Annotated in this window: 221 protein-coding genes, 3 tRNA genes and 1 pseudogene (1 of these 225 cut by a window edge); 109 read left to right on the top strand and 116 right to left on the bottom strand. The window is 61.1% G+C overall.

The features are described 5' to 3' along the window. Positions 1–81, bottom strand: the beginning of a protein-coding gene (gene rpsP / locus PSFL_RS26865) for a 30S ribosomal protein S16 (RefSeq protein WP_003175899.1). It extends 171 nt beyond the left edge of the window; only the first 81 of its 252 coding nucleotides appear in the window; its start codon is at positions 79–81; its stop codon lies off the left edge, out of view. A gap of 250 nt (positions 82–331) precedes the next feature. Further along, positions 332–1708, bottom strand: a complete 1377-nt coding sequence (gene ffh, locus PSFL_RS26860; RefSeq protein WP_029296179.1) for a signal recognition particle protein — start codon at positions 1706–1708, stop codon at positions 332–334. Positions 1709–1941: 233 nt separating this feature from the next. Here ffh and PSFL_RS26855 point away from each other — a divergent pair, with 233 nt between their 5' ends. The 3 genes from PSFL_RS26855 (at position 1942) to PSFL_RS26845 (ending at position 5662) form a co-directional block, all read left to right on the top strand. After that, positions 1942–2754 (top strand): inner membrane protein YpjD, encoded by an 813-nt coding sequence (locus tag PSFL_RS26855; RefSeq protein ID WP_057437993.1) that lies wholly within the window; start codon positions 1942–1944, stop codon positions 2752–2754. 12 nt (positions 2755–2766) lie between these two features. Next, on the top strand, positions 2767–4005 hold the full coding sequence (locus tag PSFL_RS26850; protein WP_200657186.1) for a transporter associated domain-containing protein: 1239 nt from the start codon (positions 2767–2769) through the stop codon (positions 4003–4005). A 346-nt stretch (positions 4006–4351) separates the two neighbouring features. Next, positions 4352–5662, top strand: coding sequence for an MFS transporter (locus PSFL_RS26845; RefSeq protein WP_029296174.1), 1311 nt, complete (start codon positions 4352–4354; stop codon positions 5660–5662). A gap of 78 nt (positions 5663–5740) precedes the next feature. On the opposite strand, the gene purT is transcribed toward PSFL_RS26845, so the two are convergent. The 5 genes from purT to PSFL_RS26820 form a co-directional block, all read right to left on the bottom strand. Next, positions 5741–6922, bottom strand: coding sequence for a formate-dependent phosphoribosylglycinamide formyltransferase (purT, locus tag PSFL_RS26840; protein WP_057437989.1), 1182 nt, complete (start codon positions 6920–6922; stop codon positions 5741–5743). 69 nt (positions 6923–6991) lie between these two features. Then, the gene (locus PSFL_RS26835; protein WP_029296170.1) at positions 6992–7459 is read right to left on the bottom strand and encodes a VUT family protein; all 468 of its coding nucleotides are present in this window, start codon (positions 7457–7459) and stop codon (positions 6992–6994) included. Between the two features lie 143 nt (positions 7460–7602). Then, the gene (locus PSFL_RS26830) at positions 7603–7818 is read right to left on the bottom strand and encodes a DUF1289 domain-containing protein (RefSeq protein WP_057437987.1); all 216 of its coding nucleotides are present in this window, start codon (positions 7816–7818) and stop codon (positions 7603–7605) included. Then, positions 7815–8339, bottom strand: a complete 525-nt coding sequence (locus tag PSFL_RS26825) for a gamma carbonic anhydrase family protein (protein ID WP_057437985.1) — start codon at positions 8337–8339, stop codon at positions 7815–7817. The genes PSFL_RS26830 and PSFL_RS26825 overlap by 4 nt, the downstream gene beginning before the upstream one ends. A gap of 35 nt (positions 8340–8374) precedes the next feature. After that, entirely contained in the window at positions 8375–8977 is a 603-nt protein-coding gene (locus tag PSFL_RS26820) for a CoA pyrophosphatase (protein ID WP_057959545.1), read from the bottom strand. A 146-nt stretch (positions 8978–9123) separates the two neighbouring features. Between PSFL_RS26820 and PSFL_RS26815 the strand changes: the two genes are divergently transcribed. The 8 genes from PSFL_RS26815 (at position 9124) to PSFL_RS26780 (ending at position 23426) form a co-directional block, all read left to right on the top strand. Further along, positions 9124–9672, top strand: coding sequence for an NUDIX hydrolase (locus PSFL_RS26815; RefSeq protein ID WP_397470663.1), 549 nt, complete (start codon positions 9124–9126; stop codon positions 9670–9672). Between the two features lie 35 nt (positions 9673–9707). Beyond that, on the top strand, positions 9708–10211 hold the full coding sequence (locus tag PSFL_RS26810) for a murein L,D-transpeptidase family protein (protein ID WP_057437979.1): 504 nt from the start codon (positions 9708–9710) through the stop codon (positions 10209–10211). Positions 10212–10472: 261 nt separating this feature from the next. Then, complete coding sequence (locus PSFL_RS26805) at positions 10473–11231, top strand: GntR family transcriptional regulator (RefSeq protein WP_057959542.1); 759 nt, start codon at positions 10473–10475, stop codon at positions 11229–11231. A gap of 9 nt (positions 11232–11240) precedes the next feature. Next, positions 11241–12347 carry an N-acetylglucosamine-6-phosphate deacetylase gene (gene nagA / locus PSFL_RS26800; RefSeq protein ID WP_115127494.1) on the top strand — a complete coding sequence of 369 codons (1107 nt, stop codon included), beginning with the start codon at positions 11241–11243 and terminating at the stop codon, positions 12345–12347. Beyond that, positions 12328–13350, top strand: coding sequence for an SIS domain-containing protein (locus tag PSFL_RS26795; protein WP_115127493.1), 1023 nt, complete (start codon positions 12328–12330; stop codon positions 13348–13350). The genes nagA and PSFL_RS26795 overlap by 20 nt, the downstream gene beginning before the upstream one ends. A 36-nt stretch (positions 13351–13386) precedes the next feature. Further along, positions 13387–15900, top strand: coding sequence for a phosphoenolpyruvate--protein phosphotransferase (gene ptsP / locus PSFL_RS26790; RefSeq protein ID WP_397470662.1), 2514 nt, complete (start codon positions 13387–13389; stop codon positions 15898–15900). Between the two features lie 26 nt (positions 15901–15926). Further along, positions 15927–17633: an N-acetylglucosamine-specific PTS transporter subunit IIBC gene (gene nagE, locus PSFL_RS26785; protein WP_397470661.1), complete on the top strand. Its 1707-nt coding sequence runs from the start codon at positions 15927–15929 to the stop codon at positions 17631–17633. Positions 17634–17714: 81 nt separating this feature from the next. Beyond that, a complete protein-coding gene (locus PSFL_RS26780; RefSeq protein WP_397470660.1) occupies positions 17715–23426 on the top strand; it encodes a toxin in 5712 nt (1903 codons plus the stop codon). Positions 23427–23518: 92 nt separating this feature from the next. Here PSFL_RS26780 and PSFL_RS26775 read toward each other — a convergent pair whose 3' ends face one another. Continuing rightward, a complete protein-coding gene (locus PSFL_RS26775; protein ID WP_057437975.1) occupies positions 23519–23830 on the bottom strand; it encodes a hypothetical protein in 312 nt (103 codons plus the stop codon). Between the two features lie 4 nt (positions 23831–23834). Beyond that, a complete protein-coding gene (gene purL / locus PSFL_RS26770) occupies positions 23835–27731 on the bottom strand; it encodes a phosphoribosylformylglycinamidine synthase (protein ID WP_115127489.1) in 3897 nt (1298 codons plus the stop codon). A 287-nt stretch (positions 27732–28018) separates the two neighbouring features. On the opposite strand from purL, the gene mltF reads away from it, so the two are divergent. Beyond that, the gene (gene mltF, locus PSFL_RS26765; protein ID WP_115127488.1) at positions 28019–29479 is read left to right on the top strand and encodes a membrane-bound lytic murein transglycosylase MltF; all 1461 of its coding nucleotides are present in this window, start codon (positions 28019–28021) and stop codon (positions 29477–29479) included. 138 nt (positions 29480–29617) lie between these two features. Here mltF and PSFL_RS26760 read toward each other — a convergent pair whose 3' ends face one another. The 5 genes from PSFL_RS26760 to treP form a co-directional block, all read right to left on the bottom strand. After that, entirely contained in the window at positions 29618–29902 is a 285-nt protein-coding gene (locus tag PSFL_RS26760) for a PTS transporter subunit EIIB (protein ID WP_128593878.1), read from the bottom strand. Between the two features lie 2 nt (positions 29903–29904). Continuing rightward, entirely contained in the window at positions 29905–32436 is a 2532-nt protein-coding gene (ptsP, locus tag PSFL_RS26755) for a phosphoenolpyruvate--protein phosphotransferase (protein WP_397470659.1), read from the bottom strand. Positions 32437–32605: 169 nt separating this feature from the next. Then, entirely contained in the window at positions 32606–33826 is a 1221-nt protein-coding gene (locus PSFL_RS26750; RefSeq protein WP_057444517.1) for a carbohydrate porin, read from the bottom strand. Between the two features lie 72 nt (positions 33827–33898). Next, positions 33899–35545: an alpha,alpha-phosphotrehalase gene (gene treC, locus PSFL_RS26745; RefSeq protein WP_397470658.1), complete on the bottom strand. Its 1647-nt coding sequence runs from the start codon at positions 35543–35545 to the stop codon at positions 33899–33901. A gap of 119 nt (positions 35546–35664) precedes the next feature. Beyond that, on the bottom strand, positions 35665–37107 hold the full coding sequence (gene treP / locus PSFL_RS26740; RefSeq protein WP_057437971.1) for a PTS system trehalose-specific EIIBC component: 1443 nt from the start codon (positions 37105–37107) through the stop codon (positions 35665–35667). Between the two features lie 200 nt (positions 37108–37307). Here treP and treR point away from each other — a divergent pair, with 200 nt between their 5' ends. From treR to PSFL_RS26725, 3 genes are all read left to right on the top strand, one after another. Next, complete coding sequence (gene treR, locus PSFL_RS26735) at positions 37308–38012, top strand: trehalose operon repressor (RefSeq protein ID WP_057960558.1); 705 nt, start codon at positions 37308–37310, stop codon at positions 38010–38012. 22 nt (positions 38013–38034) lie between these two features. Beyond that, on the top strand, positions 38035–38805 hold the full coding sequence (locus PSFL_RS26730) for an APH(3')-II family aminoglycoside O-phosphotransferase (RefSeq protein WP_397470657.1): 771 nt from the start codon (positions 38035–38037) through the stop codon (positions 38803–38805). An 88-nt stretch (positions 38806–38893) separates the two neighbouring features. After that, complete coding sequence (locus PSFL_RS26725) at positions 38894–39205, top strand: hypothetical protein (protein ID WP_057437965.1); 312 nt, start codon at positions 38894–38896, stop codon at positions 39203–39205. 79 nt (positions 39206–39284) lie between these two features. On the opposite strand, the gene guaA is transcribed toward PSFL_RS26725, so the two are convergent. The 4 genes from guaA to PSFL_RS26705 form a co-directional block, all read right to left on the bottom strand. Further along, a complete protein-coding gene (gene guaA, locus PSFL_RS26720; protein WP_017134673.1) occupies positions 39285–40862 on the bottom strand; it encodes a glutamine-hydrolyzing GMP synthase in 1578 nt (525 codons plus the stop codon). A gap of 81 nt (positions 40863–40943) precedes the next feature. Next, positions 40944–42413, bottom strand: coding sequence for an IMP dehydrogenase (gene guaB / locus PSFL_RS26715; RefSeq protein ID WP_003209646.1), 1470 nt, complete (start codon positions 42411–42413; stop codon positions 40944–40946). Positions 42414–42572: 159 nt separating this feature from the next. Beyond that, a complete protein-coding gene (locus PSFL_RS26710; RefSeq protein WP_057437964.1) occupies positions 42573–43121 on the bottom strand; it encodes a hypothetical protein in 549 nt (182 codons plus the stop codon). 135 nt (positions 43122–43256) lie between these two features. Next, a complete protein-coding gene (locus tag PSFL_RS26705) occupies positions 43257–44024 on the bottom strand; it encodes a sulfite exporter TauE/SafE family protein (protein WP_057437962.1) in 768 nt (255 codons plus the stop codon). A 99-nt stretch (positions 44025–44123) separates the two neighbouring features. On the opposite strand from PSFL_RS26705, the gene PSFL_RS26700 reads away from it, so the two are divergent. The 4 genes from PSFL_RS26700 (at position 44124) to leuA (ending at position 49322) form a co-directional block, all read left to right on the top strand. Next, on the top strand, positions 44124–45014 hold the full coding sequence (locus tag PSFL_RS26700; protein ID WP_169960780.1) for a LysR family transcriptional regulator: 891 nt from the start codon (positions 44124–44126) through the stop codon (positions 45012–45014). A 30-nt stretch (positions 45015–45044) separates the two neighbouring features. After that, positions 45045–46424, top strand: a complete 1380-nt coding sequence (gene xseA, locus PSFL_RS26695; RefSeq protein ID WP_057960563.1) for an exodeoxyribonuclease VII large subunit — start codon at positions 45045–45047, stop codon at positions 46422–46424. Between the two features lie 3 nt (positions 46425–46427). After that, positions 46428–47249: a M23 family metallopeptidase gene (locus PSFL_RS26690; RefSeq protein ID WP_128593883.1), complete on the top strand. Its 822-nt coding sequence runs from the start codon at positions 46428–46430 to the stop codon at positions 47247–47249. A gap of 393 nt (positions 47250–47642) precedes the next feature. Next, the gene (leuA, locus tag PSFL_RS26685; RefSeq protein ID WP_057960565.1) at positions 47643–49322 is read left to right on the top strand and encodes a 2-isopropylmalate synthase; all 1680 of its coding nucleotides are present in this window, start codon (positions 47643–47645) and stop codon (positions 49320–49322) included. 741 nt (positions 49323–50063) lie between these two features. On the opposite strand, the gene PSFL_RS26680 is transcribed toward leuA, so the two are convergent. The 21 genes from PSFL_RS26680 to trmJ all read right to left on the bottom strand — a co-directional run bounded on the left by PSFL_RS26680 (position 50064) and on the right by trmJ (position 68982). Continuing rightward, the gene (locus tag PSFL_RS26680; protein ID WP_169960778.1) at positions 50064–50855 is read right to left on the bottom strand and encodes an amidohydrolase; all 792 of its coding nucleotides are present in this window, start codon (positions 50853–50855) and stop codon (positions 50064–50066) included. Continuing rightward, positions 50843–51991 carry a pyridoxal phosphate-dependent aminotransferase gene (locus PSFL_RS26675; protein WP_057960566.1) on the bottom strand — a complete coding sequence of 383 codons (1149 nt, stop codon included), beginning with the start codon at positions 51989–51991 and terminating at the stop codon, positions 50843–50845. The genes PSFL_RS26680 and PSFL_RS26675 overlap by 13 nt, the downstream gene beginning before the upstream one ends. A gap of 218 nt (positions 51992–52209) precedes the next feature. Continuing rightward, on the bottom strand, positions 52210–53679 hold the full coding sequence (gene der / locus PSFL_RS26670; RefSeq protein WP_057437955.1) for a ribosome biogenesis GTPase Der: 1470 nt from the start codon (positions 53677–53679) through the stop codon (positions 52210–52212). Between the two features lie 134 nt (positions 53680–53813). Next, a complete protein-coding gene (bamB, locus tag PSFL_RS26665; protein ID WP_057437953.1) occupies positions 53814–54965 on the bottom strand; it encodes an outer membrane protein assembly factor BamB in 1152 nt (383 codons plus the stop codon). Continuing rightward, positions 54958–55599 (bottom strand): tetratricopeptide repeat protein, encoded by a 642-nt coding sequence (locus PSFL_RS26660; RefSeq protein ID WP_057437951.1) that lies wholly within the window; start codon positions 55597–55599, stop codon positions 54958–54960. Before PSFL_RS26660 ends, bamB begins: the two co-directional genes overlap by 8 nt. Before the next feature lie 41 nt (positions 55600–55640). After that, the gene (hisS, locus tag PSFL_RS26655) at positions 55641–56930 is read right to left on the bottom strand and encodes a histidine--tRNA ligase (RefSeq protein WP_057437949.1); all 1290 of its coding nucleotides are present in this window, start codon (positions 56928–56930) and stop codon (positions 55641–55643) included. A gap of 23 nt (positions 56931–56953) precedes the next feature. Beyond that, positions 56954–58063 (bottom strand): flavodoxin-dependent (E)-4-hydroxy-3-methylbut-2-enyl-diphosphate synthase, encoded by a 1110-nt coding sequence (gene ispG, locus PSFL_RS26650; RefSeq protein ID WP_057437947.1) that lies wholly within the window; start codon positions 58061–58063, stop codon positions 56954–56956. Between the two features lie 2 nt (positions 58064–58065). Beyond that, on the bottom strand, positions 58066–59061 hold the full coding sequence (locus tag PSFL_RS26645; protein WP_057437945.1) for a RodZ family helix-turn-helix domain-containing protein: 996 nt from the start codon (positions 59059–59061) through the stop codon (positions 58066–58068). Further along, on the bottom strand, positions 59061–59819 hold the full coding sequence (gene pilW, locus PSFL_RS26640) for a type IV pilus biogenesis/stability protein PilW (protein WP_057437943.1): 759 nt from the start codon (positions 59817–59819) through the stop codon (positions 59061–59063). The genes PSFL_RS26645 and pilW overlap by 1 nt, the downstream gene beginning before the upstream one ends. A 12-nt stretch (positions 59820–59831) precedes the next feature. Continuing rightward, positions 59832–60980 carry a 23S rRNA (adenine(2503)-C(2))-methyltransferase RlmN gene (gene rlmN / locus PSFL_RS26635; RefSeq protein ID WP_057437941.1) on the bottom strand — a complete coding sequence of 383 codons (1149 nt, stop codon included), beginning with the start codon at positions 60978–60980 and terminating at the stop codon, positions 59832–59834. 28 nt (positions 60981–61008) lie between these two features. Beyond that, positions 61009–61434, bottom strand: a complete 426-nt coding sequence (gene ndk, locus PSFL_RS26630; protein WP_017846179.1) for a nucleoside-diphosphate kinase — start codon at positions 61432–61434, stop codon at positions 61009–61011. Between the two features lie 91 nt (positions 61435–61525). Continuing rightward, complete coding sequence (iscX, locus tag PSFL_RS26625; protein ID WP_057437937.1) at positions 61526–61726, bottom strand: Fe-S cluster assembly protein IscX; 201 nt, start codon at positions 61724–61726, stop codon at positions 61526–61528. A 14-nt stretch (positions 61727–61740) separates the two neighbouring features. Beyond that, positions 61741–62082, bottom strand: a complete 342-nt coding sequence (gene fdx / locus PSFL_RS26620) for an ISC system 2Fe-2S type ferredoxin (protein ID WP_016977666.1) — start codon at positions 62080–62082, stop codon at positions 61741–61743. A 3-nt stretch (positions 62083–62085) separates the two neighbouring features. Beyond that, positions 62086–63948 carry a Fe-S protein assembly chaperone HscA gene (gene hscA / locus PSFL_RS26615; protein WP_057960568.1) on the bottom strand — a complete coding sequence of 621 codons (1863 nt, stop codon included), beginning with the start codon at positions 63946–63948 and terminating at the stop codon, positions 62086–62088. Between the two features lie 51 nt (positions 63949–63999). Further along, positions 64000–64521 (bottom strand): co-chaperone HscB, encoded by a 522-nt coding sequence (gene hscB, locus PSFL_RS26610; protein WP_057437935.1) that lies wholly within the window; start codon positions 64519–64521, stop codon positions 64000–64002. Positions 64522–64529: 8 nt separating this feature from the next. Further along, positions 64530–64853 (bottom strand): iron-sulfur cluster assembly protein IscA, encoded by a 324-nt coding sequence (gene iscA, locus PSFL_RS26605; RefSeq protein ID WP_010565230.1) that lies wholly within the window; start codon positions 64851–64853, stop codon positions 64530–64532. A gap of 28 nt (positions 64854–64881) precedes the next feature. Beyond that, on the bottom strand, positions 64882–65268 hold the full coding sequence (gene iscU / locus PSFL_RS26600) for a Fe-S cluster assembly scaffold IscU (RefSeq protein ID WP_028617851.1): 387 nt from the start codon (positions 65266–65268) through the stop codon (positions 64882–64884). 99 nt (positions 65269–65367) lie between these two features. After that, on the bottom strand, positions 65368–66582 hold the full coding sequence (locus PSFL_RS26595) for an IscS subfamily cysteine desulfurase (protein ID WP_057437931.1): 1215 nt from the start codon (positions 66580–66582) through the stop codon (positions 65368–65370). A 50-nt stretch (positions 66583–66632) separates the two neighbouring features. Further along, entirely contained in the window at positions 66633–67124 is a 492-nt protein-coding gene (iscR, locus tag PSFL_RS26590; RefSeq protein ID WP_038446306.1) for a Fe-S cluster assembly transcriptional regulator IscR, read from the bottom strand. A gap of 299 nt (positions 67125–67423) precedes the next feature. Beyond that, on the bottom strand, positions 67424–68209 hold the full coding sequence (gene cysE, locus PSFL_RS26585) for a serine O-acetyltransferase (protein ID WP_057960569.1): 786 nt from the start codon (positions 68207–68209) through the stop codon (positions 67424–67426). 2 nt (positions 68210–68211) lie between these two features. Further along, a complete protein-coding gene (gene trmJ / locus PSFL_RS26580) occupies positions 68212–68982 on the bottom strand; it encodes a tRNA (cytosine(32)/uridine(32)-2'-O)-methyltransferase TrmJ (protein ID WP_057437929.1) in 771 nt (256 codons plus the stop codon). Positions 68983–69127: 145 nt separating this feature from the next. On the opposite strand from trmJ, the gene suhB reads away from it, so the two are divergent. Beyond that, positions 69128–69943: an inositol-phosphate phosphatase gene (suhB, locus tag PSFL_RS26575; RefSeq protein WP_003175971.1), complete on the top strand. Its 816-nt coding sequence runs from the start codon at positions 69128–69130 to the stop codon at positions 69941–69943. 204 nt (positions 69944–70147) lie between these two features. On the opposite strand, the gene PSFL_RS26570 is transcribed toward suhB, so the two are convergent. The 6 genes from PSFL_RS26570 to queA all read right to left on the bottom strand — a co-directional run bounded on the left by PSFL_RS26570 (position 70148) and on the right by queA (position 76221). Beyond that, the gene (locus tag PSFL_RS26570; protein WP_029298576.1) at positions 70148–70690 is read right to left on the bottom strand and encodes a glycine zipper 2TM domain-containing protein; all 543 of its coding nucleotides are present in this window, start codon (positions 70688–70690) and stop codon (positions 70148–70150) included. Positions 70691–70813: 123 nt separating this feature from the next. After that, the gene (gene secF / locus PSFL_RS26565) at positions 70814–71728 is read right to left on the bottom strand and encodes a protein translocase subunit SecF (RefSeq protein WP_057437925.1); all 915 of its coding nucleotides are present in this window, start codon (positions 71726–71728) and stop codon (positions 70814–70816) included. 9 nt (positions 71729–71737) lie between these two features. Continuing rightward, a complete protein-coding gene (secD, locus tag PSFL_RS26560) occupies positions 71738–73606 on the bottom strand; it encodes a protein translocase subunit SecD (RefSeq protein WP_057437923.1) in 1869 nt (622 codons plus the stop codon). A 62-nt stretch (positions 73607–73668) separates the two neighbouring features. Then, on the bottom strand, positions 73669–74007 hold the full coding sequence (gene yajC, locus PSFL_RS26555) for a preprotein translocase subunit YajC (protein WP_003175975.1): 339 nt from the start codon (positions 74005–74007) through the stop codon (positions 73669–73671). Positions 74008–74050: 43 nt separating this feature from the next. Beyond that, entirely contained in the window at positions 74051–75166 is a 1116-nt protein-coding gene (gene tgt / locus PSFL_RS26550) for a tRNA guanosine(34) transglycosylase Tgt (RefSeq protein WP_032858353.1), read from the bottom strand. 5 nt (positions 75167–75171) lie between these two features. Beyond that, positions 75172–76221, bottom strand: coding sequence for a tRNA preQ1(34) S-adenosylmethionine ribosyltransferase-isomerase QueA (queA, locus tag PSFL_RS26545; RefSeq protein WP_057437921.1), 1050 nt, complete (start codon positions 76219–76221; stop codon positions 75172–75174). A 108-nt stretch (positions 76222–76329) separates the two neighbouring features. Here queA and PSFL_RS26540 point away from each other — a divergent pair. From PSFL_RS26540 to PSFL_RS26520, 5 genes are all read left to right on the top strand, one after another. After that, a tRNA-Leu gene (locus PSFL_RS26540) sits at positions 76330–76414 on the top strand. 93 nt (positions 76415–76507) lie between these two features. Next, positions 76508–76837 carry a hypothetical protein gene (locus tag PSFL_RS26535; RefSeq protein WP_057437918.1) on the top strand — a complete coding sequence of 110 codons (330 nt, stop codon included), beginning with the start codon at positions 76508–76510 and terminating at the stop codon, positions 76835–76837. Between the two features lie 34 nt (positions 76838–76871). Next, positions 76872–77243: a PH domain-containing protein gene (locus tag PSFL_RS26530; RefSeq protein WP_057437917.1), complete on the top strand. Its 372-nt coding sequence runs from the start codon at positions 76872–76874 to the stop codon at positions 77241–77243. 330 nt (positions 77244–77573) lie between these two features. Continuing rightward, positions 77574–78053 (top strand): hypothetical protein, encoded by a 480-nt coding sequence (locus PSFL_RS26525; RefSeq protein WP_057437915.1) that lies wholly within the window; start codon positions 77574–77576, stop codon positions 78051–78053. A gap of 12 nt (positions 78054–78065) precedes the next feature. Then, positions 78066–78308, top strand: coding sequence for a hypothetical protein (locus PSFL_RS26520; RefSeq protein ID WP_057437913.1), 243 nt, complete (start codon positions 78066–78068; stop codon positions 78306–78308). Positions 78309–78741: 433 nt separating this feature from the next. Here the strand turns inward: PSFL_RS26520 and PSFL_RS26515 are convergent, their stop codons facing one another. Further along, positions 78742–79254 carry a type VI secretion system amidase effector protein Tae4 gene (locus PSFL_RS26515; protein ID WP_170060332.1) on the bottom strand — a complete coding sequence of 171 codons (513 nt, stop codon included), beginning with the start codon at positions 79252–79254 and terminating at the stop codon, positions 78742–78744. A 314-nt stretch (positions 79255–79568) separates the two neighbouring features. On the opposite strand from PSFL_RS26515, the gene psrA reads away from it, so the two are divergent. The 4 genes from psrA to phnX all read left to right on the top strand — a co-directional run bounded on the left by psrA (position 79569) and on the right by phnX (position 83868). Further along, entirely contained in the window at positions 79569–80660 is a 1092-nt protein-coding gene (gene psrA / locus PSFL_RS26510; RefSeq protein WP_170060331.1) for an iron-containing alcohol dehydrogenase PsrA, read from the top strand. Between the two features lie 92 nt (positions 80661–80752). Continuing rightward, positions 80753–82048 (top strand): MFS transporter, encoded by a 1296-nt coding sequence (locus tag PSFL_RS26505; RefSeq protein WP_115127474.1) that lies wholly within the window; start codon positions 80753–80755, stop codon positions 82046–82048. Positions 82049–82085: 37 nt separating this feature from the next. Beyond that, positions 82086–82958 (top strand): LysR substrate-binding domain-containing protein, encoded by an 873-nt coding sequence (locus PSFL_RS26500; RefSeq protein WP_057437906.1) that lies wholly within the window; start codon positions 82086–82088, stop codon positions 82956–82958. An 82-nt stretch (positions 82959–83040) separates the two neighbouring features. Beyond that, entirely contained in the window at positions 83041–83868 is an 828-nt protein-coding gene (phnX, locus tag PSFL_RS26495; RefSeq protein ID WP_057960578.1) for a phosphonoacetaldehyde hydrolase, read from the top strand. A 63-nt stretch (positions 83869–83931) separates the two neighbouring features. On the opposite strand, the gene PSFL_RS26490 is transcribed toward phnX, so the two are convergent. Next, entirely contained in the window at positions 83932–84315 is a 384-nt protein-coding gene (locus tag PSFL_RS26490; protein WP_169960773.1) for a cytochrome c family protein, read from the bottom strand. Positions 84316–84370: 55 nt separating this feature from the next. After that, the gene (locus tag PSFL_RS26485; RefSeq protein WP_081044300.1) at positions 84371–84931 is read right to left on the bottom strand and encodes a hypothetical protein; all 561 of its coding nucleotides are present in this window, start codon (positions 84929–84931) and stop codon (positions 84371–84373) included. A gap of 178 nt (positions 84932–85109) precedes the next feature. On the opposite strand from PSFL_RS26485, the gene PSFL_RS26480 reads away from it, so the two are divergent. Continuing rightward, positions 85110–85829: an SDR family oxidoreductase gene (locus tag PSFL_RS26480; protein ID WP_170060330.1), complete on the top strand. Its 720-nt coding sequence runs from the start codon at positions 85110–85112 to the stop codon at positions 85827–85829. A gap of 17 nt (positions 85830–85846) precedes the next feature. Here PSFL_RS26480 and PSFL_RS26475 read toward each other — a convergent pair whose 3' ends face one another. After that, a complete protein-coding gene (locus PSFL_RS26475) occupies positions 85847–86779 on the bottom strand; it encodes a hypothetical protein (protein ID WP_170060329.1) in 933 nt (310 codons plus the stop codon). A 193-nt stretch (positions 86780–86972) separates the two neighbouring features. On the opposite strand from PSFL_RS26475, the gene PSFL_RS26470 reads away from it, so the two are divergent. From PSFL_RS26470 to PSFL_RS26460, 3 genes are all read left to right on the top strand, one after another. Next, a complete protein-coding gene (locus PSFL_RS26470; protein ID WP_057444523.1) occupies positions 86973–87350 on the top strand; it encodes a response regulator in 378 nt (125 codons plus the stop codon). A 201-nt stretch (positions 87351–87551) separates the two neighbouring features. Further along, a complete protein-coding gene (locus PSFL_RS26465) occupies positions 87552–88166 on the top strand; it encodes a biliverdin-producing heme oxygenase (protein ID WP_057437896.1) in 615 nt (204 codons plus the stop codon). Then, positions 88163–90403: an ATP-binding protein gene (locus PSFL_RS26460; RefSeq protein WP_397470656.1), complete on the top strand. Its 2241-nt coding sequence runs from the start codon at positions 88163–88165 to the stop codon at positions 90401–90403. Before PSFL_RS26465 ends, PSFL_RS26460 begins: the two co-directional genes overlap by 4 nt. A gap of 172 nt (positions 90404–90575) precedes the next feature. Here PSFL_RS26460 and PSFL_RS26455 read toward each other — a convergent pair whose 3' ends face one another. Then, positions 90576–91034 carry an REP-associated tyrosine transposase gene (locus tag PSFL_RS26455; RefSeq protein WP_397470655.1) on the bottom strand — a complete coding sequence of 153 codons (459 nt, stop codon included), beginning with the start codon at positions 91032–91034 and terminating at the stop codon, positions 90576–90578. Positions 91035–91208: 174 nt separating this feature from the next. Here PSFL_RS26455 and PSFL_RS26450 point away from each other — a divergent pair, with 174 nt between their 5' ends. Both PSFL_RS26450 and PSFL_RS26445 read left to right on the top strand, forming a co-directional pair. Continuing rightward, positions 91209–93128, top strand: a complete 1920-nt coding sequence (locus PSFL_RS26450) for an alkaline phosphatase D family protein (protein ID WP_397470654.1) — start codon at positions 91209–91211, stop codon at positions 93126–93128. Positions 93129–93266: 138 nt separating this feature from the next. Continuing rightward, positions 93267–94280 carry a diguanylate cyclase domain-containing protein gene (locus PSFL_RS26445; protein ID WP_397470653.1) on the top strand — a complete coding sequence of 338 codons (1014 nt, stop codon included), beginning with the start codon at positions 93267–93269 and terminating at the stop codon, positions 94278–94280. Positions 94281–94283: 3 nt separating this feature from the next. On the opposite strand, the gene PSFL_RS26440 is transcribed toward PSFL_RS26445, so the two are convergent. Beyond that, positions 94284–95312: an amino acid ABC transporter substrate-binding protein gene (locus PSFL_RS26440; RefSeq protein ID WP_057437889.1), complete on the bottom strand. Its 1029-nt coding sequence runs from the start codon at positions 95310–95312 to the stop codon at positions 94284–94286. A gap of 148 nt (positions 95313–95460) precedes the next feature. On the opposite strand from PSFL_RS26440, the gene PSFL_RS26435 reads away from it, so the two are divergent. The 3 genes from PSFL_RS26435 to PSFL_RS26425 all read left to right on the top strand — a co-directional run bounded on the left by PSFL_RS26435 (position 95461) and on the right by PSFL_RS26425 (position 98873). After that, positions 95461–96378: a LysR substrate-binding domain-containing protein gene (locus PSFL_RS26435; RefSeq protein ID WP_057960585.1), complete on the top strand. Its 918-nt coding sequence runs from the start codon at positions 95461–95463 to the stop codon at positions 96376–96378. A 975-nt stretch (positions 96379–97353) separates the two neighbouring features. Beyond that, positions 97354–98622 carry an aspartate aminotransferase family protein gene (locus PSFL_RS26430; RefSeq protein ID WP_397470652.1) on the top strand — a complete coding sequence of 423 codons (1269 nt, stop codon included), beginning with the start codon at positions 97354–97356 and terminating at the stop codon, positions 98620–98622. Continuing rightward, entirely contained in the window at positions 98610–98873 is a 264-nt protein-coding gene (locus tag PSFL_RS26425) for a hypothetical protein (RefSeq protein WP_397470651.1), read from the top strand. The genes PSFL_RS26430 and PSFL_RS26425 overlap by 13 nt, the downstream gene beginning before the upstream one ends. A 32-nt stretch (positions 98874–98905) precedes the next feature. Here PSFL_RS26425 and PSFL_RS26420 read toward each other — a convergent pair whose 3' ends face one another. The 3 genes from PSFL_RS26420 to PSFL_RS26410 all read right to left on the bottom strand — a co-directional run bounded on the left by PSFL_RS26420 (position 98906) and on the right by PSFL_RS26410 (position 103714). Further along, positions 98906–100939, bottom strand: coding sequence for a c-type cytochrome (locus PSFL_RS26420; RefSeq protein WP_120731713.1), 2034 nt, complete (start codon positions 100937–100939; stop codon positions 98906–98908). 164 nt (positions 100940–101103) lie between these two features. Beyond that, complete coding sequence (locus PSFL_RS26415; protein ID WP_397470650.1) at positions 101104–102711, bottom strand: 5-guanidino-2-oxopentanoate decarboxylase; 1608 nt, start codon at positions 102709–102711, stop codon at positions 101104–101106. 118 nt (positions 102712–102829) lie between these two features. After that, positions 102830–103714, bottom strand: coding sequence for a LysR substrate-binding domain-containing protein (locus tag PSFL_RS26410; RefSeq protein WP_057960590.1), 885 nt, complete (start codon positions 103712–103714; stop codon positions 102830–102832). 234 nt (positions 103715–103948) lie between these two features. Here PSFL_RS26410 and PSFL_RS26405 point away from each other — a divergent pair, with 234 nt between their 5' ends. From PSFL_RS26405 to PSFL_RS26370, 8 genes are all read left to right on the top strand, one after another. Continuing rightward, positions 103949–104731, top strand: a complete 783-nt coding sequence (locus PSFL_RS26405; protein WP_038446245.1) for an ABC transporter ATP-binding protein — start codon at positions 103949–103951, stop codon at positions 104729–104731. 47 nt (positions 104732–104778) lie between these two features. Beyond that, positions 104779–105552 carry a transporter substrate-binding domain-containing protein gene (locus tag PSFL_RS26400; RefSeq protein WP_120731709.1) on the top strand — a complete coding sequence of 258 codons (774 nt, stop codon included), beginning with the start codon at positions 104779–104781 and terminating at the stop codon, positions 105550–105552. 18 nt (positions 105553–105570) lie between these two features. After that, entirely contained in the window at positions 105571–106284 is a 714-nt protein-coding gene (locus tag PSFL_RS26395; RefSeq protein WP_057437878.1) for an ABC transporter permease, read from the top strand. A 12-nt stretch (positions 106285–106296) separates the two neighbouring features. After that, positions 106297–106986, top strand: a complete 690-nt coding sequence (locus PSFL_RS26390; RefSeq protein WP_057437876.1) for an ABC transporter permease — start codon at positions 106297–106299, stop codon at positions 106984–106986. 21 nt (positions 106987–107007) lie between these two features. Beyond that, positions 107008–108189 carry a pyridoxal phosphate-dependent aminotransferase gene (locus PSFL_RS26385; RefSeq protein WP_397470649.1) on the top strand — a complete coding sequence of 394 codons (1182 nt, stop codon included), beginning with the start codon at positions 107008–107010 and terminating at the stop codon, positions 108187–108189. Positions 108190–108321: 132 nt separating this feature from the next. Beyond that, positions 108322–110058, top strand: coding sequence for an amidohydrolase (locus tag PSFL_RS26380; RefSeq protein WP_273880115.1), 1737 nt, complete (start codon positions 108322–108324; stop codon positions 110056–110058). After that, on the top strand, positions 110055–110972 hold the full coding sequence (locus PSFL_RS26375; RefSeq protein WP_057960594.1) for a GTP-binding protein: 918 nt from the start codon (positions 110055–110057) through the stop codon (positions 110970–110972). Before PSFL_RS26380 ends, PSFL_RS26375 begins: the two co-directional genes overlap by 4 nt. Positions 110973–111080: 108 nt before the next feature. Beyond that, positions 111081–111785, top strand: a complete 705-nt coding sequence (locus tag PSFL_RS26370; RefSeq protein WP_128593920.1) for a hypothetical protein — start codon at positions 111081–111083, stop codon at positions 111783–111785. Between the two features lie 637 nt (positions 111786–112422). Here PSFL_RS26370 and cyoE read toward each other — a convergent pair. Genes cyoE through cyoA form a run of 5 tightly spaced genes read right to left on the bottom strand, consistent with a single transcriptional unit; the run spans position 112423 to position 117247 of the window. Then, entirely contained in the window at positions 112423–113310 is an 888-nt protein-coding gene (cyoE, locus tag PSFL_RS26365) for a heme o synthase (protein WP_029300217.1), read from the bottom strand. 11 nt (positions 113311–113321) lie between these two features. Beyond that, positions 113322–113657: a cytochrome o ubiquinol oxidase subunit IV gene (gene cyoD / locus PSFL_RS26360; RefSeq protein ID WP_029300215.1), complete on the bottom strand. Its 336-nt coding sequence runs from the start codon at positions 113655–113657 to the stop codon at positions 113322–113324. Beyond that, positions 113657–114283: a cytochrome o ubiquinol oxidase subunit III gene (cyoC, locus tag PSFL_RS26355; RefSeq protein ID WP_038446230.1), complete on the bottom strand. Its 627-nt coding sequence runs from the start codon at positions 114281–114283 to the stop codon at positions 113657–113659. Before cyoC ends, cyoD begins: the two co-directional genes overlap by 1 nt. A gap of 3 nt (positions 114284–114286) precedes the next feature. After that, positions 114287–116305 carry a cytochrome o ubiquinol oxidase subunit I gene (gene cyoB, locus PSFL_RS26350; RefSeq protein WP_057444528.1) on the bottom strand — a complete coding sequence of 673 codons (2019 nt, stop codon included), beginning with the start codon at positions 116303–116305 and terminating at the stop codon, positions 114287–114289. A gap of 3 nt (positions 116306–116308) precedes the next feature. After that, entirely contained in the window at positions 116309–117247 is a 939-nt protein-coding gene (gene cyoA / locus PSFL_RS26345; protein WP_029300208.1) for a ubiquinol oxidase subunit II, read from the bottom strand. Between the two features lie 27 nt (positions 117248–117274). Here cyoA and PSFL_RS26340 point away from each other — a divergent pair. Beyond that, a pseudogene (locus PSFL_RS26340) lies at positions 117275–117489 on the top strand (hypothetical protein). A 77-nt stretch (positions 117490–117566) separates the two neighbouring features. Here the strand turns inward: PSFL_RS26340 and PSFL_RS26335 are convergent. From PSFL_RS26335 to hmpA, 3 genes are all read right to left on the bottom strand, one after another. Continuing rightward, positions 117567–117887: a hypothetical protein gene (locus PSFL_RS26335; protein WP_157717215.1), complete on the bottom strand. Its 321-nt coding sequence runs from the start codon at positions 117885–117887 to the stop codon at positions 117567–117569. Between the two features lie 155 nt (positions 117888–118042). Further along, positions 118043–118549 (bottom strand): disulfide bond formation protein B, encoded by a 507-nt coding sequence (locus PSFL_RS26330; RefSeq protein WP_057958354.1) that lies wholly within the window; start codon positions 118547–118549, stop codon positions 118043–118045. 240 nt (positions 118550–118789) lie between these two features. Further along, the gene (gene hmpA / locus PSFL_RS26325) at positions 118790–119971 is read right to left on the bottom strand and encodes an NO-inducible flavohemoprotein (protein ID WP_115127459.1); all 1182 of its coding nucleotides are present in this window, start codon (positions 119969–119971) and stop codon (positions 118790–118792) included. A 156-nt stretch (positions 119972–120127) separates the two neighbouring features. On the opposite strand from hmpA, the gene norR reads away from it, so the two are divergent. Beyond that, positions 120128–121669 carry a nitric oxide reductase transcriptional regulator NorR gene (gene norR, locus PSFL_RS26320; protein ID WP_198792272.1) on the top strand — a complete coding sequence of 514 codons (1542 nt, stop codon included), beginning with the start codon at positions 120128–120130 and terminating at the stop codon, positions 121667–121669. A 57-nt stretch (positions 121670–121726) separates the two neighbouring features. Here the strand turns inward: norR and PSFL_RS26315 are convergent, their stop codons facing one another. Further along, positions 121727–122638, bottom strand: a complete 912-nt coding sequence (locus tag PSFL_RS26315) for a DMT family transporter (RefSeq protein WP_057437865.1) — start codon at positions 122636–122638, stop codon at positions 121727–121729. 136 nt (positions 122639–122774) lie between these two features. Between PSFL_RS26315 and PSFL_RS26310 the strand changes: the two genes are divergently transcribed. Next, the gene (locus PSFL_RS26310) at positions 122775–123650 is read left to right on the top strand and encodes a helix-turn-helix domain-containing protein (protein ID WP_273871691.1); all 876 of its coding nucleotides are present in this window, start codon (positions 122775–122777) and stop codon (positions 123648–123650) included. Positions 123651–123681: 31 nt separating this feature from the next. On the opposite strand, the gene dacB is transcribed toward PSFL_RS26310, so the two are convergent. From dacB to PSFL_RS26270, 8 genes are all read right to left on the bottom strand, one after another. Then, positions 123682–125136, bottom strand: a complete 1455-nt coding sequence (gene dacB, locus PSFL_RS26305; RefSeq protein WP_169960560.1) for a D-alanyl-D-alanine carboxypeptidase/D-alanyl-D-alanine-endopeptidase — start codon at positions 125134–125136, stop codon at positions 123682–123684. A gap of 69 nt (positions 125137–125205) precedes the next feature. Then, a complete protein-coding gene (locus tag PSFL_RS26300) occupies positions 125206–127629 on the bottom strand; it encodes a TonB-dependent siderophore receptor (protein WP_397470648.1) in 2424 nt (807 codons plus the stop codon). 110 nt (positions 127630–127739) lie between these two features. Then, the gene (ykgO, locus tag PSFL_RS26295; RefSeq protein WP_020297337.1) at positions 127740–127889 is read right to left on the bottom strand and encodes a type B 50S ribosomal protein L36; all 150 of its coding nucleotides are present in this window, start codon (positions 127887–127889) and stop codon (positions 127740–127742) included. 102 nt (positions 127890–127991) lie between these two features. Then, positions 127992–128969, bottom strand: a complete 978-nt coding sequence (locus PSFL_RS26290) for a FecR family protein (RefSeq protein ID WP_198830815.1) — start codon at positions 128967–128969, stop codon at positions 127992–127994. Continuing rightward, positions 128966–129544, bottom strand: coding sequence for an RNA polymerase sigma factor (locus PSFL_RS26285; protein ID WP_115127456.1), 579 nt, complete (start codon positions 129542–129544; stop codon positions 128966–128968). The genes PSFL_RS26290 and PSFL_RS26285 overlap by 4 nt, the downstream gene beginning before the upstream one ends. Before the next feature lie 7 nt (positions 129545–129551). After that, on the bottom strand, positions 129552–129878 hold the full coding sequence (locus tag PSFL_RS26280; RefSeq protein ID WP_169960563.1) for a DUF3325 domain-containing protein: 327 nt from the start codon (positions 129876–129878) through the stop codon (positions 129552–129554). After that, on the bottom strand, positions 129878–131452 hold the full coding sequence (locus tag PSFL_RS26275; protein ID WP_057437855.1) for a PepSY domain-containing protein: 1575 nt from the start codon (positions 131450–131452) through the stop codon (positions 129878–129880). Before PSFL_RS26275 ends, PSFL_RS26280 begins: the two co-directional genes overlap by 1 nt. Further along, positions 131449–131751 carry a DUF3649 domain-containing protein gene (locus tag PSFL_RS26270; RefSeq protein WP_057958346.1) on the bottom strand — a complete coding sequence of 101 codons (303 nt, stop codon included), beginning with the start codon at positions 131749–131751 and terminating at the stop codon, positions 131449–131451. The genes PSFL_RS26275 and PSFL_RS26270 overlap by 4 nt, the downstream gene beginning before the upstream one ends. 211 nt (positions 131752–131962) lie before the next feature. Between PSFL_RS26270 and PSFL_RS26265 the strand changes: the two genes are divergently transcribed. The 3 genes from PSFL_RS26265 to fecA all read left to right on the top strand — a co-directional run bounded on the left by PSFL_RS26265 (position 131963) and on the right by fecA (position 135828). After that, positions 131963–132451, top strand: coding sequence for a sigma-70 family RNA polymerase sigma factor (locus PSFL_RS26265; protein WP_057958345.1), 489 nt, complete (start codon positions 131963–131965; stop codon positions 132449–132451). Next, entirely contained in the window at positions 132448–133392 is a 945-nt protein-coding gene (locus PSFL_RS26260) for a FecR domain-containing protein (RefSeq protein ID WP_273871682.1), read from the top strand. The genes PSFL_RS26265 and PSFL_RS26260 overlap by 4 nt, the downstream gene beginning before the upstream one ends. 90 nt (positions 133393–133482) lie before the next feature. Then, positions 133483–135828: a TonB-dependent Fe(3+) dicitrate receptor FecA gene (gene fecA, locus PSFL_RS26255; protein WP_397470647.1), complete on the top strand. Its 2346-nt coding sequence runs from the start codon at positions 133483–133485 to the stop codon at positions 135826–135828. A 122-nt stretch (positions 135829–135950) separates the two neighbouring features. Here fecA and PSFL_RS26250 read toward each other — a convergent pair whose 3' ends face one another. Beyond that, positions 135951–136358, bottom strand: coding sequence for an HPF/RaiA family ribosome-associated protein (locus PSFL_RS26250; RefSeq protein ID WP_057437847.1), 408 nt, complete (start codon positions 136356–136358; stop codon positions 135951–135953). 212 nt (positions 136359–136570) lie between these two features. Beyond that, on the bottom strand, positions 136571–137518 hold the full coding sequence (locus tag PSFL_RS26245; RefSeq protein WP_057437845.1) for a LysR substrate-binding domain-containing protein: 948 nt from the start codon (positions 137516–137518) through the stop codon (positions 136571–136573). Positions 137519–137656: 138 nt separating this feature from the next. On the opposite strand from PSFL_RS26245, the gene PSFL_RS26240 reads away from it, so the two are divergent. The 3 genes from PSFL_RS26240 to PSFL_RS26230 all read left to right on the top strand — a co-directional run bounded on the left by PSFL_RS26240 (position 137657) and on the right by PSFL_RS26230 (position 140970). Then, on the top strand, positions 137657–139033 hold the full coding sequence (locus PSFL_RS26240; RefSeq protein WP_397470646.1) for an L-serine ammonia-lyase: 1377 nt from the start codon (positions 137657–137659) through the stop codon (positions 139031–139033). A 60-nt stretch (positions 139034–139093) separates the two neighbouring features. Next, a complete protein-coding gene (locus PSFL_RS26235; protein ID WP_057437841.1) occupies positions 139094–140383 on the top strand; it encodes a serine/threonine transporter in 1290 nt (429 codons plus the stop codon). A gap of 269 nt (positions 140384–140652) precedes the next feature. Beyond that, the gene (locus tag PSFL_RS26230; RefSeq protein WP_057444533.1) at positions 140653–140970 is read left to right on the top strand and encodes a DUF3509 domain-containing protein; all 318 of its coding nucleotides are present in this window, start codon (positions 140653–140655) and stop codon (positions 140968–140970) included. Between the two features lies 1 nt (position 140971). Here the strand turns inward: PSFL_RS26230 and PSFL_RS26225 are convergent, their stop codons facing one another. After that, entirely contained in the window at positions 140972–141421 is a 450-nt protein-coding gene (locus PSFL_RS26225) for a phosphate-starvation-inducible protein PsiE (RefSeq protein WP_032857668.1), read from the bottom strand. A gap of 333 nt (positions 141422–141754) precedes the next feature. On the opposite strand from PSFL_RS26225, the gene PSFL_RS26220 reads away from it, so the two are divergent. Next, positions 141755–142015, top strand: coding sequence for a YebG family protein (locus tag PSFL_RS26220; protein WP_003188807.1), 261 nt, complete (start codon positions 141755–141757; stop codon positions 142013–142015). A gap of 32 nt (positions 142016–142047) precedes the next feature. Here the strand turns inward: PSFL_RS26220 and PSFL_RS26215 are convergent, their stop codons facing one another. Beyond that, positions 142048–143088 (bottom strand): Glu/Leu/Phe/Val dehydrogenase dimerization domain-containing protein, encoded by a 1041-nt coding sequence (locus PSFL_RS26215; protein ID WP_057958339.1) that lies wholly within the window; start codon positions 143086–143088, stop codon positions 142048–142050. A gap of 185 nt (positions 143089–143273) precedes the next feature. Between PSFL_RS26215 and PSFL_RS26210 the strand changes: the two genes are divergently transcribed. Beyond that, the gene (locus PSFL_RS26210; protein WP_057437838.1) at positions 143274–144077 is read left to right on the top strand and encodes a SirB1 family protein; all 804 of its coding nucleotides are present in this window, start codon (positions 143274–143276) and stop codon (positions 144075–144077) included. Positions 144078–144154: 77 nt separating this feature from the next. On the opposite strand, the gene PSFL_RS26205 is transcribed toward PSFL_RS26210, so the two are convergent. The 4 genes from PSFL_RS26205 to hmgA form a co-directional block, all read right to left on the bottom strand. Continuing rightward, positions 144155–145510 (bottom strand): aromatic acid/H+ symport family MFS transporter, encoded by a 1356-nt coding sequence (locus tag PSFL_RS26205; protein WP_057437836.1) that lies wholly within the window; start codon positions 145508–145510, stop codon positions 144155–144157. 67 nt (positions 145511–145577) lie between these two features. Beyond that, on the bottom strand, positions 145578–146222 hold the full coding sequence (maiA, locus tag PSFL_RS26200) for a maleylacetoacetate isomerase (protein WP_115127449.1): 645 nt from the start codon (positions 146220–146222) through the stop codon (positions 145578–145580). Between the two features lie 12 nt (positions 146223–146234). Next, positions 146235–147533, bottom strand: a complete 1299-nt coding sequence (fahA, locus tag PSFL_RS26195) for a fumarylacetoacetase (RefSeq protein ID WP_397470645.1) — start codon at positions 147531–147533, stop codon at positions 146235–146237. Positions 147534–147536: 3 nt separating this feature from the next. Next, positions 147537–148820 (bottom strand): homogentisate 1,2-dioxygenase, encoded by a 1284-nt coding sequence (gene hmgA, locus PSFL_RS26190; protein ID WP_170060209.1) that lies wholly within the window; start codon positions 148818–148820, stop codon positions 147537–147539. A 119-nt stretch (positions 148821–148939) separates the two neighbouring features. On the opposite strand from hmgA, the gene PSFL_RS26185 reads away from it, so the two are divergent. Beyond that, positions 148940–149728, top strand: coding sequence for an IclR family transcriptional regulator (locus PSFL_RS26185; RefSeq protein ID WP_057958335.1), 789 nt, complete (start codon positions 148940–148942; stop codon positions 149726–149728). A gap of 149 nt (positions 149729–149877) precedes the next feature. On the opposite strand, the gene PSFL_RS26180 is transcribed toward PSFL_RS26185, so the two are convergent. From PSFL_RS26180 to PSFL_RS26145, 8 genes are all read right to left on the bottom strand, one after another. After that, the gene (locus PSFL_RS26180; protein WP_397470644.1) at positions 149878–152418 is read right to left on the bottom strand and encodes a LuxR C-terminal-related transcriptional regulator; all 2541 of its coding nucleotides are present in this window, start codon (positions 152416–152418) and stop codon (positions 149878–149880) included. A gap of 153 nt (positions 152419–152571) precedes the next feature. After that, positions 152572–153939 (bottom strand): DUF1329 domain-containing protein, encoded by a 1368-nt coding sequence (locus PSFL_RS26175; RefSeq protein ID WP_115127445.1) that lies wholly within the window; start codon positions 153937–153939, stop codon positions 152572–152574. 30 nt (positions 153940–153969) lie between these two features. Continuing rightward, complete coding sequence (locus PSFL_RS26170) at positions 153970–155760, bottom strand: DUF1302 domain-containing protein (RefSeq protein ID WP_115127444.1); 1791 nt, start codon at positions 155758–155760, stop codon at positions 153970–153972. A 483-nt stretch (positions 155761–156243) separates the two neighbouring features. Further along, the gene (locus PSFL_RS26165) at positions 156244–157155 is read right to left on the bottom strand and encodes an SDR family oxidoreductase (protein WP_120731680.1); all 912 of its coding nucleotides are present in this window, start codon (positions 157153–157155) and stop codon (positions 156244–156246) included. Between the two features lie 198 nt (positions 157156–157353). Next, entirely contained in the window at positions 157354–158298 is a 945-nt protein-coding gene (locus PSFL_RS26160; RefSeq protein ID WP_057437820.1) for an alpha/beta fold hydrolase, read from the bottom strand. Beyond that, positions 158298–159080: a class II aldolase/adducin family protein gene (locus PSFL_RS26155; RefSeq protein ID WP_057958329.1), complete on the bottom strand. Its 783-nt coding sequence runs from the start codon at positions 159078–159080 to the stop codon at positions 158298–158300. Before PSFL_RS26155 ends, PSFL_RS26160 begins: the two co-directional genes overlap by 1 nt. A gap of 153 nt (positions 159081–159233) precedes the next feature. Next, positions 159234–159920 carry an LrgB family protein gene (locus PSFL_RS26150; protein ID WP_057958328.1) on the bottom strand — a complete coding sequence of 229 codons (687 nt, stop codon included), beginning with the start codon at positions 159918–159920 and terminating at the stop codon, positions 159234–159236. After that, positions 159910–160302: a CidA/LrgA family protein gene (locus PSFL_RS26145; protein ID WP_397470643.1), complete on the bottom strand. Its 393-nt coding sequence runs from the start codon at positions 160300–160302 to the stop codon at positions 159910–159912. Before PSFL_RS26145 ends, PSFL_RS26150 begins: the two co-directional genes overlap by 11 nt. 92 nt (positions 160303–160394) lie before the next feature. Here PSFL_RS26145 and PSFL_RS26140 point away from each other — a divergent pair, with 92 nt between their 5' ends. Beyond that, positions 160395–161291, top strand: a complete 897-nt coding sequence (locus tag PSFL_RS26140) for a LysR family transcriptional regulator (protein WP_057437816.1) — start codon at positions 160395–160397, stop codon at positions 161289–161291. On the opposite strand, the gene PSFL_RS26135 is transcribed toward PSFL_RS26140, so the two are convergent. Continuing rightward, positions 161272–161727 carry a flavodoxin gene (locus PSFL_RS26135; protein WP_057444540.1) on the bottom strand — a complete coding sequence of 152 codons (456 nt, stop codon included), beginning with the start codon at positions 161725–161727 and terminating at the stop codon, positions 161272–161274. The genes PSFL_RS26140 and PSFL_RS26135 overlap by 20 nt on opposite strands. Positions 161728–161830: 103 nt before the next feature. On the opposite strand from PSFL_RS26135, the gene PSFL_RS26130 reads away from it, so the two are divergent. After that, complete coding sequence (locus PSFL_RS26130; RefSeq protein ID WP_057437813.1) at positions 161831–162298, top strand: PAS domain-containing protein; 468 nt, start codon at positions 161831–161833, stop codon at positions 162296–162298. A 58-nt stretch (positions 162299–162356) separates the two neighbouring features. Next, positions 162357–162962: a hypothetical protein gene (locus PSFL_RS26125; protein WP_115127440.1), complete on the top strand. Its 606-nt coding sequence runs from the start codon at positions 162357–162359 to the stop codon at positions 162960–162962. Positions 162963–162964: 2 nt separating this feature from the next. On the opposite strand, the gene PSFL_RS26120 is transcribed toward PSFL_RS26125, so the two are convergent. Then, positions 162965–163924 carry a MerR family transcriptional regulator gene (locus PSFL_RS26120; protein ID WP_057437810.1) on the bottom strand — a complete coding sequence of 320 codons (960 nt, stop codon included), beginning with the start codon at positions 163922–163924 and terminating at the stop codon, positions 162965–162967. A 213-nt stretch (positions 163925–164137) separates the two neighbouring features. On the opposite strand from PSFL_RS26120, the gene PSFL_RS26115 reads away from it, so the two are divergent. From PSFL_RS26115 to PSFL_RS26095, 5 genes are all read left to right on the top strand, one after another. Continuing rightward, the gene (locus PSFL_RS26115) at positions 164138–164698 is read left to right on the top strand and encodes an antibiotic biosynthesis monooxygenase (protein WP_397470642.1); all 561 of its coding nucleotides are present in this window, start codon (positions 164138–164140) and stop codon (positions 164696–164698) included. Positions 164699–164759: 61 nt separating this feature from the next. Continuing rightward, positions 164760–165467 carry a dihydromonapterin reductase gene (folM, locus tag PSFL_RS26110; protein WP_057437799.1) on the top strand — a complete coding sequence of 236 codons (708 nt, stop codon included), beginning with the start codon at positions 164760–164762 and terminating at the stop codon, positions 165465–165467. 55 nt (positions 165468–165522) lie between these two features. After that, the gene (folX, locus tag PSFL_RS26105) at positions 165523–165894 is read left to right on the top strand and encodes a dihydroneopterin triphosphate 2'-epimerase (protein ID WP_057437798.1); all 372 of its coding nucleotides are present in this window, start codon (positions 165523–165525) and stop codon (positions 165892–165894) included. 23 nt (positions 165895–165917) lie between these two features. Further along, positions 165918–166214: a DUF1244 domain-containing protein gene (locus PSFL_RS26100; RefSeq protein ID WP_057437796.1), complete on the top strand. Its 297-nt coding sequence runs from the start codon at positions 165918–165920 to the stop codon at positions 166212–166214. Beyond that, positions 166207–166545, top strand: coding sequence for a HopJ type III effector protein (locus tag PSFL_RS26095; RefSeq protein WP_057437794.1), 339 nt, complete (start codon positions 166207–166209; stop codon positions 166543–166545). Before PSFL_RS26100 ends, PSFL_RS26095 begins: the two co-directional genes overlap by 8 nt. Positions 166546–166632: 87 nt before the next feature. Here PSFL_RS26095 and trxB read toward each other — a convergent pair whose 3' ends face one another. Continuing rightward, the gene (gene trxB, locus PSFL_RS26090) at positions 166633–167595 is read right to left on the bottom strand and encodes a thioredoxin-disulfide reductase (protein WP_057958322.1); all 963 of its coding nucleotides are present in this window, start codon (positions 167593–167595) and stop codon (positions 166633–166635) included. Between the two features lie 294 nt (positions 167596–167889). Between trxB and cysZ the strand changes: the two genes are divergently transcribed. From cysZ to PSFL_RS26070, 4 genes are all read left to right on the top strand, one after another. Continuing rightward, entirely contained in the window at positions 167890–168645 is a 756-nt protein-coding gene (cysZ, locus tag PSFL_RS26085; protein ID WP_057437792.1) for a sulfate transporter CysZ, read from the top strand. Positions 168646–168743: 98 nt separating this feature from the next. After that, complete coding sequence (locus PSFL_RS26080) at positions 168744–169721, top strand: cytochrome-c peroxidase (protein ID WP_162947782.1); 978 nt, start codon at positions 168744–168746, stop codon at positions 169719–169721. A gap of 78 nt (positions 169722–169799) precedes the next feature. After that, complete coding sequence (locus PSFL_RS26075) at positions 169800–170978, top strand: glycosyltransferase family 1 protein (RefSeq protein WP_169960576.1); 1179 nt, start codon at positions 169800–169802, stop codon at positions 170976–170978. Between the two features lie 116 nt (positions 170979–171094). Further along, on the top strand, positions 171095–171511 hold the full coding sequence (locus tag PSFL_RS26070) for a hypothetical protein (protein WP_057437786.1): 417 nt from the start codon (positions 171095–171097) through the stop codon (positions 171509–171511). A 62-nt stretch (positions 171512–171573) separates the two neighbouring features. On the opposite strand, the gene PSFL_RS26065 is transcribed toward PSFL_RS26070, so the two are convergent. The 3 genes from PSFL_RS26065 to PSFL_RS26055 all read right to left on the bottom strand — a co-directional run bounded on the left by PSFL_RS26065 (position 171574) and on the right by PSFL_RS26055 (position 173936). After that, positions 171574–172677, bottom strand: coding sequence for an NADH:flavin oxidoreductase (locus tag PSFL_RS26065; RefSeq protein WP_057437784.1), 1104 nt, complete (start codon positions 172675–172677; stop codon positions 171574–171576). Between the two features lie 154 nt (positions 172678–172831). Then, complete coding sequence (locus tag PSFL_RS26060) at positions 172832–173314, bottom strand: glutathione peroxidase (RefSeq protein ID WP_057958318.1); 483 nt, start codon at positions 173312–173314, stop codon at positions 172832–172834. Positions 173315–173450: 136 nt separating this feature from the next. Next, positions 173451–173936 (bottom strand): peptidylprolyl isomerase, encoded by a 486-nt coding sequence (locus PSFL_RS26055; protein WP_017476012.1) that lies wholly within the window; start codon positions 173934–173936, stop codon positions 173451–173453. On the opposite strand from PSFL_RS26055, the gene PSFL_RS26050 reads away from it, so the two are divergent. The 3 genes from PSFL_RS26050 to PSFL_RS26040 are packed head-to-tail and all read left to right on the top strand — an operon-like array spanning position 173905 to position 177303. Beyond that, on the top strand, positions 173905–174243 hold the full coding sequence (locus PSFL_RS26050) for a DUF3565 domain-containing protein (protein WP_081044174.1): 339 nt from the start codon (positions 173905–173907) through the stop codon (positions 174241–174243). The genes PSFL_RS26055 and PSFL_RS26050 overlap by 32 nt on opposite strands. A gap of 60 nt (positions 174244–174303) precedes the next feature. Next, the gene (pta, locus tag PSFL_RS26045) at positions 174304–176403 is read left to right on the top strand and encodes a phosphate acetyltransferase (protein ID WP_057958317.1); all 2100 of its coding nucleotides are present in this window, start codon (positions 174304–174306) and stop codon (positions 176401–176403) included. Then, the gene (locus tag PSFL_RS26040; protein WP_057958316.1) at positions 176404–177303 is read left to right on the top strand and encodes an acyltransferase; all 900 of its coding nucleotides are present in this window, start codon (positions 176404–176406) and stop codon (positions 177301–177303) included. Positions 177304–177472: 169 nt separating this feature from the next. On the opposite strand, the gene cysN is transcribed toward PSFL_RS26040, so the two are convergent. From cysN to PSFL_RS26025, 3 genes are all read right to left on the bottom strand, one after another. Then, positions 177473–179371: a sulfate adenylyltransferase subunit CysN gene (gene cysN, locus PSFL_RS26035; RefSeq protein ID WP_057958315.1), complete on the bottom strand. Its 1899-nt coding sequence runs from the start codon at positions 179369–179371 to the stop codon at positions 177473–177475. A gap of 9 nt (positions 179372–179380) precedes the next feature. After that, complete coding sequence (cysD, locus tag PSFL_RS26030) at positions 179381–180298, bottom strand: sulfate adenylyltransferase subunit CysD (RefSeq protein ID WP_057437780.1); 918 nt, start codon at positions 180296–180298, stop codon at positions 179381–179383. 159 nt (positions 180299–180457) lie between these two features. Next, positions 180458–181216, bottom strand: a complete 759-nt coding sequence (locus PSFL_RS26025) for a Nif3-like dinuclear metal center hexameric protein (RefSeq protein WP_057958314.1) — start codon at positions 181214–181216, stop codon at positions 180458–180460. A 102-nt stretch (positions 181217–181318) separates the two neighbouring features. Here PSFL_RS26025 and algW point away from each other — a divergent pair, with 102 nt between their 5' ends. The 3 genes from algW (at position 181319) to PSFL_RS26010 (ending at position 185389) form a co-directional block, all read left to right on the top strand. Continuing rightward, positions 181319–182473: a Do family serine endopeptidase AlgW gene (algW, locus tag PSFL_RS26020; RefSeq protein WP_057437778.1), complete on the top strand. Its 1155-nt coding sequence runs from the start codon at positions 181319–181321 to the stop codon at positions 182471–182473. Positions 182474–182548: 75 nt separating this feature from the next. Further along, the gene (locus PSFL_RS26015) at positions 182549–184657 is read left to right on the top strand and encodes a TonB-dependent siderophore receptor (RefSeq protein WP_397470641.1); all 2109 of its coding nucleotides are present in this window, start codon (positions 182549–182551) and stop codon (positions 184655–184657) included. Positions 184658–184669: 12 nt separating this feature from the next. Next, entirely contained in the window at positions 184670–185389 is a 720-nt protein-coding gene (locus tag PSFL_RS26010; RefSeq protein WP_057958312.1) for a DUF4198 domain-containing protein, read from the top strand. A gap of 63 nt (positions 185390–185452) precedes the next feature. On the opposite strand, the gene hemH is transcribed toward PSFL_RS26010, so the two are convergent. Both hemH and PSFL_RS26000 read right to left on the bottom strand, forming a co-directional pair. Beyond that, positions 185453–186475, bottom strand: coding sequence for a ferrochelatase (gene hemH / locus PSFL_RS26005; protein WP_169960581.1), 1023 nt, complete (start codon positions 186473–186475; stop codon positions 185453–185455). Between the two features lie 14 nt (positions 186476–186489). Further along, positions 186490–187389 (bottom strand): TIGR01777 family oxidoreductase, encoded by a 900-nt coding sequence (locus PSFL_RS26000; protein WP_057437775.1) that lies wholly within the window; start codon positions 187387–187389, stop codon positions 186490–186492. Between the two features lie 197 nt (positions 187390–187586). On the opposite strand from PSFL_RS26000, the gene PSFL_RS25995 reads away from it, so the two are divergent. From PSFL_RS25995 to PSFL_RS25940, 12 genes are all read left to right on the top strand, one after another. Next, entirely contained in the window at positions 187587–188573 is a 987-nt protein-coding gene (locus tag PSFL_RS25995; protein WP_057437773.1) for an NAD(P)/FAD-dependent oxidoreductase, read from the top strand. Beyond that, positions 188570–188785, top strand: coding sequence for a TIGR02450 family Trp-rich protein (locus PSFL_RS25990; RefSeq protein ID WP_057437771.1), 216 nt, complete (start codon positions 188570–188572; stop codon positions 188783–188785). Before PSFL_RS25995 ends, PSFL_RS25990 begins: the two co-directional genes overlap by 4 nt. Before the next feature lie 122 nt (positions 188786–188907). Then, positions 188908–189867, top strand: coding sequence for a YbgA family protein (locus tag PSFL_RS25985; protein ID WP_397470666.1), 960 nt, complete (start codon positions 188908–188910; stop codon positions 189865–189867). 3 nt (positions 189868–189870) lie between these two features. After that, entirely contained in the window at positions 189871–190806 is a 936-nt protein-coding gene (locus tag PSFL_RS25980) for a MerR family transcriptional regulator (protein ID WP_115127436.1), read from the top strand. Next, on the top strand, positions 190806–192251 hold the full coding sequence (gene phrB, locus PSFL_RS25975) for a deoxyribodipyrimidine photo-lyase (RefSeq protein ID WP_057958309.1): 1446 nt from the start codon (positions 190806–190808) through the stop codon (positions 192249–192251). The genes PSFL_RS25980 and phrB overlap by 1 nt, the downstream gene beginning before the upstream one ends. Next, positions 192244–192666, top strand: a complete 423-nt coding sequence (locus tag PSFL_RS25970) for a nuclear transport factor 2 family protein (protein WP_057437765.1) — start codon at positions 192244–192246, stop codon at positions 192664–192666. The genes phrB and PSFL_RS25970 overlap by 8 nt, the downstream gene beginning before the upstream one ends. Continuing rightward, positions 192663–193445: an SDR family oxidoreductase gene (locus PSFL_RS25965; RefSeq protein ID WP_170044858.1), complete on the top strand. Its 783-nt coding sequence runs from the start codon at positions 192663–192665 to the stop codon at positions 193443–193445. The genes PSFL_RS25970 and PSFL_RS25965 overlap by 4 nt, the downstream gene beginning before the upstream one ends. Further along, complete coding sequence (locus PSFL_RS25960; protein WP_397470640.1) at positions 193442–194689, top strand: NAD(P)/FAD-dependent oxidoreductase; 1248 nt, start codon at positions 193442–193444, stop codon at positions 194687–194689. The genes PSFL_RS25965 and PSFL_RS25960 overlap by 4 nt, the downstream gene beginning before the upstream one ends. Then, positions 194686–195489 (top strand): DUF1365 domain-containing protein, encoded by an 804-nt coding sequence (locus tag PSFL_RS25955; RefSeq protein WP_057437760.1) that lies wholly within the window; start codon positions 194686–194688, stop codon positions 195487–195489. Before PSFL_RS25960 ends, PSFL_RS25955 begins: the two co-directional genes overlap by 4 nt. Further along, a complete protein-coding gene (locus tag PSFL_RS25950) occupies positions 195476–196747 on the top strand; it encodes a cyclopropane-fatty-acyl-phospholipid synthase family protein (protein ID WP_057437758.1) in 1272 nt (423 codons plus the stop codon). Before PSFL_RS25955 ends, PSFL_RS25950 begins: the two co-directional genes overlap by 14 nt. Next, positions 196740–197219: a DUF2878 domain-containing protein gene (locus PSFL_RS25945; protein WP_057444544.1), complete on the top strand. Its 480-nt coding sequence runs from the start codon at positions 196740–196742 to the stop codon at positions 197217–197219. Before PSFL_RS25950 ends, PSFL_RS25945 begins: the two co-directional genes overlap by 8 nt. Positions 197220–197273: 54 nt before the next feature. Next, on the top strand, positions 197274–197579 hold the full coding sequence (locus PSFL_RS25940; protein ID WP_057437756.1) for a YkgJ family cysteine cluster protein: 306 nt from the start codon (positions 197274–197276) through the stop codon (positions 197577–197579). Positions 197580–197747: 168 nt separating this feature from the next. On the opposite strand, the gene PSFL_RS25935 is transcribed toward PSFL_RS25940, so the two are convergent. The 6 genes from PSFL_RS25935 to hemA all read right to left on the bottom strand — a co-directional run bounded on the left by PSFL_RS25935 (position 197748) and on the right by hemA (position 203115). Then, entirely contained in the window at positions 197748–198266 is a 519-nt protein-coding gene (locus PSFL_RS25935; protein WP_057437754.1) for an acyloxyacyl hydrolase, read from the bottom strand. 113 nt (positions 198267–198379) lie between these two features. Beyond that, positions 198380–199174, bottom strand: a complete 795-nt coding sequence (gene murI / locus PSFL_RS25930; RefSeq protein ID WP_057958302.1) for a glutamate racemase — start codon at positions 199172–199174, stop codon at positions 198380–198382. After that, on the bottom strand, positions 199167–199922 hold the full coding sequence (locus tag PSFL_RS25925) for a molybdopterin-synthase adenylyltransferase MoeB (RefSeq protein ID WP_120731660.1): 756 nt from the start codon (positions 199920–199922) through the stop codon (positions 199167–199169). Before PSFL_RS25925 ends, murI begins: the two co-directional genes overlap by 8 nt. Beyond that, positions 199916–200746 (bottom strand): peptide chain release factor N(5)-glutamine methyltransferase, encoded by an 831-nt coding sequence (gene prmC, locus PSFL_RS25920; protein WP_120731658.1) that lies wholly within the window; start codon positions 200744–200746, stop codon positions 199916–199918. Before prmC ends, PSFL_RS25925 begins: the two co-directional genes overlap by 7 nt. Further along, entirely contained in the window at positions 200747–201829 is a 1083-nt protein-coding gene (prfA, locus tag PSFL_RS25915; protein ID WP_057437746.1) for a peptide chain release factor 1, read from the bottom strand. It abuts the gene before it with no gap. Then, a complete protein-coding gene (gene hemA, locus PSFL_RS25910; RefSeq protein ID WP_057437744.1) occupies positions 201826–203115 on the bottom strand; it encodes a glutamyl-tRNA reductase in 1290 nt (429 codons plus the stop codon). The genes prfA and hemA overlap by 4 nt, the downstream gene beginning before the upstream one ends. 182 nt (positions 203116–203297) lie before the next feature. Here hemA and PSFL_RS25905 point away from each other — a divergent pair, with 182 nt between their 5' ends. The 19 genes from PSFL_RS25905 (at position 203298) to PSFL_RS25815 (ending at position 217708) form a co-directional block, all read left to right on the top strand. Next, the gene (locus PSFL_RS25905) at positions 203298–205022 is read left to right on the top strand and encodes a tetratricopeptide repeat protein (protein ID WP_115127433.1); all 1725 of its coding nucleotides are present in this window, start codon (positions 203298–203300) and stop codon (positions 205020–205022) included. A gap of 4 nt (positions 205023–205026) precedes the next feature. After that, positions 205027–205644, top strand: coding sequence for a lipoprotein insertase outer membrane protein LolB (lolB, locus tag PSFL_RS25900; RefSeq protein ID WP_057437742.1), 618 nt, complete (start codon positions 205027–205029; stop codon positions 205642–205644). Between the two features lies 1 nt (position 205645). Next, the gene (gene ispE / locus PSFL_RS25895; RefSeq protein WP_115127432.1) at positions 205646–206494 is read left to right on the top strand and encodes a 4-(cytidine 5'-diphospho)-2-C-methyl-D-erythritol kinase; all 849 of its coding nucleotides are present in this window, start codon (positions 205646–205648) and stop codon (positions 206492–206494) included. Positions 206495–206530: 36 nt separating this feature from the next. Beyond that, positions 206531–206605 (top strand) — tRNA-Gln (locus PSFL_RS25890). Positions 206606–206650: 45 nt separating this feature from the next. Further along, complete coding sequence (locus tag PSFL_RS25885) at positions 206651–207592, top strand: ribose-phosphate pyrophosphokinase (RefSeq protein WP_003171603.1); 942 nt, start codon at positions 206651–206653, stop codon at positions 207590–207592. Between the two features lie 138 nt (positions 207593–207730). Beyond that, positions 207731–208330, top strand: a complete 600-nt coding sequence (locus PSFL_RS25880) for a 50S ribosomal protein L25/general stress protein Ctc (RefSeq protein ID WP_115127431.1) — start codon at positions 207731–207733, stop codon at positions 208328–208330. A 168-nt stretch (positions 208331–208498) separates the two neighbouring features. Then, positions 208499–209083 (top strand): aminoacyl-tRNA hydrolase, encoded by a 585-nt coding sequence (gene pth / locus PSFL_RS25875; RefSeq protein WP_032857782.1) that lies wholly within the window; start codon positions 208499–208501, stop codon positions 209081–209083. Positions 209084–209105: 22 nt separating this feature from the next. Continuing rightward, the gene (gene ychF / locus PSFL_RS25870) at positions 209106–210206 is read left to right on the top strand and encodes a redox-regulated ATPase YchF (RefSeq protein ID WP_057437736.1); all 1101 of its coding nucleotides are present in this window, start codon (positions 209106–209108) and stop codon (positions 210204–210206) included. Positions 210207–210603: 397 nt separating this feature from the next. Continuing rightward, positions 210604–211527 (top strand): sigma 54-interacting transcriptional regulator, encoded by a 924-nt coding sequence (locus PSFL_RS25865; protein WP_057958295.1) that lies wholly within the window; start codon positions 210604–210606, stop codon positions 211525–211527. Positions 211528–211704: 177 nt separating this feature from the next. Further along, positions 211705–211884, top strand: a complete 180-nt coding sequence (locus tag PSFL_RS25860) for a hypothetical protein (protein WP_057437734.1) — start codon at positions 211705–211707, stop codon at positions 211882–211884. Between the two features lie 63 nt (positions 211885–211947). Next, positions 211948–212322: a hypothetical protein gene (locus PSFL_RS25855; protein ID WP_057958294.1), complete on the top strand. Its 375-nt coding sequence runs from the start codon at positions 211948–211950 to the stop codon at positions 212320–212322. 6 nt (positions 212323–212328) lie between these two features. Then, positions 212329–213117 carry a type III secretion system inner membrane ring lipoprotein SctJ gene (gene sctJ / locus PSFL_RS25850; RefSeq protein ID WP_057958293.1) on the top strand — a complete coding sequence of 263 codons (789 nt, stop codon included), beginning with the start codon at positions 212329–212331 and terminating at the stop codon, positions 213115–213117. Beyond that, positions 213110–213691 carry a type III secretion protein gene (locus tag PSFL_RS25845; RefSeq protein WP_120731652.1) on the top strand — a complete coding sequence of 194 codons (582 nt, stop codon included), beginning with the start codon at positions 213110–213112 and terminating at the stop codon, positions 213689–213691. The genes sctJ and PSFL_RS25845 overlap by 8 nt, the downstream gene beginning before the upstream one ends. Further along, on the top strand, positions 213675–214265 hold the full coding sequence (gene sctL, locus PSFL_RS25840) for a type III secretion system stator protein SctL (protein WP_397470639.1): 591 nt from the start codon (positions 213675–213677) through the stop codon (positions 214263–214265). The genes PSFL_RS25845 and sctL overlap by 17 nt, the downstream gene beginning before the upstream one ends. Positions 214266–214370: 105 nt before the next feature. Further along, positions 214371–214589: a hypothetical protein gene (locus PSFL_RS25835; protein ID WP_057437728.1), complete on the top strand. Its 219-nt coding sequence runs from the start codon at positions 214371–214373 to the stop codon at positions 214587–214589. Between the two features lies 1 nt (position 214590). Next, positions 214591–214983: a type III secretion protein gene (locus PSFL_RS25830; protein ID WP_115127427.1), complete on the top strand. Its 393-nt coding sequence runs from the start codon at positions 214591–214593 to the stop codon at positions 214981–214983. Positions 214984–214998: 15 nt separating this feature from the next. Continuing rightward, on the top strand, positions 214999–217140 hold the full coding sequence (gene sctC, locus PSFL_RS25825) for a type III secretion system outer membrane ring subunit SctC (RefSeq protein WP_169960587.1): 2142 nt from the start codon (positions 214999–215001) through the stop codon (positions 217138–217140). Beyond that, complete coding sequence (gene hrpT, locus PSFL_RS25820; RefSeq protein ID WP_120731648.1) at positions 217137–217340, top strand: HrpT family type III secretion system protein; 204 nt, start codon at positions 217137–217139, stop codon at positions 217338–217340. Before sctC ends, hrpT begins: the two co-directional genes overlap by 4 nt. 5 nt (positions 217341–217345) lie before the next feature. Next, positions 217346–217708, top strand: a complete 363-nt coding sequence (locus PSFL_RS25815; protein ID WP_397470638.1) for a transcriptional regulator — start codon at positions 217346–217348, stop codon at positions 217706–217708. On the opposite strand, the gene sctU is transcribed toward PSFL_RS25815, so the two are convergent. Genes sctU through sctW form a run of 11 tightly spaced genes read right to left on the bottom strand, consistent with a single transcriptional unit; the run spans position 217705 to position 227907 of the window. Beyond that, positions 217705–218802, bottom strand: a complete 1098-nt coding sequence (gene sctU, locus PSFL_RS25810) for a type III secretion system export apparatus subunit SctU (RefSeq protein WP_057958287.1) — start codon at positions 218800–218802, stop codon at positions 217705–217707. The genes PSFL_RS25815 and sctU overlap by 4 nt on opposite strands. Further along, positions 218799–219587, bottom strand: coding sequence for a type III secretion system export apparatus subunit SctT (gene sctT / locus PSFL_RS25805; protein WP_057958286.1), 789 nt, complete (start codon positions 219585–219587; stop codon positions 218799–218801). The genes sctU and sctT overlap by 4 nt, the downstream gene beginning before the upstream one ends. A gap of 10 nt (positions 219588–219597) precedes the next feature. After that, entirely contained in the window at positions 219598–219861 is a 264-nt protein-coding gene (sctS, locus tag PSFL_RS25800; protein ID WP_115127423.1) for a type III secretion system export apparatus subunit SctS, read from the bottom strand. A gap of 7 nt (positions 219862–219868) precedes the next feature. Continuing rightward, positions 219869–220522: a type III secretion system export apparatus subunit SctR gene (gene sctR / locus PSFL_RS25795; protein ID WP_057958284.1), complete on the bottom strand. Its 654-nt coding sequence runs from the start codon at positions 220520–220522 to the stop codon at positions 219869–219871. Beyond that, positions 220519–221541 (bottom strand): FliM/FliN family flagellar motor switch protein, encoded by a 1023-nt coding sequence (locus PSFL_RS25790; protein WP_397470637.1) that lies wholly within the window; start codon positions 221539–221541, stop codon positions 220519–220521. Before PSFL_RS25790 ends, sctR begins: the two co-directional genes overlap by 4 nt. Then, positions 221538–221996, bottom strand: coding sequence for a type III secretion system HrpP C-terminal domain-containing protein (locus PSFL_RS25785; RefSeq protein ID WP_057958282.1), 459 nt, complete (start codon positions 221994–221996; stop codon positions 221538–221540). The genes PSFL_RS25790 and PSFL_RS25785 overlap by 4 nt, the downstream gene beginning before the upstream one ends. Continuing rightward, the gene (locus tag PSFL_RS25780) at positions 221993–222418 is read right to left on the bottom strand and encodes a YscO family type III secretion system apparatus protein (protein ID WP_128593268.1); all 426 of its coding nucleotides are present in this window, start codon (positions 222416–222418) and stop codon (positions 221993–221995) included. The genes PSFL_RS25785 and PSFL_RS25780 overlap by 4 nt, the downstream gene beginning before the upstream one ends. Beyond that, a complete protein-coding gene (locus PSFL_RS25775; protein WP_397470636.1) occupies positions 222405–223763 on the bottom strand; it encodes a FliI/YscN family ATPase in 1359 nt (452 codons plus the stop codon). The genes PSFL_RS25780 and PSFL_RS25775 overlap by 14 nt, the downstream gene beginning before the upstream one ends. Next, positions 223760–224665, bottom strand: coding sequence for an FHA domain-containing protein (locus PSFL_RS25770; RefSeq protein ID WP_115129356.1), 906 nt, complete (start codon positions 224663–224665; stop codon positions 223760–223762). Before PSFL_RS25770 ends, PSFL_RS25775 begins: the two co-directional genes overlap by 4 nt. Before the next feature lie 57 nt (positions 224666–224722). Further along, a complete protein-coding gene (gene sctV, locus PSFL_RS25765) occupies positions 224723–226819 on the bottom strand; it encodes a type III secretion system export apparatus subunit SctV (RefSeq protein WP_397470635.1) in 2097 nt (698 codons plus the stop codon). Continuing rightward, positions 226816–227907, bottom strand: a complete 1092-nt coding sequence (sctW, locus tag PSFL_RS25760; RefSeq protein WP_397470634.1) for a type III secretion system gatekeeper subunit SctW — start codon at positions 227905–227907, stop codon at positions 226816–226818. Before sctW ends, sctV begins: the two co-directional genes overlap by 4 nt. Before the next feature lie 262 nt (positions 227908–228169). Here sctW and PSFL_RS25755 point away from each other — a divergent pair, with 262 nt between their 5' ends. Further along, entirely contained in the window at positions 228170–228721 is a 552-nt protein-coding gene (locus PSFL_RS25755) for an RNA polymerase sigma factor (RefSeq protein ID WP_057437724.1), read from the top strand. Positions 228722–228759: 38 nt separating this feature from the next. Here the strand turns inward: PSFL_RS25755 and PSFL_RS25750 are convergent, their stop codons facing one another. Then, positions 228760–229977 carry an MFS transporter gene (locus PSFL_RS25750; RefSeq protein WP_057958276.1) on the bottom strand — a complete coding sequence of 406 codons (1218 nt, stop codon included), beginning with the start codon at positions 229975–229977 and terminating at the stop codon, positions 228760–228762. A gap of 387 nt (positions 229978–230364) precedes the next feature. On the opposite strand from PSFL_RS25750, the gene PSFL_RS25745 reads away from it, so the two are divergent. After that, positions 230365–230441, top strand: a tRNA-Met gene (locus PSFL_RS25745). Positions 230442–230686: the final 245 nt, after the last annotated feature.

Below are 230686 nucleotides of genomic sequence, written 5' to 3'. Positions count from 1 at the left end.
CGGGTTGCGGCTGTCGGTTACGGTCAAGTGGTAAAACGGGCGCTTTTTGGAGCCGCCAAGGGCAAGACGGATTGTTAGCATGTGAACATCGTTCCTGTAGTCGGTGCTGCAAATCTAAATGCACAGCGGGCATGGGTGCCCGAAAGGCCGCATATTCTAAGGAATATCCGGACTTTTGCAAATGTCTTTTTCCGGCGCCTGACCGCGGGCCATTCAGATCTGCTATAGAGCCGTCGGTTAAAACGGCGAGTCAGCTCCCGCCAACGGCGGGTTTGCTGGAGATCCCACATCCTTGTGGGTCTGCGCAAGAGCAAGCCCTTGCGCGAATTCTTTACATCTTCGGCATGCCACGGCCGGGCATCATACCGCCCATGCCGCGCATCATTTTGGCCATGCCGCCTTTGGCGGAGAACTTCTTCATCATCTTTTGCATCTGCTTGTGCTGCTTGATCAAGCGACCGATGTCCTGCACCTGGGTGCCGGAACCCATGGCGATCCGACGTTTGCGCGAACCGCTGATCAGCTCAGGGTCGCGGCGCTCGGCCGGGGTCATGGAGTTGATGATGGCTTCCATCTGCTTGAACTGCTTCTCTGCCGCACCCTGGGCATTGCCCATTTGCGCCAGGTTCACACCGCCGATGTTCGGCAGCTTGTCCATCAGGCCGCCGAGGCCGCCCATGTTCTTCATCTGTTGCAGCTGATCGCGGAAGTCTTCGAGGTCGAAGCCCTTGCCCTTTTTCAGCTTCTTGGCCAGCTTGTCGGCCTTGTCCTTGTCGAGGGTCTGCTCGGCCTGCTCGATCAGGCTGAGCACGTCGCCCATGCCGAGGATCCGCGAGGCGATCCGCTCAGGGTGGAACGGCTCGAGCGCTTCGGTCTTCTCGCCCATACCGATGAACTTGATCGGCTTGCCGGTGATTGCGCGCACCGACAGTGCGGCACCGCCACGGGCATCACCGTCGACCTTGGTCAGGATCACGCCGGTCAGCGGCAGGGCATCACCAAAGGCCTTGGCGGTGTTCGCCGCGTCCTGGCCGGTCATGGCATCGACCACGAACAGGGTTTCTACCGGGTTGATCGCGGCATGCAGCGCCTTGATCTCGCCCATCATCTCTTCGTCGATGTGCAGGCGACCGGCGGTATCGACGATCACCACGTCGATGAACTTGAGCTTGGCTTCTTTAATGGCAGCGTTGGCGATGTCGACCGGCTTCTGGCTCAGGTCGGACGGGAAAAAGGTCACGCCGATTTCACCGGCGAGCATTTCCAGCTGCTTGATCGCGGCCGGACGGTACACGTCCGCCGACACCACCATCACGGATTTTTTCTTGCGCTCTTTAAGGAAGCGCGCCAGCTTGGCAGCGGTGGTGGTCTTGCCCGCCCCCTGCAAACCGGCCATCAACACCACGGCCGGCGGCACGGCGCTGAGGTTCAGGTCTTCGTTGGCCGCACCCATCAGGCTTTCGAGCTCGGCCTGGACGACCTTCACAAAGGCCTGGCCCGGCGTCAGGCTGCGGGACACTTCAGTGCCGACCGCACGCTCCTTGACCGAGTTGACGAAATCCTTGACCACAGGCAAGGCAACGTCGGCTTCGAGCAACGCCATGCGCACTTCGCGCAGGGTGTCTTTAATATTGTCCTCGGTCAGCTTGGCCTTGCCGGTGACATGGCGCAGCGTCTGCGAGAGACGGTCAGTCAAGTTTTCAAACATGCGCGATCCTTTCAGGCCCTATTCATCGAAGTGCATCGGTAGACCGAGGTAATGGCGGCCCAGGCTGTGTAAATCGCTATTAAAAACAGCGCTTGGCGAGCCTGCGGCGTGGGCAGGTCGCGGATTATAGCGAAGACTGCCGTCATGCACACCCGCTGTCTGGCCCGCTGGTCTTTCGTGGAACGCAGGTGTGTGCCAAACTCATCGGCTTTCGGGCTTGCCTAACAGGATTTATGCTCCCTTTGTCACCCAGTTTGCTACCCAGTCTCGCCGCCGCACTCTTGTATGCCGCTGCGACCCTCTACCAGGGCACCCGTCTGGCCCAACGCGCCAGAGCGGACAAACGCCTGCTGGCCGGCCTCGGCGTGTTCGCCTTGCTGGCCCACGCTGCCAGCCTGTTCACCCACCTGATGACACCAGTGGGCCTGGGCCTGGATTTTTTCAGCGCCGCCAGCCTGATTGCCGCTGCGGTCATTGCCTTGACGCTGCTGGCCTGCGCGCGGATCCCGGTGGAGAACCTGCTGTTGCTGCTCTTCCCCCTGGGGATGCTGACAGTGCTGCTGGCGCAATTTGCCCCCACCGGCACGGTGCAGGTGATCGACGAGGAGCCGGGCATCCTCGCGCATATCTTGCTGTCGATCCTGGCCTACGGCATGTTCACCATCGCCGTGTTCCAGGCGTTGCTGCTGCTCTTGCAGGACCACCAGCTCAAGCACAAGCACCCTTCCGGGCTGATCAAGAACTTCCCGCCGCTGCAGACCATGGAAAGCCTGCTGTTCGGTTTCCTCTGGGCCGGCTGGACGCTGCTGTCGCTGTCGCTGATTTCCGGCTGGCTGTTCGTCGAGAACCTGTTCGCCCAGCACCTGGTGCACAAAACCCTGCTGGCGTGCCTGGCCTGGGTGGTGTTCAGCGTGCTGCTGTGGGGCCGCAATCGCCTGGGCTGGCGCGGGCACAAGGCGATCCGCTGGACCCTGGCCGGCTTCTGCCTGCTGATGCTGGCGTATTTCGGCAGCAAGCTGGTTCGCGAATTCATCCTGCATATCTGACGGGCGGCAATCATGCACAACTTGCCCCTTGAGCCGATGCTCGCGGTAGTCGCGCTGCTGGTCTTGTGGTCGGCGCTGTTTACCGCCATCGAAGCGGCCCAGCACCATTTGCTGGCCCTGCGCCCCGGTACGCGCCAGGGCGACAAGGCCGCCGCCCGCCTCAACTTCCCGCGCAACAGCCTGATCCTGTGCAACACCCTGTGCCGCGCGGTGGTGGTGATTCTGTGCACCCTGCTGGCGATCTATGCCTGGGCCGAAAACGGTCCCTGGCTGGGTTGGCTGGTCTCCAGCGGGCTGTTGCTGGTGCTGGCCGACTACCTGCCGCGCACCCTCGCCACCCGCTATCCGCACGCGGTGCTGGGGTTTGGCAATACGCTGCTGGGTGTGCCGCTGAAAATCCTCTATCCCCTGGCCTGGCTGCTCAATGGCCTCAGCCTGCTGTTGCTGCGCCCTTTCGAACGCAAGTCGGGGATCGTCAAGAAAAGCGACGAGCCACAGAGCAACCCGTCCGACGAGCAAGCCTCAGACGCGAACGACGACCCTCGGCCGGGCATGCCGGGTATCCACGCCCTGGACAACATTACCGTCAATGACATCCTGGTGCCGCGCAGCGAAGTCGATGGCATCAACCTCGACGACTCTATCGAGGAGATCATCGAACAACTGCGCAGCTCCAAGCGCACGCGGCTGCCGGTGTTCCACAGCGATATCAACCAGGTCGAGGCGGTGCTCAACACCCGGCAGATCCAGCACCTGCTGCCCGATGCCAGCCTGACCAAGGAAGCCCTGCTCGCAGCCTGCCACGAGCCGTACTTCGTCCCGGAAAGCACGCCGCTGCAACTGCAATTGCTCAACTTCCACAAGCAGCAACGCCGCCTGGGCATGGTGGTGGACGAATACGGCGAAGTGCTGGGCATCGTCACCCTGGAAGACATTCTGGAAGAGATCGTCGGCGAATTCGAAAGCGAGCAGAGCCTGGATAACCCGCTGATCCAGCCCCAGCCTGACGGCCGCTATGTGATCGACGGTGCCGTATCGATCCGCGAGCTGAACAAGTGCCTGGGCTGGCACCTGCCCAGCGACGGCCCCAAGACCCTCAACGGCCTGGTGACCGAAGCGCTGGAGACCATTCCCGATTGCTCGGTGTGCGTGAAGATCGGCCGTTATCGCCTGGAAATCCTCGAAACTGAAGACAATCGGGTGAGCAAGGTGCTGATCTGGCATATCGGCTCAGCGCCGATTGCCACCTGACTCACGGTGGACAAGCCCGTGTGGAAGCGGGCTTGCCCGCGATAGCCTCACCTCAGTGTCACTGATACACCGAGGCGCCCGCTTCTCCCACATTTGATGTTTTCAGCCGCTAAGACCGCGCTCCAGCCCTTGTTTGCAGCGCAACCCCCTTCCTATAATCTATCGCGCTTACCCAAGCCCCGCCCGACCGCGTGCTATCCGCACTGAGCGTGTCCAGGCACCGCAACCCCGTGTCTGACCGGTACCCGCTCCCATCCCGAGCCAACGCCGCGCACTGCCCTGATCCATGGGTGCAAGACCAATAATAATCCGCGCCAAGCGCGCAATGACCATCAGGGATACCTCAATGAGCACCACCTATAACGAGGCCGCTCCCGCCGCCCCGACCAACTCGACCAGCCGGGTCGCCACCGCGAGCATCATCGGCACCGCCATCGAGTTCTACGACTTCTATATCTACGCCACGGCCGCCGCGCTGGTGATCGGCCCGGTGTTCTTCCCGCAGAGTTCCGGCACCGCGCAGATGCTGGCGGCGTTCCTGACCTTCGGTATCGCCTTTATCGCGCGGCCACTGGGTTCGGCGCTGTTCGGCCACTTCGGTGACCGCATCGGGCGCAAGTCGACGCTGGTGGCCTCCTTGCTGCTGATGGGCGTGTGCACCACCCTGATCGGCCTGTTGCCGGGTTACGACACCATTGGTGCCTGGGCCCCGATCCTGTTGTGCGTGCTGCGTTTCGGCCAGGGCCTGGGGCTGGGCGGGGAATGGGGCGGCGCCGCGCTGCTGGCCACCGAAAACGCGCCCAAGGGCAAGCGTGCCTGGTTCGGCATGTTCCCGCAGTTGGGGCCTTCCATTGGCTTTTTGGCGGCCAATGGGCTGTTCCTGATCCTGGCGATGAACCTGGACGATGAACAATTCCGTAGCTGGGGCTGGCGCATTCCGTTCCTGCTCAGCGCCGCGCTGGTGATGGTGGGCCTGTATGCGCGCCTCAAACTGCATGAAACCCCGGTGTTCGCCAACGCCGTGGCCAAGGAAAAACCAGTAAAAGTGCCGCTGGTGGAGCTGTTCAGCCAGCATTGGTTGCAAGTGCTGCTGGGCGCGGCCGCGATGGTGGTGTGCTATGCGCTGTTCTATATCACCACGGCGTTTTCCCTGAGCTATGGCGTGAGCACCCTGGGCTACAGCCGCGAAACCTTCCTCGCCCTGCTGTGCTTTGCCGTGTTGTTCATGGGCGCGGCCACACCGCTGGCAGCCCTGGCCAGTGACCGCTATGGGCGCAAGCCGGTGTTGATCGTCGGTGCGGTGCTGGCGATTCTTTCGGGCTTCACCATGGAACCATTGCTGACCCACGGCTCGACCTGGGCCGTGGCGCTGTTCCTGTGCCTGGAACTGTTCCTGATGGGCGTGACCTTTGCGCCGATGGGGGCGTTGTTGCCGGAACTGTTTCCGACACGCGTGCGTTACACCGGGGCGTCGGCGGCGTATAACCTGGGCGGGATTGTCGGGGCTTCGGCCGCACCGTTTTTCGCGACCAAACTGGTGGCGATGGGTGGGCTGAGTTATGTCGGCGGGTATGTGTCGGCGGCAGCGTTGCTCAGTTTGATTGCGGTGCTGTGCCTGAAAGAGACGCGGGATAACGATTTGAACAAGGTCGCCTGATAGACCGCTATCGCGGGCAAACCCGCTCCCACACTGGAACGCCTTCCACATGTAGGAGCGGGCTTGCCCGCGATGCTTTTACAGCTCTACAACCACCGCTTGAGAGGCACGGGTCGCCTTGGCCCGGGCAGCCTCGATCGACTCATCCCGCGCCAACGCCACGCCCATGCGACGCTGGCCATTCACTTCCGGTTTGCCGAACAGACGCAGTGCGGTATCCGGCTCGCTCAGGGCCGCGCCGAGGTTGGCGAACGCCGTCTGGGTCGATTGCCCTTCCACCAGAATCACCGCCGAAGCCGAAGGCCCGAACTGGCGGATCAATGGGATCGGCAGGCCAAGAATCGCCCGCGCGTGCAGGGCAAACTGCGACAAGTCCTGGGAAATCAGGGTCACCAGCCCGGTGTCGTGAGGGCGCGGCGAGACTTCGCTGAACCACACCTGGTCGCCCTTGATAAACAGCTCGACCCCAAACAGACCACGACCACCCAGGGCCTCGGTCACGGCTTTGGCGACGCGCTCGGATTCGGCCAGGGCCGCCGGGCTCATGGCCTGGGGCTGCCAGGACTCCTGGTAGTCGCCCTTCTCCTGACGATGGCCGACAGGCGCGCAGAAGGTGGTGCCACCGACGTGACGCACGGTCAGCAGGGTGATTTCGTAGTCGAAGTCGATAAACCCTTCGATGATCACCCGACCTTTACCTGCACGCCCGCCTTCCTGGGCGTAGTCCCAGGCTTTCTGCACGTCATCGGCGCTACGCAACAGGCTCTGGCCCTTGCCCGACGAACTCATCACCGGTTTGACCACGCAGGGGAAGCCGAGGTCTTCGACGGCCTTGCGGTAGTCTTCCACGGTGTCGGCAAAATGGTACGGCGAGGTCGGCAGGTCCAGCTCTTCAGCGGCCAGGCGGCGGATGCCTTCACGGTTCATGGTCAACAGCGCCGCACGGGCGGTGGGGATCACGGTAAAACCTTCAGCCTCCAGTTCCACCAGGGTGCCGGTGGCAATGGCTTCGATTTCCGGGACGATGAAGTGCGGCTTTTCCGCCTCGATCACCGCACGCAGGGCTGCGCCGTCGAGCATGTTGATCACGTGGCTGCGATGCGCCACCTGCATGGCCGGCGCGTTGGCGTAGCGATCCACGGCAATCACTTCAACGCCCAGGCGCTGCAGCTCAATTACCACTTCCTTGCCCAGCTCACCGCAGCCACACATCAATACGCGGGTCGCGGTTGGCGACAATGGAGTTCCGATTCGGGTCATCTCAGGTCCTCAGGGGAGCGGATCAGGGGGAGAAAGGCCGGCATTTTACATGAACGGCGGGCATTGGCCTCAGTTGGCGACACGCTGGCGCCGCAAACGCCAGGCCATGGCCAGCCACACCACGGTGACCCCGGCAAATTTCGAGGCCAGGGCGGTACCGACCACCGCCGGCGTCAACGCGCCGATCAGGCCAAAAAAGATAAAGGTATCGAGGGGAATGCTCAGCGCCGAGCTGATCCACAGCCGGTCATGCAACGGGCGCTTGGTGATGCTGAAGACCAGCCAGTCGATGCACTCGGAGACCGCGAACGCCGTGGCGCTGGCCAGGGCGATGGACGGATCGGAGGTGATGTAGGACAGCACCAGCGCCGCGAGCATCGCGATAATCGCCCCGTGGCCGAAGCGCGTTTGCACCATGTCCCGCAGGATAAACACCAGGCCACCCCAGGCGGACCAGATGACATCCAGGTGCGGGGCGGTGGAAAAGGCGAAGTTGATCAGCACGACGCTGCTGATATAGGCGATCAGGAAGAGCATGGGGCGAGGGACCTGTGGGTAATGCGCACAGGGTACACAATTAAAGGGATGTCGTCTGGAGGGGCCTCATCGCAGGCAAGCCAGCCCCCACATTGGAATGCATTTCAAAATGAGGGAGCTGGCTTGCCTGCGATAGCGCCCTGTCAGGCGCCAGATTTCCCAGGAATCATCCACAACACCCCACTGGCCTTAGCCCGCTCATGACATAACCCCAGCACCACCCGGCGCTCGGCGTTGTCCATGCGGCTCCAACGGGTGATTTCGTCGACATTGCGCTGGCAACCGGTGCAGATATCGTCGTCATCCAGCGCACAAATGCTCACGCAGGGCGAGGCGACGGGGCGTTCAACCGGGTTCATTCCGGCTGCTCGACCAGGTCACGGGCATAGCGCTGAGAGTTGTGCACATAGTGCGCAGCACTGGCCTCCAGCATGTTCTTCTGTTGCTCGGTCAATTCCCGCACCACCTTGCCGGGCGAGCCCATTACCAGCGAGCCATCAGGGATTTCCTTGCCTTCGCCGATCAACGAATTGGCGCCGATGATGCAGTGCCGGCCAATCTTGGCGCCGTTGAGGATCACCGCATTGATGCCAATCAGGCTGTAGTCGCCGACGGTACAGCCATGCAGCATGGCGTTATGCCCCACCGTCACACCGGTGCCCAGGGTCAGCGGGTAGCCCATGTCGGTGTGCATCACGCTGCCGTCCTGCACGTTGCTGTTCTTGCCGATCAGGATCAGTTCGTTGTCGCCACGCAACACCGCGTTGAACCAGACGTTGGCGCCCTCCTCCAGCTTGACCTTGCCCACCAGCGTGGCATTGGGGGCTACCCAGCTATCTGGATGTGTCTCGACGCGGGCATCGCCCAGGCGGTATTTCATGGTCTTCCCTCACGGCTTGCCATTCAAACGATGGCTTAAGTATTGATAAAGCTTTTCGGCGGACGGTGCAGGCTGATATCGGCATCGTCATAGAGCAGGTTAATCAACTCGACGATCATGATCGCCGTCAGGCCCCAGATCTTGTATTCACCAAAGCGATAGCTGGGCACGTACCAACTGCGGCCCTGGTAGTCGATACGGTGGGTGTGCTCACGCGGGTCCTGGCGGAAAAACTCCAGGGGCACGCTGAATACGGCGGCAATCTCGGCATCGTTGGCCAGGTATTCGACATAGTCGGGGATCACGCCCACATAGGGGGTCACGCGGATGCCGTGCAGGGAGATCAGGGGGCTCAAGGGCCCGATCACTTCCACCAGGCCCGGTGGCAGGCCGATTTCCTCTTCGGCCTCGCGCAGCGCGGTGAACACCAGGTCCGGGTCTTCGGGGTCACGGCGCCCACCCGGAAACGCCACTTCGCCGCCATGGGTCGACAGGCCGCTGGCACGCAGGGTCAGGATCAGCTCGGGTTCGTCACTGCGGGTAATCGGCACCAGCACGGCGGCCTCGGGGAAACGGCTGTCAGTTTCCAGCGTGCGTGGCGTGTGATTGGTTACCCGGCGAAGTAGCTCGTCCAGCATGAGTCATCTCGATCTGTTGGCTACCTTGCATCATGCACCAAAGCGTACGGGTGCCCAACCCCAAAACCCCGGCGGTGTCGCTAAACGACAACTTGCAGGCCACTGCCCTGCACGCCAAGATAGGCGCAGTCCCCAGGAACCCAAGCATGAACTTCTGCAGCCAGTGCGGTAAACCGGTCATCCAGCGCATTCCCGAAGGCGACGCGCGCCTGCGTTATATCTGTGACCACTGTCAGACCATTCACTATCAGAATCCAAATATCGTCACCGGCACCCTGCCCGTCTGGGGCAACCAGGTGCTGCTGTGCCGGCGCGCCATCGAGCCGCGCCTGGGCTACTGGACCCTGCCGGCAGGCTTTATGGAAAACGGCGAGACCGTGGAACAGGGCGCAATGCGCGAAACCCTCGAAGAAGCCTGCGCCAGGGTGCGCAACCTGACGATCTACACGCTGATCGACGTACCGCACATCAGCCAGGTGCATATCTTCTACCGCGCCGAACTGATCGACCTGGACTTTGCCGCCGGCCCCGAGAGCCTGGAAGTCAAACTGTTCGATGAAGCGGACATCCCTTGGTCCGACCTGGCTTTCCGCACGGTACGGCGTACCCTAGAATGCTTTTTCGCCGACCGTCGGCAACAGGTGTTTCCCGTGCGCAGCGAATCGGTGCCACCCTTGACTCACCCTGCACAATAACAATCGAAGGTCACCGTCAAAGGGATACCGCTGCAATGCGTTGGTTGCTTGCTCTGCTCTGCCTGTCGTTCGTCACCCTGTCGTCAGCCACCACCCTGCAAACCCTGGGCGGTAAAACCGTCGATAAGATCCTGGTGCTCAAGTCCGCCCATCAGTTGCAACTGATCCACGACGGCAAACCGCTGAAGACCTACCGCATCTCCCTGGGCAAGAACCCCAAGGGCCACAAGCTGATCGAAGGCGACCGCCGCACCCCGGAAGGCTTCTACTGGATCGACTGGCGCAAGACCAGCGACCGTTTCAACCTGTCCATGCATATCTCCTACCCCAATATCAGCGATGCCGCCCGCGCCCGCCGCGAAGGGGTCAAGCCCGGCAGCATGATCATGATCCACGGCACGCCAGACAGTGAGGAGTATCCGGAACAGTGGTTCCACACCCTGGACTGGACCGACGGCTGCATCGGCATGCGCAATGTCGACATGCGCGAAGTGTGGAACCTGGTCAAGGACGGCACGATGATCGAGATCCGTCCGTAACTTCGACCGTTGGTAAAATAATTCAAAAAAAACCTGCCTCTGCCACAGCCCCTGCCGGTGAATACCATTTCATCGGCGCGGGCTGTGCGTTTCTGCGCGCGACAAAGACCTCTCTAATACCACTTGATACCACCCCCTGAAAAAGTGCCCTGCAAGCCGGTCCCGCACGCTTTTGGCGGCATTGACATGGTATTTAAGTGGTATTAATTTCCGGCCATTACCGGGCGACAACACTCCAATAACGCATCGGAAACCCTACAGATGAATCCCATCCAGACCCTGCGTCCAGACGACCGACAATCCACGCCGTTGTACCTGCAACTGGCCCGCAACCTCGAAGCGGCGATCCATGCTGGCCAGTGGAAATCCGAGCAGGCCTTGCCCTCGGAGCGTGTGCTCAGCGAGCAGTTGGGTATTTCCCGGGTCACCGCCCGTAAAGCGCTGGAAGTGTTGTTTGCCCAAGGCCTGATCCGCCGCAGCCAGGGCTCTGGCACGTTTATTACGCCACGCCTGGAACAGCCGCTGTCGCGCCTCTCGGGGTTCAGCGAAATGCTGCGGCTCAAGGGGTTTGCCCCCAGTTCCCAGTGGCTGGTGCGCGAGATCACCCCGCCGACCCACGAAGAGCTGATCCGCCTGTGCCTGTCGCCCACCGACAAAGTGGCGCGGCTCAAGCGCCTGCGCAAGGCAGATGACACCGTGATGGCCATTGAAATGAGCGCCCTGCCCGCCTCGATCGTGCCCACCCCCCAGGCCATCGGCAGCTCGCTCTACGAATACCTGGAAGGCATCGGCAAACCGGTGGTGCGGGCCCTGCAACACATCCAGGCCATCAACGCCTCGGATGAGTTCGCCGCCCTGGTGGGCATCGCCCCCGGCACCGCCATGCTGCTGATGACCCGGGTCGGCTACACCGCCGACAACACGCCGATCGAAATCACCGACACCTACTGCCGCAACGACTACTACGACTTTGTCGCTGAGCTGCGTAGGTACGACTTTTCCGCTGAACTGCGGCCTTAGAGAACTGCCATGTCCGAAGACAATATCCTCACGCCCCACGGCTGGATGCGCGGCCGCCTGGTGCACCACGAAGGCAGGGTCAGCGCCGTCGAAGGTGTGCCTTGCGACCCGGCCGACAACGACCTGCCCTACCTGCTGCCGGGTTTTATCGACCTGCATGTACACGGCGGCGGCGGCAAGGACATTATGGAAGGCCGCAGTGCCTTCGAGACCATCACCCGCACCCATGTGCGCTTCGGCACCACTTCGCTGCTGGCCACCACCATGACTGCACCGGTCGAGGAAATCTCCCGCGTGCTCGGCGAACTCGGCCAGTTCTGCGAAAACCGTCCAAGCGGCAGCGCCCGGGTGCTGGGGGTGCATCTGGAAGGCCCCTACATCAACCCAGGAAAGCTCGGCGCACAGCCCAACTTTGCCCACACGGCATTGATGGCCGAGGTCGAGGAGTACCTGCGCCTGGCACCGATCCGGGTCATCACCATTGCCCCGGAAATCGCCGGGCATGACGGCCTGATCCGCACCCTCAGCCAACGCGGCGTGCGTATGCAGATCGGCCATACCCTGGGCAGCTATGAAGAAGGCGTCGCAGCGCTGGCCGCCGGCGCCACCAGCTTCACCCACCTGTACAACGCCATGAGCCCGCTGCATCACCGCGAGCCGGGCATCGTCGGTGCCGCACTGGCCCACGCGCAATACGCCGAGCTGATCCCGGACCTGTTGCACGTACACCCCGGGGCCATGCGCGTGGCCCTGCGTTCGATCCCCTGCCTGTACTGCGTCACCGACTCCACCGCCGCCGCCGGCATGCCCGACGGCGAATACAAGCTGGGCAGCCACACCGTGACCAAATGCCTGGGCGGCGTACGCCTGGCCGACGGCACCCTGGCCGGCAGCACCCTGACCATGGATCAGGCGCTGCGCAACCTGGTGAAGATCGGCCTGCCCATCAGCGAAGCCTCACAGCGCCTGTCGCAATTTCCTGCGGATTACCTGGGCCTGGAACAACGCGGCCGCCTGCAACCCGGCAGCTTTGCCGACTGCGTGCGCCTGGACCGCTCCCTGCACCTCACCGACGTAATGGTCGAAGGAGAAACCATTGACTTCAAAAATGCTTGAAGAGGCCCTGTCCTCCTGTGAGGCCGTCGCGGCCCAACTGCAATGCCTCGACCCGCTGCTGGCCGAGGTCGCCGGCCGCCTGCGCCGCCAGCCGCCGCAAGTGGCGATGACCGTCGCCCGTGGCAGTTCGGACCACGCCGCCAGTTACTTCGCCTACCTGACCATGCAGCATGTGGGCGTTCCCGTGGCGTCGCTGCCGATGTCGGTGGTGACCCTGGCGCAGGCGCCGCTGAAAGTCAGCGGCCAGGCGGCCTTCGGCTTCTCTCAGTCGGGGCAGAGCCCGGACCTGGTCAACAGCCTGCGCCTGCTGCGCAAGCGCGGGGCCTTGAGTGTGTCGATGGTCAACGCCGAAGACTCGCCCCTGGAAGCCGCCTGCGAATTCCATGTGCCGCTGTGCGCCGGCCCCGAGCGTAGCGTGGCCGCGACCAAGAGTTTTATCGCCACCTTGAGCGCCAGCGCCCAGTTGGTCGGGCACTGGAACCAGGAAGACGGCCTGCTCGAAGCTTGCCACGCCCTGCCTGCCGGCCTGCGCGAAGCGGCGACCCAGGACTGGAGCCTGGCCATCGACGCCCTGCGCGACTGCCAGCGCCTAATGGTCATCGGCCGTGGCGCCGGGTTTGCCATCGCCCAGGAAGCCGCGCTCAAGCTCAAGGAAACCTCGGCGATCCAGGCCGAAGCCTTCAGCAGCGCCGAAGTGCGCCACGGGCCGATGGCCTTGATCGACGATAACTACCCGTTGCTGGTGTTCGCCCCGCGCGGCGCCGAACAGCCGGGCCTGCTGAGCCTGGCCACGGAAATGCGCCAGCGCGGGGCTCGGGTGCTGCTGGCCGCGCCCGACGATATCGCCGAACGCGACCTGACCCTCAGCCGCGCCGAACACCCGGCCCTGGACCCGATCCTGGCAATCCAGAGCTTCTACGTGATGGCCGCCGGCCTGGCGCAGGCCCGGGGCATGGACCCGGACCAGCCCCGCCACCTGAGCAAAGTCACTCGCACCCACTGAGTTGATTTCTGTCGTTTCCTGATGAGTACCGTGCCCATGCCCGACAATAATAATGACCTCACCCTCAGCGCCCCCCTCAGCGGGCCGGTGCTGACCCTGGGCAATGTGCCTGACGACGTGTTCGCCAGTGGCGCCATGGGCGACGGGATTGCCATCGACCCTCTCAACGATTGCCTGCATGCGCCGTGCGCCGGGGTCGTGATCCACGTTGCCCGTACCGGCCACGCCCTGACCATCCGCGCCGACAATGGCGCCGAGGTGCTGCTGCATGTGGGCATCGACACCGTCGAACTGCAAGGCGAAGGCTTTGCCTTGCTGGTCCAGCAAGGCGCACGAGTCAGCAATGGGCAGCCCCTGGTGCGCTTTGACCTGGATCGCATCGCCCGCCAGTGCAAAAGCCTGGTCAGCCTGATCATCCTCACTAACGGCGAGCAGTTCGAACTGCGCCCCGTGGCCGTGAACGCCGTCAAGGTCGGCGAAGCCCTGCTGCGCATCGTTGCGCGTCAGGCTGGCGTCGTGCAGCCCGTGATGGCCGACACCGCCCAGGCGCATGCCAGCGCCAGCGTACGCATCACCCATCGCGGCGGCCTGCATGCGCGGCCCGCCGCGCTGATCCGCAAGACCGCCCAGGGTTTCAGCAGCCTGTCGCAGCTGCATTTCGCCGGCAAATCGGCGTCGTGCGCCAGCCTGATCGGCTTGATGGGGCTGGGCATTGGTGAACAGGATGAAGTGCAGGTCACGTGCCGTGGCCAGGATTGCGACGCGGCGTTGCAGGCACTGGTCGCCGCCCTTTCGCTCACCACTGCCGAAGCCGTACAGGCCCCGGTGATAGCCGCTGCGCGTCCAGTCAACCGTGAAGCAGGCGTATTGCAAGGGGTGTGCGCCGCGCCGGGCCTGGTCTGCGGGCCGTTGTTCCGGCTCAACAGCATCGAGTTGCCAGAAGACCCACGTAACCATGCGCGCCATGAGCAGTTGCAGCACCTGGACAGCGCCCTGGAACAGGTGCGCGGCGAAATCCGCAATACCCTGGAGCACGCCCGCCAGCGCCAGGCCGTCGAGGAAGAAGAGATCTTCGCCGCCCACCTGGCGCTGCTGGAAGACCCGACCCTGATGGAGGCCGCCACCGCTGCCATCGAGCACGGCAGTGCCGCCACCCATGCCTGGCGCGATGCGATCCAGGCCCAATGCGCGGTGTTGCTGGGCTTGGGCAAGCCGTTGTTTGCCGAACGTGCCAACGACCTGCGGGACTTGCAGCAACGGGTGCTGCGCGCGCTTTTGGGTGAGGCCTGGCAGTTCGAATTGCCCGCCGGCGCGATTGTTGTCGCCCACGAGCTGACGCCTTCGGACCTGCTGCAACTGAGCGCGCAAAACGCGGCCGGTATCTGCATGGCCGAAGGCGGCGCCACGTCCCATGTGGCGATCCTGGCCAGGGGCAAAGACTTGCCCTGCGTGGTGGCGCTGGGCAGTGAAGTATTGGCGATAACCCAAGGGCAACGGGTGGTGCTGGACGCCGCCAATGGGCGCCTGGAACTCAACCCGGACGATGCCCGCCACGCCCAGGTCCACCAGATCCGCGATGCGCAGAAACAGCGGCGCCAGCTGCAACAGGCCCAGGCCCATGCTGCCGCCAGCACCCTGGATGGCGTGGGCATTGAAGTGGCCGCCAATGTCGCCTCCAGCAGCGAGGCGCAGATTGCCTATGACAACGGCGCCGATGGCGTGGGTCTGTTGCGCACCGAGTTTCTGTTTGTCGACCGCCGCACCGCGCCCGATGAACAGGAACAGCGCCAGGCCTATCAAGCGGTAATGGACGCCATGGGCGACAAATCGGTGATCATCCGCACCATTGATGTCGGCGGCGACAAGCAGCTCGACTACCTGCCCTTGCCCGCCGAAGCCAATCCGGTACTGGGCCTGCGCGGTATTCGCATGGCCCAGGTGCGCCCGGAACTGCTCGACCAGCAACTGCGTGCCCTGCTGCAGGTCAGCCCATTGCAACGTTGCCGGATCCTGTTGCCGATGGTCAGTGAAGTCGACGAGTTGCTGCACATTCGCCAGCGCCTCGATGAACTGTGCGCCGAACTGCAACTGACCCAGCGCCCGGAACTGGGGGTGATGATCGAAGTCCCGGCCGCCGCGCTGATGGCTGAGCAACTGGCCGAGCACGCGGACTTTTTGTCGATCGGCACCAATGACCTGTCCCAGTACACCCTGGCCATGGACCGCGACCATGCCGGCCTGGCCGCACGGGTCGACGCCCTGCACCCGGCGCTGCTGCGCCTGATCGCCCAGACCTGCAGCGGCGCCGCCAAACACGGGCGCTGGGTCGGCGTGTGCGGCGCCCTGGCCTCTGACCCGCTGGCCACCCCCGTGCTGGTGGGCCTGGGGGTGCGGGAGCTGTCCGTCAGCCCGCCGCAGATTGCCGCCATCAAAGACCGCGTGCGTCACCTCGACGCCGCGCAATGCCGGCAACTGAGCCAGGCCCTGCTCAACCTGAGCAGCGCCGGCGCCGTGCGCCAAGCCTGCCAACACCACTGGCCGTTGAGCTGACAACAACAAGAAAAAGGAGACTCGCCATGTACCAATTGTTTATCGAAGGCCTGCAACGCCTGGGCCGTGCGCTGATGCTACCCATCGCCATCCTGCCGATTGCCGGCCTGCTGCTGCGCCTGGGTGACACCGACCTGTTGAACATCGCGGTGATGCACGACGCCGGGCAAGCGATCTTTGCCAACCTGGCGCTGATCTTCGCCATCGGCATCGCCGTGGGCTTTGCCCGCGACAACAACGGCACCGCCGGGCTGGCCGGGGCCATTGGCTACCTGGTGATGGTCTCCACCCTCAAGGTCATGGACAGCACCATCAACATGGGCATGCTCGCCGGGATCGTCAGCGGGCTGATGGCCGGGGCCCTGTACAACCGCTTCAAGGACATCAAGCTGCCGGAGTACCTGGCGTTCTTTGGCGGGCGACGCTTTGTGCCGATTGTCACCGGGTTTTCGGCGGTGGGCCTGGGGGTGATCTTCGGCCTGATCTGGCCGCCGGTGCAGCACGGCATCAACAGTTTTGGCGTGCTGCTGATGGAAAGCGGCAGCCTCGGCGCCTTTGTGTTCGGCGTGTTCAACCGCTTGCTGATCGTCACCGGGCTGCACCATATCCTCAACAACATGGCCTGGTTTGTGTTTGGCAGCTTCACTGATCCGGCCACCGGCGCAGTGGTCACCGGCGACCTGACCCGCTACTTTGCCGGCGACCCCAAAGGCGGCCAGTTCATGACCGGCATGTTCCCGGTGATGCTATTCGGCCTGCCCGCCGCGTGCCTGGCGATGTACCGCAACGCCCTGCCGGAGCGGCGCAAGATCATGGGCGGGATCTTCCTGTCGATGGCCCTGACCTCATTCCTCACCGGGGTCACCGAGCCGATCGAATTCGCCTTTATGTTCCTCGCGCCGTTCCTGTACCTGCTGCATGCACTGCTCACCGGCCTGTCGATGGCGGCCACCAACCTGCTGGATATTCACCTGGGCTTTACCTTCTCCGGTGGGTTCATCGACATGGTTTTGGGCTGGGGCAAGTCCACCAATGGCTGGCTGGTGATCCCGGTGGGCCTGGCCTACGCGGTGATCTACTACAGCGTGTTCAACTACTGCATCCGTCGCTTCAACCTGAAGACCCCTGGCCGTGAAGACATCCAGGTGGTACAGGCCGAAGCGATGAGTGATAACCAGCGGGCCAGTGCCTATATCCGCGCCCTGGGCGGTGCCGACAACCTGCTCAGCGTCGGCGCCTGCACCACCCGTCTGCGTCTGGACATGGTCGACCGTAACAAGGCCGTGGACGCCGAACTCAAGGCCCTGGGGGCGATGGCCGTGGTGCGCCCTGGCAATGGCGGCAGCTTGCAGGTGGTGGTGGGGCCGATGGCCGACAGCATTGCCGATGAGATTCGCTTGGCCATGCCGACAGCCGGCCAGCCCTCGCCCTCATCTCCCAGCCCTCAGCCCGCGGTGGCCAACGTTGCCCCGCCCCAGGCCGAACAATGGCTGAACGCACTGGGCGGCGGCGACAATGTGCTGCAACTCGATTGCGTGGCCATGACCCGTCTGCGCCTGCGCCTGGCCGATGACCGGGCGCTGTCGGAATCCCAGCTCAAGACCCTTGGTTGCCAGGGCATCAGCCGGCTCGACGGCGGTATCTGGCACCTGCTGGTGGGCGAGTCGGCCCAAGGCTTGAGCACTGCCCTCAAGGCCCTTGCCAGCCGCGACCCGGTGCGTACCGGGGCCTGAGCCCGCTACTTATCTACCGCCCTGCCCAGGGCACGGCTGCCCATGCTGAGGGTTCTTATCCTCAGCATGGAGAGCGTGCCTGTGAGCACCACATCCCCAACCTTTGAAGGCATCAAAGGCCACCTCAATCAGATCGGTTATCACCTGCTTCAAGTCGATACGCCGCTAGTGCCCGAACACAAACCCTCTGCTGCACTGGCCTATCTGGAAAAACTCAACGGCATGCTGATGTCCTATCGGCAGCTGTATCTGAACAAGAGCCGGCCGCTCTACCGAGGGCTTACCCAGAGCAACCTGGCCAGCCGCGTGGCAACGCTCAAGACCACGCTCAACGCCCACCTGCAGCACCTCGACCGCTATGAGCAGATAGATGGCAAGCCACGCAAATCCTTTATGACCTTTGAAGCCGGGTACGTCGCCCTGGCCCATGCAACAACCCTCAGTGCCGAGGACCGCCTGTTGCACCCGCAACAGCAGGCCTTGCTTGGGCGTATAGCGCAGGGCATAACGCTGCGCCCGGGGCTGTATGCGCTGACCTTGCGTTATCAGGAACAGAGCGTCGAGCTGGCGGGGGCCTTCGTGGTGACCGAGAAATCCAGCCCGGTGCCCAGCGATCTGAGCTCTGCCCTGCCCCTGGGTGAAGTGATGCTGTTTACCCCCACCCGCGGGATCGAGTGCCTGGGCTCCCTGGCGCACTTGAATACGCACTTGCGCCAAGGCATGGACGATGCCGAGCAACGGCGCGACTTCATGCAACTGCTGCCCGTGCGTTATCGCGATATAACACCGGCCGCGATCTGGCCGCTGGAATTGACGCCGATCGACAAGACCCCGCTGTTTGAACACACCGACGCCGCCCTGATCGCCAAGCGCACCCAGGACATCGAGCGGGCGCTGAGCCTGGTCGACAATCCGCAGCCGTCAGCCGCTCAACTGATCAGTGACCTGGACCAAGCCATCAGCGCCTCTGTGCCGGACATCAGCCCACGCCTGGCATGGCGCGCCCGCCGCTTGCTGGAGCGCTACCTGCGCCAGAGCGCACCGGACTGGTACCGCCGCGCCAGTGCAGACCGTCGGGCCACACTCGCCACCCACTTGGCGAGCTACAACGAGGCACGCCAGCACCTGCTCGACCTGCTGAGCCCGGTCACCAGCCCCGAGGCACTGGCCCGCTATCAACTGCTCGAACACCTGAGCGATGAGCTGGACATCCACGACCTGCTGCCCGAGCACCTGGTGATCAACACCCGGCGCTACGTGGCCCCCATCGGCGAGTACGAACATGACCGCAACCTGATCGAGCTGGCCCTGCGCGGCCTGCAAACCGGCGATGCACTGGCGGGCTCGGACTTCCTCAACAAAACCACACTCACCTACCGGGATGGCGCGCTGCCCAAGGCCTATCGGGACCTGACCCCCGCCTGGCTGGCGCAGACGCTGACCACCCTGCAGCCACGTATCGACTTTGCCGACGCCCAGCAGCAGATGCACGGCAAACCCGCCGTCAGCCGGGCAATCGAACAGATGCTCGACCAGCGGATCAACGCACTGGCCTACACCGCCTTGCTTCAGGGGCACCTCACTGAAGAGGACTTCCAGTTGGTGCAGAGCCTGCGCCAAGGCACCGACCCGCGCCTGAGCGCCGCCACCCTGTCGCTGCACGAAGCCCAGTTGCAGGATATGTGGGTGCTGCGCCAGACCGATGCCAACGGCAGCGTGATCCGTGTGCTGTTATGCACCCCCGAGGCACCGCGCGAGCAGCAGTTTCAGGCATTCGACAGTGAGATCGCGTGCCAGAACCATATCCTCGGCTGGAGCCAGGACAGCGGCGGCCTCACCGACTACCTGATCAAGCGGGTTGCCCTGCGTTTTCGCGATGCAATGAAACAGGTATTGACGGGCCTGAGCTTCAAGTTTCACGCCCGGGAATACACACAGATCCGCTTTGGCAATATCGGCAAGCATGCCGACTGCCTCCAGACCATGTCGGCCCATGTCCTGGCAACCCGGGTCGATGACTATGAATTCGGCACCCCGAACTGGTATCGCTCCACCAGCGTCGACAACCGCCAGAAACTGCTGAAACTGGCGCAAGACAGCGAAGGTGCACTGCAGGCCTACAACGACTTTCCGTTGTCCGATGCACACGTTCCCAGCTTCTCCACCTACGTGCACGAACGGGCCAGAAAACGCCTGAACGAACTGCTCGGACGCCATCAGAACGACATCGACCCCGATACGGTCTGGGCCTTCTCGCCCCCGGCGCTGCTCGCCTCATGGACCCCTGCCCCCCTGACCTACACCCAGCTGTACCGCGATGGCTACGCCGACGGCGTAGGCTTTCTTGACGCGAAATTTTCGCGCGCCGCTCGCTTCAAAGGCCCGCCCGGTGTTGACCTGAGCCCGCTGACCGCTGAAAAGGTCGCCCGCTCGATCACCGGCATCTGGGTTGGCCAACACTACATCAACGAAGTCAAACGCCGGCTGCTCAACGCCGGCAGTGCCGACTATGCCTTGCGGCGCAATGCCACCCTGAGCATTACCCAACGGCAGATGCAGAACGCCGCCCTGGAATGCCGCCTGCAAGGGCATATCGCCGGGGTCGATGGCGACTGGCTGGAACGCAGCATTGCCAGCATGGGCGATACCCGCACCGAGGTCCGTGGCACCTACGCCCTCCACCGCTTGCTGGTAGACGGCGAATGGGTGATCGATAACTTCCTCTTCAGCCACGCCGGTTTCCCGACGTTGCTTTACACCCCAAACGCACCCGACGGCATCAGCTTTCGTGAGGCGCGACAGTTCAACTATCTGCTGAAAAAGACTCCCGGCATGGTCGGCTATTTCACCCTGCGGGTCGGTGCTCAATCCCAGGCGCGCGTACGCAACTTCCTGGAAGAGGCCAAGGCGCAATTACCCGAGGACTTGAACAAAACCTCCGTGAGTCCGCCGCGCTATGACTCGACCCACGGGCAAACCCCATTACTGGACCTGCGCCAGGCGCTGTACGACATGAAGCAGCAGCGCAAGATTGACGACGTTGAAGGCACCACGGCGAATCGCAGCCAGATGATCAGCAGTATTCTGTGGACCTGCGTGGAGTGGGTCAGCGGTATCGCTACCGCGCCGTTCCCCACCCTCAGCCTGAGCCTGGGCATGCTGTTGGCATTCAAGGACGGCATGCTGGCCCTGCACGCCTATCAGCAGGGCGATACGGGGGCGGCCGTGGAACACTTGATCGGTTACGTGCTCAACAGCGCCGGGGCGGCTTTTACCGATCTGCGCCCGGCCCTGGTGTCGCTCAAACAACTGGTAAAACCGGCCGTGCGCCCGGCCACCGACGCTGCTGCGGCGCTGAACGAGGTCTTGAAGCTGATCCAGCCACTAGAGCCCAAGCCACTGGCGCTTGAGGACATGCAAGCCGTGCTGTTCGGTGGCGAAGGCCTGTGGGCAAAAAAGACCCCCGACCCGCTCGGCCGTTATTTGCTGTACCGCCTGGACCCGGCGACCGGCAGACTGGTTTCCACTACCCGCCTCGCCGCCCCCGATGCGCAAGGCGTCTGGCGGCGTACCGGGGTGACTGGCGGCGCGCCGAAATATGAAAAGCTGCCCGACCCACCCGAGCCATTGAAGAACTATGAAATCCCGGCGAAGTACGCGGGCAAACTGGAGCTGGCCCTGAACCCGGATGTACGGGCCGGGATAGTGCAGCGAACCGAATGGGAGTTCGGCTCCCGGGACGTCGCACTGGAGAATGCTGCCCGAGACTTGAAAGCGGTGCGCGCCGCCTACTTGCAACAGGCCGAGCAACTGACAGCCGACGCCCGCCACTTTTTCAAACATCTCGCCCCACTACCAGCCCGCACCGATGTGCCGGCCATCGGCGCCGACACGTCCTTCTCGCAATGGATCGCCAGCAATGCCTTTGCCGGGAACAAGCCCCTGGTCATCGGCGCGATACCCGGCTCCATTGCCGCTAAACAACTGCTGATCACGCAGATGAACAGCTTGCTCAACCAAGGCTTCAAACACCTGTACATCGAGCACCTGCCGGCCGATATATTCCGGGCGAAACTGGAGAAGCTGAACAGCGGGAAATCCTGGCAACATATCCAACGGCACCTGAAAACCATCGATACCGCCTTGGGTTTTGCCGAGAATGCCGAATACTCCTACGTGGCCCTGGTGCGCAAGGCCCAGGAAAAGGGCATGAAGATCAGGGCCCTGGACGCATCCACCTCCTATCTACTGGATGACGTCCTGCAAATGGCCGACACCCCGACCACCACGCCCCGGGACAACGGGATCAGGAACTTCTACTCCCACAAAGCCCTCGAGACCGACGCCATCGGCACACCCGGTGAGCGCTGGGTGGCCCTGGTGGATTCATCGCGCCTGCGCACTTTCGATGACACCCCCGGCCTGGCCGACTTGCAAGGTGCCGTTGCCCTGCGGGTGGACGACGTGGCCCCGGGCCAACCCGTGGGGATCTGGCTCGACACCGCCGGTGCCATTGCGGGCGATCCCTTGGCCAAGGGCGATTACCGCCTGGCCCTGCAGACCGCGTACAAGGCACCCGAACCCGCAGCGTCGTCCAGCGCGGCGACTGCCGCGGTCGTGGCGCATTACAGCGACTACGACATTCCCCTACCGCTCAGGGACAACCTTGCGCAACAGATCGTCGCCCACCGCGGGTTGGACAGCCGCTACTTTGCGCTGAATCCGCACGAGCGCGAAGCATTCCAGGCCTTCCAGAGCGCCAGGGATCGCCTGAGTAGCGATGCCCAGGCCTACCTGGCCAGCCAGGTACCGCCGGCAAGGCCAGACCCGGCCGAACTGGCCGCCCACACGACCCCGGAGGCATTTCTGGAAAAACTGCGTCAAAGCGAGTTCCCGGGGCTGATCCTTGGTGAAGGGCACCAGGAGCAATCCAGCAAGCGCTGGCTGCGCGACCACATGAAAAAACTCAAGGAACTGGAGTTCAAGACGCTGTACGTCGAACACCTGCTGACCGATATGCATCAGGCGGACCTGGACATGTTCCTCAGCACGCAGCGGCTGCCGGACACACTCAAGCGCTACCTCACACGGCTGGATCGCGGCCATATGCCAGGCTACAACGGCAACGATACCTACACCGAAGTCATCCAGGTGGCGGCCAGGCATGGCCTGCGCATCCGGGCCCTGGACTGCACGGCCAGTTACCACGTCAAGGGGCTGCGGGACACGGTGCAGTCGCGCAACCAGATGTTCAGCTACTTCGCATCGCAGGTGATCAAGGCCGACCAGGCGGCCCACGGGCCGCATAAATGGCTGGCCTTCATCGGCAGCGCCCACACCAACATCAACCTGGGGGTGCCCGGCCTGGCGGAGCTGCAAGGCGCCGTCAGCCTGCAAATCCGGGACACGGCGCCGGCACTGGCGCAGAACATTCGCCCCGGCACCTGGGAGACGTTTGCCGAAGGCCTGACGCCTTACACCCGAGCCCTGCGCAGCGATTTCATCCTGGACGCCGGCGTAGAAGGCATCAAGGCCCCCTCCCCCTTTGTCCCAGCGGACAGGACACGCCTGAACCGTCCCGGCCTGTTCCTGATCGAACGCCCGTCGCCGGCGCAGAGCAACCTGCTGCATCGTTCCCGCAGCGGGGAAATCGTCTCGACACCGATCAAGGTCGACCACAACGGCCTGTTTTATGTCGAGCGCTGGGAGCCGATGCAGGGCAAGCGGTTCAGCTACGAAAACCTGTTGATCAGCGCCTTGAAGGCTGAAGTGGGGCTGGTGCCCGCACCGTGAGTGATTGAGGCTTGCCCATGGCGGCATGATCGCCCACAAAAAAACCCGCTGGCCAAGTCGGCCCAGCGGGTTTTCTGTCTACAGCCGGCCGATCAGAAATCCGCCAGCTGCCACACCTCATAAGCCGGTGTTTCATAGGGGTGGCTGAGCTTCAACGCAGCGACAACTGCCTTGATCAACTCATCGGCCACCACCAGCTCGACCTTCCATTCTTCAACCACTTCGACCTGGCCCACCTGCCCGATAAACGGCTGGCTGCCGTCCATCGGGCGGAATTGGCCCTGGCCCAGCACTTGCCAGGCACAGCTGTCGTAGTCGCCGATGCGCCCGCCACCGGCCGCGAAGACGGCGCTTTTCACCGCCTCCACATGGCTGTCGGGCACAAAGAAGCTGAGCTTGTACACGGCCTTAGTTCACCCACACACGAGCGTTACGGAACATGCGCATCCACGCACCGTCTTCGTTCCACTCTTCCGGGCGCCACGAGTTCTGCACGGCGCGGAACACTCGCTCCGGGTGCGGCATCATGATGGTCACACGACCGTCGCGGCTGGTCAGCCCGGTGATCCCGCGCGGCGAGCCGTTCGGGTTGGCCGGGTAGTTTTCGGTGACCTTGCCGTGGTTGTCGACAAAGCGGAGGGCCACGGTGCCGGACAGGTCGGCTTCGAGCAGCGCTTCTTCGCTGGCGAACTCGGCATGGCCTTCACCGTGGGCGATGGCGATTGGCATGCGCGAACCGGCCATGCCTTGCAGGAAGATCGAGTTCGATTCCTGCACCTGCACCATGGCCACACGGGCCTCGAACTGCTCGGAACGGTTACGCACAAAGTGCGGCCAGAACTCGCTGCCCGGGATCAGTTCGTGAAGGTTGGACATCATCTGGCAACCGTTGCACACACCCAGGGTGAAGCTGTCGTTACGCTCGAAGAAACCCTGGAACGCATCGCGGGCACGGCTGTTGAACAGGGCCGACTTGGCCCAGCCTTCACCGGCACCCAGCACGTCGCCATAGGAGAAACCGCCGCAGGCCACCAGGCCCTTGAACTCGTTGAGGTCAACACGACCGGCGAGGATATCGCTCATGTGCACGTCAATCGCATTGAAGCCGGCACGGTCGAACGCGGCCGCCATTTCCACCTGGCCGTTGACGCCCTGCTCACGCAGCACGGCAACCTGTGGGCGGATGCCTTTCTTGATGTACGGCGCGGCGATGTCCTGGTTGACGTCGAAGCTGAGCTTGGTGCTCAGGCCCGGGTTGTCTTCTTCCAGGATCACGTCGAATTCCTGCTCGGCACAGGCGACGTTATCGCGCAGGCGCTGGATCTGGTAGCTGGTCTCGGCCCACTGGCGTTGCAGCAGGCGGCGCTGGCCTTCAAACACGGTGTCGCCGTTGAACACGATGTTGATCACACCGTTGTTGATCGGCTGGCCGACCACGGCCACGCAGTCGCCCAGGCCAGCGGCGCTGAACTGTGCAAGCACGTCCGGGGTAGCGTCCTGGCGCACCTGGATGACCGCGCCCAATTCTTCGTTGAACAGGATGGCAGCGATGTCAGCAGAAGTTTCCGCCAGGCCGTCGAGGTTCAGGCTCAGGCCGCAGTGACCGGCGAAGGCCATTTCCACGACGCTGGTCAACAAACCACCGTCGGAACGGTCGTGGTAAGCCAGCAGGTGGCCATCGGCATTCAGGCCCTGGATCACGGCGAAGAAGGCTTTGAGGTCTTCGGCGTCATCGACGTCCGGCGCCTGCTTGCCGAGCTTGCCGTGGGTCTGGGCGAGGATCGAGGCGCCCATGCGGTTCTGGCCACGACCGAGGTCGATCAGGATCAGGTCGGTGGTGCCCTTGTCCATGCGCAGTTGCGGGGTCAGGGTCTGGCGGACATCGGTGACTGGCGCAAAGCCGGTGACGATCAGCGACAGCGGCGAGGTAACGCTCTTGTCGGTGCCTTCATCGTTCCAACGGGTGGCCATGGACATGGAGTCCTTGCCCACCGGAATGGTGATCCCCAGTTCCGGGCACAGCTCCATGCCGACTGCCTTGACGGTGTCGTACAGGCGCGCATCTTCGCCGGGGTGGCCGGCAGCGGACATCCAGTTGGCCGACAGCTTGATATCGGACAGCTTGCCAATACGCGATGCGGCGATGTTGGTGATGGTTTCACCAATGGCCATGCGGCCCGACGCCGGGGCGTCCAGCAGGGCCAGCGGGGTACGCTCGCCCATGGCCATGGCTTCACCGGTGTACACATCAAAGCTGGTGGCGGTCACGGCAACGTCAGCCACCGGTACCTGCCATGGGCCGACCATCTGGTCACGGGCAACCAGACCGGTGATGGTGCGGTCGCCGATGGTGATCAGGAAGCTTTTGCTCGCCACGGCCGGGTGGTGCAGCACGCGCTCGATGCTGTCGGTCAGGTCCAGGCTGCTTGGGTCGAAATCATCGCCCAGCTCGGCTTCACGTACCGCCGAACGGTGCATGCGCGGGGCCTTGCCCAGCAGCACTTCGAGGGGCATGTCCACCGGGCTGTTGCCGAAGTGGCTGTCGGTCACGGTCAATTGCGGCTCGGCAGTCGCTTCGCCGACCACGGCAAACGGGCAACGCTCGCGTTCGCAGATGGCCTGGAAGCGCGCGAAGTCTTCAGGGCCGACCGCCAGTACGTAACGTTCCTGGGATTCGTTGCTCCAGATTTCGTGCGGGGCCATGCCCGGCTCGTCGTTTGGAATATTGCGCAGTTCGAAACGGCCACCACGGTCGCCGTCATTGACCAGTTCCGGGAAGGCGTTGGACAAGCCGCCGGCGCCGACGTCGTGGATAAAGCTGATGGGGTTCTTGTCACCCAACTGCCAGCAACGGTCGATGACTTCCTGGCAACGGCGTTCCATCTCAGGGTTTTCGCGCTGAACAGAAGCGAAGTCCAGGTCCGCCGAGCTGGTGCCGGTGGCCATGGAGGAAGCCGCGCCGCCGCCCAGGCCGATCAACATGGCCGGGCCGCCGAGCACGATCAGCTTCGAGCCGACGAGGATCTCGCCCTTCTGCACGTGGTCTTCACGGATGTTGCCCATGCCGCCGGCCAACATGATCGGCTTGTGGTAACCGCGCACTTCATCGCCACGGGGGGTGGTGATGGACTGCTCGAAGGTCCGGAAATAACCGGTCAGGGCCGGACGTCCGAATTCGTTGTTGAACGCGGCGCCGCCCAGCGGGCCTTCGATCATGATGTCGAGTGCGGTAACGATGCGCTCAGGCTTGCCGTATGGCACTTCCCACGGCTGTTCGAAGCCTGGGATCTGCAGGTTGGACACGGTGAAACCGGTCAGGCCCGCCTTGGGCTTGGCGCCACGGCCGGTGGCGCCCTCGTCGCGGATCTCGCCGCCCGAGCCGGTGGCTGCGCCCGGGAACGGGGCAATCGCGGTCGGGTGGTTGTGGGTTTCAACCTTCATCAGGATGTGCACCGGCTCCTGCACCGCGCCGTACTGGCGGGTTTCCGGGTCCGGGAAGAAACGGCCGGCGACAGAGCCGACGATCACCGAGGCGTTGTCTTTATAAGCCGACAGAACGCCTTCGCTGTGCATCACGTAGGTGTTCTTGATCATGCCGAACAGGCTTTTTTCCTGGCTCTGGCCGTCGATATCCCAACTGGCGTTGAAAATCTTGTGACGGCAGTGCTCGGAGTTGGCCTGGGCGAACATCATCAGTTCGATGTCGTGGGGGTTGCGCTGCAAACCGTTGAAGGCGTTGACCAGGTAGTCGATCTCGTCTTCGGCCAGGGCCAGGCCCAGCTCGGTGTTGGCCTTCTCGAGGGCGGCGCGGCCACCGCCGAGCACGTCAATCGCGGTCAGCGGCTTGGGCTCGGCATGGCTGAACAGGCCGGCAGCCTGTTCCAGCTGGCTGACGATGATCTGGGTCATGCGGTCGTGCAGGCTGCTGGCAATCAGCTCGGCTTCGGCATCGCTGAACTGGCCAGCCACGTAGAAGGCGATCCCGCGTTCCAGGCGCTGGATTTTTTCCAGGCCACAGTTGCGGGCGATATCGCTGGCCTTGCTCGACCAGGGCGAGATGGTGCCGAACCGTGGCAGAACCAGGAACAAGCGGCCAGTCGGCTCTTGAACGGGAACGCTGGGGCCGTACTTCAGAAGGCGTGCCAGCACTTGCTGTTCGTCGGCGGTCAAAACGCCGTTAACGTCGGCGAAGTGAGCAAATTCAGCATACAAGCCAGTGACAGCTGGAACCTTCTGGCTCAGTTGCTCAAGGAGTTTGCTGTGGCGAAAGGCAGAAAGGGCAGGAGCGCCGCGCAGGATCAACATCTTCGGGACAGCCTCGGGAAGGGGGTGTGCTTTGAGGCCGTGCATTCTAGCGTAAACCTGCGCCAACGGCACCCGAAACGGTGCCGCTGGCCGCTGCCGAACGTCAGTTGGCACAGATTGCACGGTATCGGGGCGTTTTCCAGGGTGGCCGACGCAGTTATTTTCACCCTCACCATTGCGCCCCAGGCCACGTTTCTGCGGGCTGCAGCACAGTTTCGCAGGCGCTAGCAGACAACTCCCATGCTGTCGAGATATGGCGCCGTGGGCCGTTTGCGTATACTGCCCAGATGTTCTCCCCAACTGCTTTGCGCCCGCGATGTGCCAAATGGCTCCTCGCCACCGGACTCTTCCTGATGCTCAGCGCCTGTGTTGATAAGCCCAGCACGCTCGAGCGAATCAAGGAGGATGGCGTATTGCGGGTGGTCACCCGAAACAGCCCGGCCACCTATTTCCAGGACCGCAACGGCGAAACCGGTTTCGAATACGAACTGGTCAAGCGCTTTGCCGACGACCTGGGGGTCAAGCTTGAAATCGAGACCGCCGACAACCTCGACGACCTGTTCGACCAGTTGGGCAAACCCAACGGTCCGGTATTGGCCGCCGCTGGCCTGGTCAGCAGCGAGCAGCGTAAACAACAGGTGCGCTTTTCCCATGCGTACCTGGAAGTCACCCCGCAGATCATCTATCGCAACGGCCAGTCCCGCCCCACCAACGCGGCCGACCTGGTGGGCAAAAAGATCATGGTGCTCAAGGGCAGCACCCATGCCGAGCAACTGGCCGAGCTGAAAAAGCAGAATCCTGCGATTGAGTACGAAGAGTCCGATGCCGTTGAAGTGGTCGACCTGCTACGCATGGTCGATGAAGGGCAGATCGACCTGACCCTGGTCGACTCCAATGAAGTGGCGATGAACCAGGTGTACTTCCCCAACGTGCGGGTGGCCTTCGATCTGGGCAACGCCAGCAACCAGAGCTGGGCCGTGGCTGCCGGTGAAGACAACAGCCTGCTCAACGAGGTCAACAGCTACCTCGACAAGGTCGAGAAGAACGGCACCCTGCAGCGCCTCAAGGATCGTTATTACGGGCATGTCGATGTACTGGGTTACGTCGGCGCCTACACCTTTGCCCAGCACTTGCAGCAACGCCTGCCCAAGTACGAGAAGTTCTTCAAGACCTCGGCCAAGGAAGAAAAGGTCGATTGGCGACTGCTGGCAGCCATTGGTTACCAGGAATCGCTGTGGCAACCGACCGTCACTTCCAAGACCGGCGTGCGCGGCCTGATGATGCTGACCCAGAACACCGCCCAGGCCATGGGCGTGTCCAACCGCCTGGATGCGCGGCAGAGCATCAAGGGTGGCGCCAAGTACCTGGCGATGATCAAGAGCGAACTGGACGACAAGATTCTCGAACCTGACCGCACCTGGTTTGCCCTGGCGGCCTATAACGTCGGCGGCGGTCACCTGGATGACGCGCGCAAGCTGGCGCAAAAGGAAGGCCTGAATCCGAACAAGTGGCTGGACGTGAAGAAAATGCTGCCGCGCCTGTCGCAGAAGCAGTGGTACAGCAAGACCCGCTACGGCTACGCCCGGGGCGGCGAGCCGGTGCACTTCGTGGCCAACATCCGCCGTTATTACGACATCCTGACCTGGGTGACCCAGCCGCAGCTGGAGGGCAACCAGATGGTGGAAGGCAACCTGCATGTGCCGGGCGTGGACAAGACCAAGCCGCCGCAAGATACCCCCCAACTCTGACCCCCGGGTCCGATCAGACAGCACAAAACCCAATGTGGGAGCGGGCTTGCCCGCGATAGCGGTGGGTCAGTTGATGAGTATTTGACTGACCCACCGCTATCGCGGGCAAGCCCTCTCCCACATTTATTTTGTGGTGTTCTACAGGCCAGTGATCAGATGCACCACCCCGCCCGCCAGCACCATCACCGCCGTGATACCCGCCGCCTTCAGCGCCGCCTCGTCCACTAGCGCCGGGTCCTGTAGCTGCACGCGGGTCCGCGTCAACGCCACCCGCTGCTGCGTCTTGAGATTCGCCGCCCCGCCCAATGCACTCAGCACCGCCGGCGCCAACATGCCGTCAGCCTTCGGCTCGGCAACCGCCGTTTCCGCCACCAGGTCCGGGGTCAGGGCTTTCCAGAACGCCTGCTGCAATTTCTCGAACATATTCAGTTCTCCACAACCAATGAGGTTTCGACGGTCGCTGCGTGGTACAGGCTCAGGGCCTCGCGCACCTGGGCGGCCTCTTCCAGGTTCAACACCTGGTGGGCGATCAGTTGGCAGTCCGCCAGGTCCAGGTCACGCACGGTGGCCTTGATACTCGGGATCAACGGTACGCTGACGGACAACTCGTCCACCCCCAGCCCGATCAACATCGGCACCGCCAGTGTTTCGGACGCCAGCGCGCCACACACACCCACCCACTTGCCATGGGCATGGGCGGCCTTGACCGTGGTGGCGATCAGCCGCAGCACCGCCGGGTGAAAGCTGTCGGCCTGGCTGGCCAGGCGCGGGTGGTCGCGGTCCATGGCCAGGGTGTATTGGGTCAGGTCATTGGTGCCGATCGAGAAAAAGTCCACATGGGGCGCAAACACGTCCGCCATCAATGCCGCCGACGGCACCTCAATCATGATCCCCAGCTTCGGCAGCTCGGCAAGCCCCAGGGCCAGCGCTTCCTCTTCGAGGATCTGCCGGGCCTGATGCAGCTCCGACAACAGGCTGACCATCGGCAACATGATATGCAGCCGCGCCAGGCCCGCGCTGGCAAGGATTGCGCGGAACTGCTCGCGCAACAGTTGCGGGCGCTCCAGGCACAGGCGAATGCCGCGCAGGCCAAGAAAGGGGTTGGTCTCGCTGTCCATCGGCACATAGGCCAAGGGTTTGTCACCGCCCACATCCAGCGTGCGTACCACCAGATTGCGCTCGGTGCCCAGGACACCGGCAATGGCGCTGTAGGTCTGGGCCTGTTCCTGCGGGCTCGGCGCGCGGTTGCGGTCCAGGTAGAGAAACTCCGAGCGCAACAGCCCGACCCCCTCGGCCCCCAGGACCAGGGCTTGCTGCACCTCCTGCAGCGAAGCGACGTTGGCGGTCACCTCAATATGATGACCATCGCGAGTGATGGCGGCCAAGGCGGCCTGCTGCAGATCGCGCTGGTGGCGCACAACCTGCTGCTCGCGCGCAGCCCGCAGCGTCTCGATCACCGCCAGGTCCGGGTCGAGGTGCAGTTCGCCTTTGTCGGCGTCCAGCAACACGGGCTTGCCATCGGGCAACGCCAGGACCTGGGCCGGCACACCGCACATCGCCGGCAAGCCCAGGGCGCGAGCAAGAATGGCGACGTGGCTGGTGGCCCCTCCGGCCACGGTGATAAACCCCAACACCTTGCCCGGATCGAGGCTGGCGGTTTGCGAAGGGGTCAATTGCTCGGCAATCAGGATGGCCTGCTCCGGCAACTCCCAGGCGCCGTCTTGAACCCCGAGAATCAGCTTGAGCACGCGCTGGCCAACATCCGCCATGTCGGCGGCGCGTTCGGCCAGCAGGGGGCTGCCTGATTGCTCGAATAGCTCGGCGGTAGCGAGTGTGGCGCTGTTCCAGGCAAACGCGGCGCTCTTGCCTTCGGCGAGCAGGGCGTGGGCTTGTTCAAGCAGGGTCGGGTCTTCGAGCAATTCCTGATGGGCACGGAAAATCTCTACCTGGGCCCTGCCGCCGGGCTTGTCCTGCAACGCCTGCAGCGCTTGGGTTGCAGCGCGCAAGCCACGCTCCAGAGCGGCCCGTTCCAGCGCCTCGCCAGCCCCCTCTTCAGGCACATTCAGCTGCGGCTCGGCCACCTGCACCACTTGGCCAAATGCCGAACCGGGCGACGCACAGACGCCGCGCAACACGCTCGCCGACGACAGCGGCGCGACCGGTTTAACCTCCTCGGCCAGCACCGCTACGGTTTCGCCACAGCCCTCCAGCAACAGCGCGACCAGCGCCTGAATCGCAGCCTCGGCGTCCTGCCCCGCCGCGCTGACTTGCAAGGTATCGCCCTGCACCGTCTGCAACGCCATGATCGCCACCAGGGACTTGGCGTTGGCGCTCTGGGTTTGCTTGTGCAGGCAGATGCTCGCATTGAAGCCCTTCGCCGCCTGGGCCAGCACCGCCGCCGGGCGGGCATGCAAGCCGTTGGCATTGGGCAGCGTGAGGGGTTTGGAAAATAGCGCGTCGCCCTCCTCTTCCTCGTCGTTGGCCGCACGGATTACCGGGGTCACCCGCAGCAACGGTTGCCCGGCGGCGACTAGCCCGGTGTCCGTTGCCAGCAGCACAAATGGCTCGCCGCTGACCACCAGCATCAGGGTCAGCAAGCTGCGGGCATTGAGCGCGATAAAGTCGGCATCAAACTCGATCAACGGCTGACCCGCCTCGACCCGCTGGCCTTCCTCGACCAGCCGGGTGAAACCCTTGCCCGCCAGGTTCACGGTATCCAGGCCGATATGCATCAGCACCTGCACGCCGTGGTCGTCGGTGACGCTGACCGCATGCCCACTGTCCTGGACATTGCTGATCACCCCGGCCAGCGGCGCGCAGAGGGTCTGCGAGGTGGGGTCGATACACACGCCATCGCCGATCAGGCGACTGGAGAACACCGGATCCGGCACCTGGTCCAGGGGCAACAGCACACCCGCCAGGGGCGCCAGCAGTTCCAGGGGTTGAGTTGTGGTCATGACATCACCTGCTGTTTGGTTCTGTAAAAATCATCGGCCGAGTACAAATCCCGGGGTGAAATGGGCCCCAGTGGGAGCTGGCTTGCCTGCGATTGCATCAATACGGTTGCACTGGAACACCGAGCCGCCGGTATCGCGGGCAAGCCCGGCTCCCACATAAAGCCGGTGTTTATTTCCACCAGTATTCGACCTGCACACCGAAGTTGGAGCCATGCCGCGCGGTGCCGTAGGAGCCGGTGTCGGACAACGCCGAACCCGCCGCCAGTTCATTGGCCGCGCGCTTGGCCGCTTCGTTCCAGGTGGCATAGGTGTAGTACAAACGCACCTCCGGCCGCGCCCAGAAATCCGGGCCTTTGGGCGACCAGGTCGGGGCGAAGGTGAATTTGCTGAGTTTGCGCGTGCCGCCGCTGGCGTCGACCTGATCATGCCCCAGTTCGGTGACCAGCTTGAACTGCTCGCTGATGGCATACGCCGGGCGCACACCGATGGACATCCAGGTCTGGTCCTGGCTGCCGGGGCGCACGTCTTTCTGGTACACCGCCTCGACCTGGCCGCCAAAACGCGGGGTCACTTGCCAGTCGAAAAACTCCACCGCGCGGTAGCTTTTGCTGCTGCGCTCCAGTGCCGTGTTGCCGGTGTAGCCAAGGCCAGTGCCCGGCCCTTCGCCGTACTGCAGGGCGAACTTGTTCTTGCCACCGAGGAACGCGGCCTGCACATGCTGCGCAGTGAGGGCCCAGCCACTGTGGGTGTCGCGCCCGCCCGCCTGTTCGATATAGCTCAGGCCCAGCTCCAGCTCGCCGCCGGGGTTGGTCTTGAAGCCTGCGACGTTGAAGTCGTGACGGGTGGCGTATTCCTTCTGGTACAGGTTGTCCTTGCGCGACAGGGCGTAGCTGTATTTCAGATCGCCGATCAGCACGTCCTCGATGCCGCCGCCGGTGGCGCTCTGGTTCCAGTAGTAGAAGTCGGAAATATGGATGTCATTACGTTTGTAGTAGCGCCGGCCGGCCCACAATGAGCCGCCATTGAGGCTAGGCATATTCGACCACTGCGCATACATCTGCGGCATGCGCGCCGAGCCGTTGTTTTCGCCTTGGAACTTCAGCTCGCGGTCGTACTTGTTGTACAGCGAGGCCATGGCATCCACGCTCAGCACCGAGCCGTCATCCAGGGTGAACAGGTCCTGGCGCAACTCCAGCTCGGCATATTGTTCGCATTCGTTGCCCAGGCGGTATTTGGATTGGGCGCCCGGCAGTTGGAAACATTGCTGCGGGCCGCTGCCGGTCGAGGTGCCGGCGCCGCTGCGCAGGTAACCGGCAAATTCCAGGGCATGCGCCGCCAGGGGCAGGGTCAGACAGGATGCAACGAGGCCCAGCTTTATTGTTGTTTTCATGAAGCGCTCCATTATTTTTTCTTATTTTTTCCCTGTCGGAGCCGGCAAGCCGGCGCCTGAAAAGGGGATGTTTCAGTCGGTCAGGTGCAGCACAAAAGACTCGTAAGGACGCAAGATGACCGTGTCCGTGGGTACCGGGCAGTCGGGGTAGTTGCTGATCAGCAGGCGTTGCTCACTCGCCGCGCTGATCAGGTTGTTGGGCAACCGGATTTCGCAGGGCTGGCCATAGAAGTTGTTCAGCACCAACAGGCGCTCGCCATGGCCTTCACGCAGGTACGCCCAGACCTTGTCGTGGTCCTGCAGCAGTTGGCGGTAGACGCCTTCTTGAATCAGCGGCTCAAGGCGCCGCAAAGCGATCAGCGCGCGGTAGTGATGCAGCACCGAATCCGGGTCATCCAGCTGGCTCTGGACATTGATCTGCGCCGCATTGGCCGGGATGCCGATCCACGGTTCAGCGCGGCTGAAACCGGCATTGGCCTGGCTATCCCACTGCATCGGGGTACGGCCGTTATCGCGGGATTTCTGCTTGATCGCGGCCATGCTCGAGGCCTCGGACTCACCGGCATCGCGCTTGAGGCGGTAGATGTTCAGGGTCTCGACATCACGGTACTGCTCGATGCTGTCGAAGCCCGGATTGGTCATGCCCAGCTCTTCGCCCTGGTACACAAACGGCGTGCCCTGGAGGAAGTGCAAGGCCGTGGCGAGCATCTTGGCCGAGACCACGCGGTATTCGCCGTCATCGCCAAAGCGCGAGACCACCCGCGGCTGATCATGGTTGCACCAGAACAACGCGTTCCAGCCGCCCCCGGCCTGCATGCCCAGTTGCCAGTCGGAGAAAATCCGTTTGAGTTGCTGGAAGTCGAAGTCGGCGCGCACCCACTTTTGCAGGTTGGGGTAGTCGACTTTCAGGTGATGAAAGTTGAAGGTCATCGACAGCTCTTTCGACTCTGGTCGCGAGTAGCGAATGCAGTGTTCGAGGCTGGTGGAGGACATCTCGCCGACGTTGATCAGTGCGTGGCCCTCGAACACTTCGCGGTGCATTTCCTGCAGGTAGGCATGTACGTTCGGCCCATCGGTGTAGAAGCGCCGGCCGTCGCTGTTGTCTTCGGGAAAATCCGCCGGCTTGGAGATCAGGTTGATCACGTCCAGACGGAAGCCGCCCACGCCCTTGTCACGCCAGAAGCGCATGAGTTTGTAGACTTCGGCGCGCACCTTGGGGTTGTCCCAATTGAGGTCGGCCTGGGTGTGGTCGAACAGGTGCAGGAAGTACTGGCCGGTCTGCGCCTCGTATTCCCAGGCCGAGCCGCCGAACTTGGATTCCCAGTTATTGGGCTGGTCACGCCAGATGTAGAAGTCGCGGTACGGGTTGTCGAGGCTGCTGCGCGCCTGCTGGAACCACTCGTGCTCGATGGAGGTGTGGTTGACCACGATATCGAGCATCAGCTTGATGCCGCGCTTGGCCGCTTCGCTGATCAGCAGGTCGCAGTCGGCCATGGTCCCGTAGCTGGGGTCGATGGCGTAGTAGTCGCTGATGTCATAGCCATTATCGCGCTGGGGCGAGCGCAGGAACGGGGTGATCCACAGACAATCGACGCCCAGCCACTGGAGGTAGTCGAGTTTGTCCACGATGCCCAGCAGGTCACCGGTGGCGTTACCCGCATGGCTGTGGAAGCTTTTGGGGTAGATCTGGTAGATCACCGAGTGTTGCCAGTCTTGCATGGTGGGCTCCTTCAGTAGAGTGGTGTGCTGGTCTTGCGGGCCTCATCGCGGGCAAGCCCGGCTCCCACAGGGGAACGCATTCCAGATGTGGGAGCTGGCTTGCCTGCGATGGCGATCTATCAGGCGACGCGATAACCCGGCCGAACAATTTTCATGCTCAACCCGCAGGTCAGAACAAACGGCACGACAATCGCGATGACCATGCCGATCACAAACATCGCGATGGATTGCGGCACGATCGAAATAAATCCGGGCAGGCCGCCCACGCCGATGGCCGAGGCCTGCACCTTGTTCAGCGAGAGGAAAATGCTGCCCAGGGCCGAGCCCAGCAGGGCGGCATAGAACGGGAACTTGAAGCGCAGGTTCACCCCAAACATCGCCGGTTCAGTGATTCCGAAGTAAGCGGAAATCGCCGAGGTCGAGGCCATGCTTTTGTCCCGCGCATTGCGGCTCATGTAGAACACCCCGAGGGCCGCGCTGCCCTGGGCCAGGTTGGACATGACAATCATCGGCCAGATAAACGTGCCACCCTGGGTCGAGATCAGTTGCAGGTCCACGGCAAGGAACATGTGGTGCATGCCGGTAATCACCAGCGGCGCATACAGCAGGCCGAAAATCGCCCCGCCCACCATTGGCGCCAGGTCAAACAGAGTGACCACGCCTTCGGTGATCAGGATGCCGAGGTGCCGGGTCACCGGGCCGATGATTGCCAGGGCCAGCACGCCGGTGACGACGATGGTGGTGATCGGCACGACGAGCAATTGGATGGCATTCGGCACCCGCGCCCGCAGCCATTTTTCAATCACGCTCATGACGTAGGCGGCCATCAGGATCGGCAGGATCTGGCCTTGATAGCCGACCTTCTCGATCTGGAACCAGCCCAGAATATCGAAGTACGGCAAGCTCTGGCCGTCGAGCCCGGCCACCGCCTTGCCGTAGTTCCAGGCGTTGAGCAAGTCCGGGTGGACCAGCATCAGGCCGAGCACGATGCCGAGGATTTCACTGCCGCCAAAGCGCTTGGCCGCCGACCAGCCCACCAGCGCCGGGAGGAACACAAACGAGGTGTTGGCCATCAGGTTGATCAGGCTCCACAGGCCATCCAGGTTCGGATAAGCCTCGAGCAAGGTCTGGCCCTCGATGAACATGCCCTTGGCGCCCATCAGGTTGTTGATACCCATCAGCAGGCCGGCAATGATCAGCGCCGGCAGGATCGGCATGAACACATCGGAGAACACCCGCACCAGGCGCTGCATGGCGTTGGTCTTGTCGGCGCCCTTCTTCTTCACATCGGCAATGGTGGCGGCGGCGAGGCCAGTCTGCTCGCGCAGGGCGGCGTAGACCTTTTCGACTTCGCCGGGGCCGATGACGATCTGGAACAGACCGCCGGTGAAGAACGAGCCCTTGACCAGGTCGACCTGGTTCAACGCACTGCCGTTGACCAGGCTCGGGTCCTTGAGGGCCAGGCGCAGGCGCGTCACGCAGTGGGCCGCCTGCTCAAGGTTATCGCTGCCCCCGAGGTTCTGGAGAATCTCGCGGGCGATGTTGGAATAGTCGTGGCTCATGCTTGTTCTTCCACTTTAGATTCTTGTTATTGGCAGCATGCCGAGGGCAAAAGTACTCGTACAGACGAGTTAAAGCAACAACTCGTCTGTACGAGTTACAAAAATAGTCGCCCACCGCTTTCCAAGGGGCCAATGGACAAAGCCCGCCTCTGCCACTAAGGTTCCTGCCTTGAACGCAAACGCGGCACAGAGCCCTCTCCATGAGTAAATACAACCAGATCTACACCGATCTGCTTGCCAGCATCACCACCGAACGCCTGCAACGCGGCACGCGCCTGCCCTCCGAAACCGAATTGATGGACACCTACCAGGCCAGCCGTGGCACCGTGCGCCGGGCCATCGAGCAATTGCAGGAGCGTGGGTTCGCGCAAAAAATCCATGGCAAGGGCACCTTCGTGCTGTCGCCCAATCCGATTGAGTTTCAACTGGGCGGCATCGTCAGCTTCCACGAAACCCACGCCGACCTGGGCGATGACGTACGCACCGAAGTGGTCGAGTTCACCCAACTCCCGCTGGAAGGCTCGCTGCTGCAACATATCGAGGCCGAGCCCGGCACCCTGATTACCCGCATCAAACGGGTGCGGCGCATCGGCGGCAAACGGGTGATCCTCGACATCAACCACTTCGTCGCCGAACTGATCCCCGGATTGGACCAGGCGATTGCCGAGCAGTCGATCTACGCCTTCATCGAACAGACCCTGCATCTGCAGATCAGCTACGCCCAGCGCACCATCGAAGCCCTGCCCCGCAGCAAGGACGACCAGGCGCACCTGGACCTCGACGGCCAGAGCCATGTGATTGTGGTGAGCAACCAGACATTTTTGCAGGACGGGCGGCAGTTCGAATACACCGAGTCGCGGCATACGCTGGATAAGTTTTACTTCTCGGATATCGCACGGCGCTGAAGCAGGAAAGAGGAAAAGCCCTGTGAATATTCCAAACAAATGGCGTGAACAGTTCCCCCATGCGCTGATCGAGCAGCAGGCCATCGGCGAGTCGCGGGCTGACGTCTTCCGGCTACGCAGGGACAACGGCACGGACCTGTTCCTGAAGGCCGAGCCCCTCGTAGAACACGCCGAGCTTGCCGATGAAATCGAGCGCCTTCACTGGCTGCAACAGCAGGGCCTGCCGGCGCCGGTGGTGCTGGACGAGGTGCAGGAAAACCATCACCACTGGCTGCTGATGAGCGCCATCCCGGGACAGGACCTGGCCAGTAGCAGTGACCTTTCTGCCGCGCAGATCATCGACATCCTGGCCAACGCCCTGCGTACATTGCACCAGATCCCCGTGGCGCAATGCCCCTTCGATCACACCCTGGAACAGCGCGTCACCGTCGCCCAGGCACATATCAACGCCGGGCTGATTGATGTAACGGACTTCGACGATGAGCGATTGGGACGCAGCGCCACCGATGTGTTCGCCGAACTCCTGTCGACACGGCCCACCACCCATGACTTGGTGGTAACCCACGGCGACGCCTGCCTGCCGAACTTCATGGCAGCGGACGGTCACCTCAGTGGTTTTATCGACTGCGGCCGCCTGGGGGTCAGTGACCGTTATCAAGATCTGGCCCTGGCGGCCCGCAGTGTCGAGCGCAACTTGGGGCAGGAATGGGTCAGGCCGTTCTTTGAGAGGTATGGTGTGGAACCTGATGAGCAGCGAATGGCTTTTTACTGCCTGTTGGATGAGTTTTTCTAGTTACTCCTGAGCAGCCCTCGACACTACCTCGACAAGCTCGCTGATACGACGCATACGATATCCGAGCCAAACCATGAGGAAGAACGCCATGCTCACGAAGAGCCTGTTGCTGAGTTTTTGCGCTGTGTTATTGATTGGCTGCACAGGCAGGGGCTTTCAACCTCCGCCGCCGGAATTTACCAATTGGAAGAAGAACGGAGTGTCTGAAGAAGGCGTCAAGAGTGCTATGACCGCCTGCGGCTATATCAACCTGACAGGGACAGGGGACAGGACGCCGATTGACCAGGTGCTCACGCAGTTTTATTGCATGAAAGACGCCGGCTTCAAGCGCACAGATAACATCGACCTGTGCAAGGAAGGCCGCATCGGCGAATCACCGGTGTGCGAAGGCCGCCGGTAACCCATTACCAAAAGCCCGCAATTAAGCGGGCTTCAGGGTACTTTTTGCTAGAGGGTGCCGGACAATGCCGGACATCCAATCATTCCCACTCAATCGTCGCCGGCGGCTTGCTCGACACGTCATACGTCACGCGCGAGATACCTTCGATTTCATTGATGATACGGCCGCTGACAGTCTCCAGCAGTTCGTACGGCAGGTGTGCCCAGCGGGCGGTCATGAAGTCGATGGTTTCTACGGCACGCAGGGCCACGACCCAGGCGTAGCGACGGCCATCGCCGACCACCCCAACCGATTTCACCGGCTGGAACACGACGAAGGCCTGGCTGACTTTGTGGTACCAGTCGGCCTTGCGCAGTTCTTCAATGAAGATGTGGTCGGCACGACGCAGCAGGTCGGCGTATTCCTTTTTCACTTCACCGAGGATGCGCACGCCCAGGCCCGGGCCTGGGAATGGGTGGCGGTAGACCATGTCGTACGGCAGGCCCAGTTCCAGGCCCAGACGACGAACTTCGTCCTTGAACAGTTCGCGCAGCGGTTCTACCAGCTTGAGGTTCATTTCCTCAGGCAGGCCACCCACGTTGTGGTGGGACTTGATCACGTGGGCCTTGCCGCTCTTGGCGCCGGCCGACTCGATCACGTCGGGGTAGATGGTGCCCTGGGCGAGGTACTTGATGTTGTCCAGTTTGTTGGACTGGGCATCGAAGACGTCGATGAAAGTGCGGCCGATGATCTTGCGCTTCTTCTCTGGGTCGGACTCGCCGGCCAGGTTGTTGAGGAACTGATCTTCGGCGTTGGCACGGATCACCTTGACGCCCATGTTCTCGGCGAACATGGCCATCACTTGCTCGCCTTCGTGCAGGCGCAGCAGGCCGTTGTCGACGAACACGCAAGTCAGTTGGTCACCGATGGCCTTGTGCAGCAGCGCAGCAACCACGGAGGAGTCTACGCCGCCGGACAGGCCGAGCAGGACGTTGTCAGTACCGACCTGGGCACGCACGTTGGCGATGGCGTCTTCAGCGATCTTCGACGGGGTCCACAGGGCTTCGCACTGGCAGATGTCGAGGATGAAGCGCGACAGGATGCGGCCGCCCTGCTTGGTGTGGGTCACTTCCGGGTGGAACTGCACGCCGTAGTAGCCGCGCTCGTCGTTGAACATGCCGGCAATCGGGCAGCTCGGCGTGCTGGCCAGGATGTGGAAGTCTTCCGGCATCTTGGTGACCTTGTCACCGTGGCTCATCCAGACGTCGAGGCCGAACAGGCCGTCGGCGTCGATGTGGTCTTCGATGCCGTCCAGCAGGCGGCTCTTGCCGACCACGTCGACACGGGCGTAACCGAATTCACGCAGTTCGGAACCTTCAACCTTGCCGCCCAGTTGCTCGGCCATGGTCTGCATGCCGTAGCAGATACCGAAGACCGGCACGCCCAGGTCAAACACCGCTTGCGGGCAACGCGGGCTGTTGGCTTCGTGCACGGACTCGGGGCCACCGGCCAGGATGACACCTTTAGGGGCGAATTCGCGGATCGCTTCGTCATCCATGTCGAACGGGTGCAGTTCGCAGTACACGCCGATTTCACGCACGCGGCGGGCGATCAGCTGGGTGTACTGGGAACCGAAGTCGAGGATCAGGATGCGGTGGGCGTGAATGTCGAGGGCCATGAAGTCAGTCTCGTCTAATGAATCAGAAACAACTCGGGGCTGAAAGAACAGCCCCGGTTACTTAACGTTTTGCTGGAAGCCTCAACCTACGCGGTAGTTTGGCGCTTCCTTGGTGATCTGCACGTCGTGGACATGGGATTCAGCCATGCCGGCGCCGGTGATCCGTACGAACTCTGGCTTGGTGCGCATTTCTTCGATGTCGGCGCTGCCGGTGTAGCCCATCGAGGAACGCAGGCCGCCCATCAGCTGATGGATGATGGCGCTCAGGGTGCCCTTGTACGGCACACGGCCTTCGATGCCTTCCGGTACGAGCTTCTCGGCGCCTGCCGAGGAGTCCTGGAAGTAACGATCGGAGGAACCTTGCGCCTGGGACATGGCGCCCAGCGAACCCATGCCACGGTAAGCCTTGTAGGAACGGCCCTGGAACAGTTCGATCTCGCCTGGTGCTTCTTCGGTACCGGCGAACATCGAGCCCATCATCACGCAGGAGGCACCGGCTACGATGGCCTTGGACAGGTCACCGGAGAAACGGATGCCGCCGTCGGCGATCAACGGTACGCCAGTGCCTTCAAGGGCAGCGGCAACATTGGCGATGGCGCTGATTTGCGGCACGCCCACACCGGCGACGATCCGCGTGGTGCAGATCGAGCCAGGGCCGATACCGACCTTGACCGCGTCAGCGCCCGCTTCGGCCAGGGCCTTGGCCGCTGCGCCGGTAGCGATGTTGCCGCCGATCACCTGTACGTCAGGGAAGTTCTGCTTGACCCAGCGCACGCGGTCGATCACGCCTTTGGAGTGACCGTGGGCGGTGTCGACCACCACCACGTCAACCCCGGCAGCGACCAGGGCCGCAACGCGGTCACCGGTGTCTTTACCAGTACCAACGGCGGCGCCAACGCGCAGACGACCTTGGTCATCCTTGCTGGCCAGCGGGTAAGCCTTGGCTTTTTCGATGTCGTTGACGGTCATCATGCCTTTGAGGGCGAATTTGTCGTCGACGATCAGCACGCGCTCGATGCGGTGCTTGTGCAGCAGTTCACGCACATCGTTCTTGTCGGCGCCTTCCTTGACCGTGACGAGGCGCTCTTTAGGCGTCATCACTTCACGGACGGTGACTTCAAGACGGTTTTCGAAGCGCACGTCACGGGAAGTGACGATGCCGACCAGGTCGCCATCATGCAGCACGGGAACACCGGAGATGTTGTGCAGGCGGGTCAGGTCGAACAGGTCGCGCACGGTGGCGTCGGCTTCGATGGTGATTGGATCTTTCACCACACCGGCTTCGTAACGCTTGACCTTGCGCACTTCGGCAGCTTGCTGCTCGATGGTCATGTTCTTGTGGATGATGCCGATGCCGCCTTCCTGAGCCATGGCGATTGCCAAACGGGCTTCAGTGACGGTGTCCATGGCAGCGGAAACCAGGGGAATATTCAGCTCGATGCCACGGGTTAGGCGGGTCTTGAGACTGACTTCGTTAGGAAGCACCTCGGAATAACCGGGCACTAAGAGAATGTCGTCGAATGTCAGAGCTTCTTGGCTGATACGCAGCATCGCGGGGGCTCCCGAGCGGGAAAATGGAAGCGCGTCATTATACTCAGACACCCCTCGGGCCTCAACGTAAAACTCTGACAAACTTGGTAATACTGATAGATGGGGAATTTCCAGGCCCTGATCGTTCCCAGGCGGAGCGTGGGAATGATCGGGGCGCTCCTAGAGTTCGACTTTGACCCAGCTGATTTTCTGATCGAGCCAGTCGGCAAACTCGTCGATAAAGCTCTGCTTGAAACCCGCTTCCGCCCAGTTGTTGAAGATGAAGCCCAGGTTGGAGAAGCCGCATTCCTGCAGGAACAGAAACCCGTTGATGTCATCTTCATGCCCACACAACGGGCAGGTGAAGTTGTCGGTGTGGCCGGGCATCCAGTCTTCCAGGCTGTCGAACAGCGCCTCGCCGACTTCTTTAAGGCATTCCGGGCAGCCGGCTTCTTCGAGAAAGCCCTTGGCCGGAGTGTAGATGCAGCGTTTGTAGATGATTTCCAGGCCATTGACCGGCTCGTTGAACGGCAGCGCCTCGGGGTGCAGCACCACGGCGCGGGCACCGTCGGCCAGGGCGTAGCCCATGCGGTTGCCGGTGCGCCCGCAGGTGGTCAGTTCTTCCTTGATGATGTTCTTGCGCACCAGCCAGCGCACGATGGCCCGGGCGCGGGGTTCGTGGACGGGCAAGGTGGAGATTTTCGGGACAAGGATGCTTTGGGAATTCATGGGAGTCCTGCGGTGTGGCGTCTGACGCCATCGCGAGCAAGCCCGCTCCCACATTCGATTGCATTTCAATGTGGGAGCGGGCTTGCCCGCGATGAGGCCCTAGAGCCCGGCAGCTTAATCCCTGAAACCCACAGGTCAAGTACTCAAATACCGCCCAATCAAGGCAATGCCACTGGCCAGCACCAACCATGTCACCAAGCGCACAAACGCCTCACGGGACATGCGCAGGGTCAATCGCCGCCCCGCCCACAGCCCCAGGGCCATCGCCGGCAACAGGCACACCGCCAACATCAGCAACGGCAACTCGGCATACACCCCGGCGATCAAAAACAGACTCAGGCGCACCACGGTGCTCGCGCTGATCAGCGCGCTTTGGGTCGCCCGCGCGCCGTCCTTGGGCAGGCGGCTGTTCAGATAGATCGCATATAAAAAGCCGCCACTGCCAAACAACGCACCAAACAATCCGCCCACCACGCCCATGGGGACCGACCAGCCGGCAGCCAGGGCCGTGGGCTTGGCCCTTACCGCCAGGCTGTAGATGGCATAGGTGCTGATAAACAGGCCCATCAACAGCAGCAGCAGGTCCGAGTGCAGGTTGAGCAAGAAGATCACGCCGAGGGTGCAGCCAATCGCCATGCACGGCAGTAATCGCAACAGCTCCGGCTTGACCACATCCCGCCGCGATTGCAGCAGGTTGCCAAAGGCCGCGACGAAATCCAGCAGCACCAGCAGCGGGATGATCTTCGACAGCGGCATAAACATAATCAGGATCGGCCCGGCCACCAGCGCCGTGCCGAAGCCGGCGATGCCAAACACGATGTAGGCCAGGGCAATCCCCAGGCCGATTACCAACCAGTCCAGCGCCCCGAACGACCACTGCCCCATCAATTCAACCAGGCTCATGCAATATTCCTTGTCAGCGATGGCCCTCACTTTAGCCAAGCGGATGGGTTGCGACTAATATCTTCCAAGCCCCCCACCTATCTCGAAAAGGCATGACTCGTGATTTCCACCCGGCAACTGCGTTACTTCGTCGAAATCGCCGAGAGCGGCAGCTTCAGCGCCGCCGCCGAGCGCCTGTTTGTCGCGCAATCGGCCCTTAGCCGGCAGATCAAGGAGCTGGAAATTATCCTGCAAACCCCGCTGTTCGAGCGCACCGCCCGCCAACCCAGACTGACCGCCGCCGGCGAGGCGTTTTATCCACGGGCGCGCAACCTGCTGGGCGAGTTGCACAAGGCCAGTGAACTGGCGACCCAGGTCGGCCACGGCCAGCTCGGCACCCTGCGCCTGAGCCACTCCAGCACAGTGCCGATGAGTGGGCGGGTACTGCGCGGGATCAGCACCTGGCTGGAACAGTGCCCAGGGGTGTCGATGGATATCGTCAAACTGTCCTCCGAAGCGCAGTTGGAAGACATTGCCGATGGTCGCCTGGAGGTCGGCCTGCTGCGCCTGCCGGTACTGCGTCAGCGCGAAGGGGTGCGCATCGTGCCTTTATATAAGGAGCCACTGTTGCTGGCCGTGCCGCCAGCGCACCCTTTGGCCCAGCACACATCGGCCATTGAACTGGCACAGTTGAAGGACGAAGCGTTTATCTCGATCCCCCACCCGCAACGCGGGGGTCTGAGTTATCTGTCGGCCGAATTGTGCATGCGTGCCGGATTTTTCCCCAAGGCCGCACGGGTGATGTCGCGCAAGACCACCCAGTTGCAGCTGATCCAGGCGGGGTTTGGCATTGCCCTGCTGCCCGAGTCGATGCGCGATATTGCCCCAGCCAATATTCACTTCCTGCCCCTGGCCGACCCCGATTGCCACAGCACCGTGGCCCTGGCCTGCGCGCAGGCGCCGAGCGCGTTGGTGGCGCAGTTCTGTCAAACCTTGGGCGAATGCCTATAAACTGCCGCCCATGACTAAAGATCTCTTCCCATGATTAAAGACCCGTTTGCCCGCCTGGGCCTGGACCGCGAAGTCCTGACTGTCAGCCAGCTCAACGGCCGCGCGCGGGTGTTGCTGGAAGACGTGTTCACCAATATCTGGGTCGAAGGCGAGATCTCCAACCTCGCCCGCCCCGCCTCCGGCCATGTGTACTTCACACTCAAGGACAGCGGCGCACAGGTGCGTTGTGCACTGTTTCGCAACAATGCCGCACGGGTGCGTCAGGCACTGAAGGATGGCCTGGCGGTCAAGGTGCGGGGCAAGGTCTCGCTGTTCGAGGGCCGTGGCGACTATCAGTTGATCCTCGACACCGTGGAACCGGCCGGTGATGGCGCGTTGCGCCTGGCCTTCGACGCCTTGAAGGAAAAGCTCAGCGCCGAAGGCTTGTTCAGTGCCGAGCGCAAGGTGGCGCTACCGGCCCATCCACGCCGCATCGGGATTATCAGTTCGCCCACGGGCGCGGTGATTCGCGACATCATCAGTGTGTTCGGCCGCCGTGCGCCGAACGTGCAACTGACCCTGATCCCCACTGCCGTGCAAGGCCGCGAAGCCGTGGCGCAGATTGTCCGCGCCCTCAAGCTGGCGGATGCCCGTGGCTTCGACGCGCTGATCCTGGCCCGTGGCGGCGGCTCCCTGGAAGACCTCTGGTGCTTCAACGAAGAAGCCGTGGCGCGGGCCATTGATGCCTGTATCACGCCCATCGTCAGTGCGGTCGGCCATGAGACCGATGTGTCCATCAGTGACTTCGTGGCCGATGTGCGTGCGCCTACGCCGTCGGCGGCGGCTGAGTTGCTGGCGCCGGATGCGAGCAATCTGGTGCGCCAGGTCGAAAGCCTGCACCGGCGCCTGGTGATGCTGATGCGCAATCGCCTGACCCACGACCGCCTGCGCCTGGAAGGCATGGCCCGCCGCCTGCGTCACCCCGGTGAGCGCCTGCGCCAGCAGGCCCAGCGCCTGGATGACCTGGATATGCGCCTGCGCCGCGCGTTCGAGCGCAGCCTCAACACCCGCCGCGAACGCCTGATCCGCCTGGAAACGCGCCTGGCCGGGCAGCATCCGGGGCGGCAACTGGCTCTGCTGCGCCAGCGCCTGGACAGCCTCGCCGAGCGCCTGCCCCGGGCCATGCGCGAGGGCCTCAAGGCCCGTCGTCTGCAACTGCAAAGCCAGGTGCAGACGTTGCAGGTGGTCAGCCCGCTGGCGACCCTGGGCCGTGGCTACAGCATCCTGTTGGACGAGCGCGGCCAGGCGATTCGCAATGCCGCGCAAACCCACACCGGCCAACGCCTGACCGCGCGCCTCGGTGAAGGCCAATTGCAAGTGCGGGTGGAAGATAACCACCTGACACCCGTCACCCTTTCATTACTGGATTGATTGATGCCTCGTCTATTTAGCCTGCTGATGCTGCTGTGCCTCGCCTTCAATGCCCACGCCGACAGCTACATCACCCGCACCCTGAACAAGCCGGTACCCGGCGGTGTGGCCGTGGTCGACCTGGGCCCCGCCGCCGCCGCACCGAAAGCCACCTACCAGGGCAAACCGGTGCTGGTGGTCAAGGAACAGGACAACTGGCTGGCGATTGTCGGCATCCCATTGACGGTAAAGCCCGGTAACGAGCGCATCAGCAGCGGCGGGCGCACCCTGCCGTTTATCGTCGGTTTCAAGAAGTACCCGGAACAGCGCATCACCCTGAAGAACAAAAGCCAGGTCAACCCCGCTCCGGCGCAGCTCAAGCGCATCGAAGGCGAACTGGCCGTGCAACTCAAGGCTTACCGCAGCTTCAGCCCGAACCTGCCAAGCAACCTGGTGTTGGACAAACCAGTGAACGGCCCGCTGTCGAGCAAGTTCGGCGTGCGCCGCTTCTTCAACGGTGAAGAACGCAACCCGCACTCGGGCCTGGACTTCGCGGTGCCTGCCGGCACGCCGATCAAGACCCCGGCCAATGGCAAGGTGATTCTGGTGGGCAATTATTTCTTCAACGGCAATACGGTGTTTGTCGATCATGGCCAGGGCTTTATCAGCATGTTCTGCCATATGTCGAAGATTGACGTGAAGGTGGGCCAGCAATTGGTGCGTGGAACGGTGGTGGGCAAGGTCGGGGCGACGGGCCGGGCGACCGGGCCGCATATGCACTGGAATATCAGCTTGAATGATGCGCGGGTCGATCCGGCGATCTTTATTGGGGCGTTCCAGCCTTGATGTGATCGCTGGGCATACGGGCGTTATCGCGGTGCAACGATTCAACGTGCCCGCGATGACGCCAGCTCAATTCCACTGATTGCGCATCCCGAAACCCTCACGCAAACAAAACAAAGGCTTGAGCGTTTACCAACCATAAAATCTCGTTTCTTACAGAAATAGCAGAACTTCTCTCAATTTTTTTCGACTGCTTGCCATCTTTCACCCCGACGGTTAGGGTTGAGCTTATGAAAACCTCTCACACCCTCATTCAGCTCCGTCAGCACCGCAGCCTGTGCCTCGTCAGCGCACGACTGCCAGGCTGAATCGATCTGCCTCGTCCCCGGTTTGCATCCCTAATAAACGCTTTCTGGCAGGCCGCCTCTTCTCGGCCCTACAACAAGGATTCTTCTGATGAGCATGCTCAAAGACCCGTCTTCGAAATACCGCGCATTCCCGACCATTGATATCCCGGACCGCACCTGGCCGTCGAAGACCATCACCACCGCGCCGATCTGGTGCAGCTCCGACTTGCGCGACGGCAACCAGTCGCTGATCGAACCGATGGATGCGGTGAAAAAACTGCGCTTCTGGAAAACCCTGGTCGCGGTGGGCGTAAAGGAAATCGAAGCCTCGTTCCCGGCCGCTTCGCAGACCGACTTTGACTTCGTGCGCACCCTGATCGAAGACAACCACATCCCCGAGGACACCACCATCCAGGTGCTGACCCAGGGCCGTGAAGACTTGATCGCCCGCACCTTCGAATCCCTGCGCGGCGCCAAGAAAGCCATCGTGCACTTGTACAACGCCACCTCGCCGTCCTTCCGCCGTATTGTGTTCAACCAGGACAAGGACGGGATCAAGGCCATCGCGGTCGACGCGGCCAAGTTGTTCGTCAAGTACGCCGCCCAGCAGCCGGAAACCCAGTGGACCTTCGAATACTCCCCGGAGACCTTCAGCGCTACTGAACTGGAATTCGCCAAGGAAGTGTGTGACGCGGTGATCGAGGTGTGGAACCCGACGCCTGAGCACAAGATGATCCTCAACCTGCCGGCCACCGTGGAATGCGCCACGCCGAATATCTATGCCGACCAGATCGAGTGGTTCGGTCGCCATATCAACCGTCGTGACAGCGTGATCATCAGCCTGCACACCCACAACGACCGTGGCACCGGTGTCGCGGCTACCGAGTTGGGCCTGATGGCTGGCGCCGACCGTGTCGAAGGCTGCCTGTTCGGCAACGGCGAGCGTACCGGTAACGTTGACCTGGTCACTGTGGCGTTGAACCTCTACACCCAGGGTGTGGACCCTGAGCTGGACTTCTCCGACATCGACGGCGTGCGCAAAGTGGTCGAGGAATGCAACCAGATCCCGGTGCACCCACGTCACCCATATGTCGGCGACCTGGTCCACACCGCATTCTCCGGCTCCCACCAGGATGCGATCCGCAAGGGCTTCGCCCAGCAGAAACCGGATACCTTGTGGGAAGTGCCGTACCTGCCAATCGACCCGGCCGACATTGGCCGCAGCTACGAGGCGGTGATCCGCGTCAACAGCCAGTCGGGCAAGGGCGGCATCGCCTACCTGCTGGAGCAGGAATACGGCATCAGCTTGCCACGCCGCATGCAGATCGAGTTCAGCCAGGTGGTACAGGCCGAAACCGACCGCGTGGGCCTGGAAATGACCGCCGCGCAGATCCACGCGTTGTTGCAGCGTGAATACCTGCAAGCCAACACCCCGTACGCGTTGGTCAGCCATCGCCTGCAGGAAGAAAACGGCAACAGCTCGGTAGAAGTCGAAGTCTCCGGCAAGGGCCAGGGCGAAACCAACCTGCGCTGGCACGGCAAGGGCAATGGCGCACTGGAAGCACTGGTGGCCGGCCTGCCGATTGGGGTCGAGATCATGGACTACAACGAACATGCGATCGGCGCGGGGACCAACGCCAAGGCCGCGGCTTACATCGAGCTGCGCGTGAACGGCGAACGTCCGGTGCATGGCGTGGGGATTGATGAAAACATCACCACCGCCAGCTTCAAAGCGGTGTTCAGCGCCCTGAACCGCTCGTTGAGCCAGCTGGAAGCGAAAGCAGCGTAACTGACCGCTGAAAAGCCAAAGGCCCCTGGATGCGAATCCAGGGGCCTTTTTAGTTTGGGGTTGTGGTGGTGCTGATGGCCTCATCGCGGCATAGGTATCTACACAACTCTTTTATCTAGTGCTTATTGGGTTTGTGTACATATCCGTTGCTGCGGTCATGGCCACTTAGGGTTCCGCCCTTACGGCGGCTCACTTTGGAGAAGCCCCAAAGTAAGCAAAGCGCTCTTGCCCCACCACTCGGTGCCGGGGTGCCCACTGCGCAATACCTGCCTGCGACCATCGTGGTTTAACGGGGCGCCTAAGATCAAAAGCCAGATCAAAAGCAGAACAACAGCGACAGCAACAGCAAAGCCGGGGCGCGAAGCTGCATTCCCCCTTGTGGGAGCTGGCTTGCCTGCGAAGGCGGTGTATCAGCCAATACATTTATCGACTGATACACCGCCTTCGCAGGCAAGCCAGCTCCCACAGGTATGTGCGTACATCTCGACGATCAGGTCGGCTGTCAGGCCGCCTCGCTTTGCTTTTGATCTTAGGCGCCCCGTTAAACCACGCTGGCCGTCAGGGCGGAACCCTAAGTGGCCATAACCGCACCAACGGATATGTACACAAACCTAAGAATCACTAAAAAAATCTGTAGATACCTATCCTCATCGCGGGCAAGCCCGCTCCCACATTTGGAATGCATTCCCCTGTGGGAGCGGGCTTGCCCGCGATAGCTATCCCACTGACAACGGGCCCCAGTCAGACAAACTGAAAACTATCGGCATCCAGATTCGCCGGAAACCGCGTGCGATAGTCCGCCAATTGCGCCGCGTCCAGGCACACCTGGAACACCCCGTCCGCCTCCCCTGCGCTCAGCAGGCTTTCGCCCTGAAAGTCCAGGACCTGGCTGTCACCGGTGTAGGCAAAGCCCTTGCCATCCGTACCCACTCGGTTCACGGCCGCCACATAACACAGGTTTTCGATGGCTCGAGCCGGCAACAGGCGGTTCCAGTGCTGACGCCGTGCCCCCGGCCAGTTGGCGGTATACAGCAGCAGGTCAGTGTCCTGGGCATCACGGCTCCACACCGGGAAGCGCAGGTCATAGCAGATCAGCGGGCGAACCCGCCAACCCTTGAGCTCGAACTGCACCTGGCGCTCGCCGGGGGTGTAGTGATTGTGTTCACCGGCCATGCGAAACAGGTGGCGCTTGTCGTAGTGCAACACCTCGCCATCGGGCCGCGCCCACAACAGGCGGTTGCGGTGGCTGCCGTCAGCGGCCTGGATGATCACGCTGCCGGTAATCACCGCGTTGTACTTCCGGGCCTGGGTCTTGAGCCATTCATGGGTCGGGCCGTTTTCGGCTTCGGCCAGCAATTGGGACTCCATGGAAAAGCCGGTGGTGAACATTTCCGGCAGCACGATCAGGTCGGCGCCCCTGGCCTGCTCCAGCAGCAGCTCGAAATGCTCCAGGTTGGCCTGGCGGTCATGCCAGGCCAGGGTGGTCTGCACCAGTGCAATGTTCAGGTCAGGTAAAGCACTCAGATCACGCATAGTTTCTCGGCTGCTTGACGCAGCGTCTCCTCGCGTTTGGCAAAGCACAGGCGCACCAGGCGCTGGCCTTGGGGTGGGGTCCGATAGAACACCGAGACCGGAATTGTCGCCACGCCATGCTCGCGGGTCATCCACAGCGACATGGCCACGTCATCCAGGTCCGGGCGAATCTGTGAGTAATCCACCAGTTGAAAGTAAGTACCGGCCACCCGCGTGAAACTGAAACGCGAGGGGGCCAGCAGATCGCAGAACAGGTCACGTTTGGCCTGGTAGAAAGCGGGCAGTTCCTCGACATGCTCCGGGTGTTCGGCCATAAAGTCGGCCAGGGCGTACTGCAATGGGGTTACACCGCAGAAACTGACGTATTGATGCACCTTGCGCAGCTCCGCACTCAAGGCCGCTGGCGCCACCACGTAGCCGGTCTTCCAGCCGGTGACGTGGTAGGTCTTGCCAAAGGAACTGACCACGAACGCGCGCTGATACAGCTCTTCATGGGCCAGGACGCTGACGTGGGGTACGCCATCGAATACCAGGTGCTCGTAGACCTCATCGCTGACCAGATAGATATCGCGATCGCGGATCAGCTCGGCCAATTGGTCGAGCTCGGCGCGAGTGATCAGGGCACCACTGGGATTGTGCGGGGTGTTGAGGATGATCATGCGTGTACGCGGGGTCAGCGCGGCCTTGATCTGTTCGAAATCCAGGCTGAAATCCGCCAGCCCCAGTTGCACATGCACACAACGCCCTCCAGCCAGCTCCACCGAAGGCTCGTAGCTGTCGTAGCACGGGTCAAAGACAATCACCTCGTCACCACTGCGGATCACTGCCTGGATCGCACAGAAGATCGCCTGGGTGGCGCCGGGGGTGATGGTCACTTCGCTGTCGGGATTGACCGACACGCCATAGCTGCGAGCGATCTTGGCTGCCACTTGCTGACGCAGGGCCGGCAGGCCGGTCATCGGCGCGTATTGGTTATGACCACTGGCAACGTGTTTGCCCACCGCGTCGAGCAAGGCCTGGGGACCATTGAAATCAGGAAAACCCTGGGACAGGTTCAACGCGCCGGTTTCTGCAGCGAGTTGCGACATGGTGGTGAAAATGGTGGTGCCGACGTTCGGCAACTTGCTGGTGATCATGCGGTGGGCCCCTGGCGGTGAGTTACAAGTTGTAAGCTGCATGCGCCGAGGGGTCAATCGTGAGGCACAAAAAAGGGCTCATTCAGAGCCCTTTTTGGGTAACGCCTAACGTCTGTAGGAACTGGCTTGCCTGGGATGGCGCTGGGTCAGTCAGCAGGTTGGTGTCTGATCTATCGCTATCGCGGGCAAGCCCGCTCCCACACAAGCCCGCTCCACTGTCAGCGGCGGTCTTTACGCTTTTTGTCAGCCTTTTTGTTGTGGCTCATCAAGCGACGTTTCTTGTTCACTTGGCGGTCAGTCAGGCTGTTCTTGTTACCTTCGTACGGGTTCTCGCCACCTTTGAACTCGATGCGGATCGGTGTGCCGACCAGCTTCAAGACACGGCGGTAAGTGTTTTCCAGGTAACGCACGTAGGACTTGGGCACCTTCTCGATCTGGTTACCGTGGATCACGATAATCGGCGGGTTGGCACCACCCAAGTGGGCGTAACGCAGCTTGATCCGGCGGTTGTTGACCATCGGTGGCGCGTGTTCGCCCACCGCGTCTTCAAGGATCTGGGTCAGGCGGTTGGTCGGCCAGCGGGTGACCGCCGACTTGAACGAGTTCTGTACCGAAGCGTAGAGGTTGCCCACGCCAGTACCGTGCAGCGCCGAGATAAAGTGGATATCGGCGAAGTCGACGAAGAACAACCGGCGTTGCAACTCGACCTTGACGAAGTCACGCTCGCTTGGGGTCATGCCGTCCCATTTGTTGATCGCGATCACCAACGCCCGACCAGCCTCCAGGGCAAAGCCCAGCAGGTTGAGGTCGTGGTCGACCACGCCTTCGCGGGCGTCCATGACGAAGATCACCACGTTGGCGTCTTTGATCGCCTGCAGGGTTTTGACCACCGAGAACTTTTCAACTTCCTCGTGGATCTTGCCGCGCTTGCGCACACCGGCGGTATCGATCAGCGTGTACTTCTCGTCGTTACGCTCGAACGGGATGTAGATGCTGTCGCGGGTGGTGCCGGGCTGGTCGTAGACGATTACCCGGTCTTCACCGAGCATGCGATTGACCAGGGTCGATTTGCCCACGTTGGGGCGGCCGATGATAGCGATCTTGATCCCGTCTTTTTCACTCGGGCCAGGAATGCGCTTGGCTTCCTCACCTTCGGCGACGATCTCTTCTTCGCCTTCAACTTCTTCGGCGTCATCCTTGGGGAAGTCGCGCAGGGCGATTTCCAGCATCTGGGTGATACCGCGACCGTGGGCACCGGCGACAGGAATCGCGTCACCCAGGCCCATCGGGCTGAATTCGGCACGGGCCGCTTCAGGATCGATGTTGTCGATCTTGTTGGCGATCAAATAGGAGCGCTTGTTACGTTTGCGCAAGTGCTCGCCGATCATCTGGTCGGCGGCGGTGTAGCCCGCACGGGCGTCCACCAGGAACAACACGACATCAGCTTCTTCAATGGCCAGCAGCGACTGCTCGGCCATCTTTTCGTCCATGCCATGCTCGTCACCGGAGATACCACCGGTGTCGACAATAATATAGGAGCGCCCTTGCCACTTTGCCTCACCGTATTGGCGATCACGGGTCAGACCGGACAAGTCGCCGACGATGGCGTCGCGAGTCCTGGTCAGGCGGTTGAACAAGGTGGACTTGCCGACGTTAGGTCGGCCCACCAGGGCGATTACGGGAACCATGCGGCTCTCCACTGCGTTATTTCAGAAAATACAAAAGCCGCTGCAAGGCAGCGGCTGGTGCTCGGGGCAACACCCGAAGGTGTCGCATGCCCTGCCGAAGCAGGGCCGCCTGGGGGTTACCCCAAGCATAGTTCTTACTTGATGGTCAGGGCTTCCAGCTTGCCGCTGTTACCAAACACATAAAGCATGTTGCCTACTACCAGCGGACGCGCACGCAGGCCGTCGCTGTCGATACGTTCACGGCCGACAAAGCGACCATCTACCTGGCTCAGCAGGTGCAGGTAACCTTCCAGGTCGCCTACCGCTACATAGCTGGAGAACACTTCCGGAGCCGACAGTTGACGGCGAGCCAGCGAGTCATTGCTCCACAGGGCTGTGGTGGAACGCTCATCGACGCTTTCAACGGTGCCCGATGCCAGGCTCACGTAGACGCTACCAAAACCTTGGGCGACACCGGCGTAGCTGGAGGCATCACGCTGCCAGAGGACGCGGCCGCTTTGCAGGTCCAGCGCCGCGACACGGCCCTGGTAAGTGGCGACGTACAGGGTTTCACCCGACAGCAGCAAGCCGCCGTCGATGTCCACCACACGGTCCAGCTCGGAACGACCTTGCGGAATGGCGACCCGCGATTCCCAGGCTGGCACGCCGTTCTGGGTATCCAGGGCGACCACTTTACCGGTCGAAAGACCTGCCAGCGCCAGGTTATTGGTCACAACCGGACCACTGGTACCGCGCAACGTCAACACCGCAGGGGTGCTGTCGTACAGCCAGCGCTGCTCACCGGTGTTGGCGTCAAGACCGATGACACGGTCATCCTGGGTCTGCACCACGACGATATCGCCGTTGGTGGCAGGCGGTGCGAGGACTTCACTGGTCACGCGAGCGCGCCATTTCTCTTCACCGGTGCTCGAATCCAGGGCCACGACTTCGCCTTTCAGCGTGCCGATCATCACCATGCCGTAACCCACGCCGACGGCGCCGGAAACAGGCAGCTCGAGGTCTTTCTTCCACTTGACGTCGCCGTTCATGCGATCCATGGAGATCACCACGCCGGTCACGTCAGCGGCCACAATGTTGTCACCGTCGATTGCCGGTACCAACATGTTGTAGGTGTCGCCCTGGCCGTCACCGATAGAGCGGCTCCACTGCTTTTGCAGGACCACTTCTTCCTTGAAGCTGGTCAGCTCGGCCGGAGGCAGTTCTTTTTTGCTGTTGCTGCTGCAACCCGCGGCCAAAACGGCCAGAGCCAGCAATGCTGCATGTTTCCAACGGATCACGTCACGCATCCCCTTTGGCCAAGTCGTCCAGCTTGATTTGTAAACCACCGACCGCTGCTTCATCAGACAGCGCAGCCTTGGCTTTTTGGTACGCAGCATTGGCTTCGTCGGTACGACCCAATTGGACCAGCAGGTCGCCCTTGAGCTCTTCGCGAGTGGCTACAAATGCCTTGTCAGCATCGCCGTCGAGCAGTTTCAGTGCTTCGTCGGCCTTGTTCTGTGCGGCCAGGACCTGGGCCAGGCGCTGACGTGCGATTTCACCCAGGGTCGGGTTGCTCGGCTTGTCGGCGATGGCTTTGAGCTCGGAGGCTGCATCATCCAGCTTGCCGGTATCGACCGCGACTTTCGCGACGAACAGGCTACCGTATTGGGCGTAGGTGCTACCGCCAAATTCGTTTTTCAGCTTGCCGGCCAGGTCCGCCACTTGGGCAGGATCAGGCTTGCCAGTAGGCGTCAGCGTGGTTTCCAGCAATTGCTGATAGAGCATCGAGGCGCCTTGCGACTGATTGCCCTGATACTTCTGGAACGCCTGCCAACCGAACACCACCACCAGCGCCAGCAGGCCGCCAGTTACCAGGGGTTTGCCGTTACGCTGCCACCAGTCTTTGAACTCGGCCAGCTGATCATCTTCAGTACTCGACACCCCAATACTCCTTAATCGCTAAATTCGGCTGTTTGACAGCTTCAACCCTGCACGATGCAGGTGGCCAAGTGCGCGGCAAGCGCATCAAAGGCAATGCTTTGTTGTTCGCCCTGGCCACGCAGGGGTTTGACACTTACCACTTGCTGGGCCAGTTCATCGTCGCCCAGGATCAGCGCGTACAACGCGCCGCTCTTGTCGGCTTTCTTGAATTGGCTCTTGAAGCTGCCAGCGCCGGCATTGACCTGCAGGCGCAGGTTCGGCAGTTGGTCGCGCAACTGTTCGCTCAAGGCCAGGCCAGCCAGTTCGGCTGCCTCGCCAAAGGCGCACAGGTACACGTCCACCTGACGGGAAATTTCTTCAGGGATCTGCTCCAGGGTTTCCAGCAGCAGGATCAGCCGCTCGATGCCCATGGCAAAACCCACGCCCGTGGTCGGCTTGCCACCCATCTGCTCGACCAGGCCGTCGTAACGACCACCGGCACACACGGTGCCCTGGGCGCCGAGCTTGTCAGTGACCCACTCAAACACGGTCTTGCTGTAGTAATCGAGGCCGCGCACCAACTTGGGGTTGATCACGTAGGGAATCCCGGCCGCATCCAGGCGTGCCTTGAGGCCCTCGAAGTGCGTGCGGGACTCGTCGTCCAGGTAGTCGGCCATTTTCGGCGCGTCGACCAGCACAGCCTGGGTCTCGGCGTTCTTGGTATCAAGGACGCGCAATGGGTTGGTCTTCAGGCGACGCTGGCTGTCTTCATCGAGCTTGTCCAGGTGAGCGGACAGGTACTCGACCAGGGCTTCACGGTAACGGCCACGGGACTCGCTGGTGCCCAGGCTGTTGAGCTCGAGCTTGACCGCGTCGCGGATGCCCAGTTGGCCCCACAGGCGCCAGGTCAGCACGATCAGCTCGGCGTCGATATCCGGGCCATCAAGGTTGAAGACTTCGCAACCGATCTGGTGAAACTGGCGATAACGGCCTTTTTGTGGGCGCTCGTGGCGGAACATCGGGCCGATGTACCACAGTTTCTGGGTCTGGCCACCACCGGTGATGCCATGCTCGAGCACAGCGCGCACGCACGCGGCGGTACCTTCCGGACGCAAGGTCAGGGAGTCGCCGTTGCGATCTTCGAAGGTGTACATCTCTTTTTCGACGATGTCAGTCACTTCACCGATGGAGCGCTTGAACAGCTCGGTGAACTCGACGATTGGCATGCGGATCTGCTTGTAACCGTAGTTATCCAGCAGGCGCGCGACCGTGCTCTCGAAATAGCGCCACAGGGGCGTCTGTTCGGGCAGGATGTCGTTCATGCCACGAATGGCTTGCAGAGACTTGCTCACATCAAATCCTTAAATTCGTTCGATCAGCCGCGAGCGATCAGCGCTGCGTCAGAGGCGACCTTCTCGGCCGCTTTCTCGCGGATCAGCCGTTCCAACTGATCCACCAGATTATCATTCGTCAATTTCTGCGACGGCTTGCCGTCGATGTAAATCAGGTTCGGGGTACCGCCGGTCAGGCCTACGTGCGCCTCCTTGGCCTCACCCGGCCCGTTGACCACACAGCCGATCACCGCAACATCCAGCGGTACCAGCAGGTCTTCCAGGCGTACTTCCAACTCGTTCATGGTTTTCACCACGTCGAAGTTCTGCCGCGAGCAACTCGGGCAGGCAATAAAATTGATGCCACGGGAGCGTAAATGCAGGGATTTGAGAATGTCGTAGCCGACTTTCACTTCCTCTACCGGGTCCGCCGCCAGGGAGATACGAATGGTATCGCCAATCCCGTCGGCCAGCAGCATACCGAGACCCACCGCAGATTTCACTGTGCCTGAACGCAAACCACCGGCTTCGGTGATGCCCAGGTGCAATGGCTGCACGATTTCCTTGGCCAGCAGGCGGTAGGCTTCTACCGCCATGAACACATCGGAAGCCTTTACGCTGACCTTGAAATCCTGGAAGTTCAGGCGTTCAAGGTGCTCGACATGGCGCAGTGCCGACTCGACCAGGGCTGCCGGGGTAGGCTCGCCGTATTTCTTCTGCAGGTCTTTTTCCAGGGAGCCAGCGTTGACACCGATGCGGATCGGGATCCCGCGGTCACGGGCTGCGTCGACCACGGCACGCACGCGGTCTTCGCGACCGATGTTGCCCGGGTTGATCCGCAGGCAGTCGACGCCCAGTTCGGCCACGCGCAACGCGATCTTGTAGTCGAAGTGGATATCGGCGACCAACGGTACCTTGACCAATTGCTTGATGCGGCCGAAGGCTTCGGCAGCGTCCATATCCGGCACGGAAACCCGCACGATATCGACGCCAGCGGCTTCCAGGCGGTTGATCTGGGCCACGGTGGCCGCTACGTCATTGGTGTCGCTGTTGGTCATGCTCTGCACGGCGATGGGGGCATCACCACCCACCGGTACGGAGCCGACCCAGATCTTGCGCGATACGCGACGTTTGATTGGAGATTCGCCGTGCATGACTATTGTCCCAACTTCAGGCGAGCGGTCTCGCCACTGGTGAACGGCGCCACGTCTACAGGCTGGCCGTTATAGGCCACTTGCGCGCCACGGGCAAAGCCCAGACGCAGCGTCAAAGGAGGCTTGCCGACCTGCTCAAGCGTATCTCCCTTACGCTTCAAAGCACTGAACAGGACTTTGCCATTGCCATCGGTGACTTGTGTCCAGCAGTCAGCGACGTAGGTAATGTGGAGACGGCCATCCCCCGCCACGCCGGCAGGCGCCTGGGCGGCAGGTGCAGCGACTGTTGGTGCGACTGGCGCGGCCGGAGCCTGGGCCGGGACAACAGGCGTCTGGACCGTGGCGGCCGGGGCCTGGGTCACGGGAGCCGTTGGAGCCGGTGCAACGGCGGCCGGAGCTGGCTCACCGCTGGCTTCGGCAGGCTGCTGGCCCGCTTGCAGCTCAAGATTGGTTTCAGGGGCCGCCTGGCCCTGGACGACAGCCTGGTCTTCCGGTTCGTCCAAGGGGTGAATCTGGGTGGTACCGTCAGCGCTTTCGACTTCGACGTGTTCCAGGGCGTTGCTGATCAGATCCTTGCTGCGCAGCGAGGTCTGGTCCTGCCACCAGATAAAACCACCACCGATCACCGCAATCAGCAATAACAGGCTGACAATTCGCAAAATAGTATGGGAAACCCGCACCGGCTCTTCAATACGACCGAGACCGTGTACGTTACTGCCCTGGGAATCCGTACCGGTGAACTGGTCGAATTGCTGGACCAAGATGGCCTGGTCCGTGCCCAGCAGCTTGGCATAGGCGCGGATATAACCACGGGCGAAGGTATGCCCTGGCAGTTTGTCGAACGCGCCGTTTTCCAGGTTACCCAGGGAAGTGGTGGTCAAATTGAGCTTGAGGGCCACTTCTTCCAGCGACCAACCATTGCTTTCGCGGGCCTGACGCAAGGTCTCGCCTGGGTTTACGCGATTAGCGGCTACAACTTCCGGGTGCGCGGCTTTCATCATTGCTCCGACAGGTATTGCTGATATTCCGGGGTACCGGGATAGAGTCGTTCTAATTGCTGACCAAAACGTGCGGCCTTGTCGCGTTCTTCATGAACCGTGGCGAGGCGCACACCAAGCAATAGACTACGTGCATTTTGCCCACTGAGCAGGCTAAAACGCTCGTAATAGTCACGTGCCGGCACATAATGCCTGTCTTCAAACGACAACTGGGCCATTTCGAGCAAGGCCCGTGGCTGGCGCTGATTCAGGTGCAGGGCTTTTTCCAGTTGCTGGCGGGCATCTTCACGCTGGCCGAGACGCACGGAGGTCACTCCCAGGTTCTCGAAAACCCGCGAACGTTCAGGATATAGGGTATCAGTGGCTGCTTGCTGGAAATAACCGGACGCTTGCTTATAACGCTCCTGCTGAAACAGGAAGCTGCCGTAGTTGTTGAGCAGGCGTGGATCATGGGGGCGAACAGCCAGGGCCTTGCGGTAATACTGGTCGGCCAACTCGGGCTCGGCCTGGGCCTGGAACACCAGGGCCAACGCCGCATTCGCGTCGGCATCATGGTTGTCGAGGGCCAGGGCCATTTGCAGCGGCACCTTGGCCTGCTCGCTCAGGCCCTGGCGCAGGTATCCCAGCCCCAACTGCACATAGGCAGCACGCGCTTCGTCACGGCCCTTGCCGGTTTGCAACGGACTATCAGAGCCCGATGAAACACAGCCAACCGACAGGCTGGCAACAAGCAACAGCAGCGCAAGGCGCAAGGGCATAGAGATCCTCTCTCAGGTTCGTGTCGCGGCGTTCTGCGCCAGATCGCTGTCGGCGCTCAATTCGCGCACTGCGATGTAACGCTCGCTACGACGGGTGCGATCCAGCACCTGTCCTACCAATTGGCCACAAGCGGCGTCGATGTCCTCACCACGGGTGGTGCGCACAGTGACATTGAAGCCAGCCTGGTGCAGTTGATCCTGGAAACGACGGATGGCGTTGTTGCTCGGCCGCTCGTAGCCAGAATGGGGAAACGGGTTGAACGGAATCAGGTTGATCTTGCACGGGGTGTTCTTGAGCAACTCGATCATCTCGACCGCGTGTTCAACCTTGTCATTGATATCTTTGAGCAAGGTGTACTCGATGGTCAGGACGCGCTTTTCGCCCAGGGACGACATATAACGCTGGCAAGATTCGAGGAGCATCTTAAGCGGATACTTCTTGTTGATCGGCACCAATTGGTTACGCAATGCGTCATTGGGTGCGTGCAGCGACAACGCCAGGGAGACGTCGATGTGCTTGGACAGCTCATCAATCATCGGCACCACGCCGGAGGTCGACAGGGTCACACGGCGCTTGGAGATGCCGTAGCCCAGGTCGTCCATCATCAGGTGCATGGCCGCAACCACGTTGTCGAAGTTCAGCAGCGGCTCACCCATGCCCATCATCACCACGTTGGTGATGGCACGGTCGACGGTCGCCGGGACGCTGCCAAAGGATTTGTTGGCAATCCACACCTGGCCAATGACTTCGGCGGCGGTGAGGTTGCTATTGAAGCCTTGCTTGCCGGTGGAGCAGAAACTGCAATCCAGGGCACAGCCTGCCTGGGACGAAACGCACAAGGTGCCACGTTTGCCCTGGGGAATGTAGACGGTCTCGACGCAGCTGCCGGACGCCACGCGCACCACCCACTTACGGGTGCCGTCGCTGGAGATGTCCTCGCTGACCACTTCAGGACCACGGACCTCAGCAATCGCCTTGAGCTTGTCGCGCAGGGCCTTGCTGACGTTCGTCATGGCGTCGAAATCGTCGACGCCAAAGTGGTGAATCCACTTCATTACCTGACCGGCACGGAAACGCTTCTCCCCGATTGAGTCGAAGAATTTTTCCATTTCCTGTTGAGTCAGACCCAGCAGGTTGGTTTTTACAGTCGATGTAGTCATGGATTCACCTTCACTCTTAAGCCAATGCTTAGCGAGTGGTTACTTCAGTAGCTGCGAAGAAGTACGAAATTTCGCGAGCAGCAGCGGCTTCGGAGTCCGAACCGTGTACAGCGTTGGCGTCGATGGAATCAGCGAAGTCAGCACGGATAGTGCCGGCAGCTGCTTCTTTAGGGTTGGTAGCGCCCATCAGCTCACGGTTCAGAGCGATAGCGTTTTCGCCTTCCAGAACCTGAACAACAACAGGACCGGAGATCATGAAGGCAACCAGGTCACCGAAGAAACCACGAGCGCTGTGCTCAGCGTAGAAGCCTTCAGCTTCAGCCTTGGACAGTTGCTTGAGTTTCGAAGCTACAACCTTCAGGCCGGCTTTTTCGAAACGAGTGGTGATCTCGCCGATGACGTTTTTTGCAACAGCGTCAGGCTTGATGATGGAGAAAGTACGTTGAACAGCCATGGTGTAACTCCAGAAACGGTAATTTGCGAAAAATTAAACCCGCGAATTATACGCGGGTTCTTGGGTATTGCCTAACTGCGTAAGGGAGGCTTCAGTCCTGTTCTTCTTTCCAGGCAGTCTGGATCGCTTCGAGAACCTTTTCACCACCACGATCCCGCTCGTCTTCGAACCCTGGCAAAGCCATGACCATGTCACGCAAAGCTACAAAGTTCACCGAATAGGGATCCGTATCCGGATGGCCGTCGGCCAGCAGAATAGCGATTTCTTGCACATCAACCCATTTAAGACTCATGACACTTCCTTGAATCAGTGCGGCGCTTCGGCGGCATGGTTGAGCGAATACTTCGGAATTTCGACGGTGAGGTCTTCTGTCCCCACCTTGGCCTGACAGCTCAGGCGCGAAGTCGGTTCCAGGCCCCACGCCCTATCAAGATAGTCCTCTTCCAGCTCATCAGCCTCTTCGAGACTGTTGAAACCTTCACGGATAATGCAGTGACAGGTGGTGCAGGCGTTAACACCACCACACGCACTCTCGATCTCGATATGGTTGTCATGGGCAACTTCGAGAATGGACTTGCCGGTCTCAGCCTCCACGACCATACCGTCCGGGCAATGCTCGGCGTGTGGCAGAAAAATGACCTGTGGCATCAGTTATTCCTCGATTTCATTCAGGTTGCGTCCCGCCAGGGCGGCTTTCACCGTCTGGTTCATACGACGGGCGGCAAAGGCATCGGTTACTTGTGAAAGGCGCTTGGTCTGTTGTTCGATGGCATAGCCATCGGTGCCTTTCATCAATTGGGCCAGTTCCTGCATCTGCAGGTCGATGACCAGACGCTCTTCAGCATCCAGCAGGCGCTCGCCGTCGGCCTCAAGGGCGCCCTGCACCGCTTCAAGCAGGCGCTGGGCATCGACTTGCTGCTCACGCAACACCCGGGCGACCTTGTCATCACCGGCGTACTGGAACGAATCCTTGAGCATCTTGGCGATTTCGCCGTCAGTCAGGCCGTAGGACGGCTTGACCTGGATGCTCGCCTCAACGCCCGAACCCAGCTCGCGTGCTGCCACGCTGAGCAGGCCGTCGGCGTCAACCTGGAACGTCACGCGGATCTTCGCCGCACCCGCGACCATGGCCGGGATACCGCGCAATTCAAAACGCGCCAGGGAGCGGCAGTCGCTGATCAGCTCGCGCTCGCCTTGCAGCACATGAATCATCATGGCCGTCTGGCCATCTTTATAAGTGGTGAAGTCCTGGGCGCGGGCGACGGGAATGGTGGTGTTGCGCGGAATCACCTTCTCCATCAGGCCGCCCATGGTTTCCAGGCCCAGGGACAACGGAATCACATCAAGCAGCAACAACTCGCCGCCATCGCGCTTGTTGCCGGCCAGGGTATCGGCCTGGATCGCGGCACCGATGGCCACCACCTGATCCGGGTCGATTTCGGTCAGCGGCTGGCGGCCGAAGGCGTCGGCTACCGCTTCGCGAACCCGTGGCACACGGGTCGAACCGCCAACCATGACCACCGCGCCAACTTCTTCCAGTTCGATGCCGGAATCACGTACGGCGCGACGGCAAGCCTTCAGACTACGGGCGACCATTGGCTCGATCAGCGCATCAAAGGCTTCACGGGTCAGTTGGGCCGACCAGGAGCCGTAGGAAACTTCAACAGATGCGGCGTCAGTCAGCGCTTCCTTGGCGGCGCAGGCGGTTTGCAGCAGGTTACGCTGCTCGCCCGGATCCAGGTCGGCGGACAAACCGGCACTGGTGATCATCCAACCGGCAATGGCGTGGTCGAAGTCATCCCCACCCAGGGCACTGTCGCCACCGGTGGCCAGCACTTCAAACACACCGCCAGTCAGGCGCAGAATCGAAATATCAAAGGTGCCGCCGCCCAGGTCATAGATAGCAACCAGGCCTTCAGCGTGCTGATCCAGGCCATAGGCCACAGCTGCCGCCGTCGGCTCGTTGAGCAGGCGCAGCACGTTCAGACCGGCGAGTTTCGCCGCATCCTTGGTGGCTTGGCGCTGGGCGTCATCAAAATAAGCCGGGACCGTGATGACCGCGCCGACCAATTCGCCACCCAAGGTAGTTTCCGCACGCTGGCGCAGCACCTTGAGGATATCGGCCGACACTTCCACCGGGCTTTTCGGCCCCTGCACGGTGTCGATGAACGGCATATGGGATTCGCCGCCGACAAAGCGGTACGGCAGTTGGTCGCCCAATTGCTTGACGTCGGACAGCCCACGACCCATCAAGCGCTTGACCGACAGTATGGTGTTCAGCGGGTCGGCAGACGCCGCCAACCGAGCGGACTCGCCCACTTCGATGCGGTCAGCGTGATAGCGCACGGCGGATGGCAGGATGACCTGGCCATCAGCATCGGGCAGCGGCTCGGAGAGACCGCTGCGCAGTGCGGCGACCAGTGAATTGGTAGTACCCAAGTCGATGCCAACCGCCAGGCGACGCTGGTGCGGTTGAGGACTTTGGCCGGGTTCGGCGATCTGCAGTAGAGCCATGGTAATCAGGTCTTATCTGTCTATCAGGCGTGCAATCTGTGCAGCACTGGGTTAATCGTCGAGGCGCTCTTCTAGCTGGCGCACTTCGTAAGTGAGCTTGTCGAGGAACTGCATGCGCCGCATCAGGCGTTCGGCCTGTTCACGTTGCGCCGCATCGTCCCAACAGGCTGCGAAGCTTTCGTTGAGTTCATCCTGGGCCACTTTCAGACGCCGCTTGAAGACCGCGACGCCAGCCAGATCGGCCTCGTCCTGCAAGTCTTCAAGCTCTTCACGCCACTGCATCTGCTGCATCAGGAAATCGGGGTCATGGACCGTGACTTCCAGCGGCATTTCGCCACCACCCATGGCGAGCAGGTAACGCGCGCGTTTGGGAGGGCTTTTGAGCGTCTGATAGGCTTCGTTGAGGCTGGCTGACTGCTCCAGCGCCAGGCGCTGCTCACGCTCGGAAGCGTCGGCAAAGCGATCCGGATGCACCCCACGCGCCAATTCACGGTAGCGCGTGGCAAGCTGCTCGAGGTCCAGCCGAAAGCTCGGCTGCAGCTCGAATAAAGCGAAATGACAAGGAGTACCCACAAATAGCCTCAGATGTTGAAGCTTTCGCCGCAGCCACACTCACCGCGTACGTTGGGGTTGTTGAACTTGAAGCCTTCGTTCAACCCTTCCTTGACGAAATCGAGTTCGGTGCCGTCCAGGTAGGTCAGGCTTTTCGGGTCGATGATCACTTTCTCGCCGTGACTTTCGAACACCTGATCTTCCGCAACCACCTCGTCGACGAACTCCAGCACGTAGGCAAGGCCGGAACAGCCTGTGGTGCGCACACCCAGACGAATCCCCTCACCTTTACCGCGCCCATCCAGGGAGCGTCGCACGTGCCGCGCAGCCGCTTCTGTCATGCTGATAGCCATCGTTGACTCCTTACTCGTCGCCAAATGCTTAGATCAAGCCTTTCTTCTGCTTGTAATCGCGAACGGCCGCCTTGATGGCGTCCTCTGCAAGTACCGAGCAGTGAATTTTCACGGGCGGCAGGGCCAGTTCTTCTGCCAACTGGGTGTTGCTGATAGTGACAGCCTCATCCAGGGTCTTGCCTTTCATCCATTCGGTCGCCAGGGAACTGGAGGCGATGGCTGAACCGCAGCCGTAGGTCTTGAACTTGGCGTCTTCGATAACGCCAGCGTCGTTGACCTTGATCTGCAGGCGCATAACGTCGCCGCACGCCGGAGCGCCGACCATGCCGGTGCCCACATCAGGATCTTCCGCGTCCATCTTGCCGACGTTGCGCGGGTTTTCGTAGTGGTCGATGACCTTTTCGCTGTAAGCCATGGTACTGAATCCTCACTCATCAGGGCCGCTCTGGAACCCTGTAGAAACGCCTGCGTTTTCCGCCACGTTCCTACAGAGCTTGGGTGGCGGCTTCTATATTTAGTGTGCCGCCCACTCGATCTTGGAAATATCGACACCGTCTTTGTACATGTCCCACAGCGGCGACAGAGTGCGCAGCTTGGTGACCGCTTCGCAGACTTTCTGCGCTGCGTAGTCGACTTCTTCTTCGGTGGTGAAACGGCCGAACGTAAAGCGGATCGAGCTGTGCGCCAACTCGTCGTTGCGGCCCAGGGCGCGCAGGACGTAGGACGGCTCGAGGGAAGCCGAGGTGCAGGCCGAACCGGACGAAACCGCCAGATCCTTGAGCGCCATGATCAGCGACTCGCCCTCGACGTAGTTGAAGCTCAAATTCAGGTTGTGCGGCACACGGGCGGTCATGCTGCCGTTGATGTACAGCTCTTCAAGGTTCTCGACCTGCTTGTAGAAGCGATCGCTGAGGGCCTTGATGCGCACGTTTTCGGCAGCCATGTCTTCTTTGGCTACACGGAAGGCTTCGCCCATGCCGACGATCTGGTGGGTCGCCAGGGTGCCCGAGCGCATGCCGCGCTCGTGACCGCCGCCGTGCATGGTGGCTTCGATACGGACGCGAGGCTTGCGGCTCACGTACAGCGCGCCAATGCCTTTAGGGCCGTAGGTCTTGTGGGCCGAGAACGACATCAGGTCGACTTTCAGCTTGGACAGGTCGATATCGACCTTGCCGGTGGACTGGGCAGCATCGACATGCAGCAACACGCCTTTGGAGCGGGTCAGCTCGCCGATGGCGGCGATGTCGTTGATGGTGCCGATTTCGTTGTTCACGTGGATCACGGAAACCAGGATGGTGTCTTCACGCATCGCGGCTTCGATCATTGCCGGGGTGACGATACCGTCGGTGGTGGGCTCGAGGTAAGTAACCTCGAAACCTTCACGCTCCAGTTGGCGCATGGTGTCGAGGACAGCCTTGTGCTCAATCTTGGTGGTGATCAGGTGCTTGCCCTTGGTCGCGTAGAAATGCGCGGCGCCCTTGATTGCCAGGTTGTCGGACTCGGTGGCACCGGAGGTCCAGACGATTTCACGCGGGTCGGCATTGACCAGGTCGGCGACCTGGCGACGAGCGTTTTCCACCGCTTCCTCGGCCTTCCAGCCGAAAACATGGGAGCGGGAGGCCGGGTTGCCGAAGTTTCCGTCAACCAGCAGGCATTCGCTCATCTTTTGCGCGACACGCGGATCAACCGGGGTGGTCGCTGAGTAATCAAGGTAAATCGGCAATTTCATGGACTTTCTCCTAAATCAGGCTGGCTGGCGTGCCGTTAGCTCTTCGGCTGTCACTCGACGGCGGACGCTTCAATCTTGTCCAGACGCGGCACCTTGGTGTTGCATCGGCGCTGGTCCTGACGCTGGGCTACTTCCTGCACCTCACGGCGAGTCACAAGATCAGCCAAGCTGATACCACTCAAAAACTCATGGATCTGCAGGCTCAAGTCACACCACAAGTGGTGTGTCAGGCAGGTGTCGCCGGCATGGCAATCACCCAGGCCCTGGCATTTGGTAGCATCGACGGACTCATTGACCGCGTCGATCACCTGAGCCACCTGGATGCCCTGCATATCGCGGGACAACTGATAACCGCCACCCGGACCACGCACACTGGAAACCAGGTTGCTGCGGCGCAGCTTGGCGAACAGCTGCTCAAGGTAAGACAGGGAAATGCCTTGGCGCTCGGAGATATCGGCCAGGGACACCGGCCCGTTTTGCGCGTGCAGGGCCAGATCGAGCATGGCGGTCACCGCATATCGGCCTTTTGTAGTCAGTCTCATGGACAAGTACCAAGGTGTTTCAGAATGGGAGCAAGTATGCGATTCCCGAGTATTTAAGTCAACTATAAGACCTAGTACTTTAGTCAGGAATACCCGTAAAAAGGGCGCGCGAATCATAGCAGGATGGGGTGGAATCGAACAGCAGGAACAGGGCCAGGGCTCAATCTCAAGACCAATGGAGATCAAATGGGGGAGCTGGCTTGCCTGCGATAGGGGTGGATCAGCAGCCCAAGGGGTGACTGGCAGACTGCTATCGCAGGCAAGCCAGCTCCCACAGGGCATTTTATCGGACTTAAAACCTAACCAGCCTTGGTGGCACCGGCCTCATCCTTGATCTCGGCGAAGTCCTCTTCGCGCAACTCAGGGAGATCTTTCGCACAGTAAGGACTACCCAGATCCTTCAGCGCGCCGCACATGCCATCCAGCTTGCCATCCACCGCCTGCAGGTGGTCGAGCAACTGGCCGATGGCGCGAGCCACCGGGTCCGGCATGTCTTCGCTGACGCCATAGGCGTCGAAGCCGATCTTCTCGGCCATGGCCTTGCGCTTGGCCTCCTGCTCATCGCCGACTTCCGGCTTGACGATGATCCGCCCAGGAATGCCCACCACGGTTGCGCCCGGAGGCACCGCCTTGGTCACCACCGCATTGGAACCAACCTTGGCACCGGCACCCACGGTAAACGGCCCCAGCACCTTGGCGCCCGCCCCCACCACTACGCCGTTTTCCAGGGTTGGGTGACGCTTACCCTTGTTCCAGGTGGTACCGCCCAGCGTCACGCCTTGATACAGGGTCACGTCATCACCAATTTCGGCGGTCTCACCAATAACGATGCCCATGCCGTGGTCGATGAAGAAGCGACGACCGACCTTGGCCCCTGGATGAATCTCGATCCCGGTCAGCCAGCGACCAAAGTTCGACACCAGCCGCGCCAGCCACTTCCAGCCCATGCCCCACAAGGCACCGGACAAGCGGTGAATCCAGATCGCGTGCATACCCGGGTAGCAGGTCAGCACTTCAAAGGCGTTGCGCGCCGCCGGGTCACGGTGGAAAACACTCTGGATATCTTCTCGCAAACGCTCGAACATTTTTAATCCTTCCGCTTAAGAAGCTCGCCACGGGCCGCTTTCTGGGTTTCCGTGAGGATGCCACGCAATATATTCATCTCTGCCCGGCTGACCGAGCTACGCCCATAAAGCCGGCGCAGGCGCGCCATCAAGTGCCGCGGCTTTTCCGGATCAAGGAATTCGATGGCCACCAGGGTTTGCTCCAGGTGCTCATAGAACCGCTCCAGCTCATCCATGGTGGCCAATTCACCACTTTTGGTGGATGCGACCTCGTCCTTCTCCATCTTGCTCGGCTGGCCTTGTGCTGCCAGCCAGGCCATGCGCACTTCATAACTCAACACCTGCACGGCTGCCCCGAGGTTCAGCGAGCTGAATTCAGGGTCTGATGGAATGTGCACGTGATAATGACATCGCTGCAGTTCGTCATTGGTCAGGCCGGAGTCTTCACGGCCAAATACCAGAGCGATTTCAGCACCGCCAGCAGCCTCTTCGACCACTTTGGTCCCGCACTCGCGGGGATCGAGCAGCGGCCAGGGGATGCGCCGGTCACGAGCGCTGGTGCCAAGCACCAGGTTGCAACCGACCAGGGCGTCTTCCAGGGTGGCGACGACCTGGGCTTTTTCCAGGATGTCATTGGCGCCTGAGGCACGAGCGTCGGCTTCGTGGTGCGGGAACACCCGTGGCTCCACCAGCACCAGGCGCGTCAGCCCCATGTTTTTCATGGCCCGCGCCACCCCGCCGATATTGCCGGGGTGACTGGTATTGACGAGGACGACACGAATGTTTTGCAGCAAGGGAGGCGCTCTCGGACATGGGAAAGGGGGGCAAATATTACAGAACAGCCTAAGGTTATGCCATGAAAGCGAACGTCGTCCTTCACCTGAAGAAAGTTTCTGCTAGAATGCCCGGCTTTCTTTAACAACCTTAGGTGACACATCCATGCAGCCCATGCTGAATATCGCGCTGCGCGCCGCCCGCAGCGCCAGTGAATTGATCTTCCGCTCCATCGAGCGCCTGGATACCATCAAGGTCGACGAAAAAGACGCCAAGGATTATGTATCCGAGGTGGATCGCGCCGCCGAACAGAAAATCATCGACGCCCTGCGCAAGGCCTACCCTACCCACGGCATCCTCGGTGAAGAAACCGGCCTGCATAAAGGTAGCGGCGAAGGCGAAGACTACCTGTGGATCATCGACCCACTGGACGGTACCACCAACTTCCTGCGCGGCATCCCACACTTTGCCGTGAGCATTGCCTGCAAATACCGTGGCCGCCTGGAACACGCCGTCGTGCTGGACCCGGTTCGCCAGGAAGAATTCACCGCCAGCCGCGGCCGTGGCGCCCAGTTGAACGGTCGTCGCCTGCGTGTCAGCGGTCGCACCAGCCTGGACGGCGCCCTGCTGGGCACCGGCTTCCCGTTCCGTGACGACCAGATGGACAACCTGGAAAACTACCTGGGCATGTTCCGCGCCCTGGTTGGCCAGACCGCCGGCATCCGCCGCGCCGGCGCCGCCAGCCTGGACCTGGCATACGTTGCCGCCGGTCGTTTTGATGCGTTCTGGGAGTCGGGCCTGTCCGAGTGGGACATGGCCGCAGGCGCCCTGCTGATTCAAGAAGCCGGCGGCCTGGTGAGCGACTTCACCGGCGGTCACGACTTCCTGGAGAAGGGTCACGTGGTAGCAGGCAACACCAAATGCTTCAAGGCAGTCCTGACGGCGATCCAGCCGCACCTGCCGGCTTCGCTGAAGCGTTAAGCGAGCGAGCACAAAAAAAGCACCCCTCGGGGTGCTTTTTTTATGCCTGGGATTTGGGCATGCCTCGCTTTCAGCGACAACACAAATCAAATGTGGGAGCGGGCTTGCCCGCGATAGCGGAGTGCCTGGTTAGACACATTTGACTGATTCACCGCCATCGCGGGCAAGCCCGCTCCCACATTTTGAGCTGCGCCAGGCTTGGGATTACTGTTGATTTTGGCCCAAGATCAAACGCCCTTCTTTATCCACTGGGATCTGGCTACCCGGATCACGCTCCATGCGCACCGATCCTTCCTTGCCATCCAGGTTGTAACGCACGTCATACCCGACAACCTTGTCGCTGATGTCGTTGACGGTATTACAGCGCGTCTGGGTGGTGGTGTAGGTATCACGGTTCTGCATGCCTTCCTGAACCTTGTTACCGGCATAACCACCACCGACTGCGCCGGCTACGGTGGCAATCTTCTTGCCTGTACCGCCACCGATCTGGTTACCCAGCAGGCCACCTGCCAGGGCGCCGACCACGGTACCGGCGATTTGATGCTGATCCTGCACCGGACGCTGCCGGGTTACGGTGACGTCCTTGCAGACCTCACGCGGGGTTTTGATCTGGGTCTTGACCGGCTGCACTGCCAGCACTTGCGCATACTCAGGGCCGCTTTTTACCAGGCTGTAGGTGGCGACAGCACCCCCGGCAGTCACACCGACAGCACCCAATACCGCACCAACCAGTAACGACTTGTTCACGTGAACCTCCTGACCATCACAAGCGGACTGAAACGTCCGCGCTATACCCAGCCTTGGAGCAAAAAAAAAGGCGCGAGTTCAATACTCGCGCCTTCTTTGTAACAGCCGATCAACAAGCACCCATCAAGGGCGGTCGTCGATCTCCTTGTCTGTCGCAACAGGAGGAATCAGGTCTTCGCTGTTGAGGTTCAGCCAGATCAGCACCACGTTGGCGATGTAGATCGACGAGTAGGTGCCTGCCAGGACGCCGATGAACAGCGCCAGGGAGAAGCCCCACAGGTTGTCGCCACCGAAGATCATCAGTGCGGCAATCGCCAGCAAGGTGGAGATCGACGTCGCCATGGTACGCAGCAGGGTCTGGGTGGTGGAGATGTTGATGTTCTCGATCAACGTCGCCTTGCGCAGCACCCGGAAGTTCTCGCGAACCCGGTCGAATACCACGATGGTGTCGTTCAAAGAGTAACCAATGATCGCCAGCACCGCCGCCAATACCGTCAGGTCGAAGGTGATCTGGAAGTACGCCAGGATACCCACGGTCACGATCACGTCGTGGATCAGCGAGACAATGGCACCGACGCCAAACTTCCACTGAAAGCGGAACGCCAGGTAGACCATGATGCCGGCCAGCGCCATCAGCATGCCGAGGCCGCCCTGGTCGCGCAGCTCTTCACCCACCTGCGGGCCGACGAACTCGACGCGCTTGACCGAAGCCGGGTTGTCGCCACCGACCTTGAGCAAGGCCTCGGCCACCTGGTGACCCAGTTGCGGGTCTTCACCGGGCATCCGCACCAGCAGGTCGGTGGTCGCACCAAAGCTCTGCACGATCGCCTCGTTATACCCGGCCTCGTTCAGTTGGGCACGCACCTTGGTGACGTCGGCCGGTTTCTCGTAGGTCAGCTCGATGAGCGTACCGCCGGTAAAATCCAGGCCGTAGTTCAACCCCTTATGGAACCAGCTGAACAGCGCCAGGACGGTAAGGAGCACAGTGACGCCGAACGCAACGTTGCGAACGCCCATGAAGTTGATTGTACGTAACATGGCAGCCCCTTAAATCCACAACTTCTTGAAGTCACGCCCGCCAAAGATCAGGTTGACCATTGCGCGGGTCACCAAAATGGCCGTGAACATCGAGGTAAAGATACCGAGGGACATGGTCACCGCAAAACCCTTGACCGGGCCGGTGCCCATGGCAAAGAGAATCCCGCCGACCAGCAATGTGGTCAGGTTGGAGTCGAGAATCGCGGTAAATGCCCGGCCGAAGCCTTCGTTGATTGCCCGCTGCACGCTCATGCCCGCCGCGATCTCTTCACGAATCCGCGAGAAGATCAGCACGTTGGCGTCTACCGCCATACCCATGGTCAGCACGATACCGGCGATACCCGGCAGGGTCAGTGTAGCCCCCAGCAGCGACATCAGGGCCAGCAGCATCACCATGTTGCCCGCCAGGGCTACGGTGGCGATGACGCCGAAGAAGCGGTAGATGGCAATGATGAACAGCGAAACGAACAGCATGCCCCACAGCGCTGCATCGACACCCTTGGTGATGTTGTCAGCACCCAGGCTTGGGCCAATGGTGCGCTCCTCGGCGAAGTACATCGGTGCGGCCAGGCCACCGGCACGCAACAGCAGCGCCAGTTCGGAAGACTCACCCTGGCCGTTCAGGCCGGTGATGCGGAATTGAGCACCCAGAGGCGACTGGATGGTCGCCAGGCTGATGATCTTCTTCTCTTCCTTGAAGGTCTGTACCGCCACGTCTTTCTCGACGCCATTGACCATTTGCTTGGTGTAGGTGGTCACCGGGCGTTGCTCGATGAAGATCACCGCCATGCTGCGACCGACGTTGCTGCGCGTGGCGCGGTTCATCAGTTCGCCACCATGACCATCCAGACGGATGTTCACTTCAGGCGTGCCGTGCTCGCCGAAACCAGCCTTGGCATCCGTCACCTGGTCACCGGTGATGATCAGGCTACGCTCGATCTGCGCGGCCGGGCGGTTGCCCTCGCGGAACTCGAAGGTTTCGGAAGTGGCCTTGGAAGCACCCGGTTCGGCCGCCAGGCGGAACTCCAGGTTGGCAGTCTTGCCGAGGATGCGCTTGGCTTCAGCAGTATCCTGCACGCCCGGCAGCTCAACCACGATGCGGTTGGCACCCTGGCGCTGAACCAGAGGCTCGGCCACACCCAGCTCGTTGACGCGGTTACGTACCGTGGTCAAGTTCTGCTTGATGGAGTATTCACGGATTTCCGCCAGCTTGGCCGGGGTCATCGCCAGACGCAGTACCGCCTGACCATTGAGGTCGGCCGGAACAATGTCGAAATCGTTGAAGCTTTTGCGGATCAGTGCACGGGCCTGTTCGCGGCTTGCTTCGTCAGCAAAACCCAGCTGGATGGCACCATTGAGCTGCGGCAGGCTGCGATAACGCAGGCGCTCTTTACGCAGCAGGCTCTTCACATCGCCTTCGTAGACTTTCATGCGTGCGTCGAGGGCTTTGTCCATGTCCACTTCCAACAGGAAGTGCACACCACCGGACAAGTCCAGACCCAGCTTCATGGGATGCGCGCCAATGCTGCTCAACCATTTTGGCGTGGTCTGAGCCAGGTTCAGTGCAACGACGTAGTCATCACCCATGACCTTGCGCACAACATCCTTGGCCGGCAATTGGTCTTCTTGCTTGGTCAGGCGCAGCAAACCGCCCTTCGCATCAGCTGCCAATGTTGCCGCTTTAACCTGGATACCCGCGTCGATGAGCGCCTTGCTCGCACGGTCCAGGTCAGCCTGATTGACCTGCAGCGAAGTGCTGGCACCGGTGATCTGGATCGCCGGGTCATCAGGATAGAGATTGGGAGCGGAATAAATAAAGCCGATCGCCAGCACCGCCAGGATCAGTACGTATTTCCACAGAGGGTATTTGTTCAGCATCACGCCGCCCGCTTATGACGCGGGGCGCCTTGCGCGCCCCGTCGATTGGTAAAAGTTGTTACTCAGATCGCTTTGAGCGTGCCTTTTGGCAGCGTGGCGGCGATGGCGCCTTTCTGGAACTTCATTTCAACGGTGTCGGAGACTTCCAGTACCACGAAAGCATCGGAAACCTTGGTGATCTTGCCAGCGATACCGCCGGTGGTGACCACTTCGTCGCCTTTTTGCAGGCTACCCAGCAGGTTTTTCTGCTCTTTGGCGCGCTTGGCCTGTGGGCGCCAGATCATCAGGTAGAAGATGACCAGGAAGCCGACCAGGAAAATCCACTCGAAACCACCGCCCATAGGACCGGCAGCGGCCGGTGCAGCGGCGTCAGCCATAGCGTTAGAGATAAAAAAGCTCATTTAGCACTCCAGTTGCAAATAGTGAATCTTAGGGTCGGGAAACTCAGTCCAAGGGCGGCACGGGCAGCCCGCGCTTGGCATAGAAGGCATCGACAAAGGCGGCCAATGTACCCTGTTGAATAGCCTCGCGCAAACCAGCCATCAGGACTTGGTAGTGACGCAAATTGTGGATGGTATTCAACATGCTACCCAGCATTTCCCCGCATTTGTCCAGATGGTGCAGATAAGCACGGGAGAAGTTCTGGCAGGTGTAGCAATCACAGGTGGGATCCAGCGGCGAATCATCATGGCGATGGAACGCGTTACGGATCTTCAGCACGCCTGTATCAATGAACAGATGCCCATTGCGGGCATTACGGGTTGGCATCACGCAATCGAACATGTCCACACCGCGGCGCACACCCTCTACGAGATCTTCTGGTTTGCCAACGCCCATAAGGTAACGAGGTTTGTCAGAAGGCATCAGGCCTGGCAGGTAGTCCAGCACCTTGATCATTTCATGCTTGGGCTCGCCCACCGACAGACCGCCAATGGCCAGGCCATCGAAGCCGATCTTGTCCAGGCCTTCCAGCGAGCGCTTGCGCAGGCTTTCGTGCATACCGCCCTGGACGATACCGAACAACGCCGCCGTGTTGTCGCCGTGGGCATTCTTCGAGCGCTGGGCCCAGCGCAACGACAGCTCCATGGAGATCCGCGCCACGTCTTCATCGGCCGGGTACGGCGTGCACTCGTCAAAAATCATCACAATGTCGGAGCCCAGGTCGCGCTGGACCTGCATCGACTCTTCCGGACCCATGAACACCTTGGAACCGTCCACCGGCGAGGCGAAGGTCACGCCCTCCTCCTTGATCTTGCGCATGGCGCCCAGGCTGAACACCTGGAAACCACCGGAGTCAGTGAGGATCGGGCCTTGCCACTTCATGAAGTCATGCAGGTCGCCGTGCTTCTTGATCACTTCCGTGCCCGGGCGCAGCCACAGGTGGAAGGTGTTGCCAAGGATGATCTCGGCGCCGGTGGCGACGATGTCACGCGGCAGCATGCCCTTGACCGTGCCGTAGGTGCCGACCGGCATGAACGCCGGGGTCTCCACGGTACCGCGAGGGAAGGTCAGGCGGCCGCGACGGGCCTTGCCGTCGGTGGCCAATAATTCAAACGACATACGACTCATAGTTGTTCCTCTGGGCCGCGCGGCGCCGGATTACGGGTGATAAACATCGCATCACCGTAGCTGAAAAAACGGTATCCATTGTCAATGGCGGCGTTATACGCGGCCATTGTTTCGGGATAACCCGCGAAGGCCGACACCAGCATCAACAGCGTGGATTCCGGCAAATGGAAGTTGGTGACCAGGCAGTCGACCACATGAAACGGCCGGCCTGGGTAGATAAAGATGTCGGTGTCGCCACTGAACGGCTTGAGCACGCCATCGCGCGCCGCGCTCTCCAGGGAGCGCACGCTGGTGGTGCCCACTGCGACCACCCGCCCACCGCGCGCCTTGCAGGCGTTGACCGCGTCCACCACGGCCTGGCTGACTTCCAGCCATTCGCTGTGCATATGGTGATCTTCGATGTTCTCCACACGCACCGGCTGAAACGTCCCGGCCCCCACGTGCAGGGTCACATAGGCAGTCTCGACACCCTTGGCGGCAATCGCATCCAGCAGCGGCTGGTCAAAATGCAACCCGGCCGTCGGCGCGGCGACGGCGCCGAGGCGTTCGGAGTAAACCGTCTGATAGCGCTCGCGGTCCGAGTCTTCGTCGGGACGGTCTATATAAGGAGGCAACGGCATATGGCCGACACGCTCCAGCAGCGGCAGCACTTCCTCGGCAAACTTGAGCTCGAACAGCGCGTCATGGCGCGCGACCATCTCGGCCTCGCCACCGCCATCAATCAGAATGCTCGACCCCGGTTTCGGCGACTTGCTGGAGCGCACATGGGCCAGCACACGATGACTGTCCAGCACCCGCTCGACGAGGATTTCCAGCTTGCCGCCGGAAGCCTTCTGGCCAAACAGCCGCGCCGGAATCACCCGGGTATTGTTGAAGACCATCAAATCGCCTGGGCGCAAATGCTCAAGCAAATCAGTGAATTGACGGTGTGCAAGGGCACCGCTGACCCCGTCCAGGGTCAACAGTCGGCTGGCGCGACGCTCGGCCAAAGGGTGGCGGGCGATCAGCGAATCCGGGAGTTCAAAAGTAAAGTCAGCAACGCGCATGATGGGGTTCGTCTAGCAGGGCCTGGAAGTCTAGCGGAAATAGTGAAAATAGACCATGAAACGTGATTGACCAACGGTAATCACCTCTCTATACTTCGCCGCCATTGAGCCCTGATGGCGGAATTGGTAGACGCGGCGGATTCAAAATCCGTTTTCGAAAGGAGTGGGAGTTCGAGTCTCCCTCGGGGCACCATCTTAAAAAAGACCTTGAAATTCAAGGTCTTTTTTTTCGCCTGCAGAAAAGTGATCATCGCCCACCGCACCAGATAGTAGAGGTACCAGGACCATGGAATTGACACTCGAAGCCGTTGCTCTGTTCGCCCTCAAACTGGTGCATGAGACGGAAGATGGCAGCCCGATCCTGCGCGACGATCTGGTCATGGATGGGTATGAGCGGGAGGTGTTTGGGTTGTTGGTGCGCACTGGCGACCTGACAACTATCCAACGCAAGTTGGATGAATGCATGAAGTTGGCCCTGGAGACGTTGGGGGGTGCCAACACGGTCATGGGCCGTGAGCTGCAAAAGCTGGCGGCTGAAGTCCAGCAAGCCTCGACGCTGGAGGAACTAAAGACCCCGCTCGACGCACTTATGGATTACCTCAAGGCCATCTTGTAACGCACCCTCCCTGCCCCACCACAAGGACCGCCCAATGATCGACTTCAACAACAAAGGCTTCTTCAAGCTCAAGCAAAACAATGAATACGCCGAACGCGTTGCATCCCTGCTGCTCGATGACGAACAGGTAGTAGATGCCTACAAAGCCATGCGCGACGGCGTAGTGTTTACCACCAAGCGCATCATCGCCGTAAACGTGCAAGGCATCACCGGCAGCAAGAAGGACTTCACTTCCCTGCCGTACAAAAACATTGTCGCGTACTCGGTGGAAACCTCCGGCACGTTCGACCTGGATTCGGAGTTGGAGATCTACTTCTCGTCATTGGGCAAAGTGAAGTTCGAGTTCACGGGCAAGACCTCGATGGTGGAAATCTCCAGGCTGATTTCCAAACACCTGCTGGGTTGATCGGCCGTTAAAAACCAAGGTCTTTTTACCGCAAGCCGTGTGATTCAGCGGCTGTACGCCATCAAATGTGGGAGCTGGCTTGCCTGCGATAGCGCCCACCCCGGCACCATCGAACTACCCGTCTGCAGCAACTCTCTCACCCAGCGCTCCAGGTCCTTCCTCGGTCAACCATACCGATTTGTTCCGGTTCACCGGATCACAGATGCCAGCCCTGCTCATGCAATCAACACCTTACGGCGGGCAACGCACCTTGCCAGGCAGGTGAAATGATTTGAATCCAGCGCGCGCCTTCTAGACAATCCCCACCTTTGGCTCGAAAGGATGCGTGCAATGAAGTTCGAAGGGACTTTCCAATACATGGGCAATCACGGGATCGTGTTCAACGTCTCGCAGATCACCCTTACCGACAGCGAGCGCGGACGCCTGGGCGAGTTGCATTTTGGTGAAGCGAAAAGCGCCCACTATGAGGTCAACCGCAAGGTCGTCGAGGTGTACGACAAGATGCTGGCCAAGAACCTGCCGTGCCTGATGATGATCGGCATCTCCAAGCCGCTGACCCGGCAACAGGGCGATGTTCTCAATGCCCAACGCACCAAGATCGCTAACCTCGCGGCCTCGGCATTCGCTGGCGCCACCTCTTATGTAGCCTCCCCCTACGTGGGTGCCCCTGTCGGCGCCGGTGTGCGCATGTATGTGAATGAAACCCTGCCCACCTATCATGCAGGCGACATACTGGTCAGCATCGAGGCGCAGGTGAATGGCGGTATCGGCCCACAACGTAGCGCCTCGACACTGATCATCAAGACCTGACGGGAGAAACACATGTCTGACATTACCCAGTTGGTCATTGCCCTGGTGCTGTTCTTTCTGCTCGATCGGTTTCTGAAGTCGTACCCACTTCGCAAATGGCTAGGGGTGCTGCTGGTAGCGATCGGAGCGGTCGGCTGCGTGGCTGCAAGCCAAATCCGTTTGTTTGGGTTTGACCTGGGGCTGCTGTCGATCTTTGCCGTTGCACTGGGGGTGGGGTTGTTCCTGAAGCGGCGGCGGTTCGAACAGAGGGGGTGAAGGTGGCAGGAATTTGCGCTGATTAGCGCCCAAAAGCCCCAGCAGTAAAAAGGGGACGGACTTGTTTGAAAATAGATCCGTGCCCTTTTCCTGATCAGGATGCAGCACTGCAGATCGGGATTGCCTGCCAATCAACGGATACATTTATTCCCAGCGGGGCCTGAAGTATTCAGGAGCAAGCCAAAAAAGAGGTTCCTAGAGCTGGGCTCCTAACCCCGAAGCAAACGCCGACGGAACCAAACAACTCCAACTAACATTGAAACCCCAACTACCACCCCATTCCCTAACAACCAAATCCCAAAATTCCGACTCTGGTCCGCATCATTCTCGTAAAACGGCCCAAAGTAAGCCGAAGCCGCTACAACCAACCCGTTAAACACCGCAACCGCCACAGCCACCACCAACGCTACAAATAACATGCCCTTAACTACCGTCATAAAACCTTCCAAAACCAAATCTCCCTGGACTCGTGATAATCCGAGAACGTCCCCTCAATCGAAAACCCAAGTTGAATACGCGGGTAGCTCAACCAATCCGTCAACCGCCGCCCATTCCACAGATCAATGTGATCACCACTGCGATTGCCAAATGTCTCGCTCCCCCGGCGCCAAAAGTCCTTGAAGAAAATGATGCCTCGCTGCCCTTGCAGCTCATCCTCAAAACCTTCGGGTGTGACCTTTCTCATTCGTTGCAAGCCGAGAATGTTCGTACCGCTTAATGCTCTGGCCATTTCTTCTGCTGCCAGTACATGGCCCTCAGCCTTGGGATGCTGCCAACAATAGCGCACGCCTCTTAATTTGCTCAGATCAGCGCCTGATCTGCGCAGTGCAACACCAAGGTTGATCGCGCATTGATCACTGAAGTTTTTGGCACCGTTGGTCCGGCATGGCGCTGCGTCTCCATAGATCTGCGGGTGGTTTTTCCATAGGGAATCGAAAGTGAGCATTCCGCGTCTCCATCGCGTATTTTTCACGCAAAAGTAGCAAACGCAGTGCTGCCAAAGACGGGGCTACATGAAAACAGGAAAGATCCTACCAGCACGCAACGTTTAGGACAGAAAAGCAGCGGCGGTAAGCTTAGAGCTCGTATCGGCGTGGTCGTGGCAAAGACCCAACCACGCCAAGGCAGGCACTTGCCCTTGACCATCCTACATCTCATATCGGCCCAGCCAATCCATCCCCCCAATCTATCGATTTGAGCTCTCCCCCACCCTCCCCGACTATTGGCGCCACTTCCAACAACAAAAACCAGGAACACGCCATGACTGCCCGATTCCATAACCCGGTAGACACCCGCTTCGGCTGGGGCTGCCTGCAAGACCTGGCCAGCATCACTGCGCAGCAGACCGTCGCTCTCGTCACCTTCCCGGAGGCCCGTGGCCTGGGCTTGGTCGAGCGGATCCAGGGATTGCTGGGCGAGCGTCTGGTGTATGTCGTCGAGGATGTGCAGCCCAATCCCGATGTCGCGCAATTGCGTGAAACCTACGAGCGTTTCTGGCTGCAAGCCGGGGATTGCGATGTGGTGCTGGCCGTCGGTGGCGGCAGTGCGATTGATACGGCCAAGGCGCTGATTGTCGGCACTGAGTCCGGGCAGTTCGATGAATTACTGGGATTGTTGGCGACCGGCCAGCCGTTTGTGCCGGCGCACTGCAAAACCTTGATCGCTGCGCCGACCACGGCGGGCACCGGCAGTGAGGTGACGCCCTGGGCGACGATCTGGGATTCGGCCAGCCACAAGAAGTATTCCCTGCACCTGGATTGCACCTGGCCGAAGGTGGCGATTGTCGACCCACAGTTGATGCTGACCGTACCGGCCGGGGTCACGGTGTCGACGGGGCTGGACGCCTTGTCCCACGCGCTGGAGGCGATATGGAACATCAATGCCAATCCGATTTCGGACACGTTCGCGGTATCGGCCATCGAGGACATCCTGGAATGCCTGCCATCGCTGCGGCGCGACCTCGGTAATCAGGAGTTGCGCTCGCGCATGGCCTTGGCCGCGCTCAAGGCCGGCCTGGCGTTTTCCAATACCAAGACTGCGCTGGCCCACTCCATTTCCTACGAGATGACCCTGCACCACGGCCTGCCCCATGGCATCGCCTGCTCCTTTACCTTGCCGCTGGTCCTTGGCTTGGCGTGGGGACATGACGCGGCGCGGGATCGCACCCTGCAACGGGTGTTCGGTGATGACCTGGACAAAGCCCAGACCCGGTTGCGCAACTTCCTGCATAGCCTGGAGGTAAAAACCGAGTTTGCCGATTACGGCGTCACGCCCACCGAGGCCGCCGCGATGATCCGCTTCGCCCTGCAAGGTGCACGCGGCAAAAACTTTATCGGTTCGAAAGCCGCCTAGGCTCAACGCAATTCAGTCTTTCCTCTTGCACCTGTAAAGGGTGCCACCCCGTCGCTGCGGCTTCGGGGGCGAATAACAATAAGGAAAACATCATGAATCGTGCACAAACCCTGCCTGCCCCTGCCGTTCGCTCGGCGTCGTTCCGTTTTGCCCAGTGGCGCATGCTGCTCGCGGCGATGTTTTGTTACCTGTTTTTCTACACTGGGCGCCAGACCTTCGGCTTCGCCATCCCGGGAATCCAGGCCGAGTTCGGCCTGACCAAGGAAGTGCTGGGCTGGATCTCGGCCGCCATGCTCTGGTCCTATGCCATCGGCCAGGCGATCAACGGCAACCTGGCCGATAAGTTCGGCGGACGGCGCATTATGACCCTGGGCGCGGTGCTGTCCTGTGGCGCCAACTGGGTCACCAGTTTTGCCAGTGGTTTTGCCGGGTTGATCCTGCCGTGGGGCATCAACGGTTACTTCCAGGCCCTGGGCTGGGCGCCGGGCAGTCGCTTGATCTCCAACTGGTGGAGCGCCAGCGAGCGCGGCCGGGTCTATGGCTTCTACGTGTTCGCCGCCGGCTGCGCGTCGGTGCTGTCCTATGTGACCTCCATCGTGGTGTTGGAGGTGCTGCAACTGGAATGGCGCTGGATCTTCCGCCTGCCGGTCCTGTTGATGTTGGCCGGGGGTATCCTGTTTTACCTGGTGGCCCGTGAGCGCCCGCAGGACCTGGGCTTCGAACCCCTGGCCGATACCGGCGTGGCCAACGCCGAGGACAAGGGCCATGAAGTGGCCCACGGCGAAGAGGAAACCTCGGCCCAGCGCTACAAGGCGGTGCTGAAAAACGCGCGCCTGATCATTGCCGCCGTGTCCCTGGGTTTCCAGAACGCTGCGCGCTACGGCCTGATCGTGTGGGTGCCAGTGCATTTCCTCGGCGCCAACTGGAAAAGCGGCGACAGCATGATCGATCCAAAGTGGATCACCGTCGCCCTGCCGGTGGGCATGGCCGTCGGCGCCCTGAGCAATGGCTGGGTGTCGGACAAGCTGTTCGGCTCCAAGCGCTACCTGGCGATCATGCTCTATATGTTCCTCGGCGCCGCGACCAGCCTGTGGATGTGGAGCCTGCCGCCCCATAGCGCGGTCGGCCTGGTGGCGCTGTTTCTCTGCGGGTTCTTTGTCTACGGCCCGGCGTCCAGCTTCTGGGCTTTGTGCCCGGACCTGGTGGGTGCCAAGCGCGCAGGCACGGCCACGGGTGTGATGAACTTCTCGTCTTATCTATTCGCCGGCCTGGCAGAACCGCTGATCGGCAGTATGCTCGACAGTACCGGCAATACGTCGCTGATCTTCATCGTCGTCACCTCGGCCTGCCTGTGCAGCGCGGTGGTGGCCCTGTTTATCCGCCGTTGATGACCCGGCTCGGCTGATCCCTGGAACAGGATGTGTTATGTACCAGTACCACAAGTGGCTACGGTCCTTTCATGCGGTGGCGAAGACCGGCAGTTTCACCCTCGCCGCCGAGTACTTGAGCGTCGGCCAGCCGACTGTCAGCGAACAGGTCAACGGCCTGGAAAAGCAGTTCTCGGTGGAGTTGTTCCACCGCCGTGGGCGCTTTATCGAGATGAGCTCGGCCGGCCATGCGCTCTACGGGATCACCCAGGGCCTGTTCGGCCAGGAGGATGAGGCCATGCAACTGCTGCACAGCTTCAAGCAGCGCAAGACCGGGATGTTGCGCCTGGGCGCTGTTTCGCCGCCCATTGCCATGAACCTGACGTACGAGTTGATGCAGCGCCACCCGGATATCACGCTGGAGACCTCGTTTTCCCCGGAGAAGGAGACCCTCGACCGCCTGTTCAATTTTGATATCGACGTGGCAATCCTGGCCCTCTCGGAGTTTGACCAACGCTTCGATACGCAGCTGTACCGGCGTTACCCGATCATTGCGGTGGTGCGCGACGACCATCCCTGGGCTGCGCAGAAAGAGGTACACGTCGAGCAGATCAGCCAGGAGCGTTGGGTCATGCGCGAACGCAGCTCGCGCACCCGGCAACTGGTGGAAGAAAGCTGCAAGCGCCTGGGGGTGGACCTCAACTGCGTGATGCAGCTCAACAGCCGCGAAGCCATCGTGCATGCCATCGCCAAGGGTATCGGCATTGGCTTTGTATCGGCGGTGGAATACGCCGAAACGCCGGGTACCACACCGATCACCTTCGTCGACCACCCGTTTTCCATCGACTACCACCTGTGTTGCCTGGGCATCCGGCGCAACCGACCGATGATCGCCGAACTGTTCGAGGCCAGCCCCATACCGGCTACCTGATTCGCTTCACCCTTTTGCACTCAACCGGCTTACCTCGTGAATCGAGGGACGGCCTGCTCATACCCGAAAATGGAGATTGATCATGCATTACCAACAACCTTCTACGTTGCAAGCCGTGGTCCTGGACTGGGCCGGCACCGTCGTCGACTTCGGCTCGTTTGCGCCCACGCAGATTTTCGTCGAGGCCTTTGCCGAGTTCGGCGTCGCCGTGTCCCTGGAGGAAGCCCGCGGGCCGATGGGCATGGGCAAGTGGGATCACATCCGCACCCTGTGCAATCAGCCGCAGATTGCCGAGCGCTATCGTGCGGTGTTCAACCGCCAGCCGACCGACGCAGACGTCACCGCCCTGTACGAGCGTTTCATGCCGTTGCAGATCGAGAAAATCGCCCTGCACTCGGCAGTGATTCCCGGTGCGCTGGAGGCGATTGAAACCCTGCGCGCCAAGGGTTTGAAGATCGGCTCGTGCTCGGGCTACCCGGCGGTGGTGATGGCCAAGGTAGTCGAGTTGGCGCGGCAAAATGGCTATGTGGCCGATCATGTAGTGGCCACCGACGAAGTGCCCAACGGTCGCCCGCATCCGGCCCAGGCCCTGGCCAATGTGATCGCCCTGGGCATCAGCGATGTGGCGGCGTGCGTCAAGGTCGATGACACCTGGCCGGGAATCCTGGAAGGACGCAGTGCCGGCATGTGGACAGTCGCCCTGACCTGCTCGGGCAACGCACTGGGGCGGACCTACGCGCAATACAAGGCGCTGCCGGCCGAAGAACTGGCGCAGGAACGCGAGCGTATTACACAGATGTTTGAAGGGTCACGGCCGCACTACCTGATCGACACCATCGTCGACCTGCCGGCAGTAATCGACGATATCAATGCGCGACTGGCACGCGGGGAAACACCACAAGGCAGTTGAAATCGCTGCCAATCCTGCAGGAGCCGGTTTGCCGGCTCCTGCAATGGATTTGGGTGTATCGCGCTATTGCGCCTGAAAGGTCTCCAGATAGGTCAGCAGGTTCTCGATCTTCTGCTGATCACTGATCCCCCAGAAAATCATGCGGGTCCCGCTCACCACTTTTTTCGGATTCTCGATATAGGCCGCGAGGGTCTCCCGCGTCCACACCACGCCCGAATTTTTCATCGCGGCGGAATACTGATAGTCCGCCGTGGTGCCCGCCAGCCGCCCGATCACCCCATTGAGCTGTGGCCCAAAGCCGCCACGGGCGTTCAGCCCGACACTGTGGCAACCGCCACAGGTCTTGGCGAACAGCCGGCCGCCTGCCTCGGCATCGCCTGCTGCCACCGCCGACGTGTTGAAAAGCATGGCCGTGAGTAACAGGGTCAGTAAGGCAGCGGGTTTCATCAGGGGCTCCAGGTCACGGGCTTCAGGCGGTAGAGGCGGCAATTATGCCTGCGGTTTACTTGTCCTCGTCCACGTTATTGAAGCGTGCCCGGTTGATCTGCCAAGGCAGGGCTGGCTGTGAACGGATTTTTTTATGTTTGCCACGGCTGAAAAAGTGCGTTTGCAGTTCCAGGAAGTGCCGGTCGCGCCCTACCGACTCAAAGGTTACGACAAAGAAAACCAGCGGTGTGCTGGCCTTGGCCCAGAGCTTGGACGCCTTCTCGATGGCTTCGGGCAAATGGCTTTTGGTGCTGTAGGACACGAAAGTGGAGAACGCCGCCTGTTCATGGTTTTTAAACAGTTTGCTGATTTCATCCACTTTGTCGTTATGGGACTGGACCCACTCCCATTCGACGTTGGACAGGATGCTCTTGTCGGGATATTTCAGGACCGCATCGGTACGCCCGCCCTGTTCGAAATAGGCACGCGCGCCGAGCAATTTCGCGCACTCGCGCATCACCAGCCCCACATGAATCGTCCACCCGGCACGGTTGGTGACGGCATCCACCTCCACCGGAAAATCCTGGTACCACAGGCAATTGAACAGGGTGATGAAGTCGCGTTCGATCCGTTTCATTTTTACTTCCTTAGCGTCGACTGGACGAATGGCAAAGAGCCATCACTCTAAATCAACTGAAGGCAAATCGCTCCCGCTGTCTGGCAAAACATTTGGACACAGCCATTTAATTGCCATCACTCCCGCCCTCTGTTTGCATGCGCACTTTCCATCAGCGCGTCAGTTCAAGGAGAGATCAATGAGAACCATGGTGGTCGGTGCAAGCAAAGGTTTGGGCAGGGCATTTATGGAAGGCTTGGGCGGCGTGGGGGATACCTTGATCGGGGTCTCGCGCAGCCGTCCTACAGGCTTGATATCCAGCAGTGGCGCCGAAGTGTCATGGGTGGAAGCCGACCTTGGCCAGCCGGCGCAAGCCGCACAGGTCATCGAGCAGGCGGTGGCACAGGACGGCCTGGATACGCTGATCTATAACCTGGGTATCTGGGAAGAACAGGCGTTCGATGAGGCCTACAGCTTCCTCAAGGATGAAGACACGCAGTTGGAAGCCATTGTCAGCTGCAACATCACCGCCCCCTTGCTGCTGATCAAGCGCCTGCTGCCCGTGCTGTTAAAAAGCCCCAACCCACGCATCATCTTTACCGGCTCTACCTCAGGTCTGCCACAGAGTGGGCGCCCGGAAGTGACGTTCGGCGCGTCGAAGTTCGCCTTGCGCGGCATGGCCGATGCCTTGCGTGAAGGTTATCGGCACCAGCGCCTGGGCGTGACCTGCCTGAACCTGGGCTACCTGAATACAGAGGATCCATTGAGCACCTCCCGCCTTGAGGCCGAGCAGCGTGGCGACGGGCAGTTGATCCCGGTACACGACGTGGTGCAAGTGGTGCGCATGGCCTTGAGCCTGTCATCGGCCAGCTTTGTCAAAGAGCTGACTTTGCCAGCCCTGCTGGACGAACGCTTCTGACGGAACAGGCCGAATCTTCAGACAGCCAGATAAAGCGCCATCAGGCACAACGGCACCAACACCAGCCCCAGCAGCATCATGAACACCACACTCATGGCGTTGGTCCGGGGCGTGCCGACGTGGCTGACAAAGCCCATGCACAACCGTCGCAACAGCTCCGCGCCTCGGGCGAATTGATAGACCACGCCGATGGTGAGCAGCGAGAGGGTTCCGGTCGCCGCGCAGTAAAACAGGATCGGCTCGGGCATGAAGTAACTGGAGATAAAACCTTCGGAGGTGGCATAGATAAACGTCACGGGCTGAAACAGCGCGATCGAATACAGCACATTGCGCAACGGGTTGAACGCGATCGTCGGCCGCACTTCGTCAGCGGGCAACATGGCGTACAGCTCGTTCATGTCCGACCAGCGAAACCAGTAGACCGCCACACTGAACAACAGGTAGGCCAAGGCAATCGTCGCCGAAAAGCACCCCAGGAACTGCCACGAACCAAACCCGCGACGCGTTCCCACGTTGATGCTCCATTTGGTCAACTGGATGGTCACGCAGTCGATCACCATCGCCACCAGCAGCCCCTTGCCGTAGAAGTCCTGGATGGCTTGCAGCACATTCGGCGGCGGCGGAACATTGAACACGTGCTCGGGATTTTTAAACAGGTAGAGATCCAGCAGCCACACCACAAAAAACACCAGCGACACGAGCAAGGTGTACAGCGGGATACTGATCAGTTGGCGCCGGGCGAGGTACGTTTGCCCGAACACCCGTTGGAAGAGGTTGGCCCACAACTGGGCGATCCCGATAAAGCGGTCGCGGCCAAGGCTCATGCCGCCCAAGGTCTTGAGTATTTCCAGGCGGCTTTTCTGGGTGGTAAACGCGACGGCGACCAATACCCCGGTACACCCGAACAACACGGTGGCAACGACGATCAACGCCCCAATCAGTTCTTTCACACTCGCATCCCTTGCTGTGAAGTTACGTGGCCCACATCCTGGCTTATCCCACCCGAAGCTCGCAAGCAGCGGCCGTTTTATCCACGCTGGCGACACGCTCAAATGACCACCCATCGAATAAAAAACATTCAGTAGAACCTATCCCATGGCCTGCCACTCCACCTTACTCAACCCAGATGGTGGAGTAAGGATCATGGCTCAGCCATCGATATTGGTACTGGAAGACGACGAGATCATTCGCTCGTTGATGGTGGATGTGCTGGAGGAGTTCGGCGCGGTGGTGACCTCGTTCCCATCGGCCGATGAAGGGATGATTTTTCTGGAGCGGACCAGTGATCCGGTAGACCTGATTGTCAGCGATATCCAGATGCCCGGCCTGCTCAACGGGTATGACCTGAGCAAGGTCGTGGCCCATCGCTGGCCGTCCTTGCCGGTGGTGCTGACCTCGGGCAATACGGTGATGGCGGCGCAACTGGGCAATACGGTGAAATTCCTGCCCAAGCCATGGAGCACCGAGCGCCTGCTTGACTGTGTGCAGTCGGCATTGGTGCAGGGTACCTCCCTGCACTGATAGCGTCACAACACGGCGGCAATCGAACTTCGCGATAAGGTGTGGGGTCTGTTTTTGAATATTGGGTTATTTTTCTGACAGCAACGTCAGATTTTTTACCTGACTTTTCAGATACAGACGACGGGACAAACAGAATCGTTGCCCGCCCTTCACCCACGCGTCAGCCATGGTTGCCCTGGCCGACCAGTCCGAGCTTACTGCATGCATCCACAGGCCCATGACGTCGCGGCGCCCTCCCTGCTTGAAGCCTTGCGCGCAGGCACAGCCCTGCTCCATGTGGCCCTGGAAAAACGCTTGCCATTCTTTTCCCCGCAGCTGGATGCCGACGGATATCGGCGTTTGTTTGAGGCTTACTACGGTTTCTACCACCCGCTGGAATCACGACTGTACGACTGCGCCTTGATTCCTGTGGGATTCAACCAGGCGCTGCGGGTGAAAACCCCTACCCTCCACAGTGACCTGATTGCCCTGGGCCTCACCAGCCAGGCGATTGCCGCCCTGCCCCTCTGCCCTCGCCTGCCACGCCTCGACACCCCGGCCGCCTGCCTGGGCGTGTTGTATGTGCTCGAAGGCGCGACCCTCGGCGGCCAGGTACTGCGCCGGGAGATGGCCCGGCGCCTGGCGCTGGACGCCAGCAACGGCGGCGCCTTTCTCGATATATACGGCACCGAGACTGGTCGGCGCTGGAAAGACTTTCTCGACTACTTGGGCCACGTCCCGCTGGACGACCTCGGCCGGCAGCAGGCGGAGGACGCGGCCTGCTCGACATTCAGCTGTTTTGAGCAATGGCTCGACAGCCAGGAGGTACTGCTATGAAACCCGAAGATTTTGAAGAACTGCTGGCCAACTGTGCCGACGAGCCGATCCGCTTCCCTGGCGCGATCCAGCCTCATGGCGCACTGCTGACCCTGCGCGAACCGGACCTGCAAATCGTGCAAGTCAGCGCCAACGTGGCCAGCCTGTTCAATCACCCGCCTGAGACCTTGCTTGGCCAGCCACTGGATACCCTGTTGGGCGCGGACAACGCGCGCACGGTGCAGCAGATCGCCAGTCAACTTAACTTTATCGACGCCCCGGCGCTGCATGTCACCCTCAACGGGAGCGAGTTCGAAGGCCTGCTGCACCGCCATCAAGGCGTGCTGGTGCTGGAGTTCGAGCCACGCTACGAGCACTTCCAGCCCAAGTCGGTGAACGGCCGCGCCAGCAACCTGGGCAAGATGTTGCAACGTTTGCAGTCGGCGAAAACCCTGCAAGCCTTGTACGAAATCAGCGTGAGCGAAATCCAGGCCATGACCGGCTATGACCGTGTGCTGATTTATCGCTTCGAAGAGGAAGGCCACGGCCAGGTCATCGCCGAAGCATCCGCGCCGTCCATGGAACTGTTCAACGGCCTGTTCTTCCCGGCGTCCGACATCCCGGAACAGGCCCGCGAGTTGTACCGCACCAACTGGCTGCGAATCATCCCCAATGCCGACTACGAGCCGGTGCCGCTGCTACCCAAGCTGCACCCGGATACCGGGCAACCGCTGGATTTGAGCTTCGCGACCCTGCGCAGCGTGTCGCCGATCCACTGCCAGTACATGAAGAACATGGGCGTGCTGTCGTCCATGAGCATCTCGCTGATGAAAGGCGACAAATTGTGGGGGTTGATCAGTTGCGGCAACCGCGAGCCGCTGCACGTGCCCAACGACCTGCGCACCACCTGCCAGACCATCGGCCAGGTGCTGTCGTTGCAGATCAGCGCCATGGAGGCCCTGGATATCAGCCGCCAGCGTGAAGAAAAAGTCGAGGCCCTGAACACACTCAACCAGGCAATGAGCGCGTCAGCGGACACGGTGTTCGACGGCCTGGCCCAATGCCCGCAAGTGTTGATGGACCTGGTCCTGGCCGGTGGCGTGGCGATCATTGAGGGCCAGCAACTGCATCGCTATGGCAACTGCCCGGAACCGGCGCAGATCCGCGCCTTACACAAATGGCTGCAGGACACCGGGCAACCGGTGTTTGCCAGCCACCACCTGTCAGCGGTCTACCCGCCCGCAGCCGACTATCAGCCAGTGGCCAGTGGCGTCCTGGCCATGAGCCTGCCCAAGCCGGTGGACAACGGCGTGCTGTGGTTCCGCCCGGAAGTCAAAGAGAACATCCAGTGGAGCGGCGACCCGCAGAAACCGCTGGCCCTGGAAAAATCCGACGCGGGCCTGCGCCTTCGCCCACGCACCTCGTTTGAAATCTGGAAGGTGGAAATGGCTGGCATCTCCACCAAGTGGAGCTCTGGCGACCGTTTCGCCGCCAACGACCTGCGCCGTTCGGCCCTGGAAAACGACCTGGCCCGCCAGGTCCTGCGCGAGCAACAAGCGGTGCGCGCCCGGGATGAACTGGTGGCGGTGGTGTCCCATGACCTGCGCAACCCGATGACCGTGATTTCAATGCTGTGCGGCATGATGCAAAAGGCGTTCAGCTCTGATGGCACCCACACCTCGCGGCGAATTTCCTCGGCCATCGACACCATGCAGCAGGCCGCCGCGCGCATGAATGTGTTGCTGGAGGATTTGCTCGACACCTCAAAGATCGAGGCGGGCCGCTACACCGTCAAGCCGGTGCCCCTGGACGTCAGCCAGATCCTCGAAGAGGCCTATGCGCTGCTGGCGCCCCTGGCCCAGGAAAAGGGGGTTGACCTGTCGTTCAACGCCGAACCCGGCCTGCAGATCAACGCCGACCCGGAGCGTTTGTTCCAGGTACTGTCGAACCTGATCGGCAACGCCATCAAGTTCACCCCGCGCCAGGGCAAGATCGGGATTTCGGCGATGAGCAATGGCGAGGAGATTGTGTTTGCGGTGCGCGACTCCGGCGAAGGCATTGCCCCTGACCAACTGCCCCACGTGTTTGATCGCTACTGGACCCTGACCGAAAACAACCCCACGGGCAGCGGCCTTGGGCTGTACATCACCCAGGGCATCGTCAAGGCCCACGGCGGGCGGATCGAAGCCGAAAGCGAGCTGGGGCGTGGCAGTGAATTCCGCTTTACCGTCCCCAAGGTCACGCAGCCCCCATGCTGACCGCGCGGCCCACTGTGCCTACCTCTGTGGCGAGCGGGCTTGCCCGCGCTGGGCTGCGCAGCGGCCCCCTTCAGACCTCTACGGTGTGTCAGGCATACCATAGCGCCCGGTTTTGGGGCTGCTGCGCAGCCCAGCGGGGGCAAGCCCGCTCGCCACAACCACATCACAAAACTCAGAGCCAGACCGCATCCCATAATGGGTAGTCACCGATATGCTTCACCAGCCCTGCCCTCAGCGGATTGGCAATAATATAGCGAGCGATTTTCCGGTGGTCCTCTTCAGCCCTCACCGCACGGTCATGATAACCACGCTGCCAAAACGGCCCCGTGGTACCGCGAGCACGGTTTATCGTCAGCGTGCTCCGGGACTTGGTCCGCCCCATGACTTGCGCCAACCCCATCTCTTGCAGCTCAAACAGCCAATGAAGGTGATCCGGCATAATGACCCAGGCCAGCGAGTTGACCTGGCCTGAGTCATGGGTACGCTTAAGCTCGGCCACCAACAATCGGCCCAGGCGCAGATCACGGAACAATGGCCGTCGCCCATACACGACGGCGGTTATCAGATAGGATCGGCCTGGCTCCGAGTACCGGCCACGGCGTAACAAATGAGAGTCTGGCTGACGAAGCATTCCTTTGCGCCTTTGAACAATAAGTACATGTCGAGGCTAGCAGCGGATATCAGCCAATGACCGTAAGATTGGTGAACACATGTATCCGCTTGCCACAGTGAGCCTGCTTTGACAAAACACCGACATCCACTGCGTTAACCTACCCAGTCCAATCCCGCACAGAGCCGTGTTTTCATGCTGCAACCCGACACATTGCCCGCCGTCCTCGCCGGCCCCTTATTGCGTCGCCTGGAGCCGGGCCGCCTGGTGTTGTGGCTGGTGGGCAGTCGCGCGCTGGCATTGACCTTGCGGCTGCAGTTCTGTCAGGACGAAGGCGAACAGTCCCTGGATATCGACCTCGACGCCACACGCTGCCAGGTCATTGCCGTGGGCCGCGCGGCGTTTATCCACCTGATTGATGTGTCGCTGGCCACGCCGCTGCCCCAGGACGTGCCCATCCGTTATGACCTGCTGATCGAGGGTGGCGCCGGCATCGCCCAATGGGCCCCGCATCTGTTGTACCCAGGCGCCCAGGCCCCGGACTTCATCCTGCACAGCCGTATCCGCCAGTTGCTGCACGGTTCTTGCCGCAAACCCCACCATTACGCCGACGAGGGCCTGCTCTGCGCTGATCGCCTGTTGGCCGCCGACCGCAGCCTGGCCCAGCGCCCGGCGTTGTTGATGATGAGTGGCGACCAGGTGTACGCCGACGATGTGGCCGGGCCGATGCTGCGCGCCATCCATGGGCTGATTGCGCGCCTGGGCCTGTTCGATGAGCACCTCGATGGCGCCGTGGTGGACGACAGCGCCAAACTCTACGACCACCCTGCCAGCTATTACCATCGCGCCGATCTGTTGCCGGCCCTGGAGAGCAACGAGACCCTGCGCGAACGCTTTTTTGGCGGGGTGAAAAAGCCGATCTTCACCAGCAGCACCGCCGACAACCACCTGGTGACTTTCGCCGAAGTCATGGCCATGTACCTGTTGGTCTGGTCGCCCACCCCCTGGACCCTGATCGCCACACAGCCGCCCACTCGGCTCACTGCCGAAGAACGGGCGCGCTACGCCCGCGAACAGGTGCCTGTGGATAAGTTTCGCGACGGTCTGGGCGGTGTGGCCCGGGTGTTCGCCCATGTGCCGTGCCTGATGATTTTCGATGATCACGACATCACCGATGACTGGAACCTCAGCGCCCAGTGGGAACAGACCGCCTATGGCCACCCGTTCTCCAAACGCATCATCGGCAACGCCTTGCTCGCCTATATGCTCTGCCAGGGCTGGGGCAACAACCCCGATGCCTTCGCCACGCTCGTGGAAAAAACCCTGGCCCTGAGCGCGACGGCCCAGCAGCACGACAACCATTTACCCGCGCCCGCCCAGGACCAATTGCTTGAAGAACTCCTGCAGTTTCAACAGTGGCATTACGTGCTGCCCACCACCCCGGCGCTGGTGGTCATCGACACCCGTACGCGGCGCTGGCGCAGTGAATTCACCCTCAAGCAACCGTCCGGCCTGCTGGACTGGGAAGCCTTGAGTGAGCTGCAACAAGAACTGCTCGACCACCCTTCGGCAATCATCGTGTCGCCTGCGCCGATCTTCGGCGTCAAGCTGATCGAGACGGTGCAGAAAGTCTTCAGTTGGTGCGGTTACCCACTGTTGGTCGATGCCGAAAACTGGATGGCCCACCGTGGCGCCGCGCAGGTGATCCTGAATATCTTCCGCCACTCGCGCACCCCAGGTAACTACGTGATTCTGTCGGGGGATGTGCACTACTCGTTCGTCTACCAGGTGCTGATCCGCCATCGCAACGGCGGGCCGAATATCTGGCAGATCACCAGCAGCGGCATCAAGAACCAATTCCCGCCGCGCCTGCTGGAATGGTTCGACCGCCTTAACCGCTGGCTCTACTCACCACGCTCGCCCCTGAACTGGCTGACCCGGCGCCGGCGCATGCAAGTGGTGCCGTATACCCCGGAACATGCCGAAGCGGGAGAACGCCTGTGGAACAGTGCCGGCATCGGCCAGGTGTTTTTCAATGAGCAAGGGCAGCCGGAGGCGATTTACCAGCACAACGCCAACGGCTCGGCTCCTACCCGGATGGTGGAACCGCTCTAGCTTGGCCACCAACAATAATGGCGTTTAGCCACAATTTTACCCGGACAAACCTCGCTGTACAGTACGCCCAGCCACGGAGTATCGGCGTTAACACCTGACTGGCCACAATGAGCCAGCATCCTCGCAGGGAGCGCGCAGATGGGCGATACATCCGATTTGGATCCGTTGAACAGTGAGTTTTTCGACGTCAACGCAGACCTGGTCCATGCCATCATGGAACTGGTCAGCGATGGAATCTGGGACTGGAACGCCAACACCGGGTTTGTCTATCGCAACCCCGGCTGGTACGAAATGCTGGGCTACGATCACCATTCCCTGGAAAACACCGTCTTCACCTGGGAAAGCGTGATCCACCCCGACGATTACCCCCATGTGATGAAAGTCTTCGATGACTACATCAATAGCCGCACCCCTCACTATCAAGCCGAATACCGCTGTCGAAAAAAAGACGGTACCTGGCTGTGGATCGAAGACCGTGGCTACATCATTGCCCGCAATGCCGATGGCTCGGTGTCGCGCATGGTCGGCGCCCACCGCAGCATTCATGAGCGCAAACGCTCCCTGGAACAGCTTGAGCGGCGCAACCAATCCCTTGAAGCGCTGGTGGCTGAACGCACCCGCGAACTGTCGCGGGTCAACCAGCAACTGCAGTTACAGCTCGAGGAAAACCGCTCCCTGGCCGAGCGCGATACCTTGACCCGCATCGCCAACCGCTATCGCCTGGAAAAAGCCCTGCTCGAAGAGTGCGCGCGCGCTCAGCGGTTTCGTCTGCCGCTGGCGGTGATTGCCATGGATGTCGATGACTTCAAGTTGATCAACGACCAGCATGGACACGCCGTGGGCGATGCCACCCTGCTGCGGGTAGTCGAATGCCTGGAGCATTGCGTGCGCCAGGGCGACCTGCTGGCACGTTGGGGCGGCGACGAGTTTATGCTGATTATGCCCAAGAGCACCGTGGAAACCGCCCGGATACTGGCCGAGCGCATTCGCCGGGCGGTGCTCGAACTGCCTCCCGTGGGCGATTTCAACGTGACCCTGAGCCTGGGGGTGGTACAGCGCCTCGATGGCGAATCACCCGCCGACCTGATGGCCCGGGCGGACCAGGCGCTGTACCGGTCCAAGGCCGCGGGCAAGGACCGGGTTTCGCAATAACCGTTAGCGCACCGGCGGCGCGTACTGGATGCCGCCGTTGTTCCACAGCGCATTGAGGCCGCGCGGGATCTTCAGCACGCTGCCCTGGCCGATATTGCGCTCGAACACCTCGCCATAGTTGCCTACTTGCTTGACGATCTGCACCACCCAGTCCTTGCGCAGCTTCAAATCCTTGCCGTACTCCCCATCGGCCCCCAACAAGCGGGCGATGTCGGGGTTCTTGGTGGTCTTGGCCTGTTCCTCGACGTTCTTCGAGGTGATGCCCATTTCCTCGGCATTGAGCATGGCAAACAGCGTCCACTTGACGATGCTGAACCAGTCGTCATCGCCCTTGCGCACCAGCGGGCCCAGGGGTTCCTTGGAGATCACTTCCGGCAGCACGATAAACTCATCCGGGTGCGCCATCTTGATCCGCTGGGCATACAGGCCCGACTGGTCGGTGGTCAGCACGTCGCAACGGCCGGCTTCCAGGCCCTTGGCACTTTCATCGGCGGTATCGAAGGTGATCGGGGTGTATTTCATGCCATTGGCACGGAAGTAATCCGAGACGTTCAACTCAGTGGTGGTGCCGGCCTGGATACAGATGGTCGCGCCATCCAGCTCCTTGGCGTGGGCCACTCCCAGCTTGGTATTCACCAGAAACCCGATACCGTCGTAATAGGTCACGCCGGTAAACACCAGGCCCATTCCGGAATCCCGTGAGCTGGTCCAAGTGGTATTGCGCGAGATCACGTCGATTTCCCCGGATTGCAACGCGGTGAAGCGCTCCTTGGCGGTCAGTTGGGTGAATTTGACCTTCGAGGCATCGCCAAACACGGCGGCGGCAACGGCATGGCACACATCAACGTCGATGCCGGTCATCTTGCCCTGGGCGTCCGGCACGCCGAAGCCTGGCAAGCCGTCGCTGACCCCACATTGGATAAAGCCCTTTTTCTGGATCGCGTCCAGGGTAGCGCCTGCGTGAGCGGTGCCGGCCAGGCCCAGGACAGTGGCGGCGGTGAGTGCTGCCAGGGTGGATTTCAGATGCTGCATGCAAGGCTCTCCGTGTTGGATTTTATTATTTGGCGCCGCAAACCCGGGCCAGTTTATTTATAGTGTTGCCGGTCAGTATCAACGGCTTTACACCTGGGTCACAAATGACGTTTAGGCAAAGGCTCCTTCCTGTTTGGAATGAACTCCCATGATCTCAAAACGCTTGACCCCTTCGATGACTGCCCTGCAATGCTTCGAAGCCGCTGCCCGGCACCTGAGCTTCACCCGTGCCGCCGAAGAACTGCACCTGACCCAAAGTGCGGTGAGCAAGCAAGTGGCGCAACTGGAGGAAATGCTCTGCCACAAGCTCTTCGAACGCGTGCGCCAGCGTCTGTACCTGTCGCCGGCGGGCTCGCTGTACCTGGCAGAAGTGCACAAGATCCTGACCCAGGTGGATATCTCCAGTCGCTATATCCTCACCTACGGTGGTGAAACCGAGGTGCTGCGCATCGCCACCCAACCGACCTTCGGCGACCGCTGGCTGGTGCCCAAGCTCAAGGACTTTGCCGCCCGTCATCCGAATATCCACCTGGATGTGCGCAACGAGCTCGAACCCTTCGACGTGCTGCAGGCCAAGGCCGATATCGCGTTCTTCTTCGGCCAGGGGTCATGGCCGGGGGCCACCTGCATTGAGCTGTTTCGCGAAGCGGTAGTGCCGGTGTGCGCACCGGGGTTTGTCGCCCAGGGCAGCGACGCTTCATCGCAACACACCTTGCTGCAATGCACCTCCCGGCCCGAGGCCTGGCACGAGTGGTTCCTGGAACAGGGCCTGCATTCACAGAACAGCTACCACGGGCCGCGCTTCGACACGTTCTACATGTGCATACGCGCGGCGCAATCGGGTTACGGCGTGGCACTGGTGCCGCACTACCTGGTGGCTGACGAATTGGCCCAGGGCAGCCTGGTGGTGCCATGGGACTATGCGATGCCCAGCAGTGGCGCGCACTTTATCGCCCATGCCGAGCATGCTGGGGAGATTCCCAAGGTGAAGGCGTTTTTGCAGTGGATGGTGGAGTACACCCACTCTCACTGTGGGGGCGGGCTTGCCTGCGATGGGCATAGGTAGCTACACAACTCTTTCGTGGTTCTTGGGGGATTGTGTACATATCCGTTGCTGTGGTCACGGCCACTTAGGGTTCCGCCCTTACGGCGGGTCACTTTTGGAAAAGAGCCCCAAAAGTAACCAAAAGGGCTCCTGCCCCACCACTCGGCACCTCGCCTAGGCTCGGTGTGCCCGTCATCCGACATTGATTTGGGGGGCCGCCGCGATGGGCCATCCATGGCCCAGCGCGGCTAACCCGGCGTCCTGCCGGGTTACCCCCCAAATCAATATCGGATGACGGCCAGCGTGGTTTAACGGGGCGCCTAAGATCAAAATCACAAGCAAAGCGAGGCGGCCTTAGAGCCGACCTGATCATCGAGGCGTGCGCATATATCTGTGGGAGCTGGCTTGCCTGCGAAGGCGGTGTATCAGTCGATAAATGTATTGGCTGAGACACCGTCATCGCAGGCAAGCCAGCTCGCACAGGGGAATGCAGCTTCGCGCTCTTGCTTTGCTGTTGCTCTGCTTTTGATCTTGATCTGAGGCGCCCCGTTAAACCACGATGGCCGCAGGCAGGTATTGCGCAGTGGGCACCCCGGCATGGATGCCGGGGTAGCCGCGACACGGCCATGGATGGCCGATCGCGGCGGGCCCACGGAGCAATGCCTGGCTGCGGGCATGCCGAGCCTAGGCGAGGCACCGAGTGGTGGGGCAAGAGCGCTTTGCTTACTTTGGCGCTCTTCCAAAGTGAGCCGCCGTAAGGGCGGAACCCTAAGTGGCCGTGACCGCAGCAACGGATATGTACACATCCCCAACAACCAAATCAACCAACCCATCTGCTGACTGATACACCACCATCGCGGGCAAGCCCACTCCCACCGCAAAGCCATTGCCACATCCCGATTTTTGCGAATGACCCGGCGACTTTATTTCGTTTGCCGGGCCACCGCGCTCGCGGCTTAGATAGGCGCAAACCGCCCCTTTGCGAGCCCGTGATCCATGAGCCACGAAACCATCAGCCAGTCGATTTCCATCGTCCATCCCATCTGCCTGAGCCACGGGCGCAACGCCGAAGTCTGGGACACCGAGGGCAAGCGCTATATCGACTTTGTCGGCGGCATTGGCGTGCTCAACCTCGGCCATTGCCACCCGGCTGTGGTCGAGGCGATTCGCGAGCAGGCTACCCGGCTCACCCATTACGCCTTCAACGCCGCGCCGCACACACCCTATATCCAGTTGATGGAACGCCTCAGCGCCTTTATCCCGGTGGCTTACCCGGTCAGCGGCATGCTGACCAACAGCGGCGCCGAAGCCGCCGAGAACGCGCTGAAGATCGTCCGTGGCGCTACCGGCCGCACCGCCGTGATTGCTTTTGACGGCGGCTTCCACGGGCGCACCCTGGCCACCCTCAACCTCAACGGCAAGGTGGCGCCCTACAAGCAAAAAGTCGGCGTGCTACCCGGCCCGGTTTATCACCTGCCCTACCCCAGCGCAGACAATGGCGTGACCACAGACGATGCACTCAAAGCCATGGAGCGCCTGTTCAGCGTCGAAATCGACATCGCCGACGTGGCCTGTTTCATCCTCGAACCGGTGCAGGGAGAAGCCGGCTTCCTGGCCCTCGACATTCCCTTCGCCAGAGCCCTGCGGCGCCTGTGCGATGAACACGGCATCCTGCTGATCGCCGACGAAATCCAATCCGGCTTTGGCCGCACTGGCCAGCGTTTCGCCTTCTCACGCCTGGGCATCGAACCCGACCTGATCCTGCTGGGCAAAAGCATCGCCGGCGGCGTGCCCCTGGGCGCCGTGGTCGGACGCAAGGCCTTGCTGGACAACCTGCCCAAAGGCGGCCTGGGCGGCACCTATTCCGGCAACCCGATCGCCTGCGCGGCCGCCCTGGCCACCCTGGATGTGATGAGCGACGAACACCTGCAAACCTGGGGCGAACAACAGGAAGCCGCGATCACCCGGCGTCATGCCGCCTGGCAGTCTGAAAAACTCTCGCCCTACCTCGGCCGCCTGACCGGCGTCGGCGCCATGCGCGGTATCGAGTTGGTCAACCCCGACGGCAGCCCAGCCAGCGCCCAACTCCAACAACTGCTGAACCTGGCCCGCGACGCAGGATTGCTGCTGATGCCCAGCGGCAAGGCCCGGCATATCATCCGCTTACTGGCCCCGCTGACCATCGAGCCGGCGGTGTTGGAGGAAGGCTTGGATATTCTGGAGAAATGCCTGGCACAGCTCGACGCGCCGGCATGTCGCAGATGACCCAGCGGGCTCTGGAGCGAGGCGCTGCGGGTGTCACCCTCGGTCTGTCTGTGCTGCAGGTACTGGGTTTGGAACCGGACATAGCCCATATCGCCGCCAAAGGTGTCGATTGGCAACGGATACTGATTGCTCCAGGCAGAACATTGGGCGGCGCACGTCCAATGCGACGGCCACCTGCGGATCGCCAATGGCCGACATTGGCCAACGCCCTGGGTATACGGATGAGCCGGGAATTCAGGCTGGCGCTGTAGGAGCCGACAAGTCGGCCCCTACAGGGTTGAGATCAGTAACGCGCGTCCACCGGCTTACCGCCGTTCGGCCAGTCCTTCACCTTGTCCGGGAAGTCCGGGCGTGGTTTTTGCGAGAAGTAGGCGGCAACGTCTACCGCTTCCTGGTCCGACAAGCCGCCCTGGCCCAACGGGAATTTCTCGTGGAAGCCGATCGGCATATTGCGTTTGACGAACGCGGCCGCCGTGTAGGTGCGGGCCATGCCAGCGCCGATGTTGAAGGACTGGTCGCCCCACAACGGTGGGTACACCAGGCTGCCGTCGGCACGGGCCAGGCCCTCGCCGTCGCTGCCGTGGCACACCGCGCATTGCTTGGCGTAGACCTGCTCGCCATTGGCCAGGTCAGGCTTGATGGCCGGGTCGATCTTGCCGACACCACGGCCAGGGACTTTATCCTCGGGCTTGGTGTTGTTTTTCATCCAGTCGAAGTACGCCACCATCGCCTGCATATCCGCCGATTGAGGCGGTATTGGCTTGCCGTTCATCGAGCGGCGGAAGCAGCCGTTGATGCGCTCCTCCAGGCTCACCACCTTGCCGGCACGTGGGGCGTAGCTGGGGAAGAAGGCCGATACGCCCACAAACGGCGAGCCATCCGCCACGGTGCCAGCGTTGAGATGGCAACTGGTGCAGTTCAGCGCGTTGCCGACATTGTCTGGCAGCAGTTCCTTGGTTTGCAGGTGCAGGCGCATGCCGCGGACCACTTGATCGGCATTGGATGCTGCCAGCAGGTTGGCCAGGCGCGGCGTCTCGAACGCCGAGGAGTCGGTGCTCACCGGGTTGAGTTGGTCACGCATTTTCTTCACCTGGGCGGTGCTGATCGGCGTGCCTTCGTTGCCCCAGCGTGTGCGCACAAAGGTGAGGATTTCCGCCACTTCGTTGTTCGCAAGCCTGGCAAAGCCCGGCATGGTGTAGACCCGTGGATGGGCGGCGGTCTCGGCGGTTTCCCAACCGGTCAGGGTGATGTGCAGCAACGAGGTCGGGTTGCTGGCAACCACGCCGGTGTTGCCGGCCAATGCCGGGAACAGGCCCTTCACACCCGCGCCATCGCTGCGGTGGCAATCGCTGCAGAACTGCATATAGCCCAGGCCGCCACGGCTGGTGAACAAGTCCTTGGGCAGTTCGGCCGGGCCTTTGGCGACGGCCGGCATCGGCAGATCATCCTTGCCCGGTGGCAGGGATTTGAGATAGGTCGCAATGGCCGTCAGGTCAGCATCCGTGAAGTGCTGGGTGCTGTGCCGGATCACGTCCACCATGTTGCCCGATACCGTGGCAAAGCGGTTCTGCCCAGTTTTGAGCAGTTGCACGGTGTCTTGCACCGTCCACAGGTTGCGCAGGCTCAAGGCGCGCCAATGCTCGACGGTTTCCCCGCCCAGGTAATGCTCGCCGCTGCTGCCGGCGTCGCTCATGGCTTTTTCCTGGAAGGCGATACCGCGCGGGGTGTGGCACGAGCCACAGTGGCCGAGGCCCTGGACCAGATAGGCGCCCCGGTTGAGCACGGCATCCCGGGCCGGGTCGGGCTGGAACGGTTGCTTGTCGAGGAACATGAAATTCCACAACGCCAGGCCCCAGCGCTGGTTGAACGGGAAGCCCATGTCGGCTTCGAGGTTGGCCTGTTTCACCGGCTCGACGGCGTGCATCAGGTAGGCGAACAAGGCACGCATGTCCTCTTCGCTCATCTTCGCGTAGGACGGATACGGCATCGCCGGGTACAGGTTCATACCCGCCGGCGTCACGCCTTCACGCATCACACGGTCGAACTGTTCGAAGGTATAGGCACCAATCCCGGTCTCGCGGTCCGGGGTGATGTTGCTGGAGTAGATGATGCCCATGGGCGTGCTCAGCTCCAGGCCACCCGCCATCTCGGGGCCTTGCTTGGCGGTGTGGCAGGCGATGCAGTCACCCAGTTGGGCAACGTATTTGCCCTGGGCAATCAGTTCGGTATCGGGTTTGGCGGGTTCGTTGGCGTGCAGGGGAAGCGCAAGACACAGCGTCGCCCCCATCCAGGCCAAACGTGACAGAGAAAGGGCCATCGCATTATTCCTTTAATAACCTGGCCTGGGGGTTGGCCCCTGGGTACAGGTTTGTCTGCGTTTTTATGAGGTCATCAGGCGGACAACCGGGGCTTTGTAAGCCCCGGTTTGTTGTAGCGGATTTTCGAGGGGAGCCCGTTGATATGGATCAGGCCGAGGGCGGTTCAGGCGTTTTGCAGGTAGTGCGCGGCGTCGAGCTCGATCATCACCGGTTGACGGCTGTCGACCAGGGTTTGCAACAACCCGTGCAAGGCCTGTGGCGTGTCGGCCGTGTGATAGGCGACGTGGCAGCTGCGGGCCATCGCGGCAAAGTCCGGGGTCAGGATATCCACCCCCAGCGGCGCGATTTCCCGGGCCTGCATATAGTCCCGGATCTCGCCGTAGCACTGGTTATTCCACACCACCAGGATCACACCGATGCCGGCCTCACGGGCCGCGATCAGTTCGTTGCTGGCAAACTGCAGGCCGCCATCGCCGACCAGTGCCACCACTGGCCGTTCAGGCTTGGCCAGCTTGGCACCAATGGCCGCTGGCAATCCGTAGCCGAGGGTGCCGTAGCCGGTGCCGGCGTTGAACCAACTGTTAGCCGCCGGCGCTTGGTAGCCCACCGCGCCCTGGTACACCGGCTGGGTCGAGTCGCCGACGATCAGCGGGTCGACCAGGCTGTCGCGCAACAGGTCCAGCAAGCTTTGCAGCCCCTGTTGCTTGGCGTTCCAGCTCTCGCGTTCCAGACGGTTGACGCGCTGCACGCTGTCCTGTGCCCAACGCCCGCTCGGCGCTGGCGGGCTGACCGCAGCCAGCAACGCCTGCAAGCCTTCGCGAGCATCGCCCACCAGCCCGACATGGGCGCGTTGCACGCCCATGACTTGCATCGGGTCGATATCCAGGCGGATCAGCGGTGCCTTGAATTTCAGTGGGCCAAGGCCGAAGAAGTCGTAGTCGGTTTCTCCCAATTCAGTGCCCACGGCGAGGATCACATCGGCCTCGTCAAACAACGAGCGGCCATGCCTGGACGACTGCACACCATCCAGCAACAGCGGGTGACCCATGGGCAGCAGGCCACGGGCATTGGTGGTCAGGGCCACCGGCGCTTGCAGGCGTTCGGCCAGTTGCTGCAACACCTCAGCGCAATCACGGGCGCCGCCGCCGGCGAGGATCAGCGGCCGCCGCGCTTCATTGAGCAGGCTCACCGCCGCCCGCAGCGAGGCCGGCGCCGGAGCCGGGGCGCCGGGCAGGCTGCGGGGCATCAGGTTGAGGTCGATGGCCGGCATCTCCAGCACATCCAGGGGGATTTCCAGATGTACCGGGCGCGGGCGCGCGCACTTGAACACCGCGAAGGCGCGGGCCAGCAGTTCCGGCAATTGCTCCGGTGATTGCAGGGTATGGCTGAAGGCACACACACCGGCGACCATCGCCCGCTGGTCCGGCAGCTCGTGCAGATGCCCGTGGCCCAGGCGCAGATGTTCGCGGCGGTTGGTGGTGGAAATCACCAGCATCGGCACCGAGTCGGCATAGGCCTGGCCCATGGCGGTCAGAATATTGGTCATGCCGGGGCCGGTAATGATGAAACACACGCCCGGCTTGCCACTGGCGCGGGCGTAGCCGTCGGCCATAAACCCGGCGCCCTGCTCATGGCGCGGGCTGACATGCCGCAGACGGCTGCCATGCAGACCGCGATAGAGCTCGACGGTGTGCACACCGGGGATGCCGAACACGGTATCTACCCCATAACCTTCCAGCAGGCGAACCAGGGACTGGGCACAGGTGGTCATTGCTCATTTCCTTCTTATTGTTCTGTGTCGATTGGTCAGACCTTAGGGGGCGCTCCGAGGGCGGACAAGCAAAAAATTTGCCGGCCATTGGCAAAAAAAATTCACGGATTGCCGCGCACTACAGCCCGCCACCCAGCTGCGACTTCACCCACTCGCCAAACGCCTGCACCACCGGGCGCTCGACTTTCTGGTGATCAGCCACCAGGTAATAACCACGGTTGGATTCGATCTCGGTCTCGAACGGCCGCACCAGCAAGCCCCGGGCCAGGGCCTCGCCGCTGATCAGGTTGTCGCCCATGGCGATGCCCTGGCCGGCGATGCACGCCGACTGCACAAAGTGCGCATCGGCAAACACGATGCCGCGCTGCACATCCACATTCGGCGCCCCGGCGGCGGCCAGCCATACGCGCCAGTCGGAGTAGTCGATCATATGCAGCAGCGGTGCGCCGGCCAGGTGTTCCGGGTTCTTCAGGCCGCCCATGGTGTTGACCAGGCGCGGGCTGCACACCGGGAAATAACGCAGCGAGACGATCTTCTGCACATGCTGGTTAGGCCAGTCGCCCATGCCGTAGGCGATAAACAGGTCGGCGCCGTGGTCGCTGGTGTCGTCCGGGGTGCGCGGTGATATCAGGTGCAGTTCGACCTGTGGATAAAGTGCCTGGAAGTCGGCGATATGGGTGCACAGCCAATAGGTGGCAAACCCCGCCGGGCTGCTGATACACAGGCGCCCGCTGACCTGCTGGCCATCGAAACGCTGCCCGGCTTCAAGGATATTGGCCAGCAGCCCGTGGATATCCCGAGCATAGCGCTCGCCCTGCCAGGTGATGCGGATGTTGCGCCCGGTGCGCTCGGTCAGGGCAAACCCCAGGGTCTGTTCCAGGCTTTTGATCTGGTGGCTGATGGCGCTGGGGGTGAGGTTCAGCTCGGCGGCTGCCTCGGACACGCTGCCCAGCCGGGCCACCGCGTCCAGCGCCCGCAAAGCGGTCATGGAGGGGTAACGCATGGATGTTCACCTGCTCGAAGATACCCGCACCATAGCCGGAATCAGCCGTCAGACATAGCCACCAGCGAGCGGGACAGTTGAATTAAATTTCAATATCGAGCGAAAAATGCTCGATTGACCTCATGTGGCCAGTGGCTATTCTCGATCCTCATCACTGCATGCCTGTGCAGCTTTGCGCAGGAGCCGGCTCCTGCAGAAAACTGCCTCATCTACAAAAATAAAGAGGGATAACCCTTGAACCCAGTCACCCCGGTGGTCGCCATTGATGCTCTGCACAAGAGCTATGCCGCGCACCATGTTCTCAAAGGCATTTCCCTGCGCGCCAACGAAGGCGATGTGGTGTCGCTGATCGGCTCCAGCGGTTCGGGCAAAAGCACCCTGCTGCGTTGCATCAACCTGCTGGAGATCCCGTGCAGCGGCAGCCTGCGCATCAATGGCGAAGAAGTGCGCCTGAAAAAGGACCGCGCCGGCAACCCGCTGATCGCCGATCCCGACCAGGTGGCACGCCTGCGCACGCAACTGGGCATGGTGTTCCAGAGCTTCAACCTGTGGCCCCACCGCACCGTGCTGGAAAATGTCATCGAAGCACCGGTGTATGTGCTGGGTGAAGACCGCAAGGACGCCATCGCCCACGCCGAGCACCTGCTGGAAAAAGTCGGCCTGGCGAGCAAGCGCGATACCTTCCCGGCCTTCCTCTCCGGTGGTCAGCAACAGCGCGTGGCCATCGCCCGCGCCCTGGCCATGCGCCCGCGTGTATTGCTGATGGATGAACCCACCTCGGCCCTCGACCCGGAGTTGGTCGGCGAAGTGCTGAAGGTGATCCAGGGCATCGCCGAAGAAGGCCGCACCATGATCCTCGTCACCCACGAAATGGCGTTTGCCCGGGATGTATCGAGCAAGGTCATGTTTTTGCACCAGGGATTGGTTGAAGAAGAAGGCACGCCCCAGCAAGTCTTCCAGAACCCCACCAGCGAGCGTTGCCGCCAGTTCGTCATGGCCCAGGACAATCGCGTTTGAACTGCCGCTTCCATCCTTCAAAACAATAACTTCGAAAGGGTCAAGCCATGCATAACTCTCTGAAATCCCTCGCCGCCGGCTGCGTGCTCGCCGTGCTTTCCCACAGTGCAGTGGCCGCCGAAAAAATAGTGTTCGGCATCGCCCTGGAACCCTACCCGCCGTTCTCCGAAAAAGCCGGCAATGGCGCCTGGAGCGGTTTCGAACCGGACCTGATCAAGGCCCTGTGCGAACGCCTGCAAGCCCAATGCCCGCTCAAGGAAGTGTCCTGGGACGGTTTGATCCCGGCGCTGCAATCGAGCCAGATCGACGTGATCCTCAACTCCCTGAGCATCACCGAAGAGCGCGAAAAGGTCATCGCCTTTACCGCCCCCTACTACCAGACCCCGGCCATGTGGGTCGCCGACAAAAGCCTGGATCTGGTCACCACCCCCGAAGGTCTCAAGGGCAAGTTGATTGGTGTGCAGGGCTCGACCTCCAACGCCACCTACCTCAAGGCCTACTACGCCAAGGGCTCGACCCTGCGCTACTACAACACCCAGGACGACATGACCGCCGACCTGCAAAGCGGGCGTATCGACGTGATGCTGGCCGACGCGCTGACCATCGAGCCGATGCTCAAGTCCAATGCCGGCAGTGGCCTGGCTGACAAGGGCCTGGCGCCCAAAGACCCGTTGTTCGGTTCCGGTATCGGTGCCGCCGTGCGCAAGGGTGACGACAGCCTGCGCGAGCAGCTCAACACCGCGTTGGCGGCGATCAAGGCCGACGGCACCTACGACAAAATTCGCAGCCGCTATTTCAGCGTCGATATTTCCGCGCAATAACGTCCAACGGAACGCGCCATGATTTCTTTGTCCGAACTCACCCAGTTGTTCGTCGCCGACGGCTGGCTCAACGCGCTGCTCCAGGGCGCGGTGGTGACCTTGCAGATTTCCGCCGGGGCCTTTGTGCTGGGCCTGGGCATCGGTTTGCTGGTGGCCATGATCAAGCTCAAGGGCCCACGCTGGATGGTGCGCCTGGCCAATCTGTACACCACGCTGTACCGCGCGGTGCCGGAGCTGCTGCTGATTTTGCTGCTGTATTACGCCGGCACCGACCTGCTGAATATGGCGATGGCCGCCATGGGCCGCGACAGCGTGACGGTCAACGGTTTTATCGCCGCCGTGCTGGTGCTGGGCATCGTTCAGGGCGCGTACTCCGCGGAGATCATTCGCGGCGCGATCCAGGCCATTCCCGTCGGCCAGCTGGAAGCGGCGCGGGCCTTTGGCATCGAGCGCTGGCTGCTGGTGCGCCGGGTGTTGCTGCCGAGCATGTTGCCGTTTGCCATGGCCGGCCTGTCGAACCTGTGGCTGGTGCTGGTCAAGGACAGCGCGCTGATCAGCATCGTCGGCTACAGCGAGTTGCTCTCGGTGGGCAAACAGGCGGCCGGCTCCACCAAGCATTACCTGGTGTTCTACCTGGCGGTGGCGGCGGTGTATTTCATCATCACCCTGATTTCCAACGGCGCCTTCCGGGTGTTCGAGCGACGGATCAACCGCTGGATGCCGCAGCACTAAGGAGCGCAGCCGATGGACTTTTCATGGATAAACAGTTTTGGCAACGAGCTGCTGCACGGCCTGGGTATCACCCTGAAGTTGCTGGCCTTGTCCGGGGTGTTTGGCTTTTTGCTGGCGGTGCTGGTGGCCTTGGGGCGCTTGTCGTCCAACCCGCTGATCAGTGGGCCGTTGCGCGCCTATACCGCGGTGTTCCGAGGCACGCCGCTGCTGGTGCAGATCTACATCCTGTATTACGGCGTGGGCAGCGTGTTTGCCAGCTACCCGCTGATTCGCGGCAGCTTCCTCTGGCCGTATTTGCGGGAAGGCTTCTGGTACGTGGCCCTGGCCCTGATTCTGTGTGTCGGCGCGTATGTCGGCGAAGTGCTGCGCGGCGCCCTGCGTGCGGTGCCACGGGGCGAGCTGGAAGCGGCGCGGGCGTTTGGCATGAAGCGCCTGATGGTGCTGCGCCGGGTCTGGTTGCCACGGGCCCTGGAGCTGGTGAAGCCGACCCTGGTGGGCGAGACCGTGTTGCTGCTCAAGGCGACCGCCCTGGCCTCCACCGTGGCCGTCACCGACCTGCTCGGCGCCGCCAACCTGGTGCGGGCGCAGACGCTGCGGGTGTATGAGCCACTGTTGGCCGTGGCGGTGATCTACATTGTCCTGGCGTTCGTGATCGAACACGTCTTCTCGCGCTGGGGCAAAGTCCCGCAGCGCCAGGCTTGAATCAATTTTAGGAGAACAAGGATGCGTTATTCACCGTTTGTCGAGCGCATTAGTGGCGAGTCCGTCAGCGCCTGGGATATTCACTACGCGGCCGTCGAAGCCCGTGGCCGTGGCGAAGATGTGATTGTGTTGAGCGTCGGCGATCCCGACTTCGCCACCACCAGTGCCATTTGCGAAACCGCCGTCGACGCCCTGCGCGCCGGCGACACTCACTACACCCATGTCCTCGGCCGACCGGCCCTGCGCGAGGCGATTGCGGCCAAGCAAAGCCGTCTGCAAGGCATCGCCGTACACGCCGATAACGTGGCCCTGGTGGCGGGTGCGCAAAACGGCCTGTTCGCCACCTCGCTGTGCCTGTTCAGCCATGGCGACGAAGTGCTGGTGCCGGAGCCGATGTACCTGACCTATGAGGCGTGCATCCACGCTTCCGGGGCGCGCATCGCGACCATCGAGCAACCGGCAGCCAACGGCTTTCGCCTGACCCGCGCGGCCCTGGAAAAAGCCATTACCGCCAAGACCCGGGGCATTGCCCTGGCCACGCCGTGCAACCCCACCGGGAACGTCTACAGCCGTGAAGAGCTGGAGTGGGTGGCCGAAGTCGCCCGTGAGCACGACCTGTGGGTAATTTCCGATGAGGTCTACGGCCAGATCACTTACGACCAGCCGCACCTGAGCATTGCCTCGCTGCCAGGCATGGCCGAGCGCACCGTGGTGCTCAACAGCCTGTCGAAAACCCACGCCATGACCGGCTGGCGCGTGGGCTGGGTGGTGGCGCCGACCGCGTTGGTCGGCCACCTGGATAACCTGCTGCTGTGCATGCTCTATGGCTTGCCCGGGTTTATCCAGGAAGCGGCGATCAAGGCCCTGGAGCTGGATGATGAGGTGGTGAGCGACGCGCGCACGGTGTATCGCCGCCGGCGCGACCTGGTGGTGGCCGGCCTGGGTGGCATCGCCGACCTTGATTGCCGGGTGCCACAGGCCGGCATGTTCATGCTGGTGGACGTGCGCCGCACCGGGCTGTCGAGCACGGACTTTGCCTGGCAGCTGTTCCGCGCCACCGGGGTGTCGGTGCTCGATGCCCAGGCGTTTGGCGCCAGTGCCGAAGGCTTTGTGCGCATCTCCTTTACCGTCGCCGACGACACCCTCAAAGACGCTTGCCAGCGGATTGCCGGGTTTGTCGAGGGCCTGCGCGCCAACCGCTGAGCTTTATGTGGGAGCGAGCGTGCTCGCGATGCGGGCAACTCGGCCCCACAGGCACACCGCGGTGATGCCATCGCAGGCAAGCCAGCTCCCACCCTTTGATCGTCGCCGCTTCTGAATATTGAGGTTTCCCCCGTGACCGCTTCCGACCAATTCACTTCCACCCACTCCGTTGTCGGCGAGCACGCTGACCTGGTGCTGCACCACGGCCGCTTCTACACCCTCGACCCGGCCCAACCGTGGGCCGACGCGGTGGCGATTCGCGGGGGACGTTTTATCGCAGTCGGCACATTCGCCGACCTGCAACACCTGATCGGCCCGCAGACCCGCCAGCATGATCTGCTGGGCGCATTCTGCATGCCCGGCCTGCACGATATGCACACCCATCCCGACCTCGCCCTGGCGCCACGCTACAGCGATGACCTGGATGTGGGCATCGAAGACCCCACCCCCGAACAACTGGCGGCGGCGATCCACGCCTACGCCGATGCCCACCCCGGCGATGGCTGGATCTACGGCCAATACTGGGTGCGCTACACCTTCCGCGAAGCCGGGCTGACCCCAGGGCGCGAATGGCTCGACAGCATCATGCCGGACCGCCCGGTGGCGCTGCTGGACCGTATGTGGGGGACCATGATGGTCAACTCCTGCGCCTTGAAACTGGCCGGCATCGACCGCCACACCGCCGACCCGCGCAACGGCTATATGGAGCGCGACGAACTCAGCGGCGAGCCCAACGGCCTGATGATCGACGGTGCCTACGCGCTGATCCACGCGGCCATGCCGCCGACCCCGGTGGCGGTGCTGCGCCGGGCCTATCGCGACGGCGTGCATTTCCAGAGCTCGCGTGGCGTTACCGCGACCAAGTATGTTCACGTCTGCGAGCGGCGCCTGGACGCCCTCAAGGAGCTGGACGATGCGGGCGAATTGAGCCTGCGCGTGGAAGCCGCGATCAGTTGGCAGGACGATATCTTCCCGGTGCGCCGGCGCTGGGAACTGCTCGGCGGCGAGCGTCACTACTATCGCAGCGCGCGGCTGAACGCCAACGCGGTGAAGTTCCATTTCGACGGCACCGTGGAGCCCAAGTCTTCGTACCTGATGACCCCCTGGGCGGCCGACTCCACCTGGCGCGGCAAGCTCAACCTGACCCCGGAACACATCACCGACATGGTGGTGGACATGGACCGCCGTGGCCTGCGGGTGATCGCCCACTGCACCGGCGACGGCGCTTCCGATGTATTCCTTGATGCGGTCGCCGAAGCGCGGCGGGTCAACGGTGACAGCGGCATTCGTCACCAATGCGCCCACAGCACCTTGCTGCATCCGGGCAACCTCAAGCGCTTCAAGGCGCTGAATGTGATCGCCGAATTCTCCCCGGCGGCCTGGTACCCGACGCCGTTTGCCAGCGGCGCCCGCTCCGGTTATGGCGCCGAGCGCCTAAAGCGCATCTACGACTTCAAAGGCGTGCTGGCCGAAGGCGGCCTGGCGGTAATGGGCACCGACTGGCCGGTGGCCTCGATTGACCCGTGGCTGGCCCTGGAAACCATGGTCACCCGGCAGAACCCCTGGAACCAGGAACCGGAGTGCTTCGGCGAGCCGATCACCCTGGAACAGGCACTGCAAGTGGCGACCCTCAACGGCGCCCACGCCATGGGCCTGGAGCACTCCACCGGCAGCCTGGAGGTGGGCAAGTGCGCCGACCTGATCGTGATCGACCGTGACCTGTTCGCCCAGCCGGCGCGCAACTACATCCACCAGACCCAGGTGCTGCTGACCCTGGTCGATGGTCGGCCGGTGTACGACCGCCTCAACACCTTTGAAGGCACGGCGCTGCAAGCCGTGTGGCAAGGCCTGCCGCCGGTGATCGAATGAATAGCGAGAGCATTGCAGTCACGGTAGTTTCGGGCTTTCTCGGCGCAGGCAAGACCACCCTGCTCAACCGCATCGCCCAGCAGCCGCAACATGGGCGCATGGCGGTGATCGTCAATGATTTCGGCGAGCTGAACATCGATGCGGCGATCATCGCCGAAGTCACCGACGCCGTGTTCAGCCTGCAGAACGGCTGCATCTGCTGCACGGTGCAAGAGGACCTGCTGGCGCAGCTGGTGAGCCTGAGCCAACTGCGCCCCCGCCTGGACCGTATCGTCATCGAGTGCAGCGGTGTGTCCGACCCGCAACGCATTGTGCAAACCCTGGGTTATCCACAGCTCAAGGCGCACCTGCATCTGGATACGGTGATCACCCTGGTGGACGCCAGCGGCTATGGCGCCCTGGAAGGTGAGTTCGCACGCTTGTCCCGGGCTCAGGTGGCCTGTGCCGACCTGGTGCTGCTGAACAAAGCCGACCTGGTCAGCGCCGCCGAACTGCAAAGCCTGCGCGCAACTATCGGTGCCCGCACACGCGTGATCAGCACCGTGCAGGCGCAGATCCCCGATGCCCTGCTGCTGGGCGAGCGCACCCCGCGCAACGGCTTCACTCCCGTGCCGACGCCGCACCACGAACTGTTCGAAAGCTGGACCTGGCAAGCCACCCAGGCCCTGCCGGCCAAAGCCCTGCGCGATTGGCTGGGGCAACTGCCCAAGGACTTGTTCCGCCTTAAAGGCCTGGTGCATTTACAGGGCAATGAGCAACCCTTCTGGTTACAACATGTGGGCAACCGCAGCCAGTTCAGCCTGGCCAGCGGCGAGCACGCGCAGGACTCGGCGCAACTGGTGTTTATCGCCCGACGGGATAGCGGGCTGCGGGAAACGCTGGAGGCGCAATTGCAGGAGATGCAGGAACTGTAAGCGCGGATGACGATGAAGGCAGAGTGCCGCCTTGACCTTGCTACCCCGGCCCTTGAAAATGCCCGACGTTTTTCCCGTCTCCCCGCTTACAGAAGTAGTGAAATTTCAATGTCAGATTCCCGTACTGAAGAATCCGTAGTCACTTTGCAGTCCAAAGCTGAATACGAAAACGCCATCAATCTTTCACAGCATGTGCCAGCGGCCAAGAACATCAGTGAAATGGTGCTGGACGCGTTCCACACCTCCAAGGAAAGCGACCAGATCCGCGAATTGCGCGTCGCCATCCGCCAGGCCCACGATGCCTTTGACGATGACCAGGCCTATGACCTGATGGGCCAGCTCAAGCAGCTCAAAGACGCCGAAGCCGCCGACAACGCAGCCCTGGAAGACCTGAGCAGCAAGTTTTCGATCAGCCGAATCCTTTCCAGCTTCAAGGACGACCCCGAGTTCCAGGAACTGGTGTATGGCCTGGCGCTCAAGGTGTTGAACCAGACCCACCAGGCCATCAGCAACCCGAGCGCCGGCAAGGGCAAGGCTGCGCGGGCGAAGAAGGAAGTTGAGGTGTTTGTGATCAGCAAGGACGGGATCAGCGTGACCCTGCCGATGCGCACGCCGCGCTCCAAGCTCAATGTTGACCGCGAGGCGCTGGAGTTTTTGGGCTTTAGTTTTGTGGGTGAAGGGGATGAGGCGGAGCTTGAGAGTGAAAGCTTTGTGGATAACTCCGGTGCCGAGCAGCCTTTGACGCGCAAGAGTATTGTGACGGCGCTGCAACAGCAGACGGCGTTTGATGGGTATAGCATTGCTCAGCAATAGGTCTTGATTGAGTACATATCCGTTTTTTGTAATGGCGGCTATTGGTTCCGCTCTTACAGCGGCTCACTTTTGTAGAGCGCGAAAGTAAGCAAAACACTCTTGCCCCACCACTCGGTGCCTCGCCTAGACTCGGCATGCCCCTCATCCGACATTAATTTGGGGGGGCCACGGTGTATCAGTCGATAAATCTATTGACTGACCTGCCGCCATCGCAGGCAAGCCAGCTCCCACAGGGGAAGGCAGCTTCGCACCCCGGCTTTGCTGTTGCTGTTGCTCTGCTTTTGATCTGGCTTTTGATCTTGATCCTAGGCGCCCCGTTAAACCACGATGGCCGCAGGCAGGTATTGCGCAGTGGGCACCCCGGCATGGATGCCGGGGTAGCCGCGACACGGCCATGGATGGCCGATCGCGGCGGGCCCACGGAGCAATGCCTGACTGCGGGCATGCCGAGCCTAGGCGAGGCACCGAGTGGTGGGGCAAGAGCGCTTTGCTTACTTTGGCGCTCTTCCAAAGTGAGCCGCCGTAAGGGCGGAACCAATAGCCGCCGTGACCGCAGAAATGGATATGTACCCATACCCCCCCCCACAAAAAAGCCCCGCTCTTCTCTCAAAGGCGGGGCTTTTCATGACATCCCAACTCAGTGGGCGTAAGTCAGCAACAACTCTTTCGGCACCTGGAAATCCAGGGACATCATCACGCTCAAAGCCGTAATGGTGAAGATCGAGAAGACAAACAACTTACGCGCCCAGACAGTGTCATCCACCGCCTTGTAGCCGGTCCAGGCCATGTACAACCAGTACATACCCATGGCCGCGGCGACGGCGAGGTAGCTCATGCCGGCATACCCACTGAAGGTCAACATCAAGGTCGCCACAAGGAAGGCCAGGATGTACAGCAGGATGTGTTTCTTCGCCACCTGGATGCCACGCTTGACCGGCAATACCGGAATCGAAGCCGCCAGGTAGTCGTTGAAACGGAAGATCGCAATGGCGTAGGAGTGCGGCATCTGCCACAGGCTGAACATCACCAGCAGCACCAGCGCAGCCATGTCGAAGCTATTGGTCACAGCCACATAACCAATCACCGGCGGCATCGCCCCCGACAGGCTGCCCACCAGCGTGCCGTGAACCGACTTGCGCTTGAGGTACAGGCTGTAGAGGCCGACGTAGATGACAAAACCGATCACGGCAAACAACGCCGCCAGCGGATTGGCCACCGTGTACAGCAATGCCACGCCGGCAACACCGAGGACGGTCGCGAAGATCAGTGCCAGTTTCAGGGAGATAAGGCCCTGGACCAGCACGCGATTCTTGGTGCGCTCCATCTTGATATCGATGTCACGGTCGATGCAGTTGTTGAACACGCAACCGGACGCCACAACAAGGGAAGTGCCGATCATTGCCGCCAGGAAGATGGCCAGATCGACATGCCCCTTGGAGGCCAGGAAGAAACCGCCTGCCACAGAAAGCACGTTACCGAAAATGATCCCCGGTTTGGTGATTTGGATAAAGTGCTTAAGCGACATCGGGTCTTACCTCACTTCGCCATCATGTAGGTGTGGATGCTGAACATGATCCACAACGACAGGCCAACCAGCAGCAGGATCACAATGGCCGTGAACACAAACGCAATCACGTTGTTGCGCTGGGCCTGGGAGCGATCCAGGTGCAGGAAGTAATACAGGTGGACAACCACCTGGATCACCGCGAACAACAGCACGATGGCCAGTGTCGTGGCCTTCGGCAAGGTTGGGTACATCACCAGGCCGAACGGGATGATCGTCAGGATCACCGACAGGATGAAGCCGATAGCGTAAGACTTTACGCTGCCGTGGCTCGCATCATGGCTGTCATGGGAGTGTGCATTAGCCATTACAGAGTCCCCATCAAGTAGACAACGGTGAAGACGCAGATCCAGACCACGTCCAGGAAGTGCCAGAACAGGCTCAGGCAGCTCAGGCGGGTCTTGTTGGTCGACGTCAGGCCATGCTTGTTGACCTGGTACATCATGATCGCCATCCAGATCAGACCGGCGGTTACGTGCAGACCGTGGGTACCGACCAGGGTGAAGAACGCCGACAGGAAGCCGGAACGGCTAGGGCCGTAGCCTTCGGAGATCAGCAGGTGGAACTCGTTGATCTCCATGGCGATAAAGCCAAGGCCGAGCAGGAAGGTCAGGCCCAGCCACTTGAGCACGCCTGCCTTGTTGCCACGGAAGAACGCCAGCATGGCGAAGCCGTAGGTGATCGAACTGAACAGCAGCAAGGCGGTTTCGCCCAGCACGTAATTCAGTTCGAAGATGTCGTGGCCCGACGGGCCACCCGCTACGTTGTTTACCAGTACCGCGTACACCGCGAAGATCGACGCAAACAGGATGCAGTCGGTCATCAGGTAGAGCCAGAAACCGTATACGGTCATCTCGCCCGAGTCGTGGTGATGGTCATCGTGCCCATGGTCATCGACATGGGCGTGTCCAGCATTGGTCACTAAGTTCGACATGGTTTAAGCCTGTTCCAACGAGGTTTCAACACGGTTGGCCGGAATCTTCTTCTCGGCTACCAGGCGAGCGTGCTGCTCGGCTTCGATGCGCTCGATCACGTCGACCGGCACCATGTAGCCTTGATCATCACGCGCCGCGTGGATCACGAAGTAGATCACGGTGCCAGCCAGGCTAGCGATGGCCAGCCACCAGATGTGCCAGATCATCGCGAAACCGAAGACCGTCAACAGCGCGCCCATCACCACGCCAGTGGCGGTGTTGTTCGGCATGTGGATCGGTTCGTAGCGCACAGGTCGCTGGTACGCAGTACCGTTTTCCTTGGCTTCGGTGAACGGGTCGATGGTCTCGGCCTTCGGCAGTACAGCGAAGTTGTAGAACGGCGGTGGCGACGAGGTCGACCATTCCAGGGTGTGTGCATTCCATGGGTCGCCGGAGTCGCAGGCGTTTTGCTTGCGGTCACGGATACTCACGTACAGCTGGATCAGCTGGCAGGCGATGCCGACAGCGATCATCACCGCACCGAACATGGCGACGTACAGGTACGGCACCCACTCAGGGTTGGTAGTGGCGTTCAGACGACGGGTCATGCCCATGAAGCCCAGTGCATAGAGCGGCATGAACGCGACGAAGAAGCCGGTGATCCAGAACCAGAATGCAGCCTTGCCCCAGCCTTCGTGCAGCTTGAAGCCGAACGCTTTCGGGAAGTAGAAGCTGAAACCAGCGATGTAGCCGAATACCGCACCACCGATGATCACGTTGTGGAAGTGCGCGATCACGAACAGGCTGTTGTGCAGCACGAAGTCAGCACCCGGGATGGCCAGCAGTACGCCGGTCATGCCGCCGATGGCGAACGTCACCATGAAGCCCAGGGTCCACAGAACCTGGCTGGTGAAGCGCAGGCGGCCGTGGTAGATGGTGAACAGCCAGTTGAATAGCTTCACCCCCGTCGGGATCGAAATCAGCATCGTCGCCAGGCCGAAGAAGGCGTTGACGCTGGCCCCCGAACCCATGGTGAAGAAGTGGTGCAGCCAGACCATGAAGCCCAGTACGGAGATCGCGCCCGAGGCGTAGACCATCGAGTGGTGACCGAACAGGCGCTTGCCGGTAAAGGTCGAGATCACTTCGGAGAAGATACCGAACGCTGGCAGGATCAGGATGTACACCTCAGGGTGACCCCATGCCCAGAACAGGTTCACGTACATCATTGGATTGCCACCAAGTTCATTGGTGAAAATGTGGAAATCCATGTAACGGTCAAGCGTCAACAGTGCCAGGGTAGCGGTCAGGATCGGGAACGAAGCCACGATCAGAACGTTGGCCCAGGTGCAGGTCCAGGTGAAGATCGGCATGTCCATCAGCTTCATGCCTGGGGTACGCATTTTCAGCACGGTGGCCAGGAAGTTGACCCCCGTCAGCGTCGTACCTAACCCGGATAGCTGTAGCGCCCAGATGTAGTAATCCATCCCCACGCCCGGACTGTATTGCAGCCCCGACAACGGCGGATAGGCAACCCAACCGGTCTTGGCGAATTCGCCGACGCCCAGGGACAGGTTGATCAGCACCACGCCGGAAACCAGCAGCCAGAAGCTCAGGGAGTTGAGGAACGGGAACGCAACGTCACGCGCACCGATCTGCAGCGGCACTGCCAGGTTCATCAGGCCGGTGAAGAAAGGCATCGCCATGAAGATGATCATGATCACACCGTGGGCGGTGAAGATCTGGTCATAGTGTTCAGGCGGCAGGTAGCCAGGCGAACCCTCGGTGGCCATGGCCAACTGGGTACGCATCATGATGGCGTCGGCAAAACCACGCAGCAGCATGACCATGGCGACGATGATGTACATCACGCCGATTTTCTTGTGGTCGACCGACGTCAGCCACTCGGTCCACAGGTAGGTCCACTTCTTGAAGTAGGTGATTGCCGCAAACAGTGCCAGACCACCCAGCGCGATCATGGCGATGGTCACCATCACGATCGGCTCGTGGAATGGGACCGCTTCCCAACTTAATTTACCAAACATCGTTTACTCCTCTGCCCCGGCAGCTGAATGCGAATTTGCGTCCGTCCCTTCCACAGCAGCCACTTCTTTCTTCTCGTGCTTGACCGGCTTGCCTGGTTTCATCCCTTCATACTTGTCGATGATTTTCTGAAACAGGTCCGGCGTGTACGAGGAGTACAGCTCTACAGGGTTGTTCTGGCTTGGCTTGGCAAGGGCTTCGTATTCAGCTTTTTCAAGCTGTTTTGGTGAGCTCTTGGCTTCTTGTACCCAGGCGTTGAAGTCTTCCTGGGTGGTGGCGATTGCTTTGAATTTCATGCCGGTAAAGCCCGCGCCACTGTAGTTGGCGGAGATACCGTCGAGCTCGGCGTTCTGGTTGGCAATCAGGTGCAGCTTGGTCTGCATGCCCGCCATCGCGTAGATCTGGCCACCCAGGCCCGGGATGAAGAACGAGTTCATCACCGCATCCGAGGTCACTTTGAAGTTGATCGGGGTGTTGGCCGGGAACACGATCTTGTTGACGGTGGCGATCCCTTGCTCGGGATAGATGAACAGCCACTTCCAGTCCAGCGCGACCACTTCGATAGTGATTGGCGGCACGTCGGATTCCAGCGGACGGTAAGGGTCCAGCTCGTGGGTCGACTTATAGGTGATGTAACCCAGGGCGATAATGATCAGTACAGGTACCAGCCACACCGCGATTTCAATCTTGGTGGAGTGCGACCACTTCGGCGCGTAGGTCGCCTTGGTGTTGGATGCGCGGTATTTCCAGGCGAACGCGAAGGTCATCACGATCACCGGCACCACGACCAACAGCATCAGCAAGGTGGCCGTGATGATCAGGTTACGTTGCTCTACGCCGACCTGACCCACAGGGTCGAGCAGCGTCCAGTTGCAGCCTCCCAGCAATAACATGCCGAAAAGCGGCACTATGCCTAGTAATCGGGTGTACCTGTTTTTACTCATCTCACGACCTCTAAAGCAGCTTGCGCAATGCAGTTGGGTTTTGATCGCCAACACTTCACCCTGCCAAGGGTTGGCATTTCTCTTCGATTGAATAAGGGCCTGCCCGGCGCTTCATGCGCTGATCGACACGTCCAGGTCTGGCGGTGAATTCTTATTCGATTTCGTTGGTCAAAGGCCTTGTTACAGACCAATTCCATTTGGTGCGGATAGTTGAAAGGCTGCCGGCACCTGGGGTCGCATGAAGCATTGTTTCCGCCTCTCGACCGCCCTATTTGCTCAGGGTTGAGCAGCACCGGACACTCAGTGCGGGCGATTGTAGTTAGCTGGCGATGTATAAACCATGACCTATAAAGAAATAATTTTTATCGTTTCCAGCAATAATCCTGCGCCATTGTTGCAAAGGTTCGGGATCGTATCGCGTTTGATTCTCAACAAAAACCCCAAAAAAAGCCGTGTTATTGCCCATTCTGTCGCACCCAGAGACCTCTTCCAGGGTCGCAAAACCCCAGGCAAGCCCGCTAAAAACAAGGCATTCGCCCATCACTGGATGTTCTGTAGAGCACGCCGCGCGCGGGGTCGGCCAGGGTGGAAAATGACAGGCAAAAGCGCCCAACCCATGGTCGATTAAGCGCTGTGCCATGGGGTATGAAATGTCCTGCGGCGCCCTCAGTGTGACAACGTGTCGCACGTTGCGCGCAGCCAATCTTGTCCAGCGTCATGACCCCTTCACAAAATGCCCACACACAAAAACGCCCCTGCCTGCATCAGCAGGACAGGGGCGTTTTGTAGGACGATTTAAGCGTTGTGCTTGCGATTACGGTAAATGCCCAGGGGCACCAGGATCACCGTCAACACAAACGCCACCAGCGCCCACTGGGCCAGGGACAAGCCCAGGACCGGCGGGTACGGGGTACTGCAGAACCCATCGACCTGGAAGCCCAGGGGGAAGATCTTCGCCAGGGGCAGGTCATCGACAATCGGCTGCAGTACATCGACGCCACAACTGATGGTCGGATAGAACTGGGTGTACACATGATGCCCGGCGGCAGCGACACCACCGAGGGCGCTGAGCACGACCAGCACTTCAAAGACCGTGACACTGCGCTGGGTGCGCATGGCCGCGCCAATAAAGGCAAAGAGCGCAATCAGCAACAAGGCATAGCGTTGCAAGATGCACAAAGGGCATGGCGCTTCGCCCAGCACTATCTGCATATAAAGCGCGCCACCGATCAGCGCCAGGCAGATGATGCCCAGCAACACCAGGAAGCGCCGCTCACGGCCCAACCGCATTTCGTCAATCATCCCCGTTTCCCTTTGCCTAATGATGGGTATGCCAATGGCCGCAAGTTTACACACAGGTGGTGAAAATTTAGCAGTAGGCGTCGCAATCTTAGGCGCAGGCGGGTTAACGACACATTAATGTGGTGGTCTTTCGGGCCTCTTCGCGAGCAAGCCCGCTCCCACATTTGAATGTATTCACAGATCAAATGTGGGAGCGGGCTTGCTCGCGAAGAGGCCAATACGGTGTTGAAGAGCGGCCGCTTATTCCAGCGCCGCCGCCGGCCCGAAGAACTCATACCGGCTCTGCTTCTCAGGTACACCGAGCGCCTTGAGGTGACGCTTGATCGCGCTCATAAAACCCTTCGGCCCCAGGAAGTAGGCATCCACATCACGCTCTTCGGGCAACCACGCCGCCAGTTGCTCCTGGGTCAGCAAACCGAGCTTGTCCGCCGCCGGGCTGATGCCGTCGTCTTCGGCATAGCAGTAAAAGCGCTGCAGTTGCGGATGGCGCGCAGCCAGGGCATCGACCCAATCGCGGAACGCATGCACGCCGCCATTGCGTGCGCAGTGGATAAAATGCACCGGGCGCTCGGTGGCCAGGGCCGCTTCCAGCATCGGCAAGGTCGGGGTGATGCCCACCCCGCCGCTGATCAGCACCAGGGGTTTGTCGCTGGGCACCAGGGTGAACTCCCCCGATGGCGGGAACAGGTCGATGGTCGCGCCCACGTGCATCTGGTCATGCAGGTAATTGGACACGCGCCCGCCCGCTTCACGCTTGACGCTGATGCGGTACAGGCCCGCATCGGTGCGCGCCGACAATGAATAGTTGCGGCGCACTTCTTCGCCATCGAGGATCAGCTTCAGGCCGATGTACTGGCCGGGCTCGGCGGCGAGGATCGGGCCATTGTCCACCGGGGCAAAGTACAGGGAGACGATTTCACTGCTCTCCTCCACACGCTTGACCAGCAGAAACGCACGCGCCCCGCGCCAGCCGCCAACGGCCTGGGCTTTTTCGTCGTAGATGGCGCTTTCTGCGCCGATCAGGATGTCGGCCAACTGACCATAAGCCGCGCCCCACGCGCTCATCACTTCTGGGGTGGCGATTTCGTCACCCAGCACCTCGGAAATCGCCCGCAGCAGGCAGTTGCCGACAATCGGGTAGTGCTCCGGGAGGATTTGCAGGGCCACGTGCTTGTTGATGATCTTGGCCACCAGGTCGCCCAACTGATCCAGTTGGTCGATATGCCGGGCGTACATCAGCACGCCATTGGCCAGGGCGCGGGGCTGGTCGCCGCTGGCCTGGTGGGCCTGGTTGAACAGCGGGCGCACTTCGGGGTACTCGGAGAGCATCATGCGGTAGAAGTGGGTGATCAGGGCTTCGCCACCGCTTTCGAGCAGCGGCACAGTGGACTTGATGATGGCACGGTCTTGAACGCTAAGCATGGGGAGACTCCTGAGCCTTTAAGGCTTCTGAATGATTACCCTGTAGCAATCAGTATTCATGCCAACTAACAAACCCTTATTTATCAACAACTTAAATTAAACATAGTCAATATGACTTCCTACACCTTATAGTCATTAGGACTACAAGGAGTCATTATGACTGCACACTCCCTGCTCACCACCCTGCTGCCACTGGTGGCTGACCTGTCCCGTGAACTGCCGGAAGGCGAGCGTTACCGACGCCTGCTGCAAGCCATGCGCACCCTGCTGCCCTGTGATGCCGCCGCGCTGTTGCGCCTGGACGGCGAATGGCTGGTACCCCTGGCCGTGGACGGCCTGAGCCCGGACACCCTGGGCCGGCGCTTCAAGATCAGCGAACACCCGCGCTTCGCCGTGCTGCTGAGCAGCCCCGGCCCGACCCGCTTTGACAGCGACAGCGAACTGCCCGACCCCTACGACGGCCTGGTCGATGGCCTGCACGGGCATCTGGAGGTCCACGACTGCATGGGCTGCCCGCTGTTTGTCGACGACCACCCCTGGGGCCTGCTGACCCTGGATGCCCTGGACACCGAGCGGTTTGACCGGGTCGAACTGGACGCCTTGCAGGCCTTCGCCAGCCTCGCCGCCGCCACGGTCAATGTGGCCGAACGCATGGAGCACCTGGCCCTGCGCGCCGAAGACGAACACCAGCGTGCGGAAATCTATCGCCAGGCCAGCGGCCAGCAGCACAAGGAAATGATCGGCCAGAGCAAGACCCACAAGCGCCTGGTGGAAGAAATCAAACTGGTGGGCGGCAGCGACCTGACCGTGTTGATCACCGGTGAAACCGGGGTCGGCAAGGAGCTGGTGGCCCAGGCCATCCACGCTGCCTCGCCCCGCGCGGAGAAGCCGCTGATCAGCCTCAACTGCGCCGCCCTCCCGGAAACCCTGGTGGAAAGCGAGCTGTTCGGCCACGTGCGCGGCGCGTTTACCGGCGCGCTGAACGAGCGTCGGGGCAAGTTTGAATTGGCCAACGGTGGCACCCTGTTCCTCGACGAAGTGGGAGAGTTGTCGCTAACAGTCCAGGCCAAGCTGTTACGCGTCCTGCAAAGCGGGCAGTTGCAGCGGCTGGGTTCGGATAAGGAGCATCAAGTGGACGTGCGCCTGATCGCCGCCACCAACCGCGACCTGGCCGCCGAGGTGCGCAACGGCCGCTACCGCGCCGACTTCTATCACCGCTTGAGCGTGTACCCCCTGCAAGTGCCGGCCCTGCGTGAACGCGGGCGCGATGTGTTGTTGCTGGCGGGATTTTTCCTCGAACAGAACCGTTCACGCATGGGCCTGGGCAGCCTGCGCCTGACCAGCGATGCCCAGGCGGCGTTGTTGACTTATGGTTGGCCCGGGAATGTGCGCGAGCTGGAACACCTGATCGGCCGCAGCGCGTTGAAGGCCCTGGGCAATTGCCGCGAGCGACCGAAGATCCTCAGCCTCAGTGCCAAGGACCTGGACTTGCCCAATGACTCTGCGCCCTTGATAGAAGAGCCTGGCGAAATCCCCGTGGTGACTGGCGATCTGCGCCAGGCCACCGAGCACTACCAAAGGCAAGTGATCAGCGCCTGCCTGGAGCGCCACCAGCACAACTGGGCCAGCGCCGCCCGCGAACTGGGCCTGGACCGCGCCAACCTGGGGCGCATGGCCAAGCGCCTGGGCCTGAAGTAACGCGGATCACACTGTGGGAGCTGGCCTGCCAGCTCCCACATTAGATCTTCTTGCACATTAGGTTTGCTTCGGTTGCAAAAGCGGGCTCACAGGCGCAACCGCCCTGGGCTTACGAAACACCAGCACATTCCCCAGCATCACCAATACCAACCCGGCCAGCGCCGGGGCGCTCCATTGGTAGCCCTCGAACAGCGCCGAAACGTTCAATGCCACCACCGGGAACAGCACCGTGCAATACGCCGCCCGCTCCGGGCCCATGCGGCCGACCAGGGTCAGGTACGCGGTAAAGCCAATCACCGAACCGGGGATCACCAGGTACAGCAGCGAACCGATATAGCGGGTGTTCCACTCCATCTCAAACGGAATGCCCTGGACCACGCAGTACAGCGCCAGCATCGACGCGCCATAGGCCATGCCCCAGGCGTTGGTGGTCAACGGCCTGAGCCCGGCTTTCTGTTGCAGGCTCGACAACATATTGCCTGCCGAGAAACACAGGGTGCCCAGCAGCGCCAGGCCCAGGCCCAACAGTGTTTCGGGGCTGGCGGTATGCCCGACCAGTTCAGGCCAGAACAGCAGCCCCAGCCCCAGCAACCCAAGGCCGCCGCCCAGCAGTACATTGCGCGCAACTTTCTGGCCAAAGAACACCCGCGCATTCAACGCATTCCACAGTGTCGCGGTGGAGAACACCACGGCCACCAGGCCACTGGGGATCCACTGGCTGGCCGTGAGGAAGCACATGAAGTTCACACAAAACAGGCACAAGCCCTGGGCCAGGCAGATCAGGTGACCCCGACGGTTCATCACCTGCAATTTGCGGCTGAGCAACAGCAGCCCAAACAGCACCAGTGCCGCCAGGCCGAAGCGATAGACGATCGAGACCGGAATTTCCACCACGCCCAATTGCCACTTGAGGGCAATCCAGGTGGTGCCCCAGATCAGCACGGTCAGTAAATACAGGGATAGGTTCATGGCGCACTCCGGTGGTTGAGCCACAGTTTCACCCCGCCTTGCTGCTGGGCACTTGCAGATTCTTGCGCTTTTGTCGGGCCGAGGGATCACAGCGCCAGCCGCCGGGAGTAGGATGCAAGGCGTCGGAGAGAACCCCATGTCTGTACTGGAAAACCTGCAAGTCTTCAAAGCCCTGAACAGCTCGCCCAACGCTCGCCTGGAGCTGTCTGCCGAGCTTGGGGACGGCTTGTCTGCAGCTTTGTGGAGCAACCACCACGACGCCCAGGATTACCAGGCGCCCAGCCATCACACCTTGTCTTGCTATGTGGCCGGCGGCACCGGCACTTTCCGGCGCAACCAGCCCGACACCAAGGGCGGCCCCGACAAGCTGTGCATCCTGCCCGCCGAGCATCAGTCGGCCTGGGTGATCAATGGTGAAATCCGCCTGGCCCATGTGTACTTCAGCCCCGAGCAATTTGCCCTGGGTTGCGTCACCCTGCTGGACCGTGAACCCCGCGCCCTGCAACTGCGCGAAAGCACCTTTCTGGAAGACGAACAGCAAGCGCGACGTTTTCATCAACTGATCCGCCTCAATTGGCAGGAACCGGCAGAACGCTTGCTGACCAGCAGCCTGGCCTTTGAAATGCTCAACCATACCCTGCTCAGCCAGGTCGGCCTGCGTGAGGGGTTGCGACTCAAGGGCGGCCTGGCGGCGCACCAGCGCCGGCAGTTGGTGGAGTACATCGACCAGCAACTGGCCGAACCGATCAGCCTGGGGCAACTGGCGGGGCTGTGCGCCTTGTCGGAATACCACTTCGCGCGGATGTTTCGCACAAGCTTTGGCCTGCCGCCCCATCAATATGTACTGGCCCGCCGCCTGTCCCGGGCCCAGGCCCTGTTGCGCAGCGGCTCACTGCCGCTGGGGGAAATTGCCCTGGCGTGTGGGTTTTCCAGCGCCAGCCACTTTACCAACCGGTTTCGCCAGGCAATGGGAGCGACACCGGGGGAATACCGGCAGGCGTTCCAGCCCTAGAGGCCTTACACAAAACCAATGCGTGCGGGTTTCAATCGAGGCTTTGTGCCAGGACCACGGCCAGTCGATCTTCCAGCGCCTTGATCCGGCTCCCCTGCACCACATAGTTGTTGGTCAGCATCGAAAACACCAACCGCCGCCCACCCGCATCGGTGATGTAGCCCGTCAACGAAGACACCCCACCCATCGACCCCGTCTTGGCCTGCAGGTTGTTTTGCGCCGCTGTCCCGCGCAGGCGGTAACGCAGGCTGCCGCCGTCCAGCCGGTCCGGGTTGCCGGCGATGGGCAGTGCGTCGTACCAGGCGTTGAACCACGGCTGCTTGTTAATGGCCAGCAACAGGTCGGTGAAGTTCTGCGCCGACACCAGATTACGTCGCGACAAACCCGAGCCATCCACCTGGCTTAATGTTGCCGGGTCCAGGCCCTGGCGCTTGATAAAGTCGGCCACCGCCGCAACCCCGGCCGCCGCCGTGCCAGCATTCGCCTGCTGGCGCCCCATGGCCTTGAGCAGCGCTTCGGCCATGCTGTTATTGGACAGTTTGAGCAAGGGCCTGATCAGCTCCTGCAACGGTGCCGACTGGTGTGTTGCCAGGACAGTGGCGGTCGCCGGACTCACACCACCGATCACCCGCCGCCCCTGCACGCTGATCCCCTGCTCCGCCAAGGCCTGGGCAAACAGATTGGCCACCAGTTGCGTCGGCTCCCACACGCTGACCCATTGGCGGCTTTGCTTGCCCGGCGGTAACGCGCCGCTCAGGCGCAGCAGGTTGCTGCCATGCTGGCGATTGAGCCCATAGCTATTGCCTGGGCCGCTAACGGCCAGGTTGCTGAGCTGTACATAATCGGTGGGCGGACTCAGGGTGACATTCACCAACTGGCCGACCGTTGTGGGCGCCTTGGCCGTGACGATCAAGGTGCCCGCATCAAAATCAGCATTGGGTGACACGGTCAGCGCGGAAATCTGCGCGCCGTAATACTTGTCTTCGTCGTCATGGGCCCAATCCACACCCAAGCGCTCGGCGTCGAACCAGCTGTCATCGAACACCATATCGCCCTGGACCTGACGGATGCCCTGGGCGGCGAGGCTCGCCGCCAGCGCCTGGTAATCCGCCCACTGGATCGTCGGGTCACCCAGCCCCCGCAGGTACAGGTTGCCCAGCAGGCGCGTGCCCTGTTGGCTGCCATTGCTCAACAACTGCGTAGAAAACCGATACTGCGGGCCCAGTACATCCATGGCCGCCGCAGTGGTCAGCAGTTTCAGGCTGGAGGCCGGCACCAGCCGCGTGCGTGGGTTGTGCTGGTACAGCGTGTTGCCGCTGCGAGCATCACGCACCATCAGCGAAACACTGGCACCCGCCAAGGCAGGATCAGCCAACAATTGGTCCAGCGCCTGTTCGCCGGTTTTCGAAGGCGTGGCACAGCCACCCAATAACAGGCTCACGCCCACCAGCATGGCGCTGGTGTGTATCCATCGTCCCAACTGCATCAAACCGTCCCGGCAATCATCAAAGAGCGCAACGCTAGCAGCTCAGGCCGCCAGCGTCATCGCCGACGGTCAGAACTCCAGGGTACTGGACAACGACACCTGGCGCGCATCGCCCATGGACACAAACAAGCGGCTGACAGCCGAGGTGTAGTAGGTACGGTCAAACAGGTTCTTCACATTGAGCTGGAACTTGACCTTCTGCCCGTCGACCTTGGTGTCATAGGTGGCAAACGCATCGGCCACGGTGTAGCCCGGCAGGTCGAAGCTGTTGAGGGCATCGCCAGCCCGCTCGCCCACATAACGCGCACCGGCACCGACGCGCAGTTGGTCGCCGCCGACGATAGTGCCGAAGTCGTACACGGCTGAAACAGAGCCGGAGTTTTTCGCCACGTTCTGCAGGCCCTTGCCTTTGTAGGTCGGGTCTTCGGTGACCTCGGCATCGGTGTAGGCATAACTGCCGATCAGGCTCCACTGGTCGGTCAACTGCCCACTCAGGTCCATTTCCAGGCCACGGGAGCGCACCTTGCCGGCGACGCTGTAGATCGAGGTCGCGCCCTCGGTGATCGACACCAGCACGTTGCGTTTTTGGATATCAAACAAGGCCACGTTAGCGGTAATACGCCCCGGCATATCGAGCTTGGCCCCCAGCTCCCAGGATTTGGACTGTTCCGGGGCGATGCTGCCGTCGATCACCATCTTGTTGTCCAGCGGCGCAATGGTGGAGTTGGGTTTGAACGATTCGGTGTAGCTGCCATAGAACGACAGCTCATCGGTGTAGCGATACACCAGGCCGGCACGAGGCACCCACTTCTGGCCGTTGCTGTTGGTGTTGGCCGTGAACGGGCGGCCCTTGCCGGCGTATTGGTCGTATGCCTGGAAGCGCGCACCACCGACCAGGATCCACTGGTCGGTGAGGTGAATGGCGTCCTGGAAAAACACCGAATCGCTGCGCAGCAGGTCGGTCTGGTTGCTGTCCGGCGCGCTGACATTGGTGCCCGCCACTTCGCGGCCGTACACCGGGTCGTTGTAGTTGAACACGCTGCGGCTGGCCTGGCGGATCAGGTCGGCGCGGTAGATTTTGCGGTACTCGTCATCCAGGCCGAATACCAGGTCATGGCGCATGCCGGCCACGTCCACCTTGCCTTCAAGGCTCACAGTGGTGAAGCGGTCGGTGGTCAACGCGCCCTGGGTGCCGTCCATGTTGCGCGTCAAAGTGCCATTGGCATTGACCTTAGTCACACGCACCTGGCTGGCGTCGTAGGTTTCGCGGTTCCAGCTGTAGCCGAAGTGGGCCGTCCAGTCGTCGTTCAGGTCGTGGTCGACTTGGACGCGATACAGGTCCGAGCGGCCTTCCATATTATTGAAGGGCTCATCCAGGCGGCGCGTGGCGGGGATGTCCAGCGGGTGATTGGTCTTGGGGTCGATGGCCGTGCCACGGTCGAACGGTGAGAGAAATTCGCGGTGCTCGTAGGCCAGCAGCACCTGGGTCGTGTCGCCGTACCAGGCCAGGGACGGCGCGATCAGGCTTTCGCGATAGGTGCCGAAGTTGCGCCAGTAGTCCTCATCCTGATGGTCGACGATCAAGCGGTAAGCCAGGCCGCTGTCGCCCAACGGGCCGGTGGTGTCGAGGTTGCCGCCGCTGCCGTTCTTGCCGCTGCCATAGGTCGAGCCACGCACGGTCAAGGCGGTGGATTGGGTCAGTTCGGGTTTCTTGCTGACAATGTTGATCACCCCGCCCGGGTCCTGGATGCCATATAGCAACGACGCCGGGCCCTTGAGCACTTCGACGCGCTCGGCGGTTTCGTTCAGCGCCCGGCCTTGCACCACGGGCATGCCGTCGCGCATGACCGAGCCATTGCGGTTGTCGCCAAAGCCACGCAGCATCACCGCATCCTGGGTGCTGCCCAAGGTGTTGGTCTGGGTGATGCCGCTGATGTTGGCCAAGGCATCATCGAGGTTGCGCGGCACCTGGTCGCGCATCACCTGGGCCGGCACCATGTTCACGGTTTGCGGGGTTTCCAGCAGCAAGCCCTGGGAGCGCATCACCGAGCTGGTGGGCGGTGGCTGGTAGCTGGTGGTTTGCTGCTGGTTGACACCGCTGATGGTGGTGGCGCCGAGGTTGACCGCGCCTTCGCTAGGCAGCGGTTCCAGGGCCAGGGTGCGGGCGTCGATCTGGCGGAAGGTCAAGCCGGAGTTGCCCAGCAGGCGCTGCAGAGCCTGGGCGGCACTCATCTGCCCACTGACGGCCGGGGCGTTGAGGGTGTAGGGGGCTTCGTCGGTGTAGACCACGCTGATGCCGGTCACCCGGCTGAAATCGCTCAGGGCCTGGGGCAACGGCTTGGCCGGCAGCGCAAAGCTGAAGACTGCGCTCTGCTCCTGCGCCGCTTGCGCCAGGTTCAGGGGTTGTAATGCCAGGCCTGAAGCGGCCAGAAGGGAGGCTCCCAGCCACTGTTTAACCGAACCGCCTACCGCCGATTTTGCCCTGGACTTCATGCTTGAGAACCCGTGTAGAAAACGCTGTTAATGCGAATTGATCGCAGTTTCAAGCACTACACGGATGGCGTGGGGGTTTACCTCAGGTGAAATTGAAAATAATTTCAACATCAGCCTTTATTCTTGTTTTTCGCCCCGCCCTGCCGGGCCTTGAAGCGTGGGTTGGATTTGCAGATCACATAGATCCGCCCCCGGCGCTTGACGATCTGGCAGTCGCGATGACGGTTCTTGGCTTCTTTGAGGGAGGACAGGACTTTCATAGGGTGGCTCCTTTGCATGAATGTAATAACATATCATAAATGCAAATAAGAATAATTATCAACTTTCTCTTCAGGCGCTCACTATTTCTGTGGGGCTGGTTTTTAGCGGACCACGATCAACCGCCCCAACACACTGTGCTGCTCAAAGCCCAGCACCGCTTGCAATGCCTTGAGCACCGCCTCGGGGTCTTTGCTCGGAAAGCTGCCGCTGACCCGGCGGGCGCCGAGTTCGTCATTGAGCAGCAGGATGCGGCCGGGGTAGTAACGGCCCAGGTCCTTGACCACATCGGCCAGCGGGGTCTTGTAGTAGTTGAGCCAGCCATCACGCCAGCCCAGGCGCGATTCACTGTCCACCGCATGCCGCTCATCAGCCACACCCTCGGCGTAGGCCACTTGCTGGCCGGCCGTCAGTATTTGCTGAGGACCCTGGGCCGACGGCGTAACCCCTACCCGCCCCGACAGCACCGTCACCTGGGCGCCCGCTGGTTGCAGGCGCACTTCAAATTGGGTGCCCAGCACCCGCACTTCGCCGCTGTCGGCGTGCACCACAAAGGCTTGCCCGGTGTGGGCCACGCTGAAAAAACCGGCACCGCGACGCAATTGGATATGCCGCTCACCGTGACTGAAATCCACGGCAATCGCGCTGTCGGCATCCAGGGTGACTTGGCTTTGATCAGCCAGGGTCACGGTTTTGACTTCACCCGGCGCACTGACGTAATCGGCGCCCAGGTCATCGACCCAGCGCTGCGGCTGCCACCCCGCGCCCAGCGACACCATCAGCACCAGGCACGCCGCCACTGCCAGCGCTGCAGACCAGCGGCGCATGCGGGAGCCTTTCGCACCGTCCATGGCCTTGAGGTAACGCTGCAAGGCCAACGCGTCTTCGTCAGCCAGAGTGCTCGCCGGGACTTCGCTCAGTTCCCACAGCACCTGGGCCTGGGCATACGCCTCGACATGGGCCGGGTCGGCGCGCAACCAGTGGCTGAAGGTAGCCTGGTCGCCACTGCTCGGCGCATCGTGCAGCAGGCTGAGCCAGGCCAGGGCGGCCTGTTCCTGGGCGGGTGTCGGGGTGACGTTCACGGTGCTTTCCCTGGCGAGCGTGGCGGATGGGCTTGCCGAAGGCTGGCTTTGCAGGCCTCGAGGGCGCGCATCATATGTTTTTCCACGGCACTTTGGGACAGGCCCATGGCCTTGGCGATTTCTGCGTATTTGCGCCCGTGGATGCGGTTGAGCAAAAAGATCTGCCGCGTACGCTCCGGCAAGCTGCGCAGCGCCGCTTCGACATGGCGCAGATCGTTGCCCGCTTCCAGCGCGGCCTGGGGCTCGGAGCTGTGATGGTCGTGCTGCTCCGGCATCCAGCCTTCAGTGCCGCGCACCCGCGCGTTTTCGCTGCGCAGGTGGTCGATGGCGATATTGCCGGCGCAGCGCAGCAGGTAGGTGCTGAGTTCTTCGACCTGCACCAGGGGCCGGCGCCAGAAACGCAGAAACAGGTCCTGTACCAGGTCCGCTGCCGTCGCCCGGCAGCCTACGCGGCGACTGACCAACGCCTCCATCTGTGAACGCTGGGACAAAAATACCTGCAGGAAATGTGCGCGCCCGCCCGACGCTTCTGCGTGGGGCTGATCCTGGGACTCGGGCGGCGTGGCGATCATCAAAAGGCGCTCAGAGGGTCGCGAAAGCCGCAACGGGGCTGACCAGCAGGCCGACGCCCGCGAGAACCAGGGCCAGCCTTGGCCGATACGGCAACAGCAGCACCAGCAACAGCCCGCTGAGCATCAGTACCGCGCACCAGTCCACCAGGCCCCGGCTCCAGCCGGCCATGTGTACCGCCGGCCAGATCGACAGCCCCAGCAACAACCAACCGCCCACGCGCAACCCCAGGCGCCGTCGTGGCGAAGGTTTGCTGTGCAGCAACTCGCCATGGTGACGGTCCTGGGACAGGCACAGTGCAACAAAGCCCGCATAGCACAGCAACAAGGCCAGCAACATCAGTGCACCTCGCTTTTGAGGGTCAGTGGGCGGGCGCGCTCGGCCCGGGGCTGGGCGGCGCTGCGGTGCTGCATTTTCCAGGCAGCCCAGGCCAGGAACAGGCCGCTGCCCAGGCAGGTCAGGTCAAAGCCGGCCATGGCCCAATCACCCTTGGCCACTGACACGCCCAGATGCTCGGAGGTGGTCAGCGCATTGAGCAGCGGCACCGCCATAAACAGCACGGCGCCCAGGCCCAATTGCTCGATCCAGGCACGGCGGCCACGGCGCAACATGGCATGGAGCAGGGTCAGGCCCCAGGCGATAAAGAAGCTCTGCACCTCCCAGTCCGAGCGTTCGGCGAAGCTCACAGGCAGCAGGCGATTGGCCCAGAAAAACGCGGCAATGGCGATGACCAGCCCGGACATGCTGGCAATGTTCAGCACTTCCACCAGGCGCAACTCAAACGGCATCACCCCGGTCTTTACATGCTTGAGCTGACGCTTGCCCAGCCAGATCACCAGGCCGGTGCCAATCATCGCCGTGCCCGCCAAGCCGCAGATAAAGTACAACCAGCGCAGCAGCGGGCCGGCGAAGTGCCCCATGTGCAGGCCATAGAAGCTGCCGCTGATCGCCTTCGGCAGCGACTGTTCGGCACTCACCCGCAGCAGTTCGCCGGTGGAGCCATTAAAGGACACGGTACTGCCGAAATCATGCACCACCCGGTCAGAACCGGCGCGGGAGACATTGACTGCGGCATTCACATCGCCAGGGTTGTTCACCGCCAGCCGCCCCACGTGCCCACCGTCCCACTGCGCCCGTGCCTGTTCTACCAGCGGCGCCAAGGGCAGCAGCTTGCCCGGCTGGCCGAGGGCCGGTGCGTTGTTGGTGGAAGGGAACAATTCATTGAAGAAGGCGCGGGTGTCGCCGTCATAGGACGCAAGGATGCTGGCGGGCATGACCATGGTCATGAAAATCACCAGGCTGCTGTAGGTGATCATCAGGTGGAACGGCAACACCAGCACGCCCACCGCGTTGTGCCCATCGAGCCAGGAGCGCTGGCCCTTGCGCGGGCGGAAGGTGAAGAAGTCCTTGAAGATTTTCTTGTGGGTGATGATCCCGGTGATCAGCGCGACGAACATCACCATCGCCGCAATGGTCGACAACCAGCGACCCCACGGGTGAGGCATCTGCAACTGGAAGTGGAACCGATAGAAGAACTCGCCGCCCATGGTTTCCCGGGCCTGGAGTTGCTCGCCGGAGACCGGGTCGAGCATTTTCTCAATGAAATTGCCGCGCCGGCCAGGGTCGACCTTGTCTTGCCACATCACCGACAAACCGGGGTCGCGGCTGTTGGGCAGGCCGATAAACCAACGCGCCGCCGTGGGGGCGTGCTGTTCCAGATAGCTTTGCGCCACGGCCACACTGCGCGCATCGTCCACCGCATGGGCGGGCACTTCGGGCTGCATCCAGTGGGTGATTTCGCCCTTGAAGTAAGCCAGGGTGCCGGTGAGGAAAATCGCGAACAGCAACCAGCCGAAAATCAACCCGGCCCAGGTGTGCAACCAGGCCATGGCCTGACGGAAACCCTCTTTCATGGGCGCGCCATCCAATAGGCCAGGCCTGCCAGGGTGGCCAGTATCGCGCAGGGCACCAGCACGCCAAACCAGGCGCGGGCGGCACTGCGGCAGGCAAAACACCAGATCACCGCCAGCAGGTAGAACACAAAGGAACTGAGCATGCCGCTGACCACCGCATCGGCGCGGGAGATTGGCAGCCACAAGGTCAGGCACACGCTGGCCAGGGACGCCAGCACATAGCCACCGACCACAGCCGCCAGCAGCCGCGACGTCACGCCAAGACGATAGGAAACAGGAAGTGATGCTTTGCTTTTCATGCCAGTGGCACCTGGTTTATCAGGGGCGGGAGTTTAATGATAATTATTCTTATAAGCAAAAGAGAACAGATGAAGCGAACACCCACAGGGTCTTGTGGCGGCTTTAAAGCGGCTATCGGTCCTGTGCTGATTGCCGAATGCCACCTGGCCACTCTACAATGCGAACAATTCTCGTTATCTAAAGCATGCAGATGCTGCCGGAGTGTTCGCGTTGCGGCCGTCCAATACCGTCGAAGTCCTGTATCACGACCATCACCACTGGCTGACCGGCTGGTTGCGACGCAAGCTCGGCTGCCCGCACAGCGCCGCCGACCTGGCCCAGGACACGTTTATCCGGGTGTTGAGCGCCCGCGAAACCCCGACGCTGATCGAGCCCCGCGCCTTCCTCACCACCATCGCCAAGCGCGTGCTGTTCAACCACTACCGCCGCCAGGACCTGGAGCGCGCCTACCTCGACGCCCTGGCGCAAATGCCTGAACTTGCTGCACCATCGGAAGAAGCGCGGGCGATCATCCTGCAAACCCTGATGGAGCTGGACCAGTTGCTCGACGGTTTGCCCGTACTGGTCAAACGCGCCTTCCTGCTGGCCCAGCTCGATGGCCTGACCTACGCGCAAATCGCTGCCGAACTGGGGATTTCCATCGCCACCGTCAAACGTCATCTGAACAAAGCGGCCATGCGCTGCTATTTCGCCCTATGAACCCCACCACACACTTCTCGACCCAGGTCGCCGAACAGGCGGTGCAATGGCTGATGCAAATGCAGCAAGGCCCGCTCAACCCGCGCCAACAGGCCAAATGGCAACACTGGCTGGAGGCCCACAGCGAGCATCAACGGGCGTGGGAGCATATTCAGCGGGTCAACCAACGCCTGCGCGGCATGCCCTCGCCCCTGGCCCATGCGGCGTTGAACGCACCGCAATCCAGCAGCCGGCGCCAGGCCCTGAAACTGCTGCTGATCCTCGGCGTCTGCTCGGCGGCTACGTGGGGCTTGCGCCAGCAGCACTTGATCCCGCCGCTGACCGCCGACTACCGCAGCCCCCTCGGCCAGCGCCGCAAGGTACAACTGGCCGACGGCAGCCAGCTGCAACTCAATACTGCCAGTGCGGTGGATGTGCAATTCGATGGCCCACAGCGCCTGATCCGCCTGCTCGAAGGCGAGATATTGCTGCGCACCAGCACCCCGTTGCAGATCATCACCGGCCAGGGCGTCGTCAGCACCCAGGCGGCACAGGTGAATGTGCGTCAGTTCAACGATCACACCCAGATCGCGGTGCTGGATGGCCAGGTGGAGATTGCACCCAGGTCCTACAGCGGCCTGCCCCTGCCCTTGGAAAAATCCCACCAGGTCAACCTCACCCGCAAAGGTTGGGATACCCCGCGCCTCACCGATGCCAACACGGGTGCCTGGGCCGACGGCATGCTGGTGGCATCGCACATGCGCCTGGCAGATTTCCTCGAGGAACTGAGCCGTTATCGCCGCGGCCAATTGCAGTGTGATCCGCAGGTGGCCAACCTGCTGATCTCCGGCAGCTACCCGCTGGACGACAGCGAGCGCATCCTCGACCTGCTGCAAATCAGCCTGCCGGTCAAAGTGCGGCGGTTTACCCGCTATTGGGTCAGCGTCGAAGCCCGCGCCTGAATTATTTTCGGCACCCGTGAGCCGTTTTCCGTACCTCGCGTGACAGAGAGGGAAAGCCACCCTGTTTCCCACCTCTGAGGAACGTTCTTCATGCCCCAGCAACCGACTTGCCTGACGCCACTTGCCCGTACGCTGCGCCACTTGCTGCTGGGCGCCAGCCTCAGTTTCAGCGCCTTGCCTTACGCCCTCGCGGCCGAGGTCAAGCCTTATCACATCGCCCCGGCGTCCCTGGAAGCGGCATTGAATCAATTTGGGCGTGAGGCTGGCGTGCTGATTTCGTTTGGCTCCGAAGTGACTGCCGGCGCGCAAAGCCAGGGCCTGCAGGGCAACTACACCACCGAGCAAGGTTTGAACGCATTGCTCAAGGGCACCGGCCTGCAAGCCCGCGCCGAAGGTGACAATGCCTATAGCCTGCAACCCCTGAACGCGCCGGCCCCCCTGGAGCTGGGCACCTCCAATGTGGTGGGCGACTGGCTCGGCGATGCGGCGCAGATCAATGTCTTCGAACACCCCGGCGCCCGTGATGTGATCCGTCGTGAAGAATTCGAGCGCCAGGGCGCAACCCAGGCCCGTGACGTGCTCAACCGTATTCCCGGGGTCAACGCGCCGGAAAACAACGGCACCGGCAGCCACGACATGGCGCTGAACTTCGGCATTCGCGGGCTCAACCCGCGCCTGGCGTCGCGCTCGACGGTATTGATGGACGGCATTCCGGTGCCTTTCGCGCCGTATGGCCAGCCGCAGCTGTCGTTCGCGCCCATCAGCATGGGCAACATGGATGCCGTGGACGTGGTGCGCGGCGGTGGCGCGGTACGCTACGGGCCGCAGAACGTCGGCGGTGTGGTCAACTTCGTGACTCGGGCAATTCCCGATGCACCGACGGTCAAGGGCGGCCTGCAGACCGAGACCAGCCCGTCTTCCAGCCACGATGGCTTCAAGACCACCGGCAACCTGCTGGCCGGCGGCACCGCCGACAATGGCCTGGGCGGCGCGCTGCTGTATTCCGGCACCCGCGGCGGTGACTGGCGTGAACACAGTGACACCCAAATCGACGACCTGATCCTCAAGGGCCACTACTCGTTGGACGAAGCCAACAGCTTCAATGCCATGGCCCAGTACTACGAGGGTCAGGCCGATATGCCCGGTGGCTTGAGCACGGCGGCCTACAAGGCCGACCCGTATCAATCCACCCGGCCCTACGACAAGTTCTGGGGCCGCCGTACGATGTTCAACGTAGGCTATCGCTACCAGGAAGATCGCCGGGAATTCACCGTCAACAGCTTCTTTACCAAGACCTTGCGCAGCGGTTATCTGGACCAGGGCAGCTTCCTTTCGCTGTCGCCGCGCGAATACTGGGTACGCGGCCTGGAAACCCGCCTGGCCCAAGGCTTCGACCTCGGCCCGAGCAGCCACGAGGTGGGCGTGGGCTACCGCTACATCAACGAGGCCGGGCATGAATTGCGCTACCGCACGCCGATCAGCGCCAACCAGCAACTGCCCAACACCGACAGCCGCAACGACCGCGACACCCGAGGTGGCACCGAAGCCAACGCGTTCTTTATCGACGACCGGATCGATATCGGCAAATGGACCGTGACCCCGGGCATCCGCTACGAGATGATCAAGTCCCAGCAGACCAACAACCTGACCGACGTCAAATACAAGGGTGACTACAACACCGCCCTGCCGGCGTTGAACGTGCTGTATCACCTGACCGACGACTGGAACCTGTACGCCAACACCGAAGGTTCCTTCGGCAGCGTGCAGTACAGCCAGATGCCCAACCGTGTGAGCAGCGGTGCGGTCAAGCCAGAAAAGGCCCGCACCTGGGAAGTCGGCACGCGCTACGACAATGGCGCGCTGCGCGCAGAAATCGGCGCGTTCCTGATCAACTTCGACAACCAGTACGAAAGCAACCAGACCAACGACTCGGTGATCGCCCGGGGCGAAACGCGGCACCAGGGTATCGAGTCCAGCGTCAATTACGCCCTCGACGGCTTGAGCCCGGCGCTGGCTGGCTTTGATGTGTACGCCAGCTACGCCTATGTCGATGCAACCATCCGCGAAGACGGCCCGAACAAAGGCAACCGCGTGCCCTTCTCGTCCAAGCACAAAGGCACCCTGGGCGTGGGCTACACCGAAGGCCAATGGAAGTTGAACCTGGACAGCACCTACCAAAGCAGCCAATTCGCCGATAACGCCAACACCCAGGCCGAAAGCGTGGATGGCAGCAACGGGCGCATCCCCGGCTACATGCTGTTCAGCAGCCGCGCGGCATACGACTTCGGCCCGCAGTTGTCGGATCTGAATGTGGCGGTGGGGGTGAAAAACATCTTCAACACCCAGTACTTCACCCGTTCGTTTGACGATAACAACAAAGGCAAATACGTGGGAGAACCGCGCACCGTGTATGTGCAGACCTCAGTCGCGTTCTGACGGGCCGGCAAAGATCCTGAATACACTGCTGGCCAGCTCCGACATTTGATACCTATCAGCCACAAAAAAACGGGCCTGCATCTGCAGGCCCGTTTTTTATGGGGTTGAAAAACAGTCAGCAATCAGCTGTTAAGCGCAGCCTGTTCGTTTTCCAGGAATTCCTCTTCAAGCCCGGCTTCATCGACTTGGTTGTTGGGCGTGCGTTTCTCTGCACGCGGCTTGCCTTGCAGTCTGCCGAACAGATGCTCCAGCGCGTTATCCAGCTTGGTGGCCGCCCCGTCGATCGCTTGTTCCAGGGTGTCGGCTTTATGGATGACCGAAATCGGTTGATGGCCCTTTGGCCGCGCTTCCAGGCGGCAACTCAAATCATGGGGGCCCGGCTTGTCGCCGTTCTCATCCCGCAGGTAGACCTCGACGCGGGTCAGGTCTTCTTCATAACGTTCGAGCGTGCTCTCAATGGTAGTACGTACCCACTCCTCCAGTCGGATGCTGCTTTCAATATGGTTGTCGCTGTTGACTTGGATTTGCATAGTGTTTCCCTTATTTCAGCTAGCTCGCCAGAGATCACAACTGCAACACCGATGCGGTGAAACCATGACCTCTTAACTACACAATTGAGCACCTGAAGGAACAATTCAACCCCTATGCAAAGATAAATCCTACATTACAAATTAAGCCTGACAGCCGCTCAAAGCGCTGTTATCGTCGGGAGTTGGGTATCCCCACCTACCTGCGTAATTCCTCACAATTGACCCTCTCCCAAGGGGTGCAATCCGCGAAAAATCCCCGCCTCTTCCACCAGCCAGTCATGCACCGCACGTACGCCGGGATGGTTCAGTGCGCCTGGCGCATACAGCAGCACGTAGCGCTTGTGATTCGGTACCGCAAGGCCGAATGGCACGATCAGGGTGCCGCGCTCCAATTCGTCATTGAGCAGGGTGCGCCGGGCAATCGCCACGCCCATGCCGGCAATCGCCGCCTCGATGGTCAGGTGGTTGCGGTTAAAGGTGTGCCCACGTCGCACGTCGGCGTCGGGATAGCCGATCGCATTCAGGTAAAACTCCCACTCGGCGTATTCATAACTCCCACGCCAGGCAGTGATGTCGTGCAACAGCGGGAAGTGGGCCAGGTCGGCCGGACCGTGCAACGGCGGCCGCCCGCGCAACAGGCTTGGCGCGCACACCGGAAATATCTGCTCGTCGAGCAAGGCTGTGGATAACAAACCGGGATAACTGCCGTCGTTGAGGTCGATGGCCAGGTCAAAGTCGCCTTCGTGCAAGGCAATGCTGCTGTCCTCGGCCACCAACCGTAACTGGATATCCGGGAAACGCTGCTGCAAACGCGGCAAACGCGGCGTCAACCATTTGCCCAGAAAGGACGGAATCGAGCGCAGCCGCAGGGTGCCACTGATCATCCCCGCATCCAGGCGCTGCAACTCGGCATCAATGCTGCCGTAGGCCTCGCTTACCGTGGTCGCCAGCCGCTGCCCTTCGGCACTCAACTCCACGCCACGCGCCCGGCGATGGAACAGGCGAAAGCCCAGACGCTCCTCCAATTGGCGAATCTGCTGGCTGACCGCCCCAGGGGTGATGTGCAGTTCTTCGGCGCAACGGGTAAAGGATAAATGCCGTGCAGCGCAGGCAAATACGTGCAACCAGACATAGGTCTGGGCATGCAGGGGGCGAGCCATAGAGTTTAGTCCTGCTAAAGGGTGTCTTAGGATAATTCGTTGGTCAGTGCCGATCTAGAGGCTCAGTATCGCGCCTCTTCCGCTTGTCCTACAAAACATGGCAGCGATTTCCTACTCCATAGCTTGTAAGGCTTTAGCATGGCTATCAGCGTTTTTGATCTATTCAAGGTGGGCATCGGCCCATCCAGCTCCCATACCGTGGGCCCTATGCGGGCTGCGGCAACCTTCGCCCAGTCCCTCACCAACCAACAATGGCTGGAGCACACCCAACGCGTGGAAGTGCGCCTGTACGGCTCGCTGTCTGCCACCGGCGTGGGCCACGCCACCGATCGCGCGTGTGTGATGGGGTTGATGGGCGAATGGCCAGATCGGGTTGACCCCACCTCGATCGGGCCGCGAATCCAGCAGTTGCGCGAATCCTCCAGGTTAATGCTTGCAGGCCAAAAAGAAATTGCCTTCAACTGGCAGCACGATCTCCTGTTGCTGGAAGAAAGCCTGCCCTACCACCCCAACGCCATGTCCCTGCATGCCTACGGGGCAGACGGCCTGTTGAGCGAACAGACCTACTACTCGGTGGGCGGCGGTTTCATCATCGAGGCGGCCGAGGCCGAGTCGGGTATTGCTCCCACCAGCGATGTAGAACTGCCCTACGACTTTTCCAGCGCCGTCGAACTGCTGGCCCTGTGCAACAAGCATGGCCTGCGTGTCTCTGAATTGATGATGGCCAACGAACGCGCCTGGCGTAGCGATGAAGAAATCCGTAGTGGCCTGCTGCATATCTGGTCGGTAATGCGCGAGTGCGTCGAGCAAGGCCTGCGTGATGAAGGCATCTTGCCCGGCGGCCTGGATGTGCCGCGCCGCGCCGCAAAACTGCACCGCAGCCTGCTGGAAATCGGCAAACCGAATGTGATCACCTCGACCTTGTCGGCCATGGAGTGGGTCAACCTGTTCGCCCTCGCCGTCAACGAAGAAAACGCCGCCGGTGGGCGCATGGTCACCGCACCGACCAATGGTGCAGCCGGGATCATTCCGGCAGTGCTGCACTACTACATGAAGTTCAATGCTGACGCGTCCGACGATGATGTAGTCAACTTCTTCCTGGCCGCAGCCGCCGTCGGCATCCTGTGCAAGAAAAACGCCTCGATCTCCGGCGCTGAAGTCGGCTGCCAGGGCGAAGTCGGTTCGGCCTGCGCCATGGCCGCCGCGGGCCTGGCGGATATTCTCGGCGCCACCCCCGAGCAACTGGAAAACGCCGCCGAAATTGGCCTGGAGCACAACCTCGGCCTGACCTGCGACCCCGTCGGCGGTCTGGTCCAGGTACCCTGCATCGAGCGCAACGCCATCGCCGCCGTCAAAGCGATCAACGCCACGCAAATGGCCCTGCGCGGCGACGGTAAGCACTTCATTTCCCTCGACCGGGTGATCCGCACCATGCGCGATACCGGCGCCGATATGCATGACAAATATAAAGAAACTTCACGGGGCGGCCTGGCGGTCAGCTGGGTGGAGTGCTGAGGAGCACTGCTACCTGCCCCCTACGTGAGCCCGCGCAAAAATAATAATGAGGCAATAACGATGACCGATGTACGTACACCTGCTGCCGAAAATCCCGCTGCTGTCACGCAAACCGTAACGACCGGCTGGAGCAAGCACGACACCACCTGGATGCTGGGCCTCTACGGTACCGCCATCGGTGCTGGCACTCTGTTTCTGCCGATCAACGCCGGGGTCGGCGGCTTCTGGCCGCTGATCGTACTGGCGCTGCTGGCCTTCCCCATGACCTTCTTCGCCCACCGTGGGCTGACGCGCTTTGTGCTGTCGGGCAAATCCGGCGACATCACTGACGTGGTGGAAGAACATTTCGGCGTCGGTGCCGGCAAGCTGATCACCCTGCTGTACTTCTTCGCCATCTTCCCGATCCTGCTGGTGTACAGCGTCGCGCTGACCAACACCCTCGGCAGTTTCATGGAACACCAACTGCACATGACTGCGCCGCCACGGGCGATCCTGTCTCTGGTGCTGATCCTCGGCCTGATGGCCATTGTGCGATGCGGCCAGGGCGTGATCGTCAAGGCCATGAGCGTGCTGGTCTACCCGTTCGTCGCCGCCTTGCTGCTGTTGGCCGTAAGCCTGATCCCCAACTGGAACGGCGCGTTCTTCGCCTCCGCCAGTGAGGGCATGCCCCTGCCGGTGTTCTTCAAGACCCTGTGGCTGGCGATTCCGGTGATGGTGTTTTCGTTTAACCATTCGCCGATCATCTCGGCCTTTGCGGTGGACCAGAAACGCGTGTACGGCGCCCAAGCCGAACGCAAGAGCAGCGGCATCCTGGCCACGGCCCACGGCATGATGGTGCTGACGGTGATGTTCTTCTGCTTCAGTTGCGTATTGGCGCTGTCACCGGCTGATCTTGCCGCCGCCAAGGCGCAGAACATTTCGATCCTGTCCTACCTGGCCAACCACTTCCAGACCCCGGTCATCGCCTACGCGGCGCCGTTGATCGCGCTGGTGGCCATCACCAAATCCTTCCTCGGCCACTACATCGGCGCCAGCGAAGGCTTCCAGGGCCTGATCGTCAAAACCCTGCGCGGGCGCAACCGCACCTTGTCGGCGCGCTGGCTGGAACGCTGCACCGCGGTGTTCATGATCCTCAGCTGCTGGGCCGTGGCCACGTTCAACCCAAGCATCCTGGGCATGATCGAAACCCTCGGCGGGCCGATCATCGCGTGCTTGCTGTTCCTGATGCCGATGTACGCAATCCGCCGCGTGCCATCGCTGCGCCAGTATTCGGGCCAGGTGTCGAATGTGTTTGTGGTGTTGGTGGGGCTGATTGCGCTGTCGGCGGTCATTTTCTCGCTGGTGCCCTGAAACAGCTCACTGCACAGATCAACCTGCGGGAGCGGGCTTGCCCGCGATAGCGCTGCATCAGTCACTGAATGGTTGGCTGATCCACCGCAATCGCGGGCAAGCCCGCTCCCACAGGGGCAGTTCGTCGTCAGAAAGATAGCTGTACGGCACGCCCCTTGCTGTACACCCACTGAAGGAAAACGGAGCTTGCGACCGGTGGTCAGGCAACACGAACCAATCGCCATACCGGTCGTCAATCAGTGCATGTTCTTATCAGGCGGTAACGCACCATGGACAATCCTTTTCAACTGATCACCGACACGTTCGCCCCCCAATACCGGGTCAACCTGAGCATCCAGCGCCTGGACGGCAGCATCATGCTGACCCTCTCCGACGACAGCGGCGTGGTCGCCAAACGCATGATCAGCGCCGAACAGCGCAACGACCCGCAACGACTCAAACGCCTGGTGCAAAGCGTGCAATTTGGCATTGCCATTGAACAAGGGCACAGCGCCATGGAGATTTTGGCAGTGATGACCGACGGCGACAGTCATAAACTGCTGCAGCGCCCGCCGAGCAACCGGCCGCCCATCGCGGCCGGGCTCTGACTCAGGATTCGGACTTTTCCTTGACCGATGGGTAGCGCGACGAAGCAAAACGCACCACCAGGATGGCGAACGCCAACAACAGAATCCCGCCACACAAGTAAATGATGCCCAGGTCCGGGGCATTGTGGTGGGACACGTCGCCGATCAGCAGGCGGGTCAACGCCGTGATCGCCACGTAGAGCAGGAAGCGGATCGGCATGTGGTTGGTCTTGAAGTAGATCCCCACCATGGCGCCCAGCTCCAGGTAGATAAACAGCAACAGGATGTCATCAACGCTGATGCCGCCTTTTTGCAACATGTCGATAAAGGTCATTATTGCCGCATAGGCGGTGATTGCACCGATACCAAAAAGCGCCAGATAGTGAAACGCCTCCACTGCCAGGTTGCCCAGGGAATCTGCATTCGCGTGCAGGCTTTTGCGCACTTTGTCGGCCCACTTCATTTCTGTCATTGCTCACCACCACTGTTTAAAAAATAGCCAACTATTTGCCATTGCCTAAGCCATGCTTCGGCTCGGGGAGGATAATGCCCGTTTGGCATGACGATTTCTCTGCATGCAGAAAGAAGGCCAGAGATTGCAGAATGAGATGATGGTGGAATGACATGAGACACTTATCTTGCCGTTGGGGTTTACGACTGCGGCACTCCGACACCTGACAAACCCCATTTCCCAACTACATTAAAAAGCTGCTACCCAAACCCCATGGATTGGCTTATCCTTTTAGCTGTATATAAATACAGTAGTCGCAATAGACAACTATCGTGAAGGCATGTGAGGTGGTGAATGGCCGTCGAAGTGGTATACCGCAGCAGCCGAGATCTGGAGCGTTTGTTCATGGATAAAGCCGAAGCTGACCGTCATGACAAGATGCTTGAACTCGCTGAGTTGCTCGCAGAAGTGTTGCAAAAAGCCGTGCCGTCCCTGAGCGAGCAGCAGGTGGAGGAAGCCGGGATCTACATGGCGAAGAATCGCGATGTGTTTGCCAAGGCGTTCAAGAGCCAGCCGGATGCGTTGTCCGAGTTGCTGAACCCGGCGGCGGAATAAAGCCCGAATTGAACAGGCCCTGAATCATTGATTCAGGGCCTTTTTAATAAGGGCTCGGCGTACAGCAGCCGTTCGGCCAGCTCATCGGCCACTCGGGCAGGTGAGCGTTTTTCGGCCTGGGCGTGGCCGAAGATTTCGGTCAGGCGGGTGCCGATGTTGGACAGGTGCGCGGTGATGGTCGCCAGGTCCGCGCCGTTGTGCTTGAGGGCGACATAGATCAGGCCGCCGGAGTTGATCACGTAGTCCGGTGCGTAGAGGATCCCACGCGCCTCCAATTGGTCGGCCACTTGCAGGTGGGTCAGTTGCGCGCTGGCGGAGCCGGCCACGGCGGCGCAGCGCAGTTGGGCGACGCTCTGGCGGTTGAGGACGGCGCCCAGGCCGCACGGCGCGAGAATGTCGCAGGGGGTGCTGAGCAAGGCTTCGTTGGCAATCGGGTGGGCGCCCAGTTGCTCCATGGCCAGTTGCACTTTGCCTGGGTCGATATCGCTCACCAGCAATTCGGCGCCAGCGGCGTGCAGTTGTTCGGCCAGGGCGTAGCCGACGTTGCCCAGGCCCTGGATTGCCACACGCAGGCCTTCCAGGTTGTCGCTGCCCAGGCGGGCCATGGCGGCGGTGCGGATGCCGGCGAATACGCCCATGGCCGCATGGGGTGACGGGTCGCCGGCGGCGGTGGTGCTGGTGACAAAGCGCGTGTGCTGGGCGATGCAGTCCATGTCGGCCACAGAGGTGCCGCTGTCGATGGCGGTGATATAGCGGCCATCGAGCTGCTCGATACACCGGCCGAAAGCTTCGAACAGCGCGGCGCGGCTTTCCACATGGGCCGGGCGGATGATCACCGCGTTGCCACCGCCCACCGGCAGACCGGCCAGCGCGGCCTTGTAACTCATGCCTTGGGCCAGGCGCGCGGCATCGGCCACGGCGCTTTCATCGTCGGGGTAGGCCAGGTAGCGACAGCCACCCAGGGCCGGCCCCAAGCGACTGCTGTGGATGGCAATGACCGCCTTCAACCCGGTCACCGGGTCAACGCTCAGGTGCAGGGATTCAAGGCGGGTGCTGTGCATGAGAGCAAACATCGTCAAGCTCCCGAATCACTTCTTGTAGTCGCCAAGTATAGGCTGCCGGAAAAAGGTTGCCGGAGCGTGCAGGAATAAGCAGCCCGTAATTACAGGCTTTGCGACATATCCAGGTAGGCCGGTTCTCAAGAAGCTGGACGAAAGTTCTTGGCAAGGCTAAAACGGGACATCCGACGGAGAATGCAATGAATCCCCGCCAAGCCTTTTTCGAATGCCTGCACCGCTCGCCTCCGGCGCTGTTTGAAGCCGCGTTATGGATCGCTGCCGAGCACGACCCTGCCGTGGACCCGCAGGCGATCCTGGCTGACTTCACGGTGCTGCAACAGCAAGTCAGCCTCGGCATGCCGCTGCTGCCGGCCGATGAGCTGGGCCAGCCGTTGCTGCGGATAATGAATGACCTGGGGTTCGCCCAGGATGACTTCACCCCCTTGCGCCCCGCCGCCGCCCTGCTGGACAAGGTGTTGCAGCGCCGACGCGGACAACCCCTGGCCCTGGGCCTGATCGCCCTGGAGTTGGCGCGGCGCCTGGAGATCCCTATGGTGGGGGTCAATTTTCCGGGGCACTTCCTGCTGCGGGTAAGCGGTGCCGATCATTTGCTCGACCCCTGCGGCGGGCGGCGGCTGTACCCCAACGACTGCCGCGAACTGCTGCAACGCCAGTACGGCCCCAATCTCAAGCTGCAAGCCGAACACCTGCGCAGCGCCGAGCCGCGACTGATCCTGCAGCGGCTGTCGCGCAACCTGCGGCAACTGCACCTGACCAATGACCATCACCTCGCGGCGCTGATCGACGCCGAGCGCGTGCTGGAGCTGGGCGACGCCAGCGCCGCCGACTATCTGGCGCGGGCCAGTCTGTACAAGCACCTGGATTGCCCGAATGCCGAGCGCTTCGATCTTGAGCATGCGCTGTTGCTCAGTGAAGACCCGGTGCAGCGGCTGCGCCTGACGGAGCGGCTGGGGCATTTGCCGCCTGGGGCGGTGGTGCATTGACGGAGACCTTGAACCGCGTCGCCCCCATCGCAGCCTCGCTGGGGCTCGACAGCTCCCACAAATAAGGGGGTTGCCCCTCAGGATTCAAGCGGGTGCTGAAGGATCTCAACCGGCGCCTTGGCCTCGGGCGAGCGCACCTGAATGATCAACAATGCGGCGATCACCGCCGGAATCGCGCAGAAGAAGAAAATCTGCTGCACCGGCACGTGCATCGCCAGCAGCATGCTGCCAAACAACGGCCCCAGGATCGAACCAAACCGCCCGACACCCAGTGCCCAGCCGGTGCCCGTGGCACGTACATGGGCCGGGTAGAAGTTGCTGGCAAATGCATTGAGGGTCAACTGGCCGCCGATGATGCAAAAGCCCGCCGCAAACACAAACGCCACCAGGTAACGCGGGTTGTCATGGTTGAGCCCCAGCAGAATCGTGCACACCGCCGCTGCCGCCAATACACCGGAAAGCAGGCGTACTTTGCTTTTCAGGCGGTCGGCAAACCAGGCCATGCCAATCGCGCCCAGGGTGCCGGCGAACAGGAACATCGAGGTCACCAGGTTGGCTTTGTTCAAGGCCATGCCACTTTCCAGCAGCAGTGACGGCAACCAACTGATCATGAAATACAGCAGGATCAGGCTGACAAAAAAGGTCGACCAGATCAGCAGCGTCGGCCGTGCATAGCCATTACGAAACAACTCCACGACAGTCAGTTTGCTGCCTTGCTCCTGGCGATTCTGTTCTTCGCTGGCCGCCGGTGCCTGCCAACCGGGCAGCATGCGCGCCGTGACTTTCTGCAGGCGCGTATAGGGCGGTGCATCGCGCAACAAACGCGGCAAGGATTCAGGCAGCAGCCATACCAGAAAGGGAAACAGCAGCAACGGCGTCACGCCACCGGCGAGGAACACCGCCTGCCAGCCAAAGCTGTCGATAAACCCCGCCGCGACAAAACCGCCTGCTGCCCCGCCGAACGAGAACCCGCAGGCCGCCAGCGTCACCATCAACGTGCGCATACGCGGTGGCGAATATTCCGACATCAAGGCCATGGCGCTGGGCATCGCGCCGCCCATGCCAATGCCGCAGATAAAGCGCGCGGCCATCAGGGTATTCAGGGAATTGGCGAATACCATCAGCACCGTGAGGCTGGCGTAGATCAGTACGCAGGCGAGCAGGATGCGGCGCACGCCGAAACGGTCGGCCAGGGGCGTCACAGCCAGGGAGCCTAAGGTCAGCCCCAGCAGGTTGGCACTGAACACCGGGCCGAAGGCGGCCTTTTCCAGGCCCCAGTCCTGGGCCAGGGCCGGGACCACGTAACCCAACACCTGGGCGTCGTAGCCATCGGTGACCAGCAACAACGCCAACAACAGGAGAATCAACCACTGGTAGCGCGACACCGGACGGGCGTCGAGTGCCGCGCGAAAGCTGGCAATCTGATTGTGCATCGCAAGGACCTTTTTATTTTTATGGGGCATCACTCGTGGGAGCTGGCAAGTCAGCTGCCACATGGATCTAGGGGGTGTCAGGGGTGTCAGGTTGGTTGGAGGGGTGGGCCTGGATGAAGGCGGGGTGTTTGGCCGCCAATGCCGCGACACGCAGGATTCGCGGGTAACCCTCCAGCGCCACCTTGAAGCGCTCTGCCGCATACAACTGCGGGATCAGAAACGCATCCGCCAGCCCTGGCTGGTCACCGAAGCAATAGCCCTGGTCACCGATCAATTGCTCCACCGCGCCCAGGCCCTGGCTGATCCAGTGCCCGATCCACTCCAGCAATTGCGCCTCGTCATGCCCCCACTGACGCAGCAGGTTCTGAGTGCTGGAGTTGTGCAGCGGGTGGATGTCACAACCGATGATCGACGCCACTGCACGCTGATGGGCGCGGGCCGCCAGGTCCTTGGCGAGCAGCGGTACCTGTGGATAACGTTCGTCCAGGTATTCGATGATCGCCAGCGACTGGATCAACAGTTCGCCCTCGTCGGTACGCAACGCCGGGACACGGCCCTGGGGGTTGATCGCCAGGTACTCGGGCTGGCGGTTGGCGCCGCCCTTGGGCACCAGCAGGTTGACCGGCAGCGCGGTAAAGTCCAGGCCCTTGAGCGCCAGGGCGATGCGCACCCGATAAGACGCCGTGGAACGATAGTAGGTATAGAGCTCCATCCCCTCGCCCCCTTAGCGCGCGGCGACCACAGTGCCACGGCATTCGCCGAAACCAATGGAGGCAAACCCCTCACGCTGGCAGCGGGCGCGCAGGATGATTTCATCGCCGTCTTCAAGGAACTTGCGCACTTCGCCGGAGGCCAGTTCGATCGGCTTTTTGCCGCCTTCGGTGATTTCCAGCAGGCTGCCGAACTGACCGGCCTCGGGCCCCGACAGGGTGCCCGAACCAAACAGGTCGCCGGCCTGCAGCTGGCAGCCGTTGACGCTGTGGTGCGCGACCATTTGCGCCACGGTCCAGTACATGTGCTGGGTGTTGCTCAGGGTCAGGCGATGGGGCGCCAGGTTCTGCTCGCGCATCGCGGCGGTGGTCAGCAGCACTTCCAGTTCGATATCAAAGCCGCCAGCGGCCTGATCACGGGGGTCCAGCAGGTACGGCAGCGGTTGTGGATCGCCGGCCGGGCGTGCGGGCTGGGCCTTGCGGAACGGTTCCAGGGCTTCGGCCGTGACCACCCAGGGCGAGATGCTGGTGATAAAGCTTTTCGACAGGAACGGCCCCAGTGGCTGGTATTCCCAGGCCTGGATATCGCGGGCCGACCAGTCGTTGAGCAGGCAGAAGCCAGCGATATGCTCGGCGGCATCGCCAATGGCAATCGAGTCGCCCATGGCATTGCCCTGGCCGATCCAGATGCCCAGTTCCAGCTCGTAGTCCAGGCGTGCGCACGGGCCGAAGGTCGGTTCGGTCTGGCCGGCTGGCAGGGTCTGGCCCTTGGGCCGGCGCACCTCGGTGCCGGAGGTACGGATGGTAGAGGCGCGGCCGTGATAACCAATCGGCACGTACTTGTAGTTGGGCAGCAAGGGGTTGTCCGGGCGGAACAGTTTGCCGACGTTCTGCGCGTGTTCGATGCCGACGTAGAAGTCGGTGTAATCGTTGATTTTCGCCGGCAGGTGCATCTGGCAATCGGCGGCCAGTGGCAACACCTGGGCGCCCAGGGCTTGCAGCTGGGCTTGCTGGCTGCTGCCCTCGGCGAGCAGTTCCAGCAGGCGTTCGCGCAGTGCCACCCGTGGGCCGCGGCCCAGTTCGAAGAAGGCGTTCAGTTGGCCGTCCGCCATAGCGTCGATGGCGCGGCGCGCTTCACCGTCAAACAGGTCATGGGCCGCTTGCAGATCAAAAATGTGCTCGCCGATCGCCACGCCACTGCGCGGTGCCGAACCGTTGTGGCTGAAGATGCCCAGGGGCAGGTTCTGCAGGGGGAAATCCGTGTGACCGTTGGCCGAGGCCACCCAACTGCGGGTGAGAGTGGACTGCGTCATGGCTTATCTCCGATTCGGGTTGAAGGTTGCCGGCAGCGTGGCCCAGCAAGCGTCGTAAGTGTTTTGCAATTGCGGGCAATCCAGGGCGAAGCGGGTCGGGCGCAGCACCTGGCTGGTCTCGAACATAAAGGCCATGGTGTTATCGATTTTGTGCGGCGCCAGGTCGACGGCGATGGCCTTGGTGCAGGTCTCGCCATCCGGGCCGTGGGCGCTCATACAACTGTGCAACGACGCGCCGCCGGGCAGGAAGCCTTCGGCCTTGGCGTCATAGGCACCCTGGATCAGGCCCATGTATTCGTTCATCAGGTTGCGGTGGAACCAGGGTGGACGGAAGGTGTTCTCGGCCACCATCCAGCGCGGCGGGAAGATCACGAAATCGAGGTTGGCCAGGCCGTGAACGCTGGTGGGCGAGGTCAACACGGTAAAGATCGACGGGTCCGGGTGATCGAAGCTCACCGTGCCGATGGTGTTGAAGCGGCGCAGGTCATATTTGTACGGCACGTTATTGCCATGCCAGGCCACCACGTTCAGCGGCGAGTGGTCGAGGGTGCAGCCCCACAGCTCGCCGAGGAACTTCTGCACCAGAGGCGTGGGTTGCGAAAGATGTTCGTAGTGGGCGACCGGGGTCAGGAAGTCCCGGGGGTTGGCCAGGCCATTGCTGCCAATCGGCCCCAGGTCCGGCAGGCGCAGCGGCGCGCCGTGGTTTTCGGCGACGTAGCCGCGAGCCTGGGCATCCAGCAGCTCGATGCGAAATTTCAGGCCCCGTGGCAACACGACGATTTCCAGCGGCTCGACCTCCAGCACCCCCAGTTCGGTGGCGATGCGCAGGCGGCCTTGCTCAGGGACGATCAACAGTTCGCCGTCGGCATTAAAGAACACCCGCTCCATGGAGCAGTTGGCACGGTAGTGATAGATGCTGATGCCGGAGGGCTTCTCGGCGCCGGCGTTGGCCACCATGCCGACCAGGCCGTCGATAAAGTCGGTGGGTTCTGCAGGTATATCCAGCGGGTTCCAGCGCAGGCGGTTGGGCGTGACCTCGCCCAGCGGGCCGCCGGCCAGTTGCCGGTCCAGCTTGATGAATGCCGGGTGATTGGCCGACGGCTGGATGCGATACATCCAGGTGCGCCGGGCTTCGCTGCGCACCATGGTGAACGCGGTGCCGGAGAACAGTTCGGTGTACAGCCCGTAGGGCGCTTTTTGCGGGGAGTTCTGGCCGACCGGCAGTGCACCTGGCAAGGCTTCGCTGGCGAATTCATTGCCAAAGCCCGATTGATAATCGAGGGTCATGGATCGTCCTCAGTAAGGAAGTTGTTTTTATCGTAATCCAGTTACGCATAACGTAATTTGCTCCGTATCGACCGTCAAGCTATAAAGACCGCCATTCGTCTTTCGGACACACGCTCTCCATGGAAAAGCCGCCCGCCCCCCGCGACACCGGTAAACAGAAAGTCCGCTCGGCCGAGGTCGGCACCGACATCCTCAAGGCCCTGGCCGAACTGTCGCCGGCCACATCCCTGTCGCGTCTGGCCGAGCACGTGCAGATGCCGGCCAGTAAGGTCCACCGCTACTTGCAGGCCCTGATTGCCTCGGGGTTTGCCGAACAGAACGCGGCCACCAACCATTACGGCCTGGGCCGCGAGGCCTTGCGCGTGGGGCTGGCGGCGCTGGGCAGCATGGACGTACTGAAAGTCGCCACCCTGCCCCTGGCGCAGCTGCGCGACGAGTTGAATGAAACCTGCTTTCTCGCGGTATGGGGCAACCACGGCGCGACCGTGGTGCATATCGAACCGGCGGTGCGTGCGGTCACGGTGGTGACGCAATTGGGCTCGGTGCTGCCGCTGCTCAGTTCCTCGACGGGCCTGGTGTTCAGCGCGTTTTTGCCTGAGCGCGAAACCGTTGACCTGCGCGCGCAGGAGATCCAGGCCGGCATCGCCCATGCGCTGGCGGACGACCAGGCGTATGTGCAGGCCTGTGAGCAGATTCGCCAGCGTGGCCTGCACTTTGTGCATGGTTTGCTGATGCCGGGGGTCGATGCGCTGTCGGCGCCGGTATTCAATGCGCTGGGGCAGGTGGTGGCGGTGATGACGGTGGTGGGGCCGACCTCGTTGTTCCATGCCGATGAAGATGGACCGGCGGCCCGGCAATTGCTGGCAGCGAGCCAGGCGGTGAGTTGGCGGATGGGTTATCAACCCTGACTCGCTGGAACTGAATGCATGTGGGCTAATGTGGGAGCTGGCTTGTCTGCGATGGCGGTGGGTCAGTTGATACATTCTGCGACTGATACACCGCCATCGCAGGCAAGCCAGCTCCCACAGTTGATCTCCATTGCCTGTAGTACCGTCGCTCAGGCCATCAGGCCCAGGCTCTTGGCCTTGGCCACCGCCTGGGTGCGCCGCTCCACCCCCAATTTGCTGTGAATCCGCCGTGCATGGGTCTTCACCGTGTGCAGCGAGATAAACAACAGGTCGGCAATTTCCAGATTGGAGTTGCCCAGTGCGATCAGTTGCAACACTTCCAGCTCCCGTTGGCTCAACGGGTTTTCCCCCGGCGCCGCCACTGCCTCCTGAGGTTCAAGCCCCAATTCACTGAGCAACCCCGGCTGGCGCAGGCGCAGTTCACGCACCGCCTGCTGCACCTGACAGCGCGCCGCCAGGGCCAGACCGGTTTGCAGCGCACGCACCGCCAGCGCTTTCTCCCCCAGTTGCCAGGCCACCTCGCCCAGCACCAACTGCAACTCCACTTCCAGGCACTGCATGCCAGACTCGCGGGCGGTGTCGAGCAAGGCGGTGAGCCGCTGGATGGGGTGCTCGGCACGGCGTAGTTTGACCTGGGCCAGCACCAGCAGATACTCCAGCCGGGGGATCAACTCCAGGGTCGCCGGCGGCGCCTGCTTGGCGTGGGGGCCGTGATAATGGCGCAGCACCCGGCTGACCGCTTCCAGGGTCAGTTCGGCCCGCCCCTGCTGTAGCCAGAAATGCCCGCTGAGCAACAGCAACACCGCCCGGTACACCGTATCGGGCACCTGCCGGCGCTGCATCAGGCGCTCGGCGTCGCGCAGTTGGATAAACGCCTGGGCGTAGTCGCCGCGGTTGGCCGCCAGCATTGCCAACCCGAGGAAGCCATACAGCACGCGCTTGTCCTGGCTATGCAGGCACATGCCCAGGCCGGCTTCGAGGCATTCGGTGGCCAGGGCGTCATGCCCCTGGCGCAGTGCCAGATGCCCTCGGCGCAAGGCAATCCGGCCCATCAGCGGCCCGGTCTTGAGACGCTGCTGGATCAACATGGCCTGCACGCCTTCCAGCAGGCTCTGGGCCCGGTACGGTGCGCCCCGCTGCTCCAGCAGTTGCGCATGATCCAGCTCCAGTAGCGCCTCCAGCAACAGCGAACCATGGGCCCGCGCCAGGCACAGCGCCTCGCGGTTGAGGGCCTGGGCCACGTCCAGTTCGCCGCGCAACAGCGCTTGCTGGGTCAGCCCGGACAGGCACATCAGGCGCGACGTCCAGGCGCTGTCCGGCAGATCATTCAACGCATCGAGAAAGTGCGCGCGGGCCCGCACCGCTTCGCCCCCCAGATGCAACAACCACCCCCACTGCGCCTGCCAGCGCGCCAGCAGATGCCGTTGCAAGGCGGCCGTGGGTTGCGGGGTGAAACGTGCCAGTTGATCAACACATTGCGCGGCCTGCTCGAAACGCCCGGCAAACAGCAAGGCGGCGGTGACCAGCCCCACCCGTTGCGCCGAGCCGAGCATCAACTCGTCACCGTGCTGCTCATGCAGGCGCAACAACAACACGGCGTTTTGCTGACGGAACAGGTCTTCGAAACTGAAGTGCTCCAACAGGCTGACCGCCGCTTCGTACTCCTCGGCCAACAGCGCTTGCTCGAACGCCGCCTGCCAATCCTGGGCCGCGCTGAACCATTGGCAGGCGCGCCGGTGCCAGGAGCGCCGGGCCGGCCAGGGTTCGTCGCGCAGCAACTGGGCCAGGGGCGTGAAGACCTGCAGCCAGTCCGGCGAGTCTTCCCAGGGCTCGATAAACGCCCCCAGGGCCTGAAGTTCACGCAGGCAGTCGGCGCCATCGCCAAAGCCAAACAGGTGTTCGCATAGCCCCTGGTTAAAACGTGGCAAGTGCGCCAGTACGCGCCAGGCCTCCTCCAGCTCTTCAGGCAGGGTGCTGAACAGCTCGTGCTGCAGATAGTCGAGCAGGGTCTGGGAACGCCCATGCCAGGCGCCGCTGTCGGGATGGCTGTCGCCTTCCAGCAGGGCAATACGCACGCCAGCGCACCAACCGGCGCTGAATTGCAGGACCTTGTCGGCAGTCTGCCCGGCGGCGGCGTGATGCTCGAGCAGTTGCTGGACCTCGCGCTGATCGAACGCCAACTCGGTGCCGCCGCACTCCCACAATTCATCATCGAGCAACAGCCGCGGCCAATTGCAGGCCGGTCGGCGCCGCGCCCCCAGCCACCAGACCAAGGCCGGGCTGCTGGCCGTCAGCACCCGATCGAGCAAGGCATCCAGGGCTGGTGCCGACACCCGGCAATAGTCATCGAGAAACAGCCAGGCCGGCGCTTGCCAGCGGCTCAGGTCCAGCAGCAAGCTGGCTTCATCGACAAACGCCAGGCCCAGGCTTTGGGCCAGGCGCTGGCAGAAATCCAGCGGGGCCAAAGCTGCGCCATTGAGCGGCAACCAATACACCTGGCAGCTCGCCGGGGCCTGCAGGGCACATTCGGCCAACAAGGCGCTCTTGCCGCTGCCGGCCGGCGCGCACAGCAACCGGACCCGCGCCTCGGTACCCCGCAACGGCTCGGCCAGGCGTGGGCGCAGCAAATGGTGGGAAGACAGACGTGGCATGAATCCAGGACGATCCAGGCGACGAGTCATGGCGGTCATTACAGCGTCCCTTTTTTATTGTTATGCGGCGTGCGGACTACCGTAGTCCTGTCAATGGGCATTGTTGAAGAAGTATTCAGCGGGCTGATTGCCGAGCATAAAAAAGCCGGGCTTCATGTGAGCCCGGCACAGGATTGGGTTTACAACCTCAGGTCAGCGTACGCCCGAGGCGCGCAAGGCCGCCGGGGTGTAGTCCGCTGCCTTGGCGTTGAAGCCGAACACAAAGCTGCTCTTCTCCTCGTTCTTCATGCCCAGGGCGATGTAGCGCCCGGCGATGATGTCGTACAGGGTCTCGACCGTGTAGGCCGGGGTCTGGTGGTTGTAGTAGAACTGCGCATGGCCTTCGGCAACGCGCCACAGTTGGCCACGGCCGTCATAGTGATCCACCAGCGCCACTTGCCAGCTGTCTTCGTCGATGTACATGTGGCGCTTGGCGTAGATGTGCCGTTCGTTGGGCTTGACCGTGCCGACCACTTCCCAGACCCGGTGCAGTTCATAGCGGGTCAGGTCCTGGTTGATGTGGCCGGCCTTGATGATGTCGTCGTACTTGAGGGATGGCGAGTCGAGCTTGTAGGCGTTGTAGGGAATGTACATTTCCTTCTTGCCCACCAGCTTCCAGTCGTAGCGGTCTGGCGCGCCGGAGAACATGTCGAAGTTATCCGAGGTGCGCAGGCCGTCGGACGCGGTGCCCGGCCCGTCGTAGGCCACTTGCGGTGCACGGCGCACGCGGCGTTGGCCGGCGTTGTAGATCCACGCCAGGCGCGGTTCCTTCACCTGGTCGAGGGTTTCGTGCACCAGCAGCACGTTACCCGCCAGGCGGGCGGGCGCGGTGACCGACTGCTTGAAGAAGGTCAGCACGTTGGCGCCCTTGGCCGGGTCCATGTCCGGGATCAGTTGCGGCACCGCCACTTCTTCTTCGAAGCGGATCGGCGTGTAGCTGCCGTTGGTCTGCGGTGTGGCCTGGGTGATGATGCGCCGCAGGTTGCCGCCGTGGTAACGGGTGATGTGGTTCCACAACACCTCGACGCCATTCTTCGGAATCGGGAAGGCGTAGTAGCGGTTGCCGGTGAAGTTTTCCAGGCCGTTGCCGTCGTTGATCGACTTGACGTTGAGCGCGCTGCGCTTGATCGACTCGTAGATATCGTCGGGCAGGTTGACCGTGCGGTGAGTGGTGTAGACCGGAATTTTGTAGGTCTCGGGATAACGCTTGAACATCGCCACCTGGCCGTCCGAGAGTTTGTCCTTGTACTTGTCGACCGTGGCCGCAGTGATCACGAACAGCGGTTTTTCATTGGCAAACGGGTCGGCCAAAAAGCCCTTGCTGTCCACCGCACCGGCGTTTTTCGGGATACCGCCGGTCCAGGCCGGGATCGAGCCATCGGCGTTACCGGCCTTCTCCGCGCCCACCGGGGTCAAGGTGGTCCCCAGCTTGGCGGCTTCTTGCGGTGACACCGCGGCCATCACGTTGGCGGCCAACAGGCTGAGGGCCAGCACACCGCACTGCAAAATCGTCTTACGCATGGTTGTTGTCCTTGTTCTTTTTTAGCCGAATCAGAAGTTCACGCCGAAGCTGAGGGCGAGGAAGTCACGGTCGGTCAGGGTGTTGTAGTCACCGCCAAAAAAGTCGGTGTAGCTCAGGCTCGCGGTGTAGGTGTTGCGGTAGTCCGCATCGACCCCGACGCTGAGCGCCTTGGCCCCTTCGTTGAACAGGCCGTTGGGGCCGTAGCCCTTGACGTCATGGGACCAGGACAGGTTGGGCTTGAGGTTGATCCCGGCGATCACGTTGTTGTAGTCGAGGATCGCCCGGGCGCGATAACCCCAGGAGGTCGCGGTGACGAAGCCGTCAGTGTCACCGCCAAAGCCGTATTGGCCATAGACCGAATCGCGGCCGTAGCGCAGCTTGGTTTTGTTCTCCAGCCCGCCGACCCGCACGATGGCCGCCTCGCCCACCACGGTCAGGCGCTCGGCGCCCAGCACCTGGTCGAAAAACTGGGTCATGGTGGTCTGGAACTGGGTAATTTCCTTGCGCCGGTAGCCGATGTTGTCGGCGCCAAATGAGCTCCTGATAGGTGACACGGTGTTACCGGCAATCGGGTTGACCAGGGCCAGGGTCAGGTCAGTGGTGTTGAGTTGCACGGGGGCGTTGGGGCGGTAGCTGATTTCCCCGGTCCAGGCCGTGCCGGTGGGCAGGGTCGTGGAAAAGCTGGCGCCGTACAGGCGGATATCTTCGGGGTAATCCAGGTAGTACTGGCCGCGCCCGAGCATCACGCTCTGCGCCAGGCCGGCGCCACTGCCGGGGGCAATGCCGTTGGCGGTATTGATGATATTGCCGATGGTCGCCAGGTTGGTGTTGGCCGTGAGGGTGCCCACCGTCGGCGTGCGGCTGTGGTAATTCATGAAGTACAGGCCGTACTCGGTGTCATCGCCCAACCAGCGCAAGGCCATGCCGAACTGCCCGGAATCCCGGGCGTCACGGTCGGCGGCGCGGCGTACGATCACCCCTTCATTGGTTACGCCAAAGCCCTGGCCGAACGCGGCAGCGACCGGTTGCAGCGGGCGGATCGCCGGGCTGCCAACGGTGTAGTTGTCGGTGCAGCCATCGGCCGCCACGTCGCCACCAAAGTAGGTGCCGCAGTTATCCAGCACGGTCTGGTCCCATTCCAACTGGTAGAAACCTTCCACGGTCAGTTGGTTGGTCAGGCCCTGGGAGGCGAACAGCATGTTGACTGGAATCAGGCCCTCCTTGATCTCGGCGCCCGGCCGGCGGAAGGCCGAGACGTCAATGGGGTTGATGCTGTTGATGGAGTTGCCGATGAAGGTACTTTCGCCCCAACTGACCACCTGTTTACCGGCGCGCACGGTGCCCGGCAGGTCGCCCAGGGAATAGTTGTGATAGACGAAGGCATCGAGGATCTGCGCACCGCTGGACTTGGAGCCTTCCTTGCGGTTGTGGTCGCTGATCGGCTTGAACGCGCGGTCTTCGTCCTTGAGTTCGAAGTCGTACCAGTATTTGCCCCGCACAAACACACCGGTATCGCCGTACTTGAGTTCCAGGTCGTGCAGGCCCTTGAAGATTTTCGAGAAGGTTTCGCCCTTCTTGAAGTTCAAGCGCCCGTCATCCCCGGTGGAGGCCTGGCCACTGCCGCCGTTGACCGTCCCCACCAGCTTGCGGTCGGCATCGCGCATGCCCCAACTGGCCCCGACCGACAGCGATGAATCGAATTGACCCTCGATCTCGCCGATATTGAATGAAACAGCCTGCGCCTGAACGCAGCAGCCCAAAGCAACCGCAGCGGCCAGCGCCTGTGGCCTGAAGATGGCGCGCATTGTTGTTTTTGTCATGCGTCTTCCCCGGTGGTGTGACAGAAGGCCCCACCCTACTGCCCGCCAGCAGGAGCGATAAGCGCACCAAGGAGGTATTCGTTGTGTCGCTCGAAAGGATTAGCGCAGGCTCTAGCGTGGGTATCAGCGGGGCTATGGACGCAGTGGATGGAGCGCCATCAAGAGAATGGATACCCCCGCCCGGCAGGGGCGCCACTGTTGTTGTTTTGGTAACAGTCCTTGTCCTGAATCAGTGTTTTTCATTCTGTTACAACGGACTATTCTTGCCGGGCTTTCAAGGCAAACAGCCTGCTTCACGAAAGCCAGTTTTGGATGGATTGAAGCTTATTTTCAGTCTGTTAACGGTGTTCACTGACGTTGATTTGTAGCTCCTTGATCCAACGTCTTACTTCGGCCGCTGCTTTTGCAGCGGCCTTTTTTATGCCTGAAACAAAGCGGGGCGCTCTCAGCGCCCCGCAGGATTAAATGTTTTTCAGGTAACGATCACAGGCTGTACTTCTGCAGGTTGTCCATCATCTCTTTCAAGGCTTCGATATTGTCCTTGGGATGGGCCGCCCCTTCAAAGTCGCAGATCTGCTGCCAGTGCGCCGCCACATCCTCTGGCGAGAAGCCAGCCTCAGGATCAAAGCCTACGCCCAGGCTGCGTTCCCAGCGGGTCTTGCCGATCCAGCCGCCGCCCACTTCAAACAGCCCCGAGGTTTCCTGGCAGGTCTCGCTGCCCAGGTACACCACCAGCGGGCTGACCAGCTCGGGCTTGAGTCGCTCGAACACCTGCGGCGGAATCAACCCTTCAGTCATGCGCGTGCCGCCAGTGGGCGCGATGGCGTTGACCAGGATGTTGTGCTTGCGCCCTTCCAACGCCAGGGTGCGGGTCAGGCCATACAGGCCGAGCTTGGCCATGCCGTAGTTGGACTGGCCGAAGTTGCCGTAGATGCCTGAAGTGGACGCGGTGAAAATCACCCGGCCGTAGCCTTGCTCGCGCATATGCGGCCAGGCGGCGCGGGTCACTTTGTAGGCGCCTTCGACGTGCACGCGGTACACCAGGTCCCAGTCGCTGTCCTCCATCTTGTGGAAGGTCTTGTCCCGCAGGATCCCGGCGTTGTTCACCACCACGTCGATGCGGCCAAACACGTCGAGGGCGTGTTGCACGATCTTTTCGCCGTCGGTCACCGAATCGTGATTGGCCTCGGCAATGCCGCCGGCCTCACGAATCTCGGCCACTACGCGGTCGGCCGCCGAGGCGTTGGCGCCTTCGCCCTGAGTCGAGCCACCAAGGTCGTTGACCAGTACCTTGGCCCCGTGCCTGGCGAACAGCAGCGCATGGGCACGGCCCAAACCACCCCCGGCCCCGGTGACGATCACGACTTTATCTTGGAACTGCACAGACTCACTCATAGGGAACTCCAGCGAAGACAGTGGACGATGGCTTGAGTGTCAGGCACCGGGCTTGTGGTCACAATAAATACGGGCGGGGGTGAATGGTGCGCAATAAGGCACGGGGATGATTGAACTGATGCAGGAGATAGCTTGTGTGGGAGCTGGCTTGTGTGGGAGCTGGCTTGCCTGCGATGGGTACACCTCGGTACAACTGATTTACCGAGGTGTACCCATCGCAGGCAAGCCAGCTCCTACACAAGCCAGTTCCCATAGCGGGTCTTTGCTGTTGCCGATGCCGTCGCGAAATGCCAGGTAATGCTTGAGCACCTGCACCGGCGCTTCGATCTGCGGGTAGTGGCCGATATTGGCCAGCAACACCGTGTCGGCGTCCGGTATCAACTCGCGGTAACGCGCGACCATGTGCGCGCCGGAGACCGGATCGACTTCGCCATCGATCACCCGCAACGGCACTTCGCCGCGCTGCATGGCCGCCACCCAGCGCTCACGCTGGCGACGGCGCTGGGGAATGTAGGCGATGAGTTTGTGCAGGATCCGCGGGCCGTCGTTGTTTTCGATCAAGCTCCAGAAATCATCCAGGGCACTTTCGCTGGGACGGGTGTCGGGGCCGAAGATCTGCTTGAAGCTGTCGGCCAGGGCGTTGCGCCCGAATGCGCGACCGATCATCCACCCCAGGGGGCTGAGCAAGAGTTTTTGTACCAGCGCCGCGCGGTGGGTCTCGGGGAACAGCCCGCCATTGAGAAATACACAACTGGCCAGTTGAAAACGACCTTCGTAGTGCCGGGCGAGCAGTTCCTGGGCCACGCTGTCGCCGTAGTCATGGGCCATGACATGCACCGGCTGTTGAATCCGCAGATGGGCCAGCAGCGCCTGTTGCAGGTCGGCCTGTTCCAGCAGGCAATAAGTGTGGTCCAGGGGCTTGGCCGAGTCGCCGAAGCCGAGCATGTCGCAGGCGATCACCTGATAACGCTGGGCCAGGGGCTGCCAGAGGTAATGCCAGTCCCAACTGGCGCTGGGGAAACCGTGGATCAGCAGCAAGGGCTCGCCCTGCCCGGCCACCCAATAACGCAGGGTCTGCCCGCGAAAGACAAAACTCTGCCCGCGCTTGCGCCAGGCGCTCAGGGGGATCTCGGCCAGTGGCATCAGAGTCGGTATCCTGGGTCTTGTTGGTCCAGCTTGCGCAACAATGCCGGCCAGGCCAGCGCACCGCCCATGCCTTGGGCGCTCTTGGTCACCCCCGCAATCATCGCCTTGGCCCCCGCCAGAATCTGCGGCTCGATGGCAATCAATTCCGCACCGCCGTTTTGCGCCAGCACCTGGATATCGCAGGCGCGCTGGAAGGTGAACATCATCAGGAACGTATCGGCGATGGTCGCACCGCAGGTCAACAGGCCATGGTTGTGCAGCATCAGGAAATTGTTCGGCCCCAGGTCGGCCTGCAGGCGGGCCTTTTCCTCGTGGTTCAGCGCTACGCCTTCGTAGGCGTGATAGGCCAGGCTCGACAGCACGAACAGCGATTGCTGGCTGATGGGCAGCACGCCCTGCTTCTGCGCCGACACGGCCACGCCAGCCGCCGTGTGGGTGTGCAGCACGCAGACCACGTCGTGGCGTACTTCGTGTACCGCGCTGTGGATGGTGTAGCCGGCCGGGTTGATCTCGTAGGGGCTGTCCATCAACTTGTTGCCGGCCTGGTCGACCTTGACCAGGCTGGAGGCGGTGATTTCGTGGAACATCAGCCCGAACGGGTTGATCAGGAAGTCTTCGGTGCCCGGCACCTTGGCCGAGATATGGGTGAAAATCAGATCATCCCAGCCATGCAGGGCCACCAGGCGATAGCAGGCGGCCAGGTCGATACGGGCCTGCCATTCGGCGGCGCTGACCTGGTCTTTCACACTCTGTGTCGATTGAACGGGGGCTAGGCTCACGGCAATGACCTCGACGCTGTGGTGTTCTTATTATTTTTTTAGGGTGATGGGCCAGTCTAGTCAGACCTCGGGGCAGCCGTAGTTGCGTTGGCAGCCAGCTTGATGACCGAGCGAGTCAACTACGAGGATAGTTCATATTCGTACAACAAGGTGTCAGAGAAGCGACGCCAATAAAGGCGCGGCAAACAGGTTGAGCAAACCGGTCAAAACCATCACCAGCCCGGCCACCGAGCCCTCCTCGCCCCCCACTTCATGGGCACGGCTGACGCCCGCACCGTGGGCGCCCACGCCAAACAACGCGCCCCGCGCCAGGGCACTGCGCAGCGGCAACCACTTGAGCAGTACCCCGCCGAGCATGGCGCCGAACACACCGGTGAACATCACAAATACCGCCGTCAGCTCCGGTACACCGCCCAAGTCATGGGCCAGGGGCATGGCAAAGGGCGTGGTGATCGAGCGTGGCACCAACGACATCGTGACCGAACTGTCCAGGGCCAGGGCCTTGGCCAGGCCAAATGAGGTGCCAATGGATGCCGCGCTACCCGCCAGCATCCCCAGCAGCAACGCCGACCAGTGCCGCATCAATAACTGGCGCTGCTGCCAGATCGGAATGGCGAACGCCACCGTGACCGGCCCCAGTACCAGCATCAGCCAATGGGTGTCGGTGGAGTACTCGGCATAGGCGGTGTTCAGTGGCACGGCCACCGCCAGCAGCAGCGCGGGCACCAGAATCAGTGGCGACAGCAGGTAGCGCCCGGTACGCCGATAGATCCAGCGGCTGAAACCATAGGCCACCAGGGTCAGGGCCAGCCAGAACAGCGGCATCAGTTCAAGCTTCATGGCGCAACTTCCAGCGGCAGACCAGTTCGACGGTAAACGCCGTGACCAGCATCACCATCAGGGTACTGAGGGCGATCACCAGCATGATCCGCCAGCCGTCATGGCGCATCAGGCCGCCGTAATCGAGCAGGCTCATCAGCGCCGGGATAAAGAACAGCAGCATCTCTGCCATCAGCAGGCCAGCGCCCAATTGCAGGGCCGCCGGCTTGATCAGGCCGCTGGCGAACACCAGCAACAGCAAGCCCAGGCCAATCACCCCGCCAGGGATCGGCCAGGCCAGCCACACGGCCATTTGGCAGCCCAGCAAGTAAATCGCCAGCAATACCAGCAACTCAACCAGCAGCCGGCCCAGATGTTTGAAGGTTAAGCGTTTAGTAGACATAGGTTCCTCGCAGGCCTTCATTTTAAAGAGCCGCGTGGCATACCCGAAGCGAATTGTTAGACTGCAAGCCATTCCAAATAGGAATTACCGCAATGGAATTCAAACAACTGCGCAGCTTTATCGAAGTGGTCCACCGTGGCGGGTTTACCCAGGCCGGGAAAACCTTGCATATCAGCCAGTCCGCCGTGAGCAAGCAAGTGGCGCAACTGGAGCAAAGCCTGGGCACGCCGCTGCTCGACCGCATTGGCTCCCAGGTGCGCCTGACCGCCGCCGGGCAGGTGGTGCTGCAACGGGCCGAAGCCATGTTGCGCCTGCAAACCGAGCTGCTGAGCGAGCTGGACGACTTGAATCAACTCACCCGTGGCGAGTTGCGCATGGGCCTGCCGCAGTTGGGGGGCGACACCCTGTTTGCCGGGCTGTTTGCCGAATATCGCCGGCGCTACCCCAATGTCAGCATCCAATTGCTCGAAGGCGGCAGCCGCAATATTGAGCAGGCAATCCTCGCGGGTGAGCTGGACGTCGGCGGCAGCCTGCTGCCCACCGATCCGGCTTTCGCCTGGCAAGCTTTCTGTGATGAACCGCTGGATGCGCTGCTGCCCGTGGACCACCCACTGGCGCAGCACACAGAGATTGGCCTGGAGGAGTTGGCCGACACGCCATTTTTGATGTACCAGCGCAGCTTTGTGCTCAATGACCGGCTACTCCAGGCCTGCCAGCAACTGGGCTTCACACCCCGGGAAAGTGGGCGCAGTGGCCAGGCGGACTTTCTGGTGGCACTGGTGGCCGCCGGCCAGGGCGTGGTGCTGCTGCCCAGCGTGGTCGCACGCGGGCTGGAACGTCCCGGCGTGGTGCGCCTGACACTCAGGGCACCGCAATTCCTACGTTGGGATATCGCCTTTATCTGGCGCAAGGGCGCCTATCTGTCGAAAGCCGCCCTGGCCTGGCTGGCGCTGCTGCGCGAATACCCGATCAGCCGCGCAGTGCGCTGACCAACTCTGCCAGCCATGGCTCCGCGTCAGCTTCCGGGGTGACGCTTTCGCTGGCATCCAGGCGCAGCATTGGCAGGACTTCGCGCACGCCCAATTCGCCGAACAACTCACGCATCTGCTCGCCGCCGCCACAGAAGGTGTCGCCGTAGCTGGCGTCGCCCAGGCCGATCACCGCGCCAGGCAAACCGCGCCAGGCGGCGGGCAGTTGGTCGCGGATCATCGAATACAGCGGCATCAGGTTGTCCGGCAGTTCGCCCATGCCGGTGGTGGAGGTGACGGCCAGAAAGGCGTCCGGGGCGAAGGCCTGCACATCGGCCAGGGTCGCCCGCGGGTTATGCCAGGCCTCGAAACCGGCTGCATTGAGGATACCCATGGCGTGGCGGGCAACTTCTTCTGCCGTGCCATAGACCGAGCCGGAAAGGATGGCGACTTTCATCAATCTGATCCTGTAGTTGAGTGAAAACCTGGGATATTAACAGTTGGCAGCCGGGTGGGTTGCCCTACACTAAGAAATCCACAAACACGCTATGGATCGCTCAATGATCAACGCCAAGCTCATGCAAATGGTGGTCAATGCCTCCAACGACGGGATTGTCGTGGCGGAACGGGAAGGCAAGGACAAGCCGCTGATTTACGTGAACCCCGCCTTCGAACGCATGACCGGCTACAACCTGGACGACGTCCTTTATCAGGATTGCCGCTTCCTGCAATCGGGTGACCGCGACCAGCCGGCCCTGATGGCCATTCGCGAAGCCCTTGACAGTGGCGGCGCATGCCGGGAAATCCTGCGCAACTACCGCAAGGACGGCACGCATTTCTGGAATGAACTGTCATTATCGACGGTTTATAACCAGGCCGATCAGCAGACTTACTTCGTCGGCGTGCAAAAAGATGTCACGGTTCAGGTCAAGGCCCAGCAGCGTGTGACCCAGCTGGAAGCCCAGGTAGCAGCACTTACGGCCGAGTTGGCAACGCTCCGGGCGACGAGCGGATCTAACAAACTTTAGAAAATATGGTCTTTAGGGTGATAATCAGTTTAATCACGCATTTCCTTGAGCCACATCAATGCAACGCGACGCGCTTTTGACCCAGGACGAGCTGGATTTCATCCAGAACATGCACCACAACCCGCAGCTGAATGTGCGGGATGTGTCGTCGAGCCTGACGGTCAACGGTGGCGCGCAGATCCGCGACCTGCTTACGCGCCTGGCGGCCCATGAGCAGGTGACGATCCAGGCGCAGTTCGATAACCAGCAAATGACCTTTCCACTGCAACTGGTGGAAGACGAGTTCCATGCCGTGCACTTGCGTCTTGGGGTGCCGAGTATTTTCGAGGATGGGCCGATGATCCGGCCCTGGCGCCTGGTGCTTGAAGAGCCGGTCGCCCTGGAAAACGTCAGGGGTCAGCCGGGAGCGTTGTGGGTGCATGAAGTGTCGTTCAAGGGCCTGCTGGTGCAGTGTCGCGGCCGCAGCAAACCACCGCGCACGTTCTCGATGTGGTTCAGCCCCTCCGGCTACGAACGGATTGCCGTGCGTGGCACGTTAGAGCGCGAAACGGCTCGCGGCCTGTTTGCCTACCGCTTGAGCCAGGGTGATGCGGATGAAACCGAGCGCCTGCGCCAGTTCATCCTGCAACAGCATCGCCTGGCCCACCCCGAAGTGCATGCCTGATCTCAGGTATCCAGGGTTCCACTGAGAAACTGCTGCAAGCGTCGCTGCATCAACCGCCCTTCATTGCCCAGGCAACCGATGGCAGTACCGGCCAGTTGCTTGTCGGCCATGTCCGAGGCATCACCGGCCAATAGCAGCGGGCACTCCAGGGTCAGGGCCAAGCGCTCCAGCCGATTGGGCAAATCGTGGGTCGGTGAGTGGTTGGAGAACAGCACCAGCGCCTGCGGCCGGGTCTTCTCGCAGATCAGCGTCAACTCATCCAGGGGATGGCCCAAGCTCAACACGTGAACGGCCAGTTCATCACCACTGAGCATCAGCCCCGCCACCAGCAACTCCAGTTCTCGGCACTCACCGGCAATGGCCGCCAGCAATACCTGTGGCGTACGGCCGGCACGGGCCATCTGCAGGCGCTGGGAAATCCGCGCCCGCAAGAAACTGTCGAAAAACAGCCATTCGCTGGCCTGACCAAAACGCCCCTGGTGACGCAACAACTGTTGCCACAGGGGCATCAGGATGTCCTGGAACACCACCGCAACGGGGTACGCCGCAAAAATCTGCCCGTACAGGCGTTCCAGTTGCAGCTCATCAAAAGCGCCGATGGCAAGTTGCAACTGCTGCTGCCACTGAGTCGACTCGTGTTCTGCGTCGCCTTCCTGCAACTGGCGCACGAAAGAGGCCTGCGAATCGTCGCGCGCGAGGATCTTGCCGACTTTGCTGACCGCCACGCCACGCTCGATCCAATCCAGAATGCGATGGACGGTCTCAATATCCTTCTGCGTGTACAGGCGATGCCCGCTTTCGGTGCGTACCGGTTGGATCAAACCATAACGCCGCTCCCACGCTCGGAGCGTGACCGGGTTGATACCCGTCAATCTCGCAACTTCGCGAATCGGGAACAACTCATCTGCCGCACAGTGGGCGCTTGGTGCAATACCTTGGGATGGTGCTGTGATTACAGGCATCGGCTGACCAAAACTATACAAAGTTGGATCCCATTTAACGCTTTTATACCTGTCTTTTTCAAGGGAATTGCCCAGCCGTCCAATGTCGCTGGCGTATTTCGTCAAATCAGGAATAATCCTTGCCTGTTTTTTCTGCGTCGCCGCTCTACCCCGCGGTTTCGCCAGGGACGCCACCTACCCGGTACAGCGCTCCCACACATTCGGAGATACACAATGTCTACCCTCCCCGTCACCTTGATGGTCGCGCGCCGCGCTGCCCAAGGTCGCTATCAAGACATGATGAGCTGGCTGCGTGAAGGCGAGCAACTGGCCACTGACTTTCCCGGTTACCTGGGCTCCGGCGTGCTTGCCCCGCCTGCCGACGGTGGCGAATTCCAGATCATCTTCCGCTTCGCCGACGAGCAGACCCTGCACGCCTGGGAATTCTCGGCCTCGCGCAGCGCCTGGCTGAGCCGTGGCAGCGAGTTGTTTGCCGACCCTATGGAGCATCGGGTCAGCGGCATGGAGGGCTGGTTTGGTGCCGTAGGCCAACGCCCGCCGCGCTGGAAACAGGCCGTGGCGATCTGGCTGGCGTTTTTCCCGGTGTCGCTGCTGTTCAACTTTGGCCTTGAGCCCTTGATGGCCGAACTGGGCCTGTTCAGCCGCGTGCTGGTCAGCACTCTGGCCCTGACGCCGTTGATGGTCTATCTGTTCATTCCGCTGTCGACCCATTTGCTGGCAGGCTGGCTCAATCCTGCGCCGCCACGGGTAAAACCTGCCGAAGCAACCGTTTGAGCCGATCCGCAACAGGCCGGTCGCTGGTATAGTTTTAGCTTGCCCGCGACTCGAGCTTCCCATGACTTCTCCCGCTCCGATCCTGATCACCGGCGCCGGCCAACGTGTCGGCTTGCACTGCGCCCTGCGCCTGCTGGACGACAACCAGCCGGTGATCTTCAGCTATCGCAGTGAGCGTCCCGGCGTGCAGGCCCTGCGCGAACGTGGGGCGATTGGCGTGTTTGCCGACTTCTCCTCTGAGGCCGGCATCCTGGCATTTATCAGCGAACTCAAGAGCCATACCGATAGCCTGCGGGCGATTATCCACAATGCCTCGACCTGGGCCGCAGAAACACCTGGCGACGAAGCCCACGCCTTTATTGATATGTTCAGCGTGCACATGCTTGCGCCGTACCTGATCAACCTGCATTGTGCTGACTTGTTGCGCTGCTCGACGCTGGCCGACATTGTGCACATCAGCGACGACGTGACCCGCAAGGGCAGCCGCCAGCATATCGCCTACTGCGCCACCAAGGCCGGGCTCGACAGCCTGACCCTGTCCTTCGCCGCCCAATACGCGCCCCGGATCAAGGTCAATGGCATCTCGCCGGCCATGGTGATGTTCAACGACGGCGACGACGCGGCCTATCGCGCCAAGGTCCTGGCCAAGTCTGCATTGGGTATCGAACCCGGGCCTGAGGTGATTTACCAGAGCGTGCGTTACCTGCTGGACAACCCTTATGTGACTGGCACCACCCTGACCGTCAATGGCGGGCGGCATGTCAAGTAAACCCGAACACCAGCCGCCTGGGGTTCCTGCAACTGATTGGACGGAGCAAGTAGCAATGCCACAACTTCAACCAGGTATGGCGCGCATCCGGGTCAAGGACCTGTGTCTGCGCACCTTTATTGGCATCAACGAGGAGGAGATCCTCAACAAGCAGGATGTGTTGATCAACCTGACCATCCTGTATGCCGCACAAGACGCGGTGCGCGATAACGACATTGACCACGCCTTGAACTACCGCACCATCACCAAGGCCATCATCGCCCACGTCGAAGGCAACCGCTTTGCCCTGCTCGAACGCCTGACCCAGGAACTGCTGGACCTGGTGATGAGCAATGAGTCGGTGCTGTATGCCGAAGTCGAAGTCGACAAGCCCCATGCGCTGCGTTTTGCCGAGTCGGTGTCGATCACCCTGGCAGCCAGCCGTTAACCCCCTGAATCTGCGTGAACCCCATGACTGATCAACAACGCCTGGAACTCGAAGCCGCCGCCTTCCGCCGGCTGGTGGCACACCTGGACAGCCGCAAGGACGTACAGAACATCGACCTGATGAACCTCGCCGGGTTCTGCCGCAACTGCCTGTCCAAGTGGTACAAGGCCGAAGCCGACGAACGCCAGATCGAGGTCAGCCTCGATGACGCCCGCGAAGTGGTCTACGGCATGCCGTACGCCGAGTGGAAAGCCCAATACCAGCAAGAAGCCAGCGCCGAACAACAAGCGGCGTTTGCCAAAGGAAAACCCCATGACTGACCTGAACACCCTGCGCGCCAGCCTCAACAGCGGCGCACATGTCTTTGCCGACACCCTGGCGTTTATCGCTGCCGGCTACGACTACCAGCCCCAGGCCTTCACCAACGGTGGTGTAGAAAACGCCGCCGGGCAAAACGAGGGCTCGTGCAAGACCCTGGGCCTGGCGCTGCTGGAAGGTTTGAGCGACCAAGAGGCCCTGCTGGCGTTTGGTGAGCACTATCGTTCGGTGCTGGCGACGCCTGAGGGCACAGATCACGGCAATATCCGCGCGTTGATCGAGCATGGGTTGGCGGGTGTGAAGTTCGGCGCCCAGCCCTTGAGCCGTCGCTGATCGGGTTAACACGTCTGTACTCTGGCGTTGCTTGAATCGCGCCCATAAAAAAACCGGCCTCGCAGCCGGTTTTTTCATTGCAACGGTTTAGAAAGCAGCGTCTTTCAAGCCGTCGAGGTAACGCTCGGCATCCAGGGCCGCCATGCAGCCGGCGCCGGCCGAGGTGATGGCCTGGCGGTAGACGTGGTCAGCCACGTCGCCAGCGGCAAAGATGCCTTCGATGTTGGTCGCGGTAGCATTGCCTTCACGGCCGCCCTGCACCACCAGGTAACCGTCTTTGGCGGTCAGCTTGCCTTCGAACAGCGAGGTGTTCGGAGTGTGGCCGATGGCGATGAACACGCCGTCGACTTTCAGCTCGTCGAAGCTGCCGTCGTTGTTTTTCAGGCGCGCACCGGTCACCCCCATGTTGTCGCCCAGGACTTCATCCAGGGTGGCGTTGAGCTTGAGGATGATCTTGCCTTCGGCAACCCGCGCGTGCAGCTTGTCGATCAGGATCTTCTCGGCGCGGAAGGTTTCGCGGCGGTGAACCAGGGTCACGGTGCTGGCGATGTTGGCCAGGTACAGTGCTTCTTCGACAGCGGTGTTACCACCACCGACCACAGCCACCGGCTTGTTGCGGTAGAAGAACCCGTCGCAGGTCGCGCAGGCGGAAACGCCTTTGCCCATGAACGCTTCTTCCGATGGCAGCCCCAGGTAACGGGCGCTGGCGCCGGTGGCGATGATCAGCGCGTCACAGGTGTAGACGCCACTGTCGCCGGTCAGGCTGTAGGGCTTTTTCGAGAAGTCCACGGCATTGATATGGTCGAAGACGATTTCGGTCTCGAAACGCTCGGCGTGCTCTTTCATGCGCTCCATCAACACCGGGCCGGTCAGGCCGTGGACGTCGCCCGGCCAGTTGTCGACTTCAGTGGTGGTGGTCAACTGACCACCCGCCTGCATGCCGGTGATCAGCAACGGCTTGAGGTTGGCCCGGGCCGCGTAGACCGCAGCGCTGTAACCGGCAGGGCCGGAACCGAGAATAATCACTCGCGAATGACGGGTATCAGACATGACTCACTCCTATCGACCGCCCGGACTACAGAGCGGCTGGAATAAAAAAGGACCGCGAAGCACTTGGGGAAGGCTTTTTAACTCGCAGGCCCTAAAAATAATGGGTGCAGCGTATAGAGGGGGGCAAGATTAAGGAAATACGGATTAACAATCCAGCTCATAGGCGGTCTCTATGCTGTGGCACCTATTAATCAACATGTTTGTTACCGTTAATGTCGGCTTGCTGACCGTGCTTTCACCCTACCGGCAAAGCCGGTAAGGTCGGCGCGTTTACCCTTTTGCCCGGAGTTTTCCATGCCCGCCCCCGTTCTGTCAGGCCCACAATACCTGCGTGAAGGCCTGAAACTGGTCTTGAGCCCAGGCCTGCGCCTGTTCGTCCTGCTGCCCCTGGCGATCAACCTGATACTGTTCGTCGGGTTGATTTATTTTGCTGGCCATCAGTTCAGCCTGTGGGTCGACACCTTGATGCCGACGCTGCCCAACTGGCTGAGCTTCCTCAGCTACATCCTGTGGCCGCTGTTTGTGCTGCTGGTGGCCTTTATGGTGTTTTTCAGCTTCACCATGCTCGCCAATATCATCGCCGCGCCCTTCAATGGCTTCCTCGCGGAAAAAGTCGAAGTGGTGGTGCGCGGTACCGATGATTTCCCCGCCTTCAGCTGGGCCGAGCTGTTCGCCATGGTCCCGCGCACCCTGGCCCGGGAAATGCGCAAGCTGGGCTACTTCCTGCCCCGGGCCATCGGCCTGTTTATCCTGTCCTTCATCCCTGTGGTCAACCTGATTGCCGCACCGCTGTGGCTGCTGTTCGGGGTGTGGATGATGGCGATCCAATACATCGACTACCCGGCCGACAACCACAAGCTGGGCTGGAACGAAATGCTCGCCTGGCTGCGCCAGAAGCGCTGGCAGAGCATGAGCTTCGGCGGGATTGTTTACCTGGTGTTGCTGGTGCCGGTGGTCAACCTGCTGATGATGCCGGCGGCGGTGGCCGGGGCCACGTTGTTCTGGGTGCGTGAGCGCGGCGCCGAAACGATGCTGGCGCAAAAGCCCTAACCTGTTCGATTGACCTGGATCATGGCGATTTGCCCATACAGAGCACATGGTTATTAGAACTATAAGCCTGTGGGGAGCACACCGTGTACAGACCGTTAATGCTGATGTTCGGATTGATGTTGGGCGGCGAGGCCTGGGGGGCCGCCGCCGCCAATGAACCCATCCTGCCGGTGCAACCGGCGAAGATCACCGATGCCAACAAAGTCGAGTTGGGCAAGCAATTGTTCTTCGACCCGCGCTTGTCCAAGTCCGGTTTTATTTCCTGCAACTCGTGCCACAACCTGAGCATGGGCGGCAGCGACAACCTGCCCACCTCCATCGGCCATAACTGGCACCAGGGCCCGATCAACTCGCCGACGGTGCTCAACTCGAGCATGAGCGTCGCGCAGTTCTGGGACGGGCGCGCGGCGACTCTGCAGGAGCAGGCCGGCGGCCCGATCGCCAACCCCGGCGAGATGGGCTTTACCCACGACCTGGCGGTGGACGTACTGCGCTCGATCCCGCAATACCAGGCGGCGTTCAAGAAGGTTTATGGCGATGACGGCATCAAGTTCGACGATGTGACCAATGCCATTGCGGCCTTCGAAGAAACCCTGGTCACCCCCAACGCCCCATTCGACCGTTGGTTGCTGGGCGATAAAAAAGCCATCAGCGCCACTGCGGCGCAGGGCTACCAGCTGTTCAAGAGCATCGGCTGTGTGGCGTGCCATAACGGCGAAGCGGTCGGTGGCAGCACCTTCCAGAAAATGGGCATGGTCGAACCCTATGCCACCCAGAACCCGGCCCAGGGCGTGGCGGGCCTGACCGGCAAGGATCAGGACCGGATGATGTTCAAGGTACCGACCTTGCGTAACGTCGCCCTGACCTACCCCTACTTCCACGACGGTGCCTACTGGAACCTCAGCGAAGCCGTGGACGTGATGGCCCGCCTGCAACTGGGGCGCAAGTTGAGCACCGATGAGGTCAGCCAGATTGTCGCATTCCTCGACACCCTGACCGGCGACCAGCCGGACTTCAAGCTGCCGATCCTGCCACCGTCCTCGGCCAAGACCCCGCGTCCTGCGCCGTTCAACTAAGCCAGTACCGGGCCTGTCGTCATAAATCCGTCATTGCGATGACACAATGACGACATGGCCCGCGCCGACACTGGCTGCATGACGACAGCTTCCCTGAATATCACCCTGATCACCGAAACCTTCCCACCGGAAATCAACGGCGTGGCCAACACCCTTGGCCGCCTGTGTGACGGCCTGCGCGCCCGTGGGCATCAGGTGGAGTTGGTGCGCCCGCGCCAGGGTGGCGACTTGAGCCGCCTCAGCGACGACGGCCTACTGTTGTGTCGCGGCTGGCCTCTGCCAGGGTATCCCGGCCTGCAATGGGGCCAGTCCTCGATGCACAAACTGCTGCGGCGCTGGAAACGCCAGCGTCCGGACGTGCTGTACATTGCCACCGAAGGCCCGCTGGGCTTGTCGGCCTTGCGCGCGGCACGGCGCCTGGGGATCAGCGTGGTCAGCGGTTTCCATACCAACTTCCAGCAGTATTCCAGCCAGTACGGCCTAAGCATGCTCAGCCGCATCCTGACCCACTACCTGCGCTGGTTCCACAACCGTTCCAGCCTGACCCTGGTGCCCAGCGTCAGCCAACGCCTGGAACTGGAACGCCGCCACTTCGAGCGCCTGGACCTGTTGTCGCGCGGGGTCGACAGCCAACTGTTCCACCCGGCCAGGCGTGACAACACCTTGCGTGGGCAGTGGGGCCTGGGCAATGACGATATTGCGATCTTGCATGTCGGACGCCTGGCGCCAGAGAAAAACCTCGGCTTGCTCAAACGCTGCTTCGAGGGGTTGCAGGCCACTTATCCACAGCGTCGTTTGAAGCTGATCGTGGTCGGTGACGGGCCACAGCGGGAGACACTGGCAAAGAGCCTCCCCGAGGCGATTTTCTGCGGCACGCAACGCGGCGAGGAACTGGCCCGGCACTATGCGTCAGGGGACTTGTTTCTGTTCCCCAGCCTCACCGAGACCTTTGGCAACGTGGTACTGGAAGCCATGGCCTCCGGATTGGGCGTAGTGGCCTACGACCAGGCGGCCGCCACCCAGCATATCCGCCATGGCTACAGTGGTGCCGTGGCGATGCCGGGGGACGAGGAGGCATTTTGCGATGCCGCCAGTTGGTTACTGGAAGAACCCGAGAGTCTGCGCCGGATGCGCCTGAATGCCCGCCAACATGCCAGTCGCCAGGGCTGGCCGGCGATTATCGAGCAGTTCGAGCACCAACTGCGCAGCGTGTGCGGTGAGGAACCTGTCGATACAGGCAGCTCGCGCCTGGTGTGAGGTATATCCAGTTACTTTAGACATGGAACCATCAGCCCTCTAGCGCCATACAGATAGGGCTGCAGATTCAGGCTCGTGCAGGTCTGCGCAGACAATCATGCGATGGAGTCTTAACCATGTTAATCAACACCAACCCTTTACCGACCTCAGCCCTCCCCCCGAACAACGGCCAGAAGGATCCCGCGCAGTATGATCATTTATGGCAAAAGCACGGCAGAGACATCGAACCCTTCACCGCCGACGAGCAGAAACTGCTGAACAGTGACCGATTCAATCGACTCACACATGAGGCAGACCTCCCTGATCAAACAGCCGTGCAGGAAAAAGCGCAGCGCAATCAACTTCGGCGGCAGTTCGGGATATCGTCGCAAGAGCCCTCACACTCACCCAGCCAAGTCAGCTCGGGTCAGCCTAAGGCAGAGTCCCGCCCCTTTGAGCAGCTTACTTCCGCCCCAAGGGTGGATAATCCGCTACCGCCCGAGGTTGCATCGCGCCCCTTGATGTACGCTCCGAACACCGCCAAGGGTGGATAGCCCGCCCTTCAGCCGCAGCTAAAGCATGGGGATGAGCCGGGCCAGCCGGCTCATCCTGAGCGTCACACCAAGGTCATCAGCGCTTCACGACTGAACGGCAAGATATCGCCCTCACGGCCTTCACGGACCTTCAGCGCCCAATCCGGGTCGACCAGCAGCGCACGACCAACGGCCACCAGGTCGAACTCATCGTTATTCAGGCGCTCCAGCAGTTTTTCCAGGCTCGCCGGCTGCGCCACTTTGTCAGTATTGACCATGAACTGCAGGAACTCGCCATCCAGGCCCACGCTGCCCACAGTGATGGTCGGCTTGCCAGTGAGCTTGCGGGTCCAGCCCGCCAGGTTCAGCTCGGAGCCTTCAAACTCCGGTTCCCAGAAACGCCGTGTGGAGCAGTGGAAAATATCCACACCCGCGTCCGACAACGGCTTGAGAAACTCACCCAGTGCCTCGGGCGTTTGCACCAGGCGCGCGGTGTAATCCTGCTGCTTCCATTGGGAGAAACGGAAAATGATCGGGAACTCGGGACCTACCGCCGCCCGCACGGCCTGAATCAACTCGATGGCGAACCGGGAGCGATTGGCCAGGCTGCCACCGTATTCATCGGTACGCTGGTTGCTGCCTTCCCAGAAGAACTGGTCGACCAGGTAACCGTGGGCACCGTGGATCTCCACGCCGTCCATACCGATGCTCTGGGCATCCTTGGCGGCCTGGGCGAAGGCAGCAATCACCGCCTGGATATCCTGGACCGTCATGCCGTGGACCACCACGTTGCCGTCCTTGAGTTTTTCCATCGGGCCATAGGCCGGCACGCTGGCATCGGGTTCTGTGCCTATGCGCCGCACGCTGCCAACGTGCCACAGTTGCGGGACGATCTTGCCGCCCTCGGCATGCACCGCGTCGACCACTTTCTTCCAGCCGGCCAATGCCGCTTCACCGTAGAAATGCGGGACATTCGGATAGCCGTTGGAAGCCTGGTGGCCCACCACCGTGCCCTCTGTGATGATCAGGCCAACGCCGGCCGCCGCGCGACGGCGGTAGTACTCGATGACTTTGGAATTGGGTACGCCACCGGGGGAAAACGAACGGGTCATCGGCGCCATGACCACGCGGGTCGGCAATTGCAGTGCACCGAGCTGGAAAGGTTTGAACAAGGCTTGGACAGGCATGGCAGCACTCCGCATGAAAGGGGTTTTATGATGCGGATAATATGGAGTGCAGACCGCACTGGATAGCACTATTGATTGCGGTGATTAAGGTGCAAAAGCGGGAGGATACATCGACTTGTGGCAAAGGGGCGTGCCCCCTCACCACAGCGCCAAATCAGGCCAGGGCCTTTTCGATGGCCTGGATAACACTCGGATCATCAGGCGCGGTACGTGGGGAAAAACGCGCCAGCACCCGCCCATCCTTGCCCAGCAGGAATTTCTCGAAGTTCCAGGTGATATCCCCTGGAAACTCCGCGCCCTCACCTGCCAGCAAGCGGTACAACTGATGACGATCGGGACCGTTGACCTCCAGCTTGCTGCCCAGGGGAAAGCTCACGCCATAGTTGAGGCTGCAAAACGCCTGGATCTCGTCTTCAGTCCCGGGCTCCTGGCCTGCAAATTGATTGCACGGCAGGCCCAGCACGGTGAAACCCTGGCCCTTGTACTGCTGATAAAGTTTTTCCAGCGCCGCATACTGCGGGGTCAGTCCACACTTGGAGGCGACATTGACCACCAGCACGACTTGCCCCTTATAGGGCGTCAGAGGCAGCTCCTGACCATCCAGGGCTGTGAGTTTAAGGTCGTGGAAAGCACTCATGACGAACTCCAGATTTCCCATATTCTGTGTAACGGCCATTCGAGATTACAGCCGCCCAGCCGGCAAGAATAGCCGCCAATCAAAAAAGGCGCCCGAAGGCGCCTTTCTTTTCAACTGACTGGACGTGGCCCGTCAATCAATGGTGGTGACCACCTTCGCCGTGTACGTGGCCGTGGGCAACTTCTTCCTGGGAAGCGTCGCGGATGGCAACGATCTTGACCTGGAAGTTCAGGCGCTGGCCTGCCAGCGGGTGGTTGCCGTCGACGGTGACATCGTCGCCGTCCAGGTCGCGGATGGTCACGATCTGCATTTGGCCGTCCGGAGCGGAGGCGTGGAACTGCATGCCCACTTCCAGTTCGTCGACGCCTTCGAACATGCTGCGGCTCAGGGTGCTGACCAGTTCGGCCGAGTACTCGCCGTAGGCATCTTCAGGTTCTACGGCAACGGTCAGTTCATCACCAACCTCTTTGCCTTCCAGGGCCTTTTCCAGGCCCGGGATGATGTTACCTGCGCCTTGCAGGTAGACCAGCGGCGCGCCGCCGGCGGAGCTGTCGATGACCTCACCAGCGTCGTTGGTCAGGGTATAGTCAATGGAGACAGCCTTGTTGGCGGCGATCGGCATGGGGCGAGACCTTTTGCATAAGAATGAAGAACGGACAAGTCTAAACAAGGATTTGCCCGAAAGCGAACACAACCCGGACAGACGGAGTCGATCCAGTGACTCGACGGTCGTCGGATTTCATCAGGACGCAGACGGCCACTGGGTCGCCGCGCTGTCCTGCGGCCATACGCAACACCTGCGCCACCAGCCGCCCTGGCAATCCAGGGGCTGGGTGATTGATCCGGCGCAACGCCTGGCAAAAATAGGCCAGCCCTTTGCCTGTGGCTGGTGTGCGCAGCGCCCGGATAACGATACCCTTGGCAACTGATTCCCGGTCGGCGCGCAGCCATAGCGCACCACCGAAGCCATGCACCTTCAGAGAATTCGCATGCAGACTTTTTTTATCGCGCCCACCGATTTTGGTGTGGGTCTGACCTCCATCAGCCTTGGGCTGGTGCGTACCCTTGAGCGGGCCGGGCTGAAAGTCGGCTTTTTCAAACCGATTGCCCAGCCGCACCCCGGCGATACCGGGCCTGAGCGCTCCACCGAGCTGGTGGCGCGTACCCACGGCCTGAAACCGCCGCAACCCCTGGGGTTGGCCCATGTCGAGCGGATGCTCGGCGATGGCCAGCTCGATGAGTTGCTCGAAGAAATCATCACCCTGTACCAGCAGGCCGCCGTGGGCAAGGACGTGCTGATTGTCGAGGGCATGGTGCCGACCCGCAGCGCCAGCTATGCCGCACGGGTCAACCTGCACCTGGCGAAAAGCCTGGATGCCGAAGTCATCCTCGTCTCGGCCCCGGAAAACGAAGTGCTGACCGAACTGTCCGGCCGCGTGGAATTGCAGGCGCAACTGTTCGGCGGCCCGAAAGACCCGAAAGTGCTGGGCGTGATTCTGAACAAGGTGCAGACCGACGAAAGCATGGAAGTCTTCGCCGCGCGCCTCAAGGAGCATTCGCCGTTACTGCGCAGTGGCGATTTCCGCTTGCTGGGCTGTATCCCGTTCCAGCCCGAGCTCAATGCCCCGCGCACTCGCGACGTGGCCGACCTGATGGGCGCACAAGTGCTCAATGCGGGCGACTATGAAACCCGGCGCATGAGCAAAATCATCATCTGCGCACGCACCATGCGCAACACCGTGGAGCTGCTCAAGCCCGGCGTGCTGGTGGTGACGCCGGGGGATCGCGACGACATCATCCTCGCCGTCAGCCTGGCCGCGATCAATGGCGTGCCCCTGGCCGGCCTGCTGCTGACCAGCGACACCCTGCCCGACCCACGGATTATGGACCTGTGCCGTGGTGCGTTCCAGGCCGGGCTGCCGGTGCTGTCGGTGAGCACCGGCTCCTACGACACCGCCAACCAACTCAACAGCCTGAACAAGGAAATCCCGATTGATGACCGCGAACGTGCGGAGATCATCACCGATTTCGTCGCCAGCCACCTGGACGCGCGCTGGCTGCACCAGCGTTGCGGTACGCCACGGGAGATGCGCCTGTCGCCGGCAGTGTTCCGCTACCAGTTGATCCAGCGTGCCCAGGCCGCCAACAAGCGCATTGTGCTGCCCGAGGGCAGCGAGCCGCTGACCGTGCAAGCCGCCGCCATCTGCCAGGCCCGGGGCATTGCCCGTTGTGTGCTGCTGGCCAAGCCGGCTGACGTCGAAGCCGTGGCCCGCGCCCACGGCATCGAGTTGCCCGAAGGCCTGGAGATTCTTGACCCGGACCTGATTCGCGAGCGCTATGTCGAGCCGATGGTGGCCCTGCGCAAGAGCAAAAGCCTCAACGCGCCGATGGCCGAGCAGCAACTGGAAGACACCGTGGTGATCGCCACCATGATGCTGGCGCTGGATGAAGTGGACGGCCTGGTCTCCGGGGTCATCCACTCCACCGCCAATACCATCCGCCCGGCCCTGCAACTGATCAAGACCGCGCCGGGCTGCACCCTGGTGTCGTCGGTGTTTTTCATGCTGTTCCCTGAACAAGTACTGGTCTACGGCGACTGCGTGATGAACCCGCACCCCAGCGCCGCGGAACTCGCGGAAATCGCCCTGCAGAGCGCCGACTCGGCCGCCGCCTTCGGTATCACCCCGCGCGTGGCGATGATCAGCTACTCCAGTGGTGACTCGGCCAGTGGCGAAGAAGTGGAGAAAGTCCGCGAGGCCACCCTGCTGGCCCACGAACAACAAAGCTCGCTGCTGATCGATGGCCCCTTGCAGTACGATGCCGCCGCCAACGAAAACGTCGCTCGGCAACTGGCACCCAACAGCCTGGTGGCGGGCAAGGCCACGGTCTTTGTGTTCCCCGACCTCAACACCGGCAACACCACCCACAAAGCCGTGCAGCGCAGTGCCGATTGCGTCAGCCTCGGCCCGATGCTCCAAGGCCTGCGCAAACCTGTGAACGACCTGCCCCGTGGGGCCCAGGTGGACGATATCGTCTACACCATCGCCCTGACCGCGATTCAAGCCGCCAACCGACCTATGGATGCCTAAATGCTGGACTTTCTGCCTGCCCCCCTGCGTGGGGTCCTTGCCTCGCTGCTGCTGGCGTTGAACACCATCCTGCTGTGTTCATTCCTGTTTATCGTCGCGCTGTTCAAGGCGCTGCCGTTCGCCAAGCGCTTCAGCGAGTGGTTGATGAACCACACCCATGAAGCGTGGATCAGCAATAACAAGGCCTGGATGAACCTGGTGCGCCGCACCCGCTGGCACCTCAAGGGCCTGGAAGGCCTGGACTACCAGCACTCGTACCTGGTGACCAGCAACCACCAGAGCTGGGTCGATATCATGGTGTTGCAGTACGTGCTCAATCGACGGATCCGCCCACTGAAGTTTTTCCTCAAGCAGGAGCTGATCTGGGTACCGGTGATTGGCCTCGCGTGGTGGGCGCTGGGCTTCCCCTTCATGAAGCGTTACACCAAGGCCTACCTGGAGAAACACCCGGAGAAGAAAGGCAAGGATCTGGAAACCACCCGCAAGACCTGTGCGAAATTTCGCGACAACCCGGTGGGTATTTTCAACTTTGCCGAAGGCACGCGGTTTACCCCTGGCAAACATGCCCAGCAACAATCGCCGTTCCGCTACCTGCTCAAGCCCAAGGCCGGCGGCATTGCGTTTGTACTGGATGCCATGGGCGAGCAACTGAAGTCACTGGTCAATGTGACTATCCACTACCCAGGCGGGCGCCCGGGGTTCTGGGACTTGCTGTGCGGCAATGTAAAAGACGTGGTGGTGCAGTTTGAAGAGGTGCAGATCCCGGCCGAGTTCATTGGCAAGAATTATGAACAGGATGGGGAGTATCGGTTGGCGTTCCAGGGCTGGATCAACCAGTTGTGGGAAGACAAGGATGCCCTGTTGAGCCGGCTTCACATCGAGTACCCAGGTAATCGCTGATCAACCTGTGTGTGGCGTGCCCGCGATAGCGGTCTGTCAGATGTAAGTGCATTGCCTGAACCACTGCCATCGCAGGCAAACCAGCTCCCACACTGACTGTGTCAACCTGAAGAATGTGAAAAGCCCGCCACCGAGTGATCGGTGGCGGGCTTTTTTGTGGCGGCGAGGTTTAGATCGCGCCGCGCTGGCGCAACAGCTCCAGCACTTGCTTGACGCTGTCGTCCAGCGACAGGGCCTGGGTGTCGAGCACCAGGTCGGCATTCAACGGCACGTCGTACGGGAACGACTCACCAGGGATGTTATCCCCACCCGCAGCATACAGGCCTTGCGGGTCACGCTCGGCACACACCAGCGGCGAGGCCTGCACGTACACGGTCAGCAAACGATCACTGCCGATCAACGCCTTGGCCTGTTCACGGCCCTCGGCATCCGGCGCCACGAAGGCCGCCAGGGTCAGCAGGCCGGCTTCGTTGAACTGACGCGCCACGTGAGCAGCACGCCGCCAGTTCTCGGTACGCCCGGCTCGGTCCTGTGGCAGACCTTTATTGAGGTCATGGCGCAGGTTCTGGCCATCGAGCACAAACACCGCACGGCCCATGTCGAACAATTTACGCTCAACTGCATAGGCCAAGGTGCTCTTGCCTGCGCCCGACAGACCGCTGAACAACACGGTGGCCGGCTGCTGGCCGAAACGCTGGGCGCGCTCTTCGGTGGCCACGTGGGCCAGCTTGCCGTGCTGCGCCGCGCTGCCATGGCTGACCGGTGGTGCGATGATCATGCCCGCGGCCACAGTGCCGTTGGTCAGGCGATCAATCACGATAAAGGCGCCGGTGGTGCGGTTGCTGGCGTAACCGTCCAGGGCAATCGCCGCGTCGAGGCTGACCTTGACCCGACCGATCTCGTTCAGTTGCAAGGCACTGGCGGGGCCTTCTTCCAAGGTGTTCACATCCACACGATGCACGATGCTGGTGATGGAACCCGGCACGTAGCTGGTAGCACGCTTGATGTCGTATTTCTTGCCCGGCAGCATCGGCTCCTCGGCCATCCACACCAGCATGGCGTCGAAGGCGTCGGTCACTTGCGGCACGTTGTCGGCATGCACCAGCAGGTCGCCACGGGAGATGTCGATCTCGTCTTCCATGGTCAGGGTCACGGCCTGGCCTGGGCCTGCGTGCTCCAGCTCACCTTCGAAGGTGACGATGGATTTGATGCGGCTGCTCTTGCCCGACGGCAGCACCACCACTTCGTCGCCCTTGTGCACGATGCCGCTGGCCAGGGTGCCGGCGAAACCACGGAAGTTCAGGTTCGGGCGGTTGACGTACTGCACCGGGAAACGCAGGTCGGTGTAGTTGCGGTCGTTGGCGATCTCGACGGTTTCGAGGATCTCCATCAGCGACTGGCCGGTGTACCACGGCGAACGCTCGCTCTTGTTCACCACGTTGTCGCCCTTGAGCGCCGACATCGGCACAAAGGCCATGGTGCTCGGCTTGAACGCAATGCCCTCGGCAAACTTCAGGTAGTCGGCCTTGATCGACTCGAAGATGCTCTCGTCGAAACCGTTGAGGTCCATCTTGTTGATCGCGATGACGATGTGCTTGATGCCCAACAGCGAGGCGATAAAGCTGTGGCGACGGGTCTGGGTCTGCACGCCGTAGCGCGCATCCACCAGGATGATCGCCAGGTCACAGGTGGACGCACCGGTGGCCATGTTGCGGGTGTACTGCTCATGGCCGGGGGTGTCGGCAATGATGAATTTGCGCTTGGCGGTGGAGAAATAGCGGTAGGCCACATCAATGGTGATGCCCTGCTCACGCTCGGCCTGCAGGCCGTCGACCAGCAAAGCCAGGTCGATATCGTCACCGGTGGTGCCGACTTTCTTCGAATCGCGGGTGATGGCTTCCAGATGGTCTTCGTAGATCATCTTGGAGTCGTGCAGCAGGCGCCCGATCAGGGTGCTCTTGCCGTCGTCGACGTTGCCACAGGTCAGAAAGCGCAGCATTTCCTTGCGTTCGTGCTGGCCCAGGTAGGCGAGGATGTCCTCGCTGATCAAATCAGATTGATGCGACATGACAGCCCCTTAGAAATAACCTTGACGTTTTTTATCTTCCATCGAGCCTGCACCATCGTGGTCGATGACACGGCCCTGGCGCTCGGAAGTTCGCGTCAGGAGCATTTCCTGGATGATGTCCGTCAGCGTCTCGGCTTCGGACTCCACCGCGCCCGTCAACGGGTAGCAGCCAAGGGTACGGAAACGGACTTTCTTTTTGACGATGCGGGCTTTGTCCTCGTCGGACAGGTGCTCGAGGATGCGCTCGTCGTCGATCATGATCAGCGTGCCGTTCTTCTCGATCACTTCACGTTCGGCGGCGAAGTACAGCGGCACGATGGGGATGCCTTCCAGATAGATGTACTGCCAGATATCCAGCTCGGTCCAGTTGGACAGCGGGAACACGCGGATCGACTCGCCCTTGTTGACGTTGCCGTTGTAGACGTTCCACAGCTCCGGGCGCTGGTTTTTCGGGTCCCAGCGGTGCTTGCTGTCGCGGAACGAGTACACGCGCTCTTTGGCGCGGGATTTCTCTTCATCGCGACGGGCGCCGCCGAAGGCTGCGTCGAAACCATGCTGGTCCAAGGCTTGTTTCAGGCCTTCGGTCTTCATGATGTCGGTGTGCTTGGCGCTGCCGTGGGTGAACGGGTTGATGCCCTGCGCCACACCGTCCGGGTTGACGTGAGTGATCAGCTCCAGGCCCAGTTCCTCGACCATGCGGTCGCGAAACTTGTACATTTCCTGGAATTTCCACTGGGTGTCCACATGCATCACCGGAAACGGCAGCTTGCCCGGGAAGAATGCCTTGCGCGCCAGATGCAGCATCACGGCGGAGTCTTTGCCGATGGAGTAGAGCATCACGGGGTTGTCGAACTCGGCGGCAACCTCACGGATGATGTGGATGCTCTCCGCCTCCAGCTGTTTCAGATGCGTCAGTTTGTCGACCATGGCTACTCACGGAAAAACGATCTTATGGACGGCCTGCGGGCCGTGTTCGAGCGAGGCATGCTAGCACAGCACCTGCTTCTAATCAGGGAGCTGGCTAGATCGAAACGGTATATGGATATACCGCTCGGTTTGCCTGCAATGACGGGCCTGTGGGGAGGCTCAGATCGGGTTGGGGCAGTCGATAAACAGGTGCTCGAGGGCAAAGCGCCGGGCCAGGTAATCGCCCAGGGCCTGCACGCCATAACGCTCGGTGGCATGATGGCCGGCGGCGATAAAGCTGATGTCGTTTTCCCGGGCACTGTGGAAGGTCTGTTCCGAGGCCTCGCCGCTGAGGTACAAATCCACCCCGGCCAGCACGGCCTGGTCGATGTAGCCCTGGCCGCCGCCGGTGCACCAGCCCACGCGGCGGATCATCGCGCTGCCTTCGATCAGCAGCGGCTCGCGGCCCATGGCTTCCTGCACACGGCGGGCGAAATCCCGTGCCGACAGGGGCTCGGCCAAGGAGCCGACCAGGCCGACGACCTTAAGGTTGTCCGGGTCCAGCGGGCCTTCGACGGTGATGTCCAACTGGCGGGCCAACTGCACGTTGTTGCCCACGTCCGGGTGCAGGTCCAGCGGCAGGTGGTAGGCCAGGAGGCTGATGTCGTGCTTGAGCAGGGTCTTGAGGCGGCGCTGTTTCATGCCGGTGATGCACGGGCTCTCGCCTTTCCAGAAATAACCGTGATGCACCAGCACCAGGTCGGCCTTGGCCTCCACCGCCGCGTCGAGCAGCGCTTGGCTGGCAGTCACGCCACTGACAATGCGCAACACCTGCGGCCGGCCTTCGACCTGCAGGCCATTGGGGCAGTAATCGGCAATTTTCGCGCTGTTCAAGTAGCGATCCGCTTCTTCAACCAGGGTGCTCAGGGCGACGGCCATAAAAGACTCCTAAATATCCCGTTCAGAGGCGCTCGCGGCCTCGTATAATGCGCGACATTATGGGCGCTCCCGCGCCCCCTGCAACCTGTCAGGACTTACTTGATGCTCAAGGCGCTGCGTTTTTTTGGATGGCCATTGTTGGCCGGCGTGCTGATCGCGATGCTGATTATTCAGCGTTATCCGCAATGGGTCGGCCTGCCAAGCCTGGACGTCAACCTGCAACAGGCACCGCAAACCAGCGCGGTGCAACAAGGCCCGGTGACCTACGCCGATGCGGTGGTGGTCGCTGCGCCCGCAGTGGTCAACCTATACACCACCAAAGTCATCAATAAACCGGCGCACCCGCTGTTTGAAGACCCACAGTTCCGGCGGTTCTTCGGTGACAATTCGCCCAAGCAGCGCCGCATGGAGTCGAGCCTCGGCTCCGGGGTGATCATGAGCCCCGAAGGCTACATCCTGACCAACAACCATGTAAGCACCGGGGCCGACCAGATTGTCGTGGCCCTGCGCGATGGCCGCGAAACCCTGGCGCGGGTAGTGGGCAGCGACCCGGAAACCGACCTTGCGGTCCTGAAGATCGACCTGAAGAACCTGCCCTCCATCACCATCGGCCGCTCCGAAAGCCTGCGGGTCGGTGATGTGGCCTTGGCGATCGGCAACCCGTTCGGCGTCGGCCAGACCGTGACCATGGGCATCATCAGCGCCACCGGGCGTAATCAGTTGGGCCTTAACAGCTACGAAGACTTTATCCAGACCGACGCGGCGATCAACCCGGGCAACTCCGGCGGCGCGCTGGTGGACGCCAATGGCAACCTGACCGGCATCAACACGGCGATTTTTTCCAAGTCCGGCGGCTCCCAGGGCATCGGTTTTGCGATCCCGGTGAAGCTGGCGATGGAAGTGATGAAGTCGATCATCGAGCACGGCCAGGTGATCCGTGGCTGGCTGGGGATTGAAGTGCAACCGCTGACCAAGGAGCTGTCGGAGTCGTTTGGCCTGACCGGGCGCCCAGGCATCGTGATTGCCGGCATCCTGCGCGGCGGCCCGGCGGAGAAAGCCGGGATGCAGGTGGGCGATGTGATCCTCAGCATCGACGGTGAACCGGCGGGCGATGGTCGCCGTTCGATGAACCAGGTGGCGCGGATCAAACCGACGGAAAAGGTCGCGATCCAGGTGATGCGCAACGGCAAAGAGATCAAGCTGCTGGCCGAAGTGGGCCTGCGCCCGCCGCCCGCCCCGGTGAAAGAGCAGGAATAAAGGACGATCCTTAAAGAGATACACTCTCAATAGTCATGTTATATTATTTCAATATTGATATTGGAATGTTAGACCATGACGTCTCGAAAGTTTGCGCCCCTGGCCGGTCTCGCCCTGGGATTGCTGGTGGACCCGGTGTTTGCAGAAGACACCAACACCCTTGAACTGGGCACCACCAGCATCACCGGCGAGGCGTATGAATCCGCTACCGGCCCGGTCACGGGTTACCGTGCGACCCGCTCGGCCAGCGGGACCAAGACCGACACCGCCCTGCGGGATATCCCACAGTCAATCAGCGTGATCCCCACCACAGTGCTCAAGGACCTGGGCAGCAACAACGTCGAGCGCGCCCTGGAGTTTGCCGGCGGGGTGTCCAAGCAGAACAACTTCGGTGGCCTGACCCTTTACGAATACAGTATTCGCGGCTTCACCACCTCGGCGTTCTACCAGGATGGTTTCAGCGCCAACCGTGGCTACCCGAGCACGCCGGACACGGCCAATATCGAACGTATCGAAGTGCTCAAGGGCCCCGCCGCCAGCCTCTATGGCCGTGGCGATCCCGGCGGCACCGTGAATATCGTCACCAAAAAGCCCCAAGCCGAAGCCTTTACCACCCTGCAGACCAGCGCCGGCAGTTGGGACCGCTACCGCACCGCCGTCGATATCAACACCCCGCTGGACAGCGAAGGCAATGTGCTGTCGCGGGTCAATCTGGCAGTGGAAGACAACCACAGCTTTCGTGACCACGTGCAGAGCAAGCGGGTGTTTGTCGCCCCATCGTTCAGTTGGCAACTGGACCCGGACACCAGCCTGTTGGTGGAAAGTGAGTTCGTGCGCCACAGCTCAACGTTCGACCGGGGCATCGTCGCGCCGAATGACCGCTGGAGCGGCATGTCCCGCTCGACCTTCCTCGGCGAGCCCAACGACGGCGAGATCGACAACCACAACAACCGCCTGCAAGCCACCCTCGAGCATCACTTGAACGATGCCTGGAAACTGCGCCTGGCCAGCCATTACAAACAAGGCAGCCTCTGGGGCCACGCCTCGGAAAGCCGCCCGCTGAATGCCGATGGGCATACCGTCAACCGCCGTTACCGCGAACGCTCCACGGGTTGGCACGACAGCATCACCCAGTTGGAGCTGCGCGGTCTGTTCGATATCGGCAGTTGGCAGCATGAATTGCTGATCGGCACCGAGTACGAGGACTACCGCAAGAAAGAACGGGTGACCGCCATCACCGGCAGCTACCCGATTGATATCTACCAACCGGTCTATGGCCAGCCCAAGCCCAATGGCAAGCCCACGGGCACTGATTTTTTCACCCAGGTGAAAAGCCAGGCGCTGAACCTGCAAGACCAGATCGTATTTACCGACCGCCTGCGCGGCCTGGTGGGCGTGCGCCTGGAGCACGTCGAGCAAAGCTCAGAGGACTTCACCCGCAACGGCGCCAAGAGCCAGAAAACCCACGATGTCATGACCCAGCGGGCCGGCCTGCTGTATCAACTGACCCCGCAGGTGGGGCTGTTTGCCAACGCAAGTACCTCGTTCAAGCCGCAAAGTGACCTGGACGCAGCCGGTAAATTCCTCGAGCCCGAAGAGGGTGTCGGGTATGAAGTCGGTATCAAGACTGAGCTGTTCGACGACCGCCTGAGCGCCACCGTCGCCGCCTTCCATATCAATAAAGAAAACACCCTGGCCACCGACCCGGCCACCGACCTCAAGCGCGCCATTGGCAAGGCCCGCAGCCAGGGGGTTGACCTGCAACTGAGCGGGCAATTGACTGACGCTGTGCGGGTGATTGGTGCCCTGGCCTACATCGATGCGCAAGTGACCAAGGGTGACAAAGAAATCCCCACCGGCAGCCGCGTCCCTGGCGTGGCCAAGCGCAGTGGCAGCCTGTTGGGCGTGTATGAGTTCCAGGATGGCGCCCTGCGGGGTTCGGACCTGGGCGCGGCCTTTACCTACGTCGGCGACCGCTCGGGCGAGGCAGGTAAAAGCTTCGAGTTGCCGGCCTACCACACGGTCGACCTGCTGGCCCATTACAAGGCCAGCGACAACCTCACCGTGGGCTTGAACCTCAACAACCTGTTCGATGAAAAGTACTACGAGCGCTCCTACAGCAACTACTGGGTAACCCCCGGAGAGCCGCGCAACTTCACCGTCAGCCTGACCCTCAATCTGTAAAAGGACCTCACCATGCAAGCGCTCAAATCATTGGCCGTGCTCGGCCTGCTGTTCGCCACCCAGGTATCGGCCCACGGTCTGTGGACCGAGCAACGCCGGGGGCATATCGAGGTGGTCTATGGCCACGGTGCCGAAGACGAAGCCTTCAAGGCCAGGAAAGTCAGCGGCGCCTGGGCCTATGACGCCAGTGGCCGGATGATCCCGGTGACCGTACAACGCCTGGACGACCAGGCGCGCCTGCAACCACTCAAATCTCCTGCGGTGCTGGCCGTGGCGTTTGATAACGGCCTGTGGACGCAAACCCCAGACAAGAAATGGGTGAACAAGGGCCACAGCCAGGTGCCGGGCGCCGTCGAAACGACCCAGGCCCTGAAGTACAGCCTGGCGATCTATCAGGCCGGGGCAAAACTGCCCAAGCTGGATCAGTTGAGGATGGTGATCGTGCCCGAAGTCGACCCGCTGACCGTCGGCCCAGGCCAATCGCTGCCTGTACGGGTGCTGATCGACGGCAAGCCCGCCGCCGGAATCAAGTTGATTGGCGACTACCGCAGCGCGCCGAACACCTTGAGTACCGAGACCGACAAGGATGGCCGGGCCCAGGTACTGGTGCGCAATGAAGCGCTGAATGTGATTGCGGCGCAGGCACAAGTGCCGGTCAAAGATAACGGCGAGGTCCACATCCGCGCGCTGTTCAGCTCACTGACCTTTCTTGGCCAGCCCCATCACGAGTAAAGCCCGCTGAAGCCATGTGGGAACTGGCTTGTATGGGAGCCAGCTCCCACACAAGCCGCCACCTTAGAGGCTGACGGGCGCTCTTTCGCACAAGGTGTTAAGTGCCGCCGCCCACTGCGGATCATCATTGAGGCACGGCACCAGCACTAACTCCTCGCCCCCGGCTTCGCGGAACTGTTCCAGGCCGCGATCACCGATCTCCTCCAGGGTCTCGATGCAATCGGCGACAAACGCCGGGCACATCACCAGCAACTTCTTCACCCCCTGCTGAGCCAGGGCCTCCAGGCGGGCCTCGGTGTAGGGTTCGATCCACTTCGCCCGGCCCAGGCGCGACTGGAACGCTACCGACCATTTACCCTCAGGCAGGCCCATGCGCGCGGCAAAGTCGCGGGCGACGCTGAAGCATTGCCCGCGATAACAGGTGGTACGCACCTCAGGCGACGCATCGGCACAGCAGTCGCCCGCACCGTCCAGGGAATGCCCGGGGTTGAGTTTATTCAGATGGCGTTCCGGCAGGCCATGGAAGCTGAACAGCAGGTGATCGTAATCCTGCTGCAAATGCGGCCTGGCACTGGCCACCAGGGCATCGAGGTATTCCGGCTGGTCGTAGAACGGTTGCAGGATCGAGAACTGCAGGTCGAGTTTCTTCTCGCGCACCACCCGCCGCGCTTCTTCGATCACCGTGGTCACGGTGCTGTCGGCAAACTGTGGATACAACGGCGCCAGCGTGACCTTATGGATGCCCTGGCCGGCCAGGCGGGTCAGCACGCTTTCAATCGACGGTTCGCCATAACGCATCGCCAGTTCCACCGGGCCATGGGTCCATTGGCTGGTCATCTGCTGCTGCAGGCGGCGACTGAGGACCACCAGCGGCGAGCCTTCGTCCCACCAGATCGAGGCGTAGGCGTGGGCCGACTGCTCGGGACGCTTGATCAGGATCAGCGACACCAGCAAGCGCCGCACCGGCCATGGCAGGTCGATCACATACGGGTCCATCAAGAACTGATTGAGGTAGCTGCGCACATCGGCCACCGAAGTGGACGCCGGCGAGCCCAGGTTGACCAGTAACAACGCGTGATCCGTCATGCAACATCCTATCTCTAGAGGCGGCTGGACAAGTCGTCCAGGGCCGCGTGCAACTCAGTGAACTGAAAAGTGAAACCGGCGGCCAACAACCGCTCGGGTAGCGCCTTCTGCCCGCCCAGCAACAGGCCGGACAACTCGCCCAAACCCACCCGCAAGGCAAACGCCGGCATCGGCATAAACGCCGGGCGGTGCAGCACCTGGCCCAGGGTCTTGGCAAACTCGCGGTTACGCACCGGCTGGGGCGCGCAGGCATTATAAGGACCGCTGGCGTCAGGTTTGTGTAGAAGAAAATCAATCAGGGCGATTTGATCCTTGATATGCACCCACGGCATCCACTGCCGACCGTTACCGATAGGCCCGCCCAGCGCCAGTTTAAAGGGCAGTAACAACCGCGACAAAAAGCCGCCCTCGGCCGCTAGCACCAGGCCAGTACGCACCAGCACCACCCGCAAGCCGAAGGCCTCGGCGCGCTGGGCGGTTTCTTCCCAGGCAATGCACAACTGGCTGGGAAAATCGTCCAGCACCGGGCCGCTGGCTTCGGTCAGCTCGCGCTCACCGCCATCGCCATACCAGCCCACCGCCGACCCGGAAATCAACACCGCAGGTTTCACCGCCAGGCCTTCAAGCCAGGCCAGCAAGGTTTCCGTCAGGCTGATCCGACTGCTCCACAGCAATGCCTTGCGTTTATGGGTCCAGAGCCGGTCGGCGATCGGCGCGCCGGCCAGGTTGATAACAGCATCCACCGGCTGCGTTACATCCTGCAAACGGGCAACGCCCTTCACCTGCGCACCGCACAGGGTGGCGACCTGCGCGGGATTGCGGCTCCATACCGTCAACTGATGCCCCTGGGCGCTCCAGTACTGGCAAAGCTGGCGGCCGATCAGACCGGTACCGCCGGTCAGCAAAATATGCATGAGATCTTCCTCCTGTAACGTTGGCCGAGCATCGCTGGTCTATTTTATAAGCAGGGATCTTTTTAATCGGGCGCGACCTACGTTTAACCATAGGCCACGCCACACGTTAAGGCATGCCGAAACTTATACCAAAAAACAATATTGTACAGCTATTGGTGTCGGCGTAGTCTGTACCCAAAGGTAAAACGAGGCCTCCCATGACTGTTCCCATCGCGATCATCGGTACCGGCATCGCCGGACTTTCGGCCGCCCGAGCGTTAAAAGATGCCGGGCACGCTGTACAACTCTTCGATAAAAGCCGCGGCAGTGGCGGGCGCATGTCCAGCAAGCGCAGCGAGGCCGGCACACTGGACCTTGGCGCGCAGTACTTCACCGCCCGCGACCGACGCTTCGTCGATGAAGTACAACGCTGGCAAGCCAATGGCTGGGTTGCCGAGTGGGAACCGCAACTCTACAACTGCCAATCCGGACAACTGAGCCCTTCTCCCGATGAGCAGACCCGCTGGGTCGGCACCCCGCGCATGAGCGCCATCACCCGCGCACTGCTGGACGACCTGCCGGTGGAGTTCGGCTGCCGTATCACCGAAGTGTTCCAGGGCCAGCAACACTGGAACCTGCTGGACGCCGACGGTGGCAACCATGGCCCCTTCAGCCACGTAATCATTGCCACCCCGGCGCACCAGGCCACGGCCCTGCTGGCCGCGGCGCCGAAACTGGCGAGCACGGCAGCCGGGGTGAAAATGGACCCGACCTGGGCCATTGCCCTGGCCTTCGACACGCCGCTGGATACGCCGATGGAAGGCTGCTTCGTACAAGACAGCCCCCTCGACTGGCTGGCCCGCAACCGCAGCAAACCAGGGCGTGACGCCACGCCAGATACCTGGATCCTGCACGCCACCAGTGCCTGGAGCAAACAGCACCTGGACCTGCCCAAGGAAGCCATCATCGAATTGCTGCACGGCGCCTTTGCCGAACTGCTGCATTGCAGCATGCCGGCGCCCTCCTTCAGCCTCGCCCACCGCTGGCTGTACGCCCGCCCGGCGGGCAGCCATGAATGGGGAGTACTGGCGGATGCCGACCTGGGCCTGTACGTGTGTGGCGACTGGTGCCTGTCAGGCAGGGTCGAAGGCGCGTGGCTCAGCGGCCAGGAAGCCGCGCGGCGCTTGCTCGGACACCTGCAATGAACCGCATCAATCCAACAAAACTGCTGCTCTCCAAATGGACAGCAACCCACCCGCGAAACAAGGAAAAACATTTCCTGGTCACCGAGTTGTTTCGCGATGAAGAAGACAACGTACTGGAGATTGAACTGCAAGCCGTCTTGACCCGGCGCGGAGAACGCCTGACCTGGCAGAGCCTGCAAGATGCCGAGCGCTGGAAAATGGGCTGGCAATAACCTCATCAAAAAACTTGTACAAACTATTTGACTTGTACAGCGCAAAACCTATGATGAGATTAGTTGTACAGAAACCATAAACTGTACAGGAATCTTGTCGAGGTTTTGCCATGTCCTGCAACGTGTCCGTCACCGGCAAACCAAAAATCGCCATCAGCGCCTGCCTGCTCGGCGAAAACGTGCGTTTCAACGGCGGGCACAAACAATCCCCCCTGTGCAGCCAGACACTCAGTGACTATTTCGACTTCGTGCCACTGTGCCCAGAAGTCGCTATTGGCCTGGGCATCCCCCGTGAGCCGATTCGCCTGGTGGGCGACCCACTCCAGCCGCAAGCCGTGGGCACAGTCCACCGCGAACTGAATGTGACCGGCGCACTGGATGAGTACGGCCAGCGCATGGCCGCCGAACATACGGACCTGTGCGGCTATATCTTCATGCAGAAATCACCGTCCTGCGGCCTGGAACGGGTCAAGGTCTACCGCGACAACGGCACCCCGGCCGAGGGCGGTGGGCGCGGCATCTATGCCCAGGCATTCTGCGCACGCCATCCCAACCTGCCGGTGGAGGAAGATGGCCGCCTGCACGACCCGGTGCTGCGGGAAAATTTCCTGACCCGGGTCTTTGTCTATGCCACATGGCAACAATTGCTCGCGCAGGGTCTGACCCGTCACCAACTGCTGGCCTTCCACTCGCGCTATAAATACCTGCTGATGGCCCATAGTCCGGCCCACTACAAAAGCCTGGGCAACCTGCTGGGCAGCATGAGCAAGGACTGTGACCTGCCAGTGCTGGCCACCGAGTATTTCAGCGAGCTGATGACGGCCCTGAAAAAGTGCGCCACCCGTGGCACCCATTCCAATGTGTTGCAGCACATCAGCGGTTACCTCAAGCAGGCCCTGAGCGCCGCAGACAAACAGGAAATGCAGGCACTGATCAGCCAATACCGGCAAGGCATCGTGCCGCTGGTCGTGCCGCTGACCTTGCTCAAGCATCACTTTCGCCAACACCCGGACCGCTACATCGCGCAGCAGGCCTACCTGCAACCGCATCCGGAAAATCTCAGCCTGCGTAATGCGATCTAACCCATGAATGTTTCCCCGCAACCCCCTGCCCAACCCGTCGAAGATGTGGCCCTGGCCCTGGAACAAGGCTGGCTGCCGATTCGCGAAGTGGCCCGCCAGACCGGGGTCAACGCGGTGACCCTGCGCGCCTGGGAACGGCGTTACGGCCTGATCGTGCCGCAGCGTACGCCCAAGGGCCATCGGCTGTTCAACGCCGACCATGTGCAGCGTATCCAGACTATCCTGACGTGGCTCAACCGAGGCGTACCGGTAAGCCAGGTCAAGCAGTTGATCGACAACGCCCAGCCGGTGGACGATAGCGTCGAAAACGAATGGCAGAACCTGCGCCAGACCTTGATCCAGGCCATCGGTCAACTGGCCGAGCGCCGGGTCGACGACGTGTTCAACCAGGCCATGGCCCTTTACCCACCGCGTACCCTGTGCGAGCAACTGCTGTTGCCACTGCTCAAGGAGCTGGAGCAGCGCTGGCAAGGCCAGTTCGGCGCGCAGATGGAGCGGGTGTTTTTCCATTCCTGGCTGCGCAGCAAGTTCGGCGCACGGATGTATCACAACAACCGCCAGCTCAACGGCCCGCCATTGTTGCTGATCAACCATTCCGACCTGCCGCTCGAACCGCACCTGTGGCTGAGCGCCTGGCTGGCCAGCAGCGCCGATTGCCCGGTGGAAGTTTTCGACTGGCCGTTGCCTACCGGCGAACTGGCCCTGGCCGTCGAGCACCTGCAACCGCGCGCCGTGCTGCTGTACTCGAGCAAGGCCCTCCATTTAGCGACCTTGCCGAAACTGCTGAGCGGCACCCACTGCCCGATCCTGATTGCCGGACCAACGGTGTGCATCCATCAAGCCGAGTTATCCGTATTAACTCAGGACACCCCTCAATTGGTGCTGGCCGAAGACCCCTTGTCGGCCCATCAGCTCCTGATCCAGCGTGGGCTTCTCTAATGCATCTGATCTGGCTGCGCAGCGACCTGCGCCTGCATGACAACACCGCCCTCGCTGCCGCCTGCCAGCGCGGCCCGACAGCGGCGGTGTACCTGATTACCGCCGATCAGTGGCTGGCCCATGACGATGCGCCGTGCAAGGTGGACTTCTGGCTGCGCAACCTCAAGGCCCTGAGCCTGGCCCTGGGAGAGCTGAATATTCCCCTGCTGATCCGCCATGCCGACACTTGGGACCAGGTGCCACAGGTACTGGTGCAGGTGTGCCAGGCCCTGTCAGTCGAGAGCGTGCACACCAACGAAGAATACGGGATCCACGAAAGCCGGCGCGATGCCGCCGTGGCCCAGGCTCTGGAAGCACACGGGGTAGGGTTTCACAGCTATCTGGACCAACTGCTGTTCCAGCCTGGCAGCGTATTGACCAAGACCGGCACTTACTTCCAGGTGTTCAGCCAGTTTCGTAAGGTCTGTTACAACCGCCTGCACAGTGCCCTGCCGCGCCGGGTGGCGACGCCCAAGGCGCAGGCCGCGCTGCCGTTCGCCAGTGATGCAGTTCCCGAGCAGGTCAAGGGATTTGCCCCGCCCAGCGACACCCTGCGCGCCCTTTGGCCGGCCGGTGAAGACGAGGCGCAGCGACGCCTTGCCCAGTTTGCCGACGCACAAATCAGCTATTACAAGGATGAACGCGACTTCCCGGCCAAGCCCGGCACCAGCCAACTGTCTGCGTACCTCGCCGCCGGCGTGATTTCGCCACGCCAGTGCCTGCATGCGGCGCTGCAAAGTAACCAGGGTGAATTCGAAAGCGGCGACATCGGCGCAATCACCTGGATCAACGAATTGCTGTGGCGCGAGTTCTACAAACATATCCTGGTGGGTTACCCACGGGTGTCGCGCCATCGTGCCTTTCGCCCGGAAACCGAAGCTGTGGCCTGGCGCCACGCTCCCGCTGATCTGGCCGCCTGGCAAGAGGCACGCACCGGCCTGCCGATCATTGATGCCGCGATGCGCCAGCTCTTGGAAACCGGCTGGATGCATAACCGCCTGCGCATGGTGGTGGCGATGTTTCTGACCAAGAACCTGCTGATCGACTGGCGCGAAGGCGAGCGCTTTTTTATGCGCCACTTGATCGACGGCGATCTGGCGGCCAATAACGGCGGCTGGCAATGGAGTTCGTCCACCGGCACCGACTCGGCACCGTACTTCCGCATTTTCAGCCCGTTGAGCCAGTCCGAGAAATTCGATGGCGAAGGGCGTTTTATCAAGCAGTGGCTGCCACAACTGGCGGGATTGAACAAAAAGGAAGTGCACAACCCCGACGCTGTCGGCGGGCTGTTTGGCGTGGCCGACTACCCACGGCCCATCGTCGATCTGAAGTCTTCCCGCGAGCGGGCGCTGGCGGCCTTTCGTGCCCTGCCCTCACGCCAGGCGGCAGGGGGTGTGTATGAGTGATTTCCTGCGCCAGTTCGCCGAGTCCTTCGCCACCCTGGACAAACACAACCTGCACCGGCTCGACAGCCTGTACAGCCAGGACATAGCGTTTACCGATCCACTGCACCAGGTCCACGGCATCAGCGCGCTGAAGGCGTACTTTGCCGAGCTTTACAGCAACGTCGACCCATTGCATTTTGACTTCCACGGTTTCGACCACGTGGCCGAAGGCGAAGGTTACCTGCGCTGGACCATGAGCTTTTGCCACCCGCGGTTAGCGGGCGGCCAACAGATTCAGGTGCAAGGCTGCTCTCACCTGTTATGGCACGACAAGGTTTACCGGCACCGCGATTACTTTGATGCCGGAGCGCTGCTTTACGAACACCTGCCGGTACTCGGCCGGTTGATCCGTTGGTTGAAAGGGAGAATGGCATGAGCCTGACATCGCCACGCCGCTATTGGCTGACCGGGGCAAGCAGCGGTATCGGTGCGGCCCTGGCCGAAGAGTTGCTCGGCAGTGGGGCGCAGGTCGCGCTGAGTGCGCGCACCGAAGCACCGCTGGAGCAACTTGCGCAACGTTACCCCGGGCAAGTGCTGGTGGTCCCCGGCGACTTGACCAACAGCCAGGTGGTACGGGAAATCGGCGAGCACATCATGCAAACCTGGGGCGCCCTGGACACCGTGATCCTGAATGCCGGCACCTGCGAATATGTGGATGCCAAGCAGTTCGATGCGTCGATTATCGAACACGTGGTGCGCACCAACCTGCTGGCTAGCAGTTATTGCATCGAAGCCGCATTGCCGCTGCTGCGCGCCGGGTCAACCCCGCACCTGGTGGGCGTCGCCAGTGCCGTCACCTACCTGCCGATGCCCCGCGCAGAAGCCTACGGCGCGTCCAAGGCAGGCCTGCGCTATTTGTTCGAATCGCTGCGCATCGACCTGTCTCCCGAAGGCATTGATGTCACGGTGGTCAGCCCCGGCTTCGTCGATACGCCGTTGACCGAACGCAATGATTTCCCGATGCCCTTGAGCTGGCCGGCCGACAAAGCAGCGCGGCATATTTTCGGCAAACTGGAAAAACGCCCACTGGAGATCGCCTTCCCGGCACTGTTTATTGCCACCCTCTGGCCTTTGTCGAAACTGCCGAACCGCGCGCAACTGATCATCGGCAAGCGCATGCTGCGCAGCCCACCGCCACAAAAGGACGACCTGTGAAGATCGCCATTATCGGCAGTGGGATTTCCGGGCTGACCAGCGCCTACCTGCTCAGTCGCCGCCACGACATCACCCTGTTCGAAGCCGCCGACCGGATTGGTGGCCATACCCATACGGTAGACGTGACCGTCGATGGCAGACATTACGCGGTGGACACCGGCTTTATCGTGTTCAACGACTGGACCTACCCCAACTTCATCCGTTTGCTGAGGCAGATCGGCGTGCCGTTCAAACCGACCGAAATGAGCTTCTCGGTCTGTGCCCCAGAGGAAAACCTCGAGTACAACGGCAATAACCTCAACAGCCTGTTCGCCCAGCGCAGCAATATCCTGTCCCCCGGCTTCTGGGGGATGTTGCGCGATATCCTGCGCTTCAATCGCCAGGCGCCGCTGGATTTGCAGGAGCAACGCATCAGCGCACAGACGACCCTGGGCGAATACCTGCAGGCGGGCAACTACGGCCCGCGCTTTATCCGGCACTACATCGTGCCCATGGGCGCGGCGATCTGGTCGATGCCCCTGGCGGACATGCTGGGGTTTCCGCTGCAGTTCTTCGTGCGCTTCTTCAAGAACCACGGCCTGCTGTCGGTGAACAATCGGCCGCAGTGGTGTGTGATCGAGGGCGGTTCCAGCCGTTATATCGAGCCCCTGACCCATTCGTTTCGCCAGCAGATCCGCCTCAACTGCCCGGTGCAAAAAGTCGAGCGCACACAGGAAGGTGTGGTCATCCACAGTGCCGATGGCCGTGAAATTTTCGACAAGGTCGTCTTCGCCTGCCACAGCGACCAGGCCCTGGCCCTGCTGAACGACCCGAGCCAGGCTGAGCAGCAAATTCTTGGGGCAATAACCTACGCCGACAACGACGTGGCCCTGCACACCGACACCCGCTTGCTGCCCGATCGCCCACTGGCCTGGGCCAGCTGGAACTATCGACTGGACGCCAGTATGCACAAGCCAGCGGCCGTCACCTACGCCATGAACATCCTGCAAGGCATCGACAGCCCCACCACCTTTTGCGTGAGCCTCAATCAGACAGCAATTATCAACCCGCTGAAAATCCTTGCCCGCTACACCTATGCCCATCCCCAATACAGCCTGGCGGCGGTGGCGGCGCAAGCGCGCTGGGAAGAACTGCATGGCGCCCAGCACACCTATTATTGTGGGGCCTACTGGGCCAACGGCTTTCATGAAGACGGCGTGGTCAGTGCCCTGCGCGTGGCCCAGGCCTTCGGGGAAAACCTGTGAACAGCGCCCTCTACAGTGGCTGGATCGCCCATCGGCGATTTACCGCCAAGGGGCATGCGTTTCGCTATCGCATCGGCCTGCTGTACCTGGACCTCAGCGAACAGGAGCAGGTGCTGGGGCTGTCGCCGTTCGCCGGCCGTGGCCGCTTCGCGCCGTTTTCATTGCGCCAGCAGGACTACCTGCCTGAATTGACCCGCGATGGCACCTGTTTGACTGATGCCGTGCGCCAGGTGGTCAGTACGGCGTTGGGGCATACCCCACAGGGCGCTGTCTGCCTGCTGACCCAGGTCCGCAGTTGGGGCCTGGCGTTCAACCCGGTGAGTTTCTTTTACTGCTTCGAGGCTGATGGACAACTGGCGGCGATTGTCTGTGAAGTGACCAACACCCCGTGGCGCGAACGCTATCACTACGTGCTGCCGGCCCGCGCCCTGGCGGGCGGCGAGCACCAGCATTTCGCGGTGGCCAAGGCGTTTCATGTGTCGCCGTTCTTGCCCCGAGACCTGGAATACCGCATGAGCTTCAGCCCACCCGGCCAGCGCCTGGGGGTGCATATGGCCGACTGGCAGGGCGAGACCAAGGTGTTCGACGCCACCTTGAGCCTGCAACGCGAAGCCCTGGACCGCGCCAGCCTGCATCGCTACTTGTGGCGCTTCCCGTGGATGACCGCCAAGACCGGCCTGGCAATTTACTGGCAAGCCCTGCGCTTGCTGCTTAAACGCACACCGATTTTCCCCCATCAGGCCGCCGATGGCGCCTGTGCAACTGGGTATCCCAAGGATCGCCGCCATGAAATCCCCTAGCTTATCGGTCAAATCCAATCGCCTGAACGTCAATGGCCTGACCGGCGCGTTGTTGCGCAAGGCCGTGCTGCGTCAACTCGGCAACCTGCGTCACGGCCAACTGGTGGTGGTCGAGGACGGTGAGCGCCAGGTGTTCGGCGCACGGGAGGCGCACTTGCTGGGGGAAATCCAGATCCTCGACCCGGCGGTGTGGGGCCTGGTAGCCGCCAACGGTTCCATCGGCGCCGGCGAGGCGTTTATTCATGGTTACTGGAGTAGCCCGGACCTGACCGCGGTGGTGCGGGTGATGGTCAGCAACCTTGAGGTACTGGATGCCCTGGAAGGCGGCCTGGCCAAGTTGGCCCGCCCATTCACCCAGGGCCTGCACTGGCTCAACCGCAATACCCGCAAGGGCTCGCAAAAGAACATCGCTGCTCACTACGACCTGGGCAACGACCTGTTCCAGGAGTTTCTCGACCCGACCATGATGTATTCGGCGGCGCAGTTCCTCACCGCCGACGACACCCTGGAACAGGCGCAGCTCAACAAGCTCGAACGCATCTGCCAGAAACTCGCGCTCAAGCCTTCGGACCACCTGCTGGAAATCGGCACCGGCTGGGGCAGCATGGCCCTGTACGCGGCGCAGCAGTATGGCTGCCGGGTCACCACGACCACCTTGTCCAAAGAGCAGTTTGCCTACACCGAACAGCGCATCCAGGCCCTGGGTTTGCAGAATCAGGTGACATTGCTGTTGCAGGACTACCGCGACTTGAGCGGGCAGTACGACAAACTGGTGTCCATTGAAATGATCGAGGCCGTGGGTCATCGTTTCCTGCCCACCTACTTCAAGCAATGCGCGCACTTGCTCAAGAGCGACGGGCTGATGCTGTTGCAGGCCATCACCATCCGCGAACAACGCTATGAACAGGCCAAGAGCAGCGTCGACTTTATCCAGCGCTACATTTTCCCCGGTGGCGCCCTGCCCTGTGTACAGAAGATGTTGCAGATTGTCAGTCGCGACACCGATATGAACCTGCTGCACATGGAAGACTTCGGCCTGCATTACGCGCGAACCCTGCGCTTGTGGCATGAGAATTTTCGCCGTGCCCATGGCCGCCTCACGGAACTGGGCTACGACGAATACTTCCTGCGGTTGTGGGAGTTCTATCTGTGCTACTGCGAAGGTGGTTTTATGGAACGCACCATCGGCACCGCGCAATTGCTGCTGGCCAAACCTGGCGCGGTGACACAACCACTGCTCGGGCGCTTCAATGCTTAAAAACCTGGCCAATGCCGCGCTGTTCCAGTGCGGCTGGTTTGCCTGTGTGATGGGTGGCGACAGCCTGTGGTTATTGCTCGGGCTGGGCGTGCTGGCGATCCACCTGCTGTGGATAACTTCGTGGGCCTTTGAAGGGCGGTTGATCTTGAGCGTGACCGTGCTGGGCACCCTGCTCGACACGCTGTTGCGCACGGCCGGTGTGTTTGAATTCAGTGATCCAGGCCCGTTGATTCCTCTGTGGTTGATCTTGCTGTGGGCGCTGCTGGCGACTACCTTGCGCCACTGCCTGGCCTGGAGCGCCCGGCCCTGGTGGCGCGCAAGCCTGCTGGGAGCAGTGGGCGGGCCGCTGTCGTACTACGCCGGTAGCCAGTTGGCAGGCGTGAGCTTCGGGTTTGCCACGGCCCCGACCCTGGCGGCCATCGCACTGCTGTGGGCTGTGGTATTTCCTGGCCTGCACCGGCTCGCGCGCTGACGTCCGTCAGAGCTTTCACACGCGCCCGACCGGCTTGCCTTACACTGCGCGCCTATGACCACCATTCCCCACATTCAAATCGCCGAACCCGCCGTGACGTGCTCCACGTGTGCAGCTTGCTGCTGCCAACTGGAAGTCATGTTGATCACCGACACTGGCGTGCCTGATCGCTATATCGACACGGACGATTGGGGCGGCGAAGTCATGCTGCGCCTGGACGACGGCTGGTGCGCGGCGCTGGATCGCGACACGATGATGTGCACTATCTATGAGAAGCGACCGCTGATTTGCCGGGAGTTCGAGATGGGCGCGCCGGAGTGCCTTGAAGAGCGCCAGGGGATTGCGACGGTCTACCGCTGACCGTGAAAACTGCCGAGCTCAAATGGGGGAGCGGGCTTATGTGGGAGCTGGCTTGCCTGCGATAGCATCACTTCGGTTTGTCTGAAGCACCGAGCCATCTGCATCGCGGGCAAGCCCGACTCCCACACAAGCCCGGCTTCCACATGGGTTCTGCTGTGCCGGGGAATATCAGAGCGGCAGGGTGTAGTTCAACGAATAGCTCTCGATACCATCGTTGTGACTACTGATGCCTGCGTTGGAATAGTGCGTGGCACGGATCCCCACCTGATGCCCGCCGGCAAAACGCAAGCCGAAGCCCAGGCGGTCTTCGAACTGGAAGGCCCCGCCGATGTTGTTGTCCTCGATCCGGGTGCGTGAGAACAGCGCCACGCCGATCCCCGCTTCGATATAGGGTTTCACCGACTCGCCGGCGAATTCGTACACAAACACCGGCGAAAACGACAGGCTGCTGACACTCGCACGTTCATCACCGTCCCAGAAGGTATAAGCGCCGCTCCAGTAGCCGGTCAGGCGCCCCACATCGCTCTGCCACCAGCTCTTGTCCCAGTCCGATTGCAGGCCCAGACGATAAGTCATGGTCGAATCGCTGGTATGCCCTACCGCAAATTCCAGGCCGGCAGCCTGGGCCGAAACCGAGTGTCCCAACACAGCGGCTGCAATCGCAGCCAAACAGAACAAGCGCTTCATAAGAAACATCCTTTCCAAACGAAGTTGTATGGTTGTGTACCGCTAATCAAGAGCTATAGAAATCACGGACTACGCAGAAGTTCAGCTAAAAAACCCGCTATTTCACGAATTTTTCACAGACCGAAGCTTCGCACAACGCCGCTGAACTTCCACAGTGTGGGTAGGATATTTCTTAGATGCTGCGGATCACCGCTAGTCCAGAACTGCGCAGCCCGAGGATTGCCCTCGGCCAGCAGTTGGCGCTCGCCCAGCAGACGCTGCAACTGACGCGCCACGGCCGCCCCGGTGTCGATCAGGATGACCGTCGGTGGCAGCATCGTCGCCAGCAATGGCTTGAGAAAAGGATAATGAGTGCAACCGAGGATGATGGTGTCGCACCCGGCCTCAACCAGCGGCGTGACGTACCCCTGCAGCAACTGGCGCAGCGCCGGGCTACCCAGGTCGCCGGCCTCGATCAACTCCACCAGCCCCGGACAGGGCTGGGTGACCACCCGCACATCGCTGGCAAAGCGGTCCAGTAACGCGGCGAACTTGGCGCTTTGCAGGGTGCCCGTGGTGGCGAGCACCCCGATCACCCCGCTGCGGGTCGCGGCGGCGGCCGGTTTGACTGCCGGCTCCATGCCCACCAGGGGCCAATCCGGATAATCAATACGCAAGTCCGCAACCGCGGCTACGGTTGCCGTGTTGCAGGCGATCACAAAGGCCTTGGCGCCCTGCTCGCGGAAAAACTCCGCGACCACCCGCGAACGTTCGCGAATGAACGCCGGGGTTTTCTCGCCGTAGGGGATATGCCCGCAATCCGCCACGTACAGCAGCGACTCATGGGGCAATAAACGATGAATTTCGTCCAGCACCGACAGGCCGCCAACGCCGGAGTCGAACACACCAATCGGTGCATCCTTAACCATGCTGGCTGCCGCAGACGCTGCAACCGGGATCGCGCTTGACCCGCAGTTCGCGAAAACGTGTGCCCAGGGCGTCGATCAACAGCAGGCGCCCAACCAGCGGTGTGCCAAAGCCAGCCAGCAGCTTCAGGGCTTCCAGGGCTTGCAGGCTGCCGACCAACCCCACCAGCGGGCCGACGACGCCGGCTTCGCTGCAGGTCAGCTCGGTATCGCTGCCGTGCCCATATAAGCAGTGGTAGCACGGGCTTTCCGGGCGCCGCGGATCAAACACCGAGAGCTGGCCTTCGAGGCGAATCGCCGCGCCGCTGACCAGGGGCTTGCCAGCTGCCACGCACGCCGCGTTCACCGCTTCGCGGGTGGCGAAGTTGTCACAGCAGTCGAGCACCAAGTCCACATTGGACACAGCGGCGGCCAACGAATCAGCGTCCAGCGCCGTGCGGTGGGCAATCAGTCGGATCTCGGGGTTGATCGCGCTCAAGCGGCCGATGGCGGAATCGACCTTGCTCAGGCCGATGCTGTCGGTGTCGTGGATGATCTGGCGTTGCAGGTTGGTCAGGTCGACGGTGTCAAAGTCCGCCAGATGCAGCTCACCGACGCCGGCCGCTGCCAGGTACAAGGCCACCGGAGCGCCCAGGCCGCCAAGGCCGACAATCAGCACGCGGCTGTTTTTCAGGCGTAACTGGCCGTCGATATCGACCTGTTGCAACAGGATCTGCCGGCTGTAGCGCAACAGCTCCTGATCGGTCAGCACGGCCGGCGTCCCAGGCTGATGCGCTCATGGCCGCCGAGGTCGATACGGCTGTGGACCTCTTCGAAACCTTGCGCCAGCAGCAGGTCGCGCACGGCCGGAGCCTGGTCGTAACCATGCTCGAGCAACAACCAGCCACCGGCCTCCAGGTGCTGCGGCGCCTGGGCGATGATCAGGCGCAGGTCGTCCAGGCCGTCGTGACCGGCCACCAATGCGCTGGCCGGCTCGAAACGCACATCGCCCGCCGCCAGGTGCGGATCGCTGTCGGCAATATAGGGCGGGTTGCTGATGATCAGGTGATAGGTGTGATCTTTGAGGGCGCTGAACCAATGACTATTGAGCACCGTGACGTTTTCCAGGTGCAGGCGCTGGCGATTGCGCTCGGCCAGGGCCACGGCTTCCAGCACGCGATCCACCGCCGTCACGCGCCAGGCCGGGCGCTCGCTGGCCAGGGCCAGGGCGATGGCGCCGCTGCCAGTGCCCAGGTCGAGGACATTGGCCGGGGTCGCGGGCAACAACTCCAGGGCCGCTTCCACCAGCAGTTCGGTGTCCGGGCGCGGGATCAGGGTGTGCGGCGCGACTTCCAGGTCAAGCTTCCAGAAACCTTGCTGGCCGAGGATATAGGCCACCGGCTCGCCGCTGCGGCGACGTTGCAGGTAGTCGGCAAAGCGCAGCGCGTCTTCGCTGCTGACGATTTTTTCCGGCCAGGTGTGCAGGTAGCTGCGGGACTTGCCCAAGGCAGCGGCCAGCAACAACTCCACATCCAGGCGCGCGGTAGGCGAGTCCGGCAGGTCGGCGGCGCGCAGCAAGCTGGCAATAATGGTCATTTATTCACCTATCGCGGCCAGTTGGTCCGCCTGGTATTCGGCGAGCAACGGCTCGATCACTGCGTCCACGCCACCGGCAAGGATCTCGTCCAGGGAATACAGGGTCAGGTTGACCCGATGGTCGGTAACCCGGCCCTGGGCGTAGTTATAGGTGCGAATGCGTTCGGAGCGGTCACCCGAGCCCACCAGCAACTTGCGCTCACTGGCAATGGCGTTGGCGGCGGCGCTGGTCTGCTGGTCGTTGAGCTTGGCCGACAACCAGGACATGGCCCGCGCACGGTTCTTGTGCTGGGAGCGTTCTTCCTGGCACTCCACCACAATGCCGGAAGGCAAGTGGGTGATGCGGATCGCCGAGTCGGTCTTGTTGACGTGCTGGCCACCGGCGCCCGACGAGCGGTAAGTGTCGACCCGCAAGTCTGCCGGGTTGATTTCAATGGCTTCCTGCTCGTCCGGCTCGGGCAATACCGCCACGGTGCAGGCCGAGGTGTGGATACGGCCCTGGGATTCGGTGGCGGGCACACGCTGTACGCGGTGCACGCCGGACTCGAATTTCAGCTTGCCGTAGACGTTCTCGCCTTCGACCCGGGCAATGATTTCCTTGTAGCCGCCGTGCTCCCCTTCGTTCTCCGAGAGGATTTCCACGCGCCAGCCGCGCCGCTCGGCATAGCGCGAATACATGCGAAACAGGTCGCCGGAGAAGATCGCCGCCTCGTCACCGCCAGTACCGGCGCGGATTTCCAGGAATACGTTGCGCCCGTCGTTGGGGTCTTTGGGCAGCAGCATGCGTTGCAGGTCGCCCTCCAACTCGATGAGCTTATCTTTGGCTTCGCGGACTTCTTCCACGGCCATTTCACGCATGTCCGGGTCGCTGTCCTTGAGCAGTGCCTGGGCACCTTCGAGGTCGGCCTGCACTTTGAGCAGTTGCGAATAGGTGGTGACAATCGGCTCAACTTCGGCGTATTCCTTGGAATAGGCACGGAACTTGGTCTGATCGGAAATAACCTCGCCATCGCCGAGCAAGGCAGTCAGTTCTTCGAAACGGTCCTGGAGCACGTCCAGTTTATTGAGCAGTGACGCTTTCATTGCGGTTTTTTATCCGAAGAGCTGTCTGACGCGCCCTCTCCGAGGGCAAAGAGTTCCTGGGCCATGGCCAGCGCATCGAGGCGGCCTTCGGCTGTCAGTTTTTTAAGCTGTACGCTGGGAGCATGCAACAGCTTGTTGGTAAGGCCACGGGCCAATTGCATCAAAATGTCTTCAGCGTTGCCGCCATTGGCCAGCAGGCGCTGCGCCTTGATCAATTCTTCGTCACGCAAGCGCTCGCCCTGTTGGCGATAGGCCTTGAGCACATCCACGGCGGCCAGCTCGCGCAGGCGCACCATAAAATCCTCGGCGCCGATCGCGACCATTTCCTCGGCAGCCTGGGCAGCGCCCTGGCGGCTCTTGAGGTTTTCGGCGACCACTTCGTGCAGATCGTCGACGCTATAGAGGTAAACGTCGTCCAACTCGCCGACTTCCGGCTCGATATCCCGGGGAACGGCAATATCCACCATGAAAATCGGCTTGTGCTTGCGCAGTTTCAGGGCGCTTTCCACTGCGCCCTTGCCGAGGATCGGCAACTGGCTGGCGGTGGAACTGATGACGATATCGCTGCGCACCAGTTCGGCCGGAATATCGGCGAGCAACACGGCGTGGGCGCCGAACTCTTCGGCCAGGATGCTGGCGCGCTCAAGGGTCCGGTTGGCCACCACGATGCGCTTCACGCCCAGGTCATGCAGGTGCCGGGCGACCAGGGTGATGGTCTCGCCCGCGCCGATCAGCAAGGCCTGGCTGCGTTGCAGGTCGCTGAAGATCTGCTTGGCCAGGCTGACGGCGGCAAACGCCACGGAGACCGGGTTTTCACCGATGGCCGTATCAGTGCGCACCTGTTTGGCCGAGTTGAAAGTGGCCTGGAACAAACGCCCCAACAACGGCCCCACGGTCCCGGCTTCGCGGGCTACGGCGTAGGCCGATTTCATCTGGCCGAGGATCTGCGGCTCGCCCAACACCAGCGAATCGAGCCCGGACGCCACACGCATCATGTGACGAACTGCCGCATCATCTTCATGCACATAAGCGCTGGCGCGCAGGTCATCCAGGCTCAAATGGTGGTAATCAGCCAGCCAGCGCAGCACCCCATCCGACGAAAGATGTTCCTGCTCTATATAGAGCTCGCTGCGGTTGCAGGTGGAAAGGATCGCAGCTTCGCGGCTGTCGGTGAGCCGGCACAGCTGCTGCAAAGCCTCAACCAACTGCTCCGGGGTAAACGCCACGCGCTCGCGGACGTCTACAGAAGCAGTCTTGTGGTTGATACCCAGAGCAAGGAAGGCCATTCAATATCGCTGATGATGTCGAGAAGCCGACAATTGTCCTACTTCGACTGATTCAGAACAACCACCGTCGTCTATTGTCCTAATGCCCTATGCCTATAAAGGCGCCAATTGAGACTCGGTTATGTTTGGCCGAGGGCTTGTGTCATGATGATCCGACCGCAGGTTAGTCGTCCTCTTCCTATATGAATAGATCTTCCGCGTTGCTCCTTGCCCTTGCCTTCCTAGGCGGCTGCCAGTCCATGGCCCCCGTATCGCCGCAGAGTCCTGCGCCGGTGGAAGACAACACCCCCGCCCCTGAAAAGCCCAAGGTTTATTCCTCGTTCAGCGAAGAAACGGTGTTCAGCCTGCTGAGCGCGGAGCTGGCCGGCCAGCGCAATCGTTTCGACATTGCCCTGGATAACTACGTGACCCAGGCCATCAACACCCAGGACCCGGGGATTTCCGAGCGCGCGTTTCGCATCGCCGAATACCTGGGCGCCGACCAGGCCGCCCTGGACACCGCACTGATCTGGGCGAAAAACGCCCCGGACGATCTCGAAGCCCAACGCGCTGCGGCAATCCAGCTGGCGCGTGCCGGGCGCTACGACGACTCCATGGTTTATATGGAGAAAGTCTTGCAGGGCAAGGGCGATACCCATTTCGACTTCCTCGCCCTGTCTGCTGCCGACACCGACCAGGACACCCGCGATGGCCTGATGAAGAGTTTCGACCGCCTGCTGCAAAAGCACCCGAGCAATGGCCAACTGGTATTTGGCAAGGCGCTGCTGCTGCAACAGGATGACGAACCGCAGGCGGCCCTCAAGCTGCTGGAGCAAAACCCGCCGGAAGAAGGTGAGATCGCCCCGCTGCTGCTGCGCGCGCGCCTGCTGCAAAGCCTCAACCGCGGTAAGGAAGCCTTGCCGCTGCTGCAAAAAAGCATCAAGAAGTATCCGGACGACAAGCGTCTGCGCCTGACTTATGCGCGCATGCTGGTAGAACAGGACCGCATGGAAGACGCCAAGGTGGAGTTCGCCAGCCTGGTCCAGCAATACCCGGACGATGACGAATTGCGTTATTCCCTGGCGCTGGTATGCCTGGAAGCCAAGGCCTGGGAAGAGGCCAAGGGCTACCTGGAAGACCTGATCGCGCGGGAAAGCCATGTCGATTCGGCCCACCTGAACCTGGGGCGCATCGCCGAAGAACGGGATGACCCGCAAGGCGCGCTGATCGAGTACGCCCAGGTCGGCCCCGGCAATGACTATCTGCCGGCACAACTGCGCCAGGCCGATATCCTGATGAATAACGGCCGCACCGACGAAGCCGAAAAACGCCTGGCCGCCGCCCGCGATGCCGAGCCGGACTACGCCATCCAGCTGTATCTGATCCAGGCCGAAACCTTGTCGGCCAACAATCAGGGGGAGCGCGCGTGGAAAATCCTCGCCCAGGCCCTGCTGCAATACCCCGACGACCTGAACCTGCTGTACACCCGCGCCATGCTGGCCGAAAAACGCAACGACCTGGCGCAGATGGAAAAAGACCTGCGCCTGATCATCAAGCGCGACCCGGACAATGCCATGGCACTGAACGCCCTGGGTTACACCTTGTCAGACCGTACGACGCGCTATGCCGAGGCCAAGGCTCTGATCGAACAGGCGCACCAGCTCAACCCGGAAGACCCGGCAGTGCTCGACAGCCTGGGCTGGGTGAATTACCGCCTGGGCAACCTCGATGAAGCCGAACGCCTGCTGCGCCAGGCCCTGGAGCGATTCCCCGACCAGGAAGTCGCCGCGCACCTGGGCGAAGTGCTCTGGGCCCAGGGCAAACAACGCGAAGCCCGACAAATCTGGGGCAAGTTCCTCAAGGAACAACCCGACAGCCCTATCCTGCGCAGCACCATCAAGCGCCTGACCGGATCCGAGACTCTTTAATTCTATGTTTTTGCGCCACGCCATCGTTTTCAGTTTTATCGCCCTGCTCGCCGGTTGTGCGGGCTTCGGTGCCCGTGAGTCCGTCGAAGGCCAGGGCAACCCGGCACAGTGGCGACAGCATAAGGATCAGCTCAGCAGCATTGATGGCTGGCAGATCGAAGGCAAGATCGGGGTTCGCGCACCGAAGGATTCGGGCAGCGGCACCTTGTTCTGGCTGCAACGCCAGGACTATTACGACATCCGCCTTTCTGGCCCCCTGGGTCGCGGTGCTGCGCGCCTGACCGGTCGACCGGGGCAAGTGAGCCTGGAAGTGGCCAACCAGGGCCGCTACGAAGCGCCATCGCCGGAAGCCTTGCTTGAAGAGCAGGTCGGCTGGAAGCTGCCGGTCTCCCATTTGGTCTGGTGGGTTCGCGGCCTGCCCGCGCCCGAGAGCAAGAGCCGTCTGAGCCTCAATGGCGACAGCCGCCTGGCCACCCTGGAGCAGGATGGCTGGCGGGTCGAATACCTCAGCTATGTGGAACAAAGCGGCTACTGGCTGCCCGAACGCATCAAGCTGCACGGCTCCAACCTTGACGTCACGCTGGTGATCAAGGACTGGCAACCACGCAAGCTGGGGCAGTGACATGAGCGAACGCCTGACCCTGCCCTCCCCGGCCAAGCTCAATCTGATGCTGCACATCCTCGGACGTCGTGAAGACGGCTACCACGAGTTGCAGACGCTGTTTCAATTTCTCGATTATGGCGATGAGATGACCTTCGCCGTGCGCGACGATGGCGTGATTCAGCTGCACACCGAATTTGCCGACGTGCCCCATGACAGCAACCTGATCGTGAAGGCCGCAAAAAAACTTCAGGAACAATCCGGTTGCCCGCTGGGCATTGATATCTGGATCGACAAAATCCTGCCCATGGGTGGCGGTATCGGTGGTGGCAGCTCGAATGCCGCGACCACCCTGCTCGGCCTCAATCACTTGTGGCAGCTTGGCTGGGATGAAGATCGCCTGGCCGCACTGGGCCTGACCCTGGGCGCCGACGTCCCGGTTTTTGTGCGTGGACACGCCGCATTTGCTGAGGGTGTAGGGGAAAAACTCACCCCTGTAGACCCCGAAGAGCCGTGGTATGTCGTGCTTGTTCCGCAAGTATCTGTAAGTACAGCAGAAATTTTTTCAGATCCGTTGTTGACACGTAACTCTTCTCCCATTAAAGTGCGCCCCGTTCCCAAGGGAAACAGTCGAAATGACTGCTTACCGGTGGTAGCAAGGCGTTATCCAGATGTACGTAACGCATTGAATTTGTTAGGTAAATTTACCGAAGCAAAACTCACCGGAACTGGAAGTTGTGTGTTTGGGGGCTTCCCAAGCAAAGCTGAAGCTGATAAAGTCTCGGCCCTTCTTACAGAGACCCTTACAGGGTTTGTAGCAAAGGGAAGCAACGTTTCGATGTTGCATCGCAAGCTGCAAAGTCTGCTCTAAAGGAACCGAGTACTGGGTACTCGTTGCAACAGATACAGGGGCGTCGCCAAGCGGTAAGGCAGCAGGTTTTGATCCTGCCATGCGTTGGTTCGAATCCAGCCGCCCCTGCCATTTTCTATACTCATCCAGGTTACCCTCAGCCTCTAGGTACTGCGCGTGTCCAAGATGATGGTCTTTACGGGGAACGCTAACCCCGATCTGGCTCGACGTGTCGTACGTCAGCTGCATATCCCTCTCGGTGACATCTCTGTCGGTAAGTTTTCCGACGGCGAAATTACAGCCGAGATCAATGAAAATGTCCGCGGTAAAGATGTTTTCATTATTCAGCCGACTTGCGCTCCGACCAACGATAACCTGATGGAACTCGTCGTGATGGCTGATGCCTTCCGCCGCTCCTCAGCGACTCGAATCACAGCTGTAATCCCTTACTTTGGTTATGCCCGTCAGGATCGCCGTCCGCGTTCCGCACGTGTGGCTATCAGCGCGAAAGTCGTCGCTGACATGCTGACCGTGGTAGGTATCGACCGTGTTCTCACGGTTGACCTGCACGCTGACCAAATCCAGGGGTTCTTCGATATTCCGGTAGATAACATCTACGGCTCCCCCGTTCTGGTGGATGACATCGAAGACCAGCGCTTTGAAAACCTGATGATCGTGTCCCCGGACATTGGTGGCGTCGTGCGTGCACGGGCTGTTGCCAAATCCCTGGGCGTGGACCTCGGGATCATCGACAAACGCCGCGAGAAAGCCAATCACTCTGAAGTGATGCATATCATCGGTGATGTCGAAGGGCGTACCTGTATTCTGGTCGATGACATGGTTGATACCGCCGGCACCTTGTGCCACGCGGCAAAAGCCTTGAAAGAGCACGGTGCGGCTAAAGTCTTCGCCTACTGCACACACCCTGTGCTGTCGGGCCGAGCGATCGAGAACATCGAGAACTCTGTGCTGGACGAACTGGTGGTGACTAACACCATCCCGTTGTCCGCTGCTGCTCAAGCCTGTGCACGTATCCGTCAACTGGATATCGCACCGGTTGTTGCTGAGGCGGTTCGCCGTATCAGCAATGAAGAATCGATCAGCGCGATGTTCCGCTAAGGGTCAAACCCTGGCGGCATCAACCTGACGAAAAGCGCCCCGCCCCAGCACAATGCTGGGGCGGGGCTTTTTTGCCCATATCGCCTTTAGCGCTGGTCGCAAACGCTGGGGCGAATGTGGTTATTTTGGAGATACAACATGAACGATTTTACTTTGAATGCTGAACTGCGTTCCGACCTGGGGAAAGGTGCGAGCCGCCGCCTGCGTCGTCTCGCAAGCCTGGTTCCAGCTGTAGTCTACGGTGGCGAAAAAGCCCCTGAGTCCATCAGCATGCTGGCTAAAGAAATTGCCAAACTGCTCGAAAACGATGCGGCCTACAGCCACATCATCGAGCTGAACGTTGGCGGCAAAAAGCAGAACGTCATCATCAAGGCCCTGCAACGTCACCCAGCTAAAGGTCACGTGCTGCACGCTGACTTCGTACGCGTCGTAGCAGGTCAGAAACTGACCGCTATCGTACCTGTGCACTTTGTTGGTGAAGAAGCTCCGGTCAAGAAAGGCGGCGAAGTCTCGCACCTTATCGCCGAGATCGAAGTGACCTGCCTGCCTAAAGACCTTCCTGAGTTCATCGAAGTCGACCTGTCGGCTCTGGAAATCGGTGACATCGTTCACCTGTCCGACCTCAAGGCCCCTAAAGGCGTTGAGTTCGTTGCTCTGGCTCACGGTGATGACAAGGCTGTTGCCAACGTCCACGCTCCACGTGTTGCTCCAGAAGCTGAAGAAGGCGCTGCAGAGTAATTCACTCTGTAATGCCGGAGCTTGAGGAAACATCGCGGACCGAAACGTAGCGAGAAAGCGGGCGATAACGCGAAGTTTATCTCTGGATAAGTGAGCTCCTGTCGTCCACTTTCGCCGCAATGAGGTTGCGGCGATGTTATCCACAACTCCAAAGGAAGGGCCCCTGTCGTGACTGCCATTAAACTGATCGTTGGCCTGGGAAATCCAGGCGCCGAATACGAACAGACCCGGCACAACGCGGGGGCCCTTTTTGTTGAGCGCATCGCCCACGCCCAAGGCATCAATCTGGTGGCCGATCGCAAATATTTTGGCCTGACCGGACGCTTCTCGCATCAGGGTCAGGATGTTCGTCTGCTGATTCCCACCACCTACATGAACCGCAGCGGCCAGGCTGTCGCGGCGCTTGCGGGCTTCTTCCGGATCAAACCCGAAGAAATCCTGGTGGCCCATGACGAACTGGACCTGCCACCCGGCGTTGCCAAGCTCAAGCAAGGCGGCGGCCACGGCGGTCATAATGGCCTGCGCGACATCATTGCGCAGTTGGGCAATCAGAATACGTTTTACCGTCTGCGGCTCGGCATTGGCCACCCAGGCGTTGCCAGTATGGTTTCAAATTTCGTCCTGGGTCGTGCGCCACGCGCCGAACAGGAAAAACTCGATGCCAGCATCGACTTTGCCCTCGGCGTGCTGCCGGATATCTTCGCCGGTGAATGGAACCGTGCGATGAAAAACCTGCACAGCCAGAAGGCCTGACTTTTTTGCGAGGGGAAACACCATGGGATTTAATTGCGGCATCGTCGGCTTACCTAACGTCGGCAAGTCCACCCTGTTCAACGCCCTGACCAAGTCCGGTATTGCGGCGGAGAACTTCCCCTTCTGCACCATCGAACCCAACACCGGTATCGTGCCAATGCCCGATCCGCGCCTGGAGGCCCTGGCGGCCATCGTCAATCCCAAGCGCATCCTGCCGACCACCATGGAGTTCGTCGACATCGCCGGCCTGGTGGCTGGCGCGTCGAAAGGTGAAGGCCTGGGCAACAAGTTCCTCGCCAACATCCGTGAGACCGATGCCATCGCCCACGTGGTCCGCTGCTTTGAAGACGAGAACGTGATTCACGTCTCCAACAGCGTTGACCCGAAACGCGACATCGAGATCATCGACCTGGAACTGATCTTCGCCGACCTCGACAGCTGCGAGAAGCAACTGCAAAAGGTCACGCGCAACGCCAAGGGCGGCGACAAGGACGCAGTGGTCCAGAAGGCCCTGCTGGAGCAGTTGATCGCACACTTCACCCTGGGCAAGCCGGCACGCAGCCTGATGAAGAACATGAGCGTCGACGAAAAGGCCGTGATCAAGGGCTTCCACCTGCTGACCACCAAGCCTGTGATGTACATCGCCAACGTGGCTGAAGACGGTTTCGAGAACAACCCGCTGCTCGACGTGGTCCTGGCCATTGCCGAAGAAGAAGGCGCAATGGTTGTACCGGTCTGCAACAAGATCGAAGCGGAAATCGCCGAACTTGAAGACGGCGAAGAGAAAGACATGTTCCTCGAGGCCCTGGGCCTGGAAGAGCCTGGCCTGAACCGCGTGATCCGTGCGGGCTACGAAATGCTGCACCTGCAGACCTACTTCACCGCCGGCGTCGAAGAAGTACGTGCCTGGACCGTCAAGGTCGGCGCCACCGCGCCACAGGCTGCCGGTGTGATCCACACCGACTTCGAAAAAGGCTTTATCCGCGCGGAAGTGATCGCCTACAACGACTTTATCCAGTTCAAGGGTGAAGCCGGGGCCAAGGAAGCCGGTAAATGGCGCCTGGAAGGCAAGGAATATGTCGTCAAGGATGGCGATGTGATGCACTTCCGCTTCAACGTGTAAGCTGGCTGTACGATCCAAGCGGTAGAACAAAAAGCCGATGCTCTGCATCGGCTTTTTTGTGGGCGATGATTTCTGTTACCCATCACAACGAAACAATCACTTACCTTATAAATCAAAAGATTCAAATACAAATATTCCACTCCGCAGACAAAAAATCTTCTCAACAGAAAACTCACAGCTACTTGTAGACTATTCCTGCCGAGAATAAGCATATCCACACAACCAGACACTTGACTTATATAAAACCCCAGGCCGCCAAGCCTTTCGCACAACAAAGCCGCCATTTACCATTTTTAACCACGATGACAATCCAGAAATTTTACTATCTACTTACCAACATATAACAAACTTTTAATCCCACAATAGTGAAGCGACACATTATTGGAGCAACAGCAATATGTCGACCTCCTATCAGTACGAGTTCGAGACTGACACATCGCTAACCGAGTGCCCGGATATCGAAAGCACAATCCACAATACCGCCACGCAGAACATCGATATATTGCTGTTGGGCGAAACAGGCACTGGTAAAGATACACTGGCGCAACGTGTGCACCGTTTATCTCATCGAAAAGGTAACTTTGTTGCCATCAATTGCGCAGCGATACCGGAAAGCCTTGCAGAAAGCCAACTGTTCGGAGTCAACAGTGGCGCCTATACCGGGGCCATACAATCACGTGCAGGATTTATTGAAGCCGCCCATCTGGGCACTTTATACCTGGATGAAATCGATAGCATGCCACTCACTTTGCAAGCGAAATTGCTGCGTGTGCTGGAGGCTCGGGGTGTCGAGCGGCTGGGCTCTACGCGGTTTATCCCGCTGGACATACGCATCATAGCCTCAGCCCAACATTCGCTGCACGACATGGTGGAACAAGGTGCGTTCAGACGAGACCTGTACTTTCGCCTGAATGTCGTCAACATCACCCTCCCCCCCTTACGTGAACGCCCCGAGCGGATTATCCCGTTATTTTTTAACATGATCCGGCAAGAGGCAGAGTACTTTAAGTGCCCAGTTCCACAACCGCCCAGCACCCTCATTCAACAATTGCTGTGTCACCCATGGCGCGGTAACGTCCGAGAGTTACGCTCAACCGCCAAGCGTTTCGTGCTGGGACTGCCTCCAACTTCAGTGCCTTTAATGAGCACCGAAGACAATAATTTGAACTTAAAAGAACGCTTGCAGCAAATAGAGAAACTTCTGATTGAAGAATCCCTGCGCCGCCATGTTTATAACGTGGACAGTGTGGCGACCGAACTGAATATCGCCAAACGCACGCTATACCATCGAATGAAGCAACTGGGAATATCGCTGGAGTGAATGAAGACTGCTCAACAAGGACATATTTCGATACAGCTCCTCCCACAGGCTTTGGAACGACATGCTATTTGCAACCACATAGATAATGGCTACAGGCTTTGACTGCCCAACGTCAAGGGGCATTTGAAACACTGTCAGCAAACACCTTTTACGTTAATGATCATGGAGTAAACAAATATGGGTGTCAGTGGCGTTGGTAATAGTAATAGTGGCGGCTCTTCAAATTTGGGTTTTGGCGGCGGAGATAACGAAGACCTGAAAGCAGAACGTAGAGCCATCCAGCGTGAATCCCTGAAGGAAGGTAACGAATCCTTCAAGCTGAGTGAAAAGAAAAAAAATATTGAAGCAATTCGATAACCCACTGCGTCCCCTGCCTCCTGGCAGGGGACGCAGCCTCACTGTCTGGCTTCGGGATTTTATATGCGTACAGAAGCGCTACAGGCGTTTTCATCAACCGATGAAAAGCGCCTGAAAACCTCCACAATGGCTACATCTCCTGTGTTCCAAAGCGAGGATGTGAACTTTTTCATCTCAAGCCTGGAGCACTCAGGCCAAGCTGCAATAGCCGTAGCCCCAACGGTTACGCCGAACGCCCTCACGGACATGTCCAACCAGTTGCTCAAATCGTCAAACTATATGGGCAGAGCCCTGAAAGCGATGGGGAACGGCACGAGAGAAAACTTCTCGCTCGGCTACTCCACCCAACTGTCCACTACGGTGCTGGGAACACAGATGCTGGTCAAGGGCCTCTCAAAGGGTGCCCAGCTCATCGAAAAAATCAGCAACCTGCAGTAGGTAAACATGATTCGTCTCCTGGTCACCGGGTTGGTTTTATCTCTGACATTAGTGCTCACGGGGTGTAATGACAGTGTCGAACTCCATCGCCAGCTTTCCGAGCAGGAAGCCAATGAGGTGATTGCGGAACTGGCAGACAAACACATACGCGCCCAGAAAATCCCCGCCAAAGATGGTGTGGTTGTACGAGTGAACAGCGCCGATATCAGTCGTGCAGTGCGTACACTTGATGCCGTCGGTTTGCCCAAGATGGCCCGCGCCACAATGGGCGATACCTTTCGCAAGGAAGGCGTCATCTCCACCCCACTGGAGGAACGTGCCCGCTACATCTACGCCTTGTCCCAGGAGTTGGAGGCGACCTTGTCAAATATCGATGGGGTGATTGTCGCCCGGGTCCACGTAGTGTTGCCAGAACGCGTTGCACCTGGAGAACCCGTGCAACCTGCATCCGCTTCGGTCTTTATCAAACACGATCCGCGACTGGAGCCTGACAGTATCCACGGACGCGTCCGGCGGATGGTCGCCAGTAGCATTCCCGGCATGGCCACGGCCGTCGATAACTCACAAAAACTGACCGTGGTATTCGTACCCGCAACGGCTTACCAGGAGCAGCAACGCCTGAGCTATTTCGGCCCGTTTCTGATACCGGGCGATGACCTTGTTTTTTGGCGCAGCACCCTCGCGTTGATAGCCGCCGTCATAGTACTTGTACCGGCTGGCGCCCTGTTCTGGCATAGGCGTGGTCAACGCCTGCGGCGTGAGACACTCACCACGGCCACCCCGGCCCATGAGTGAGCAGTTGGAGTGGGCCCGATGGTGGGCTTTCCCGTGGAAGTTTTCACACAGCGACTGGGGCAACTTCGACGAATATCATGCACAGAGCGCCCTGTGCCACCCACGGCACGTTTTCGTGAATACCCGGCTGGGTATCGAACCCTGCCTGCCGCCCACGCCCCACCCCACAATCCTTCGCTTGGCGCTGGCCCCCCAGGAGCAACTCGAGAGCATGCTGGCGCTGCTGGACAACGTTTGTCGCCCCGCCACCGATAGCCAGTTGAGCCAAGACCAATACGAGTGGTGTCAGCGCCTGTCCAAGGCACTACGCCCAGACACGCTGTTGTCCGGTAAAGAAGACCCACTGCAATTGCTACGTGCCTGGGTAACCCCAGCCATCTGGCAACGCCTTCGATTGCGGTTTGAGCGCCGTCGGACCCACCCCCCTGAAGAGCACACACCCGCACTCAATGATGCTCGAAACCGCCTGGACACGCTGTGGCAGGCCATAGTCTGGCGAGCAACCACCATGCCAAGCGAGCAATCCTTCACTTATCAAACTGAGCAGAGAACGGATGATGTTGAACATACGTAAAATCGAGTTGCGCGCCGGTGCTCCAGGATTACCGCAAACCCTGATTTCCCAGGAAATGCTGGCGGATTGCCGCAGGGCCAGTCAATTGTTGAGCCGTGCCAAGGTCCAAGCCAAGGAACTGCTGCGCCAGGCAACCGAACACCGGGAAAAAGCCCTTGAAAAGCTCACACTGGAGTTCTGGCGGCGGGCCAATGCGCAACTCAAGGAATGGGAAAAACAACAGCACGTTATGTGCGACAACCTGGAGCAATATGCCACCTCTATTGCCAACCAGACCATCCTCTGCCTGCTTGAAGAGGCACCTGTGGCACAGCGCCTTAGCGCCTTGGTCAAGCAATTACTGGCGACTCAAGTTCCATCAGGCAAGGCAACACTCCTCTGTCACCCACTTGAGTGTGCCGAGGTAGAACGCTGTCTTTCCAGGCAGCACGCCACGTTTTGGACACTACGTCCTGATGACCGGGTCCGTCCTCAATCCCTGGTCTTGGAAACGGAGGAAGGGGACTTCTGTATCAACTGGGCCAGCCTGTGCGAAACAGTACTGGTCCGTGACGTGCAAACACCAGGTGCCTGACGGGTCAGGGAGCGTTGCCGAACAGATGTATCAATAAACACCGAAACAAATGGAACTGAAATTTGAGGGGAACCACATAGCTCAGACACATCAGGAGAAAAATATATGGATTTCCACCACGACGTGAAAAAGAACCTGTTCAGACAACTGCAGAGCAGCATAAACAAGGCAGCCGATATAAACGAAGATTTTGCCAACACAGATTTCGATGAGTATTTGTTCGCTGAGTTGATGAAACAGGAGCGTTACTCGTTGATCGCCTACAACGAGGCCGTTCGCGCCAGCCATACCATTCTCAAAATAGTCGCTGACGGCGTGCAGTAAGGTGGATGCGCTGATTGCCCGCTGGATGAATGACCAGACTGAACACATCAGCCTGATGGAGGGCAACGATGAGATTGTCTTACGGCGCTCTGGCCCAGTGCTGCTGTTAAGTGTGCAACTGACTCAGGAACGGCCCGACAAATCCACCCTGCAAAACTGGATGCGATTGGGACGCGCCAGCCTGAACCACTTCCAAGGAGCGCTGGCCCAATCACCGGAAAGTGGTGCGCTCTGGCTGCGTCAACAATTGATCAGTGGGTGCAGTCCAGAACTGTTGTGCAACACACTCGAAACGCTGCTCAACCAGCGCGACACCTGGCGCGCAATGATCAAGCGTCTCGCAAAGCCAAACCTGAAACACAAGCCCCTGTCACTACGCTCGCTGCCGTACTAATCAGAGAGTTCCCCCATGTATAACAAGATCGACAAGCGCAATCGCTTGCGCGCCGTCTCGCCTGCAGGTCCGCGAAAAATAGCCGATTGGCGCTGCCTGCTAGCGTTACCCTGGTTGCTTATGCCCCTGCAAAGTACGCTCGCGGCTATCCCCAGTGAATGGAAAAACACCGCGTATGCCTATGAAGCCGAACATAAGCCGGTGCAAGAAGTCCTTGAGGATTTCGCCCAGACCTTTGGCACGCAATTGCAGATCGACGGCCTGCTGGAGGGCAACGTCAATGGCAAGATCCGCGCTGATACCCCCCAGTCACTGCTCGACAGGCTGGGAGTAGAACATCGTTTCCAGTGGTACATGTACAACAACACGCTGTACATCAGCACCCTGGACCAACAGGAGTCCGCGCGCCTGGAAGTCTCCTCCGAAACCGTGGCTGACTTGAAGCAGGCCTTGACCGACATTGGCCTGCTCGATAGCCGTTTCGGCTGGGGAGAATTACCTGACGATGGTGTGGTGCTAGTGTCGGGCCCCAAGCGTTATATCGACCAGATCAAGCATTTCAGCAGCCAGCGTAAATCTCCCGATGAAAAACAGAGTGTGCTGACGTTCCCGCTGAAGTTCGCCAACGCAGCAGACCGCCCGATTGATTATCGTGGCGAAAAGTTGGCCATCCCCGGGGTTGCCAGCATGTTGCGAGGCTTATTGGAACCTCGGGACACCTCAGTGCTTTCGTCGAGGACCTCACGTCCCGCCTCGTCATCGCAGCCCTCGCCTGTCACCCCGATCCTGCCCCGCCTAAGCAACCCGATGCTGGACCAGATGCTCGGCGCGCCAGCTCCCCTCGGGCAGATGAATCCAGGCATGCCGCTCACCACCAGAGCCCCGGTTGCAAGAGGCCGGATCCGCGTTGAAGCGGATGTGCGTAACAACGCCGTATTGATCTATGACCTGCCAGAGCGCCAGGCAATGTACCGCGAGCTGATCGCCCAGCTCGATGTGGCACGCAAGCTGGTGGAGATCGACGCGATCATTCTCGATATCGAGCGCACGCAGCTGCGTGAGTTCGGGGTCAACTGGGGTTTCCAGAACAGCCGCTTTCGTGGCGGGGTGAACATGGCGCCGGGTACCTCCGCACAGATGTCGATTGAAAACCGCGACCGCTTCTACGCCGATATCCGCGCCCTGGAGGCCAAGGGCCTGGCGACCATGGTGTCCAACCCTTCGGTGCTGACCCTGGAAAACCAGCCGGCGGTGATTGACTTCAATCGCACCCAGTACCTGACCGCTGGCGTCGAAAACGCGACCATCTTGCCCATCACCGTGGGCACCAGTTTCCAGGTGGTGCCGCGGGTCATCACCTCGCGCGGCAGCCATCAGGTCCATCTGGCGGTGGATATTGAAGACGGCAACTTCGACGAAACCAACCCCGAACGCATCGGCCCCGATGTACGCCGCGGCAAGGTCAGCACCCAGGCGGTGATGGCGGAAAAACGCTCGCTGGTGGTCGGCGGCTTCCATGTCACTGAAAGCGCCGACAGACGCAATAAAGTGCCGGTGCTGGGCGATATCCCCTTGCTGGGCAAGACGCTGTTCTCCTCCACCGAGCGCAAGAACAACCGCCGTGAACGCCTGTTTATCCTGACCCCGCGGGTGATCGGCGACCAGGCGGACCCGTCGCGCTATTTGCCCCAGGACGACCAGGCGGAACTGCAGGCCGCCCTCAAGCCCTTGGCCAGGCGCTATGCCGAGCATCAGCCCGTGATCAAGCGCAGCGATATCACCAGCGCCCTTGCACACCTGGTCACCGGTCAAGTGCCCCACACGTTCAAGGCTGAGCCTATGCCGCTAGGCCTGAACACCTTGTGCAGCACCCGTGATCTGCTGGCGCTCAATACCGAACGCAGCCAGTGGTACACCGGCCCGCAGTTCAACGTGGCGGTGGTCGTGCTGCGTAACCAGTTCAAGCGCAACGTGCGCATCGATGAGAAGGAATGCAGCAACTCCCAGACCCTGGCCGTCGGTGTCTGGCCGCGGGCCTGGCTCAAGCCGGGTGAAGAGGCCGAGGTATTCATCGCCATGCGCCCGGTGGTGAAGGATGAACATATCGGTGTGACCCGTCCCTCCCTGCTCACCCCAACACGGAAAACTGCGCCATGAAACAGCGAATCGCCTGCATCACCCTCCTCGGCCTGACCCTGCTGATGGAGGGGTGTACACCGACATGTCGAGGCGACTCCTGCTCCCGCCCCCAATCGAGCGCCGACAAACTGGTGGTGTGGTGGCCGCCGCAAATGCGTGTCGAACCCGGCCCCTCGGGGGAGCGCTCGGATTACCAGACAATCTCCCTGGAGCGATGACGGTCATGCCATTACCCGACGCTGATTCGCATGACCAGGAGTTTCTGCAGAACCTGGTGAGTGGCCGTGTCGCTTACCACTCGCTGCACCCGGGCATTGGCCTGTGCCGTTTGAATCCCGGCTCGCAACCCGGCCTGGCCTTGCAGATTGCGCCTGAGGCGTTGCAGGTCGGCCAGTTGGAACGGGTGCTGGAGCGGCGCTTTGAACACGCAACGGCGTTCGATGGGTGCTTTGTGTTCCTCGATGCCAAGGGCAGCCTGGTGATCTGGCATGCACTGCCCTCCTGTGGCCACTCGCCCGCTGACACCCTCAGCCGCATGCTTTCCCTGACCCGGCTCGAAGCGCTGGATGTACACCGCGCGCCCTAGCGGCGCGCAAGCTCCGGCAACTCCAGGGTCTGGCGCTTGGCTTCATCATCCAGTTCACGCAAGGTGCGATAGATCAGCGCCACTGCCTGCAGGGTCTCCCGGGGAATCGGCGCGCCCAGCTTGCGCTCATACAGCATGCGCGCCAACCACACACACTGGATCACCGGCACGTCGGCGGACTTGGCCCGTTCAATCAACTTACGGGCCAGGGCATCCGTGCCTTTGTCCACCAGCATCGGCAGCGGGGTTTTGCCGGGGCGGTAGTACAACGCCACGGCATAGTGCGTGGGGTTGACCACCAGCATGTCGGACTCTTCCAGCTTGGGTAACTTGATCTTGGGTTCTTCCTGGGCGAGCTGGTAAGCCAGGGAACGCCGCTGCCCCTTGACGTGGGGGTCGCCCTCCATGTCCTTGTACTCCTTGACCACCTCCACCTGGGTCATGCGCATGCGCTTGGCAAAGAAGTACTTCTGCATGGCCAGGTCGATCAGCGCGAGCACCAGCAGCAGCCCCAGGCAGGCATGCAGCAAGTGGCGGAACAAGGTGATCAGCGCCACGATATAGCTTTGCAGATCGCTGGTGGCCAGGTTGATCAACACCTGCAAAGAGGGGGTGATAACCACATACAGAATCAGCGAGAGCAGCAATGCCTTGCCCAGCCCCATCAACAGGTTGATCACCGACTGGGCGGAAAACATCTGCTTGAGCTGGTTCAGCGGATTGAGGCGATTGAAATCCGGCTTCAGGCTTTCCGGGGCAAACAGGAAGCCGAACTGCATCCAACTGCTGATCAGTTTCGTCGCGATCGCCACCGCGCACATCAACAGACCAAACGAGAAAAAAACGACCAGGCCATCGAGCAACACTTCTTCCAGGGCGCGAACAAACGGTTGGTCCAAGCGCGAAAACGGCAACACCATCAACTGCTGGAAGCGCTGCATGCTGGTTTCGGCGGTGAGCAACGCGATCTCGCTGATCGCGGTGAGCACCAGCAACTTGGGCACGTCCTGGCTTTGTGCAACCTGGCCTTTCTTGCGTTGGTCCTTGAGCTTCTTGGGCGTTGCCGCGTGTTTTTTCTCGCCGGAATCGCTCATTGGTTCACGCCCCGGAACATCAGGCCAAGGGCATGCTTAAGGTCGCCCAGCAGCCCCATGCGCCCTACAATCAGATCTTGCAGCAATGGAAAATACAGCAGTAAAAAGGCCAGTCCCGCCAGGCTCTTTGCCGGCATTGCCAGGGTACTGACCTGCAACTGCGGGCTGTACAACCCGAGTAAGGCGAAACCGAACTCCAGTAACAGCAGCACCGCGATAAAAGGCGCAGCGTAAAGCATCATGTGTGTGAAGGTTTCGCCAAGCAGCCCAACGAACACGCTGAAACCGTTGACGGCCACCACCGGCAGCCAATCCGTGGCGGGCCAGATCAGGTAGCTATCCCAGATAACCTGGGTCAATACGCCCAGCCCAAGGGTGGCAATCAACAGGAAAATCACCACCTGCTTGAATAAATGCCCCACGGGCGTGGCGTCCGGGCCGAGCGAGGGGTTCAGTTGCCCGCCCGCCAGGGCCCCACGCTGGTTATCCAGCAGCGCGCCTACCGACTCGAACATCCAGAATGGCATGGACAACAAGACACCCAGCAAAACCCCCAGGCCCACTTCCTTGAGCAATAGCCCACCGAGCATCAGCACCGAGTATTCGTTGCCCGCCAGCGCAGCATGGATCATCGGCGCCGGCATAAACGCCATGACCATCACAATGGTATGCCGGGGCATACCGCGTATATGTTGAAAACAGAAGGCCGGCACCAGGAACGCGCAAGGGTAGATGCGTGCCATGGCGATCACCAGGCTGACCAGGAAGTCGAGATAAGGCAGCACCGGTCGTACCTCAGTTCAAGGCCGAACGGGCGATCATGTCGAACATCAGGTTGATCAGTTGGATCAACTCCACGCCAATCCAGCGCCCCGTCAGGATCAGGGTAATGCCAACCGCCACCAGCTTGATGCCAAAGGGCAGCGTCTGGTCCTGTATCTGCATCAGGGCCTGTACCAGAGATGTAATCACGCCGACGATCACTGCCACGATCAACGGAGGTGCCGATAGCACCACCACCAGCAACATGCCCTGTTTGAAGAGTAGGATCGGTTCCATAGGCCACTCAGAGATAAGAAAAGAACAAGCTGTCGAGCAGGCGCGACCACCCGGACACCAGCACGAACAACAACAACTTGAGGGGTAAGGAAATGGTCATGGGTGAGACCATCTGCATGCCCAGCGCCAGTAACAGGTTGGAAACAATCAGATCGATGACGATAAAAGGCACATAGATCAGGAAGCCGATCTCGAACCCTGCCTGCAACTGCGAAAGCACAAAAGCCGGGATCAGCAGCAACAGGTCATCGCGATGGGCGTTTTGCGCCATCTCCGGCGGCCACATGCGCGCGGTGTTTTCCACCAAATGGGTCAGGACGTCCGGGTCGGTGTTGCGGCTCATAAAGGTGCGCAGCGGCTTTATCGCCTCTAGCCCCGTTTCTTGCAGGCGCTGCACGCTGCTCATGTCCACGGGGAATTGCTTGGCATTCTGTGCCATTTCATATCCCACGGGCGCCATGACAAACAGGGTTGCCGCCAGCGCTATGCCGTTCAACGCCATGCTGGGCGGCACCTGCTGCACGCCAATCGCGTTGCGGGTGATCATCAGCACAATGACGATTTTCAGAAAGGCCGTGCAGACAATCAACAACATAGGCATCAACGACAATGCCGCGAGAAACAACGCCAGGACAATGGGGTCGATCCCCTGAAAAGTCATCGCGCGAAAATCACACGGGACAACTGCAAGCCGAGGCGTCCATCCACCTCCACCAACTGGCCCTGACCAATCGGTCGATCGCCGTAGTAAAGCCCTGCCATGCCCGGGGCGTAGCCCGCGATGCTCAACACCGCGCCGGGGGCCAGATTGCGCAGCTCCCCGAGGGTCAGGTTCAGGGTCCCACAGCGCACATTCAAGGCCATGCTCAACTCATCGAAAGGCTCATGGCCAAAAACATCTACCACGGGTTCATCAAGATCATGCTCGTCATACCCTGAGTAATGTTGTGCTGAAAGATCCTCGTCCACAGACGTCTCCTCGATAGATATAAGTGTCAGGCACACAGACCCCGATTCATCATCAAGGCGCCCATGCACGCGATGCCTTCCCATCCGCAACCGACCATTGCCGTGCACATCAAAAAAGGCCTGCTCCAGCATCACCACATCACCGACACGCAGGCTGCGAACCTGGGTCAGGGGTAGCTGCAAGCGCCCCAGCGTCACGGCAATCGCCAGTTGAAACGAGGCCGGTAATGGCTGGGCCGTCGGCTGCCAGTGCCCCGCCTCGCACAGCGCCAACAGACTTTCAGGGGTCAGCAACAGATACCCCACCACCCTGGAGGGCCCCAGCGTCACCGTAAGCCGGCAACCGAAATTCAGTTTTCCAGGAGGCGTGCGAAGGCGCAGGTAACCGAACAGCGCTCGCACCTGAGGGCTCAAGTGGTGCTGGAACAGCTCCCAGAACCAGGAATCCGGATCATTGCCAGCCTCTGCCAGCGTCACCGGGCACTCCCCCAGAAGGCTGAACATCGGCCCCGGCTCGCTGAAGGCCAGCAGGCCGCAAGCACTGTCGAAATACAGGGGGGCAGCGCTTCTGGGGGCACGCCCGGGTTCCAGCAGCAACTCTCCCTGCTGGTCCTGGACCGTAAACACCATGCGCAAGCCGCGCCCCAAACGAAGCCTCGCCGCCACCGTGCCGCTTTTGACCGATGGAATGACCAAGGTCGGCAGGATCATGCCGTCCCCACATGCACCAGATGCACATTGACCGGCTGGCCCAACCCTTCGGCCAAACGCTCCTCGCAGCACTGGCGCACGCCCCCCAGCCAACGGGCGGTCAGCTCCTGTTCTGCCGCCAACTCGATGCTCCAGGCTCCCTGTTCACGACGCACACTGGCATTGATCCGGCCCAGGCGCGGCAGATACAGCAACGCCTGCAGGGGCCACTGCACTCCCCCACGGATCTGGGGGAGCAACTGGCCGGTCATGGCTTCAATCATCAAGATATCGGCGGACGCCGCAGCACCCGTGGCCGATGGGCCGTAACCGGCGCTCTCGTCGGTGTCGCCAAGCAGATGAGTAAACAACTGCCCCAGCTCCCTGGCCAAGCCGCCCACCATCACCGGCTCCCTGTCGTCCCGAGGCTCACGCAGACGCGGGCGTTCGGGTTTGCTTGCTGGAACTTGCGTCATATTTCTTCCTGTATTGCTTCCTGAGCCAACAAAACGGACAACTCCTGAAGTTTCTCGACCTCTTTAAGGCATTGGCTCACCTGTTGCTGCGCACTGGCGACCTGCACCACCTGCTCCTCACGCCGGCCATGCAGCTCATGCAACTGCCCTTCTTCGCGCCGGGTTCCGGCGGACAAAGTGCGCTCCTGGGTCCCCCAGGACTTGAGCTGGGACAGCGAGAGCACCTGCCCCTGGTGCTTCTCCAACAGCTCTGCGGTTTTCTGGATTTCCTCCAGGCGGGTCTGCTCAAGGGCTTGCTGGGCCTGCTGGATTTGCGTCAACAAGGCCTGCTGGTGCCGCTTGGCCTCACGCAACGCGCGCTCGGCGCGGTCGGCGCGATGCCTGCGCAGACGCCGCAAGGTGTCGAGTTCAGAAAGGGACATGGGTGGTCAGGCTCATCAATTGATCGAGGGTCATCAGCATCGGTGCCGGCTCGCGCAAGCCCTGACGCAGGAAGCCATCCACCGCCTGGCGGCTGTCCACGGCCAGGTCCGTCAGGGCATCGTTGCCGGGCTGGTATTCCCCCAGCTTGAGCATCAGCTCGATCTGCTGGTACGCCGACAACAAGCGGCGCAATGCCGTCCCGGCCTGGATATGCGTGGGCTCGGCGACGTTGCTCAAAATCCGTGACAGGCTGGCCAGCACATCCACCGCCGGGTAGTGGCCGCGCTCGGCCAATTTGCGCGACAAAACGATATGGCCATCGAGCAGCGAGCGCACTTCATCGGCCACCGGATCGCTCATGGAGTCCTGCTCGATCAGCACGGTATAGATCGCCGTGATCACCCCCTCGCGGGTCAGCCCTGCGCGCTCTACCAGACGCGGCAACAAGCTGTACACCGACGGCGGCAGGCCGCCACGCCCCAGCGGTTCGCCGGCGGCCAGGCCGATTTCGCGCTGGGCCCGGGCAAAACGGGTCAGGGAGTCGATCAGCAACAGGACCCGCTTGCCCTTGCGTCGGTAGCCTTCGGCCAGTGCCGTGGCGGTGAAGGCAGCCCGGGCGCGCTCCATGCTTGAACGGTCGGACGTCGCACACACCAGCACCGCCTTGGCCCGCAGTTGCTCATCCAGTTCATGATCGAGAAACTCGCGCAACTCGCGGCCCCGCTCGCCAATCAGGCCGAACACAATCACATCACAGTCGACGTTTCGGGCGATCTCCGCGAGCAACGTGGTCTTGCCACAGCCGGCCCCCGCGAACAGGCCAACGCGCTGGCCTTCACCCAGGGTCAGCAGGCCGTCGATCGAACGCACCCCGGTGGACAATGCGCGGTGGATCCGCGGCCGCTCGGTGGGCAACGGCGCCTCGCACAACACCAGGCTGGTATCGTGGGCGTGCGCCTCGACAAAGGCGCTGGCCCCCTCCCCCGTAATCGGGCGACCAAAGCCGTCCAACACCTGGCCCAACAGGTCATCGCCAACCCGCACCCGATGCGCAACCCCCAACTGCTCGACACTGGCACCCACGCGCACGCCTTCCAGGTTGCCCAGGGCACTGAGCACCGCATCCTGCTGATCGAAACCGATAATCTCGGCCAGCATGTAGTCGCCCGTGGACTTTTCCACCTGGCACAAATCGCCAATACGCGCGTCGGGCAAGCGGCATTGCAGCAACATGCCGTTGACCCGCTGAATACGCCCACGTACCGAGACCGGCGCAAAATTGGCCAGGGCCTGTGATCGGTCCTGCTGCCAGGCCTCCAGGCGTGCCTGCAGCTCGCCACTCACCAGCGCACCTCATAGCGCTGCACGCCGTCGAAGACCACCTTGCTGTTATCAATCAGGACCAGCCGTAAGCCATCCACTTCATCCCCGACAAACAGCCGACTGCCTTCATCCAGGACCACATGCCCATTGGGCCCGCCAACGATCTGCAGGATCTTGAAAGGGAACACGGCGCTGCGCTCTTTGACCCGGCTGATCACCGGCACGGAGGTCTCGAACTGCTCGCCAAAACGACTGAGCATGCGCGACACCACTCCCACCTCGTCCAGGGAAACGTCACCGTCCAGAGCCACCTGGCCATTGATCACCTGCAGGCGGATCCGATTACCCAGCTCACGCTCGTTGAGCATTTTCAGCAGTTGCTGGCGGACTTCGTAGGGTGAGTCCAGCTCGTTTTTTTGACTTTTCACCGGCATCAACGACGCCTGCGCCTCGTGGTCGCCCGTGGTGGCCAGGCCCACCGCCGTAATGATGACGGCAATCACCAGCACCAGGCTGAGCATGCGCTTCTGTTGCGGCCCGGAAATCGAGGACAACGTTAACGCCGGCACCGCCTGGCCGGCCGACCTGGACGCAGGCGCATCGGCAGCAGGCGTCGCTGCTTGCGGCCAAGGCTGGTCGGCCAGGGTGACACACAGGCGAACATTGCCAATCGTAAAAGGACTACCCAGTGTCAGGTCGGCAATCTGCGCCAGAAGCCGACCGTCGCCGGCCCGCACCAGCCCTTCTTCGGCCTGCACCGACCAGCGCTGCTCGATACAACGCAACAGCACATGCCGCTCGGCAATACCTTCGTCATACAGCGAAAGATCAGCATCCGGGTGGGCCCCAATCAGCCATTGCCCGCCAAACAGCGGCAGCGCAGCCCCCTGGTGCAGACCATCAAGCACGCGCAATTCAAACATCATCGAACCTCATCACCGCTGGAACGACATTGGCCCGCGCAAGACTCACCAACGCCCTCATGCCACCTCCTCGCGCATCAGATCGTCCCGGGCCAGATCAAAACGCCCCAGCACCTTGACCTTGGATGAAGCACTCAGCTCGGCGAACGACAGGACCGGCACATGGTTGAACTCTTCTAACAGCAGGGTGCGCAAGGGGCTGCGCAAGTCCTGCGCCACCAGCAGCACGCTCTTGCTCTTGGGGCGCACGGCAAAGGCTTGCTTGAGCAGGCTGACCAGCGCCGCACTGCTTTCGTGATCCAGGGAAAAGAACACCCCCGTCTGGGTCTGGCGCAGGGCATCGCGCAATACGTTTTCGGTGTGGGGCGACAGCAGCCAGGCATGCAGGCCGTCGACTTCGCTGTATTGGTGGAGAATCTGCGACTTGAGGGCTATGCGTGCATAGTCAGCCAGGGCATCCGGCTCACGCTCATGCTGACCGTGTTCGATCAGCGCCTCGACAATCAGCCGCACCGCCCGTAGGGGTACGCCCTCACCGGCCAGGCGCTGCAACACCGATGAAAACCGCGACAACGGCATGATCCGCTGCAGCTCCTGCACCAGCTCCGGCTGGTTGAACTCCAGCCAACTGAGAATCGCCTTGCTCTCCTGAATCCCGAGAAACTGCGGGCCGCTGAGCAACATCGCCCGGGTCATCCGCTCCTGGAGCAAGCTGTACGCCGTCGAGCGCGCCAGGTGTTCGTCCGCCAGCACCGGGTCATCGGGGGGGAACCAGACCCAGTCCTGTTCATCACGCTCCACCAGGCCCCTGCTGCCGCTTTCAGGCTCGGCCGACAGTGCCGCCAGCTCCACGCCGACCCAGAGACCTAGCGTGGCCTTCAATATGGGCACTTCATGCACGCAGAAGCGAAACTCATCGTCGGCCAGCGTAGGCGCAAACTCGACTTCAAACGGCGGCAGCGTCAAGCCGATCTGGGTCACCAGGCTATTGCGGCTCTGGCGCACCCCGTGGATCACTTCAGTGACCAGCGGGCTATCCTGCAGGGCCGGCGGAAACTGCAACAGGTAAGGCCGCGACGGATCGAAACCACGCAAGTCCTCCACCCCGTTCTGCTCCGGCGGGAGGGTATCGGCGACCGGTTCCTGCGCCTGCTGCTCACGCTGACGCTGGCGCGTAAGGTAATAACCCAGGCTGCCGGTCATCAGCGAAATAAGGATAAACACCACCGTGGGCATCCCCGGCAGCGTCGCGAACGCGAGCATGCCCACCGAGGCGATCATCCAGCTCTTGGGCTCACTGGTCATTTGCCGGGCAATCTCGGCGCCCATGTTGTTGCTGCCTTTGTTGCGACCGGACGGCGCCACACGGGTGATGATCATGCCGGCCGTCAGCGAGATCAGCAGGGCCGGGATCTGCGCGATCAAGCCGTCACCAATGGTCAGTACCGAGTACAACGCCATGGAGTCGCCGGCGCTCATGCCATGCTGGAACATGCCGGTGGCAAAACCGCCCAGCAAGTTGATCACCACAATGATCAGCCCGGCGATAGCGTCCCCCTTGACGAACTTCATCGCCCCGTCCATGGCCCCGAACAACTGGCTTTCACGGGACAGTTGCTCACGCTTGTCCCGGGCCTGGTTGCCATCAATCAGGCCGGCACGCAGGTCACTGTCAATGGACATTTGCTTGCCGGGCATGGCATCGAGGCTGAAACGCGCGGCCACTTCCGCAACCCGTTCCGAGCCCTTGGTGATCACCAGGAAGTTCACCAGGGTCAGGATCATAAAGATCACCAACCCCACCGCCAGGTTGCCGCCCACCACAAAGTTGCCGAACGCCTCGACAATGTCACCGGCGTCCTGCTCCAGCAGGATCAGACGCGTGGTGGCAATCGACAACGCCAGGCGAAACATCGTGGTCAGCAGCAGGATCGACGGAAACGAGGAAAAGGCCAGCGGCCCCGGCAGGTACAACGCCAACACGATCAGCAGGCACGAAATACAGATATTGACCGCAATCAGGATATCCACCAGCCAGGTGGGCAACGGCACGATAAAGATAAACACAATGGCCATGACGACCACCGCGCCCAGCACCTCGGCACGCTGTGCAACCTTCAACAGCACCCCGTTGATTGCCCGCAACGCACTCATGCCTTGAGCCCTGGCCACGTGTGGGTATGTCGCGCGCCTCGCTCCTGCATGGCGTATTCAAGCAGCACCTGCTTGTAGCTGTTCACGGCCTCTTCGCGCCGTCTTGCATCGCACCACCAGGCCAGGGGCAAGGCTTTGAGCTCGGGAAAAAAGGCGCCGAGGGAACTCAACTGGTGAGACAGCTCACTCCCCCCCAGGTCCCTGGCCAGGTGCTTGATTTCGTGGGGCGTAAGACCGTTGGCCGCATACCCCAGCAAGCGCTGCAACAGACCCAGCGGATCCAGATGCAGTTCGGGGTACAACAGCAGGGAGCGCCCGATCAGCTCCTTGCAGCGCGCGAGCACGCCGCTCAGCCGGCTGCAGTCGTTCAGGCCCAACAGCAAAGTGCGCAACTGGCCCCGATCGACCGACGAGGTCTGCGCGGCAATATCATCGGCCAGGGCCCGGCGGATCAGCTTCAGCCCCGTCTCGAAGTCACCTTCACCATACAGCCCCAGCAGCGACTGCATCAGGGTCGCCAGCGATTGGGTCGTGACCACGCTGGTGTAATACAGGCTGCGCACCGCCTGGCGCATCTGTGGGTCATCGCTGCCGGCCTGCAGCGCCATCGCCGTGTTCAGGCCCGCCTGGATCTGCGGCTGGTAGTGGTTCTCCAGATCAGTCAGGGAACTGCGTGCCAGGCTAGCCTCCGCAGTACGCCCCTCAGCATCTGCCTGGAGCGCCACGTGCTTGAGCACCACATAGGCCCGCGCCGGGTCGTTGCCGGTGATCTGCATGATTTTGCCGACGCCGGCGCGGAGCAGCAATTGCCCCCTGACATTACGGGCAATGGTCGCCATTTTCGCCTGGGCCGGATGACCCAGTTGCTCATAGAGCTGGACCAACTGCTCGGCCGGAGGCGTACGCAAGCCCAGTTGACGCTCGCTCAGGGACGTGGCGTTGCGTGCGACCTCCTGGCTGAACATCTCACTGAAATCGTCAGCGACGGGGGCGTTTATCTGCGACGACGGCCCACTCTCGAACCGTGTAGATGCCGGCTGACTCAACTGCGGGTGATTTTGCACATCAAGGTTGGGATCGACTTTCATGGGAGTGCCAGGACAAGAGATTCGTATCCTTGTGTGGCTACAGCACCCGATACAGTTCCATCTTCGCCGTCATTTCCCAGGGCAATGAAAATACCTGCACAAACTCATGATGCTTTGTGCAAGGCCTTGCATGAAAAACACCTAAAACAAGATATTTCCTTATATTTATCAACCAGATAGAGACTTTCCGCGTTTGGCACAAGCGGTGCTAACAGGGTTCTCGTCGAAACCATTTCGACTGCTTCTACCCTGAGGAAAAATCATGGATATCCCTATCAGTGTTTTAGTTAATTTACCCCGTGACCCTAGCCAATCCATCCAAGATCTGTCCGACGACCACCACAAGCGCCTGCGCCGGTTCATTCATAAACGCGTACTGAACCCAGAGGATGCGGACGACATCCTGCAACTGACGTATCTGGAGGCCTGGCGCAACCGCCATCACTTCAGCGCGCAGGCGTCACTGAGCACCTGGATGTGCGGGATCGCGCTGAACTTGATCCGCAATCACTTCCGCCGCCTCTATGCCAAGCCGGTGCATTGCGAGTTCGACGAAGCGCTCTCCCATGGGCAGAACGAAGAACAGGATCTGGCGCGCCAATTTGAGATCAGCCGCCGCCTGGAAAATACTCTGAGTGCCATCCAGCACCTGCCCCTGGAAATGCGCAATACCTTGTATGCCTCATTGGAAACCGACGGCAGCTACCAGGACACCGCCGACGCCCTGGCGATCCCGATTGGTACCGTCCGCTCCCGACTGTCCCGGGCGCGGGAACAGCTCAAACGCGCGACAAAGTCTCACCCCTACCAGTAGGAAAGGTGTTGCCCAGGGATAGGGCAAACCTTACGGCTTTACGCTTTTTTCGTGCGAGGCAACAGAATCGCCAGCACCCCGAGCAATGGCAGGAACGAGCACAACGTGTACACGTACTCGATGCCATGAATATCCGCCAGATACCCCAGCAACGCCGCGCCTATCCCGCCAAACCCAAACATCAGGCCAAAGAACACCCCGGCGATCATCCCTACGTTGCCCGGTACCAATTCCTGCGCGTACACCACAATCGCCGAGAACGCCGAGGCCAGGATAAAACCGATCACCACACTGAGCACGCTGGTCCAGAACAGGTCGACATGGGGCAACAGCAAGGTGAACGGCGCCACACCGAGGATCGAGAACCAGATCACCGCCTTACGGCCAATCTTGTCGCCAATCGGCCCGCCAAAGAACGTACCCGCCGCCACCGCGCCGAGGAACAGGAACAGATGCAACTGGGAACTGGCCACCGACAGGTCGAACTTCTCGATCAGGTAAAAGGTGAAGTAGCTGGTGAAACTGGCCATGTAGAAGTACTTGGAGAACACCAACAGCCCCAGCACCACCAGCGCGCCGAGCACACGGTTTTTCGACAGGCCATGGGTGGCGGCCTGGCCTTGCTTGAGCTTGAACAGGTTCAAATGGTTGCGGTACCAGCGGCTGATCGCATACAGCACGCCCAGGGCAAACACCGCGAACAAGCCGAACCAGGCGACATTGCCCTGGCCGAACGGAATGATGATCGCCGCCGCCAGCAACGGGCCAAACGCCGAACCCACGTTACCGCCCACCTGAAAGGTCGACTGCGCCAGGCCATAACGCCCACCCGAGGCCAGGCGCGCCACGCGGGACGCCTCCGGGTGGAAGGTCGAGGAGCCAATACCGATCAACGCCGCCGCCAGCAGAATCAGCGGGAAACTGCCGACCTGGGACATCATCAAAATCCCCACCAGCGTACAGATCATCCCGCAGGGCAACAGGAACGGCTTGGGATGACGGTCGGTGTAATACCCCACCCATGGCTGCAGCAGCGAGGCCGTGAGCTGGAACGTCAGGGTAATCAGGCCGACCTGGGTAAAGGTCAGGCCATAGCTTTGCTTGAGCATCGGGTAGATCGACGGCAACACCGCCTGAATCAAGTCATTGATCAAGTGCGCCAGCGCCACGGCGCCGATGATACGCATGACCAACGGGCTGGATTGCGCCGCGGCCGGCGCCGTAGCCACTGAAGGCTGGGAATTGGTAAGGGCCATGAGGAACGTTTCCGTACAGCAGATGGATGCACAGGTGCAGGTGTGACAATGTGCCACTTAATGGGGCAGGAAGGCTATCCCGTTAGCAGGCTAACGAGTAGGTGAATCGTTGCAGCGAACACCAGCCAGGCGCCGAACGCGTCACAAATCAAATGTGTGCGGGCTTGTGTGGGAGCCGGGCTTGCCCGCGATGCAGGCAACTCGGTGTATCAGATGCCATCGCAAGCAAGCCCCACACTCAGATCTTCGCGGCCTGGTGAAGCGCACAAATCCCCAGCCACTGGTCGCCTCACCCGGTGTTTTTCCTTAAACAGTTGATAGCGTAGATAAATTTTCAAAAAAAGCGCTTGACGCATTCCCGTTCTACGCGAATAATGCGCGCCACTTGGCTACATAGCTCAGTTGGTTAGAGCATAGCATTCATAATGCTGGGGTCCGGGGTTCAAGTCCCTGTGTAGCCACCAAGTACCGATCCATAGATGTCTACAGCAGTCTATGAATCACCTCAAGAAGCCCGCCTCGTGCGGGCTTTCTTGTTTCTGGCTGTCCACCTCTATCTACCCCTATCCTTTCCCTCCGTGTATGAATCGCTCCGGGTTTCGTAGACACCTCTTTGCCTTAAACTGAGGCCTATTAGGAGGTGCCATGAGCAACCCGCGTTACCCCGAAGAATTCAAAATCCAAGCAGTCAATCAAGTGACCGAAAAGA

The sequence above is a fragment of the Pseudomonas sp. DD1 genome (assembly GCF_044510355.1).
Lineage (GTDB): Bacteria > Pseudomonadota > Gammaproteobacteria > Pseudomonadales > Pseudomonadaceae > Aquipseudomonas > Aquipseudomonas shahriarae.
This window is presented reverse-complemented; position numbering and strand designations above follow the sequence as displayed.

Bases quoted from the DNA above. Each gene is read 5' to 3' on its own strand.
- ffh (WP_029296179.1), bottom strand. From the start codon at position 1,708: ATGTTTGAAAACTTGACTGACCGTCTCTCGCAGACGCTGCGCCATGTC.
- PSFL_RS26855 (WP_057437993.1), top strand. From the start codon at position 1,942: ATGCTCCCTTTGTCACCCAGTTTGCTACCCAGTCTCGCCGCCGCACTC.
- PSFL_RS26850 (WP_200657186.1), top strand. From the start codon at position 2,767: ATGCACAACTTGCCCCTTGAGCCGATGCTCGCGGTAGTCGCGCTGCTG.
- PSFL_RS26845 (WP_029296174.1), top strand. From the start codon at position 4,352: ATGAGCACCACCTATAACGAGGCCGCTCCCGCCGCCCCGACCAACTCG.
- purT (WP_057437989.1), bottom strand. From the start codon at position 6,922: ATGACCCGAATCGGAACTCCATTGTCGCCAACCGCGACCCGCGTATTG.
- PSFL_RS26835 (WP_029296170.1), bottom strand. From the start codon at position 7,459: ATGCTCTTCCTGATCGCCTATATCAGCAGCGTCGTGCTGATCAACTTC.
- PSFL_RS26830 (WP_057437987.1), bottom strand. From the start codon at position 7,818: ATGAACCCGGTTGAACGCCCCGTCGCCTCGCCCTGCGTGAGCATTTGT.
- PSFL_RS26825 (WP_057437985.1), bottom strand. From the start codon at position 8,339: ATGAAATACCGCCTGGGCGATGCCCGCGTCGAGACACATCCAGATAGC.
- PSFL_RS26820 (WP_057959545.1), bottom strand. From the start codon at position 8,977: ATGCTGGACGAGCTACTTCGCCGGGTAACCAATCACACGCCACGCACG.
- PSFL_RS26815 (WP_397470663.1), top strand. From the start codon at position 9,124: ATGAACTTCTGCAGCCAGTGCGGTAAACCGGTCATCCAGCGCATTCCC.
- PSFL_RS26810 (WP_057437979.1), top strand. From the start codon at position 9,708: ATGCGTTGGTTGCTTGCTCTGCTCTGCCTGTCGTTCGTCACCCTGTCG.
- PSFL_RS26805 (WP_057959542.1), top strand. From the start codon at position 10,473: ATGAATCCCATCCAGACCCTGCGTCCAGACGACCGACAATCCACGCCG.
- nagA (WP_115127494.1), top strand. From the start codon at position 11,241: ATGTCCGAAGACAATATCCTCACGCCCCACGGCTGGATGCGCGGCCGC.
- ptsP (WP_397470662.1), top strand. From the start codon at position 13,387: ATGCCCGACAATAATAATGACCTCACCCTCAGCGCCCCCCTCAGCGGG.
- nagE (WP_397470661.1), top strand. From the start codon at position 15,927: ATGTACCAATTGTTTATCGAAGGCCTGCAACGCCTGGGCCGTGCGCTG.
- purL (WP_115127489.1), bottom strand. From the start codon at position 27,731: ATGTTGATCCTGCGCGGCGCTCCTGCCCTTTCTGCCTTTCGCCACAGC.
- mltF (WP_115127488.1), top strand. From the start codon at position 28,019: ATGTTCTCCCCAACTGCTTTGCGCCCGCGATGTGCCAAATGGCTCCTC.
- PSFL_RS26760 (WP_128593878.1), bottom strand. From the start codon at position 29,902: ATGTTCGAGAAATTGCAGCAGGCGTTCTGGAAAGCCCTGACCCCGGAC.
- ptsP (WP_397470659.1), bottom strand. From the start codon at position 32,436: ATGACCACAACTCAACCCCTGGAACTGCTGGCGCCCCTGGCGGGTGTG.
- PSFL_RS26750 (WP_057444517.1), bottom strand. From the start codon at position 33,826: ATGAAAACAACAATAAAGCTGGGCCTCGTTGCATCCTGTCTGACCCTG.
- treC (WP_397470658.1), bottom strand. From the start codon at position 35,545: ATGCAAGACTGGCAACACTCGGTGATCTACCAGATCTACCCCAAAAGC.
- treP (WP_057437971.1), bottom strand. From the start codon at position 37,107: ATGAGCCACGACTATTCCAACATCGCCCGCGAGATTCTCCAGAACCTC.
- treR (WP_057960558.1), top strand. From the start codon at position 37,308: ATGAGTAAATACAACCAGATCTACACCGATCTGCTTGCCAGCATCACC.
- PSFL_RS26725 (WP_057437965.1), top strand. From the start codon at position 38,894: ATGCTCACGAAGAGCCTGTTGCTGAGTTTTTGCGCTGTGTTATTGATT.
- guaA (WP_017134673.1), bottom strand. From the start codon at position 40,862: ATGGCCCTCGACATTCACGCCCACCGCATCCTGATCCTCGACTTCGGT.
- guaB (WP_003209646.1), bottom strand. From the start codon at position 42,413: ATGCTGCGTATCAGCCAAGAAGCTCTGACATTCGACGACATTCTCTTA.
- PSFL_RS26710 (WP_057437964.1), bottom strand. From the start codon at position 43,121: ATGAATTCCCAAAGCATCCTTGTCCCGAAAATCTCCACCTTGCCCGTC.
- PSFL_RS26705 (WP_057437962.1), bottom strand. From the start codon at position 44,024: ATGAGCCTGGTTGAATTGATGGGGCAGTGGTCGTTCGGGGCGCTGGAC.
- xseA (WP_057960563.1), top strand. From the start codon at position 45,045: ATGATTAAAGACCCGTTTGCCCGCCTGGGCCTGGACCGCGAAGTCCTG.
- PSFL_RS26690 (WP_128593883.1), top strand. From the start codon at position 46,428: ATGCCTCGTCTATTTAGCCTGCTGATGCTGCTGTGCCTCGCCTTCAAT.
- leuA (WP_057960565.1), top strand. From the start codon at position 47,643: ATGAGCATGCTCAAAGACCCGTCTTCGAAATACCGCGCATTCCCGACC.
- PSFL_RS26680 (WP_169960778.1), bottom strand. From the start codon at position 50,855: ATGCGTGATCTGAGTGCTTTACCTGACCTGAACATTGCACTGGTGCAG.
- PSFL_RS26675 (WP_057960566.1), bottom strand. From the start codon at position 51,991: ATGATCACCAGCAAGTTGCCGAACGTCGGCACCACCATTTTCACCACC.
- der (WP_057437955.1), bottom strand. From the start codon at position 53,679: ATGGTTCCCGTAATCGCCCTGGTGGGCCGACCTAACGTCGGCAAGTCC.
- bamB (WP_057437953.1), bottom strand. From the start codon at position 54,965: ATGCGTGACGTGATCCGTTGGAAACATGCAGCATTGCTGGCTCTGGCC.
- ispG (WP_057437947.1), bottom strand. From the start codon at position 58,063: ATGCACGGCGAATCTCCAATCAAACGTCGCGTATCGCGCAAGATCTGG.
- PSFL_RS26645 (WP_057437945.1), bottom strand. From the start codon at position 59,061: ATGAAAGCCGCGCACCCGGAAGTTGTAGCCGCTAATCGCGTAAACCCA.
- pilW (WP_057437943.1), bottom strand. From the start codon at position 59,819: ATGCCCTTGCGCCTTGCGCTGCTGTTGCTTGTTGCCAGCCTGTCGGTT.
- rlmN (WP_057437941.1), bottom strand. From the start codon at position 60,980: ATGACTACATCGACTGTAAAAACCAACCTGCTGGGTCTGACTCAACAG.
- ndk (WP_017846179.1), bottom strand. From the start codon at position 61,434: ATGGCTGTTCAACGTACTTTCTCCATCATCAAGCCTGACGCTGTTGCA.
- iscX (WP_057437937.1), bottom strand. From the start codon at position 61,726: ATGAGTCTTAAATGGGTTGATGTGCAAGAAATCGCTATTCTGCTGGCC.
- fdx (WP_016977666.1), bottom strand. From the start codon at position 62,082: ATGCCACAGGTCATTTTTCTGCCACACGCCGAGCATTGCCCGGACGGT.
- hscA (WP_057960568.1), bottom strand. From the start codon at position 63,948: ATGGCTCTACTGCAGATCGCCGAACCCGGCCAAAGTCCTCAACCGCAC.
- iscA (WP_010565230.1), bottom strand. From the start codon at position 64,853: ATGGCTATCAGCATGACAGAAGCGGCTGCGCGGCACGTGCGACGCTCC.
- iscU (WP_028617851.1), bottom strand. From the start codon at position 65,268: ATGGCTTACAGCGAAAAGGTCATCGACCACTACGAAAACCCGCGCAAC.
- PSFL_RS26595 (WP_057437931.1), bottom strand. From the start codon at position 66,582: ATGAAATTGCCGATTTACCTTGATTACTCAGCGACCACCCCGGTTGAT.
- iscR (WP_038446306.1), bottom strand. From the start codon at position 67,124: ATGAGACTGACTACAAAAGGCCGATATGCGGTGACCGCCATGCTCGAT.
- cysE (WP_057960569.1), bottom strand. From the start codon at position 68,209: ATGTTCGAGCGTTTGCGAGAAGATATCCAGAGTGTTTTCCACCGTGAC.
- suhB (WP_003175971.1), top strand. From the start codon at position 69,128: ATGCAGCCCATGCTGAATATCGCGCTGCGCGCCGCCCGCAGCGCCAGT.
- secF (WP_057437925.1), bottom strand. From the start codon at position 71,728: ATGTTACGTACAATCAACTTCATGGGCGTTCGCAACGTTGCGTTCGGC.
- secD (WP_057437923.1), bottom strand. From the start codon at position 73,606: ATGCTGAACAAATACCCTCTGTGGAAATACGTACTGATCCTGGCGGTG.
- yajC (WP_003175975.1), bottom strand. From the start codon at position 74,007: ATGAGCTTTTTTATCTCTAACGCTATGGCTGACGCCGCTGCACCGGCC.
- tgt (WP_032858353.1), bottom strand. From the start codon at position 75,166: ATGTCGTTTGAATTATTGGCCACCGACGGCAAGGCCCGTCGCGGCCGC.
- queA (WP_057437921.1), bottom strand. From the start codon at position 76,221: ATGCGCGTTGCTGACTTTACTTTTGAACTCCCGGATTCGCTGATCGCC.
- PSFL_RS26535 (WP_057437918.1), top strand. From the start codon at position 76,508: ATGGAATTGACACTCGAAGCCGTTGCTCTGTTCGCCCTCAAACTGGTG.
- PSFL_RS26530 (WP_057437917.1), top strand. From the start codon at position 76,872: ATGATCGACTTCAACAACAAAGGCTTCTTCAAGCTCAAGCAAAACAAT.
- PSFL_RS26525 (WP_057437915.1), top strand. From the start codon at position 77,574: ATGAAGTTCGAAGGGACTTTCCAATACATGGGCAATCACGGGATCGTG.
- PSFL_RS26520 (WP_057437913.1), top strand. From the start codon at position 78,066: ATGTCTGACATTACCCAGTTGGTCATTGCCCTGGTGCTGTTCTTTCTG.
- PSFL_RS26515 (WP_170060332.1), bottom strand. From the start codon at position 79,254: ATGCTCACTTTCGATTCCCTATGGAAAAACCACCCGCAGATCTATGGA.
- psrA (WP_170060331.1), top strand. From the start codon at position 79,569: ATGACTGCCCGATTCCATAACCCGGTAGACACCCGCTTCGGCTGGGGC.
- PSFL_RS26505 (WP_115127474.1), top strand. From the start codon at position 80,753: ATGAATCGTGCACAAACCCTGCCTGCCCCTGCCGTTCGCTCGGCGTCG.
- PSFL_RS26500 (WP_057437906.1), top strand. From the start codon at position 82,086: ATGTACCAGTACCACAAGTGGCTACGGTCCTTTCATGCGGTGGCGAAG.
- phnX (WP_057960578.1), top strand. From the start codon at position 83,041: ATGCATTACCAACAACCTTCTACGTTGCAAGCCGTGGTCCTGGACTGG.
- PSFL_RS26490 (WP_169960773.1), bottom strand. From the start codon at position 84,315: ATGAAACCCGCTGCCTTACTGACCCTGTTACTCACGGCCATGCTTTTC.
- PSFL_RS26485 (WP_081044300.1), bottom strand. From the start codon at position 84,931: ATGAAACGGATCGAACGCGACTTCATCACCCTGTTCAATTGCCTGTGG.
- PSFL_RS26480 (WP_170060330.1), top strand. From the start codon at position 85,110: ATGAGAACCATGGTGGTCGGTGCAAGCAAAGGTTTGGGCAGGGCATTT.
- PSFL_RS26470 (WP_057444523.1), top strand. From the start codon at position 86,973: ATGGCTCAGCCATCGATATTGGTACTGGAAGACGACGAGATCATTCGC.
- PSFL_RS26465 (WP_057437896.1), top strand. From the start codon at position 87,552: ATGCATCCACAGGCCCATGACGTCGCGGCGCCCTCCCTGCTTGAAGCC.
- PSFL_RS26460 (WP_397470656.1), top strand. From the start codon at position 88,163: ATGAAACCCGAAGATTTTGAAGAACTGCTGGCCAACTGTGCCGACGAG.
- PSFL_RS26455 (WP_397470655.1), bottom strand. From the start codon at position 91,034: ATGCTTCGTCAGCCAGACTCTCATTTGTTACGCCGTGGCCGGTACTCG.
- PSFL_RS26450 (WP_397470654.1), top strand. From the start codon at position 91,209: ATGCTGCAACCCGACACATTGCCCGCCGTCCTCGCCGGCCCCTTATTG.
- PSFL_RS26445 (WP_397470653.1), top strand. From the start codon at position 93,267: ATGGGCGATACATCCGATTTGGATCCGTTGAACAGTGAGTTTTTCGAC.
- PSFL_RS26440 (WP_057437889.1), bottom strand. From the start codon at position 95,312: ATGCAGCATCTGAAATCCACCCTGGCAGCACTCACCGCCGCCACTGTC.
- PSFL_RS26435 (WP_057960585.1), top strand. From the start codon at position 95,461: ATGATCTCAAAACGCTTGACCCCTTCGATGACTGCCCTGCAATGCTTC.
- PSFL_RS26430 (WP_397470652.1), top strand. From the start codon at position 97,354: ATGAGCCACGAAACCATCAGCCAGTCGATTTCCATCGTCCATCCCATC.
- PSFL_RS26425 (WP_397470651.1), top strand. From the start codon at position 98,610: ATGTCGCAGATGACCCAGCGGGCTCTGGAGCGAGGCGCTGCGGGTGTC.
- PSFL_RS26420 (WP_120731713.1), bottom strand. From the start codon at position 100,939: ATGGCCCTTTCTCTGTCACGTTTGGCCTGGATGGGGGCGACGCTGTGT.
- PSFL_RS26415 (WP_397470650.1), bottom strand. From the start codon at position 102,711: ATGACCACCTGTGCCCAGTCCCTGGTTCGCCTGCTGGAAGGTTATGGG.
- PSFL_RS26410 (WP_057960590.1), bottom strand. From the start codon at position 103,714: ATGCGTTACCCCTCCATGACCGCTTTGCGGGCGCTGGACGCGGTGGCC.
- PSFL_RS26400 (WP_120731709.1), top strand. From the start codon at position 104,779: ATGCATAACTCTCTGAAATCCCTCGCCGCCGGCTGCGTGCTCGCCGTG.
- PSFL_RS26395 (WP_057437878.1), top strand. From the start codon at position 105,571: ATGATTTCTTTGTCCGAACTCACCCAGTTGTTCGTCGCCGACGGCTGG.
- PSFL_RS26390 (WP_057437876.1), top strand. From the start codon at position 106,297: ATGGACTTTTCATGGATAAACAGTTTTGGCAACGAGCTGCTGCACGGC.
- PSFL_RS26385 (WP_397470649.1), top strand. From the start codon at position 107,008: ATGCGTTATTCACCGTTTGTCGAGCGCATTAGTGGCGAGTCCGTCAGC.
- PSFL_RS26375 (WP_057960594.1), top strand. From the start codon at position 110,055: ATGAATAGCGAGAGCATTGCAGTCACGGTAGTTTCGGGCTTTCTCGGC.
- PSFL_RS26370 (WP_128593920.1), top strand. From the start codon at position 111,081: ATGTCAGATTCCCGTACTGAAGAATCCGTAGTCACTTTGCAGTCCAAA.
- cyoE (WP_029300217.1), bottom strand. From the start codon at position 113,310: ATGTCGCTTAAGCACTTTATCCAAATCACCAAACCGGGGATCATTTTC.
- cyoD (WP_029300215.1), bottom strand. From the start codon at position 113,657: ATGGCTAATGCACACTCCCATGACAGCCATGATGCGAGCCACGGCAGC.
- cyoC (WP_038446230.1), bottom strand. From the start codon at position 114,283: ATGTCGAACTTAGTGACCAATGCTGGACACGCCCATGTCGATGACCAT.
- cyoB (WP_057444528.1), bottom strand. From the start codon at position 116,305: ATGTTTGGTAAATTAAGTTGGGAAGCGGTCCCATTCCACGAGCCGATC.
- cyoA (WP_029300208.1), bottom strand. From the start codon at position 117,247: ATGAGTAAAAACAGGTACACCCGATTACTAGGCATAGTGCCGCTTTTC.
- PSFL_RS26335 (WP_157717215.1), bottom strand. From the start codon at position 117,887: ATGGCACAGCGCTTAATCGACCATGGGTTGGGCGCTTTTGCCTGTCAT.
- PSFL_RS26330 (WP_057958354.1), bottom strand. From the start codon at position 118,549: ATGATTGACGAAATGCGGTTGGGCCGTGAGCGGCGCTTCCTGGTGTTG.
- hmpA (WP_115127459.1), bottom strand. From the start codon at position 119,971: ATGCTTAGCGTTCAAGACCGTGCCATCATCAAGTCCACTGTGCCGCTG.
- norR (WP_198792272.1), top strand. From the start codon at position 120,128: ATGACTGCACACTCCCTGCTCACCACCCTGCTGCCACTGGTGGCTGAC.
- PSFL_RS26315 (WP_057437865.1), bottom strand. From the start codon at position 122,638: ATGAACCTATCCCTGTATTTACTGACCGTGCTGATCTGGGGCACCACC.
- PSFL_RS26310 (WP_273871691.1), top strand. From the start codon at position 122,775: ATGTCTGTACTGGAAAACCTGCAAGTCTTCAAAGCCCTGAACAGCTCG.
- dacB (WP_169960560.1), bottom strand. From the start codon at position 125,136: ATGCAGTTGGGACGATGGATACACACCAGCGCCATGCTGGTGGGCGTG.
- PSFL_RS26300 (WP_397470648.1), bottom strand. From the start codon at position 127,629: ATGAAGTCCAGGGCAAAATCGGCGGTAGGCGGTTCGGTTAAACAGTGG.
- ykgO (WP_020297337.1), bottom strand. From the start codon at position 127,889: ATGAAAGTCCTGTCCTCCCTCAAAGAAGCCAAGAACCGTCATCGCGAC.
- PSFL_RS26280 (WP_169960563.1), bottom strand. From the start codon at position 129,878: ATGTTGCTGGCCTTGTTGCTGTGCTATGCGGGCTTTGTTGCACTGTGC.
- PSFL_RS26275 (WP_057437855.1), bottom strand. From the start codon at position 131,452: ATGAAAGAGGGTTTCCGTCAGGCCATGGCCTGGTTGCACACCTGGGCC.
- PSFL_RS26270 (WP_057958346.1), bottom strand. From the start codon at position 131,751: ATGAAAAGCAAAGCATCACTTCCTGTTTCCTATCGTCTTGGCGTGACG.
- PSFL_RS26260 (WP_273871682.1), top strand. From the start codon at position 132,448: ATGAACCCCACCACACACTTCTCGACCCAGGTCGCCGAACAGGCGGTG.
- fecA (WP_397470647.1), top strand. From the start codon at position 133,483: ATGCCCCAGCAACCGACTTGCCTGACGCCACTTGCCCGTACGCTGCGC.
- PSFL_RS26250 (WP_057437847.1), bottom strand. From the start codon at position 136,358: ATGCAAATCCAAGTCAACAGCGACAACCATATTGAAAGCAGCATCCGA.
- PSFL_RS26245 (WP_057437845.1), bottom strand. From the start codon at position 137,518: ATGGCTCGCCCCCTGCATGCCCAGACCTATGTCTGGTTGCACGTATTT.
- PSFL_RS26240 (WP_397470646.1), top strand. From the start codon at position 137,657: ATGGCTATCAGCGTTTTTGATCTATTCAAGGTGGGCATCGGCCCATCC.
- PSFL_RS26235 (WP_057437841.1), top strand. From the start codon at position 139,094: ATGACCGATGTACGTACACCTGCTGCCGAAAATCCCGCTGCTGTCACG.
- PSFL_RS26230 (WP_057444533.1), top strand. From the start codon at position 140,653: ATGGACAATCCTTTTCAACTGATCACCGACACGTTCGCCCCCCAATAC.
- PSFL_RS26225 (WP_032857668.1), bottom strand. From the start codon at position 141,421: ATGACAGAAATGAAGTGGGCCGACAAAGTGCGCAAAAGCCTGCACGCG.
- PSFL_RS26220 (WP_003188807.1), top strand. From the start codon at position 141,755: ATGGCCGTCGAAGTGGTATACCGCAGCAGCCGAGATCTGGAGCGTTTG.
- PSFL_RS26215 (WP_057958339.1), bottom strand. From the start codon at position 143,088: ATGTTTGCTCTCATGCACAGCACCCGCCTTGAATCCCTGCACCTGAGC.
- PSFL_RS26210 (WP_057437838.1), top strand. From the start codon at position 143,274: ATGAATCCCCGCCAAGCCTTTTTCGAATGCCTGCACCGCTCGCCTCCG.
- PSFL_RS26205 (WP_057437836.1), bottom strand. From the start codon at position 145,510: ATGCACAATCAGATTGCCAGCTTTCGCGCGGCACTCGACGCCCGTCCG.
- maiA (WP_115127449.1), bottom strand. From the start codon at position 146,222: ATGGAGCTCTATACCTACTATCGTTCCACGGCGTCTTATCGGGTGCGC.
- fahA (WP_397470645.1), bottom strand. From the start codon at position 147,533: ATGACGCAGTCCACTCTCACCCGCAGTTGGGTGGCCTCGGCCAACGGT.
- hmgA (WP_170060209.1), bottom strand. From the start codon at position 148,820: ATGACCCTCGATTATCAATCGGGCTTTGGCAATGAATTCGCCAGCGAA.
- PSFL_RS26185 (WP_057958335.1), top strand. From the start codon at position 148,940: ATGGAAAAGCCGCCCGCCCCCCGCGACACCGGTAAACAGAAAGTCCGC.
- PSFL_RS26180 (WP_397470644.1), bottom strand. From the start codon at position 152,418: ATGACCGCCATGACTCGTCGCCTGGATCGTCCTGGATTCATGCCACGT.
- PSFL_RS26175 (WP_115127445.1), bottom strand. From the start codon at position 153,939: ATGCGTAAGACGATTTTGCAGTGCGGTGTGCTGGCCCTCAGCCTGTTG.
- PSFL_RS26170 (WP_115127444.1), bottom strand. From the start codon at position 155,760: ATGACAAAAACAACAATGCGCGCCATCTTCAGGCCACAGGCGCTGGCC.
- PSFL_RS26165 (WP_120731680.1), bottom strand. From the start codon at position 157,155: ATGAGTGAGTCTGTGCAGTTCCAAGATAAAGTCGTGATCGTCACCGGG.
- PSFL_RS26160 (WP_057437820.1), bottom strand. From the start codon at position 158,298: ATGCCACTGGCCGAGATCCCCCTGAGCGCCTGGCGCAAGCGCGGGCAG.
- PSFL_RS26150 (WP_057958328.1), bottom strand. From the start codon at position 159,920: ATGAAGCTTGAACTGATGCCGCTGTTCTGGCTGGCCCTGACCCTGGTG.
- PSFL_RS26145 (WP_397470643.1), bottom strand. From the start codon at position 160,302: ATGTCTACTAAACGCTTAACCTTCAAACATCTGGGCCGGCTGCTGGTT.
- PSFL_RS26140 (WP_057437816.1), top strand. From the start codon at position 160,395: ATGGAATTCAAACAACTGCGCAGCTTTATCGAAGTGGTCCACCGTGGC.
- PSFL_RS26135 (WP_057444540.1), bottom strand. From the start codon at position 161,727: ATGAAAGTCGCCATCCTTTCCGGCTCGGTCTATGGCACGGCAGAAGAA.
- PSFL_RS26130 (WP_057437813.1), top strand. From the start codon at position 161,831: ATGATCAACGCCAAGCTCATGCAAATGGTGGTCAATGCCTCCAACGAC.
- PSFL_RS26125 (WP_115127440.1), top strand. From the start codon at position 162,357: ATGCAACGCGACGCGCTTTTGACCCAGGACGAGCTGGATTTCATCCAG.
- PSFL_RS26120 (WP_057437810.1), bottom strand. From the start codon at position 163,924: ATGCCTGTAATCACAGCACCATCCCAAGGTATTGCACCAAGCGCCCAC.
- PSFL_RS26115 (WP_397470642.1), top strand. From the start codon at position 164,138: ATGTCTACCCTCCCCGTCACCTTGATGGTCGCGCGCCGCGCTGCCCAA.
- folM (WP_057437799.1), top strand. From the start codon at position 164,760: ATGACTTCTCCCGCTCCGATCCTGATCACCGGCGCCGGCCAACGTGTC.
- folX (WP_057437798.1), top strand. From the start codon at position 165,523: ATGCCACAACTTCAACCAGGTATGGCGCGCATCCGGGTCAAGGACCTG.
- PSFL_RS26100 (WP_057437796.1), top strand. From the start codon at position 165,918: ATGACTGATCAACAACGCCTGGAACTCGAAGCCGCCGCCTTCCGCCGG.
- PSFL_RS26095 (WP_057437794.1), top strand. From the start codon at position 166,207: ATGACTGACCTGAACACCCTGCGCGCCAGCCTCAACAGCGGCGCACAT.
- trxB (WP_057958322.1), bottom strand. From the start codon at position 167,595: ATGTCTGATACCCGTCATTCGCGAGTGATTATTCTCGGTTCCGGCCCT.
- cysZ (WP_057437792.1), top strand. From the start codon at position 167,890: ATGCCCGCCCCCGTTCTGTCAGGCCCACAATACCTGCGTGAAGGCCTG.
- PSFL_RS26080 (WP_162947782.1), top strand. From the start codon at position 168,744: ATGCTGATGTTCGGATTGATGTTGGGCGGCGAGGCCTGGGGGGCCGCC.
- PSFL_RS26075 (WP_169960576.1), top strand. From the start codon at position 169,800: ATGACGACAGCTTCCCTGAATATCACCCTGATCACCGAAACCTTCCCA.
- PSFL_RS26070 (WP_057437786.1), top strand. From the start codon at position 171,095: ATGTTAATCAACACCAACCCTTTACCGACCTCAGCCCTCCCCCCGAAC.
- PSFL_RS26065 (WP_057437784.1), bottom strand. From the start codon at position 172,677: ATGCCTGTCCAAGCCTTGTTCAAACCTTTCCAGCTCGGTGCACTGCAA.
- PSFL_RS26060 (WP_057958318.1), bottom strand. From the start codon at position 173,314: ATGAGTGCTTTCCACGACCTTAAACTCACAGCCCTGGATGGTCAGGAG.
- PSFL_RS26050 (WP_081044174.1), top strand. From the start codon at position 173,905: ATGGAGACAGCCTTGTTGGCGGCGATCGGCATGGGGCGAGACCTTTTG.
- PSFL_RS26055 (WP_017476012.1), bottom strand. From the start codon at position 173,936: ATGCCGATCGCCGCCAACAAGGCTGTCTCCATTGACTATACCCTGACC.
- pta (WP_057958317.1), top strand. From the start codon at position 174,304: ATGCAGACTTTTTTTATCGCGCCCACCGATTTTGGTGTGGGTCTGACC.
- PSFL_RS26040 (WP_057958316.1), top strand. From the start codon at position 176,404: ATGCTGGACTTTCTGCCTGCCCCCCTGCGTGGGGTCCTTGCCTCGCTG.
- cysN (WP_057958315.1), bottom strand. From the start codon at position 179,371: ATGTCGCATCAATCTGATTTGATCAGCGAGGACATCCTCGCCTACCTG.
- cysD (WP_057437780.1), bottom strand. From the start codon at position 180,298: ATGGTCGACAAACTGACGCATCTGAAACAGCTGGAGGCGGAGAGCATC.
- PSFL_RS26025 (WP_057958314.1), bottom strand. From the start codon at position 181,216: ATGGCCGTCGCCCTGAGCACCCTGGTTGAAGAAGCGGATCGCTACTTG.
- algW (WP_057437778.1), top strand. From the start codon at position 181,319: ATGCTCAAGGCGCTGCGTTTTTTTGGATGGCCATTGTTGGCCGGCGTG.
- PSFL_RS26015 (WP_397470641.1), top strand. From the start codon at position 182,549: ATGACGTCTCGAAAGTTTGCGCCCCTGGCCGGTCTCGCCCTGGGATTG.
- PSFL_RS26010 (WP_057958312.1), top strand. From the start codon at position 184,670: ATGCAAGCGCTCAAATCATTGGCCGTGCTCGGCCTGCTGTTCGCCACC.
- hemH (WP_169960581.1), bottom strand. From the start codon at position 186,475: ATGACGGATCACGCGTTGTTACTGGTCAACCTGGGCTCGCCGGCGTCC.
- PSFL_RS26000 (WP_057437775.1), bottom strand. From the start codon at position 187,389: ATGCATATTTTGCTGACCGGCGGTACCGGTCTGATCGGCCGCCAGCTT.
- PSFL_RS25995 (WP_057437773.1), top strand. From the start codon at position 187,587: ATGACTGTTCCCATCGCGATCATCGGTACCGGCATCGCCGGACTTTCG.
- PSFL_RS25990 (WP_057437771.1), top strand. From the start codon at position 188,570: ATGAACCGCATCAATCCAACAAAACTGCTGCTCTCCAAATGGACAGCA.
- PSFL_RS25980 (WP_115127436.1), top strand. From the start codon at position 189,871: ATGAATGTTTCCCCGCAACCCCCTGCCCAACCCGTCGAAGATGTGGCC.
- phrB (WP_057958309.1), top strand. From the start codon at position 190,806: ATGCATCTGATCTGGCTGCGCAGCGACCTGCGCCTGCATGACAACACC.
- PSFL_RS25970 (WP_057437765.1), top strand. From the start codon at position 192,244: ATGAGTGATTTCCTGCGCCAGTTCGCCGAGTCCTTCGCCACCCTGGAC.
- PSFL_RS25965 (WP_170044858.1), top strand. From the start codon at position 192,663: ATGAGCCTGACATCGCCACGCCGCTATTGGCTGACCGGGGCAAGCAGC.
- PSFL_RS25950 (WP_057437758.1), top strand. From the start codon at position 195,476: ATGAAATCCCCTAGCTTATCGGTCAAATCCAATCGCCTGAACGTCAAT.
- PSFL_RS25945 (WP_057444544.1), top strand. From the start codon at position 196,740: ATGCTTAAAAACCTGGCCAATGCCGCGCTGTTCCAGTGCGGCTGGTTT.
- PSFL_RS25940 (WP_057437756.1), top strand. From the start codon at position 197,274: ATGACCACCATTCCCCACATTCAAATCGCCGAACCCGCCGTGACGTGC.
- PSFL_RS25935 (WP_057437754.1), bottom strand. From the start codon at position 198,266: ATGAAGCGCTTGTTCTGTTTGGCTGCGATTGCAGCCGCTGTGTTGGGA.
- murI (WP_057958302.1), bottom strand. From the start codon at position 199,174: ATGGTTAAGGATGCACCGATTGGTGTGTTCGACTCCGGCGTTGGCGGC.
- prmC (WP_120731658.1), bottom strand. From the start codon at position 200,746: ATGACCATTATTGCCAGCTTGCTGCGCGCCGCCGACCTGCCGGACTCG.
- prfA (WP_057437746.1), bottom strand. From the start codon at position 201,829: ATGAAAGCGTCACTGCTCAATAAACTGGACGTGCTCCAGGACCGTTTC.
- hemA (WP_057437744.1), bottom strand. From the start codon at position 203,115: ATGGCCTTCCTTGCTCTGGGTATCAACCACAAGACTGCTTCTGTAGAC.
- PSFL_RS25905 (WP_115127433.1), top strand. From the start codon at position 203,298: ATGAATAGATCTTCCGCGTTGCTCCTTGCCCTTGCCTTCCTAGGCGGC.
- lolB (WP_057437742.1), top strand. From the start codon at position 205,027: ATGTTTTTGCGCCACGCCATCGTTTTCAGTTTTATCGCCCTGCTCGCC.
- ispE (WP_115127432.1), top strand. From the start codon at position 205,646: ATGAGCGAACGCCTGACCCTGCCCTCCCCGGCCAAGCTCAATCTGATG.
- PSFL_RS25880 (WP_115127431.1), top strand. From the start codon at position 207,731: ATGAACGATTTTACTTTGAATGCTGAACTGCGTTCCGACCTGGGGAAA.
- ychF (WP_057437736.1), top strand. From the start codon at position 209,106: ATGGGATTTAATTGCGGCATCGTCGGCTTACCTAACGTCGGCAAGTCC.
- PSFL_RS25865 (WP_057958295.1), top strand. From the start codon at position 210,604: ATGTCGACCTCCTATCAGTACGAGTTCGAGACTGACACATCGCTAACC.
- PSFL_RS25860 (WP_057437734.1), top strand. From the start codon at position 211,705: ATGGGTGTCAGTGGCGTTGGTAATAGTAATAGTGGCGGCTCTTCAAAT.
- PSFL_RS25855 (WP_057958294.1), top strand. From the start codon at position 211,948: ATGCGTACAGAAGCGCTACAGGCGTTTTCATCAACCGATGAAAAGCGC.
- sctJ (WP_057958293.1), top strand. From the start codon at position 212,329: ATGATTCGTCTCCTGGTCACCGGGTTGGTTTTATCTCTGACATTAGTG.
- PSFL_RS25845 (WP_120731652.1), top strand. From the start codon at position 213,110: ATGAGTGAGCAGTTGGAGTGGGCCCGATGGTGGGCTTTCCCGTGGAAG.
- sctL (WP_397470639.1), top strand. From the start codon at position 213,675: ATGTTGAACATACGTAAAATCGAGTTGCGCGCCGGTGCTCCAGGATTA.
- PSFL_RS25835 (WP_057437728.1), top strand. From the start codon at position 214,371: ATGGATTTCCACCACGACGTGAAAAAGAACCTGTTCAGACAACTGCAG.
- sctC (WP_169960587.1), top strand. From the start codon at position 214,999: ATGTATAACAAGATCGACAAGCGCAATCGCTTGCGCGCCGTCTCGCCT.
- hrpT (WP_120731648.1), top strand. From the start codon at position 217,137: ATGAAACAGCGAATCGCCTGCATCACCCTCCTCGGCCTGACCCTGCTG.
- PSFL_RS25815 (WP_397470638.1), top strand. From the start codon at position 217,346: ATGCCATTACCCGACGCTGATTCGCATGACCAGGAGTTTCTGCAGAAC.
- sctU (WP_057958287.1), bottom strand. From the start codon at position 218,802: ATGAGCGATTCCGGCGAGAAAAAACACGCGGCAACGCCCAAGAAGCTC.
- sctS (WP_115127423.1), bottom strand. From the start codon at position 219,861: ATGGAACCGATCCTACTCTTCAAACAGGGCATGTTGCTGGTGGTGGTG.
- sctR (WP_057958284.1), bottom strand. From the start codon at position 220,522: ATGACTTTTCAGGGGATCGACCCCATTGTCCTGGCGTTGTTTCTCGCG.
- PSFL_RS25790 (WP_397470637.1), bottom strand. From the start codon at position 221,541: ATGATCCTGCCGACCTTGGTCATTCCATCGGTCAAAAGCGGCACGGTG.
- PSFL_RS25785 (WP_057958282.1), bottom strand. From the start codon at position 221,996: ATGACGCAAGTTCCAGCAAGCAAACCCGAACGCCCGCGTCTGCGTGAG.
- PSFL_RS25780 (WP_128593268.1), bottom strand. From the start codon at position 222,418: ATGTCCCTTTCTGAACTCGACACCTTGCGGCGTCTGCGCAGGCATCGC.
- PSFL_RS25770 (WP_115129356.1), bottom strand. From the start codon at position 224,665: ATGTTTGAATTGCGCGTGCTTGATGGTCTGCACCAGGGGGCTGCGCTG.
- sctV (WP_397470635.1), bottom strand. From the start codon at position 226,819: ATGAGTGCGTTGCGGGCAATCAACGGGGTGCTGTTGAAGGTTGCACAG.
- sctW (WP_397470634.1), bottom strand. From the start codon at position 227,907: ATGAAAGTCGATCCCAACCTTGATGTGCAAAATCACCCGCAGTTGAGT.
- PSFL_RS25755 (WP_057437724.1), top strand. From the start codon at position 228,170: ATGGATATCCCTATCAGTGTTTTAGTTAATTTACCCCGTGACCCTAGC.
- PSFL_RS25750 (WP_057958276.1), bottom strand. From the start codon at position 229,977: ATGGCCCTTACCAATTCCCAGCCTTCAGTGGCTACGGCGCCGGCCGCG.